The organism is Pseudomonas sp. WC2401 (assembly GCF_041200115.1).
GTDB lineage: Bacteria > Pseudomonadota > Gammaproteobacteria > Pseudomonadales > Pseudomonadaceae > Aquipseudomonas > Aquipseudomonas fragi.
Genome location: NZ_CP165623.1, coordinates 3,917,482 through 4,142,540, shown reverse-complemented (window position 1 = coordinate 4,142,540; position 225,059 = coordinate 3,917,482). Strand labels below are relative to the sequence as shown.

Sequence of the window (225,059 nt, the reverse complement as noted above, 5' to 3'; positions counted from 1 at the left end):
TTTCCGATTGCTCGCGCAAAAACAGGACTTGTCGGGCGAAGCCATTGCCGTACTGGTAGGCGTCCATAAACTGGCGGCTGATTGCCAGTGCCTGGGCTTCACCCTGCGCTTCAATGCGGGCCTGTGCCGCCTCATTGAGCATTTGCGAGCTGGATGCCTCCACCAGGTCGGCGGTGTGGTCCATGCGATAGAGCGAAAGCCCCACCAGCAAGGTGACTACACCCAGCAGGCTGAGTCCGGCGAGAAGGGTGATTTTCCATTGGATGGAAAGCTGTCTGAGCGACATGGAGACATCCTAAAAAGAGGCTTTGTCTGTTAGCGGCCGCAAATGAGTTTTCTTTACGCAAAAACCGTAGTTTTTAGCGTTTTACCCGGGCTTTGAAAAATCGATTTAGCCCCTTAAATACTAGGGTTAAGGCTGTTTCAAGCGGATTGCCCAGTGGCCTTTGGCATGCGCTTTGACAAGGCGCTGATGGTGCTGCAAAGTGTGCGCCCCCAAATATGTCCACCTTTCCAGATCCTGCGATTGGAACAGTCTTCTTTTGCCCGAAATTTTCCGCTTTACGGTGTTTTTATCGTGGTGCGCGCTATGAGGTTGTAATGATGAATGCAGTAATTGCCGCGGTCGGCATCATGCTGGTGCTCAGTCTGTCCCGTGTGCATGTGGTTATCGCACTGATTGTGGGTGCCCTTGTGGGTGGCCTTGTCGGCGGGCTGGGTATTGAGGCGACGCTCAGTGCGTTTAATGGCGGGCTGGGTGGTGGTGCTCAGGTCGCTTTGTCTTACGCGATGCTGGGCGCTTTCGCGGTAGCCATTGCCAAGTCGGGACTGGCCCATGCCATGGCCGACAAAGCGCTGCGCATGGTCAACAAGCAGCAGGCGGTGGGTGGCAATCGGGTCAAGTGGTTGTTGATCGCCTTGCTGCTGGTGGTGGCGATTTCTTCGCAGAATATTCTGCCGATCCACATCGCTTTTATCCCGCTGCTGGTACCGCCGCTGTTGTATGTGCTGACCAAGCTGAAAATCGACCGGCGCCTGATCGCCTGTGTCATGACCTTCGGTTTGATCACGCCGTACATGTTCTTGCCGGTGGGTTTTGGCAATATCTTCCTTAACCAGATCCTGCTCGCCAACGTCAGCAAAAGTGGCGTGGATATCAGCGCTGTCAATGTGACCCATGCGATGGCCATCCCGGCACTGGGCATGCTGTTTGGATTGTTGGTGGCGGTGTTTATCAGCTACCGCAAAAAGCGCGAGTATGACCTGGGCAAAATCGAGCAGGTTGAGCAGGTTGCCATCAGCTATAACCCGCGCACCCTGCTGGTGGCCGGTGTGGCGATTGCCGCGGCGTTTATCATTCAGCTGTGGCTGGGCTCGATGATTATCGGTGCGCTGGCGGGCTTTCTGATTTTTTCGGCGTCGGGGATCGTGCGCTGGCGCGAGACCGACGATCTGTTTACCGAAGGCATGAAAATGATGGCCATGATTGGTTTTATCATGATTGCCGCTTCGGGCTTTGCCGAGGTGCTTAAAGCTACGGGAGAGGTCAAGTCGCTGGTGGAGGCCTCGGCCGGCTTGATCAACCACAGCAAGGGCGTGGGCGCGCTGCTGATGCTGCTGGTGGGCTTGCTGGTGACCATGGGCATCGGTTCTTCGTTTTCCACCGTGCCGATCCTGGCGGCGATTTTTGTGCCGCTGTGCGTGCAGTTGGGCTTCAGCCCAATGGCGATTGTGTGCATCGTTGGTACGGCGGGTGCCCTGGGTGATGCCGGTTCGCCAGCGTCGGACTCGACCCTGGGCCCGACTTCCGGTCTGAACATTGACGGTCAGCATCACCATATCTGGGATACCGTGGTGCCCACCTTCCTGCATTACAACCTGCCACTGCTGGCCTTTGGCTGGGTAGCGGCGATGGTGTTGTAAGGCCCGGGCTTCAAGGCAGTTCAATCCGGCCTATTTCTCCGGGAACGGTCGGCCAGTCGCCAGCCGCCCAGCGCGCTCTGGCCTGTTCGATCAGGGCCGGGTTGCTGGCGACGAAGTTCCAGTTCATGCGCCGCGGGCCATCCAGCGGCGCACCGCCGATCAGGACCAGGTGGCAGTCGCTATCGGCGCTCAGGGTCATCTCTTCGCCTGCTTCCAGCAGCACAAGGCTGTGGGGCTCCAGTGGCTGGCCATCCAGTTGCACGTCACCTTCCAGTACATACAGCGCGCGCTCCGGGTGTTCGGCCGGGATCAGCAGCGTGGTGGCTGTTTGCATATGCACATCGGCATACAGGGTAGGCGTGAGCACCGGCACCGGTGAAGTCAGGCAAAAGCCGGTTCCGGCGATCAGGCGAATCCGCACCCCCAGGTTGTCACTGACGGGCAGGCTGCTGGCAGGGTGATGGCTGTAGTGGCTTGCGCCTTGCTCGTGGGTTTTGGGTGATGCCAGCCACACTTGCAGGCCGTGCAGGTTAGAGCCGTGCGCCAGCAGGGCAGAGGGCGTGCGTTCGATATGGGCAATGGCCGCCCCGGCGGTCATCCAGCTGACATCGCCGGGGCCTACCAATTGATCCGAGCCCAGGCTGTCCTTGTGCTGGATCTGGCCTTCAAACAAATAGGTCAGGGTCGACAGACCAATATGCGGATGCTGTCGGATATTCATCCCCTTACCGGGTGGGTAGTGCGTCAGCAGCATGTGGTCGAAAAACACAAATGGCCCGACACTGCGGCATTTGGCCGACGGCAGGGGACGCAGGATCGGTTGGCCTTCGACATCCTCGGCGCGCGGGCGAATCACGGTCAGGGTAGGCATGGGGCGTTTCCGGCAATGGAGAAGCGTTGAGCATAACCCAACGCTGCTCCTGCACGGTTGCGGCTTACTGGCTGAAAGCGCCTTCAGACAGGTGGGTTTCGATGGTGACCTCAGCGGTGGTCATCAGTTTATGCACCGGGCACTTGTCGGCCACATTGTGCAGTTCCTCGCGCTGGGCGTCGGTCAACACGCCCTTGAGGGTCAGTTTGACGTGCAGGGCATATTTGCCTTTCAGCTCTTCGCTGGCGTCGTGTTTGACTTCGACCGTGACCCCGGTCAGCGGGATCTCCTTTCTTTGCGCATAGAGCTTGAGCGTCAGAGCCTTGCAGGCACCCAGGGCGGCATCGAAATAGTCATGGGGGGAGGGGGCAGAGCTTTCGCCGCCCATTGATTTGGGCAAATCGGTGAACACTTCGTGATCGTCGATCTTGATGCTGTGACGAAAACCTTCGTGTGACACGGTATTAACGGTAACAGTCATGGCAAACCTCAGCGTGGAGTGATTAAACGTCCTGATCTTTATAGAGCATGCCGGGGCGTGTACGTTCCATCAGGCAAAAAAATGCCCCGAACCAGTCGGGGCATTTTTCATTTCGCGAGCGGGTGGCTTATTTGCCGGCCCAGCGCTTCAGGACCAGGGTGGCATTGGTGCCACCGAAGCCGAAGCTGTTGCTCATCACGTTGTTGAGCGTGACGTTCTCGCGGGTCTTGGTCAGGATCGGCATGTCAGCGACAGTCGGGTCCAGTTCCTCGATGTTGGCCGAACCGGCGATGAAGTTGCCTTCCATCATCAGCAGGCAGTAGATCGCTTCGTGAACGCCTGCGGCGCCCAGAGAGTGACCCGACAGGCTTTTGGTCGAGCTGATGGCCGGGGCCTTGTCGCCGAATACCGCGCGCACGCCTTCCATTTCCTTGACGTCGCCGACCGGAGTGGAGGTGCCGTGGGTGTTGAGGTAGTCGATCGGGCCGTCAACGGTGGACATTGCCATCTGCATGCAGCGGATGGCACCTTCGCCGCTTGGGGCAACCATGTCGTAGCCGTCGGACGTCGCGCCGTAGCCGACGATTTCGGCGTAGATCTTGGCGCCACGGGCCAGGGCGTGTTCCAGCTCTTCAACCACCACCATGCCGCCGCCGCCAGCGATGACGAAGCCATCACGGTTTTTGTCGTAGGCACGGGATGCTTTTTCAGGCGTGTCGTTGTATTGAGTGGACAGTGCGCCCATGGCGTCGAACAGGAACGACTGGCTCCAGTGTTCTTCTTCGCCGCCGCCGGCAAAGACGATGTCCTGCTTGCCCAGCTGGATCTGCTCGACGGCAGTACCGATGCAGTGAGCACTGGTAGCGCAGGCAGAGGAGATCGAGTAGTTCACACCCTTGATCTTGAAGGGAGTGGCCAGGCAGGCAGAAACGGTGCTACCCATGGTCCGCGTAACGCGGTACGGGCCAACGCGCTTGACGCCTTTTTCACGCAGGATGTCCAGCGCTTCCATCTGGTTCAGGGTCGACGCGCCGCCGGAGCCGGCAATCAGACCGGTACGCGGGTTGGAGACTTGCTCCTCGGTCAGGCCCGAATCAGTGATGGCGTCTTTCATGGCCAGGTAGGCGTAAGCCGCTGCGTGGCCGACGAAGCGATAGATCTTGCGATCGATCAGCTCTTCGAGAGGCAGGTCAATGGAGCCGGAAACCTGGCTACGCAGACCCATTTCGGCATATTCCGGGTTGAATCGGATGCCAGGGCGACTTGCACGCAGGTTAGCGGAGACGGTCTCTTTGTCATTGCCCAGGCACGAAACGATGCCCAGACCAGTGATAACGACGCGGCGCATGCGGATAACCCTTAAAAGTTGTCAGTGGAAGTAAATACGCCGACCCGAAGGCCTTCGGCAGTATAAATCTCGCGACCGTCGACAGTGACCGAACCATCGGCAATGGCCAGGTTCAGCTTGCCCTTGAGGACGCGCTTGATTTGAATGTTGTAAGTGACTTTCTTGGCGGTCGGCAAGACCTGGCCAAAGAATTTCACTTCGCCCGAACCCAGGGCGCGACCGCGGCCCGGCAGGCCTTGCCAGCCCAGGTAGAAGCCGACCAGCTGCCACATGGCGTCGAGGCCCAGGCAGCCCGGCATCACCGGGTCGCCTTCGAAATGGCAGGCGAAGAACCACAGGTCCGGGGTGATATCCAGCTCGGCGACCAATTCACCTTTGCCGTACTTGCCACCCTCTTCACTGATATGGGTGATGCGATCCACCATCAGCATGTTAGGGGCGGGCAGTTGCGCGTTACCCGGGCCGAACAGTTCGCCGCGGCTACAGCGCAGCAGATCTTCCCGAGTAAAGGCGTTTTGTTTGGTCATGCGAGCTCCTCAATAATCCCATGCGGCGGGTGGGGCAAATCTTCCCGACCAACTGAAACACAGGTGTTTCAGTTCGCCAGCCTACACATAGACTATTGCGTTGTAGTGAAAGTCACAGCGCAAAGGACAAGAATGTACACTTGTGCACTGAAAATTTAAATCGGGCCGGTTCAGTGGCCCATTCGGGTGCCTAAGACTGCCGCACTTTTGTCTTTAACGCCAGTCGCAGGTGGCCTTTTAGCCATAAGTTACTGGACCCAGCGCTGCAGAATTTGTTCCAGGTCAGCGCGTTTGAACGGCTTGGCCAGGTAATCGTTCATTCCGGCCTGCAGGCAGGTCTCCCGGTCGCCCTGCAGCGCATTGGCGGTCAGGGCAATGATGGGCAGGGCCCGGCAACCGGGGAGTTGGCGGATTTGTCGGGTGGCTTCGTAGCCGTTGATGATCGGCAGCCGGCAGTCCATCAGGATCGCAGCAAAGCGCTCGGTGTTGGCGAAATGAATGGCCTGGGCGCCATCACTGACCAGGCTCACCTCGTAGCCCAGGCTGGTCAGCATGGCTTCGATGACCGTCTGATTGACCTGATTGTCTTCCACCAGCAGCACTTTGCGCCCGGGGGCACAGCTGGTTTCTGCGGTTTGCTGCGGTTTCAGGCCGAGCATGACGGGCTGATGCAGTTCCAGGGGTATTTCCAGGGTGAATACCGAGCCCTGGGCTTCCTCGCTCAGGGCGTGCAGCGTGCCGCCCATGCGCTCGGCCAGTGTACGCGCGATGGGCAACCCCAGGCCGGTACCGCCATAGCGCCGAGAAATCGAGCTGTCGGCTTGCTGGAACGCGGTGAACATGGAATCGAGCTTTTCGCTGCTGATGCCGATACCGCTGTCGCGTACAGCACAGCTGAACCAGATCAATTGATGATCCAGGCGCTGCCACTGCGGCTCGATACTGACCTGGCCATGCTCGGTGAACTTCAAGGCATTGCCGATCAGGTTAACCAGGATTTGCCGGATTCGCGTCGGGTCGCCCAGTGCCGGCAAGTCCTGCAAACCATCCGGGATAGTCAGTTGCAAGTGCAGGCCGCGCTGCGCGGCATTGTGCTGGAACGCCTGGGCGCAGTTGCTGACCAGTTCGGCGAGGTTGAAAGGGATGTGCTCCAGTTCCAGGGCGGAACGTTCAATGCGCGAGAAGTCGAGGATATCGTTGATCACCTTGAGCAAGTGCTCGGTGGACTCCGACGCAAGCGCGGCATACTCGGCCTGTTCTTCGGTCATCCGGGTGGTTTCCAGCAGTTGCAGCATGCCTAATACGCCGTTCATGGGCGTGCGCAGTTCGTGGCTCATCATGGCCAGAAAATCGGTCTTGGCGCGGTTGGCCCGCTCCGCTTCCTCGCGGGCCTGGATCAATTGGGCAATTGCGGATTGCTGCTCGCGGCTGGCCTGCTCAAGGCCTGCGGCCAGATTGTTGATGTGCAGGGCCAGGCTGCCCAGTTCGCCATCGTCAACCACCGGCAAGGGTCTTGTGTAGTCGCCCTGCTGGATGGCCTTGACCGCCTTGCTCATGTCGCTGATGGGGCGGGACAGGTTGGCTGCCAGGCGCCTGGCCAGCAGGTAGGTGAAGCCCAGGGCAAACAGCGCGAGGATGACCGCCTTGAGCAGGATTTCTTGCTGGCGCGTGCTGAACGCTTCGCCGGACATGCCTACCAGGACCCGGCCCAGGTAGTCTTCAGCGGGCGCGGCTGCCTGGCTATTGCTGAGCAGGAAATAATCCCCCGAAGGGCTTTTCTGCAGCCTCACCGGGGCCTGGAACACTTCAACCTGTGTGCCTTGATCAGGGCCGGGAGCCGGGTGCTCGGCGTGTGCCAGTACCTCGTTGCCGCGGTTCTGTACCTGTACAAACTGGACGTGGGGAATATTCAGCGAGGCGTTGATCAGGGTTTCCAGCACAGGGGTGTTGCCCGTCATGACCCCGTATTCGGTGGCGGGTGCCAACTGGTTGGCGATCAACTGGCCGGTGTGCTTGAGTTCCTGACGCAAGTCCTGGATGCGGACAAAGGTAAAAAAGCTGATCAACAGCAAGGTCAACAACAAGGCCGGGCCCAGGCTCATCATCTGGGTGCGGGTGTGAATATCCCACCGACTGCGGGCCATCATGGGCATCCGGCTCCTGCAGTGGGTTGCCGGCCAGCGCAGGCGTGGCCCCTGTCAGTTGTCATCCTTGACCTGCTGTCGTTCATTTTGAAGTGCAGCAAAGCTGCCTCTTGAATGTGAGAACCAGAGCGGCATGTTAACCGAGGTCTTGCACTTTTTCAGGCAAAGCTCTCTATACGCCAGGGGGGATGTGCTCCGTATAATGCCGGTATTGCCACTGCTAGATGGAAAACGGGATTGCATATGACTGAACAGCACGCTATTGCGGTCTTGGGAGGCGGAAGCTTTGGCACCGCCGTGGCCAACTTGCTGGCAGAAAACGGTCATCGTGTGCATCAGTGGATGCGCGACCCCGAGCAAGCCGAGGCCATTCGCCTTAATCGTGAAAACCCTCGTTACCTTAAAGGCATCAAGATCCACCCGGGGGTGGAGCCGGTGACCGACCTGCAGGCTACGCTTGAGGCCTGTGAGCTGTGTTTCGTGGCCTTGCCGTCCAGTGCCCTGCGCAGCGTGCTGGCGCCGCACGCCGAGCGTTTGCGCGGCAAGATGCTGGTCAGCCTGACCAAGGGGATTGAGGCCCACAGTTTCAAGCTGATGAGTGAAATCCTTGAAGAAATCGCCCCGCAGGCACGTATCGGTGTGCTGTCCGGGCCCAACCTGGCGCGTGAAGTGGCCGAGCATGCCTTGACCGCCACCGTGGTCGCCAGCGCCGATGAAGAGCTTTGTACCCGTGTACAGGCCGCGCTGCATGGTCGCACCTTTCGGGTTTACGCCAGTGCCGACCGCTTTGGTGTTGAACTGGGCGGGGCGTTGAAAAACGTTTACGCCATCATTGCCGGCATGGCCGTGGCACTGGGCATGGGGGAGAACACCAAGAGCATGCTGATTACCCGTGCCCTGGCAGAAATGACCCGCTTTGCCGTCAGCCAGGGCGCCAACCCCATGACCTTCCTGGGCCTGGCAGGAGTAGGCGACTTGATCGTCACCTGCTCATCCCCTAAAAGCCGCAACTATCAGGTCGGCTTTGCGCTGGGCCAGGGGCTGAGCCTGGAAGACGCCGTGACCCGCCTGGGCGAAGTGGCTGAAGGCGTCAACACGCTCAAGGTGCTCAAGGCCAAGGCACAGGAACTGAATGTTTACATGCCGTTGGTGGCCGGCCTGCATGCGATTCTGTTCGAGGGCTACACCCTGGAGCAGGTGATCGGGCAGTTGATGCGTGGCGAGCCTAAAACGGATGTCGATTTTATCTCCACCAGCGGTTTTAACTGAGCACGACAGGAGCAGTAGATGAACGACACGAATAACGCCCCCAAGTACGAGTCGCTGGTTTTGCGCGTGCTGTGGATGCTGGTTTTCCTGCTGGTGTGGCAGGTCGCGCAACTGGTACTCGGCGGGCTGGTGCTGGTGCAGCTGGTTTACCGTGTGGTGTACGGCGCGCCCAACGGTGGCCTGATGAACTTTGGTGACAGCTTGAGCCTGTATCTGGCGCAGATCGGTCGTTTCGGCAGCTTTCACACTGAGCAAAAACCCTGGCCGTTTGCCGACTGGCCAGCCCCGCGTGCTCCTGAAGGTGAAGCGCCTTACGCGCAGGGCGCCAAGGGTGACGGGACCACGCCATGAAGATCTGGATCCTGCGACATGGCGAAGCCGAGCCCCATGCCCGCCGTGATGCCGAGCGCGAGCTGACGGCCTACGGTCGCGAGCAGGTGCTGCACAGTGCTGCCCGGTTGATCGGCCAGCCGCTGGACAGCATTTTGGTCAGCCCTTATGTGCGCGCCCGGCAAACCGCCGAACTGGTGCGCAAGGCTCTGGGCTTTACCCCAGACCTGGTTACCGTGCCCTGGCTGACCCCTGAAAGCGACCCCAGGGACGCCGTGGGGAAACTCCCGGACACAGGCAATGTGCTGCTGGTCAGCCATCAGCCGTTTGTGGGTGAACTGATCAGCCTGTTGCAGCATGGCCATACGCGCCAGCCGCAGCCCATGCAGACGGCCAGCCTGGCGGAGCTGGAAGGTGAGTGGCCACTGGCTGGCAGCATGACCCTGCTTGGTGTGTATCACGCCTGATCACGGCAACGGTTGCACAGTGCGGCCGTAGTGAAAGATAGTTGGGGGTGGATCAATTGCATTTTGACGCCAGCGCTGCTGCTCGAACTGCCCGCCACCCACCCTCACTGACCAAGGAATGAGCCCATGAGCCTGTGGACGACCCTGCCTGATCTGGCACGCCTGAATGAAATGCGCAAAAACACCATTTGCGATGTGCTGGATATCACGTTCGATGCGTTTGACGACAACTCGATTACCGCGAGCATGGTGGTCGACCATCGCACCCATCAGCCTTTCGGTTTGCTGCATGGCGGCGCATCGGTGGTACTGGCCGAAACCCTGGGGTCGATGGCCAGCTTTATGTGTATCGACACGGCAAAATTCTATTGCGTGGGCCTTGAGGTCAATGCCAATCACCTGCGTGGCGTGCGCAGCGGCAGGGTGAGTGCAGTGGCGCGCCCCGTCCATATTGGCCGCACCACCCATGTCTGGGACATCCGCCTGAGTGATGACAACGGCAAAATCAACTGCATTTCCCGGCTGACCATCGCCGTTGTGCCCCTGGGTGAAACACCGCCACTGCGGTGATCAAACGGCCAGCTAATGGCCGTATCGTCGTCACTCATGGCACATACGGTCATTGATATGGTGAATCTTCCTACAGACAATACGGCGTATCACCTCTTTCTGGACGCCTTGTATGACTCGGCAGATTTTTTTCGCCCATGCCAATGGCTTCCCCTCGGCCACCTATGCGAAGTTGTTCAGTGCGCTGGCCCCGGATTACCGCGTGGCTCACTTGGCACAGCATGGGCATGACCCCCGTTATCCGGTGGACAACAATTGGCACAACCTGGTCGATGAGCTGATTTTTCACCTGCAACAGCAAGATGAACCGGTGCTGGGTGTGGGGCACTCCCTGGGCGGGATGTTGCACCTGCATGCGGCCATTCGCTGCCCGCACCTTTACCGGGGCGTGGTCATGCTGGACTCACCGGTGCTGACCCGTACCGACCAGTGGGTGATTCGTGCGGCCAAGCGATTTGGCCTGATCGACCGCCTGACCCCGGCCGGTCGAACCTTGGGGCGGCGTGCTGAATTTGCCGACCTTGAAGCCGCCCGTGCCTACTTTTCAGGCAAAACGCTGTTTCGCGGCTTTGACCCAGATTGCTTCGAAGCCTATCTGCAGCACGGTTTACAGCCGGTCAATGAGCGCTTGCGCCTGAGCTTTGACCCGGCCACCGAGATCGATATCTACCGCAGCGTGCCGCACACCAGCCCGGGGCAGGCCTTCAAGCTGCAGGTGCCCTTGACCGTGGTGCGTGGGCGCGACAGTCGTGTGGTCATGAGCCATCATGCCAGGGCCGTTGCGCGCATGCCCAACGGCGAGGCGCTGAGTGTGCCGGGCGGGCACATGTTCCCGCTGGAGCAACCGCAGGACACCGCCAGCCTGCTCAAACAGATCTTTGCCCGCTGGGAGCTGCGTCATCCTGGCCATTAACGAGCACTTTGCATGAGCCCTGTGGTTGAAGAAATTCGTCTGAGCCTGCCCCATATCGAGCTGGCGGCCCATATTTTTGGCCCCGAAGACGGCCTGCCCGTGATTGCCCTGCATGGCTGGCTGGACAACGCCAACAGCTTTGCCAGGTTGGCACCCAGGCTCAAGGGCTTGCGCATCGTGGCGCTGGACCTGGCCGGGCATGGCCACTCCGATCACCGCCCGCGCGGTGCCGGCTATGCCTTGGCGGACTACGCCTTTGATGTGCTGCGGGTGGCCGAGCAACTGGGCTGGAAACAATTTGCGTTGTTGGGGCATTCGCTGGGGGCGATTGTCTCGGTGGTGATTGCCGGGTCGTTCCCGCAGCGCATAACCCGTATGGCGTTGATTGACGGTATCGTGGCGCGCAGCGGCCCCGAAGGCGATGCCGCCGAGCGCATGGGCCAGGCCCTGCAGGCGCAACTTGACCTGGAGCACAAGCGCAAGTCGGTGCATCCCACCCTTGACCGAGCGGTTGAAGCGCGAATGAAAGGCCTGGTGGCCGTCAGCCGCGAGGCCGCCGAGTTGCTGGCCCAGCGCGGGCTGATGCCGGTGCCCGGCGGCTACAGCTGGCGCAGTGACAGCCGGTTAACGTTGCCCACCGCCTTGCGCCTGAGTGACGAACAGGCCATGTCCTTCATTCGCCGGGTAAGCTGCCCGACAACCCTGGTGGTGGCAGAGCAGGGCATGCTGGCCAGTCACCCCGAACTGCTGGATCGACTACCCTTCACGCTGGAACGGCTGCCGGGTGGCCATCATTTGCACCTGAATGACGAAGCAGGGGCGATCCTTGTTGCAGACTGTTTCAATCGGTTCTTCGCTGTTCCTTGACTTGCGGCTGGCAACTGTCGAGGCTTGGCGGGTTGAAATGGGAGACAACCATGATAGATCTCTACACCGCTGCGACCCCGAAAGGCCACCCGGTCTCTATCGTGAGGATGCTGAGCCACGCGCCAACAATCGGTGAAAGACGCCGATGAAAATACCTAATCGTTACATGCTGGCGTTGGGGCTGAGTTGTTTGAGCCCCTTGCTGTGGGCGAGCGACGTGCCTGGCAGCCATGACTTGCCAGATGTGCCGCGCCTGGCTGACGCGCAAATTGTCGATTACAGCGTCAAGCCGGATGTCGAACGCATCTACCCGATGGGCTCGATCCGCAAGATCAGTGGCCGCCTGAGATTTGAGGGGCAGGTCACCAGCCGTGGCCAGACCACGGCCGTCACCTATGAATTGCCTGCCGAGCATTCCGCCACCGAAGCCTTTACAGCTGCGCGTGAAGCCCTGCAAAAACAGGGCGCCGAGCTGCTGTTCTGGTGCCAGGCCCGTGATTGTGGCGAAAGCAGCCTGTGGGCCAATGAGGTGTTTGGCAACTCCAGGCTGGTGGGTGCCGATGAGCAGCAGACCTACCTGTTGCTGCGCCGGGCTGCTCCCGATGACAACCAGCTGGTAGCCCTCTACGGCATCAATCGTGGCAACCGCAAAGCTTATCTGCACGTCGAGCAGATGCAGGCCAGTACCGACCTGGGCGCGCTGCTGCCCACCTCGGCCACCTTGCAGCGCCAGCTCAAGAGCACGGGTGAGCTGGACTTGCCCAAACTCACGGGCGAACCGGACGCACAGTGGCTGACGTTGATCTCCAGGGCCCTGAATCTTGACGCGACTTCCAGGGTCAGTTTGACCGGTGCCAAGGCTGCTGCCTGGCGCGATGCACTGATCGGCAGCGGTGTGCGCGCCGCGCGTATGGAACTTGGCGACAGCCAGGCCAAGGGCCTGCGCATCGAGTTGTTGCGCTAGACCTTTACAAACGACGGCTACACTCACCGTAGTCGTCGTCCTTCTTTGATGTCTGAACTTTCTGTGGAACACACATGCTCAATAACGATCGCCTGTTGGTGCAGATCCTGCTCCTGGTGTTGTTCGGTGCCAGTCTGTGGGTGATGGCCCCGTTCTGGTCGGCCTTGTTCTGGGGCGCGGTGCTGGCATTTGCCAGCTGGCCGCTGATGCGCCTGCTGACCCGTGTGCTGGGCGGGCGCGAGTCGCTGGCGGCGAGCATCCTGACCCTGGGCTGGATGCTGCTGGTGGCCGGGCCGCTGGTGTGGCTGGGGTTGAACCTGGCCGACCATGTGCGCGATGCCACTACCTTCGTCAAGGATGTGCAGCTTGAAGGGTTGCCTGAAGCGCCGGCCTGGCTGGCCGGCCTGCCGCTGGTGGGGGAGCGTCTGGTGGGTATCTGGAACACCATAGACGAACAGGGCGCGGCCATGCTGGTGGCCATCAAGCCTTACCTGGGGCAGGTCGGTAACTGGCTGCTGGCGCGCAGTGCGCAGATCGGCAGCGGAATTCTGGAGCTGACGCTGAGTATAGTCTTTGTGTTCTTTTTCTATCGCGACGGGCCGCGCCTGGCGAGTTTTGTCCACGGGCTGCTGGAACGCCTGATAGGCGAACGGGCGGATTATTATCAGGAGCTGGTGGCGGGCACTGTACAGCGCGTGGTCAACGGCGTGATCGGTACCGCAGCGGCGCAGGCGTTGCTGGCGCTGATCGGCTTCCTGATTGCCGGTGTGCCCGGGGCGCTGGTGCTGGGGCTGGCGACGTTCCTGCTCAGCCTGATCCCGATGGGCCCGCCGCTGATCTGGGTGCCGGCCACGGCCTGGCTGGCCTGGAAGGGCGATTACGGGATGGCGATCTTTCTCGGCATCTGGGGCACGCTGATCATCAGCGGTGTCGATAACGTGCTCAAGCCTTACCTGATCAGCCGGGGCGGCAATCTGCCGCTGGTGATCGTGTTGCTCGGCGTGTTTGGCGGGCTGATCGCCTTTGGTTTTATCGGCCTGTTTATCGGCCCCACCTTGCTCGCCATCGCCTACAGCCTGCTGGTGGACTGGAGCGCCAGCCAGCAGAACCGGGGCAAGGCCTGACTTAGCCGAACTTGGGCCCGGAGCGGGTGTTGTTGCCCTTGGCCAGGCGGTCGTAAAGCACTACGTTGACGGTTGCGGCGAGGTTCATGCAGCCGGTGGTGGGGATGTAGATCACATCCTCGCACCACTCAAGCACGTCCTTGCCCAGCGAGCCGTCTTCCGGGCCAAAGATGTAAATCGCCCGGTCCGGGTGGGTGTACTCGGGCAGGGGGCGTGCGCCCTCGACCATTTCTACGGCGACGGGAATGCAGCCCAGGGGAATGATTTTTTTCAGGTCGTCGATACCGATCAGCGGGATGTCCTGATGGACCTTCTTGGTATCGGTGATGAAGTCGCGGGCGCGTTCATAGCGCTTGCCGGTGTAGAACACCGATGCCACGTTGTAGCAACCAGCCGCACGCATCACCGAGCCGACGTTTTCCGGTGATTTGGGGTTATACAAACCAATGCAGCTGTACCGTTTGTTTGCCACGTGCCCGAGCCCTTGCGAAAAAAGACGCGAGTATACCTGTGTTACGACGAACTCCGTAGCAGCTGCCGCAGGCTGCGTGCGGCGATGCAGTCGTCGTAAAACCCGAACCATGCGCTCTACCCGTGAACTCGCGGGCTCAGATTTTACGATCGCTGCGCAATCGGACGCAGCCTGCGGCAGCTGCTACGAAAGCGAGGCGTTACTCGTCTTTTTTCATCAGCCCGGCCAGCGCGGCGAACGGGTTGTGGGTGGCCTTGGCGATTTTCGGGCTGCTGGTGGAACTGTCCGAAAAGTATTGCTGGTCGGTGTAGCGTGAGTGTTCGTTATCGTGGCAGTACAGGCACAGCAGCTCCCAGTTGGAGCCGTCCTGGGGGTTGTTGTCGTGGTTGTGGTCGCGGTGGTGAACGGTCAGCTCGCTCAGGCGCTTGCCGGCAAATTCACGCGCGCAGCGGCCGCACACATGGGGGTACATTTTCAGGGCCTTGTCGCGGTAGCCCATTTCGCGGTCACGCTGGGCATCGGCCAGGATGCGGTCCAGCTTGGCGGTGTGGGAGGGTGGGTTCGCCGAACTCATGGGTTCACCTTGTAGGACTGATGACGGTTATGTCGTTAAGTTTAGCTGTTGATCAGCCTTTGATTTTTTCTGCAATCCAGATGGTATGCCGTGTGCCCTTGTTGCCGTGGGCAAATACCTGGACTTCCTCAGCCTTGAAACCGGCTTTGCGCAGCTTGTCCGAAAACTGTTTGTCGGCACTGGCAGACCATACTGCCAGTACGCCTTTAGGGCGCAGGGCCTTGGCGCAGGCACTCAGGCCGCCCGCCGAGTAAAGCCAGCTGTTGGCCTTTTGGGTCAGGCCTTCGGGGCCGTTGTCGACGTCGGGCATGATGGCGTCAAAGCCGTTGGGTTCGGCTTGCAGCACCTTGGCCACGTCTTCCATGCGAATCACGGTACGCGGGTCTTGCAGCGGCTTGCCCGATTTTTCGCCCAGCGGGCCGCGGTTCCATTCCACGACGCCGGGCACCAGCTCGGCCACCACCACTTCGGCGGTTTTGCCCAGGTGCTTGAGGGCCGAGGCCAGGGTGAAACCCATGCCCAGGCCGCCGATCAGTACCCGCGATTGTGGGCGGCCGGCGACTTTGCGGCAGGGGATTTCAGCCAGTGCGTCTTCGGAACCGTGCATGCGCGTGTTCATCAGTTGGCCGCCGTCGCCGCCCTGAATCTTGATCACGAAGTCTTCGCCATACTCGAACAGGCACAAGGCACCGCCGTTTTCGGGGATCGGAGTGGTGTCGAGCAAAACAAAACGTTTCATGGAAATCTCATTGAAGGGGGCAAAAACCGCAGGTTACGAGTAGCCTGAGGGCAGACAAGCCGGTCTGGCAACGGAGTGATTGATGAAACGCACTATTCTAACGGCCATTGTGTGGAACGCGCTCTTGATAAGTGCGGCCCAGGCGACGGAATTGACCCCGGTACCGAGTACCCCCGTGACAGCGGCGCCGGGTTCGCCGGGCACTGCCACGCCGACCCCGTATCCGCAAATCACCCCGAGGGCCGTGCCCAAGCCGGTTGCAGGGAGCACCAGCCTGATCCCGCTGCCACCGATCGACCTGCCGCAGCCGCCCAAGGACCAGCCGCTGCCGGGGCTTGAAACCAAGGATCCGAAGGGCAAAAGCCCGCAGGATTGACCGGACTTGCCACGTTTCATGTAGCAGCTGCCGCAGGCTGCGTTCGGCGGCGAAGCCGTCGCAAATTCATTCTGCAAGGTTTGCCAGGCAAATCGCGGGTTCAGGTTCTGCGCCGGCTGCGCCGCCGGACGCAGCCTCGCTCCGCGAGTCAGCTGCTACGGGATTCGGTTTCAGACACAATCCCCAGCACCTTGAATACAAATGCGTACTCCAGCGCCACGTCGCGCAAACCCTGATAGCGCCCGCTCATGCCGCCATGACCGGCCTCCAGCTCGGTCTTGAGCAACAGCAGGTTGTCATCGGTCTTGGTGGCACGCAGCTTGGCCACCCATTTGGCCGCTTCCCAATATTGCACGCGACTGTCGTTGTAGCCGGCTATCACCAGCATCGCCGGGTAGGGCTGGGCTGTGACGTTCTCGTACGGCGCGTAGGCCTTGATGCGCTCATACACCTGCGGCTCTTGCGGGTTGCCCCACTCGTCGTATTCGGTAACGGTCAATGGCAAGTCCGGGTCAAGCATGGTGTTGAGCACGTCCACAAACGGCACTTCGGCAATGGCGGCCTTGAACAGCTCCGGCCGCTGGTTGACTACGGCACCGATCAGCAGGCCGCCCGCGCTGCCGCCACTGATGACCAGTTGCTCGCTGCGGGTCAGCCCTTGGTCGATCAGGTGTTCGGCACAGGCGATAAAGTCACTGAAGGTGTTGGGCTTGTATTCCTGCTTGCCAGCGCGATACCAGGCTTCACCCAGCTCGCCACCGCCACGCACATGGGCAATGGCAAACGCCACTCCGCGGTCGAGCAGGCTCAGGCGGGCATGGGAAAACCACGGGTCGAGGCATTCGCCGTAGGCGCCGTAGCCATACAGGTAAAGCGGGGTAGGCTGGCCTTGCACATCGCGTTTGACCACCAGACTTATCGGCACCTGAGTGCCGTCGGGTGCAGTGGCCCACAGCCGCTGGCTGACGTAGTCATCGGCATTGAACGGCCCCAGTACCGGGGTTTCCTTGAGCACGCTTTGTTCGCCGGTGGCGAGGGTTAATTGGCGGACCTGCGCCGGTCGATTCAGCGCTTCGTAACGCAGGCGAATGGACTTGCTGTCAAATTCCAGGCTGTCTTGCACATACAGGCTGTAGGCCGCGTCCGGCAGTTGCACGCGATATGGCGCAAGGCCCTCGGGACGGATTTCGATAATGGGCAAGCCACCCTCGCGCAGGCTCAGGCACAAGGCCTGGGCGTTGAGGGTCATGCCTTCCAGCATCACGCTGTCGCTATGGGCGATCAGCAGCTGCCAGTCAGTGCGCGACGGTACCTCGCCAAAGGCGTAATACAGGGCAAAGTTGATGCCGTCCTGATTGGTGCGGATAAACCACGCCCACTGGCCTTCAAACAGACCGTGGTCGACACTGTAGTCGTGGTTTTCGACCCGGGGTGCCAGACAGCTGAAGGGCTGGCGCGGCAGGTTGGCGTCCAGCACCCAGCTTTCGCTGGTGGTTTTACTGTTAAGCAACACTATCAGTTGCTGTTCAGAACTTGACCGGTAGCAGTGCAGGAAAAATCGCCCGTCCGCTTCATGGAAGACTTCATGGGCAGTTGTTTCGCCGAGGGTGTGGCGAAACAACTTGTGCGGACGATGGGTGTCGTCCAGCCCGGCGAAAAACAGGGTTTGACTGTCATTGGCCCAGGTCATGCTGCCATCGCAGTCTTCAAACGGCAGTTCGGTGACGGTGTCGCTGCTCAGCTCTTTGACAAACAGGCGGTAGGTTTCTTCGCCGCTGGTATCCAGGCTGTAGGCCAGGCGCTGGTGATCCGGGCTGATGCTGAACGCGCCCAGGGAAATAAAGCCACCATCGGCCAATGCATTGGGGTCCAGCAACAGATGTTCGGCGTTCTCGTCCACCTGCAGGCTGTCATCGACCGGGCGCGGGCAACGGTAATGGCGCGGGTACTCATCACCGGCGTTGGTGCGCGTGTAATACAGATACGGGCCCCAAGGGGAGGGCAGTGACAGGTCAGTCTCGCGAATCCGCCCCTTGATCTCCTGGAACAGCGTCTCACGCAAGGCGGCCTGATCGGCCAGTTGCGCCTCCTGATAGCGGTTTTCGGCTTTCAGGTAGTCCAAAACCTCATCACTGTCGCGGTTTTGCAGCCATGAGTAAGGGTCTGAACCCTCGATCTTATGTGCGATAGGTGCGCTGTTTGGGTAGGCTGATTCGGTCATTGAGTGTGCTCTGAAATCTGCATGAAAAAGAAGTGACGCTGACGGCATTGCAGCCGCACTGCCTAAAAGCCGTTATCATAGCCTCTCATTGCCTGCCGACCATGGATACCATGACCGAGAACGACTATCTGATCGCCTGGGGCCTTTACGCCTTTGCTGCTTTGGGCTGCCTGCTCGTGTGGTGCCGTATGACCCGCTTTATGTGGCGCTGGTTGCGCGAACCGTTGCGCGTATTAATGGCCGTGTTGCTGTTCAGCCCGACCATTATTGACCCGGTCAAAGAGAAATTTGCCCCGGCAGTGGCCATAGCCGCTCTGGATCTGGCCTTCAAGGTGGGCGACAACGCCTGGCGCGCGGTCTCTGACCTGTTGATGTACGCCATTATTGCGTTGTGCATCTACGCCGTGTTTGTGCTGATCCGCTGGCCGATCGAGCGTGCCGGCAAGGCCCGCAAGGCGCAAGCCGACGCGGCCGCCAAAGCGCGTAGTCTTGATCCTGAAGATGACCAGCCGTTTGGCTCCGCCGGCAATGATCGTTATGCGCCATCAGGTGCGCCGCGTGCCTCGGCCCCGAGCCGGGTTGAGCCGCGGTTATAATTTTTCGTCGAGCCTGAATGCGAGAGTGCGAGCATGTGTGAACTATTGGGCATGAGCGCCAACGTCCCGACCGATATTGTGTTCAGCTTTACCGGCCTGATGCAGCGTGGCGGGCGTACTGGCCCGCACCGCGATGGCTGGGGCATTGCCTTCTATGAAGGCCGTGGCCTGCGGCTGTTCCAGGACCCGGGCGCCAGTTGCGACTCCGAGGTCGCCTTGCTGGTGCAGCGGTACCCGATCAAAAGCGAAGTGGTGATTGGCCATATCCGTCAGGCCAACGTGGGCAAGGTGTGCCTGTCCAATACCCACCCGTTTGTTCGCGAGCTGTGGGGGCGCAACTGGTGTTTTGCGCACAACGGCCAATTGGCCGACTTCTCTGCGAGTACGAGTTTTTACCGCCCTGTTGGTGATACCGACAGCGAAGCAGCGTTCTGTGACCTGCTCAACCGGGTGCGCGAGGCCTTCCCGGAGCCGGTCGACGTCGAACGCATCCTGCCGGTGCTGGTTGAGGCCTGCGCCGAGTATCGCAGCAAGGGCGTGTTCAATTGCCTGCTCAGTGATGGCGACTGGTTATTTTGCTATTGCTCGACCAAGCTGGCGCAAATCACCCGTCGAGCTCCGTTTGGCCCGGCGCGCCTGAAAGATGTCGACGTTATCGTCGATTTTCAGGCAGAAACCACGCCCGACGATGTAGTGACCGTAATTGCCACCGAGCCACTGACTGAAAACGAAACCTGGACGCGCTACGAGCCGGGCCAATGGAGCCTGTGGCGACGCGGCGAATGCGTCAGCCAGGGCACAACCGAATAAGGAAGGGCGTGTATGTTCTTGAGCTACCTGCGGTTGGTGTTGTTTACCCTGGGCCTGTTGATCGGTGTGCAAGTACCGGGGTTTATCAATGATTACGCCAACCGCGTCGAAGCTCATCTGATCGAAGCCCAGACCGGGTTGGCGGGGTTCCAGAACACCGCCAACCAGTTTTTCAAGGGTGACCTGCAAGCCCTGGTAGCCCATTACCAGGCCAGCGATGACCCGGTGTTCCGCAGCGATGCCGGCAGCCTGGGCACCTTGCTCAACCGTCAGCGCCTGCTCGATGAGCAGTTCCAGGCCATGCAGGGCCCGTGGTACATGCGCGCCCTGCAAGTGGCCTACGCGGCCGACCCGGCCATTCGCGAAGAAACCTACAACGCCTATACCTACCAGGTATTGCTGTCGCCGAGTGCCATCGGCTGGGCCATGGCGGGTGCCTTGCTGTTCTCCTTTATCATTGAAGGGTTTGTGCGGCTGGTGGACTGGGTGGTGCTCGGAGGCAAGCGCCAGCGCGAACGCATTGCCCGCCGCGAACGCAGCTACTGACCCGGGGGTGTATCCCTCTCCCACACAGCCTGCCCATTGCCTCACGAAAATCCCTGTGGGAGCGGGCTTGCTCGCGATGCAGGCAATGCGCCCTTGCAGGCAGACCGCAGTGACGCCATCGCGGGCAAGCCACGCTCCCACACAACCAGCCCCATTACCTCACATGCTGTTAAGCAATCAAATTTTTCTTATGCCCGAGTCCGGGTTTTATTAGTTGGACGAATGGCCCGCGCCTGTCGAAAAATGCTTGCTACCTAATCTATAAAAAGACCACAGGAGCATCATCGTGAGCCGCCTGTTATTGAATTGCGACATTGGTGAGAGTTTCGGCAGCTGGACCATGGGCCTGGATGCCGAAGTCATGCCGTTTATCGATTGCGCCAACATTGCCTGCGGCTTCCATGCCGGCGACCCGAGCATCATGCGCAAAACCGTGGCACTGGCCGTGGCGCATAACGTAAAAATCGGCGCACACCCGGCGTATCAGGACCTGGCCGGCTTTGGCCGCCGCTCCATGAGCTATTCGGCGCAAGAGGTGCAAGACCTGTTGCACTATCAAATCGGCGCGCTGGACGGTATATGCCGCGCTCAGGGCACGCAGGTCAGTTACGTCAAACCCCACGGCGCGATGTACAACGACATGATGGCCAACCCGGCGCAGTTGCGGGCCGTTATCCAGGCTGTAGCGGCTTACGATGCAAGCTTGCCGCTGATGCTGATGGCCACGCGCGACAACCGTGCGGCCCAGGCGATCGGCGATGAGTTCGGGGTAACCCTGTGGTTTGAAGCCTTTGCCGACCGCGCCTATGACAGTGCCGGGCGGCTGGTCTCGCGACAATTGCCGGGTGCCGTGCACCATGAGGCAGAGGTCATCGTGCAGCAGGCCCTGACCATTGCGGCGGGCAAGGCCCTGGTAGCCAGTGATGGCAGCGCTTTGCAACTGCACGCCAATACCCTGTGCGTGCATGGCGACAACGCCAGTTCGGTTGCTGCCGTGCAGCGTATTCGCGAGGCCCTGGACCAGCAGGTCCGGGCATGAAGCCGCGTATCGAAGTGGTCGCTATCGACTGCCTGATGCTGCGGCTGTTCGATGACATTGCCGAAAGCAATATGCCGTGGATGCTGGCTGCCAGTGAGCGGCTACGGGCCAGCTTTGCCGGGCAGTTAATTGATCTGGTGCCGTCCTACACGACCCTGATGGTGCATTACGACGGGCTGGCGCTAAGCCCGGCCCAGGCCCGTGAGCTGATCGCCGAGGCCCTGACCGACCTGCGCCCGGAAACGCGAAACAGTGGCCAATGCCATGTGCTGCCGGTGTGGTACGACTTGAGCGTTGGCCCGGAGCTCAGCTTGCTGGCCACGCGTGCGGGCTGCTCGGTGAGCGACGTCATACGCCGTCACAGCGAGCATGAATATCAGGTGTTTGCCTTGGGTTTTGCCCCGGGTTTTGCCTTTATGGGCCTGGTCGAAGAGGCCCTGGCCGCACCACGGCTGAACACGCCGCGCAAGCGGGTTGCCAGCGGCAGCGTCGGTATCGCCGAGCGCCAGACTGCGGCCTACCCGGCGCAATCCCCCGGTGGCTGGAACCTGATCGGCCGCACTCCAAGCGCGCTGTTTGATCGCGAGCGTGAGGGTTACAGCCTGATGCAGCCCGGCGATACCGTGCAGTTTGCGCCCATTACCCACGCTGAATTTATCCGCCTGGGCGGTGATGACACGCCTCAGGAGGCCCTGGCATGAGCCATTTAGTGATTCAGGCCAGCACCCCGTTGTGCCTGCTGCAAGACGCCGGACGCTTTGGTGTGCGCCATCTGGGTGTGACCCAGGGCGGTGCCGCGGACTGGCTGTCGATGGCCTGGGCCAACTGGCTGCTGGGTAATGCGCCGGATGCGGCGGTAATCGAAGTCACTCTGGGTGGCTTGAGCGTAGTTGCCCAGGCTGATTGCACTCTGGCACTGGCGGGCGCTGACCTGGCGGCCACTATCGACGGGCAGCCGCTCAAGCCCTGGCGCAGTTTTGTCCTCAAGCAAGGCCAGACCCTGGCATTTACCCGGCCGCTGAGCGGTGCCCGGGCTTATCTGGCCGCGCCGGCAGGCTTTGTTGCGCCGCAAGTGCTGGGCAGTTGCGCGACTGTCGCCCGTGAGCAGCTCGGTGGGCCGGATGGTTTTGGTCGTGGGCTGGTGGCAGGTGATGAATTGACCTGCGCCGGGCATGCCGGGCAACTGCGTGAGTTGTCGTGCGAACTGCAACCGGTGTTCAGCGCCAATCCGGGGCTGGACGTGGTAATGGGCGCGCAAATGGGAGCGTTCAGCGGGCAAAGTACCTTCGATGCCTTCAACAGCGCCTGGACGCTGGACACCCGCGCCGATCGCATGGGCATCCGTTTGCTGGGGCCTGCGTTGGTGTATCAGGGGGCACCGATGATCTCGGAAGGGATACCGCTGGGCGCCATTCAAGTGCCGCCTGATGGCCAGCCGATCGTGTTGCTCAATGACCGCCAGACCATTGGCGGCTACCCGCGTCTTGGCGCTTTGACGCCATTGGCGCTGGCGCGGCTGGCCCAGTGTTTGCCGGGGGAGGGTGTGCATATGCGCCCGACCACCCAGGAGGCTGCGCAACGCCAGCATGTGGTGTTTATGCAGCGATTTGTGGCCTAGCGCCATTTATGTGGGAGCGGGCTTGCTCGCGATTCAGGTGGCGCGGTAAAGCAGGAACACCGCGTCGAAACCATCGCGGGCAAGCCCGCTCCCACACTTACCGCGCTGAATTATTTGGCCAAAAACCGCATCCCTTCTTCCAGCCCGTCCAGGGTCAGGGGGTACATGCGGTCTTCGATCAGGTCACGCACGATCCCGATCGAAGCCGTGTAATGCCATGTATCCTTGGGGTACGGATTAATCCAGACCAACTTTTTGTATTTCTCCATAAAGCGCTGCATCCATTTGTAGCCCGGCTCTTCATTCCAGTGCTCGACACTGCCCCCGGCATGGGTGATCTCATAGGGACCCATCGTCGCGTCACCGATAAAGATCACCTTGTAATCGGCACCGTACTTGTTCAGCAGGTCCTGGGTCGAGATGCGCTCCACCTGGCGCCGCTGGTTGTTCTTCCACACTGATTCATAAATAAAATTGTGAAAGTAGTAGTACTCCAAATGCTTGAACTCGGTTCTGCACGCGGAAAACAGCTCTTCACAAATCTTGATATGGGCGTCCATCGAGCCGCCGATATCGAACAGCAACAGCAGCTTGATATTGTTGCGCCGCTCCGGGCGCATCTGGATATTCAGCAGGCCGCCATCGCGGGCGGTGTGGTCGATGGTGCCGTCGATATCCAGCTCATCCGCCGCGCCCTGGCGAGCGAATTTACGCAGGCGACGCAGCGCGACCTTGATATTGCGCGTACCCAGTTCAACCTGATCATCCAGGTTTTTGTATTCCCGTTGCTCCCACACCTTGGCCGCCTTGCCCTGGCGCGCCCCGGCATCGCCCACGCGGATGCCTTCAGGGTGATAGCCGCCCGAGCCGAACGGGCTGGTGCCGCCGGTGCCGATCCATTTGTTGCCCCCGGCATGGCGTTCTTTTTGCTCTTCAAGGCGCTGTTTGAACGCCTCGATCAGCTTGTCCAGCCCGCCCAGGGACTGCAACTGGGCGCGGTCTTCGGCGCTCAAAGAGCGTTCGAATTCCTTGCGCAACCAGTCTTCGGGGATCAGGGCCTCAAGGTGCTCGTTGAGGTTTTGCAGACCATTGAAATAGGCGCCAAACGCCCGGTCGAACTTGTCGAAGTGACGCTCGTCCTTTACCAGAATCGTTCGGGCCAGGTAATAGAACTCGTCCATGTCGGCGAAGGTCACGCGGTTTTTCAGGGCGTTGATCAGGTCCAGCAGTTCACGCACCGAGACCGGCACCTTGGCCGCGCGCATTTCATTGAACAGATTAAGCAGCATGCTTATCGCCTTCCGGAATAATCAGCGATTGGGACGACGGCTCATAAACGCCAGGCGTTCAAGCAACTGCACATCCTGCTCGTTTTTCACCAGGGCGCCCGCCAGCGGCGGTATGGCCTTGGTCGGGTCGCGTTCACGCAAAACCGCTTCGCCGATATTGTCGGCCATCAGCAGCTTGAGCCAGTCCACCAGCTCGGACGTCGAGGGTTTTTTCTTCAGCCCGGGAACCTTGCGCACGTCGAAAAACACGTCCAGGGCTTCGCTGACCAACTCTTTCTTGATGTCGGGGAAGTGTACGTCGACGATTTTCTGCAGCGTGGTGCGATCCGGGAAGCTGATGTAGTGGAAGAAGCAACGGCGCAGGAAGGCGTCCGGCAGCTCTTTTTCGTTATTGGAGGTAATGATGATGATCGGGCGGACCTTGGCCTTGATCGTCTCATCGGTCTCGTAAACGTAGAACTCCATCTTGTCGAGTTCTTGCAGCAGGTCGTTGGGGAACTCGATGTCGGCCTTGTCGATTTCGTCGATCAGCAAAATCACCCGCTCTTCAGCCTCGAAGGCTTCCCACAACTTGCCCTTTTTAAGGTAGTTGCGCACATCGTGAACCTTGTCGACACCCAGTTGCGAGTCACGCAGGCGGCTCACCGCGTCGTACTCGTAGAGGCCCTGGTGGGCCTTGGTGGTGGACTTGATGTGCCAGGTGATCAGCTTGCAGCCAAAGGATTCAGCCAGTTGCTCGGCAAGCATGGTTTTGCCGGTGCCGGGCTCGCCCTTGACCAGCAGCGGACGCTCCAGGGTAATGGCCGCGTTGACCGCCAGTTTCAGGTCATCGGTGGCCACATAGGCGCGTGTGCCTTCAAACTTCATCTGCAATTCCTCGAACCATGACCCGGGCCCTGCAAGGGGCAGGGCGGGAGTACTGAAAAGTATGTCCGACTATAACGCGCTGCCCGCATAACGTGAACGCAGACGCGCCATTCAGTCTCTGAATAAGGCGTCACGCCATGACTGGACGCCTGTGAGCCTGAGGCCTACCCTTGGGATCTTCCCAAAAGGTGTACAAGGACCTCGCCATGAGCCGCATTTTTGCAGACAACGCCCAATCCATCGGTAACACGCCTTTAGTACAGATCAACAGCATCGCGCCGCGTGGCGTGACCATCCTGGCCAAGATCGAAGGCCGTAACCCTGGCTACTCTGTGAAATGCCGGATTGGCGCCAACATGATCTGGGACGCCGAGAGCCGCGGCGCGCTCAAGCCGGGCATGACCATTATCGAGCCGACTTCGGGCAATACCGGCATTGGCCTGGCTTTTGTTGCGGCGGCACGCGGTTACAAGCTGATCCTGACCATGCCGTCATCGATGAGCCTTGAACGGCGCAAGGTTCTCAAGGCGCTGGGGGCCGAGCTGGTGCTGACCGAGCCGGCCAAGGGCATGAAAGGCGCGATCGACAAGGCGGCCGAGATCCTGGCCAGCGACCCGGTCAATTACTTTATGCCGCAACAGTTTGAAAACCCGGCCAACCCGGCGATCCACGAGAAAACCACCGGGCCGGAAATCTGGAACGACACCGATGGTGGGGTTGACGTGCTGGTGTGCGGTGTCGGTACTGGCGGGACTATTACCGGGGTGTCGCGCTATATCAAGCAGGCCCAGGGCAAGCAGATCCTGTCGGTTGCGGTTGAGCCGATCACTTCGCCTGTGATCACCCAGGCGCTGGCCGGGGAAGAAATCAAGCCTTCACCGCACAAGATCCAGGGTATTGGCGCGGGTTTCGTGCCGAAAAACCTCGACCTGTCGATTGTCGACAAGGTGGAACTGGTCAGCGATGACGAATCCAAGGCAATGGCCCTGCGCCTGATGCATGAAGAAGGCATCCTGTGCGGGATCTCCAGTGGTGCCGCGATGGCCGCAGCGGTACGCCTGGCTGAGACCCCGGAAATGCAAGGCAAGACCATCGTCGTGATCTTCCCTGATTCGGGCGAGCGTTACCTGTCGAGTTTCCTGTTCAGCGACCTGTTCAGCGAGGTGGAACTGCACCAATAACCCGCTGCGGGAGCTGGGCTGCCGGCTCCCGTCGGGCTTGTGCAACTGACTCAAATCAAGCGGCTACTGCCCTTATTTCTGCATAATCAGCCCGTTGTTACATAAGGCTTAATACTGATTGTTGGAATACGCGGGTTTTGTCCTGCGCCGGTAGTGTTTATCATGGCCGGCTGCCACGTCGGGCTATTGGTGCCGCACGGTATTTTCGAGGAGTTGTTGCATGACCTTATCCTTCGCCATCAAGGCAGGGCTCATACTGCTGTTTGTCGGCAGCATCCTTTACGTGCACTTGCGTGGCAAGGCGCGGCTGCCGGTGTTGCGGCAGTTCGTCAACCACTCCGCGTTCTTTGCGCCCTACAACGCCTTGATGTACCTGTTTTCCGGTGTGCCGTCCAAGCCGTATCTGGACCGCAGCAAATTCCCTGAGCTGGATGTGCTCAAGGACAACTGGCAAGCGATTCGCGAAGAAGCCATGCATCTGTTCGACGAGGGCTATATTCGCGCCGCAGAAAAGAACAACGACGCAGGTTTCGGCTCGTTCTTCAAAAAGGGCTGGAAGCGTTTTTACCTCAAGTGGTACGACAAGGCGCTGCCCTCGGCCGAATTGCTGTGCCCCAAGACCGTTGAACTGGTCAACAGCATCCCCAACGTCAAGGGTGCGATGTTTGCCCTGTTGCCGGGCGGTAGCCACCTCAACCCGCACCGCGACCCGTTTGCCGGTTCGCTGCGTTACCACCTGGGCCTGTCGACCCCCAACTCCGATGCTTGCCGCATCTTTGTCGATGGCGAGGAATATGCCTGGCGTGATGGTGAAGACGTGATGTTCGACGAGACTTACGTGCACTGGGTCAAGAACGAAACCGACATCACCCGCGTGATCCTGTTTTGCGATATTGAGCGACCACTGACCAGCCCGCTGATGACCCGCATCAACCGTTGGGTCAGCGCGCAACTGGGCAAGGCCACTGCGCCGCAGAACCTGGACGACGAACGCGTAGGCGGGATCAACAAGGCCTATGCCTGGAGCAAGTCCTTCAGCGACCGTTTCAGTGGTGTGGTCAAGCAATGGAAGCGGCGCAATCCCAAGCTGTACCGCATCGCCCGGCCGATATTGGCGGTGCTGGTGCTGATACTGTTGTGGCGCTGGTTGTTTGGCTGATTGCAACAGATACAAAAAACCGCTCTGTCGAGAGCGGTTTTTTTTTGAGTTTTTTTAATCAGTTACCCGCTAAAACCCCAGCGGGTTCAACGGCTTTGCTGCCACTGAGTGCAACGTTCAAAAAGCGTTGCTGAGAAGCCGATACAGGCGAGCACAGAGGCTTGCTTTCACTGTTGGGCTTGGCGTTGGAGGGGGCAGGTGTGGTGATCATATTCGGCATTTTGCCACCATTTTGGTTGTTTATTGTACAGTTAAACCGATGCTAGCTTTTCTTCAAAGCGATAACAAGGCGGCCAAACGCATCAAATTGAAACCCGAGCTCCTGGTAGATCTTCATGGCTCCCGGAGCCGGCTCCTGAATTTCCAGCCACTGGCTCCTGCTCTGGCACGAGATTTCAGCAGTTGGTGTTTGAGCCCGATTCTGGGTTTTGGCATAGCGTTGACTAAGTGGATATGAAGCCACTGTTGTACTCGACTGCAGCATGTTTTTGATCCGTTGAGTCATTGCATTTAATGTCGGGCGCTGGTTATAGTCGGTGCTCGACATATCCTCTTAAAAAGATCCGCCCATGCCGCTTTCCCTCCCTCATAGCGTCGTCGTTTCAGCAGTCACTGCTGGCGTGGTGCCGTGCGGGGACAAACAGCCTGCGCAGATCAGTCACTATCCTCCTCCTGTCAGCCGCACCGTGGTGTACGTCGTCGTATCACCACCGGGTGTTGTGGCGGGCTGAGCCGATCGTTCGGCTGCCCGTACCCGTCTAAAAAACCATTGAACTTCAGCTTCGGCTGAGTCGGCTTTTTTGCCTGATGACAGGTGCTCTTCATGTTTTCGATCTCTAAAGAATCCGCGCTGGCGGCTGCTTCCACCTGCCTGTTCGTGCTGCTGTGGAGCAGCGGCGCGATTTTCTCCAAGTGGGGGCTGGCGCACGCGTCGCCGTTTGCCTTTTTGTTGATGCGCTTTGCCATCGCTTTTATGGCATTGCTGTTGATCATGCCATTGATGAAATTTCAGATGCCGCGTGGCGCCAGTGCCGTCGGTTATGCGCTGGCCACCGGGATAGTGCTGCTGGGGGCGTATCAGATTTTTTATCTGCTGGCGCTGGACCTGAAAGTGACACCCGGGGTCATTGCCACAGTGATGGGTGTGCAACCGATTCTCACGGCTGTGATCATGGAGCGGAGACACTCTTTCAGCCGTTCCCTGGGGTTGTTGCTGGGGCTCGCCGGGCTGGTTCTGGTGGTGTACCAGGGCATCGGTCTGGCGGGCCTGTCATGGGCCGGCATGTTGTATGCCTTACTGGCTCTGGCCAGCATGACGGCAGGCACCCTGATGCAAAAACGTATTACCCATAACCCGCTGGGCACGCTGCCCTTGCAGTACCTCGCCGGTTTGCTGGTGTGTGCGGTGTTTGTGCCGTTTCAGCCGTTTCATTTTGAACACAGTGCAGGTTTTGTCGTGCCGGTGTTGTGGATGGGTTTGGTGGTGTCGGTGCTGGCAACCCTGTTGCTGTACCGGATGATCGCCAGGGGTAATCTGGTCAATGTCACCAGCCTGTTTTACCTGGTGCCTGCGGTGACTGCGGTCATGGATTACCTGATTTTCGGCAACAAACTGGCAGCCTTGAGTGTGCTCGGGATGGCGATGATCATCATCGGTCTGATGTTTGTATTCCGTAAGACCCGTTGAGCCAAAACCCCAACCCTGTGGGAGCGGGCTTGCTCGCGATGCTGACAGCACGGTTTATCTGTTCAACCGTATCGATGCCATCGCGAGCAAGCCCGCTCCCACAACGCCATGTGCTTATTTGGACGCTGCCATCGCCCCGGGCTTGAGCACCAGCCACAGTGCCACGGCGATCAGCAGCCCGCCGTACACATGCGCCATCGACAGCGGCTCGCCCAGAAACAGCGCACCCCATAGCACACCAAATGGCGGGATCATAAAGGTCACGGTCATGGATTTGACCGGGCCAATGCTGGTCAGCAAACGGAAATACAGGATGTAGGCAAATGCCGTACACACCAGGCCCAGGCCCAGCAAAGACAGCCACACACTCATGCCGCCCCAACTGGCTGGCGGTTGATTGATCACGCTCAGCCCGAACAGCGGCAACAGAAACAGGGTTGCCCCGAGCATGCTGCCCAATGCCGAAAGCCGTGGGTCAAGGCCGCCTTGCTGATCCAGCCAGCGGCGCGCCAAAAAGCCGGCAAAGCCATAAAAGGTGGTGGCCAGCAAGCAGGCGAGGGCACCCATCAGCAGATCCAGATTGAAGGCGACCGGCCCGGCACGGGTCAAAATACCGACACCAAGCAGCCCCAGAAACACCCCGGCCATTTTCGTCAGGGTCAGTTTTTCGCTGAAAAACAGCCCGCCAATCAACACTCCCATCAATGGCGTGGTCGCGTTGAAAATTGACGAATACCCGGCAGGCAACACCTGTGCTGCCACCGAATACAGGGTGGCCGGCACCCCGGAGTTGATAACCCCCAGGATCAAAATCACCTTGAGCTTGCCGCCGAAATCCCAGCGCACGCGCATCAAGGCCAAAATCACCACCAGGCCGGTCGCGGCAATGGAGACTCGAAAAAATGCCGTAGGAATGGTCCCGAGTACCGGTGCAATGATCCGCATAAACAGAAAGCTGGCGCCCCATATACCTGCCAACGACAGCATGCGCACCAAATCGACAAGTCTCACGGGATTTTCCTTACAAGGTTTGAACCGCGCAGTGTAGGGGATGCTGCGGACAAGACAACGCGCTAATTCCTACAGATTCGTGCATGAGCGCTCAAATCTGCGACAATCCGCCCCCTGCATTTACGAAGAATTCTGCGCACCTGATGACTGACGAATCGCCTGCTATCGACCAGCTGTTGAAAAACCTCGATCAAGCCATGATCGCCGACCGCCACAAGCTGCGTCGGCAGTTGCATGAGCTGCGCAAAAAGCCCGACGACGCCAAGCTGGCCGCCTGGGCCGAGCGGGTGCAGGCGTCCTGCGCGCAGGTGACTGCGCGGGCGGCCAGCGTGCCGCTGATTCGTTATGACGAAAATCTGCCGATTGCCGCCAAGCGTGACGAGATCAAGGCGGCGCTGCTCAAGCATCAGGTGCTGATCCTGGCGGGTGAAACCGGCTCGGGTAAAACCACCCAGTTGCCGAAGATCTGTCTGGAAATCGGCCGTGGGCAGCACGGCCTGATCGGTCATACCCAACCGCGCCGTATCGCGGCGCGCAGTGTGGCCAGCCGGGTGGCCGAAGAGCTAGGTACACCGTTGGGCGCGCTGGTCGGCTATCAGGTGCGGTTCGAGGATCAGAGCGATTCCAATACCCTGATCAAACTGATGACTGACGGTATCTTGCTGGCTGAAACCCAGCACGATCGCTATCTCGAACGCTATGACACGATCATCGTCGACGAGGCCCACGAACGCAGCCTGAACATCGACTTTCTGCTCGGTTACCTGAAGATCCTGTTGCCGCGTCGCCCCGACCTGAAAGTCATCATCACTTCGGCGACCATCGATCTGGAGCGGTTTTCCAAACACTTCAATGACGCGCCCATTGTCGAAGTGTCGGGCCGTACCTTCCCGGTCGAGACCTGGTATCGCCCGTTGACCTCCGAGCAGGATGAAGAGGGCAACAACGTTGAAGACGACCTGAGCGTCGACCAGGCCATCATCGCCACTCTGGACGAGATTGCAGCGTTCGAGCGCAGTGAGCGTAAAAGCCCCGGCGACGTGCTGGTGTTTTTACCTGGCGAGCGCGAAATCCGCGATGCCGCCGACATGCTGCGCAAGGCGCAGCTCAAGCACACTGAAATCCTGCCGTTGTATGCGCGGTTGTCGCCTGCCGAGCAGCAGCGGATTTTCCAGTCGCACCCGGGCCGCCGTGTGGTGCTGGCCACCAACGTGGCGGAAACCTCGTTGACCGTGCCGGGCATCCGTTATGTGATCGACAGCGGCACTGCGCGCATCAGTCGATATAGCTATAAGGCCAAGGTTCAGCGTTTGCCCATCGAGGCCATTTCCCAGGCCAGCGCCAACCAGCGCAAGGGCCGCTGCGGGCGGGTCGAGCCGGGTATCTGCGTGCGCCTGTATGCCGAGGAAGACTTCAACGGTCGTCCGGAGTTTACCGATCCCGAGATTTTGCGTACCAACCTTGCGGCTGTAATCCTGCAGATGCTGCACCTGCGTCTGGGCGAAATCACCGCATTCCCGTTTATTGAGCCACCTGACGGCAAGGCGATTACCGACGGGTTCAACCTGCTGCAAGAATTGTCTGCGGTTAACCGCGAGAATCAGCTTACGCCGCTGGGTCGCCAGCTGGCGCGTTTGCCGGTGGACCCGCGCATGGGCCGCATGCTGCTCGAAGCTGCCAAGCTCGGCAGCTTGCAGGAAGTATTGATCGTCGCCAGTGCGATGTCGGTGCAAGACCCGCGAGAACGTCCACCGGAACGTCAACAAGCCGCGGATCAGGCCCACGCACAATGGAAAGATGTCGACTCAGACTTCGCCGGTTTGATTAACGTCTGGCGCGGTTTTGAAGAGCAGCGCCAGGCGCTGACGGCCAGCCCCCTGCGCAACTGGTGCCGCAAGAACTTCCTCAACTACCTGCGGTTGCGCGAGTGGCGTGATTCCCACCGCCAATTGAGCCTGATCTGTCGCGATATGCAGCTCACGGTCAATCAGGAACCGGCCGACTACCCGAAACTGCACAAGGCGGTGTTGTCCGGCTTGTTGAGCCAGATCGGCCAGAAAACCGAGGACGGTGACTATCTGGGAGCCCGTCAACGGCGGTTCTGGATTCACCCGTCCTCAGGCTTGGGCAAAAAGCGCCCGCAATGGCTGATGACCGCCGAACTGGTAGAAACCACCAAGCTGTATGCGCGCATGGTGGCCAAGATCGAGCCCGACTGGATCGAGCCGCTGGCCGGGCACCTGGTGAAAAAGAACTACTTCGAGCCCCATTGGGAGAAGAAGCGCGGGCAGGTGGTGGCCTACGAGCAAATCACCCTGTTCGGCCTGATTGTGGTCGGGCGCCGTGCCGTGCATTACGGGCCGATTGACCCGGTGCTGTCGCGTGAGCTGTTTATCCGTGAAGGGCTGGTGCGTGGCGAAATTCAGTCGCGGGCCAAGTGCCTGACGGCCAATGCGCAGTTGCTGGAACAACTCGACGAACTGGAGGCCAAGGCCCGGCGCCGTGACATCCTGGCGGATGAAGAAACCCTTTACGCGTTTTATGACGCCCGCCTGCCAGCCGAGATTCACCAAACCGCGACCTTTGACAGCTGGTATCGGGTCAACAGCCAGAAAGATCCGCAATTGCTGATCATGCGCGAAGAAGATGTGCTGGCTCGCGAAGCCACTGAAATCACCACCCAGCATTATCCTGACACGCTGCACCTGGGGGATTTGACCCTGGAGCTGAGCTATCACTTTGAACCCAACCACCCGCGTGATGGCGTGACGGTCAAAGTGCCTGCGCCGCTACTGCCAGTCTTGCCACCCGAGCGCCTGGAATGGCTGGTGCCCGGCATGATCGAAGCCAAGTGCATTGCCCTGGTGCGCAGCCTGCCCAAAGCGTTGCGCAAAAACTTCGTACCGGTGCCGGACTTCGTCAAGGCCGCGTTGCAGCGCATGGAGTTTGCTCAAGGTTCGTTGCCACAAACACTGGGCCGCGAATTGTTGCGCATGACCGGCGCTCGGGTCAGTGATGAGGCCTGGGCAGAAGCGGCGCAGCAAGTTGAAAACCACCTGAAAATGAATATCGAAGTGGTCGACGCTGACGGCAAGTTCCTCGGCGAAGGCCGCGATCTGGCCGAGCTGATGGCGCGCTTTGCCCAGGCCAGCCAGGCCGCGTTGGCCGTGCCGCAAACCGCGAAAAGCCAGCAGCCGGTCGAAGCCAAGGTGTTTGCCCCTGTTGCCGAAAAAACCCAGCAGAAGATTGCCGGTCTGTCGATGACGGTGTACCCGGCGCTGGTGGAAGAGGGCAATACGGTCAAGGAGGGGCGTTTTTCGACTCCGGCCGAGGCTGAGTTCCAGCATCGCCGTGCGTTGCAGCGCTTGCTGATGCAGCAATTGGCGGAACCGGCCAAATTCCTGCGTGGCAAGTTGCCGGGGCTTACCGAACTGGGCCTGTTGTACCGCGAGCTGGGTCGGGTCGAAAGCCTGGTGGAAGACATTCTGCTGGCCAGCCTGGACAGTTGCATTCTGGAAGGCGAAGCGGTGTTGCCCCGTGATGGCGCCGGACTGGCATCGCTGGCCGAGCGCAAACGCGGGGCCTGGACCGAGCACGCAGAAAAGCTGGCCAGATTGACCCTGGAAATCCTCAAGCTCTGGCATGGCCTGCAAAAACGCTTCAAGGGCAAGATCGATCTGGCCCAGGCGGTGGCCCTGAACGACATCAAGCAGCAATTGAGCCATCTGGTGTACCCGGGGTTTATTCGCGAAACTCCGGCGCAATGGCTTAAAGAGCTGCCGCGTTACCTCAAGGCCATCGAAATGCGCCTTGAAAAACTGCCGGGCCAGGTGCAGAAAGACCGGGTCTGGAGTGGTGAACTGAGCGGCCTTTGGGCGCAGTACCAGGCCCGTGCCAGCAAGCATGCCCAGGAAGGCAAGCGCGACCCGCAGCTGGAGCTGTACCGCTGGTGGCTGGAAGAGTACCGGGTGTCGCTCTTTGGCCAGCAACTGGGGACCAAGGTGCCGATTTCGGACAAGCGCCTAAGCAAACAGTGGAGTCTGGTGGACGCTTGAGCCTGTAGTTCTGTGGGAGCGGGCTTGCTCGCGATGGAAGCTGCGCGGTTTACCTGATACACCGCATCGATCCAATCGCGAGCAAGCCCGCTCCCTCGGGGATCATTGCAAAATCCGTAAATAACGCCAAATGCTGGCATTTATGGCAAACTTCGCGGCTATCAGTACCTGAAACGATTTCAATATCTTCTGCTGAACAGAATAGAGGAACGACCGTGCATAACGTCGTCATCAGCGGCACCGGCCTGTACACCCCGGCCAACAGCATCTCCAACGAAGAGCTGGTGCAGTCTTTCAATACCTATGTGCAACAATTCAATGCCGACAACGCGGCGGCTATCGAGGCCGGTGACATCCAGCCCCTGGCCGAGTCGAGCGCGGCCTTTATCGAAAAGGCATCGGGCATTAAAAGCCGCTTTGTGATGGACAAGGACGGCATCCTTGACCCGCAACGCATGCGTCCGCATTTGCCTGAACGTAGCAACGACGAAATGTCGGTGCTTTGCGAAATGGCCGTCGGTGCTGCCAAACAGGCGCTGGAACGTGCAGGCAAGACCGCCGCCGATATCGACGGCGTGATCGTGGCTTGCTCCAACCTGCAACGCCCGTACCCGGCCATTGCCATCGAAGTGCAACACGCGCTGGGTATCCAGGGTTTTGGTTTTGACATGAACGTGGCCTGTTCCTCGGCGACGTTCGGTATTCAGACCGCTAGCAACAGCGTCCAGTTGGGCCAGGCCCGTGCGGTGCTGCTGATCAGCCCTGAAGTGTGCACCGGCCACCTGAATTTCCGTGACCGTGACAGCCACTTTATCTTCGGTGATGCCGCGACAGCGGTAGTGGTCGAGCGTGCTGATCTGGCAACGTCCGAGCACCAGTTCGATATCGTCAGCACCAAGCTGCTGACAACCTACTCGAACAATATCCGCAACAACTTCGGCTTCCTCAACCGTGCTTCGGATGAGCCTGCTGACAGCCCGGACAAACTGTTCGTACAAGAAGGCCGCAAGGTGTTCCGTGACGTGTGCCCGATGGTGGCCGAGCTGATCGGTCAGCATCTGCAGGAAAACCAGGTGGACGTGGCGGATGTGAAACGTTTCTGGCTGCACCAGGCCAACCTGAGCATGAACCACCTGATCGTGCGCAAGCTGTTGGGTCGCGAAGCCTCGGTGGAAGAAGCGCCGGTGATTCTCGACACCTACGCCAACACCAGCTCGGCCGGTTCGGTGATTGCCTTCCACAAGTACCAGGACGACTTGCCGAGCGGTGCGCTGGCCGTGCTCAGCTCGTTCGGTGCGGGTTATTCGATTGGCAGCGTGATCCTGCGTAAACGCTAAGGTCACAGCTGGCTGGTGGTGGGAGCGGCTTACTCGCGATACAGGCCGCGCGGTCTGACAGGTAAACTGCGGTGATGCCATCGCGAGCAAGCCCGCTCCCACACAGCAACATCACTTTCCGGTTGCGGAGACCTGCATGGCAACTGCTGACGACGGTGATCTGCTCAAGCGTCTGCTGAGCGGCGAGCAACAGGCCTTTCGCGAACTGGTCATTGCCTATCAAAGTGCCATGCGAGCCGTGGCTTATGCGATCGTCGGCAGTCGCCATGCCGACGAAGTGGTGCAGGACGCATGGCTGTCTGTGGTGCGCAATCTGGCCGGGTTTGAGGGCCGTTCGAGCCTGAAAACCTGGCTGCTGACCATCACGGCCAATGCGGCCAAGAATCGCTACAAGCAAAATCGCCGGGAAGTGCTGCTCGATGATTTGCCTTCGCCCCACGGCACCATTGGCGATGATCGTTTCTCCAGCGATGGCCACTGGTTGCTGGCGCCCCTTGCCTGGCATCAGGACAGCCCCGAAGCCTTGCTCACCGAAGACGAATTGCGCGAATGCCTCGAACGAACGCTCATCAGCCTGCCGCAATTGCAGAGCAGCGTGCTGGTGTTGCGCGAGCGTCAGGGACTGGAGCTTGAAGAGATTTGTAATCTTCTTGAACTGTCGCTCTCTAATGTCCGGGTGTTGATACATCGCGCCCGACTTAAAGTCTTCGCGACAGTGGAGCATTTCGAGGAGACCGGAGAATGTTGAGCTGCAAGCAGCAAGTGGCGCGTTCAAGCGATTTTCTGGATGGTCAGCTGAGTTTTCGTCAGCGCTTGTTGGTGCGCCATCATTTGCTGTTTTGTCCGAACTGCCGGCGTTTTATCAGGCAAATGCGTTTGCTGAGCGCCACGTTGAAAAAGCTGCCGCAAGCGCTGCCGGAAGATCTGGAGCAAACGGTTGAGCGGATGATGCGCGAGCATTCGCGCTAAAGGCGGGGGGCAGGAGCGAAGGTGCCGTCGGTGGATGTAAGGGGGGCCGACGCCACCTTCGCTCTGCTTTTTAGGCACAACACGCTGAATGGCTCCAGCGCGTTGTCTGTTGCGTGAAACCCTGTTTTAGAACTTGGCTTCCAGGTCCAGCTGCAAGGTGTTGGCCTTGGCATCTTTCTGGGTGGACGTTACGTAGTCCGCCTTGGTCAGGAAGTACGTCACGCCGACACCGAAGTTCTTGTCGATTTCGTAACCCACTTTGAACTTGTGACCGCGAGAACCGGTAGTGCCGTTGGCGAAGTCAGAGTCGGTGAAAGCGCCAACCACTGCGTTACGCTGAATATCGCGGTAGTTGTAGTCCAGGCTGAAGGCGTCGAGCTTGGATTTGAAACCCACCAGCCAGGCATCGTCCTGATCGCTGTCCGTGGCGGCGTTGTGCACGTATTGGCCGTACAGCGACAGGGGTAGTGGCAGGTTGGCGATATCGACCTGACCGAAGCCTTCGTACAGACGGAACTCGTCGGTGCTGTTGCCGTTGACTGCCAGAGCACAAGGGGTGGTCTTCGTGCCGGTGGTAGGGCAGGAGCTGTCCTTGTCGTTATCGTAGCTGTAGACACTACCGCCCAAAGTGACTTTCAGGCTGTCGGTAGGTGCGAATTTTGCCCCCAACTGACCGGCATACAGGCGCAGATCGTGGCGAAATTGCACACCTTCGCCGTCTACGTTGTCCTTGAGTGTGTAGTAACCGGCGCTACCGAACATCTCGACGCCGCTGTTACCCAGATTGTGCTTGTAGGTGGTAGCCAGACCTTCGGGGTTGATATCGCTATCCCAGATAACATCACCCATGCTGACCCATGGCTGCGGCATCTTGCCAGCGATCAGGTGCAGGTCCTTTACCGCTGTCGGGTGGTAGTCAATAAAGGCCTGATCCAGCCACAGCTGCTTCTTGTCGAAGTAGTTGTCCAGATCCTGGTTGGTGGAGCGCGCATCATCGCCGCCGCCCGTAGCGATACGGATACCGGTGTTCACCTGCGGGTTGATTTCGGTGTAGGCGCCCAGACGGGCACGAATACGTTGGCGGTCCTTGTTCTTGCCATCGGACTCGCCATCGATCTTGATGTTTTCGTGACGAACCCGGACATCGCCCTTGAGTTCGGTTTTGGCGGCCCAGGCGACTTTCTGTTCGAAGGCACTGAGATCGGATTTTTTCACCTGATCGGCGGCAGCTTCTTGCTTGGCTTGATTCTCACTGGCGAGTTCGGTTTGCAGCTCGGAGTATTGCGCCGGCGATATGGAACCGTTGGCTTTAAGCATTTCGAGCAGTTTGGCATCGACCGCAGCGCTGGCCGGAACGCTCATGGCCAATACCAGGCCACCACACAGTCCCGCAGCAACCCGTGTAGATACAAGACGCATTATGAATCTCCCAGTGCTGAGATGGCCCTAGCCACCCCAAGAAAAATCGGCCCTTTACGGGCTCACGTTAACGAGGTTTGGTGTGTCGTGAGCGTGTTGGCAAACAGGTCGCTCATAACCCCGTGTTCTAAGAAGCGGCGTCAGTATCGCGGGTGGATATGACAGAAAAGTGGCAGAGTGATAGCAAGTCTGTGACAGCGTGCGGCGTCGCTTCATGTGGGAGCTGGCCATGCCTGACCTGTGGGAGCTGGCTTGCCTGCGATGCGGACGGCGCGGTCTGGCAGGTACACCGCAGCGATGCCCTCGCGAGCAAGTCCGCTCCCACAAAGGGCCCTGGCCAGCCGCGAATTCTGCTGGCCATGCCTGACCTGTGGGAGCTGGCTTGCCTGCGATGCAGGCGACGCGGTCTGGCAGGTACACCGCAGCGATGCCCTCGCGAGCAAGCCCGCTCCCACAAAGGGCCCTGGCCAGCCGCGAATTCTGCTGGCCATGCCTGACCTGGGGGAGCTGGCTTGCCTGCGATGCAGGCGACGCGGTCTGGCAGGTACACCGCAGCGATGCCCTCGCGAGCAAGCCCGCTCCCACATAGGGTCCTGGCAAGCCGTGGATTCAGTTGGCCATGCCTGACCTGTGGGAGCTGGCTTGCCTGCGATGCAGGCGACGCGGTCTGGCAGGTGCACCACGGCGATGCCATCGCGAGCAAGCCCGCTCCCACAAAGGGTCCTGGCAAGCCGTGGATTCAGTTGGCCATGCCTGACCTGTGGGAGCTGGCTTGCCTGCGACGCGGACGGCGCGGTCTGGCAGGTGCACCACGGCGATGCTATCGCGAGCAAGCCCGCTCCCACACCAGATATTCGGGAGTGCTACCATCGGCGCTCTACGCCGTGCCTTGAGGACTATTAATGCCGCTTCAACGACTCGACAGCCTGTCCGCCATCCCTGCCCATGAATGGGATGCGCTGGTGCCGGTGGCCCAGCCTTTTTTGCGGCATGCCTTTCTCAGTGCCCTGGAAGACAGTGCCAGCCTTGGCCCGCATTCCGGCTGGCAGCCCGAGCATTTGCTGCATTACGAAAATGGGCAGCTGCAGGCAGCACTGCCCAGTTATCGCAAATGGCATTCCTATGGCGAATACGTGTTCGATCACGAGTGGGCGCAGGCCTGCGAGCGGGCAGGCATCGAGTACTATCCCAAGTTGCTCACGGCAGTACCGTTCAGCCCGGTCAGCGGCCCACGGCTGTTGGCTGCCCGTGCCGAGGACGGACTTGAGCTGCTCGCGGCCTTGCCCGGTTATTTGCAGATCGAAGGGCTGTCCAGCGCGCATATCAATTTCACCGACCCGCTGGCCGATACGGCGCTGGCGCAACAACCCGGCTGGATGCAACGGCTTGGCTGCCAGTTTCACTGGCAGAACCGCGAGTACCGGGATTTTCAGGACTTCCTCGACGCCTTGAGTTCACGCAAGCGCAAACAGATGCGCAAGGAGCGCGAGCAAGTGGCGGGGCAGGGGTTTGAGTTTGAATGGCTGGAAGGCCAGCAAGTCAGCGAGGCGCAATGGGATTTTGTCTACGCCTGCTATGCCAATACTTACGCTGTGCGTCGGCAAACGCCGTATCTGACGCGGGAATTTTTCAGCCTGCTGGCCGAGCGCATGCCGGAATCAATTCGCGTCGTGCTGGCCAAACAAGGGGCGACCCCGGTTGCGATGGCCTTCAGCCTGATCGGCGGTGACAGTGTCTATGGGCGCTACTGGGGATGCCTTGGTGAGTTTGACCGCCTGCATTTTGAGACGTGTTTCTACCAGGGCATGGATTACGCCATCGCCCATGGTATCCGGCGTTTTGATGCCGGGGCCCAAGGCGAGCACAAGTTGATCCGCGGTTTTGAGCCGGTGATCACCCATTCATGGCATTACCTGCGCCATCAGGGCCTGAAGGCGGCGGTAAGCGACTTTTTGCAGCGCGAGCGAGCAGGGGTGCTGGCCTATGCCGAAGAGGCGAGGTCGGCGCTGCCTTATCGGCAGGCCTGACCCCGGCTCTGGCTGTTTAGTTGCCTTCCTTGCCCAGCCAGCGATAGACCACTGCACCAATGGCCGCGCCCACCATCGGCGCCAACCAGAACATCCACAACTGCTGAAGTGCCCAGCCGCCCACGATCAGCGCCGGGCCGGTGCTGCGCGCCGGATTGACCGAGGTGTTGGTCACCGGGATCGAGATCAGGTGGATCAGCGTCAGCGCCAGGCCGATCGCCAGAGGGGCATGCCCCGCAGACACCCGTTTGTCAGTGGCGCCCATGATGATCAGGATAAACATGGCCGTCATGGTGATTTCACATATCAGCCCCGAGACCATCGAGTACCCGCCAGGTGAGTGTTCGCCATAGCCGTTGGCGGCCAGCCCGCTGGCGGCCAGGTCAAAGCCGGGTTTGCCGCTGGCAATCAGGTACAGCAGCCCGGCGGCAATCACGCCGCCCAGGACCTGGGCAATGATATACGCAGGCAGTTCTTTGGCAGGAAAACGCCCGCCCACCCACAAGCCGAAGGACACGGCCGGGTTGAGATGGCAGCCGCTGATATGGCCGATGGCGAATGCCATTGTCACTACGGTAAGGCCAAATGCCAGCGCTACCCCCAGCAGGCCGATACCGACATCAGGAAACGCTGCTGCGAGCACAGCACTGCCACAACCGCCAAGCACCAGCCAGAAGGTGCCTAGCAACTCAGTAACGGAGCGTTTGAACAAGTTCATCACAGGGTCCCGGATAGATAAATCTATCGAGCAATTGAAGCTGCGTCGCCTCCTGCGGTTGACTGCAGGATTCTCCCGAACCCTGCATTCAGTACAGCACCCGCCGGTTTTTTTGCCAGTGCCATAAAAAACGCCAGAGCCCATTACAAACGGGAGCTGGCGTTGTGTTTACGTGCTTTGCAGCATGCGCGTTGCAAGTCTCAGTTGATACCGACAAAACCACCCGTCTGGTGCTGCCACAAACGTGCATATAAACCGCCCCGGGCGAGCAGTTCGCTGTGGGTGCCGGTTTCTGCAATATGGCCGTTTTCGAGCACAACCAGGCGGTCCATGCGGGCAATGGTCGAGAGGCGGTGGGCGATGGCGATCACGGTCTTGCCTTGCATCAGGGTTTCGAGGCTTTCCTGGATGGCGGCCTCCACTTCGGAGTCCAGTGCCGAAGTGGCTTCGTCCATGATCAGGATCGGAGCGTTCTTGAGCAGCACCCGGGCAATGGCGATGCGCTGGCGCTGGCCGCCGGACAGCTTGACCCCGCGCTCGCCCACATGAGCATCGAAACCGGTACGGCCCTGGGCATCGGACAGCAGCGGGATAAACTCATCGGCCCGGGCCTTGCGCACGGCTTCCCAAAGCTCTTCGTCGGTGGCGTCGGGCTTGCCGTAAAGCAAGTTGTCGCGGATGGAGCGATGCAACAGCGAAGTGTCCTGGGTGATCATGCCGATCTGTTCGCGCAGGCTTTCCTGCGTCACTTCGGCGATGTTCTGGTCGTCGATCAGAATCCTCCCACCTTGCAGGTCGTACAAACGCAGCAATAGATTGACCAGGGTCGACTTGCCGGCACCTGAAGGGCCGATCAGGCCGATTTTTTCGCCGGGCTTGATCAGCAGGTTGAGGTCGCTGATGATCCCGCTGCGTTTGCCGTAGTGGAAGTCGACGTGTTCAAAACGTACCTCGCCACGGTTTACGCTCAGGCGTGGTGCATGTTCGCGGTCAATCACGGCGACAGGCTGGGCGATGGTTTCCAGGCCGTCCTGGACCATGCCGATATTTTCAAAAATGCCGTTGACCACCCACATGATCCAGCCGGACATGTTGACGATGCGGATCACCAGGCCGGTGGCCAGGGCAATGGCACCGACGCTGATCAGTGACTGGCTCCACAGCCACAGCGCCAGGGCGCTGGTGCTGACAATCAGCAGGCCGTTCATGGTGGTGATGACCACGTCCATGCTGGTGACCACGCGGCCGGCCAGCTGGGTTTTTTCGGTCTGCTCGATAATCGCTTCACGAGCGTACTGCTGCTCGAACTGGGTGTGGGCAAACAGCTTGAGGGTGGTGATGTTGGTGTAGCCGTCGACGATACGGCCCATCAGCTTGGAGCGGGCGTCGGAAGATACCACCGAGCGCTCTTTGACCCGGGGGACAAAATAGTACAGCGCCCCGATATAGCAGACGATCCATGTCAGCAACGGGATCATCAGGCGCCAGTCGGCCTCGGCAAACAGCACCAGCGAACTGATGGCATAGATCAGGACATGCCACAGGGCATCGACCGCCTGCACCGCTGAGTCACGCAGTGAGTTGCCGGTTTGCATGATGCGCTGGGCGATGCGCCCGGCGAAGTCGTTCTGGAAAAAGTTGAGGCTCTGCTTGAGCACATAACTGTGGTTCTGCCAGCGGATCAGGCTGGTCATGCTCGGGCTCAGGGTCTGGTGTACCAAAAGGTCGTGCAGGCCAAAGAATACCGGGCGGATGATCAGCGCGACCACGGCCATCCAGATCAGCTCGCTGCTGTGAACCCTGAAGAAGTCGGTATTGGGCGTGCCCTGGGTCAGATCGATCAGCGTGCTCAGGTAGCTGAACAGTGAGACTTCGATCAGGGCCGCGATCAGCCCGACCACCAGCAAGGCGGCGAACATCGGCCAGACCTGGCGCAGGTAGTAGAGGTAAAACGCCCAGACAGTGCTGGGCGGGGCCGCGGTGGGAGCCTCGCGGAAAATATCGATCAACTGTTCGAAACGGCGATAAAGCATTGGCACTGAAGCCCGCACTGCGGGCTCTCCTTTAGTGGTGTGGCCGGTGCTGCTGGCTTTACTCATCCCGATGGGGCACCGGCCAAGGCTCCCTGCTGTGTGCTGCTTGTCAGTCGATGCGTTTGGCCGACTTGATCAATACCGGGTCGATTGGCACATTCTGCATGCCCTGTTTGGTGGTGGTCTGCGAGTTGACGATCTGGTCGACCACGTCCATGCCATTGACTACCTTGGCGAATACGGCATAGCCCGCGTCACGGCCCGGGTCCAGGAAGGCATTGTCGGCGACGTTGATAAAGAACTGGCTGGTGGCCGAATTGGGGTTGGAAGTGCGGGCCATCGACAGGGTGCCGCGCACGTTGTGCAGGCCGTTGCTGGCTTCGTTCTTGATCGGGTCGCGGGTCTGCTTTTGCACCATCTGCGAGGTAAAACCGCCGCCTTGCACCATAAACCCCGGGATGACACGGTGGAAAATGGTGTTGTTGTAAAAGCCGCTGTCGACATATTTAAGGAAATTGTCGCTGCTGATCGGCGCCTTGACCGGGTCCAGTTCGATTTCGATCTTGCCGAAGCTGGTGTCCAGCATGACATGTGGCGCTTTACTGGCGTCAGCCGCCATCAGGTGGGTGGCAAGCAGCAGGGCGCCAGCGGCAAGAGCAATTTTTTTAAGCATGGTTCAGTGATCCTGAAAAGTGGGGTGACTGTTCAATGCCACACGGGAAGCGGTGCATTGAACCAGTGCCCGTGCCACATCCATCAACGGTGGATGTTCACGGGCTGCGGGTGTTGGACAGGATATTCCCGAATCAGGTTCCTGCCCACTGCTGTTCACGCCTGTTGCGGAGCCGCGAAAGGCGCGTCCAGTGGCGCTGTGTCGAAAGTTTGCAACAGTTCGACAAGAATTTGTGTGGCCGGGCCCAGGGGTTTGTCCTTGTTGGCGTAGAGGAAAAACACCGGGTGACGGTTGCCGCCCTGATTGAGCGGCAACGGCTTGAGCACGCCTTCCTTGAGTTCGCGCTCGATCATGTGCCGCGGCAGCCAGGCAAAGCCCAGCCCGCTGCTCACAAACGCTGCCGCCGTGGCCAGGCTGCCGACGGTCCAGCGCTGTTCCGAGCCGAGCCAGCCCACGTCCCTTGGCTGCTGGCGGCCGGAGTCACGAATCACCACTTGTAGCTGGCTTTCCAGGTCCTGGAAGTGCAACTCGCGTTGCAGGCGGTGCAGCGGGTGGTCGGGGTGGGCCACCGCGACAAATTCCACGGTGCTCAATTCGGTACCCAGATAGCCGGGAATATTGAAACTGCTGATGGCCAGGTCAGCCACGCCTTCAAGCAGCACTTCCTCGACGCCGGACAACACCTCTTCACGCAGACGCACGCGACAGCCGCGGCTTTGCGGCATAAAGGCGGTCAGGGCACGCACCAGCCGGGCGTTGGGGTAGGCAGCGTCGACCACCAGGCGCACCTCGGCTTCCCAGCCTTGTTCCATGTGATGGGCGAGGTCTTCGAGCTGGCTGGCCTGCTTGACCAGTTGCCGCGAGCGGCGCAGCAGCACGCCGCCGGCCTCGGTCAACACCGCCTTGCGGCCGTCAATGCGCAGCAGCGGCACGCCGAGCTGTTCCTGCATGCGGGCCACGGTGTAGCTGACTGATGATTGCGAACGGTGCAGGACTTCAGCGGCTTGCGCGAAGCCGCCGTGGTCGACCACTGCCTGCAAGGTGCGCCATTGATCCAGGGTCACGCGGGGCGCTTTCACGATGAAGTCCTCAAATGTGGGGGGAGTGACAGGATACCGCTAAACAAACAGGTTTATAGATAGGTTGTAGCAGGTTATTGCGCTTTTTTATCGAGCTGATGCTCTATAACCTCTGCTTCATCGTCTTACAGTATTTACAGATGGAGCTTACCCGGCATGTCCAATGTTCTGATTATTGAAAGCAGTGCCCGCCAGCAGGGCTCGTTTTCCCGGCAGTTGACGCAACAGTTCGTCAGCCAGTGGCAGGCTGCCCACCCGGCAGATCAGGTGACCTTGCGCGACCTTGCCCTGAACCCGGTACCGCACCTCGATGCCAACCTGCTGGGTGGCTGGATGAAGCCCGAAGCACAGCGCAATGCTGACGAACAGTCTTCCCTGCAACGCTCCAATGAGCTGACCGACGAGTTGCTGGCCGCCGATGTATTGATGCTGGCGGCACCGATGTACAACTTTGCCATACCGAGCACCCTCAAAGCCTGGCTGGACCATGTGTTGCGGGCCGGAGTGACCTTCAAGTACACCGAAACCGGACCGCAGGGGCTTTTGACCGGCAAGAAAGCTTATGTTCTGACGGCGCGCGGCGGGCTATATGCGGGTAGCACCTCGGACCATCAGGAACCCTATCTGCGTCAGGTCCTGGCGTTTGTCGGCATTCACGATGTGACCTTTATCCATGCCGAAGGCATGAACCTGGGTGGCGATTTCCAGGAGAAGGGCCTGAATCAGGCCAAGGCCAGCCTGTCTGCCATCGCATAGCCTGTTAATCGACAGATAATCGCCGGCTGGCTTAATGCTTTCATTGCTCCTTCAAGCATGCGGTTCGCGCATCGAACCTCCCTTTGCACTTTCTTGAGTGCTCGTACCCGATCAGCCCAGGGCTGGATCGGGTTTTTTTTGCCTGGAGCAATGGCTGGGTGCAAGCATGCAGATGCCTTTGAGGTGCGCTACATATCTATCTTTTTACAGGCTCGCGCTCTGTTAATTTGCCCATCGGTTGTTTGGCCAGGCTCCTTGGGCGCATGGCAAAACGTCATTGATTGAGGCGGATGCACCATGTCCATTATTTCGTCCCTGCCAGAGCAGCAACTGCAAGATGAGGAGGCCGCCATTGCCGCTCATCTCGGCCGCCAGCCCACCTTCCTTGCCACCGCCAGGGATTTGTTCCGTGCCGCGTTGCAGCGGCGGTTCGCGTCTGTCACCCAGGCGTTTGACCTGGACGCACTGCATGTCACCGATTATCGCCTGGAGTGGAATCAAGACCGCACGGCGCACATCGCCACCCCTGTGACCTCCCGCAGTCTGGCTGACGAGTTGACACGGTATCTGGCCAGCCGCGAACTGCCGGTCTATGAGGGGCATGTCGGGATCTTCGACCAGGCGGCCAGCATCGGCCACCTGGGTACCCGTCTGGCAGGCAGCGACAGCATGGCCAGCGAACTGGCGGCCCTGTTGCAGGACGTGGGGGTCAGGGCCTACCCGAATTATCCGCTGCAGCTAGCGGCCTTTTACGAGGCGCCGGCGCAGGTGCTCGGGCTGACGCAGGGCGCCGACAACCGCGATGGCCGTGACTTGCCGCTCAAGGTGTGGCTGGCAGAACGAATGGCCCGGCAAAGACGCGCAGAGGCAAACCTGCGCACAAGCGATGGCACCTTGACGGTCGAGGGCGCGGCCATGATCCGGTGGGTAGCAGGGGGATTGCTCGATGCCGGCGTAACCGAGGAGCCCGGGGTTTTCGAGCTGACACTGCGGGTACCGACCGTCGAGGCTCGGGTCTCAGGATGCCTGGTTCTCACCCGTAGCCCCCGTGACTTGCCGGCCCAAAGCCCGGCAGGGGTGATCTTGCTGATGGCAGGGCAGGGCCTGATCGAATTCTCCTCGGGGGGTGAGTTCAACCAATACCTGGCTCGCTGGTTGAGCGACCTGCAAAGCCATCCCTGGTTATGGGCCACAATCGCTTTAAACCACCGCCAGGCTGTGCTGGCTCACTCCCCCCGTGCGCTTGTGGACTACCCGGGTGTTGCCAGCAGCGAGGCTTTTACCCGTTGCCTGGCATCGCTGCTCAGTTGGCAGCAGGACAGTTGCCAGCACCTGACTCGGTCTGGCCGCGTAGAACCGTTGTATCTGGAGCAGGCTATCAATCTGCGCGCAAGGTTGCGTGTCGGCCAGCTGCTGCAGGTGCGGCAGCTGGCCTTGCAGGCACAGCGCAGCGCCGGGCCGCGCAGGACCGCAGCCATTAATGAAGGGCTGGTGCAGGCGTTCCCTGACCTCCAGTCACTGGTTTCGCCCTTCGACATGGACAGGCTTGAACTCAGGGGGTACCGGGATGACAGCGCGGTCACCGACCTGTCCTCAAGCACCCGTCATTCCGGGCAATGGCAACGGGTCAGTTCCAGGCCGCTCGGGGCTGTGTTGCGAGAACTGCTGGTTGATCCCCGGGTGTTCAATCTTGCTGCCGACATTGAGCGCCTGTGCATCGGTGCAGCCGACAGCGATAATTGCATTGAAATCACGCTACAGGCCTTTCGTGACAATGCACTGGCTGTTTTAAGGCCGTTGCGGTATGTCGCTGTGGAGTGCCAACTGCCGGTAACCCCGACGGCCCTGCCTGAACCACCGGTAAACCCCTTCAAGCAGCAGGCGCAGGCCACCCTGGCTGATTTTCGGGCAATGGCTGCAATGTTGCAGGCGGCCCCTGTGGCTTCTTCGTTCAGGTTGCGGCCAAGCCCGCACTCTGCGCTGCAGGGCGCCATCAGCGAAGTGGTGCGCCAGTTCGGGTTGCTGGCGCACGAGTTGCGCGGGCAGGCAGCGAGTGTGCTGTATCAGCGTCTGCCGCTTGCCGCGACATTGCCCGCGAGGCTGCGCAGGCAGTTGGAAACTTGTTTGCATAGCGACCGGCAAGCCGTTCTGTTTGATTACGGTGAGTCGGTGACTCTGGCGGAGATGCTGGACTTTTACTGCATCATTGCGGCTGAACCGCTAACGGCGCCTGCCAGGCGGCAAGCACTCAATGACCTTGAAGAACAGTACGCCGTGCGTGCCTTGGGCATGGAAAACGCAACGCCGTTACTTGACAGCCTGCTGGGTGCCGACCAGGAGCGGGCGTTGCTCGGTGCCGTAAACGCTTGTATTGCAACCCTGCAACCCTTGCCGGGGGTAAACCCTTTGCCGCCTCTGGAAGTGCTGGGGCATTACCTGCCCGGGTTTGACCCTGGCGGATTGGCGCACACCAGGCCGACCGTGGCGCTGCAACAACTGCTCACTTCAGGGCAGGGGCAGTGGCTTGGCCAGCAGTTGCTCAAGGCGTCAGGTTGGCATGGCGCCGCCGATGGCGAGGCTGCCCCGGCGACCCTGAACGCCCAGTTGGCCTGGAAGGCCCTTGTGCTGCGTTATTCCCAGGCAGGTACAACAGCTGGCTACGACCTGAACGCCAATCGTTTGTGGGGTAAAAGCTATGCCTGGATCCGCAGCGACTTCGAGCACTACCTGCTGACCTCGCGACAAGCCACTTCGCCGGCGTTTGCCGCGCTGCTGGCGCGTTTGCTGCGCCCGAGCATGCCCGCGGATTTCAGCGTGCGCGACATTCCGGTCGAGCTGATCTACGGTTCGGCCAGTTGGGTCAACTTTCGGCATGGGGCCGAGCTTGCACATGTGATTGAGCCAGGCTCGCCCCAGCGCATGACTTTTCAACAGGTCATCACGTTGCCAGGCCAGCAGGCGGCTGGCCTGGCAGGGCAGCAGAGCGTGGCGCGGGAAAAGTCGGCGGCCATGCTTTCCCTGCGACTACCACCGCTCATGACCTGGGCAGCCCTTCATGGCGTTGTGCCTGAAATGCCCTTGAGTGCTTACACCAGCGAGCAAATCCAGCAAGCCGCCAAGGCGCTGGATGTCTTTGAGCAGACAGTGCTCAAAGCGGCCAACGATCTGTTCGAGGTTCCCCCCGCCAGACTGCAGATGGCCAGGGCTGAGCTGTTGAAACACGGCATCAGCCCCGAACAACGCGTGTACACGGCGCAGAGGGGGAGTGTGCCCCTGTTTGAGCTGTATGCCGTGGGCAAGCATCTGGAGGTGGATTTTGAACCGCATACGGCAACCACCCTGCCAAGCACCGAAACGCTAAGGGCCCGGGCTGCACTGCTGGCCCGGCTTGGACGCTTGCAGGTGAATATCGAGCGCGAGTTCAGCCGTCGCTACGATGCCCATGAGGCAGCGCTCGTATCTGCACAACAAGCAGTGGTGAGGTTCTTGCTGGACAGCCTGCCCCCGCAACAGCGTCAGGATATCGAGTACAGCGCTGTCAGAGTGCTGCGCGTGAGGACAGAAAGTCGTGGCAGCGTCGCTGAAGAGACCACGAGCCTCATGGATTCTCTGATGCTGCGCCAGGGTTTTATCCTGCAAGTGTGCAAGCCCGGTGATTGCGATATCTATGAGGTATTTCCGCGAGCCTTGCACATTCAGCAAAGCCCCGGGCTCAAGCCATTGTTGATTGGCGGAGTGATTGGTCCCAAACAAACGGGCCTGCATAGCTGGATCCATCGCTATCGGCATGGGGCGATTTTGCAACTTGACGAAAACGCCTACCGAACAGGGCAAAAACCGCGGCCCCATGCACTCTCAAGCTCCAGGCTGATTGTCGAAGAGCTGGGCAGCTTGCCTGCAGCGGGCCAACCCGGCAGTACGCTGCCCAATACGTTTTGTTCCGCGCGCAGCAAGCAGATTGCCATGTTGGCCCCTCTCTATATCGACAGGGATCAGGCCCGCGCGGCAGCCCGGGGCGTGACGGCGTTTGACCATGCTCACCCGGCCGTGCTGCTGCTAAAGTCGATTACCCCGTTCTGGGGGACTTTTGACGACCTGCTGTCTGGCGACCAGAAACGCATGGCAGAGGGAAGGCAGGGGCTGGTTTTCGACCTGCTGTTTTTCCTGCCCGTGGCCCGGTTTGTCGGTGGCGCGGTACGCATCCTGAAAACAGCCGGAAAACTGGGTTTCAAGCCAGCGCTGCCACGGCTGGGAAGGCTCACCAGAACTTTGCTGGTGGCTCTGGCGCAAGAACTCAACCCGGCCGACGGCTTGTCCCAGTTGCTCAAATGGGGCCGCATCAAGGTTTTGATGGGCGGCCGCTGCCTGGCCAGCCGGGGACTGGAGCACTTCAAGCAGGCCGCCAGGCGCTCAAGTGTGGTCCGCTACGACACTCGCCGCGGGCTGGTGACGGTCGATGACCCCGCGCTGTGGAAGTCACCGCCGCCAGGTGATCAGCTACGCAGGGTCAACGGCATCGACAATGTGCCGGTGCGCAACACGGGCAGCGCGGATGCCCCACGTTACCACCTGCTCGATCCTGTTTCCGGCCTGCCCTATGGGCCGCAGCTGGCATCGAGGGTGCGGGTTGTGCGCTTCAACCAGCAAAGGTATGTCGTGCCCGCCAGCCCTGACTTGCCTGATGGCTATTACAGGCTGCGAATCAGCAACCCTGACAACCCGTCGCAACTGCTCAGCAGCGGGCTGATTGCCAAACCCGATGCCGGAGCGGGGGGCTCTGGAGAAGAAGAGGGATCAGGGGCGGGGGTAAGGAGTCATTTGAAACTGGCACTTTACACACCTGGGCCCTGCCGGGTCACGGTGGCCAGGCCACGTTGGCCGACATGAACGCCTACACACGCAGTGATATCTCGTTGCCGGGGCTGGTGCCAGGTCCGGCACCCGGTGTTTACACGCACAATAGCCGGTCCTGGATAACGGCTGGCGAGCCGCCGCAGGTGTATGAAGTGGTGCAGATCAGAAACAGGTTTTGGCAGTTGCATGCCGATGGTGAACAACCTGGCCCTTTTGTGACTTTTCGCCCCGTCCAGGACCTGGCCTCAGGTGTGTGGGAAATAGATCCCGGGATCCGCCTGCAGCCCAGGCCAAGGTCAAAATGGCAAGGCGGGGCCGAGGCCATGTTTGTTCCGGATCCCGAGGGGCCGCAGTTTTACCGCAACCTCAACAACCTGCCGGCGGCTACACCCTGGCAGGTTGAAAGGGCTATCGACTTCAAACGCATCGAGCAGCAGATCCATACCCAATGGCACGTCAAACTGGAAGGGATCAGGGTGATTTCGACAACGGGCAATGATCTGGCAGGGAAAATGGATATTCCCTACGATTCATCCTCTGCCAAAGCCAATCCGGTAGCCTGGACCTCGCCCCAAGGGCACATTTATATCGCCACGGATCATCCGGATTTCGTGGTCAATGGGCTGGTCGATACCGACAAGGTGCGCTCCACGGTGGTACATGAGTATGTGCATGCGGCCTCCCACCGTCATATTGGGTTGCAAGCTGTGTCTGGTGCCGAGGTCAATTATGACGAATGCCTGGTGGACTACTTTGCACAGAAGCTTTACACGCAGATCTATCCGGATCGCCCCTACAAAAGTAGTTACTTCAGCCAGGACGGCACCCTCTGGCATGGCCAGTTGGCGCCCTTTATGACACAAAATGCCAGCATGAGCCTCGAGGATATCCAGCAGGCACTCTTTCATAACCCGGGGCTGTTTCGTCCGTTGAGTGCCGATGCGTTGCAGGCGTGGAAGCGCCTGACGGATTTCTAACCCGGGTTGGTCGCTTGGCCAATCGCCTTTAAACAGGCGACATTGCCAAGCCAGCATTTTACTTCCCCGGCAAACCGGCTAAGGTCGCGCATTCCTTCGGGCTCGCTGCGGCGTGATCGAACAGGCGACCAAGGTTTTTTGAGCGAGAGATACATGGGCTATCTGTTATTTGTCACCCTGATCCAGGCGTTTTCCTTCAGTTTGATTGGCGAGTATCTGGCGGGGCACGTCGACAGTTACTTTGCAGTACTGGTGCGAGTGGTGCTGGCGGGGCTGGTGTTTATCCCGCTGACGCGCTGGCGTCAGGTCGAACCCGGTTTCATGCGCGGCATGTTATTGATCGGGGCGCTGCAGTTCGGCATTACCTACGTCTGCCTGTACTTGAGTTTTCGGGTGCTTACGGTGCCGGAGGTGTTGTTGTTCACCATTCTGACACCGCTGCATGTGACCCTGATCGAGGATGCCCTTAACCGTCGGTTCAACCCCTGGGCCCTGGTCGCCGCGCTGGTGGCCGTGGCGGGTGCTGCAGTGATTCGGTTTGACAGTATCAGCCCGGATTTCTTCAAAGGTTTTCTGCTGCTGCAACTGGCCAACTTCACCTATGCCGCCGGGCAGGTCTTGTACCGCCGTCTGGTGGCGCGCTACCCGAGCGACTTGCCCCATTACCGGCGGTTCGGTTTCTTTTACCTTGGCGCGCTGGCGGTGGTGCTGCCGGCATTCTTGTTGTTCGGCAAGGCCAACTTTCTGCCCGAGGCCCCTCTGCAGTGGGGGGGGCTGGTGTTTCTGGGCCTGGTGTCCACCGCGTTGGGGCTTTATTGGTGGAACAAGGGCGCCTGCCTGGTCAGCGGCGGCACCCTGGCGGTGATGAACAATTTGCATGTGCCGGTGGGCTTGCTGCTCAACCTTCTGATCTGGAACCAGCATGAACCGTTGGGGCGACTGTTCATCGGTGGGCTGGTGATTGTGTTTGCTGTCTGGATCAGTCGCCTAGACCGCAGGCCCGTGACGGTCTAAGGTCAACCTCAGTCCATCTATCGCCGTAAGGGAGAGTCGGAATGACAGTCAGGGTGTTGATCTTGCCGGGCCTGTTCAATTCAGGAGCAGAACACTGGCAATCTCACTGGGAGCAGCGCTACAGCGGTTTGCACCGGGTCAAGCAGGAAGATTGGCAAAACCCGGTCTGTACTGACTGGGTGCAGAACCTGCAAAAAAAAATCACCAAGAGCGAGCGCCCTGTGGTGCTGGTTGGCCATAGTCTGGCGTGTTCGTTGATTGCTCGATGGGCGCAGCAACACCCCAAAGAGGCCCGGCGTGTGCGTGGGGCGCTGTTGGTGGCGCCCAGTGATACCGAGGCCGACAGTTACCCGGCCGGTACCACAGGCTTTAGCCCCATGCCGCTTGAGCCCCTGCCATTTGATGCCATCACCGTGGCCAGTACCAACGACCCCTATGTTACCCCTGAGCGGGCCGAGGCCTTCAGCCAGGCCTGGGGCAGTGAGCTGGTATGGCTGGAAAATGCCGGGCATATCAATGACGAAGGCGGGTTTGGCGCCTGGCCGCAGGGGATCGAGTTGTTGTTCAAACTCACCGGTGATCCGCAGTTCAAGCAAACTTGAACCTGTAGCCGCCCGTAGCAGCTGCCGTAGGAACGAGGCTGCGTCCGGCGTGATGCGGCACCCCGACGAAGCCGTCGTCAAACCAGAGCACTCAGTATCGCGGATACACCGAGTTGCCTGATTTGCGACGGCTTCGTCGGGGGGGGGCGCATCACGCCGGACGCAGCCTTCGGCAGCTGCTACGCATCCCGTACCCTTCAGCCGCCGACGAGGCACATCACTCTTCGATCGGTATTCTGTTGAACAGCCCTTTGCGCAGGTCATTGCCGCTGGGTTGCTGGTATACGCTGAGCCCGAACTCAGGCAGCACGGACAGCAGGTAGTCAAAGATATCGCCCTGAATGCGCTCGTATTCGTCCCACACCGTGGTCCGGGTAAAGCAGTACACCTCCAGTGGCACGCCTTGAGGCGTGGTTTGCAGCTGGCGCACCATGCAGGTCATGTTCGGCTGGATATCGGCATGGCTTTTCAGGTAGGCAAGGGCATAAGCACGGAAGGTGCCGATATTGGTCATGCGCCGACGGTTGGCGGACATGGCTGCCACGTTGCCCTGGGCTTCATTCCAGCTTTTGAGTTCGGCTTGCTTGCGATGCAGGTAGTCGCTCAGCAAGCGTACCCCTTCCAGACGCTGCTCCTGCTCATCGGTCAGGAACGCGACATCGCTGGCATCAATAAACAGGCTGCGCTTGATCCGGCGTCCGCCGGACTGCTGCATGCCGCGCCAGTTCTTGAACGACTCGGACATCAGGCGCCAAGTCGGAATCGAGACAATGGTCTTGTCGAAATTCTGCACCTTGACGGTGTGCAGGGTGATATCGATTACATCACCGTCGGCACCCACCTGCGGCATCTCGATCCAGTCGCCGACTCGCAGCAAGTCGTTGCTGGTCAATTGCACGCTGGCCACAAACGACAGCAGGGTGTCCTTGTAGACCAACAAAATGACTGCCGACATGGCCCCCAGACCCGACAGTAGCAGCATCGGCGAGCGGTCGATCAGTGTGGCGACAATGATGATGGCCGAGAACACATACAGCAGCATTTTCGTCAGCTGAATGTAACCCTTGATCGGCCGGGTCTTGGCGTAATTGGTGCGCGAATAGATATCGAGCAAGGCGTCCAGCAGCGAGCTGATGACGCGGGTAAGGACAAAAATGGTAATGGCCAGCGCCAGGTTGCCGAGGAAGTGGCGACCGTTGTCGCTCATGTCCGGCACCAGATTGCGCCCGAACTGCACCATCAACGAGGGGGTCAGTTGGGCCAGGCGATGGAACACCTTGTGTTCGCGTAAGTCATTGATCCAGTGCAGGGCCGGTTGGCGGCCGAGCATTTTGGTCACGCGCAGGACAATGATGCGAGCGATATGACCGGCCAGCAGGGCGACGCCCACCAGAACGATCAGGCCGAGCATGGCCGAGACCCACGGATGTTGGTCCAGGTTGGCCCACAAGTCCTGGATTTGGCTCCAGAGAGGTTGAGTATCCATAAGCTAAAACGATATCCGGTAATAAATGGCTATGGGATTAGAGCACTTCAGGGTGATTTGTGGGCCTTGATTGGACTAAAGACCCTAAAAAACCATTTGTTTCATGCCGTTCGTGCAAAGTAACTCGGCCTTGGCGCTCGAAACCGTTACTCTATGCCGCTGATTTTTTGTATTTCTTCGAGGTAGCACCCGTGTTTTCCGATTTCGCCCTGCACGAACGCCTGCTTAAAGCTGTGGCCGAGCTTAAATTTGTCGAGCCTACGCCTGTGCAAGCAGCGGCCATTCCGCTCGCGCTCGAAGGGCGTGACCTGCGGGTTACAGCTCAAACCGGGAGTGGCAAGACGGCCGCTTTCGTTCTGCCGATTCTCAATCGCCTGATTGGTCCGGCCAAAATCCGCGTCAGCATCAAGGCATTGATCCTGCTGCCGACCCGCGAGCTGGCCCAGCAAACGCTGAAGGAAGTTGAGCGTTTTTCGCAGTTCACGTTCATCAAGTCCGGCCTGATCACCGGCGGTGAAGACTTCAAGGTCCAGGCCGCCATGCTGCGCAAGGTGCCGGATATCCTGATCGGCACCCCGGGCCGTTTGCTGGAGCAACTCAACGCTGGCAACCTCGACCTCAAAGAAGTTGAAGTGCTGGTGCTCGACGAAGCCGACCGCATGCTCGACATGGGTTTCTCCGAAGACGTACAGCGTCTGGTCGATGAATGCCCGAATCGTCAGCAAACCATGTTGTTCTCGGCCACCACCGGTGGTTCGGGCCTGCGTGAAATGATCGGCAAGGTCCTGAACAACCCGGAGCACTTGCAGCTCAACCAGGTCAGCCAGCTGAACGCCACCACGCGTCAGCAGATCATTACCGCGGACCACAACCAGCACAAAGAGCAGATCGTTAACTGGCTGCTGGCCAACGAGACTTATCAAAAAGCCATTGTTTTCACCAATACTCGCGCCATGGCCGACCGTATCTACGGTCGTCTGGTGGCTCAGGAGTACAAGGCGTTCGTCTTGCACGGTGAAAAAGACCAGAAGGACCGCAAGCTGGCGATCGATCGCCTGAAGCAGGGCGGCGTCAAGATTCTGGTTGCCACCGACGTTGCGGCCCGTGGCCTGGACGTTGAAGGCCTGGATCTGGTGATCAACTTCGATATGCCACGCAGCGGCGACGAATACGTTCACCGTATCGGCCGTACTGGCCGTGCAGGCAATGATGGCCTGGCGATCTCGCTGATCTGCCACGGTGACTGGAACCTGATGTCCAGCATTGAGCGCTACCTGAAGCAAAGCTTCGAGCGTCGCACGATCAAGGAAGTCAAAGGTACTTACGGCGGCCCGAAAAACGTCAAGGCTTCGGGTAAAGCGGTTGGTGTGAAGAAGAAAAAGACCGACGCCAAGGGCGTCAAGAAGAAGTCGGGCGCCAAGGCACCGACCAAGCGCAAGATTGCCAACCGCCCGAAGACCGACGCCCTGTCGCTGGTCAGCAAGGACGGCATGGCACCGCTCAAGCGCCGCAAGCCAGAAGCACCAGCCGCTGAGTAAAGCGCTGGCGTGACTCACAAAAAACCCGGCCTGTGCCGGGTTTTTTGTTGCCTGAAACGCCGCAGATTTTGTGAGTGCCGCATTGTCTGTGGGAGCTGGCTTGCCTGCGATGTATGCACCGTGGTGTGACTGGGAAGCCGCGCCGTCTGAATCGCGAGCAAGCCCGCTCCCACAGGGATTGTCGTCGGCTGCAGATTTTGTGAGTGCCGCATTGTCTGTGGGAGCTGGCTTGCCTGCGATGGCGTCACCGTGGTGTGACTGGGAAGCCGCGTCGTCTACATCGCGAGCAAGCCCGCTCCCACAGGGATTGTCGTCGGCCGCAGATTTTGTGAGTGCCGCATTATCTGTGGGAGCTAGCTTGCCTGCGATGTATGCACCGTGGTGTAACTGGGAAGCCGCGCCGCCTGCATCGCGAGCAAGCCCGCTCCCACAAAACCGCAGGCGGTTCAGTAGAACGTCCGCTCGGCCTTAAATGTCAGCAAGCCATCACACTGGGTGTTTTGCCCGGAGTAGGCGGAGCAGTCGGTGCCGTCCAGGCTGGAGTCGCTATAGATGACATTCAGGTCGATGCCCATCCAGGCTCGCGAGAACTTGATCGACCAGTCATTGAAGGCGCGCACGCTGCCGCCCTCGGCAATGGACACGGGTGTGCCCAGCTGATGAGTGGTGTATTTCATGCTCACGCCGATGCCAAATGGCTGGTTGACGCCAAGGTCGGCAAACAGGGTGCTGTCGCGGCGGTCCGGGTCGTTGCTGAAGGCGGCGCCAAAGCGCGTGCCCAGCACCGTGAGGCCGGCAAAGATCTGCTGGCTGTCCAGTGAGTCGACTTTGGGGTAGCTGTAGTGAATCAGCCCCAGCTCATAGCTCAAGGTCTGGTCGAAGGGGTGTTTGTAGCCCAGGTAGGAATCTACTTCCAGGTTGCTGCCGGGTTTGATCCCCATCGTGGGCGCCCATTGCCCGACATACCAGCCACTGTCGTGGGTCAGGTCCAGGCCCCCATGAAAGGTCGAGCCTGCGCTTGTGGGCTTGACCAGGCCCTGCGCCATGCTGCGGCTGGGCTGGGTAGCCAGCTTGAGGTCGAAATCGCCCAGTTCGCGGGAGAACACCTGAGCATCCGCAATGGCGCTGGTCAGCAGCGTGCCGGCCAGCAATACCGCCCGTGTGAGCATGATCGGCTCCCTATATGGGCTCAAAGGCTTGATTCAGAGCCTTCGGAGCATACGCAGGAATAGCGGCAACAAAATGCCGTTCGTCGATTTATCGATGCGAATCAGTGGCAACGCAGGGGAACATGGGGGATAAATCGAGAGTCCTAGCGCCTTGAAGGGCAAAGCGCATTAGGACCAGATGACGCGAGGGGGTGTTACTTTTTGCCGAGCGTGATCTGCTTGGACGGGCCAAAAGTTTGGCCGCTGACGCCTTTGCTGATTTGCTGAATCTCGCCACCGGATTTCAGGAATGCTTCGATTTGAGCATTGATGGAATCACTGGTTTCAACAGCGGGAGCTGGCTTTGCTTTGCTGGCGGATGCTTTTACACGCATGGCGGCTATTGACCTGTAGAAAATAACTTGGCCAGCGATAGTACCTGAAATACTTGACAATTGCTTGTTAAATATCTTCGTAAAATAATAGGGGCGCGTTGCCGTACTGCCCAATCAGTTGCATAAAGATCCGCTAACTCGCTGTTTTAATTCATAACAGGGGAGGGTTTTGCAGTGCATTCAGAGGTTCGCAGGTGCGCGGCATGTTCCCTCCAGGCTGACGAATGGCACCCAAGGGGTGGGGGAAAATCCTGATAAATCAAACCTTTCGCAGATTTTTTGGATGCGGGGCTGCGGCGCTCCAATTTGCCCCCTTAAACTCGGGTAGAATGCCGCTTACGTAATGAGGGTATTGGACATGGCTTTAATCGGTCGCTACAACAGTTTGCAAGTGGTTAAACATACAAACTTCGGTTTGTATCTGGACGGAGGGGCTGACGGTGAAATCCTGTTGCCCAACCGTTATATTCCAAAAGATATTCCCAGCGAAGATGAAGACTGGCTCAACGTCTTTGTTTATTTGGACAGTGCTGACAAGTTAATTGCCACCACTGAAAAACCAAAAGTTCAAGTCGGTGAATTTGCCAGTTTGAAAGTGGTTGAAGTTAACAGCATCGGTGTGTTCCTGGATTGGGGCCTGCCAAAAGATCTGCTGTTGCCGTATTCCGAAGAAAAACGCCAAATGACCGCCGGCGAATACGTCGTGGTGCATGTCTACCTCGACAAGCACACCCGCCGCATTACCGCGACTGCCCGTCTGGACCGTTACCTGGACAAGACTCCGGCCAATTACCAGGTCGGCCAGGAAGTTGATCTGTTGGTGGCCGAGGCCACGGACATGGGCTTTAAAGCCGTGATCAACAACAAGCACTGGGGCTTGATCCACAAGAATGAAATCTTCAAGTTCATGCGTGCGGGCAAGCAGGAAAAGGGCTACATCAAGGAAATCCGTGCTGACGGCAAGATCAGCCTGAGCTTGCAGCCAGTTGGCCAGGAAGCCGCCAGCAGCCTGAACTCCAAGATCCTCAGCAAGTTGCGCGACAACAACGGTGTGCTGGCGGTCAGCGACAAAAGTGCCCCGGAAGTGATCAGCACCCATTTTGGCGTGAGCAAGGGCAACTTCAAGAAAGCCATTGGCGCGCTGTACAAGGAAGGCAAGATTGCGATCCACCCGGACCGCATCGAACTGATCTGACCCAAGGCGAGGGCTGGCGACATGAGCAAGGCAGTGTGGGCGTATATCGGTGCGTTACTGGCTTTTCTGGTGCTCGACGGCATGTGGCTGGGCGTGCTCATGGGCTCTACCTACAAAGAGCTGTTGGGCCCGCTGATGCTGGTTCAACCCAAGTGGGGCCCGGCCATCGTGTTTTACCTGCTGTATGTGCTGGGTGTGGTGTTCTTTGTGGTATTGCCGGCCCTTGCCCGGGCCAGTGCGCGCAGGGCGGCGCTGGCGGGTGCGCTGTTCGGGCTGGTGGCCTATGGCACCTATGACATGACCAACTGGGCCACGCTGCAAGGCTGGTCGGCCCAGTTGGCGTTGATGGACATGGCCTGGGGCGGGTTATTGACCTGTCTTGCAGCCCTGTCGGGTTATTGGGCGGCACGCAAGCTGGCGTCCTGATTGTCTTTCTGCAACTGACAAGCACTGCGTTGTTTCGACTTTTATAGGCGTGGCTTTTTTTCGGGTGAATTATGAGTGTTTCGCGGCGAGCAACGGATGCTTTCGCACTGCAAGTGATGCTGGGGTTGTGTCTGATCTGGGGGGTGCAACAGGTCATCATCAAGCTTGCCGCACCTGATATCGCGCCAGTGATGCAGGCCGCCCTGCGTTCCGGTATTTCGGCGCTGCTGGTGGGACTGCTGATCTGCTGGAAGGGTGGCTGGGGCCAGGTACCCGCCACCTGGCGCGGCGGTTTGCTGGCAGGCAGCCTGTTCGGGCTGGAGTTCTTCTTTATTTCCGAAGGCCTGCAACTTACCAGTGCGGCGCATATGTCGGTCTTTCTCTATACCGCGCCGATTTTCACCGCCCTCGGGATTAACTGGCTGTTGCCCAGCGAGCGCCTGCGGCCCTTGCAATGGCTGGGGATCTTGCTTGCGTTTGTCGGGATCGCTTTCTCGTTCGCGGGCGGCATGTCGTTTGCCGATATGGATCGCAATGTGCTGCTGGGTGATGCCTACGCCATTCTGGCGGGCATGGCCTGGGGCGCTACCACGGTGGTGGTGCGCGCCTCGCGGTTGTCGGATGCGCCGGTGACCCTGACCCTGTTCTATCAATTGATTGTCGGCTTTCTTGGCCTGCTGGTGATTGCCGCTTTCAGCGGCCAGATTGGCGACGTCAGCCTGACCACCGTGGCGGTGGCCAGTGTGCTGTTTCAGGGGCTGGTGGTGTCGTTCTTCAGTTATCTGGTGTGGTTCTGGCTGCTCAAGCGTTATATGGCCTCCAACCTGGCGGTGTTTTCATTTATGACGCCGTTGTTCGGAGTGACCTTTGGTGTACTGGTGTTGCATGAACCCCTGAGCGTCAACTTTGTGGTGGGCGCCGTGCTGGTGCTGTGCGGCATTACCTTTGTCAGCGCCGAGCAGTTGGTGCGTCGCAAAGTTCGCGCTCTGCTGGGGAACTGACCGACTGCCACGCCAGCAACCCGGCCAGCAGCAGCCCGCTGGCCGCGATGATCAAGGCCGGTTGCAAGCCGCCGCTGAAATGGCTGCTCAATGCCGCCAGCAATGGGCCGCATAGCTGGCCCACGGCGAAACAGGCGGTGAGCAAGGCCGCATTGCGCGCTGTGGCGTGGGGCGCCAGGTCCCGTGAGCGCTGCATCACCAGCGGCATGCAGGCTAGAAACGGCGTGCCGCACAGGATCACCCCCAGAGCCAGGCCGGCACCGCTGGGCAGCAGGCACGCCAGCACGCCAAGGGCTTGAATCCACAGCCCGCCCATCAGCCAGAAGCGCGTAGTGGCTGGCCGGGGGCGGCGAAAACTGATCAACACCACACCCGTCGCCGCGCACAGCCCGAATGCAGGCCAGAACAGGTCCGCTTGCCACTGGCCGTGGAAGCGTGCGCTTGCCATCTGTGACAAAAACGTCGCCGGGATGATGTAGCCCAGGCCATACAATCCATAAATCGCTCCCAGGCGGGCAATACCGGGTTGGCGGCCGTCCGCCTGGTTTTCTGCGGGGCGGGTGGCCGGTGGGGCAGGTTGCGGCAGGGCAGGCAGAATCACCAGCAGCATCAGCAGTGCCACCACGGCATAGATCATCCACAGTGTGGCGGAACCCTGCCCGGTGGCATTGGCTGCCAGCGCCAGCAACCCGGTCAGCATCACCCCCGCGCCCGGACCGGCAAATACCAGGGCGCCCAGCCGTGGACGATTGGCGGTGATGGCTATGTGCTGACTGAGTGCGGTAATCATCACCATCACCCACGCACTGGCGATACCGGCACCAAAACGCAGGAGCAGATGAGGCCAGAATCCGTAGGCCCAGTATGAAATCAGGGTCAGTACAACGCACAGCCACAGACCTGTGTGCAGGCGGCTGCGCACCTGGTCAGGGCGTCTGGCGCGCATGGCGTCCAGTGCGCCGAGCAGATAGCCCAGGTAGTTGGCGGCGGCGATCAGCCCGGCGCCCGTCAGGTCGCTCTGGCCTTCGCTGATCAAGTGCGGCAGTTGTGGGGTCAGGGAGAAACGACCTATGCCCATTGCCATCATGAGGGCGACAAAGCTGGCGAGTATGCGGATCAGGGGCGACATGTTGCGGATTCCTGAGGGAGAACAATGACCGTCAGGCTAGAGTGAATTGACTTTCCTTAAAAATGAATAATAGTGAGCTACTTGTTCTGTATTGGAGAATGGTGTGGAGTTCAGTCAGTTGCGTATTTTTCAGGCCGTGGCCGAAGAGGGTTCGATTACCCGAGCGGCTGAACGCATGCACCGCGTGCCCTCCAACTTGTCGACCCGCCTCAAACAGCTGGAAGAGCAGATGGGAGTTGAGCTGTTTATGCGCGAGCGTCAGCGCCTGCAGCTATCTCCGGCGGGGCAGGTGCTGCTGGACTACACCGCGCGTCTATTCGCCCTGCATGATGAAGCGCTGGGTGCGGTGCAGGGCGGCGTGCCTGCGGGCAAGTTCACCCTGGGCACCATGTACAGTACCGCGGCGATTCATTTGCCGAGCTTGTTGGCCCGCTATCACCGTACTTATCCGGCAGTGAATCTGCATGTGCAATCGGCACCCAGCGGTGAGTTGCTTGAGGGGTTGCTGACCGGGCGGCTGGACGCAGCTCTGGTGGATGGTCCGCTGGAGCTGGCCGGGCTGGATGGAGTGGAGTTCTGCGAAGAGCGTCTGGTGCTGATCAGTGATCTGGATCATCCGCCAATTAGCCGCGCCCAGGAGGTGCAGGGGCGTGAAGTGTTTACCTTCCGCCAGGGCTGTTCTTACCGAGCCCGGCTTGAAGCCTGGTACGCCAGTGATCGGGCTGCAATGGGGCGGGTGATGGAGATCGAATCCTATCAAGGTATGTTGGCGTGCGTGGCAGCAGGGTCGGGGGTGGCATTGATGCCGGCCTCGATGCTGGCCAGCTTGCCGGGGCGTGAAAATGTACGCATACACCCCTTGAAACAACCTTTTGCCAGTGCCACAACATGGTTGATGTGGCGAAAAGGCATGAGAGGGGCCAACCTGAATGCCTGGATAGAGCTGCAACAGGCCCATTCGCCGCAAACTTCTGAATTATCGCTGCAACTTCTATTGCCGGCCTGAATCATACAGGTGCAGGGCTTAGCCTAAAGTTCATTGACCTTAAGCAAGCATCTTGTAGGAGTTAGGACTATTATCTGTACGAAGCGACCACTGAATTCCCGTCGCCAGAGTGACCCCAAGGGGGATATATGAAAGACAAACTGCAAACTTGGCTCCATGACCTTGGCGTAGCGCTAGGTTTGATCGAGCCGCCAATGCAACCTGTGCCAATCCCTGTCGAGGATCCGCGCCGCCGCCCGCAACGTCGCCGCTAAGGGCACTTGTTTGCGGCAGGTAGCCTGACCTCCAGCGTCCCTTGCCTGGTGCAAGGGCCTGCGCCCTGCAACGCAAAAAAGGGCAGTGGCCACTGCCCCCTCTCCTTATTGGGCTTGTCAGCCCATGCTGAAGCGCACGCTGTAATTTAGCGGTGCTTCGTCTGTTTTTTCCGTGACCTGGGCTTCGCACTTCACATCCTCGACACCGGTAGAGGTAGCACTGGCTGCCCGGGTTGAGTGGAGTGTCGGTGTGAATGTGCCAAATGACTGGGTAACCTTCAACGCCGTGGAAAAGGTGCATTCCCGATTGCCATTGCTATAAGCAATGACTTCGCGCAGGGTTGCCGGGGTTTTGCGCGGGTAAGCAAAGTTGGTTTTGTAGTTTGCCTCATAGGAATGCTCGCCATAGGGGGCGACATCAAAGAAGCCGGGAGCGGCCAAGGACAGGTCCCAGCCGGAACGCTTGAGCGTGAGCGGCCCCGAGGTGTTGTTGACGATTTCGAAGGTCAGTGTGGTGACATCGGCTTGAGCGGTGGCACCGGCGCCGGCCAGGGTAATGGCCACTGCGGCAGTGGCCAGATACGTGTTGAAGTGGGTCATGGTGGCAAGTCCATTTAATCAGTCAGGGTTGCATGAAGTAATGCGGCAACATCCTCTGTGGCCGCTTTTCAAGCTTAGTTGGGCTGATTAATGGCATGGGAGCGACACGTCGCTGAGTGGGCGGGGTATTGGCGTTGCGGGTTGTATGAAAGGGTTGAGGGGGGCGGGTACAACCTGCAACGTTGTACCCGCTGAAGAAAACCCTGATCAGGCCGCGCTGGCTACAACCGCAGGGCGTCGATCCAGCAGGCTGACCAGCACAAAACTGACCAGCGCCACAGCCAGGCTGTAGTAGATCGGCGTGTTGGCATCCAGGCCATCCTTGATCATGAACGCCAGTGCAGTGACAAACCCCAGGCTCATGCTGGTAATGGCGCCCGCCGTGGTGGCGCGCTTCCAGAAAATCGCCCCGATCAATGGCACCAGCATGCCGCCCACCAGCAGGTTGTAAGCGAGGGTCAGGGCGCTGATCACATCCGAAACCACCAGGGCGATGCCCAGCACGGCAATGCCCGTGAGCAGGGTGAACAGGCGGTTGATCCGCAGGCTCGACTGCTTGCCGCCGCGCAGCCTTGGCAACAGGTCTTCGGTCAGTACCGTGGAAGCCGCGAGCAAGCCGGCACTGGCGGTGGACATCATGGCCGCCAGCGCTGCGGCAATCACCAGCCCGCGAATACCGTCAGGCAGCGACACCTTGACGATGGCGGCGAAGGCATTGTTGACGTTGTCCAGGTCCGGGATCAGCACATGGGCGGCCATGCCGATCAGGGCGCAGGTCAGGCCGTAGAGAATGCAGTAAAACCCGGCGAACGTGCCGGCATATTTGGCCACTTTCGCGGTTTTTGCGGTGAACACCCGTTGCCAGATGTCTTGGCCGATGAGGATGCCAAAGAAGTAGATCATGAAGTAAGTGATGATCGTGTCCCAGCCGATGCTGGTGAAGCTGAAGTTCGACGCGGGCAACTTGCTCACCAGTTCGTCCCAGCCACCAACGCGGTACAGGCAGATGGGCAGCAAGACGAACATCAGGCCCACGGTCTTGATTACGAACTGCACGATGTCGGTCAGCGTCAGCGACCACATGCCGCCCACGGTGGAATACACCACCACCACGCCACCGCCGAGCAATACCGAGATCCAGAAGGGCAGGCCGAACAGCACTTCCAGTACGGTGCCGATGGCCAGGATCGAGGTCACGCCGATCATCAGCGCGTAGGCCAGCATGATCACCGCGCTGGCCTGGCGGGCCATGGGGTTGTAGCGTTTTTCCAGTACCTGGGTGACGGTGAAGATTTTAAGCTTGAGCAGCGGCTTGGCCAGGAACAGGTTAAGCGCAATGATCCCGCAACCCAGGGCGGCGCACAGCCAGAAGCCGGAAATCCCGTGTACATAGCCCAGGCGCACGGTGCCGACGGTGGACGCGCCGCCCAGTACCGTTGCGGCCATTGTGCCCATGTACAGCGTGGGGCCCAGGTTGCGCCCGGCAACCAGATAGTCTTCGTGGGTTTTGGCTTTGCGCATGCCGTAGTAGCCGAGCACCAGCATTGCCGCTGCGTAGATAAGGACGACCAGTAGATCTAAAGCCATGATGGCGAATCTCCGATTATTTTTTTTATGGATACAGCTGGCACGGTGGTTTGGTACCGCCAAACGCAATGTTCAACGGTGCCTGAGAGACGTCCTTATCGATGTACAACGCCGGGCAGCACGCAAAGCATTTCGTACAGCAAATTGGCGCCCAGCAACGAGGTGTTGCCGGTGGTGTCGTAGGGCGGCGAGACTTCTACCAGATCGCAGCCGACCAGGTCGAGGCCCTGGCAACCGCGGATCACTTCCATCGCCTGGATGGTGGTCAGGCCGCCGATTTCCGGGGTGCCGGTGCCGGGTGCCCAGGCCGGGTCGATACCGTCGATATCAAAGCTCAGGTACACCGGACCGTTGCCGACTTTTTCGCGCACTTCGGCCATCAGTGGGGCCAGGGATTTGTGCCAGCATTCTTCAGCCTGCACCACGCGGAACCCCTGTTTGCGGCTCCAGTTGAAGTCTTCGGCGGTATAACCCTGGGCGCGCAGGCCGATTTGCACCACGCGGTCGCAGTCCAGCAGGCCTTCTTCGACGGCACGGCGGAAGGTGGTGCCGTGGGCGATTTTTTCGCCAAACATGTGGTCGTTTACATCAGCGTGGGCATCGATATGCACCAGGCCGACCTTGCCGTGCTTTTTATGAATGGCGCGCAGGATCGGCAGGGTGATGGTGTGGTCGCCGCCCAGGGTCATGGGGATGACGTTGTGTTCGAGGATTTCGTCGTAGGCCTCCTCGATGATGCGTACCGCGTCGAGCAGGTTGAAGGTGTTGATCGCCACATCGCCGATATCGGCCACTGACAATGAATCAAAGGGCGCGGCGCCGGTGGCCATGTTGTAGGGGCGGATCATCACCGATTCGGCGCGGATCTCGCGGGGGCCGAAGCGGGTGCCGGCGCGCAGCGAAGTGCCGATGTCCAGGGGCACGCCGACAAATGCGGCGTCCAGGCCAGCGGCTGATTGCAGGTGCGGCAGGCGCATCATGGTGGCGATGCCGGCGAAGCGCGGCATTTCATTACCGCCCAGTGGTTGATGAAGAATTTTGTCCACGGGTAAGGCCTCGTCGTTTTGTAGGAGTTATGGCGCTCGATTCTGCGAAAGGTGCGAGGCGGGAAGAATCGCTGCGGGCAAATACTTAGTTCAGGTTTTTCTAAACTAATGGCGGTAGACTTTGATCCTTCATCATTGCCTGTGGGAGCGGGCTTGCTCGCGAATGCATCACCGCGCAGCAGGCCGAAACCCGGGCGCCTGTATCGTGAGCAAGCCCGCTCCCACGGTGGAAAGTGAGTTATTGATGGCCAACGCTTTACCCGATCTGAAACTATTGCGAATCTTTGCCAGTGTGGTCAGGCACCAGGGGTTCGCCAATGCCCAGCAGGCGCTCAACCTCTCGACCTCGGCCATCAGCACCTACATGAGCCAGCTCGAAGCCAATCTGGGGCTGGTGCTGTGCCATCGCGGTCGCGGCGGTTTCAGCCTGACCAGCAAGGGTGAGCTGTTCCATCAGGAAACCCTGCGCCTGCTGGGCGAGCTGGAAGGTTTCGAGCAATACGCGGCAGCGCTCAAGGGCGAACTGCGCGGCACCCTGAACCTTGGCGTGATCGACTCCACGGTCAATGACAAGGCCTTGCCCTTTGCCGAGGCCATTGGCGCCTACAGCCAGGAACACCCGGCGGTGCACCTGCATTTATCGGTGATGAGCCCCTACGAATTGCAGCTCGGGGTGCAGGACAACCGCCTGGACCTGGCCATCGGGGCGTTTTCCACGCGCATGAGCGGGCTGGTCTATCAGCCGCTGTACCGTGAGCAGCACTGGCTGTACTGCAGCACGCGCCACCCTCTGTTCAGCGAACGGCGGATCCCCGGGCCGGTGATTACCCAGCAGCGGATGGTCGGGCGCGGCTACTGGAGCCAGGCCGAACTGGCGCGCCACGGCTTCAAGCACAGCGCGGCGACGGTGGACAGCATGGAGGCGCAGCTGATCCTGGTGCTGTCCGGCGCCTATATCGGCTACTTGCCCGAGCATTACGCCGAGCCCTGGGTGGAGAAGGGCGACCTGCGCGTGCTGCTGCCCGCAACATTTGGCTACCAGGCGCCGTTCTCGATGATCGTGCGCCGTGGCCGCAGCCGCGAACCCTTGATCCAGACTTTTCGCGATCTGCTCAAAACACAGCTTCATAAACCTTGAACGAGCCTGTTTACCCTATGTCCAGAGCCCAATGCCCACGTTGCATGCGCCCGCAATCTCACTGCTTGTGCGAGCTGATCCCGCAAGTTGATAGCCGCACCCGGGTATTGCTGCTTCAGCACCCCAGCGAGGTCAACCATGCGCTCAATACTGCACGGCTGGCAGCCCTGGGGCTGACCAATGCGCAATTGCTGGTGGGCGAGGTGTTCGAAGATTTGGCGACCTTGCTCAACCCGCCGGGGTATCGGGCGCGGTTGCTGTTCCCCGGTGAGGGTGCGCAATTGATCGAGGCTGACACTGTTGGCGATCAACAGCTGCCGATGCTGTTGGTGGTGCCGGACGGTACCTGGCGCAAGGCGCGCAAGTTGCTGCACCTTAATCCGTTGCTGGCGCAATTGCCGCGGGTGACGTTGCCGGAGGGGGCGGTGTCACGTTACCGGTTGCGCAAGGCGCCGGGGCCGGGGGCCCTGTCTACTTTGGAAGCTATTGTGCAGGCGCTGGAAATTCTGGAGCCGGCCACTTCGTTTGCGCCGCTGCTGCGCCCGTTTGAAGCGTTGATCGAAGGGCAGATCGAGGCGATGGGCGCCGATACCTATCAGCGTAATCACGGTAAAAACGAGGGTTTATAAATGCGCGGATGCTGGCCAGGTGATACAAGTCCGCGTAGCAGTTGCCGAAGGAACGAGGCTGCGTTCGGCGGCGAAGCCGTCGCAAAATCAGACACTGAGGTGTGACAACTAAAAACTGCTCTCAGGGTTTACGACGACTACGTCGCCGAACGCAGCCTCGTTCCTTCGGCAGCTGCTACGGACTGTTGCGTTTCAGGGTTTTTCGAGGGTTTTTTGCCGCAGGATGTAAATGCTCACCAGCACCGCGCTGGTCAACATAAAGCCCCTGGCCCACGGCAGGGGTACCAGGTAGCAGGACACGCCAATGCTCAGCCACATCAGGCCAATGGCGTAGACCTTGCCCTTGAGCGGGATGCCATTACCGTCGAGATAATCACGAATCCACGGCCCGAGCCGCGGGTGCTCGACCAGCCAGTGATAAAAACGCGGCGAACTGCGCGCAAAACAGGCGGCAGCCAATAGCAGAAAGGGGGTTGTAGGCAGGACAGGCAGGAAAATCCCGATCACCCCCAACGCTACGCTCAGCCAGCCGATGGCAAACAGAACGTAGCGCAGCAACCGCGGGCGGTTGCCGAGAGAGGGGGGAACCACTAAAGGATCAGTGGTGACGCGGCTTGAGGATCGCCGGCTTCTCGTCCGGTGCCTGGCACAGCAGGTACAGGGCGGTCAGCGCTTCCGGGATCTGAACGATCATGTCGTCCATCAGGTTGTGATCCTTGGCGATATCTTCGAATTCAGGCTGGTCGTCGAACAGGCCCGAACCCACCATGATTGGCAGGAGCATTTCGCTGACTTCTTCTTCGGCGGTTTCGAACCAGGCGGCTTCGCGCATGAACACGCCTTCCATAAAGCCGACACACCAGCCGCGCAGGTCGGAATCGTCCGGCTCGTCGCCCAGATCCAGATCACATGGCAGTTCGAACTCTTCGTCCGATGCCAACTGGCGGGCGATATGAGCCTTGAGCTGGATCAGCGTGCCTTCGATTTCGGCGCGCTGGGCGTCGTCCTTGTAATGCGGGGCTTCGGAGAAGATCGCGTCGATCCATTCGCGCTCAGGGACTTCCTCTGAGCAGATGGACAGGGCAGTCAGATAGCCGTGGGTGGCCACGTAGTCCAGCGCCTCGTCATGCAGCTCGTCGGCGTCGAGGAAGGCTTGCAGGCGGGTTAGTTGCTCAGCGAAGGACATTAAGTGTTACCTAGTAAATAAACGATAGTGAATTCTAGGCTTTCTTGAGCTTCCAAGCCAGTCGCAGGGCACATTTGCCAGCAGTTCCCGGTGATCGGTGTTGCAATTACACAGCCCGCAGCAGTGGAACCCTCGGGTATACTGCCGCGTTTTGTGATGCCCTGCGGTAAATGTAGCGCACCGTTGGCCTGTGCCCGAGCTTTTCAAAGGGCTTGTGGCCGCGGCGGATCGTGCTGGCGCAGGGGTGTTTCGGCGATTTCTGGAGTTTCTATGCTCGAACAGGCTCAACGCGTACTCAAGGACATCTTCGGCTACGACAGTTTCCGTGGCCGACAGGGTGACATTATTGAGCGCGTGGCCAGTGGTGGCGACGCCCTGGTGCTGATGCCCACCGGCGGCGGCAAGTCCCTGTGCTTCCAGGTGCCGGCATTGCTGCGCGATGGCCTGGCCGTGGTGGTGTCACCGCTGATTGCCTTGATGGACGATCAGGTCGCGACCCTTGAAGAACTTGGGGTTGCCGCGGCAGCGTTGAATTCGACCCTCAGTGCCGAGCAGCAGCGCGATCTGGCCAATCGCATCAAGCGCGGTGAAGTCAAGATGCTCTATCTGGCGCCGGAGCGTCTGGTACAACCGCGCATGATGGCTTTTTTGCAGAGCCTGGACATCGCCCTGTTTGCCATCGACGAAGCTCACTGCGTATCGCAATGGGGCCATGACTTCCGCCCGGAATACCTGCAGTTAGGCCAACTGGCCGAAGTGTTTCCCAATGTGCCGCGGATTGCCCTGACGGCCACGGCGGACAAGCGCACCCGCGAAGAAATCGTCACTCGCCTGCATTTGCAGAATGCCGAGCGTTTTTTGTCGAGTTTCGACCGGCCCAACATTTTTTACCGCATCGTGCCCAAGGAGCAGCCGCGCAAGCAGTTGCTGGCGTTCCTCAGCGAGCGACGCAGCGACGCAGGCATCGTGTATTGCCTGTCGCGTAAAAAGGTCGATGAAGTGGCACAGTTCCTGTGCGACCAGGGCTTCCCGGCCTTGCCGTATCACGCCGGCCTGCCCAGCGACACCCGGGCCGCCAACCAGAAGCGCTTCCTCAACGAGGAAGGCCTGATCATGGTGGCCACCATCGCGTTCGGCATGGGCATCGACAAGTCCAACGTGCGCTTCGTTGCGCATCTGGACTTGCCCAAGTCCCTTGAGGCGTACTACCAGGAAACCGGCCGCGCAGGCCGTGATGGCCTGCCCGCTGATGCCTGGATGGCCTACGGCCTGCAAGACGTGGTGATGCTCAAGCAAATGCTGCAGAACTCTGAAGGCGACGAACGCCACAAACGTCTGGAGCACCACAAGCTCGACGCGATGTTGTCGTTATGTGAAGAGACCCGCTGCCGCCGTCAGACCTTGCTCGCCTACTTCGATGAAGAGATGCCGCAACCTTGTGGGCATTGCGACAACTGCGTGGACGGCGTGCAAACCTGGGACGCCACGGAGCCTGCACGCCAGGCGCTGTCGGCGATTTATCGTACCGGCCAGCGTTACGGCACCGGGCACCTGATCGACGTGTTGTTGGGCCGCGAAAACGAAAAGGTGCGCAGCTTTGGCCATCAGCATCTGTCCGTTTTTGGTGTGGGTAAAGCCCGCGCCGAAGGCGAGTGGCGCACCCTGTTCCGCCAATTGGTGGCCCGTGGTCTGGCTGATATCGATATCGAAGGCTACGGCGGCCTGCGCCTGAGCGACAGCTGCCGGCCGTTGCTGCGCGGCGAAGTGACCCTGGAACTGCGCCGCGAGCTCAAGCCGCAAACCTCGGTCAAGAGCAGTTCCGCCAGCCCGGCCAGCCAATTGGTGCGCGGCGAAGAGCGCGAACAGTGGGAAGCCCTGCGGGCCCTGCGGCGCAAACTGGCCGAAGAGCATGGCGTGCCGCCTTATGTCATCTTCCCCGACTCCACGCTGCTCGAAATGCTGCGCAGCCAACCGACCTCGATGGCCGAGATGGCCCGGGTCAGCGGTGTCGGTGCTCGCAAGCTGGAGCGTTACGGCGAGGCGTTCCTCGAAGTGCTGGGCGGGCAGGCCGAAACCCCGAAAGTGGTGGCCGATATCCGTCACGAGCTGATCAGTCTGGCCCGTGCCGGCATGACCCCGCTGCAGATCAGCGGGCAATTGCAGTGCTCGGAAAAGAACGTCTACACCATGCTGGCCGAAGCCATCGGTCGTCAGGAGCTGTCCCTGGAACAAGCGCTGGACTTGCCTGAAGAGCTGATGGAGGAAGTACAGGATGCCTTCCTGGATGGTGAAGGCGAGCTGCCGAGCGTGGCCAGCATCGCTGAGCAGTTCAAGGGCCGCGTACCTGAAGGTGTGCTGTATTGCGTGCGTGCGGCGCTGCAATCGGAGTTTGAAATCTAATTAGGTAACGAATGATTGACTTATAGGCCTTGCCTATGAGCAAGCGGCATGCTTAGCTGACTAATAATTGGTTGCCCTCTATTTTCAGTCTAAACATTGAGTTTTTTATGCCGTTAACCGATCAACACCGTTTTGGTATGCAACTGGCCCAAATGTCTCGTGGCTGGCGTGCCGAGCTGGATCGTCGTCTTGCGGGTCTGGGGTTGTCCCAGGCGCGCTGGCTGGTGCTGTTGCATCTGGCCCGTTTTGACGAAGCGCCCACACAGCGCGAACTGGCGCAAAGCGTTGGCGTTGAAGGTCCGACCCTGGCCCGCCTGCTCGACAGCCTTGAGGCTCAGGGCCTGGTGCAGCGTCATTCGGTGGTCGAAGACCGACGCGCCAAAAAGATCGTGCTGAGTGATTCTGCCCGCCCCCTGATTGAACAGATCGAAGCCATTGCCACCGCGTTGCGCCAGGAGCTGTTCGTGGGCATCGACGAAGAAGAAGCGCGCATCTGCCTGCGGGTGCACAAGCGCATTCTGGATAACCTCGAAAAGAACTGAGCCTGTGACAACCTGTCGATACTCTGTTGGTGGTCAAACTTCCCTGCTCGCTCCCACAATTGAGGTTTCATTCAGACCTTGTAGCCGCTGACGAGCGGAGCGAGGCTGCGTCCGGTTGCGAAGCGACCGTAAAACCTGAGCCCGGGACTCACCTGATCGAGCGCAGTGTTCGGTTCTACGACGGCTGCGTCGCCGTGGCGCACCAAACCGATCGCAGCCTTCGTTCCTCGGCAGCGGCTACAGGAAAATAGTTAACGCGAGTACATATCCGGCATCTGCATCTAACTGCAATATTGGTTTCGCCCTTACGGCGAGTTCCTTTTGTCAAACAGCCACAAAAGGAACCAAAAAGGCCTTGCCCCTGGCGTACGGCCTTCGCTGCGCTCAGGTTCCCTCCTTCCGGTCCCGCTCCGTGGGCCCGCCGCCACGGGCCATCCCTGGCCCATCGCGGCTCTCCCGGCATCCATGCCGGTCGACCCACTCCACAGAACCTCCTCTCGGCCTCCCGATGGGACGGGTACATCAAGATCAAAAGCTTGCGAGGCGGCCGACCGGCCTGTTGGTGTCAGTGTGTGCTGCGCAATTTTAGTAGCCGCCAGGTTTTCATTTTCAGAACGTCTGCCCCAGGTTCAGGTACAGCGCCTTCTGGTCATCATCGTTAAAGCCATAGCTGAAGTTCAGCGGGCCCAGCGGGGTGTCGAAGCCGATAAAAATGCTCGCCGCATTGATATAGCCGCTGTCGAACTCGTTGTCGTTGTTCCACGCCCGCCCGCGTTCCAGCGAGGCGCCGGCATACAGCGGGAAGTCAAACGGCAGGTACGAGCGCGGGGTCAGGCGCCGGTAATAAACGGCGCGCATCAGGCTGATGTTCTGCCCCGAAATCGCATCTTCCCGGAACCCCGACAACTGCCGTGCGCCGCCCAGCAGGAAGCTCGATGTCACCACATTGGCCGTGTCCAGCGTGCGCCCGTAGCGCCCGCCCAGAATCCAGGTGTCGGGGCCCGAACTCAGGGCCTTGTCCAGTTTGAATTCCCATTGACGATAGCGCTCGTCCGAGCCCAGCCCCGGTTCGAACTGACGCACGCTCAGGGCAATGTCCTCGCCCGAGTGGGGGAAGTACACATTATCCAGCGAGTCGAACGAGTATTTGATGTCGTAGAAGCCTTCGTTGAAGCTGGTGCTTGGCAGGTCCTGATCGCCAATTCTTACATTGGCCTCACCCCAGGCCTCACCAACGCCTACGCGAATCTCACCACTGTTACCGATTTGACGACCAAAATTGAGCCCAAAACCGTAACGTTCCAGGCGGTATTCCGCAATCGGATCGTTATCGAGTATGGCTTCCACGTTTTGTGAACGGGCATTGATATAAGGCGCGACGAAGTAGCGCGAGCCGGCATCCAGTGGTTGGTAAAACTCGCTGTAAAGCTCTTGCTTGTCGCCCAGCTGCACCCGCGTCAGCCACTCGGCACCCAGCTGGTTGATGCCGTTGATGCGATAACTGGCGCCGATGTTGAATGCGCTGTCGCCGCGCATGTCGTCCGACAGGTTGAGCCCCAGGCGCAGGTAGTCGGTGCCGCTGCGTTTGCCCCGGGCGCTGATCACCAGCGTGCGCTCCTGGCCTTTGTGTACCACGCGGTATTGCACCTGGTCGAAGTAGTCCAGCCCGTACAGGGTGCCCATGTCCCGTTGCAGGCGGCCCAGGTCCAGGGGCTCGCCGACGGGTTGGCGAATATAGTAGCGGATCACTGAATCGCCGATTTTCGAGTCGTTTTCGATCTTGATCGCGGTAATCACCGGGGTGCGCTCTTCGGCGGTGCGGGCTTCGGCCAGCTGCACATCCGTAGACTGGCGCAAACCGGCCAGGCGTTTTTCCATGACCTGGGTGGCCCGGTAGCCGGCATTGATGATGTCGAGCGCGCGGCCAAAATCGGTGGTGCCATAACTGGCTAGCGCAGGCTGGATCAAAATATCGTCAGGCTTCAACGACGCCAGTTGCACTTCGGAGTTGCTGCGGGTCATCAGGGTGATGGACTGGTTGAGGATATCGAACACGGTGTTGAGCTGTTTGCGTCCGCGCAGCGGCGTGCCGATATCCACGACAATGACCATGTCGACGCCCATTTCCCGCGCCACATCCACCGGGATATTGTCGACCATGCCGCCATCCACCAACAGCTGGCCGTTGATTTCCACCGGGGCGAATACCGCCGGGATCGACATGCTGGCACGGATCACCTGGGGCAGATGGCCCTTGCGAAACACCACTTTTTCGCCGTTGACGATATCGGTGGCTACGGCGCGGAACGGGATCGGCAGTTTGTCGAAATCGCGGATGTCGCTGCTGTGGGCCAGCAGGCTTTCGAGCAGCAAGGCCAGATTCTGGCCTTGAATTACGCCCAATGGCAGGCCCAGGCTGCCATCGTCGCGGAAGCTGAGCTTTTGCTTGACCAAAAAGTCGCGGTCATCCTGCTTGCGCCGAAAGGGTACGTCTTCGCGCTCCGGGGCATCGGACAGGGCTTCTTTCCAGTCGATTCCCAGGGCGAGCTTTTCCAGCTCGTCGATCTTGTAGCCGGAGGCATACAGGCCGCCGATCACCGCACCCATGCTGGTGCCGGCGATGGCATCGATATGAATGCCTTGCTCCTCCAGGGCCTTGAGCACGCCGACGTGGGCCAGGCCACGCGCCGCGCCGCCGGACAGCACCAGGCCGACCTTGGGCCGGGGCGCTTCGGCGGCAAACAGCATCAAAGGGCAAAGACACAGGAGCAAACAACTGAGCAGGCGGCGCATCATGAATCTCTGGGCAAGCGAGAAAGGCGGCTATTATAGCGACGCCTTCCTTTCATGAGCCTTTGAAATCATGTCGCCCGATAAACCCGAAATTGTCATCACCTACTGCACCCAGTGCCAGTGGCTGCTGCGCGCTGCCTGGCTGGCGCAAGAACTGCTCAGTACCTTTGCCGACGACCTGGGCCGGGTCGCGCTGGAGCCGGGCACCGGCGGGGTGTTTCGCATCACCTGCAACGGCGTACAGATCTGGGAGCGCAAGGCTGACGGCGGCTTTCCCGAAGCCAAGGTGCTCAAGCAGCGGGTGCGCGACCAGATCGACCCGCAGCGCGACCTGGGGCACAACGACCGGGTTCAGTGAGCGGCGGCGTCCAGCGCGGTTTTGCCGGGTGCCGGGCCGCTGGCCATGCGGCTCGACACCACAATGGCGACGATAATCAGAACCCCGCCCAGCAGCATGCGCAGCGAAGGGGTTTCGTGGAACAGCAGCCACGCCAGGGTGATGCCGTAGACCGGCTCCAGGGCAAACACCACCGCCGCGGTGCGCGCCTTGATCACGGCCAGGCTGGCGACGAACAGGCTGTGGGCCACCCCAGTGCAGAACACCCCGAGCAGGCCGATCCAGAGCCAGTCCAGCGGGCGAACTTCGCTCAGCCCCGGGCCAGCAAACGGCAACAGGCACACTGCAACCACGGCGTTTTGCCACATGGCCGCCTGCACGGCGGGCATCCGCCCCGAGTTGGCCCGGTTGTTCAGCGACAGCAACGAAAACAGCAGCCCCGAGCCCACTGCCCACAGCAAACCTTCGGTGGCCTGGCTGGCCAGATCAAAATTCGGGGTGACCAGGATCAGCCCGACGCTGACCAGCACCACCAGGACGATTTCGTTGAGGCGAATGCGCTCGCGAAAAATCAGCCCTTCCAGAATCACCGTGAACGCCGGGAAACTGGCAAAGCCCAGGGTGGCGATCGCGACGCCGGCGATTTTTACCGAGACAAAAAAACTCACCCAGTGCCCGGCCAGCAGCAAGCCGCTTAACAGCAGGCTGCGGGCATCGCGCAGAGTCAGCCGGTGCCAACCGCCGCGGTTGGCCAGCCCGGCGAAGCACAGCAGGGCCAGCACCGCAAAAGCGGCGCGGCCAAATACGATGATTGAGGCCGACGCAGCGGCAAGTTTGCCGAACACGCCAGTGAGGCCAAACATCAAGGCGCCAATATGCAGGGCGCCCAGGGCAGTACGCGGAGTCATCGCAATCCTTGGGTCAATACAGACAAGGCATGCAGTCTATGGGGTGCAAGGCACGGCTGTCTGTCGCGGGGCTGGCGTCAATTGTCGCCAGGCTCGCGGCGCAGCCGCGAAGGCGAGGCACCGAACTCGCGCAGCATGGCAGCGGCAAACGCGCTTTGCGAACTGTAGCCAACGCGGCTGGCGATTTCACCGATGGGCAGGGCGCTGTGGCGCAACAGCGTCAGGGCACTGCGAAGGCGCCGTTGGCGGATGTAGTCCATCGGCGTTTGCCCACATTCGCTGACAAACCGGCTGTGCAGGCGGGCGCAGGACAAGCCGGCAATCTGCGCCAGATCCGCGACCTGCAGCGGGTAGGCGGCGTTCTGCTCGATATAGGCATCGAGGGTGGCGTAGGGCAGGCGGCGGGGTTGGACCTGCTCAGGGTTGAGGCTATTGAGACTGGCCAGCAGCAGGATCGCCCCTTGGCGGGCAATCAGCGGATCGCTCACCGGGCTGGTCGCCAGCCAGTTGACCAGTTGGTGCTGCTGCGGGTCGAGGGGCAGGTGCCCGGCGGTGTCGAGCAAGCGGCGGCTGGCATCGGCGTGCGCGCCCAATGACTGCCCCAGCCAGTTGTCGCCGGGTACATCCAGCACCAGGCAATGGCTGCCCTGGGGGCTGCCGCAGGTGTGGTGGGCGCCTGCGGGCACCACCATCAGCTGTTGCTGGCGCAGCAGGCTGGGCCGGCCCTCGACTTCGAAATCCAGCTGGCCCGACAGGCTGATCACCACCTGCGCATGTTCATGGCTATGGGCAATCAGGTCGTGGCGGTAATGGCGCAGAGACAGGATTTGGTCCATGACCCTCTCTTTTTGTGTGGCTGGATCAGTGCCGCCAGAATGCCGGAATGCACAGTACAAACACGGTAATGATCTCCAGGCGCCCAAGCAACATGCCCAGTGACAAAATCCACTTGGCCGCATCCGGCAGGCTGGCGAAGTTGCCGGACGGCCCGATGGTCTCGCCCAGGCCCGGCCCAACGCCGGACACCGTACTGGCAGCGCCGGTGAGGGCGGTCATCCAGTCCAGCCCCAGCAGCGACAGAGCCAGGGCAATCACGCAAATGGTGATGGCGAAGAAGAATGAAAAGGTCAAAATTGAACGTACGATTTCTTCGTCGAGGCGGTGGCCGTTGTACTTTTGCTTGATCACTGCCCGGGGGTGAATCAGTTGGTTGAGGTTGGCCTTGAGCAGGATATAGGCAACCTGGAAGCGGAAGATCTTGATCCCGCCTGCGGTCGAGCCCGAACAACCGCCGATAAAGCCCAGATAGAAAAACAGCATCAGCGAGAAATTGCCCCACAGGCTGTAGTCACCCAGGGCAAAGCCCGTGGTCGTCACCACCGAGGTCACGTTCAGCGCCACATGGCGAAAGGCGTCCCACCACGGCATGTTGGTGGTCCACCACAGCCAGATGCTGAGTACAAACCAGGTCACCACCAGCAAACCGAGCAAGCCCTGCACCTGCTGATCCTTGATCAGGGCTTTGCGATGGCCGCGCAGGGTGGCCACATACAGGGTAAACGGCAGGCTGCCCATGATCATCACGGCGATTGCCACCCAGTGCACCGCCGGTTGCGACCACTTGGCCAGCGATTGATCGGAGGTCGAGAAGCCGCCGGTGGAAATGGCCGACATGGCATGGTTGATCGCATCAAACACGCTCATGCCCGCCCACCAGAATGCCAGGCTGCCCAGAATGGTGATGCCGACGTAAGTGGCGACAATCAGGCGGGCCACCATGTGTGAGCGCGGCATGACTTTTTCGGAACGGTCGGAAGACTCGGTTTGGAACAGGCGCATGCCACCGATGCGCAGCAACGGCAAGATCGCCACCGCCATACCGATAAAGCCGATGCCGCCCAGCCAGTGCAGCATCGAACGCCACATCAAGATGCCGGGGGACATGGTGTCCAGGCCGCTGAGCACGGTGGAGCCGGTGGCGGTAATGCCGGACATGCTTTCGAAAAAAGAGTCGGTGTAGCTGATGTGCTGGGTCAGCAGAAACGGCAGCGCGGCGAAGATGCACACCACCACCCAGCTGGACACGGTGAGCAGGTACATGTCCCGGGGGCGCAGGTGTACCTGCTCGGGGCGACCCGGGATGACCAGCGCTAGGCCGGCGACAAAGGTGATCAGGCTGGCCCACAAAAAGGACGGCAGGTCGCCCAGATGGTCGTAAATCACCAGGGTCAACATGGGCACGGCCATGCTGATCGCGAGCGTAATCAGGAAGATGCCGATGATAAAACCGATGATGCGTAAGGTCGGCAACGCCATGAAGTCAGCTCGGGGATGAAAGAGGGGCGCCATTCTACCTGTGGTCCGGGTTATGTAAACCGCCAGGTCTTCGGGAGATACCGTTAGAATAGCTGCACATTTTCTTCAGGAGGTGGCCAATGGAGGCTCTCGACGCTTTGCTCAACCGTGTTTCTGCCCCGCGCCTGCTTGATCCGGCGCCTACGGCTGAGCAACGTGAAGTACTTTTCGCCGCCGCCTTGCGTGCGCCGGACCACGGCCAGTTGCGTCCTTACCGGTTTTTGACGGTTGAAGGCGACGCGCGCAACCAGCTGGGCGAAATTCTCGCCGAGGCCGTGCAGGCCCAGGGCGGCGAAGTGACCCAGGCAGCCCTGGACAAGGCCCGTGCCATGCCCTTGCGTGCCCCGTTGGTGGTGGTAGTGATTGCCCGCTTGCAGGACCACTTCAAGGTGCCCAAGTCCGAGCAACTGATTACGGCTGGCTGCGCGGCCCATGCCATTGAACTGGCGGCTTATGCCCAGGGCATTGGTGCGGTATGGCGCACGGGCGAGCTGTCATATGCACCGCATGTGGCCAAGGGTTTGGGGCTGGGTGAGGGCGAAGAAGTGGTGGCGTTTTTGTATCTGGGCACTGCGCAGAACGAATTGCGGTCAGCACCCAAGGCTGATAGCGCCGAGTTTGTGCAGGCGTGGCCGGTCAAGTAATCCCGGATCTCGAAACCTGTGGGAGCGGGCTTGCTCGCGAGGGCATCACCGCGGTCATCCAGACAAACCGCGTCGCCTGCATCGCGAGCAAGCCCGCTCCCACAACAGCAGCGCAAACGCCGCATCAGATTTACAGGTTGCCATTGGGCTCCAGCGGCAATTCCAGGGTGGCAACAAACCCGCCATCCGGGTGATTGCCCAACAGCAGCCGGCCGCCGTGGCGCTCTGCCGCGCGGCGGGCAATGGCCAGTCCCAGCCCGTGCCCGGCCGCGGTCTGGCCCGGTGCGCGGAAAAACGGCTCGCCCAGTTGCGCCAGGTACTCCTCGGCGACCCCGGGGCCGTGGTCGCGAACCTTGATGGTGATATGTTCGCCTTCGCGCACCGCGCTCAGCTCAATCGGCTGACCGGGCGGGTTGAAGCGCTGCGCGTTGCGCAACAGGTTGTCCACGGCGCGCTCGATCATCGTTGGCCAGCCATTGAGGCTCAACCCCGGTTCGGCTTGCAGGAGCACGGACTGCTCGGGAGCCGCTAGCGAGGCGTCTTTTTGCACAGTGTTGAGCAACGCATTGAGATCGACCTGCTCGGCGCTGGCCTGATCGGCATCGACACGGGCCAGGGCCAGGATCTCGCTGATCAGCGATTCCAGCCGGTCGCACTCGCGAGTCAGGCGCGGCCACAGTTTTTCACGTTCTTCAGGGCCGGCGCGCTCAGCCAGGGCCAGGGCAATCTTGAGGCGGGCCAGGGGCGAGCGCAGTTCGTGGGACACATCACGCAGTAACTGGCGCTGGCTGCCGATCAGGCTTTGCAGGCGTGCGCCCATACGGTTGAAGTCGGTGGCCAGCACGCCAAATTCATCCCTTCTCGACGCCAATCGCGCCAGGCTGTTCTGCTGATAGGTGGTTTGCCCCAGGTCATGCACCGCTACCCGCAACCGTTTGAGCGGGCGGGTGATGGACAGCGTGACCAGCAGGCTGAACAGGGTCAGTACCACCAGCGCAATGCCCAGTGCACTCAGGGGCCAGATCAGGCTCTGGCGGTGCCAGGCCTCCAGCTCGGGGTTCGGGATGCGGTAAATCAGCAGGTAGGTTTCGGCGGTTTTCGCGCTGGTGTATTCGACCGTCAGGCGGCGCCACGGCAGGTCCTGCTGACCGGGTTGCTGGCGGGCTTCCCAGGCGGCGGCGCGGCGCGGGAAGGTGCCGCGTACCAGCGGGTCGCCACTTTCATTGAGTACTTGTACATCGATGTGATAGCGGCGCTTGCGCCGCTCAAGGAAGTCTTGCGCCGCATCGGCGCCCTGGGTTTCGTAGCGTTCGGTCCACTGTTGCGCCAGATTGGCGATGCCGGGGTGACGGCTGAGGATCCAGGCGTCCTGATTGAGCATGTGCCCCAGCAGGATCGACAACCCTGCGACCAGGGCAATCGCCAGCCAGAAACTGGCCAGAATGCGCCAAAACAGTGATCGCACGGGAATTCCTCATCATCAATTGATTAAAACGCGCAAAGCCCAACGGCGTTAACCGTTGGGCCTGGTGGGTGCGCAGATTATTGCGCTTTTGGCGCTTGCTGTGCTTTCCACTCCTTGAACTCTTTCATCTCGGCTTGACGCTCGGCGCGTTTCTTTTGCATCTCGTCGAAGCGTTTTTGCTGATCAGGCTTGAGCAAGGCGCGGATATCGCTCTGGGTTTTGTCGTGCTTGGCCTTCATCTCGTCTTTCAGCGCTTTTTGGTCGGCGGCTGGCAGTTTTTCCAGGTATTTTTCGACCAGTTGCTTGCGATCATGCATTTGCTCGCCCATCAGCTTGCCGATCTGCTGGCGCTGCTCGCGGGTGAGGTCCAGCTGGCTGTAAGGGGCGTCGCCGCGACCGTGGTGTTCACCGCCGTGACGTGGGCCCATCTGGCCGTCACCACCAGGCATGGCCATTGCGACGGTTGGCAGTGCTGCAGCAAACATCAAAGCAATAAGAGTCTTACGCATGGTGTGTCTCCTTTGAATTTGGATTCCGGTAATTCCGGATGCGCCCAGTTTAGGGAGATCAAGGTCAACCGCTGTCAACCGTGGGTAAAGCTTTGGTAAAGACGGTTTGGCCTGGGATTTACATAAGGTGACTGCCCTGGCCCTCACCCCAACCCTCTCCCGGAGGGAGAGGGGGCTGATTGGTGGTGTTACGCAGATCTGCTTCTGCCTTTAGTCCCCTCTCCCTCTGGGAGAGGGCTAGGGTGAGGGTGCTTTTTTCAGGCGCTGTAGAAATACCCGCGGCTGCGCAAGGCCACGATGCGCGGGCTGCCATCCGGGTGCGGCCCGATCTTTTTGCGCAGGTTGCTGATATGCATGTCCAGGCTGCGGTCGTACAGGGTCAGCTTGCGGCCCAGGGCGATCTGCGCCAGCTCCTGTTTGTCCAGCGGCTCGCCGGGCTGGCGCAGCAGGGCTTCGAGGATGCGGCTTTCAGACACGGTCAGGGTGATGTCGCGCTGGTCGATGGTGACCACGCCGCGCATCGGGCTGAAACACAGGTCGCCCAGCTCCATCTGGCTGGACACGGCCGCCGGGTGGCTGCGGCGCAGCACGGCGCGCAGGCGGGCGGTCAGCTCGCGGGGGTCGCAGGGCTTGGCCAGATAGTCATCGGCGCCCAGCTCCAGGCCCAGGATGCGGTCCAGCGGTTCGCCTCGGGCTGAAAGCATCAGCACCGGCAGATCAGGGTGGTCGTTACGCAGTTGCTTGAGCAGCTCAAGGCCGCTGCCATCGGGAAGCATGACATCCAGCACCACGGCATCCGGGCTGGACTCGCTCAGCGCCTTGCGGGCGCTGGAACCATCGTGGCAAGCGCGAACCTGAAAGCCTTCCTGGCTCAGCCAACTGACCAGCAGCTCACACAGCTCCTGGTCATCATCTATCAGTAACAGGTCGCTCATGGCTTACTCGATTTGACCGGTGCCGACGCTGTGTGCGCCGGCCACCGGTAAAGATACAGGTTACGGCAGGACTTGCTTGAACGGCTTGACGTTGACGTTGGCATAGACACCGGCGGCAACGTAGGGGTCGGCCTCGGCCCAGGCCTGGGCAGCGTTCAGCGACTCGAACTCGGCCACGACCAAGCTGCCGCTGAAACCGGCAGCGCCCGGATCATTGCTGTCGATGGCCGGGTGCGGCCCGGCCAGCACGATACGGCCTTCGGCTTTCAGTTGTTGCAAGCGCTCAAGGTGCGCAGGGCGGGCAGCCAGGCGGGCTTCGAGCGAATTGGCGACGTCTGTTGCAATGATGGCGTAGAGCATGTCAGTCCTTGGTCTTGGGGGAGGTATCGGTGGGGTCGGTGTCATGCAGATGGCGCGACAGGTAGATACCCTGGGCGATCAGGAACAGCACGGTCATGCCCAGGCTGCCGAACACCTTGAAGTCGACCCAGATGCTTTGGTAAGTGAACGCAACAAACAGGTTGGCCGCGCCGCAGAACAGGAAAAACCCGATCCAGGCCACGTTCAGGCGGGTCCAGATGGCATCGGGCAGGCTCAGGGCGTGGCCCATCATGCGCTTGATCAGGACCTTGTCGCCGATAAAGTGGCTACCGGCAAAGGCCAGGGCAAACAGCCAGTTCACCACCGGGGCTTTCCATTTAAGGAAGGTTTCACTGTGGAAGGCCAGGGTCAGGCTGCCGAATACCAGGCAGGCAACCAGGGTCAGCCATTGGCTTTTTTCGAGTTTGCGTTGCTTGATGAACAGGGCGCCATACACCACCAGTGAACTGATGATCAGCATCGCCGTAGCGCTGTAGATACCGCCGACCGACAGGCTGTGCCCGCCGATTTCGACGATGCGCGGCTCGATTTTGTAAACGATGAAAAACAGTAACAGCGGGATGAAGTCGATGAATTGTTTCACAGTGGCAGCCAGAAGCAGGATGTGGCGGCATAATAACAAACATCAATGACAGCGAAAGCGTCAGCTAGAGGTTATTAAATCCCCGTGGAAATCGACTTGCATTGCCATAGCACGGCATCCGATGGCGCCCTGGCGCCCGCAGTACTGGTTGCGCGTGCGTTCGAGAAAGGTGTGCGAGTCCTGGCCCTGACCGATCACGATACACTTGAAGGCCTCGACGAAGCCCGCACAGCGGCGCAGGCGTTGGGCATGACGCTGGTCAACGGCGTGGAATTGTCCTGCACCTGGGGCGGGGCGACGATACATGTGCTTGGCTACGGGTTTGATGTGGACGCGCCAGCGCTGGTCGAGGCCATTGCCAAATTGCACGATGGCCGCTGGCTGCGCGCCGAAGAGATCAGCCGCAAACTCGCGCTCAAGGGCATGCCCGGTGCGCTTGAAGGTGCGCGAGCCATCCAGCAGACCCTGGGCGACAGTGGCAATGCCCCGGCGCGTCCGCACTTTGCCGACTTTCTGGTCGAGGCCGGTTACGTCAAGGACCGCGCCGAAGCGTTCCGCAAGTGGCTGGGCGCCGGCAAGCTGGGCGATGTCAAGCTGCACTGGCCGACCCTTGAAGACACCGTCGCCACCCTGCGCGCAGCAGGGGCCTGGGTCAGCCTGGCGCACCCCTCGCACTACGATTTCACCCGCAGCAAGCGCCGAAGGCTGATTGGCGACTATATTCAAGCTGGGGGTCACGCGATTGAAGTGGTCAACGGGTACCAGCCGGCCGATCAGGTTGGCAGCCTGGCGATCCTTGCGCGTGAGTTCGGTCTGCTGGTCAGTGCCGGCAGTGATTTTCATGGTCCAGGGGGGTGGTCCGAGATCGGCGAATACCGGCCGTTACCGGAAGACTTGCCGCCATTGTGGTGTCGATTCAAATATGACAAGCCCACTGCCAACGTCTGAACAGGTAAATACTGTGAGTCAATTTTTCCAGATTCATCCGGAAAACCCACAACCGCGCCTGATCAAACAGGCCGTTGAAATCATCAAGAAGGGCGGGGTCGTGATTTACCCCACCGACTCATCCTACGCCGTGGGTTGCCAGATGGGCGACAAGGGCGCGATCGAGCGGATCAAGCGCCTGCGTAACCTGGACGACAAGCACAACTTCACCCTGATGTGCTGCGATCTGTCGCAGCTGGGGCTGTTTGCCAAGGTTGATACCGGGGTCTTCCGCTTGCTCAAGGCACACACGCCGGGGCCGTACACCTTTATCCTCAACGCCACCCGCGAAGTGCCGCGCCTGCTGCTGCACCCCAAGCGCCGCACCATCGGCCTGCGCGTGCCGAGCCATCCGATTGCCCTGGCCTTGCTTGAAGAACTGGGCGAGCCGCTGATGAGCGTAACCCTGATCCTGCCGGGCGAAAGCGAGCCGATGGAAGACCCGTACCAAATCCGTGATGCCCTGGAAAAACAGGTCGACCTGATCATCGATGGCGGTTTTGGCGGCAACAAGGCCTCCACCGTGATCAGCCTGGTGGACAGCGGTGACCCCGAGATCGTGCGTGTGGGTTGCGGTGATCCTGAACCCTTTATGGTCGAGGCCTGATGTCCGACGTAAACACCCCCGAGGCGCCAGAAGCCCGGGCCGGTGCCCAGCAAGAACTGTCCCTGGCCATGGTCTATGGCCAGGCGGTCATCGAGATGCCGCAAGACCTGTACATCCCTCCGGATGCACTGGAGGTGTTCCTCGATGCGTTTGAAGGCCCGCTCGACCTGCTGCTGTACCTGATCCGCAAGCAAAATATCGACATTCTCGACATCCCCGTGGCGGAAATCACCCGCCAGTACATGGGCTACGTCGAGTTGATGAAAACCGTGCGCCTGGAGCTGGCGGCCGAGTACCTGGTCATGGCGGCAATGCTGGCCGAGATCAAGTCGCGCATGCTGTTGCCGCGTTCGGCCGAAATCGAGGAAGACGAGGGCGACCCCCGCGCCGAACTGATCCGCCGCCTGCAGCAATACGAGCGCTTCAAGGCTGCTGCTGAAGGCATCGAGGGGCTGAGCCGGGTAGGGCGCGAGATCTATGTGCCCAAACTCGATGCCCCTGAGGCGCGGGCACGCAAGCTGGTGCCGGATGTGGCGCTCGAAGAGCTGCTGATGTCGATGGCCGAAGTGCTGCGCCGTACCGACATGTTTGAAAGTCACCAGGTGAGCCGTGAGGCCCTGTCGACCCGCGAACGTATGAGCGACGTGCTTGAGCGCCTCAAGGGGGGTGGCTTTGTGCCCTTTATCGAGCTGTTCACCGCCGAGGAAGGCAAGTTGGGGGTGGTCGTGACCTTTATGGCCATACTTGAACTGGTCAAGGAGTCGCTGATCGAGCTGGTGCAAAATGAACCCTTCGCGCCGATCCATGTGCGGGCAAGAGCCGAATAAAGAGCTGAAACCATGAATTTGACTGAACCCCGCGAACTGGCCCCGTTGCTGGAGGCCTTTCTGTTGGCCTCGGGAAAGCCGCAGAGCCTTGAGCGCCTGTTCGAGCTGTTTGAAGAGGGCGAGCGCCCGGAGCCGCCGGTCTTCAAGAAGGCCCTGGAACTGCTGCGCAAATCCTGCGACGGTCGCGCCTTTGAACTGAAAGAAGTTGCCTCCGGCTATCGCCTGCAGATCCGCGAAAAGTACTCGCCTTGGGTCGGACGTTTGTGGGAAGAACGCCCGCAACGTTATTCGCGGGCCATGCTGGAAACCATGGCACTGATTGCCTATCGCCAGCCCATTACCCGTGGCGAGATCGAAGACGTGCGTGGCGTGGCGGTCAACAGCCATATCGTCAAGACCCTGCTTGAGCGCGAGTGGATTCGCGTGGTGGGCTACCGTGACGTGCCGGGCAGGCCTGCGATGTTTGCCACCACCAAGGGTTTTCTCGATCACTTCAACCTCAAGAGCCTCGACGAATTGCCGCCGCTGGCTGAATTGCGCGAGCTTGAGCCGGATCCGATCCTCGACTTCGACGATGCGCCGGTGCCTGCGCATTTGCAGGCCCTGGCCGACGAGAGTGCCGAGCCCGAAGAGCCAAAAGATGAAACCAGCTTCCGTACCTTGCTCACGGAACTGGACTCGATGGAAGAGGGTCTTAAAACCGACTTTGATGACTTGCTGCGTGATGCAGTGACAAGTGATGAGCCGCAGGCGGCGAGTGAAGAGCCAAAGCCTGAGCCAGAGCCTGAGGTGCAAGCAGAGCCAGAGGCGCAACCACAACCGCAGCAACCGTCTGCGGCCGAGCTGGCCCGCGAGCGGTTGCGCGCTGCGGTTGCTGCACTTGAGCAACGATCCGCCATGAGCGACGAAGAACTTGAGGCCCAGGCGCTGGCCGAAGCCATCGAACAGGAACGCCGCGAGTTGGAAGACTGACCGGACTTTTGTAGCAGCTGCCGTAGGAACGAGGCTGCGTTCGGCTGCGAAGCAGTCGTGATATCAGTGGGTGCAGTCTGTCAGGTATACCGTGAGTTCAGGTTTTACGATCGCTTCGTCGCAGTGGCACGCCATCTTGTACGCAGCCTCGTTCCTACGGCAGCTGCTACGGAATTTTGCGCCGCTTCTGTTCGGGAGGTTTATTCATGAGTTCAACCAAAGACCCCTGCATCGGTGTCTGCAAATTCACCGACGACATTTGCCTGGGCTGCGGGCGGACCAAGCGTGAAATCAAGGCCTGGAAGAAACTCGACAAGGACGCTAAACGCACGGTGCTGGCCGAATCCGCCTTGCGTTTGCTGGCGCTGGAGGCCACCGGCCGGCGGAAAAGCAAGTGAGCCGAGCATTTGGTGACCAGCCTTTGATGCGCAATGGTCAATATCCGCGTATGATTCGCGACCCTCTGGGGCTCAGCAGAGCCCCAAGGCCCATTTTTAACACTTCAGGCGCTCGCCTGAATTGACACACCGGGAGGTGCCCAGATGAAAGATCTCGACCCTAAAGACGGCCAGGAAATTGGCCCGGCAGGCGAAAAACTGCAAAAAGTCCTCGCCCGTATTGGCGTAGGCTCGCGTCGCGACGTAGAGAGCTGGATCAGCCAGGGCCGCATCAAGGTCAATGGCAAGGATGCAACCCTGGGTCTGCGCGTAGACCTGCACGACGCCATCACCATCGATGGCAAGGTGATCAAGCGTGAAGAGGCAGCCGAATCGGTTCGCCGCGTGATCATGTACAACAAACCCGACGGCGAAATCTGCACCCGTGACGACCCTGAAGGCCGTCCGACCGTGTTCGACAAACTGCCGCGTCCAAAAGAAGGCCGCTGGATCAATATCGGTCGTCTGGACATCAACACCACCGGTTTGCTGATGTTCACCACCGACGGTGAGCTGGCCAACCGCCTGATGCACCCTTCCTACGAAATGGACCGTGAATACGCGGTACGTGTACGTGGCGAAGTGGATGACGACATGATCGCGCGCCTCAAGGCTGGCGTTGTGCTGGAAGACGGCCCGGCGCGTTTCACCGACATCAAGCAGGCGCCGGGCGGCGAAGGCTTCAACCATTGGTACCACTGTGTAGTGATGGAAGGCCGTAACCGTGAAGTACGTCGCCTGTGGGAATCCCAGGGCCTGGTGGTCAGCCGCCTGAAGCGCGTGCGTTTTGGTCCGGTGTTCCTCAACTCCGACCTGCCGATGGGTCGCTGGCGCGAAATGAGCCAGTTCGAGGTGGATATCCTCAGCGCGGAAGTCGGCCTTACGCCGGTTGCCATGCCGGAGATGAACGCCAAGAGCAAAGACAAGCTTGAGCGTATGCAGCGCAAATCCTCGCGCCCTGTGGCCCGTGGTGACCGTGTTGCCCGCGTGCTGCGCCCGGCTGAAGGTGCACCTGTTGCACCGCGTCCGGCCCGCCAGCCGCATATCGAAGGCGAGCGTCCAGGCCGTCCGGCTCGCGATGAGTCGGCTCGTCCGGCCCGCAAGCCGGCAGGTCGTACTGACCGTGTGCCAGCAGGCCGTGGTGCGCCAGTTGCCGAGCGTCCGAGCGAAGTCAACAAGCGTCCGACCAAGCCAACCCGTAACGGGCCAAAGCTGGTTGACGATGCGCCGTCGGGCAAGCGTCGTGGCGCTCCTGCCGGTTCGGGTCAGCGCCCGGGCTTCGGTCGTCGCAAGCCGCAGTAAGCGTTAAGCGCAGTACAAAAAACGCCAACCCCACAGGGGTTGGCGTTTTTTTATGTCTGCGAAATGCTGTTAGTTTCGTAGCAGCTGCCGAAGGAACGAGGCTGCGTCCGGCGACGTAGTCGTCGCAAAATCAGATTGCTCGGTGTGCCAGTCAAATCCGGATGTCAGGATTGACGACGGCTGCGTCGGGGTGCCGCATCACGCCGGACGCAGCCTCGTTCCTTCGGCAGCTGCTACGGTTAATAATCTGGGTGGCAAATAATCGTTACAGCTTGTCAACAAATTCATACGAATTCAGCCAGTTACCGACCTTAAACCGCTGAAATCACCCATCTGTAATGAAAATCTTCCGAGATTTACAGAATCAGGACAGTTCCTGCATAAATTGCGGCTTGTTTCGTATTGCAATCGGCTGTGTGATGGGATCTTGCCTTCGTGCGGGTGTACAATGCGCCGCGTTTTAACTGTGACTCAATTGCGTACCCGCGCATTTTGCGCCGCTCGGCGTTACACCGAATGGCCAAAACCTCAAGGCTACCCGCCTTGATAACTCCGCAATGCCACAAGCGTTGCGGGTTCGATTCCGTCACAGATAAAAACAAACAGGTGACGCATGACTCGTGAAACAACCTTGGATTCCTGGCGCCTGCGCTGGGGTTTGATTTGTGTTGTAGACCCTTCGATCACTGCCTCTGGTGCTCAAGTTACAACGCACTGAATCACATCAAACCTTGTGTGGGACCTTTGCAATGAGTGGAAATACCTCGCATTCGGGCGAGCTTAAACGCGGCCTGAAAAATCGTCATATCCAGCTGATAGCCCTCGGTGGCGCGATCGGCACTGGCCTGTTCCTCGGTTCGGCCGGGGTACTCAAGTCGGCCGGCCCGTCGATGATCCTGGGCTATGCGATCTGCGGCTTTATCGCGTTCATGATCATGCGCCAGCTCGGTGAAATGATCGTCGAAGAACCGGTCGCCGGCTCCTTCAGCCACTTTGCCCATAAATACTGGGGCGGTTTCGCCGGCTTCATGTCGGGCTGGAACTGCTGGGTGCTGTACATCCTGGTGGGCATGTCGGAGCTGACTGCGGTCGGTAAATACGTGCACTACTGGTGGCCGGAGATCCCGACCTGGGCGTCGGCAGCGGCCTTCTTCGTATTGATCAACTTGATCAACCTGACCAACGTCAAAGTGTTCGGCGAGGCTGAATTCTGGTTCGCGATCATCAAGGTCGTGGCGATTGTCGGCATGATCGCCCTGGGCAGCTACCTGCTGGTCAGCGGCAGCGGTGGCCCGCAGGCATCGGTGAGCAACCTGTGGGAACACGGTGGTTTCTTCCCGAACGGGACGACCGGTCTGATCATGGCCATGGCCTTTATCATGTTCTCCTTCGGCGGTCTGGAAATGCTCGGTTTCACCGCCGCAGAAGCCGACAAACCACGCACCGTGATCCCGAAAGCGATCAACCAGGTGATCTACCGCATCCTGATTTTCTACATCGGTGCGCTGGTGGTCCTGCTGTCGTTGACCCCGTGGGACTCGCTGCTGGAAACCCTCAATGCTGGTGGCGACAGCTACAGCAGCAGCCCGTTTGTGCAAGTGTTCTCGATGCTGGGCAGCAACACAGCCGCGCACATCCTCAACTTTGTGGTCCTGACTGCAGCGTTGTCGGTGTACAACAGCGGCACCTACTGCAACAGCCGTATGTTGCTGGGCATGGCACAGCAGGGCGATGCGCCGAAAGTGCTGGCCAAAATCGACAAGCGCGGCGTGCCGGTCAACTCGATCCTGGCCTCGGCGGCGGTAACGGTCATTGCAGTACTGCTTAACTACCTGATGCCCCATGATGCGCTGGAACTGCTGATGTCATTGGTAGTGGCGACCCTGGTGATCAACTGGGCGATGATCAGCTACTCGCACTTCAAGTTCCGCCAGCATATGGACAAGACCGCGCAGGTTCCGTTGTTCAAGGCCCTGTGGTACCCGTACGGCAACTACATCTGCCTGGCATTTGTGGCGTTCATCCTGGTGATCATGCTGTTGATCCCGGGGATTCGCGTGTCGGTGTACGCGATTCCGGTGTGGGTGGCCTTTATGTGGCTCTGCTTTGTGATCAAGAACAAGCGTGCCGTACAGGCGCAGACAGCGGCTTACAGTTCTGCCAAGTAAACCCTGAGGTAACCCTGCAAACCCGGCCATTGCGCCGGGTTTGTTGTTTGTGGGGTATCCTTGAGGCCCTGAACACGGACCCTTTTTTGATGCTGGTGATTTCCAACAACGTGCATATCCCTGATGCCGAGATCGAACTGACGGCCATTCGCGCCCAGGGTGCGGGCGGGCAGAACGTCAATAAAGTCTCAAGCGCCATGCACCTGCGCTTTGATATCCCCAATTCGTCGTTGCCGGATTTTTACAAGGAGCGGCTGCTGGCGCTGCGTGACAGCCGCATCACCAGTGATGGCGTGCTGATTATCAAGGCCCAGCAATATCGCACCCAGGAGCAAAATCGGGCGGATGCGCTGGAGCGTCTGGCTGAGTTGATCGTCAGTGCGACCAAGGTGGAGAAAAAGCGCCGCCCGACCAAGCCGACCCTGGGCTCTAAAAAGCGTCGGCTGGAATCCAAGACCAAGCGCGGCAACATCAAGGCCGGGCGGGGCAAGGTGGATTTCTAGAGGGCAGCAGCAGTCCTGTGGGAGCGGGCTTGCCCGCGATGGCATCGCCATGCATTACCTGACACACCACTCCGTCTGCATCGCGGGCAAGCCCGCTCCCACAGGTATATCACCCTGATTGCGGGCTAGTACGCTCTTGCGTTCTGCGCCTGGCGATACAGATAAACACTCAGCAACAGTCCGGTAAGCGCCGCCAGCGCCGCAAACAGAAAGATTGACGCAAAGCCGAAACCTGCCGCCACGGCGCCAACCAGCGGCCCGGTGATACCCAGCGACAGGTCGATAAACAGCGAATACGCACCCACCGCAGCACCACGGCTGGAGGCTGGCACCAGGTTGACAGCCTCAACCCCCAGCGCCGGGAATACCAGCGAAAAGCCAAAGCCGCTCAAGGCCGCGCCCGCCAGGGCCAACTCCGGGTTGGGCGCCAGCCACAGCAACAGCAAACCCAGGGTCTCGACACTCAGGCAGGCAATCGCCACGCGAAAACCGCCGATGCGGTTGATCAGATTGCCGAACAGCAAGCGCGCACTGATAAAGCTGGCGCCAAACAGGCTCAGACACAGTGCCGCGTTTTCCCAGTGGTTGGTTGCGTAGTACAGGGTGATAAAGGTCGCGATGGTGCCAAAGCCGATCGAGCCCAGGGCCAGTCCGGTGCCGTGGGGCAACACTCGGCCCAGTACATGCAGGAACGGCAAGCGCACGCCGCTGACAATGGGGGCTGCCAGTTTTGGCCAGGCCAGCAGTACGCCCAGCGCTCCCAGGGCCATAATGCTTGCGCCCAGGCTCCACATGCCCAAGTGGCCGACCATGACCACGCCCAGCGGCGCGCCAATGGCAATGGCGCCGTAACTGGCGATGCCATTCCAGGAAATTACCTTGGCCGTGTTCTGTGCGCCGACCCGGCCTATGCCCCAGCCGATGGAGCCAGAGCCCACCAGGCTTTCCGCGCTGCCCAGCACCAGCCTGCCGATCAGCAGGCTGGCCAGGCTCCAGGCCGGCATGCTCGTCAGCCAGCTGGACACCAGCATAAACACGCCGCTCAGGCCGCAGCCGGCCAGCCCAATCATCACGGCGCGCTTGCTGCCCCGGGTATCGATAAAGCGGCTGGCGTACGGGCGGCTCAATAGCGTGGCCAAATACTGCACGCTGATCACCAGCCCGGCGATCACCGTGCCGTAACCGAGATGGTTGTGTACGTAACCCGGCAGAACGGCCAGTGGAATACCGATGTTCAGGTAGCCGATAAAGGTAAACAGGACGATGGAAACCACTTGCAGCGTGATTGCCATGGGGCGCTGTGTTTCAGGCATGGGGTAGGGGTCCTGCGGGGAGCGGTTGGTGCAGATTATAGTGGCGTAACCAGTTGTGTCGCGATTAAGGCGGCCAGGGCATTTTCCTGGGTGCCGAAGCGCTTGAGCAAGAGCGCTTGCTTCTCGGGGCTGAGGCGCTCCCAGAGGTCGATCATTTTCTCGGCGGTGCCGATCAGGACGCTGGCCTGGGTGTCGCTGAAGGTGTCAGTCACGCTTGAATCCGGAATAGGGGGGTGGAGCAATTGTGTCAGACGGTGTGAAAAACAGGGTGCTTTTCGCACCGTCTGATGGTGAGCCGTCAGTCTTCGCTGTCGGCCTGGAGGCTTTCAGAGGCCTCGTCCAGTGCGGGGTTTTCGCCACTGGTGTGTTGCGGGGTTGGCTGCTCGGTTTCGTGCAGGCTTGGGAAGGGGAGGTTTGGGATCTCGTGCATCGTCGCGCTCCTCGTAAGGTGTGTTTTAAGTAGCTTGCTAAGGATACAGGAGGGAGTGTGACAATTTGTCTTTTTATTGCGTCTGGGGGGATTTGTATCGAACTTTTCATTTTGCAGCTGTCGCTGGACCCGTAGCAGCTGCCGAGGAACGAAGGCTGCGTTCGGCGGGATGCGGCACCCCGACGAAGTCGTCGCAAAATCAGATACTGCGGTGTGTCAGTAAAGCCCGGCTCTCTGGTTTTACGACGACTGCGTCGTCGGACGCAGCCTCGTTCCTTCGGCAGCTGCTACGGGAGCGGCGTTTAGTGCGTACACACCTGCGCTATCGCCTTGGCCAGCAGGCTCAGGCGCATGCCGTCGACCCCGGCCATATTGGCGCGCCCCGAGCCGACCATGTATACGCTGTGTTTTTCGCGCAACAACTGGACTTGCTCTTGGGTCAGGCCGGTGTACGAAAACATCCCGCGTTGCTCATTGATATGGGCAAAGTGTTCCGCCAGACCGAACGGCGTCAACGCTTCAACCAGGCCGCTGCGCAATTGCGCGATACGGCTGCGCATGGCTTCCACTTCGTCGGCCCACAGGGTTTTCAGCTGGGCATCGCCGAGGATGGTCGCCACCACCGCTGCGCCGTGATCCGGCGGGTTGGACCACAAGTTGCGCGCAATATAGGCCAGCTGGCTGCGGATATCGGTCAGCTTTTCGGCGTCATGGGCGCACACAATCAATGCACCAACCCGTTCGCGGTACAGGCCGAAGTTCTTCGAGCACGAACTGGTGATCAGCACTTCCGGCAGTTCACGGGTGAACAGGCGGGTCGACCAGGCATCTTCCTGCAGTCCGTCGCCAAAGCCTTGGTAGGCAAAGTCGATCAGCGGCAGCAATTCGCGGCGGCGTACCACATCCAGCACCTGCAACCAGTCCGCTTGGGACAGGTCGAAGCCGGTCGGGTTGTGACAGCAGGCGTGCAGCAGTACGACATCTCCTTTTGGCGCGTGCTCCAGCGCTTCGAGCATGGCCGCGACATTGAGCTTATTGTCGCTGCCCACATAGGGGTAGTGACTGATTTTCAGCCCGGCCGCAGCAAAGATGGTTTCGTGGATCGGCCAGGTCGGGTCGCTCAGCCAGATACCGCGGCCCGGCAGGCATTGCGCGATAAAATCGGCGCTCAGGCGCAGCGCGCCAGTGCCGCCCGGGGTCTGGGTGGCGCCGGCGCGTTTGGCCGCCAGCAGGGGCGAGTCTTCGCCCAGCACCAGTTCGCTGATCAGTTGCCCGAATCGGCTGTCACCATGACCGCCGATATAGGTTTTGGTCTGTTGCTGGTCGACCAGGCGCTGCTCAGCCAGCTTTACCGATTGCAAGATCGGCGTCAGGCCATTGGCGTCTTTATAAACGCCCACGCCCAGGTCGAACTTGTCCGGATTGGTGTCCTGTTGATAGGCGTCCATCAAACCGAGGATCGGGTCGCCCGGCACCCGACCAATATCGGCGAAGTGCATTACTTGCGACCTTCGGCAGTTTTGGCCACTTCATCGGTGCGTGCGGCCATGATGAAGTCGTTGCGGTGCAGGCCCTTGATCGAGTGGCTCCACCAGGTCACGGTGACCGAACCCCATTCGGTCAGCAGACCCGGGTGATGGCCTTCGGCTTCGGCGATTTCACCCACGGCATTGGTAAAGGCCAGGGCGAATTTGAAGTTCTTGAACAGAAAGACCTTTTCCAGCTGCATGATGCCGTCGCGAACTTCGATGTTCCAGTCCGGGATCTGTTTGATCAGGATCGGCAACTCTTCGTCGCTGACCTGTGGAGCATCGGCGCGGCAGGCTTCGCAGTGGGCTTGGTTCAGTGCGTTCATGGTGTATTCCTGAATTCGTTTTTTATTGATGTGTGTAGGTAAAAAAGGCTTAGGCCGCTTTCGGTTTTGGCGCGAACTTGGGCGCATGCAGGCCCAGGGTCATGCCTTTTTCGACCATGCCCATGATGTCTTCGTGGGCCAGGTCGAACAGCCGCTTCAAGTCCGGCAGGACAAAATACAGCGGCTGCAAAATATCGATGCGATATGGCGTGCGCATGGCTTCCAGCGGGTCGAAAACCTGATGTTCCGGTTCTGACGACAGGCTGTAAACCGTTTCTTTGGGCGACGACAGAATCCCGCCACCGTAAATGCGCTTGCCTTCAGGGGTGTCGACCAGGCCGAACTCGATGGTCATCCAGTACAGGCGCGCCAGATATACCCGTTGCTCTTTGCTCGCCTGCAGGCCGAGCTTGCCGTAGGTGTGGGTGAATTCGGCAAACCACGGGTTGGTCAGCAGCGGGCAGTGGCCGAAAATCTCGTGAAAAATATCTGGCTCTTGCAGGTAGTCCAGCTCTTCGGGCGTGCGAATAAAGGTGGCCACCGGAAACTGCTTGTTGGCCAGTAATTCGAAAAAGGTCTGGAAGGGGATCAGTGCGGGTACCCGGGCAACTTGCCAGCCTGTGGTAGCACCCAGTACCTGATTGATCTCGTCGAGTTGCGGGATGCGGTCGTGGGGCAGGCCAAGCTTTTCGATGCCCTCCATGTACTCGGGGCAGGCGCGGCCTTCCAGCAGTTTCAACTGACGGGTAATCAGTGTGTTCCACACCCCGTGCTCGGCCGGTGTGTAGTCGATAAAGCCATTGGCATCAGGCTCACGGGCGACGTATTTCGTTTGCTTCATGGGGCTCTCCGCAAGGAAATCGTTTTTATTATTCGGTGTTGTTGCGATGCCTTAGTGATACCCCAAGTGATTGCCGTGTGCAGCTAGCCTAAAGCCAGTAATGCTGGGATGATGGCGCTTATTCGTAAAGTATTCGTTACGACGCGGAGGGCGAGCTGTCATTCTTGAGTGCGCGACAGTGCATCTGTCACAAAATCGTGACGAAGAAATGCCTTTGCGGACAAAAACAATTCCTTTGTGGGAGCGGGCTTGCCCGCGATGGTATCGCTGCGGTGTAGCAGGCAAATCGCACCGCCTGCATCGCGAGCAAGCCCGCTCCCACATTTGATCTTCACTTTCTGCCATTTCCGAGCAATTGCCATGCGTATCAAAGTCCACTGCCAAAACCGGATTGGCATTCTTCGCGACATTCTCAACCTGCTGGTGGCCTACGGCATCAACGTCAAGCGCGGGGAGGTCGGCGGCGATCAGGGCAATGCGATTTACCTGTACTGCCCCAATCTGATCAACCTGCAGTTTCAGGCCCTGCGTCCGAAGTTTGAAACCATATCCGGGGTGTTTGGCGTAAAGCGTGTAGGTTTGATGCCCAGCGAGCGCAGGCATATGGAGCTCAACGCCTTGCTCGGGGCCCTGGAGTTTCCGGTGCTGTCCATTGACATGGGCGGATGCATCGTTGCGGCCAACCGGGCTGCGGCGCAATTGCTCGGGGTGCGGGTCGATGAGGTGCCGGGCATTTCCCTGTCCCGTTATGCCGAAGACTTTGACCTGCCCGAGCTGGTGCGGGCCAACAAGTCGCGCATCAATGGCCTGCGGGTCAAGATCAAGGGTTTGGTGTACCTGGCGGATATCGCGCCGCTGCAACTCGAACATGATGAAAGCGAGGCAATGGCCGGGGCCGTGCTGACCCTGCACCGCGCCGACCGGGTGGGCGAGCAAATCTACAATGTGCGCAAGCAGGAACTGCGCGGCTTTGACAGTATTTTCCAAAGCTCGAAAGTCATGGCTGCCGTGGTGCGCGAAGCCCGGCGCATGGCACCGCTGGATGCGCCGCTATTAATAGAAGGCGAAACCGGCACCGGCAAGGAGCTGCTGGCCCGTGCCTGCCATCTGGCCAGCCCTCGTGGCCAGTCGCCATTGATGGCGCTTAACTGCGCTGGCCTGCCCGAATCGATGGCTGAAACCGAGTTGTTCGGCTACGGCCCTGGTGCATTTGAAGGGGCGCGGGCGGAAGGCAAGCTGGGCCTGCTGGAGCTGACGGCCGGGGGTACGCTGTTTCTTGATGGCGTGGGTGAAATGAGCCCGCGCTTGCAGGTCAAGTTGCTGCGCTTCTTGCAGGACGGCTGCTTTCGCCGGGTCGGCAGTGATGAAGAGGTCTATCTCGATGTGCGGGTGATGTGTGCCACCCAGGTCGACTTGTCCGAGCTGTGTGCCCGTGGCGAGTTTCGCCAGGACCTCTATCACCGGCTCAACGTGCTGTCGCTGCATATTCCGCCGCTGCGCGATTGCCTGGACGGGCTGGAGCCGCTGGTGGAGCATTTCCTCGATCAGGCCAGCCGCCAGATTGGTTGTTCGCTGCCGCGCCTGGCGCCGGCGGCGATGGACCGGTTGCGCCACTACCACTGGCCGGGCAACGTGCGCCAGTTGGAGAACGTGCTGTTTCAGGCGGTTTCGCTGTGTGATGGCGGGGTGGTCAAGGCTGAGCATATTCGTTTGCCGGATTACGGCGTGCGTCAGCCCCTGGGCGAGTTCTCGCTGGAAGGCGGGCTGGAGCAGATTGTCGGGCGGTTCGAAAAGGCAGTATTGGAACAGCTGTATTCGGAGCATCCAAGTAGCCGATTGCTGGGCAAGCGATTGGGGGTGTCCCATACCACCATCGCCAACAAACTGCGCGAGCACGACATTATCAAGCCGGGCAAGGACGCTTAAGCCTGTCAGTACTGATCTGTGGGAGCGGGCTTGCTCGCGATGATATCGCTGCGGTGTGCCTGACATATCGCGCCGCCAGAATCGCGAGCAAGCCCGCTCCCACAAGATTGACGTGACTCGGCAGGCCACCCCTTGCCGCAACCGGCAGAACCCCGCCGTTCCCCCGCAACGAATCTCCCCCCATTCCTGCGCAAACCCGCGCTGCAGCGCGTCAAAATAAAGTTGGTGCGCAAATTGCAATGACCTCTGCAGTACAGCGGTGGACGGCAAGCGTCCGTCAGACAGAGGAAAGACTGTGGACAAGTACCTTTATGTGGCAATGACCGGCGCCAGTCAGAACGCACTGGCGCAGAAGGCGCATGCCAACAATCTGGCGAACATCTCGACCAACGGTTTTCAGCGTGACCTGGAACAGGCCCGCTCGATGCCGGTGTTTGGTGACAGCTTTCCGGCGCGTGCCTTTGCCCTGACCGAGCGCCCTGCCACCGATTTCAGCCAAGGTGCCCTGGTCGAGACCGGCCGCGATCTGGATGTGGCCGTGTCCGGCGACGGCTGGCTGGCGGTGCAGGCCCCCGACGGCAGTGAGGCCTATGTGCGAACCGCCAGCATGAACGTGGATGCCCTGGGCATCCTGCGTGCCGGCAACGGCATGCCGATCATGGGCAACGGCGGGCCGATCGCGGTGCCGCCCCAGCAGCAGATCGAAGTCGGCGAAGACGGCACCATCAGCATCCGCGCCCAGGGCGAAGGCCCGCGGGTGATGGCCCAAGTGGACCGCATCAAGCTGGTCCAGCCGGACCTGAAAACCATGAGCAAGGGCCTCGACGGCCTGATCCACACCAATGACGGTCAGCCGGCCCCGGCCGATGCCAATGTGCGGGTGACCTCGGGTTTTCTGCAGGCGAGCAACGTCAATGCCGTGGATGAAATGACCTCGGTGCTGGCTTTGTCCAAGCAGTTCGAGCTGCATATCAAAATGATGAACACCGCCAAAGAAGACGATCAGGCCATGACTCGCGTCCTGTCCATCAGCTAATTACTTGAACGCGGCGCCGAAAAACCGGCGCGCGAGGAGAGCACCATGCTTCCGGCACTGTGGGTTGCAAAAACGGGTTTGGCTGCACAAGACACCAACCTGACCACCATTTCCAACAACTTGGCCAACGTCTCGACCACCGGCTTCAAACGTGATCGCGCCGAGTTCCAGGACTTGCTCTACCAGATCAAGCGCCAGCCAGGTGCCCAGTCCACCCAGGACAGCGAACTGCCATCGGGCCTGCAAGTGGGCACCGGGGTACGTATTGTCGGCACGCAAAAGAACTTCACTGCCGGTAGCCTGCAAACTACCGAGCAGCCGCTGGACATGGCGATCAATGGCCGCGGATTTTTCCAGATCATGCAGCCCGATGGCACAACAGCCTACACCCGTGACGGTACTTTTCACCTGGACTCCAACGGTCAGATCGTCACCGCCAGCGGCTTTGCCCTGGAACCGGCGATTGTGGTGCCGGCCGATGCCCAGACCTTCACCGTCGGCCAGGATGGCACCGTGTCGGTGACCATTTCCGGCAACCCGGCGGCACAAGTGATCGGCAACGTGCAGACCGCCGACTTTATCAACCCGGCGGGCTTGCAGTCCCAGGGCGGCAACCTGTTTCTGGAAACCGCTTCCAGCGGCGCGCCGCAAATCGGCACCCCGGGCCTGAACGGTTTCGGCCTGACCATGCAAAGCATGCTCGAGACCTCGAACGTCAGCACCGTGGAAGAAATGGTCAACATGATTACCACCCAGCGTGCCTACGAGATGAACTCCAAAGTTATCTCCACCGCTGACCAGATGTTGTCGTTCGTTACGCAAAACCTGTAACTACGTGAAATAGCGGGAGAGCTCATGAAGCGCTTGTTTTCTGTTCTGGCACTGGGCGCCATTACCCTTGTGGCCGGCTGTGTCAGCCCGCCACCGCGGGCCAATGATCCGTACTACGCACCTGTGCTGCCGCGCACGCCGCTGCCGGCTGCGGCCAACAACGGCTCGATCTACCAGGCCGGTTTCGAGCAGAACCTGTACAGCGACCGCAAGGCGTACCGCATCGGCGACATCATCACCATCACCTTGAACGAGAAGACCCAGGCGAGCAAAAACGCCAACTCGGCCATCGGTAAAAACAGCAACACCAGCATCGGCCTGACCTCGTTGTTTGGCAGCGGCCTGACCACCAACAACCCGCTGGGCGGGGGTGACCTGAGCCTCAATGCCGGTTACAGCGGCAGCCGTGCCACCAAGGGCGACAGCAAGGCCGGGCAGGGCAACAGCCTGACCGGTTCGATCACCGTGACCGTGGCCGACGTGTTGCCCAACGGCATCATCGCTGTACGCGGCGAAAAGTGGATGACCCTCAACACCGGCGATGAACTGGTGCGCATTGCCGGCCTGGTGCGTGCCGATGACATTGCCACCGATAACACCGTGTCTTCGACCCGCGTGGCCGATGCGCGCATCACTTACTCGGGCACTGGCTCGTTTGCCGATGCGAGCCAGCCGGGCTGGTTTGACCGTTTCTTCCTTAGCCCGCTGTTTCCCTTTTAGTGATGAACTTCACCATGCCTAACCTCAAGCATCTGCTGGCCGCCGTGTTGCTGTTGTCGACCGCCCTGGGCGCCCACGCCGAACGGTTGAAAGACATCGCCAGCATTTCCGGCGTGCGCTCCAACCAATTGATTGGTTATGGCCTGGTGGTGGGCTTGAACGGTACGGGCGATCAGACCACGCAAACCCCGTTTACCCTGCAAACCTTCAATAACATGCTGTCCCAGTTCGGCATCAAGGTGCCGCCGGGGTCGGGCAATGTGCAGCTGAAAAACGTTGCGGCGGTGTCCATCAGCGCCGATTTGCCGGCATTCGCCAAGCCGGGGCAGGTGATTGATATCACGGTTTCCTCCATCGGCAACTCCAAAAGCCTGCGCGGCGGTACGCTGCTGCTCACACCGCTTAAAGGCATCGATGGCAATGTGTATGCGGTAGCCCAGGGCAACCTGGTGGTCGGCGGTTTCGATGCCGAAGGCCGCGACGGCTCGAAAATCACCGTCAACGTACCGTCGGCCGGGCGCATTCCGGGCGGGGCATCGGTGGAGCGGGCAGTGCCCAGCGGTTTCAACCAGGGCAACAGCCTGACCCTGAACCTCAATCGTTCGGACTTCACCACCGCCAAGCGTATCGTCGACAAGATCAATGACCTGCTCGGCCCTGGCGTGGCCCAGGCCATCGATGGCGGCTCGGTGCGGGTTACGGCGCCGCTGGACCCGAGCCAGCGCGTCGACTATCTGTCGATCCTGGAAAACCTCGAAGTCGATCCGGGGCAGGCAGTGGCCAAGGTCATCATCAACTCGCGTACCGGCACCATCGTGATTGGCCAGAACGTCAAGGTTTCGCCCGCCGCAGTGACCCACGGCAGCCTGACCGTGACCATCACCGAAGACCCGATTGTCAGCCAGCCCGGCCCGCTGTCCAACGGCGAGACCGCCGTGGTGCCGCGTTCGCGGCTCAATGCCCAGCAGGAAGCCAAGCCGATGTTCAAGTTCGGCCCGGGCACCACCCTCGACGAAATCGTGCGGGCGGTAAACCAGGTCGGCGCAGCGCCAGGGGACTTGATGGCGATTCTCGAAGCACTGAAACAGGCCGGCGCGCTGCAAGCCGACCTGATCGTGATCTGAGGCTGACAGCATGGACATGTCCAAGAGCGGAGTAGTGGCGAGCAGCGATTCGGGGGCGTTTACCGACCTGAATCGGCTGAATAAGCTGAAAGTCGGCGACCGCGAAAGCGACGGCAACATGCGCAAGGTGGCGCAGGAATTCGAGTCGCTGTTCCTCAACGAAATGCTCAAGTCGATGCGCTCGGCCAACGAAGTGCTGGGCAAGGACAACCCGCTCAATACTCCTGCGGCCAAGCAGTATCAGGAAATGTACGACCAGCAGCTGTCAGTGACCCTGTCCCGCCAGGGCGGTGGTATCGGCCTGGCCGATGTGCTGATGCGCCAGATGTCGAAAAACAAGGCTGCGGTGCCGGGGGAGGCAGCGGCTACCACGGCGCTGACCGCCGAAGTCAAAGCCCCGGCGACAACTACCGTCGACAGCCCTTTTGTGCGCTCCAGCGGTCAGCGTCCATTGTGGGCTTCGCGGGTCGCCACAACGCCGGCGGCCGCAGCCGACGGTCATAAAAATGACATGGCCATGCTCAATCAGCGCCGCCTGGCGTTGCCGAGCAAACTTACTGACCGTTTGCTGGCTGGCATCGTGCCGTCGGCCGACCCGGCGCGCACCGCGCTCAATACCGCCACTGTACCTGGGCGCACATCGCCGGGGCTGGATGCGGTGCTCAAGGGCAGCCGCCAGCCGATGCTCAGCGCCAGCGGCGCGCAAGGGCGCATGCAGATTTACGGTCGTGCCGTGGCGCAGCCACCCTTGGCCCCGGCCAAGCAGGCGTTCGAATCACCGGATGCATTTGTCGCCACCATGTTGCCGATGGCGCAACAGGCCGCCGACCGCATCGGCGTCGACCCGCTGTACCTGGTGGCGCAAGCCGCACTGGAAACCGGCTGGGGCAAGTCGGTGATGCGCCAGCAAGATGGCAGCAGCAGCCACAACCTGTTCGGCATCAAGGCCACCGGCAGTTGGCAGGGGGCCCAGGCGCGGGCCATCACCAGCGAGTTCAAGGGCGGGCAGATGGTCAAGGAGACGGCAGACTTCCGTTCCTACGATTCCTATCAGGACAGCTTCCACGATCTGGTGACGCTGTTGCAGAGCAACAATCGTTATAAAGATGTGCTCAATGCGGCCGATAAACCGGAGCAGTTTGTACGCGAGTTGCAGAAGGCCGGTTACGCAACCGACCCTGAGTACGCGAGCAAGATTTCGCAGATAGCCAAGCAAATGAAAACCTACCAGAGCTACGCCTCGACGGGTTCTCTCACGAATTTATAAGGTTTGAACCATGGCGAGTTTGATCAACATCGGGATGTCGGGGCTCAACGCTAGTCAGGGCGCATTGGCGACAGTCGGCAACAACATTGCCAACGCCAATACCTCGGGCTATTCGCGTCAGCAGATCGTCCAGGGCAGCGGCGCGTCGCAACAGGTGGGCGGGGTGTTTATCGGCACCGGTACCACCCTGGCCGACGTGCGCCGCGTGTACAACTCCTACCTCGACGCCCAGTTGCAAACCACCACTTCGCTCAATGGCGATGCCCAGGCCTATCTCGACCAGATTGGCACGGTCGACAAACTGCTGTCGGATAAAAACACCGGCGTGTCGGCGGCCCTGAGCAGCTTTTTCAGCTCCCTGCAAACCGCCGCCGCAGCCCCCGGTGATGTGTCGGCACGCCAGTTGCTGCTGACCAGCGCACAGACCTTGAGCAATCGTTTCAACTCGATTTCGTCCCAGCTCAACCAGCAGAACGAAGGGATCAACAGCCAGCTTGATACCCTGACCTCGATGGTCAACCAGCACACAGCCACCATTGCCTCGCTGAACAAGCAGATCGCCCAGGCCACCACGGCGGGCAATACGCCGAACAACCTGCTGGATGCGCGCAACGAAGCCGTGCGTACCCTCAACGAGCTGGTCGGGGTGACGGTCCAGGAGCACGACAACGTCTACGACATCACCCTGGGCACCGGTCAGGCGCTGGTGCAGGGTTCGACCTCCAATACCCTCTCGGCGGTACCGGGCAAGGTCGACAAAAGCCAGTACAGCATCCAGATCAATTACCAGCAATCGAGCTCCGACGTGACCTCGGTGCTCAGTGGCGGCAAGATCGGCGGCCTGTTGCGCTATCGCGATGATGTGCTGGCCCCGGCCATGAATGATTTGGGGCGTACAGCCATTGTGGTCGCCGATGCGATCAATCAGCAGTTGGGGCAGGGCCTGGATGCCAATGGCGAGTTCGGCTCGTCGATGTTCAACAGCATCAACAGTGACAAGGCCATCAGCCAGCGCAGCCAGGCGGCGACCGGCAATATTGGCGCGGGCAACTTCAATGTCAGCATCGCCGACAGCGGCGCGCTGACCGCCTACGATTATCAGGTCACGTTTACCAGCGCCACCGAGTACTCGGTCAAACGCTCCGACGGCACCGATATGGGCGCGTTCGCCACCACGGACAATCCGGCCAAGGTCATCGACGGCTTCACTCTGGACCTCAAGGGCGGCCCGATGACCGCTGGTGATGCGTTCAAGGTCAGCCCCACCCGCAGTGGCGCAAGCAATATCGGCGTGCAAATGAGCGATGCCAACAAGTTGGCGTTTGCCGGGCCGCTGGTTGCAGGCCCGGGCAGCTCCAACACCGGTACGGGTGCAGTGGGCAGCCTCAATCTGTCGTCAGCGCTGGATATTTATGGCGGCGCCAGTCTGGGCAAGTCGCAAAGCGATATTGAAGGTGCCATGCCGGTGCGTATCGCCTTTGACGAGGCCGCTGCCGACGGGACCCAAAGCTACCGGGTGCTGAACGAGGCGGGCAAGGAAATCGGCAAGGGCAGCATCGTGCCTGGCCAGGACAACAAGGTCACGATCAATGTGCCCGTCACCAACGCCGATGGCACGACCACCAATGTGGGGTTTGACACGGTTATCAGCGGCTCTCCGGGCAAGGGCGACAGCTTCGATATCAAGTTCAACAAGGACGGCAAGGCTGACAACCGCAATGCCAACGAACTGCTGGGCCTGCAAACCAAGGCCACAGTGGGCGTAGGCAAGGACGGCACTGGCGGCGTCAGCATGGCTACTTCCTACAGCCAGTTGGTGTCCAAGGTGGGCGGCAAAGCCAGCCAGGCTGCGGTCGACGGCACCGCCAATGGCGCGGCGCTGGCCTACGCCAAAGAGGTGCGCAACTCGGTATCCCAGGTCAACCTGGACGAAGAAGCCTCCAACCTGGTCAAGTTCCAGCAGTACTACACCGCCTCGTCGCAGATCATCAAAGCGGCGCAAGCAACCTTCAGCACGCTGATCAACAGTCTTTAAGGGAGCCCGCGACGATGCGTATTTCAACCTCGCAGTTTTTTGAATCGACCAGCGCCACCTACCAGAACAACTTCTCGTCGGTGATCAAGACCCAGGGCCAGATCGACTCCGGCGTGCGCATCCAGACCGCCGCCGATGACCCGGTGGGCGCGGCGCGCCTGCTGCAATTACAACAGCAAAAAGACATGCTGGGCCAGTACAGCACCAATATGAACAGCATCAAGTCATCGCTGGGTGCCCAGGAAGCGGTGCTCGACAGCATCAACAACTCATTGCAAAAGGCCAGTGAGCTGGCCCTGGGCGCAGGCAGCGGTAAAAGCGATGCCGATCGCCTGGCCATTGCCAACGAACTGGGCAGTATTGAAGAGCAGGTGTTCAGCCTGCTCAACAGCAAGGACGCCGCGGGCAACTACATGTTCTCCGGCTCCAAGACCGATACGCCGCCCTATACCCGCAACAACGATGGCACCTACAGCTATCAGGGCGACGATACCCAGCTTAACCTGAAGGTTTCTGACACCCTGACTCTGGCCAGCAGCGACACGGCCAGGAGCATCATGGAAGGTGCGACCAATACCGGGCGTACCCAGGCGACTTTTGTGCCCGGCGTGGATGCCAATGGCGAGCCGACCGTCAATGACGGCAAGCTCTCGGTGTCTGCCGGCCTGGTCACGTCAAGCGCGGTGTTCAACAAGAGTTTCGCCGAAGGCCAGCCCTATACGCTGAAATTCAGCAGCAGCACCCAGTACACCCTGACTGACCGCGACGGCAACGACCTGACCTCGCAGGTGGCGGGTAATGGCGTGTTCGACCCGACCAAGGACGGTTCGCAGAGCATCAGCCTGCGCGGCGTGTCGTTCGACATTACCCCCAATCTCAAGGACATCCCGGCGGCGGATCGCGATGCGGCAGTGGCGGGGCGTACCTTCACCCTGGAGGCCAAGGCCGACACCATCAATACCTCGCGCACGCCGAGCAACGGTTCGACGGCACAGATTACCAATTCCACGGTGACCGACGCCCAGGCCTATGGCGACAGCTTTCCGAGCAATGGCGCGGTGATCAAATTTACCAGCGCCACCGAATACGAGGTGTATGCCCAGCCGCTGAGCGCCGACAGCAAGTCGATTGCCCAGGGCACTGTTGACGGCGGTGCGCTCGGGATCAAGTTCGACTTCGCTGGAGCACCGCAGGCGGGCGACCAGTTTGTCGTCAACCGCAACAACCACCAGAGCCAGAACGCGCTGGACACCATCAGCCAGCTGCGCAAGGCGCTGGAGATCCCTAGCGACAAAGACCCGCTGGCCCAGCAAACGCAAAAGGACGCGATCAACTCCGCGATCGGCAACCTGAAAAACGCCAGTGCCGGCGTCGACAGCGCCCGCGGCTCGATTGGTGCGCGGCTCAAGGCGGTGGATATCCAGGCCGACGAAAATATCAGCCTGGGCCTGGCCAACGACTCTACCACCGCAGCGATCGGCAACACCGACATGGCGGGGGCGTCCATTGAACTGGCGTTCCAGAAGGCCATGCTTGAAGCCTCGCAACTGGCGTTCGTAAAAATCTCCCAGCTGAGCCTGTTCAACCAGCTCTAAACAGCGGTGCAGGGGGGGGCTAATGTGGGAGCGGGCTTGCCCGCGATGCAGGCGACACGGTATGCCGGTAATACCGTGTTGCTGCCATCGCGAGCAAGCCCGCTCCCACAAAATCGCCTTTCTGGCTGTAATGTTTTGTATAAAACCGCACAAAATAGCGTGACCTATGAGTCATAACGCGCATCTTCACTGTATCGTGTGAAACGTACGGGCGGGTGCCGGGCCTTTATCAGGCTGTTTTGTTTATTGTTATGCACCCATATTCGCCGCATTCCTGCGCGATAAAGCCCTTTTATTGTCAGCGCCCCTCGGTTGTGCGAGCGGGTGATCTCCAGCTATTTAGTATTGGGAAGCCACAATGATTGGCATTAAAAGCATCGCCAGTTACGTGCCAGCAAGCGGTGTAGACAACTACGCGCAAGGCGCGAAGTTCTCCAAAGACGAAGAATTCATCCTGGGCAAGATCGGCTCTGCCTTTCTGCCGCGCAAAGATGCTGACCAGGAAACCTCGGACCTGTGTGTTGAAGCCGTCAACGCACTGTTTAGCAATAATCCGCAGCTTAAACGCGAATCCATCGATGCGTTGATCGTCGTCACCCAGAACGGCGACGCCGAAGGCTTGCCGCACACGGCGGCCATCGTCCAGGACAAGCTCGGCCTGCCTACCCACGTTGCCGCCTTTGATATCTCCCTGGGCTGCTCGGGTTATGTCTACGGCATCTACGCGATGAAAGGCTTTATGGAAGCCGCGGGCCTGAAAAACGGCTTGCTGGTGACGGCCGACCCGTACTCGAAAATCGTCGACCCGGAAGACCGCAACACCACCATGCTGTTTGGTGACGCGGCCACCGCTACCTGGATGGGTGAAGACGCTCCCTGGCAGCTGGGCAAGGCCAAGTTCGGCACCGACGGTTCCGGTGCCCCGCATCTGAAAGTCAGTGATGGCGTGTTCTTTATGAACGGCCGCCAGGTGTTCAACTTCGCCTTGCTGAAAGTGCCTGCGCACTTGAACGAGCTGCTGGAAGAGTCCGAGCTGACCTCCAAGGACATCGACGCGTTCTGCATCCACCAGGGCAGCGCGGCCATCGTTGATGCCGTAGCCCGCCGTTTTGAAGGCGAGCCGGAGAAATTTATCAAGGATATGGTCGAGACCGGTAACACCGTGTCGTCGAGCATTCCATTGCTGCTGGAAAAGCATGTGATGGACGCCACCTGGAAGCGCGTGGCGCTGAGCGGTTTTGGTGTGGGCCTGTCGTGGGGCTCGGCGATTATCTATCGTCCATAAGCTTCAAGCCGAAACATCAAACGCCCGTGGCCGCAAAGCCATGGGCGTTTTGCTTTCTGGCAGGGCTGATTGAATCTGTGGGAGCGGGCTTGCTCGCGATGGCATCACCCTGGTTTGCCTGAAGCACCGCGCCGCCCGAATCGCGAGCAAGCCCGCTCCCACACTGGGGGGGCGGCAGCTCATCGGCTTGCTAACCCCCTGAATTACAAGGCATGGCCCGCTTGCCTGCAAAAAAAATCAAAATAACCCTCAAGCAACCGACATTCACGACGATAACTATTACGAAGGTTCTCTAGGCCACACCCGGCGGTTGCCAGGGCCGGAAGCCGCAGTATTCATCCAATGAGGATTTCGTCATGGCTTTATCAGTAAACACTAACGTCACGTCCCAGACCGTTCAGAAGAACCTGAACAAAGCCGGCGACTCGTTGAGCACCTCGATGACCCGTCTGTCTTCCGGCCTGAAAATCAACAGCGCCAAAGACGACGCTGCCGGCATGCAGATCGCCAACCGTCTGACTTCCCAGGTCAAAGGCATGACCGTTGCCATCGCCAACGCCAACAACGGCTCGTCGATTGCACAGACGGCTGAAGGCGCGATGCAAGAGTCGACCAACATTCTGCAACGTTTGCGTGAACTGGCTCTGCAGTCTGCGAACGGTGATAAAAGCGCTGATGACCGTGCTTCCCTGCAACAAGAATTCACAGCGAAAGTCGGTGAACTGACCCGTATTTCGTCTACCACTACTTTCGGTGGTCGTAACCTGCTGGACGGCTCGTTCCAGAACCAGGCTTTCCAGGTCGGCGCTGACGCCAACCAGACCATTTCGTTCGGTATGAGCGATATCAGTGCTACTGGTTTGAAAGGTTCTTATGGTGAGGCAAGCACTTCTGGCGATATTACCCAGCTATCTGCCAAGGTGACGGGTGGTGTAGCCGGGTTGTCCGATACGCCAGTAACTACATTTAAAGCTACTTCACCAGCCGCTGCGTATGTTGTGCCTACTGCAGACGAGACGCTTACATTTGGTGGCGGTGCAACAGGCTCGGTTGTCCTGACATCTGCCGAAAGCACGGCTGCTCTTGCTGCAGCGAAAATTAACCTGTCGTCGGCTACAACTGGTGTTTCGGCTAAGGACAATGCTGGCAAGTTGGAGCTGAGTTCTGCAGTCACGTTTAGTGTTGCAAGTGATATTGCTGCAGATGCTGGTAACTTTGCTACTACAGCGGCGACTGCGACCTCTTCAACTGCCCCTGCTGGCATGGGTAGTGCTGCTGACATCAATATCAACGGCACAACTGTAAATCTGACTGCGGGCATGACCCTCGGCGGTACTGGTGGTGACGGTAAAACTGACGGCGTTATCTTTGCCATTAACGAACAAACCGCTACTACCGGTGTAAGCGCGAGCCAGAAAGACGGTCGTCTAGTGCTGACTTCTACTGATGGTAAGGCAGTTAACCTGAGCAACCCTGAAACCGCTACTGGTAAAGGTGCTTTGGCTAAAGTAGGTCTTACTGCTGGCACAACCCAAGCGCAGTTGGATAAAGATACTTCGATTTCCTTGAATGGCACTGAAGTCAAGTTCAAGAAAGGCGATTCGATGGACGCCATTGTGTCCTCGATCAACAGCGCTAGTACTGGCGTAACCGCCAGCAAAAACGCAGATAACTCGCTGAAGCTGTTCTCCACCAAGGACATCACTATTGGTGACGGCAGTGCAGGTACCGGTCTGGCTTCCTTGGGCCTGACCGATGGTAAAACTACTGCCAACACAGTCGAAACCACCGTCTCCGACCTGAGCGTGTTGACTGCCGAAGGCGCTCAACAAACCATCCAGGCCCTGACTGGCGCAATCCAGCAGATCGATACTCAGCGTTCCGAGTTGGGTGCCGTACAGAACCGTTTCGACAGCACCGTTTCCAACCTGCAAAGTATCTCCGAGAACTCGACCGCTGCACGTGGTCGCGTACAGGACACTGACTTCGCATCGGAAGCTGCCGAGCTGACCAAACAACAAACCCTGCAACAGGCCGCTACCGCGATCCTGTCCCAGGCTAACCAGCTGCCATCCGCTGTGATGAAATTGCTGCAGTAATTTCAGCGCTTGGTTAATAACGGAAGGGCGCGTTTACGTGCCCTTCCGTTTTTTCAGTGTTGAGGTGACGAAATGGACATAAGCATCAAGCTGAATTCCGTTTACCCGAGCGCCGCCGGATTAGCCAGTCCCGCGCCAGCGCCGGTTGCAACAACGCAAGCAGTCGCGGCCCCTGCCCCGTCGACAGGCATGCCGCCTGAACGTGCGGAACTGGAAAAGGCCGTCAGTGACATTCAAGAATTCGCACAGTCCAACCAACGCAAGCTGGACTTTTCAATTGATGACACCACCGGAGTGATGGTGGTCAAGGTGATCGCCGCCGACAGCGGTGAGGTCATTCGCCAGCTACCTTCAGAAGTGGCCTTGAAGCTGGCGCAAAATCTGGCTGACCCCCACAGCCTGCTTTTTCAGGGTAAAGCCTGAACGTGGCATGAATTGTGATGCTGTCTGCTTCCTCGGCCTTGCTCGTCAAAAAAGCGTAAGCCCATAAAGCGGCAGCCCGGATAAGGAGAATACAGATGGCCAGTTCAACGATTACCGGTGTAGGTTCGGGTTTTGACACCATCGGGATTGTGAAAGCCTTGGTTGATGCTGAAAAAGCACCCAAGCAAAGCCAGATTACCGCGCAACAAAAAGACACCACCATTCAGTTGTCCGCCGTGGGCACGGTAAAAGCGTCGCTCGAAACCTATCGTGCAGCCATTGCCAAGCTCAACAGCGTCTCCAGTTTCAACGGTCTGGCCGCTACGTCATCAGACGAAAAAATTTCCAAAGTCACCATTGATGACAAAGCCTCCAGCGGTGTTTATGCGTTGGACGTCAGCAAATTGGCTACCTCGTCAAAAATCACCAGCAAGGTATTTGAGGGTGGCACTTCCTCGGTTGTTAACTCCGGTTCAGAGCCTACGACCCTGACCATTTCGCAATCGGGTGAAAATTACAACGTCTCGGTTCCGGCAGGTGCAACCCTGCAGCAGACCCGTGAAGCGATCAACACGCAACTGCAGTCCAAGGGCATCAGCGCCAACGTGTTGACCGACGCCAACGGCTCGCGCCTAGTCATCGGCTCGCAAACCACTGGTAAAGGCACCGACATCACCATCAGTGGTGATTCTGAGCTATCGACCGGGTATGACGCTGGTAAAGCACCGGTGAATGCTGAATACACGATTGACGGCATCGCAATGGAGTCATCCAGTAATAAGGTTACCTCTGCCATCAGTGGTGTGACTCTGGAGTTGATTGATACCAAGGCGTCCACCATCACCGTTGCATCTAACACCGCGACGCTGAAAACCTCAGTGCAGTCTTTTGTTAGTGCTTACAACGCGCTGCTGACTAGTATCAACACGCAAACCAAGGTCACGGCCACGGGGGATGCGGCAACCACCACCTCGGGCGCACTGACCGGCGATGCGTCGATGCGTCAACTGGTCAACGGCATTCGTAATGAGCTGCTGCAAAACTCCGGCTCGTCGAGCATGGGCAACTTGTCCCAGATGGGTATCAGTACCGATCAGAAAACCGGGCTGTTGACGCTTGACGACAAGAAGTGGGACGCCGCAGTTGCCACACCAAATGGAGCAATTGAAATTGCCAAGGTGTTTACCGGTGATACCGGTCTGGTGGCGCGCATGACCAAGGCGACCGATAGCTATGTGGGTACAACAGGGCTGCTGGCGAGTCGGGTTACCGATTTGAATACCAAGCTGACGGACTTGACGACTCAGCAGGCGGATCTGGATCGACGGATGGAAAGTATGAAAACTTCGCTGACCTCCAAGTACACCGCCATGGACACCCTGATCGCCAAGATCAACGCCAGCAGTTCCAGCATCATGACCACGCTCAATTCCTTGAATAACCCTAAATCCGACTGATTTGCCGCGCCCTGGCCGCTAAAGCTTTGGGCGCTGCAGTCGATAAAAAGATCAAGAACCAAGCATTTTTGCCTGACACCGTTATGAGGTAGAAACATGAACCCGATGCGCGCCCTTCGTCAGTATCAGAAGGTTAATTCCCACGCTCAAATTTCCGAAGCCAGCCCCCATCGTCTGATTCAGATGCTGATGGAAGGCGGTCTGGACCGCATGGCCCAGGCCAAGGGCGCGATGAGCCGTGGCGATATCCCGCAGAAGGCCATGTTGATCACCAAGGCCATCGATATCATCACCGGCCTGCGTCAGGGCCTGGATGAAGAAAAGACCGACGACAAGGCGGCGCTGGAGCAACTGGACAGCCTGTACGAGTACATGGCCGTGCGTCTGACCCTGGCCAATGCCAAGAACGACCCGGAAATCATCGATGAAGTGGCACGCCTGCTGATCACTGTAAAAAGTGGTTGGGATGCCATCGCCCCGCAATAAGCCAGAGGAGTGCGTCATGAGCCAACTGCAACGTATTCAGGAAACCCGCGAAGCGCTGATTGATGCCCTGGCCGAGCGCAACTGGGATGCCATCGGCGAGCTGGACTCGGCCTGCCGCGTGTGTGTCGAGAATGTGCTGGACGAAGCACCGCTGGATGAGGCGGTGTTGCGCGAAAATCTGGAGGGGTTGCTGGTGGTGTATCGCATGCTGCTGGAGGCGGCGACCAACGAGCGCCAGTCGGTCGTTGAGCAGATGGGGCAGATCAACCAAGCAAAAAATGCGTCAAAGGTTTACCATCTATTCGGTTAAGGCCTAAAGAATATGTGGTTAATTGCGTTTTAAACCGCCATAAATTTGACTCGGCACAGTTTTTTGACTTAACTAGCACGTTATTCTGTATTCAGTCGTCTTAGATATCCAACAGGGTTAGGACGTCTACATATGTCCTGCCATCCGGGGCATTGAGTTGACTAGGGAAGTTGCTATTGCATGTGGCGTGAAACCAAAATTCTGCTGATCGATGACGATAGCGTCCGCCGCCGTGATCTGGCGGTGATCCTGAATTTTCTTGGCGAAGAAAATTTGACCAGCCCTAGTCATGAGTGGGAGCAGGCTGTCAGCGCCTTGCCGTCCAGTCGTGAAGTGCTCTGTGTGCTTGTGGGCACCGTGAGCACTGCGGGTGGCCTTTCAGGACTGCTTAAGACACTGGCCGCGTGGGATGAGTTCCTGCCGATCATGCTTTTAGGTGAAGTTTCTGCCCTCGACCTGCCTGAAGACCAGCGCCGCCGGGTGTTGTCCAGCCTCGAAATGCCCCCCAGCTACAGCAAACTGCTTGATTCCCTGCACCGTGCCCAGGTCTATCGCGAGATGTACGACCAGGCCCGCGAGCGCGGCCGTCATCGTGAGCCCAACCTGTTTCGCAGCCTGGTCGGTACCAGCCGGGCGATCCAGCATGTGCGCCAGATGATGCAGCAAGTGGCCGATACCGATGCCAGTGTGCTGATCCTCGGCGAGTCCGGCACCGGCAAGGAGGTGGTGGCGCGCAATCTGCACTACCACTCCAAGCGTCGCGATGCGCCGTTTGTGCCGGTCAACTGCGGGGCGATTCCTGCCGAGCTGCTCGAAAGCGAGCTGTTTGGTCATGAGAAGGGCGCCTTTACCGGGGCCATCACCAGCCGCGCCGGGCGTTTTGAGCTGGCCAATGGCGGTACGCTGTTCCTCGACGAAATCGGCGATATGCCGCTGCCGATGCAGGTCAAGCTGTTGCGTGTATTGCAGGAGCGGACCTTTGAGCGTGTGGGCAGCAACAAGACCCAGTGCGCCGATGTGCGGATCATTGCCGCGACCCACAAAAACCTCGAAAGCATGATTGAAGTCGGCGCCTTCCGCGAAGACTTGTACTACCGCCTCAACGTGTTCCCGATTGAAATGGCGCCGCTGCGTGAGCGGGTCGAAGATATTCCGTTGCTGATGAACGAGCTGATTTCGCGCATGGAGCACGAAAAACGCGGTTCGATTCGCTTCAACTCGGCTGCCATCATGTCGTTGTGCCGTCATGCTTGGCCGGGCAACGTCCGCGAGCTGGCCAACCTGGTGGAGCGCATGGCGATCATGCATCCATACGGGGTGATTGGCGTGGTTGAGCTGCCGAAAAAATTCCGCTACGTCGACGACGAAGACGAGCAACTGGTCGACAGCCTGCGCAGTGATATGGAAGAGCGCGTGGCCATCAATAGCGCCACTACCGACTTCGTGGCCAGCGCCAACGCGATGCTGCCGCCTGAAGGCCTGGACCTCAAGGACTACCTGGGCGGGCTGGAGCAGGGTTTGATCCAGCAGGCACTGGACGACGCCAATGGCATCGTTGCGCGTGCGGCAGAGCGCCTGCGGATTCGCCGTACCACCCTGGTCGAAAAAATGCGCAAGTACGGCATGAGCCGTCGCGAAGGTGAAGATCAGGCGGATGATTGACGCGTGACTCTGTGGGAGCGGGCTTGCTCGCGATAGCATCGCCGCGATCTGCCTGACAGGCCGCGTCGCTTCTATCGCAGGCAAGCCAGCTCCCACAACCGTACGGCGCTCACGCTGTCCAGGTTTTACCCGCGCATCCTTGCGGGGCAGGCAGTGTTGTGTATTCAGGCACGGGTATTGCTTCGCTTGGTTTAACGGACTGTTTTATGACGGTCAGCCAAGCGAGTACGCCCCATGCCTCAAGCCGCCGTCCAGTTGTCCTCGGCCCCCGATCCCTACAGCCTGCTGCAAGCCCGTGTCTCGGAGTTGACTGGCGAGCTGGCGGTGGTCAGTGCGCAGCGCATGGCCGAGCTTGCCGAGAAAGAACGGCTGGCCAATCGCCTGCAACACCTGCTGGATCTGCTGCCTGGCGGGATTATCGTGATTGATGATCGTGGTCGCGTCCGTGAGGCCAATCCTGCAGCCTGCGAGTTGTTGGGCCTGCCCCTGGAGGGTGAGTTGTGGCGTCATGTGATCGCCCGCTGCTTTGCCCCGCGCGAAGATGATGGCCATGAAGTGTCTCTCAAGGACGGCCGGCGCCTGTCGATTGCCACCCGCTCGCTGGACGCCGAACCCGGGCAACTGGTGTCGCTCAATGACCTGACAGAAACCCGGCGCCTGCAAGATCAACTGGCCCGCCATGAACGTCTGTCGTCCCTGGGGCGTATGGTCGCTTCCCTGGCTCACCAGATTCGTACACCGTTGTCAGCCGCGCTGATCTACGCCAGCCATTTGACCGAGCAAGCCCTGCCGGTGGAAACCCAGCAGCGCTTTGCCGGGCGCCTCAAGGAGCGTCTGCACGAGCTGGAGCATCAGGTGCGCGACATGCTGGTATTTGCTCGTGGCGAACTGCCACTGGGCGACCGGGTCACCCCCAAAGTACTGATGCAAGCCCTGCAAGCCGCTGCGCAAACCCATGTGCAAGGTGTGTCGATCCGCTGGCAGTGTGATGCCTACGCAGGGCAGTTGCTGTGCAATCGCGACACCCTGGTCGGCGCGCTGCTCAATCTGATCGAAAACGCCCTGCAGGCCGGCACGCCGCAGGTACGGCTCAAGGTGCACCTGTATCGCCGCGATAACCGTCTCAGGTTGTGTATCAGCGACAACGGCAGTGGCATTGAGCCGCAAGTGCTGGCGCGTCTGGGCGAGCCGTTTTTCACCACCAAGGCCACCGGTACCGGTCTGGGCCTGGCGGTGGTCAATGCCGTGGTGCGTGCGCACCAGGGGCAATTGCAATTACGTTCGCGGCTGGGGCGTGGCACCTGTGCCTTGCTCAGCTTGCCGCTGATTCCCGTTGTCGCGGAGGCAAACTGATGGTGATGCGAATTAACGTGCTGTTGGTCGAGGACGACCATGCGTTGCGCGAGGCCCTGGCAGACACGCTGCTGCTGGCCGGTCACGGTTTTCGCGCCGTCAGCTCGGGGGAGGAAGCCCTGGTCGCGGTCAGCGCCGAGCCGTTCAGCCTGGTGATCAGTGATGTCAATATGCCGGGTATCGATGGCCATCAACTGCTCGCCCGCTTGCGTGCCAGCCAGCCGCAATTGCCGGTGCTGCTGATGACGGCCCACGGCGCCGTGGAGCGGGCGGTGGATGCCATGCGTGAAGGGGCGGTGGATTATCTGGTCAAGCCGTTCGAGCCCAAGGCCCTGCTTGATCTGGTGGCCCGCCATGCTCTGGGCAGTCTCGGCGTGGCCGACAGTGAAGGTCCGGTGGCGGTCGAGCCGGCCAGTGCGCAGTTGCTGGAGCTGGCCGCGCGGGTGGCGCGCAGTGATGCCACGGTGCTGATCTCGGGCGAGTCGGGCACCGGCAAAGAGGTGCTGGCCCGCTATATTCACCAGCACTCCCATCGTGTTGACCAGCCGTTTGTTGCGATTAACTGCGCGGCGATCCCTGACAACATGCTCGAAGCCACCCTGTTCGGTCATGAAAAGGGCGCCTTTACCGGTGCCATTGCCGCCCAGGCCGGCAAGTTCGAACAGGCCGATGGCGGCACCTTGCTGCTGGATGAAATTTCCGAAATGCCCTTGGGTTTGCAGGCCAAGCTGCTGCGCGTATTGCAAGAGCGCGAAGTGGAGCGGGTGGGCGGGCGCAAGCCGGTAGCCTTGGATATCCGCGTGGTCGCCACCACCAACCGTGATCTGGCCGGGGAAGTGGCGGCGGGGCGTTTTCGCGAAGACCTGTACTACCGCCTTTCGGTATTCCCCCTGGCCTGGCGCCCGCTGCGCGAGCGCACCGCCGATATCCTGCCGCTGGCAGAGCGCTTGCTGGCCAAATACATCAGCAAAATGAAGCACACTGCGGTAGGGTTCTCGCCCGATGCCAAGGCGTGCCTGAGTGCTTACCCTTGGCCGGGCAATGTGCGTGAACTGGACAATGCGATTCAGCGGGCGTTGATTTTACAGCAGCGCGGGCTGATCGAAGCGGCAGATTTTTGCCTGGCCGGGCCTGTGGCTTGCGCGCCTTTGCCGCCGTTGACGCGCTCAGAACCGTTGGTGGTGGAGGCTATGGAGTCGGCCGGGGCTTTGGGCGATGATCTGCGCCGGCGTGAATTCCAGATGATTATCGACACCTTGCGTGCCGAGCGCGGGCGGCGAAAAGAGGCTTCCGAGCGTCTGGGCATCAGCCCGCGTACCTTGCGCTACAAGCTGGCGCAAATGCGCGATGCGGGGATGGATGTAGAGGCTTATTTGTTTGCTGCAACCTGATTTGCCCTCACCCCAACCCTCTCCCGGAGGGAGAGGGGGCTGATTTGCGGTGATCTTGAAATCGCCTGCGGTCAGTTCCCTCTCCCTTCGGGAGAGGGTTAGGGTGAGGGGCTTTTGATTTTGCTCCTGCGACGTTTTGTAACGGTAATTGTTATAAAACGGCCAGGAGCTGGCACCCTTGTTGCTACACCTCAATATGCGCTGTGAAAGTGTCAAAAAAATGCGGGTCGTCGGAGGCACTGGTCCATGAGCCAAGGTATTGAATTTAATCGATTGATGTTGGACATGCGGGCCATGCAGATGGACGCCATGGCACAACCGAAATCGGCTGTGCAGGCCGCTCCCGAAGCAGGTGCCAGCAGTTTCTCCGACATGCTCGGCAATGCGATCAACAAGGTCAGCGAAACCCAGCAGGCCTCGAGCCAGCTGTCCAACGCGTTCGAGATCGGCAAAAGCGGGGTCGACCTGACTGACGTGATGATCGCTTCGCAGAAGGCCAGCGTTTCTTTCCAGGCCTTGACCCAGGTACGTAACAAGCTGGTTCAGGCTTACCAAGACATCATGCAGATGCCGGTTTAAGGGCGATATCAAGTCATGGCAGATGCACTCCCGGATAATGTTCCGGCCAAGGCAGGCGGCGGCAAACCGCTGTTTGGCCTGACCTTCCTCGACAACCTGGGCGATATGACCATGCTGCGTCAGGTCGGCCTGATGGTCGGCCTGGCGGCGAGCGTAGCGATCGGCTTTGCCGTGGTGCTGTGGTCCCAGCAACCCGATTATCGGCCGCTGTACGGCAGCTTGGCCGGTATGGATGCCAAGCAGGTCATGGAAACCCTGGCCGCGGCCGACATTGCCTACACCGTTGAGCCCAACTCCGGTGCCTTGCTGGTCAAGGCCGATGATGTCTCCCGTGCCCGCCTCAAGCTGGCCGCTGCTGGCGTAACCCCTACCGACGGCAATATCGGTTTCGAGATTCTCGACAAGGACCAGGGCCTGGGTACCAGCCAGTTCATGGAAGCCACACGCTATCGTCGTGGCCTTGAAGGCGAACTGGCGCGGACCATTTCCAGCCTCAACAACGTCAAGGGTGCCCGGGTTCACCTGGCCATCCCGAAAAGCTCGGTATTCGTACGCGATGAACGCAAGCCCAGCGCTTCGGTACTGGTCGAGCTGTACGCGGGGCGTTCGCTGGAGCCGGGGCAGGTGCTGGCCATCGTCAATCTGGTGGCCACCAGCGTGCCTGAGCTGAGCAAATCCCAGATCACCGTGGTCGACCAAAAAGGCAATCTGCTGTCGGACCAGGGTGAAAACTCCGAGCTGACCATGGCCGGTAAACAGTTCGACTACAGCCGCCGCATGGAAGGCATGCTCACCCAGCGCGTGCACAATATCCTGCAGCCGGTGCTGGGCAATGACCGTTACAAGGCCGAAGTGTCGGCCGATGTGGATTTCAGCGCGGTCGAGTCCACCTCCGAGCAGTTCAACCCCGATCAACCGGCGCTGCGCAGCGAGCAATCGACCAGCGAGCAGCGTACCGCCAGCAACGGCCCGCAAGGTGTACCCGGGGCCCTGAGCAATCAGCCACCGAGCCCGGCCAGTGCGCCGCAGCAAACCGGTCAGGGTGCTGCGGGCGGCGCGGGCATGATCCAGCCGGGTCAGCCGTTGCTCGATGCCAATGGCCAGCAAATCATGGATCCGGGCACCGGCCAGCCGATGCTGGCACCGTACCCGGCCGACAAGCGTTCGCAATCGACCCGCAACTTTGAGCTGGACCGCTCCATCAGCCACACCAAGCAGCAGCAGGGCAGGGTCAATCGCCTGTCGGTGGCGGTGGTGATCGACGACAAGATCAACGTCAACCCGGCCAACGGTGAAATAACCCAGGTGCCGTGGACCACCGATCAACTGGCGCGCTTTACCCGTCTGGTGCAGGACGCCGTGGGCTTCGATGCCAGCCGTGGCGACAGCGTCAGCGTGATCAACGTGCCGTTCTCCACCGAGCGCGGTGAAGTGATCGCCGATATCCCGTTCTATTCCCAGCCCTGGTTCTGGGATGTGGTCAAGCAAGTGCTTGGCGTGCTGTTTATTCTGGTGCTGGTGTTTGGCGTGCTGCGCCCGGTGCTCAACAACATCACCGGCCACGGGCGCAACAAGCAGGTGGCCGGTATTGGTAGCGATGGCGAACTGGGTGGCCTGGGCGGTCTGGATGGCGAACTGGCCAACGACCGTGTCAGCCTCAGCGGCCCGCAAAGCATCATGTTGCCAAGCCCGAGCGAAGGTTATGACGCGCAGTTGAATGCAATCAAGAGTCTGGTCGCAGAAGATCCGGGCCGTGTAGCCCAGGTAGTAAAAGAGTGGATCAATGCCGATGAGTGATAACCGCGCCGCCGCCAATGCCAAGTTGACCCGGGTCGACAAGGCCGCCATTTTGCTCCTGTCGCTGGGCGAGTCCGATGCCGCCCAGGTACTGCGCCATATGGGGCCCAAGGAGGTCCAGCGGGTAGGTGTGGCAATGGCGCAAATGCGCAACGTGCACCGCGAGCAGGTTGAGCAGGTGATGAGCGAGTTCGTCGAGATTGTCGGCGACCAGACCAGCCTCGGTGTGGGTTCCGATAGCTATATCCGCAAGATGCTCACCTCGGCCCTGGGCGAAGACAAGGCCAATGGCCTGATCGACCGTATCCTGCTGGGCGGCAACACCAGCGGCCTGGACAGCCTCAAGTGGATGGAGCCGCGTGCCGTGGCCGACGTGATCCGCTTCGAGCACCCGCAAATCCAGGCCATTGTGGTGGCTTACCTTGACCCCGATCAGGCGGGTGAAGTACTTGGCCACTTTGACCAGAAAGCCCGTCTGGACATCATCCTGCGGGTCTCCTCGCTCAATACCGTGCAACCGGCGGCGCTCAAGGAACTCAACCAGATCCTTGAGAAACAGTTCTCCGGCAACTCCAATGCGGCGCGTACCTCCCTGGGCGGCGTGAAGCGGGCGGCCGATATCATGAACTTCCTCGACAGCTCGATGGAAGCGCAGTTGATGGACTCGATCCGCGATATCGACGAAGACCTCTCGGGGCAGATCGAAGACCTCATGTTCGTGTTCAACAACCTGGCCGACGTCGACGACCGCGGCATCCAGGCGTTGCTCCGTGAAGTGTCCTCCGACGTCCTGGTGCTGGCGCTCAAGGGTTCCGACGAGAACGTGCAGGAAAAGATCTTCAAGAACATGTCCAAGCGTGCCGCCGAACTGCTGCGCGACGACCTGGAAGCCAAAGGCCCGGTGCGCGTCAGCGATGTCGAGACCGCGCAGAAAGAAATCCTCACCATCGCCCGCCGTATGGCCGAAGCCGGAGAAATTGCTCTCGGCGGGAAGGGCGGCGAAGAGATGATCTAAGTGAGCAGCGGCGAATCCCCCGGTGATGTGATCCGCGCCAAGGATGTCGGTGCTTTCGATGTATGGGGCCTGCCCAGCTTCGATCCGTGGCGCGAACCCGAGGCAGAGCCCGAACCCGAGCCAGTTGAAGAACTGCCCGAGATGGAAGAAGTGCCGCTGGATGAAGTCCAGCCGCTGACCCTCGAAGAGCTCGAAAGCATCCGTCAGGAGGCTTACAACGAAGGCTTCGCTACCGGTGAAAAAGAAGGTTTTCACAGCACTCAGCTCAAGGTTCGCCAGGAAGCCGAAGTGGCTCTCAATACCAAGGTCGCCAGCCTTGAGCGGTTGATGAGCAGTCTGCTGGCGCCGCTGGCCGAGCAGGACCAGCAGCTTGAAAAAGCCATGGTCGGCCTGGTCGAGCACATGACCCGGCAAGTGATCCAGCGCGAGCTGAAAACCGACTCCACGCAGATCGAGCAGGTGCTGCGCGAAGGGTTGAAACTGTTGCCGATGGGCGCCGAGAATATCCGCCTGTTTATCAACCCGCAGGACTTTGACCAGATCAAGGCCTTGCGCGAGCGGCATGACGAAAACTGGCGAATTGTCGAAGACGACAGCCTGCAACCGGGTGGTTGCCGGATTGAGACCGAACACAGCCGCATCGATGCCAGCATCGAAACCCGCATCAAGCAGGCCATGAGCCAGTTGCTCGATCAGCTCCACGAACAGGCCTTGCACCCGGCGGCGCCTGATATAGACATCGATCTCGATGCACCTTAAGCGCACCAGCTTTGCCAAGCGCTTGAGCACCTATGCCCCGGCCGTGTCATTGCCTGTGCAACCGGTGGTCGAGGGCCGTTTGCTGCGCATGGTTGGTCTGACCCTGGAAGCCGAAGGCCTGCGCGCTGCCATGGGCAGCCGCTGCATGGTGATCAACGACGACAGTTTTCACCCCGTCGAAGTCGAAGCCGAGGTGATGGGCTTTAGTGGCAGTAAAATTTTCCTGATGCCTGTAGGCAGTGTCGCCGGCATTGCGCCGGGCGCCCGAGTGGTGCCGCTGGCCGATAATGGTCGCCTGCCAATGGGCATGAGCATGCTCGGCCGGGTGCTCGACGGCGCCGGCCGTGCGCTGGACGGCAAGGGCCCGATGAAGGCTGAAGACTGGGTGCCGATGGACGGCCCCACCATCAACCCGCTCAAGCGCGACCCCATCAGCGTGCCGCTGGATGTAGGCATTCGCAGCATCAACGGTTTGTTGACGGTGGGTCGCGGTCAGCGTCTGGGCCTGTTTGCCGGTACCGGCGTGGGCAAGAGTGTGCTGCTGGGCATGATGACCCGCTTTACCGAAGCCGACATTATCGTGGTGGGCCTGATCGGCGAGCGGGGCCGTGAGGTCAAGGAATTTATCGAGCATATCCTCGGCGCCGAAGGCATCAAGCGTTCGGTGGTGGTGGCATCGCCTGCCGATGATGCGCCGCTGATGCGTTTGCGCGCGGCCATGTACTGCACACGGATTGCCGAATATTTTCGCGACAAGGGCAAGAACGTCCTGTTGCTGATGGACTCCCTGACCCGATTTGCCCAGGCCCAGCGGGAAATCGCCCTGGCCATTGGTGAGCCGCCTGCGACCAAGGGCTATCCGCCGTCGGTGTTCGCCAAGCTGCCCAAACTGGTGGAGCGCGCCGGTAATGCCGAAGCCGGTGGTGGTTCTATCACCGCGTTTTACACTGTGCTGTCTGAAGGCGATGACCAGCAGGATCCGATTGCCGACTCGGCGCGGGGCGTGCTCGACGGGCATATCGTGTTGTCCCGCCGATTGGCCGAAGAGGGCCATTACCCGGCCATTGATATTGAAGCGTCCATCAGCCGAGTCATGCCCTCGGTGGTCAGCGTCGAGCACATGCGCCGCGCCCAGCAGTTCAAACAGCTGTGGTCGCGCTTTCAGCAGGCCCGCGACCTGATCAGTGTGGGGGCTTATGTGCCGGGCGGCGACCGCGAAACCGACACCGCCATTGCCCTGCAACCGGCGATGGTGGCGTATCTGCGCCAGGGGCTGAACGACAATATCAGCCTGGCCGAAAGCGGCGGCCATCTGGGCACTCTTTTCGCGCCGGCAGCGGGAGGCTAATCGAGCATGGCCAGTGACAACAGGGCTTCACGCCTGGCACCGGTGGTGGACATGGCTGAAAAGACCGAGAAGGCGGCCGCCCAGCGCCTGGGGCACTTCCAGGGGCAGGTCAACCTGGCCAACAGCAAGCTCGGCGATCTGGAAAACTTTCGCGGTGAGTACCAGGCGCAATGGGTCGATCGCGGCAGCCAGGGCGTGACTGGCCAATGGCTGCGCAACTATCAGTATTTCCTTGGCCAACTGGAAACGGCAGTGGGCCAGCAGCGCCAAAGTCTGGTGTGGCATCAGAACAACCTGGACAAGGCTCGTGAGACCTGGCAACAGGCGTATGCCCGGGTTGAGGGGCTACGCAAACTGGTGCAGCGCTACGCCGACGAAGCCCGCCAGCTGGAAGACAAGCGCGAACAAAAGCTGATGGATGAATTGTCCCAGCGCTTGCCGCGCAAAGAAGTGTATTAGCCCGCCAATCCAGCCCGCTCCCACACAAGCGTCTATAGTTGCTCTGTCAATCTCGGGAGCAACTCACATGGCAGTGACATCTGAAGTCTCGGCAGATGGCAGTAAGCTGACTATTGCAATCAAGGGCCGGTTCGACTTTGCCAAGCATCAGGAATTTCGCAACGCCTACGAAGAACTGAGCCCTCCACCCGCCTGTGTGGTCGTGGATTTGAAAGACGCCACCTACCTCGACAGCTCGGCCCTGGGCATGTTGTTGTTGCTGCGCGAGCATGCCGGTGGGGATGAGTCCGATATCCGCGTGGTCAACAGCAGCCCGGACGTGCGCAAGATCCTCGGCATTTCCAACTTCGACAAGCTGTTCGATATCAATTGAGCAGCCCGATGGAACGCCTGTGGCGCCTGCAGCAAACCGTTTTGCAGCAGCGCGACCTGATTGCCGAACACAGCGATTACCTGCTCAACGAGCAGCGGGTGGCCAAGGCCGTATTTGACCGGGTGGCGCACTCGGGCTGCCTGGACGCCCCCAATATCCGTTATCTGCAATCGCCCTATGCCTTGTTCAACGGCGATTTGCTGTTGGCCGCCTACACGCCGTCGGGCGATACCCATCTGCTGCTCGCCGACTTTACCGGCCACGGCCTGCCCGCAGCCATTGGCGCCATGCCCCTGGCGGAAGTGTTCTACAGCATGACGGCCAAGGGCTACGGGCTGGCGGAAATACTTCGGGAAATGAACGCCAAGCTCAAACGCATCCTGCCCGTGGACATGTTCTGCTGCGCTGCACTGCTGTGTGTTAGCGCCCAGCGGCGCTGTGTCGAGGTGTGGAACGGCGGCATGCCCGATGGCTATTTGCAATCCGGCGGCCAGCGTACGGCATTGATCTCGCAGCATTTGCCCTTGGGGGTGTTGCGTGCCGATGTGTTTGACCATGCCACCCAGGTGTTGCCGATGGTGCCCGGGGATCAGGTGTTTCTGCTGAGCGACGGGGTAATCGACACCTGTGGGCCGGATCAGCAACTGTTCGGCGTCGAGCGTTTGGAGCAGGTGCTGGATGCCAATCGCCATCCGCTGCAGCTGATTGCTGAAATCGAGCAGGCCCTGCGCGATTTTCAGGGGCGTGCCCGGGATGATGTGAGCATGGTCCAGATTACCTCGCAGATGCCTCAGCTGCTGGGCGTGCCGGCCACCCTTTATACCGACAGCGGCCTGTGCAGCCCGCTGGACTGGTCAGCCAGCTTCGAGTTTCGCGCCGCCAGCCTGCAGCAATTCAACCCGCTGCCTTACTTGCTGCAGTTGCTGATGGAGGTTCATGGGCTGCGCAGCCAGGGGCCGGTGATCCATGCGGTGCTGGGTGAGCTGTACAGCAACGCCCTGGAACATGGCGTGCTGGGCCTGGATTCGCGGCTCAAGCGCGGCAATGAGGGGTATGCGCGTTATTACCAGCAGCGCAAGGAGCGCCTGGCGGCCCTGCACGACGGGTATGTGCGGGTGTCATTGCAGGTCGAGCGGGCCGGGCAGGGCGGACGCCTGATCGTGCGGGTCGAAGACAGTGGCGAAGGTTTCGATGTGGCCAGGGTAATGGCCAGGCCGCTGGATTTAGACCGTTTGTCGGGGCGTGGGGTGAGCCTGGTGCGGCAACTGTGCCCTGCAGCGAGTTGGGGGCCAGATGGTCGCAGTGCGACCGTAGAGTTTTCATGGGGGGCTCTGGCATAATCGGCCCATTCTTGATCAAGGAGTGAACAAGTGACTGACATTCATATGGATCCGAAAGTGGTCGATGCGTTACGCGACGTGATGGAAGGCGGGTTTGCCGACTTGCTCGATACGTTTCTCTCGGACTCTGAAGAGCGGATTGGCCAATTGCACAACACCCGCGAAGCAGGCGACCTGACCCAGGTCGCACACAGCTTCAAGGGCAGCAGCAGCAATATGGGTGCCATTCGATTGGCGCATTTGTGCGGCCAACTCGAAGAGCGGGCGCAAAAGAAGCAACTGGCGGAAATCCAGGAACTGGTGATCAAGATCGACGATGAATACCAGATGGTCCGCCGGCTTTATCGCGCCGAACGCCATCGGGCCGGGCCGTCCCAGTTTGCCTCTGGCTGATGTGGCCAAAGCTGGCCCGAACCTTGCTCTGACTCTCTGACCTGTACCCAAGCCAGCCGTACAGCGGAGACCCGTTAATGCCCGTTGCCGCCCAACCATTGCTCCAGACACCTGCCGCTGCGCCCCCCAAAGCCGCGGCGAGCAACCCTGCGCAGCCTGCCAGGGCTGATGTGCAGCCTTTTGCAAAGGTCTATGCCAAGGCCAGCGACCCGGCGCCAGCGATTGCCGATAGCGGCAACCCCTTGCCTGGCGGCAAGGCCAAGGAGGCTGCCAGCACGGATCAGGATGACAGTGCTGGTAAAGTGGGCGATGACGCGGCAGTTGCCGACCCGCTGCTTATGCAGCCCGTGACCCCACCGGCGGTGCCGGTAGTGGATGCTGCGCCTGAGGCCGTGCCGCACGCCCCTGAAGTGCAAGTGGCGCAACTGGCTGTTCAAGTGCCGCCGCAACCTGTGGCCGACGATGGCTTCGATCCTGAAGCAGACCCTCTCGATGACATGCCTGCAGTGCGCCTGGCGATGGAGCAGGGCGGGCATGTATCCGCCAGCAGCCAGACTCCGGTCAAAACCGCCCCCGCCGACACCCAGCCTGCGCCGGTACAGGGGCAGGCCAACGGCATTGCCATGCTGGTTGATGGCGAGGCCGACAAGGCATCCACCGGCGAAGGCGGCGAGAAAGCCTTTAAAGGGCTGGTCGATGACGGCCTCAAAGACCTGAAAAGCGCATCCAGCGATACCCGGGTCGATGACTTCGCCAATCGGCTGGCGGCACTGACCCAGGCATCCGTGCCCAAAACCGTCAACGCCCTGCCGGTCAACCAGCCGCTGGCCATGCACCAGAGCGGCTGGTCTGAAGAAGTGGTCAATCGGGTGATGTACCTGTCCAGTGCCAACCTCAAGTCTGCCGATATCCAGCTGGAACCGGCTGAACTGGGGCGTCTGGATATCCGGGTCAATATGGCGGCTGACCAGTCGGCCCAGGTCAACTTTGTCAGTGGCCATGCTGGCGTTCGTGAAGCGCTGGACAGCCAGATGCACCGCCTGCGCGAAATGCTGGCCCAGCAGGGCATGGGTCAGGTCGACGTCAACGTGTCGGACCAGCCGCGCAACTGGCAGGGTCAGCAGGGTCAGGAGCAGCAGGCCCGCAGTGGCACGGGTGGCCAGCGACTGGACAGCGTTGTCGATGACGAACCGGTTGAAGTGACAGCGGCTGCGCCAAGCGTGGTGCTGGGTTCCAGTGCGGTGGATTACTACGCCTGATAAAAACCTGTGGGAGCGGGCTTGCTCGCGATGCAGGCAATGAGGTTTGCCTGAAGCACCGCGATGATGCTGTCGCAGGCAAGCCAGCTCGCACAAAATCACCAGCGCTCATGATCCATCAGCGCCACTTCTGGCATAACACTTGCTCTGCCTAGTCCAGCACCTGTAAAAACCCCAAAGTGACGGATTATTGGCATGGCGACGAGCGACGCGGTAAATGAACCGGCCGGCAAGGGCAAACTCAAGCTGATTATCCTGATCGTCGTGGCGGTACTGCTGGCGATCGGCCTTTCTGTGGGCGCGACCTGGTACTTCATGCAAACCTCCAGGAGCGAGCCTGTGGCTGCGGCCGATGCCAACGTCAAGTTGCCCGCCATCTACGAGCCTATGGCCCCAGCCTTTGTGGTCAATTTCAACGCCAATGGCCGCCAGCGCTACATGCAGGTGAGTGTGACCCTGCAGGCGCGCGACCCCGCCGATCTCAAGGCGCTGATGGTGCATATACCGGTGATTCGCAACAACCTGGTGATGCTGTTCTCCGGGCAGACCTTTGACGACCTCGCCACACCTGTTGGCCAGGAAATACTGCGCCAGAAAACCACTGCCAGCGTGCAGGAAGTAGCGCAAAAAGAGCTCGGCAAAGTGGTTATCGACCAGGCGCTGTTTACTAACTTCGTATTGCAGTAGGACCACGACATGGCCGTGCAAGACCTGCTGTCCCAGGATGAGATTGACGCGCTGCTGCATGGCGTCGATGACGGTCTGGTACAGGCCGAAACCGCTGCCGAGCCCGGCAGTGTCAAAAGCTACGACCTGACCAGTCAGGACCGTATTGTCCGGGGGCGCATGCCGACCCTGGAAATGATCAACGAACGTTTCGCCCGCTACACCCGCATCAGCATGTTCAACCTGCTGCGCCGCTCGGCGGACGTGGCGGTGGGCGGGGTGCAGGTGATGAAGTTCGGCGAGTATGTGCATTCGCTGTATGTGCCCACCAGCCTCAACTTGGTCAAGATCAAGCCGTTGCGCGGCACCGCGCTGTTTATCCTCGACGCCAAGCTGGTGTTCAAGCTGGTGGACAACTTTTTCGGTGGCGACGGCCGCCACGCCAAGATCGAAGGCCGTGAATTCACCCCCACCGAACTGCGCGTGGTGCGCATGGTGCTGGAACAGGCTTTTATCGACTTGAAGGAAGCCTGGCAGGCGATCATGGAAGTCAACTTCGAGTACATCAACTCCGAAGTTAACCCCGCGATGGCCAATATCGTCGGCCCCAGCGAAGCCATTGTGGTGTCAACCTTCCATATCGAACTCGACGGCGGTGGCGGCGACCTGCATGTGACCATGCCTTACTCGATGATCGAGCCCGTGCGCGAAATGCTCGACGCCGGTTTCCAGTCCGACCTCGACGACCAGGACGAACGCTGGAGCAAGGCCCTGCGCGAAGACGTGCTGGATGTCAGTGTGCCCTTGAGTGCCACCGTGGCCCGTCGTCAGTTGCGCCTGCGCGATATCTTGCATATGCAGCCTGGCGATGTGATCCCCGTCGAGCTGGAAGACGAACTGGTGATGCGCGCCAATGGCGTACCGTCGTTCAAGGTCAAACTGGGCTCGCACAAAGGCAATCTGGCCTTGCAAGTGGTTGAGCCCATCGGGCGGCGCTAGGCGTCGTACCCCAAGAATTTGCTGTGCCAACGAATGCTCGCCGAGGACTCCCTATGGCTAACGAACACGATACAACTGCTGCAGACCAGGCGCTGGCCGATGAGTGGGCTGCCGCGCTGGAAGAAACCGGTGATGTCGGCCAGGCCGATATCGACGCACTGCTGGCAGCCGATGCCGCGACCAAGCCGGCCTCCAGCCGCCTTCCGATGGAGGAGTTCGGCAGCGTGCCGCGCAATAACCAGCCGGTGACCCTGGACGGCCCCAACCTGGACGTGATCCTCGATATCCCGGTGTCCATCTCCATGGAAGTGGGCAGCACCGACATCAATATCCGCAACCTGCTACAACTAAATCAGGGCTCTGTGATTGAGCTTGACCGTCTGGCCGGTGAACCGCTGGACGTGCTGGTTAACGGGACGTTGATTGCGCATGGCGAAGTGGTGGTGGTCAACGAAAAATTCGGCATTCGTCTGACTGACGTGATCAGCCCGAGCGAACGTATCAAGAAGTTGCGCTAATGAAACGGTTATTGGCTGCTGTTCTGGCCTGGCCCCTCAGCGCTCTGGCCGCGGAACCCGTGACCAGCGCCGCTGCGGTACCGGCGGCAGGTGGCGGGGTCGGCGCACAGCTGACCCAGTTGGTATTGGGGTTGCTGCTGGTGCTGGGGCTGATCTTTGCCCTGGCGTGGCTGCTGCGCCGCGTTCAGCGGGCCGGGCCGCAGCAGGGGCAGTTGATCGAGCTGATCAGCTCGCGGGCCCTGAGCCCGCGTGACCGGCTGGTGCTGGTACAAGTGGGCAACGAGCAGATCTTGCTCGGCCTCACGCCGGGCCGCATCACCCCGCTGCATGTGCTCAAGGAGCCGCTGGTGTTGCCTGAGAGCACGCAGCCGGCCACCCCGGAATTCGCCCGCCGCCTGATGGAAGCCCTGGGCCAGCAAAAGGACAAGCCTTGATGCGTTTTGTTGTCGCACTGTTGTTGGCACTGGCCGCGCCTTTGGCGTTTGGGGCTGATCCGCTGTCGATCCCGGCGATTACCCTGGGCACCGGGGCCAATGGCCAGCAGGAATATTCGGTTAGCCTGCAAATTCTCCTGATCATGACCGCGCTGAGTTTTATCCCGGCGTTCGTCATGCTGATGACCAGTTTTACCCGGATCATCATCGTCTTTTCAATCCTGCGTCAGGCCCTGGGCTTGCAGCAAACCCCGTCCAACCAGATCCTCACCGGTATGGCGCTGTTTTTGACCATGTTTATCATGGCGCCGGTGTTCGACCGGGTGAACAACGACGCTTTGCAGCCCTATCTGGCCGAAAAACTCACCGCCCAGGATGCAATCCTCAAGGCCGAAGTGCCGATCAAGGACTTTATGCTGGCGCAAACCCGCAGCAGCGACCTTGAGCTGTTTATGCGCCTGTCCAAGCGTACCGATATCGCCACCCCGGATGCCGCGCCCCTGACCATTCTGGTACCGGCCTTCGTGACCTCGGAGCTTAAAACCGCGTTCCAGATCGGCTTTATGATCTTTATCCCGTTCCTGATTATCGACCTGGTGGTCGCCAGTGTGCTGATGGCGATGGGCATGATGATGCTCTCGCCGCTGATCATCTCGCTGCCGTTCAAAATCATGTTGTTTGTGCTGGTGGACGGCTGGGCGCTGATTATTGGCACCCTGGCCAGCAGTTTCGGCGGAGTTTAGCCCATGACCCCGGAAGTGGCGGTAGACCTGTTTCGCAACGCCCTGTGGCTGACCACCATGATGGTCGCGGTATTGGTGATCCCCAGCCTGCTGGTGGGCTTGCTGGTGGCCATGTTCCAGGCCGCGACCCAGATCAACGAACAAACCCTGAGCTTCTTGCCACGCTTGCTGGTGATGCTGGTTACCCTGATCGTGGCTGGGCCGTGGCTGGTACAGACCTTTATGGAATACATCCTGCAGTTGTACGGCAGCATTCCGCAGTTGATCGGCTAAATGTCGCTGCTAGCCCTGACAGACGCGCAGATCAGTACCTGGGTCGCCAGCTTTATGCTGCCGCTGTTCCGGGTGGGCGCGCTGCTGACCACCATGCCGATCATCGGCACCACCCTGGTGCCCAAGCGCATCAAGCTGTTTCTGTCATTGGCCATCACCCTGGCGATCATGCCCAGCCTGCCGCCGTTGCCCACCGTCAACCCGCTGGATTTGAGCGGCCTGCTGCTGATTGCCGAGCAAATCATCATCGGCGCGCTGCTGGGGTTGTCGCTACAGTTGTTTTTCCAGGCCTTCGTGGTGGCCGGGCAAATCGTCGCAATCCAGATGGGCATGGGCTTTGCGTCAATGGTCGACCCCGCCAACGGCGTCAACGTGGCCGTGATCGGGCAGTTTTTCACCATGCTGGTCACCTTGCTGTTTCTGTCCATGAACGGTCATTTGGTGGTGTTTGAAGTCTTGACCGAGAGCTTCACCACCTTGCCGGTGGGGGGCGGATTGCTGACCAACCACTACTGGGAAATTGCCAACAAACTGGGTTGGGTGCTGGGCGCCGCGTTGCTGCTGGTGCTGCCGGCCATTACTGCGCTGCTGGTGGTCAATATTGCCTTTGGCGTAATGACCCGGGCCGCGCCGCAACTGAACATCTTTGCCATCGGTTTTCCACTGACCCTGGTGCTGGGCATGGTGATCCTGTGGATCAGCATGGCGGACATTCTCAACCAGTATCAACCGCTGGCCTCCGAGGCCCTGCAGTTTTTACGCGAACTGGCACAGGCGAAGTAGAACGCTATGGCAGAGAGCGAGAGTGGCGCCGATAAAACAGAAGACCCCACGGAGAAACGCAAAAAGGACTCCAGGGAAAAGGGTGAAATCGCACGCTCAAAAGAGCTGAACACCCTGGCCATCATGCTTGCAGGTTCCGCAGGTTTGCTGATTTTTGGCGGCGCCCTGGCCCAGGACATGATGGAGCTGATGCGCTACAACTTCAGCCTCAGCCGCGACGTGTTGCTGAACCCTGACTCGATGGGCGCATTTCTGTTGCACTCGGGCAAGATCGCCCTGATTGCCCTGCAACCGGTGTTGCTTACCTTGCTGATCGCCGCGCTGGTCGGCCCGATTTCCCTGGGCGGCTGGCTCTTTGCCGCGGGCAGCCTGGCGCCAAAATTCAGCCGCATGAACCCGGCGGCGGGGATCAAGCGCATGTTCTCGGCCAAGGCGCTGGTGGAGCTGCTCAAGGCTCTGGCCAAATTCTTTATCATCCTGATCGTGGCTTTGCTGGTGTTGAAGTCCGACATCGATGACCTGCTGCGCATCGCCCATGAGCCGCTGGAGCTGGCGGTGATTCACAGCCTGCAAGTGGTGGCCTGGAGCGCCTTGTGGATGGCCTGCGGGTTGATCCTGATTGCCGCTGTGGATGTGCCGGTGCAACTGTGGGAAAGCCACCAGAAACTGCTGATGACCAAGCAGGAAGTGCGCGACGAACACAAGGATCAGGAAGGCCGCCCCGAGGTCAAGCAGCGCATTCGCCAGGTACAGCGTGAAATGTCCCAGCGTCGCATGATGGCGGCGATTCCGGATGCCGACGTCATCATCACCAACCCTACGCACTACGCAGTGGCCCTCAAGTACGACCCCGAAAAGGGCGGGGCGCCGATGTTGCTGGCCAAGGGCAGCGACTTTCTGGCGCTGAAAATCCGCGAGATTGGTGCCAAGCACAACATCCTGCTGCTGGAGTCGCCGGCGTTGGCGCGGTCGATCTACCACTCCACCGAGCTGGAGCAGGAAATCCCTGCCGGACTGTACCTGGCCGTGGCCCAGGTGCTGGCGTATGTCTACCAGATCCGCCAGCACCAGGCCGGCAAGGGCAAGCGCCCGGACCCGCTCAAGGACGTGCCGATCCCGCCGGACTTGCGGCGTGACGAGTAAATTGCAGTACCTGTTGTTATTGCAATAGATCATTCTTGAAAGGCTTTCTTGAAAAAGATTTGAATTGAAAATATAAAAGTGTGAATATGCGTTAGATATGTTTTATGCTTTAAATGTTGTTGCGCTTTTATTGTGTTTATCAAGTAATTCTTCTATTAGTCGGGCAAATTCCTACGGCGCTATTTGAATAGCCCTTCTTTTTTATAAAAATTATCCAGATTATCGCTAGTTACTGTCTGACAGTTCGTTGGTTGTGTTCCTGCATCTTTTTTAAACTGTGGCTGTTAATTTCTCCCCGCTCTTTCAATAGGGTGATCGTTATCCCGGTGTGCAGTGCTGCTTTGCACCGGGGCAACTTAACAGCGCAGACCCATACCTATGGGTTTAAAAATGTTTGCATGGGAGATTGTTAATGAACGGTGGACTAAAAACAGCGATGGCATCCATTGCCTTGCTGGCGGTTTCTGTATCGAGTGCTCAGGCGGCGGGAACCGGGACGATCACATTTGACGGGGAAATACTGGAGGCGGCCTGCTCCATCGAGCCTGGCAGTGTCGACCAGACCATCCCCTTGGGCCAGGTTGCCAGCGCGCAACTGGCAACGGGTGGTATCACCAACCCGGTATTCTTCAATATCCAGCTCACCGGCTGTACCTTCGCCACGACCGGATCTGCGCCGGCCAAGACGGTAACGGCCACGTTTACCGGAGCGGCCTCCACTGATGTAACCGGTGCACTGGCCATAACCGGTACAGCCAATGGTGCGGGCATCATGCTGCGCACCGGCAGCGGCGCGCCGATAACACTGGGCACCGCAACCGCTGCACAATCGCTTCTGGATGGCGACAACACCCTGCTGTTTTCCGCCCATATGAAAGGCAAAGCCACCGGCACCATCACGCCGGGTCAGTTCAATGCCGTCACCAACTTCGCCCTGGCCTATCAATAAGCTATTTGCCCTGTTGCCGACCATTTGGCAGCAGGGCAGATGTAAGGGGGATTGACGTGAACATGATCTCAACGTTGGCGACTGTCTTTGGTGGGTGCGCGTTTATTGTCTGGCTTGGTCCGATAGCTGTTGCCCGGGACAACCAAGGTAGCGGGAGTATCACACTTAACGGGCAAATTCTTGAGTCTGCCTGTGCGCTGGATGCAAACAGTGCTTATCAGGTGATTGAACTGGACCCTCTGCCGATGGGGCAACTTATTCGGTTGGGCGAAAGAGCTCCGCGCACATTCACTTTGCGTCTGGTCAAGTGCTTGTTGACCCGTCCCGATCCTTCTCGCCCGGACAGTTACTTGCCCGACTGGCAGCACGTCAGGGTGACGTTTGATGGCCTGCCGGATATGGGCGGGCGGTTTTTTGCCGCCGGGGGGACTGCCCAGGGGCTGGCCCTGCGCATTACCGATATGCAGGGCCAGGACAGCAAACCCGGAGTGCCTATGGCGCTGACGCCGTTGACCGGGGAGGACCAGGAGCTGCGCTATGTCCTGCAACTCGTCGGCAATGGTCGCCCAATGGCTGTTGGCTCGCACCGCGCTGCGGTGCGGTTCCGGCTGGAGTATTTCTAAATGCATTGGTTGTTTACATCGCGCCCGCTGTCTGGCGCCAACCTGATCTTGCGCAGTGGTTTTTTGGGTGGATTGATGTCGATAAGCAGCGCCGTTGTGGTTGCCGATGACATCCAGTTCAACACTGACATTCTCGACCTGAGCGATCGCGGCAATATCGACTTGTCACAGTTTTCCCGCAGCGGCTTCATCTTGCCGGGTACCTACTCGATGCAGGTGCAGATCAACACCCAGTTGCTGGCCGAGCAACGCATCGTTTTTTATCCGCCCGACGATGACGTCAAAGGCAGCCAGGCTTGCCTGGCGCCCGCTCTGGTCAGCCAGCTTGGCCTGAAGGAGGGCCGGGAAGCAGAACTCGCCTGGTGGAAGGCCGGCGAGTGCCTGGATATTCGCAGCCTGCCGGGCATGGAGGTCAGTGGCGATTTAAGTACCTCCACCCTCTATATCTCTCTGCCCCAGGCCTACCTTGAATACAACGCCTTGAACTGGGACCCTCCAGCCCGCTGGGATGAAGGCGTGCCGGGCATGCTGATGGATTACAACCTGACCGCACAGTCCATCAGCCAGAAAGACAGCTCGCGGCGCACCAACCTGACCGGCAACGGCACGTTCGGTGCCAATGCCGGGCCGTGGCGGTTGCGCGCCGACTGGCAGGGCCGTATCGATGACGAGCAGATCAACCGCGAGCAGCGCCTGGAGTGGAGCCGTTTCTATCTCTACCGGGCATTGCCGTCAATTCGCGCACGCATGACCCTGGGTGAGAACTACCTGTATTCGGACCTGTTCGACAGCTTCCGCTTTACCGGTGTTGCACTCAACTCCGATGACAACCAGTTGCCTCCCAACCTGCGTGGCTATGCGCCGGAAGTGGTTGGTGTTGCCAGGACCAATGCCAAGGTGGTGATCAGCCAGCAAGGCCGCGTGCTCTATGAAGCACTGGTGGCGGCGGGGCCGTTTCGCATTCGCGACCTCAATGACGCCGTTACCGGCACCCTGGATGTTCGGGTTGAAGAGCAGGATGGCAGCGTGACGACCTTTACCGTCGAGTCGGCGAGCATTCCCTACCTCACACGGCCCGGCACCGTGCGCTTCAAACTGGCCGGCGGGCGACCGTCCGCGCTGCATGATGGCGGGCAGGGCAGAGCCTTTGGCACGGGTGAGTTTTCCTGGGGGGTCAGCAACGGCTGGTCGCTTTATGGTGGCGCGCTCAGTGACAACAACTATAACGCGCTGTCACTGGGGGTCGGGCGCGACCTGCTGGCCTTTGGCGCGTTGTCACTGGACGTTACCCGTGCCAGCGCCACGCTGCAGGACAAGGGCTTTGCAGGCAATTCCTATCGCCTGAGCTACTCCAAAAACTTCGACCAATATGACAGTCAGATCACGTTTGCGGGCTACCGCTTTTCCGATAAAAACTACCTGAGCATAAGCGAGTACCTGAATGCGCGTCATTACGGTGGGGTCGTCGGGGGCAGCAAGTCACTCTACACCGCAACGTTTAACAAGCAGTTTCGGGATGCCGGGCTCAGCGCTTATATGAGCTACAGCAATCAGTCTTACTGGGACCGGCCCACCTCTGAACGGTGGAACCTCTCATTGGCCCGCTACTTCAATATGGGCGCGGTCAAGAACATTAGCCTCTCGCTGAACCTGTTTCACAATCAGGAGCGCAACCAGTACAGCGGTACGAACAACAACAATAACGGCCTGTACCTGACCCTCAGCCTGCCACTGGGGCGCTCGGGGACATTGACCAACAGTGCCAGCAGCTCCTATGGCAAGCACAGCTATTCCACGCGATTCAGCGATCGTCTGGGTGAGCGCAACAACTATCAGCTGTCGGCAGGCAAGAACACGGTCAGCGGCTATTTGAGCCATGCCGGCGATCACGCCGACCTTTCCGTCAGTGCCGCAATACAGCCAGACAACTCCACCAGCCTGAGCCTGTCCGCCCGTGGTGGCGGCACGCTGACGGCCTACGGCGGTGCCGGGCATCGAACTGCCGGCACCGGCGGTACCCGGCTGCTGGTCGACACCCTGGGTGTGGCCAACGTGCCGGTACGCGGTTATGGCTCGCCAACGCGCACCAATGCGTTCGGCAAGGCCGTGATCCCGGATGTCTCGAGCTTTGTGCGCACTGCAGCCAGTGTCGATCTGGACAACCTGCCGGCGAATATCGAGGCAACCGAGTCCGTGACCCAGTTGACCCTGACCGAAGGTGCCATCGGCTACCGCACGCTGCAGGTCATTAGCGGCCACAAGGCGATGGCTCTGTTGCGTCTGCCCGATGGCAGCGCGCCGCCGTTCGGGGCCACGGTAAAGAACGACAAACAGCAGGAAACGGGCATCGTCAATGACGGTGGCAGTGTCTACCTGGGCGGCATCCAGGCTGGCGGGCGGATGGTTGTCAGTTGGGGCGGTGCCGAGCGCTGCACCCTGCTGATGCCTGCCAGCTTGCCGGCTGACGGGCTGGCCAGTGCCCTGGACCTGCCTTGCCAGCCAGGCATGCCTCCCCTTACCGACACGGAGAACCAGACCCCATGACCCTTGATGTTCGCGTTACGCCCTTGATGCTGGTCGCTTTATGCTGGGCCTGCAGGATTACGCCCATGCAGCCATCGGCCTTGATCGCACCCGTGTGGTGTTTGATGGCAGCAAGGAAGCGGTGAGCCTCAATATCACCAACAACAATACTCAATTGCCGTATCTGGCCCAGGGCTGGATTGAAGACGAGCAGGGCAACAAGATCACCACCCCGTTGGTCGTGCTGCCACCGGTTCAACGGCTGGAGCCGGGTAAACGCAGCCAGATCAAGGTGCAGGCCCTGCCGGCCGTCAAGGCGCTGCCCCAGGACAGGGAGACGGTTTATTACTTCAACCTGCGGGAAATCCCGCCCCGCAGTGAAAAAGCCAACAGCCTGCAAATTGCACTGCAGACCCGCATCAAGCTGTTTTATCGACCGGCTTCCATCGTCCCGGGCCAGCAGGAACAGGCTGATCCCTGGCAGCAACAACTGACCCTGACCCGTGAAGGCGAGCACTACCTGGTCAACAACCCAACCCCGTACTACGTCACGCTGATCGATGCCCGGCGCACGAAGGCCGATCAGACAGCGGCGGATTTCGAGCCGCTGATGGTCGCCCCCAACACTTCCTCGACGCTGGGGCCAACCGTCGCGGCTTTGGGTACGACCCCGGTATTGACCTATGTGAATGATTACGGCGGGCGTCCGACCCTGCTTTTCAAGTGCAGTGGCAATACCTGCCAGGTGGACGTCAAGGCGTCCCAGGCCAATGAGTGACAGTGCCGTGCGCCGCCGGGAGCGCCTTGTGATGCCTTGTCGGGGCAGGGTCCTGGGTTGTCTGCTGCTGGCCCTGCAGGCCGTGCCGGGGTATGCGGAGATTGAAGGCATGAGTGGCGTGCTGCTTGTATCGGGCGCGTTGACCAATTCCCCCTGTGTACTGGACATGACCTCGGCGGATCAGGCCATCGATCTGGGCAGTGTGCCGCGCAATCAATTGTTGCAGCCGGGGGATGAAGCTTCGCCGGTGGCCTTTCAATTGCGCTTTGTCGATTGTCGGCGCGCCTCGGGAAGCCTCCTTAACGAGCGCACCGGCAACCTGGTATGGAGTGCCTACCAGCCTGTGGTTTCCGTGGCTTTTCTGGGCCAGGCCGACCCGGATGACCCGCGCCTGCTCAAGGTGCGGGGCGTTACCGGGATGGGCTTGCGCCTGACCGATGCCCTTGGCCGCGACGTACGTCTGGGTGGGCGCGGCGAGCCTTTGTTCCTGGATCGCGGCAGCGACACCCTTACCTGGCAGGTACGCCCCACGCGTACCCGTGCTGCGCTGGCCAGTGGTGCGTTTCGCGCCACTTTGGATTTCAGGCTTGTGTATGAATGAGGTGAAACGATGATCAAGCCATTCATGGCGCGCCTGGCCATCGCCTGTGGCGCTGCACTGCTGCCCTTGTGCGAAGGGGCCATGGCACAGGTGAGTGTGTACATTCGCGGGGTGATACTTGCGCCGCCGCCGTGCGTCATCAACGCCGGCAGCACGCTCAATGTCCCGTTCGGTGACGACCTGATGACAACCCGCATCGATGGCGTGAACTACCGCCGGGGCGTGCCTTATACGCTCACGTGCGGGCCGCAGCCCTCGAACAACATGAAAATCACCTTGCAGGGCACCGGGGCCGGGTTCGGCAGCGCGTACCTGGGTACCAGCAAAAGCGACCTGGGGATCAAGCTGCTATTGAACGGTGCGGCCTGGCCTCTCAACAATACCGTGAACTTCACCTATCCCACCTTGCCGGTGATAGAGGCCGTTCCGGTGAAAAAACCTGGCAGCACACTGACGGGCGGGGCATTTTCTGCCTCCGCGACGTTAGTGGTTGCCCTGCAGTAAGAAGGATCCGTACATGAAACCCTGGCAACAGTCTGTTTTGTTTGCAGTGTGCGCTTTTGCCCTGGGCAGCAGCGCACTGGCAAACCTCAGGTTTGATGGCACGCTGATAGAGCCACCGCCCTGCACAATCAACAGTGGCGGCACTATCGTCGTCGACTTTGGTGATGTCGGCGTCAATAAAGTCGACGGTGTGAATTACCGAAAAACCGTGGCTTACACCCTCAACTGCACGGCGGGTACGTTGCCCTGGGAGATGTTGTTAAAGGTGCAGGGCGTAGCCACAACCTTTGATTCATCGGCCGTGGCCTCCAGTGTGTCTGGCCTGGGTATCAAGATTCTGCGTAACGGTGTGCCTTTCACCCTGAATACGCCCCTGCTGATAAACCCGGCATCGCCACCCGTGCTGGAAGCCGTACCGATCAAAAGTGCCGCGAGCACCCTGTCGCCGGGCAGTTTTTCGGCTTCGGCGACGCTGCTGGCCTACTACCAGTGAGGAGGGGGTGTATGCATATTGAAATCAAAACGGGTTATGGGTACGCCCTGGCATTGCTGGTGGGCATGCCATTACTGCTGCCGGGCACCCTGGAGGCGGCGGACAACCTCAACTTCAGGGGCGTGCTGGTGGCGGATGCCTGCACCCTTCGCCCGGGCGATGAGGCGGTGGAGTTGAACCTGCGCGATGTTTCCAGCAAGTACCTGTACTTGAACACACGCACCCTCGGCTTGCCTTTTCAGCTGCACCTTGAGGGCTGTGACACCACAGTCGGCAGCTCTGTGACGGTGACGTTCGGCGGCAACGAAAGCCTTGTGTTGCCTGGGCTGCTGGCACTGGACAGCGGCAGTAGCGCTACCGGCGTTGCAATCGGCATCGAAACCCCTGCTGACAGGCCATTGCCCCTGAATACGGCCAGTGACGAGCAAGTACTGGCTAACGGCAACAATACAATTGCCCTCAAGGCTTATATCAGGGGTGAACCGCAGGCCATTGCCAATCAGTCAATTGCTGCCGGAACGTTCAGGGCAACGTCGACGTTTACATTGCATTACCCGTAGCCTGTTGTTCTATAAATTGGTTGAGTAGTTAGGGTTTATATGAAATATCTTTCTGTTTTTTTATTGATGTTGTTTGTGCAGGTTTCGAATGCCGCGCAGTGCAGGGTTGATGGTCAGCAATGGGTGGATGTATATAACGGAGCTATCACTGTGGATGTCAACGTTTATCCTGTACAAGGCTCAGGATATATGATTTTTGCGGGATACACTTTGGAATGCAGGTATACTCCTGGTGGTACGACGCCGAGTAACAACAAGGATTACTGGCGCTTTACAAATGGGGGGCTGACCCCGGGTGCTAAGTTTGGACAGCATATGATGGGCTTGCGTATTGCGGGCGTTAACTACCCTAGGCCTGTGAATACGTCTCTAATCATAGCGACGATGGTGGATAATTATGCAGGTGTTGATTTAAATACCTATATGTATATGTACGCCAAGGGGGCTCCAGGTAAGCCTATCGATGTTCGGGTTGGAGATATTCTGGGGACCCTACATTTCTGGCAAACCAACAACACGTCGAATCCTGACAGTAATGTTAATGTGTATATTCGGGCAGCCAATGATTTTTTCTTTGAGCCATCAACCTGCACCATTAATAATAATGTGCCCATTGTTGTTGATTTTGGGATGGTGGAACCTCTAGCGATCGGCGAAAGCCCGGGTAGCTCATTGTTTCAAAAGACCACGCGGCTGGATTACGCTTGCCCTGACTCTGATATTGACTCGGCCATTACTATAACCTTGAAGGGTAATGGTGCAGGGTTCAACTCGAATGTCCTGGCGACGAGTAACCCTGACCTTGGGGTGGGATTAATGCGTGGTGGAGTATTGGTGCGTCCAAATGGTTTTTTCATGACCTCGATTGCCAGTAGTGCAGGTTCGGACGATGTAACGTTCTCCTTGGTACGCAAACCGGGCAGCCTTCCTGCTGCAGGGCCTTTTACAAGCAGTGCAACACTTGTTATGGGAGTGCCCTGAATTCTGAAAACAGTAAATTGATGCCGATCATGGTTTGGGGCGGAGACCACTATGAAATGTCTCACGGGTTTTATTTTACTGCTCTTGATGCAAGATGTTTTTGCGGCTCATTGCCGGGTGGATGGCGGCCCCTGGGTCGATATGAAAACCAGCCCGCTGGATGTGCTAGTTGACCTGCGGTTGGATAAAGACGCAGGGAAGGTAACCATGAGCGGTTACTCGGTACGCTGCATGCATGGCTTTCCAGGTTGGTATCCTGATTCTCTCAAGCAGTACTTTTCAACGACGTCCGGTGGTTTGATTCTAGGGCCGGCCGTCATGGATTACGGCGCCGGGATGGATATTCTTGGGAGTTATTATCCCTGGCCGGTAAGTGCCGGTCGTTATTTGGCCTTGCATGATCGTCTGACACCGATCGTCGATCTGCCGGTCAAGGTTTATTATGTTATTCCTTCGGCGCCGGACAAATATATCAAGATCAAACCGGGGACGTTCCTCGCCGTTGTTCTGTTGGATGTGACGTACAACTTCAATTCGCCGGATTATCCTGCGTACCGGATGCGCATTAACCTGATAGCCCGCAATGGCGTCGACTCCAGCCCCTCAACCTGCGTCATCAACAACAACTTGCCCATCAATATTGATTTTGGCAGCGTAAACCCGGCGGCGATGGGTACGAGTATCTTCGATACGCCGTTCAAGAAAAATTTTCGTCTGAGGTACGATTGTGTCGGGCCCAGTGTCAACTCGCTCATTGCCGTCAAATGGCAGGCGATACCTTCTGCGTTTCACCCGTACGCCATAACCACGAGCAAGCAAAACGTCGGGGTTCAGCTGTTCCGCACCGACAGCAGCGCTTTGGTGGGGCCGGGCGGGGAGATCAGGGACACCATCACAAACAGCACAGGCTCGACCGACATCGCCTTCGCCCTGGTCAAAAAAACGGGCACCTTTCCTGACGCCGGGCCCTTTACTGCCAGTGGCACCCTGACCCTGATGCTGCCCTGACCCGGCCGCACAAACCTTGCAAGCTTGCAATATGGCCATTTGCCGAAGTTGGAAGGTTTCTTGCGGAGGCAGGCTCTACGGCGCATATGGCGTTAAAAGTTTGCTAAAGGTTTGTCGCAATGTCATTGGATCGCTCTCAGTTAGTCAACACCGCGCGCAGCGGTCTGGCCGGCCTGAGCCAGGGGTAGTTGGGTGTGCCGCTGCTGCGGGTGTGCGCCTATGACCTGCGGCCGTTGAATATGACAAGTAATAAGCAAGTGTTAAGCCGCGGCAATAATATTATTGCAATTAAAGCGCTTGTCAGGGAGGAACCACAAACCATCACGGATAAGACAATAGTGGGCGGAGCTTTTACTGCTGCTTCGACGTTCGCATTGGACTACCCATAAGAAAGCACCGCTCTGGGGCGCTGATTATTATAGAGGTGACTGATATGAGATGGTTGACTGGGCTTTTTTTCTTGATGCTGGTTCAAGCGGTCAGTGCGACGGAGTGTCGTGTGAATGGGGGTGCCTGGTACAATGCGGATACCACTCTTTTTGGCGCCTATGTCAGTGTTGCTGCGGACCTTGCTACAGATAAAGTCTCGCTGGCTGATTACACTTTAGAGTGTCATTCTGGCAATGTGTTATATAATGAAACCATATCGACGGCTCAAGATGCCGTTATGCTGTACCCGGGATATGGCCATCTAGCGGGTGGTCTCAGGGTGAACCAAGATTATCCCATACCCGTGCCTGGCGGTATTGTTCTGTCTGTGCAAAATAATTATGAACCTCCGGTTACAGTGCGCGGAGAGCCCTATTTGAAAATTACGAGAGCCCCGGGCAAGTATGTTCAGATCAGGTCAGGGGATCAGATTGCTGCGGTTAAATATCAGGTGGTTACTCGATTTAACGCTCTCGAAGTTAATCGGTTTGACTTTTGGCTCCGTCTGTATGCGAAAAATTCACTCAACTTAAGTCCATCGACGTGTACGCTCAATGATGACAAACCCATTGACATTGATTTTGAAGCGGTGGAGTCGCTTAGCGTGACCGAAAATAATCCGTTCTCTACGCCCAACAAGAGATCCTTCGCAATGAGCATGTCATGCCCAGATCTGGGTATCACTACGCCCGTAGATATTTCGTTAATAGGGATGGCCTCTTCCTTCAACTCAAATGGACTTCTCTTGAGCAATCCTGATCTCGCTGTTGTTGCGTATAGAACTACGACCCATCAGATGATACCTCCGGGAGGTTCGTTCAGCGGGACTATTACCAATAGCTTTGGAGTGGACTATGTCACCTTTGCGCTTGTGCGCAAGCCCGGCAGTTTTCCCGCCGAAGGCCCTTTTACAGGTAGCGCTACGTTGGTCATGAGCGTGCCCTGATGCTGGCGACTCCCAGGCAGAAACCTGTTTAGTGGCCAATGGCCAAAGTTGGAAGGTTTCTTGCAGAGGCAGGCTCTACGGCGCAGATGGCGTCAAAAGTTTGCTAAAGGTTTGTCGCAATGTCATTGGATCGCTCTCAGTTAATCAACACCGCGCGCAGCGGTCTGGCCGGCCTGGGCCAGGGGCAGTTGGGTGTGCCGCTGCTGCTGCTGGTGATGCTGGCAATGATGATGTTGCCCATCCCTGCGTTTCTGCTGGATGTGTTCTTTACCTTCAACATTGCCCTGTCGATCGTGGTGCTGCTGGTGTGCGTATACGCCCTGCGGCCCCTGGATTTTGCGGTGTTCCCCACCATTCTGCTAGTCGCCACCCTGATGCGCCTGGCGCTCAACGTTGCTTCCACGCGGGTGGTGATGCTCCACGGCCAGGAGGGCCACGCCGCCGCGGGCAAGGTGATCCAGGCCTTTGGTGAGGTGGTGATCGGCGGTAACTATGTGGTGGGTATCGTGGTGTTTGCGATCCTGATGATCATCAACTTTGTGGTGGTGACCAAGGGCGCCGGGCGTATCTCCGAGGTCAGCGCGCGTTTTACCCTCGACGCCATGCCCGGCAAGCAAATGGCCATTGATGCCGACCTCAACGCCGGGCTGATCGACCAGAACCAGGCCAAGCTGCGCCGTCAGGAAGTGGCCCAGGAGGCCGAGTTCTACGGCTCCATGGACGGTGCCAGCAAGTTTGTGCGCGGTGATGCCATCGCCGGTCTGCTAATCCTGTTTATCAACCTGATCGGCGGCATGGCGGTGGGGATTTTCCAGCACGGCATGAGCTTCAGCGAGGCGGGCAAGGTCTACGCGCTGTTGACCATCGGTGACGGTTTGGTGGCGCAGCTGCCTTCGCTGCTGCTGTCCACGGCGGCGGCGATCATGGTGACCCGGGCTTCAGGCTCCGAAGACATGGGCAAGCAGATCAACCGTCAGATGTTTACCTCGCCCAAGGCGCTGGCTGTCTCGGCAGGCATCATGGCCATCATGGGCATTGTGCCTGGCATGCCGCATTTCTCCTTCCTCAGCCTGGCGGCTGTCGCCGGTGGCGCCGCGTACCTGATGTGGAAAAAACAGAACGTGGTCAAGGTCCAGGCTCTGCAGGAGGTCAAGCGCCAGCAGGAACTGCTGCCATCGCCAGCCCGCGCCCAGGAAACCAAGGAGCTGGGCTGGGATGACGTTACGCCCATCGACATGATCGGCCTGGAAGTGGGCTACCGCCTGATCCCGCTGGTGGATCGCAACCAGGGCGGCCAGTTACTGGCGCGGATCAAGGGCGTGCGTAAGAAGCTGTCCCAGGATTTGGGCTTTTTGATGCCCACCGTGCATATCCGCGACAACCTCGACCTGGCCCCCAGCGCCTATCGCCTGACCCTGATGGGGGTGATCCTGGCCGAAGCCGAGATCTACCCCGATCGCGAAATGGCGATCAACCCGGGGCAGGTGTTCGGCACGCTCAACGGGATTACCACCAAAGACCCGGCCTTTGGTCTGGAAGCGGTGTGGATTGAGGTCAGCCAGCGTAGCCAGGCGCAATCGCTGGGCTATACCGTAGTGGACGCCAGTACCGTGGTGGCAACGCACCTCAATCAGATTCTGTACAAGCACTCCCACGAACTGATCGGTCATGAAGAAGTGCAGCAGTTGATGCAGTTGCTGGCCAAGTCCTCGCCAAAACTGGCCGAGGAGCTGGTGCCGGGTGTGTTGAGCCTGTCGCAATTGCTCAAGGTGTTGCAGGCCTTGCTCGCCGAACAGGTGCCGGTACGGGATATCCGCAGCATTGCCGAAGCCGTCGCCAACAATGCCCACAAGAGTCAAGATACTGCCGCTTTGGTTGCCGCGGTGCGTGTGGGGCTGTCCCGTGCCATCGTGCAAAGCATTGTAGGCGTTGACTCCGAGCTGCCTGTGATCACCCTGGAACCCAGGTTGGAACAAATATTGCTCAATAGTTTGCAGAAGGCCGGAGTTGGCCAGGAAGAGGGCGTTTTGCTGGAGCCAAGCATGGCAGAAAAGCTCCAGCGCTCGTTGATCGACGCTGCTCAGCGCCAGGAGATGCAAGGCAATCCGGTTATCTTGTTGGTGGCAGGCCCGGTACGCGCGATGTTGTCGCGCTTTGGCCGTCTGGCGGTGCCCAACCTGCATGTGCTGGCTTACCAGGAAATTCCTGACAATAAGCAGGTCACGATCGTTGCGACAGTAGGCCCTAACGGCTGAGGGTTTGGTTTATGCAAGTGAAGCGATTTTTCGCCGCCGATATGCGTCAGGCCATGAAGCTGATTCGTGATGAGCTGGGGGCTGACGCCGCCATTATTGGCAACCGCCGCATCGCCGGGGGCGTCGAGTTGACCGCGGCCCTGGACTACAAGCTGTCCGCGCTGGCACCCCGGGTGCCGAACATTGAGCTGGAAGAAGAGCTGCGCAAGACCCAGTCGCGGATCGTCTCGGCCCAGGCCGAGTTGAGCCTGCGCGGGGAGGGCGAGGCCGCAGCGGGAGATAACCGCCAGTTGTTTGCCGGTTTGCCGCTGACCGCTGCCGAGCCGTTGATCGAGCCGATCCTTGAAGAACCGCCGCGCCCGGCACCTGCGCCGCCCGCGCCGACGGTCGATCAGCGCGCTTTTGACAATATGCGTCATGAGCTCAACGGTTTGCGCGAATTGCTGGAAGTACAGCTGGGCTCGCTGGCCTGGAGCCAGTTGCAGGACGCCAAGCCGGCCCAGGCCAATCTGTGGCGGCGCCTGCAGCGCATCGGCCTGTCGGGGCCGTTGTCCCGTGATCTGCTGGCGCAAGTGGCGGGTATCGAGGAGCCGCGCCAGGCCTGGCGGATGCTGCTGGCGCATCTGGCGCGGATGATCTCCACCCCCGAGCTGGAGCCGCTGGAAGAAGGCGGAGTGATTGCGATGGTAGGCCCGGCGGGGATGGGCAAGACCACCACCCTGGCCAAGCTGGCAGCCCGTTATGTGCTCAAGTACGGCGCGCAGAATATCGCCCTGGTGAGCATGGACAGTTTTCGCATTGGCGCCCAGGAGCAACTCAAGACCCTGGGGCGCATTTTGAATGTGCCGGTGACCCATGTGGCCCCCGGCCAGTCGCTGGGCCAGACCCTCGAACCGCTGGTGCGCAAGCGCGTGGTGCTGGTCGATACCGCGGGCCTGCAAGCCAGCGATCCGGCGTTGCGCCTGCAGCTCGAAAGCCTGGCCGGGCGCGGGATCAAGGCCAGGAATTACCTGGTCTTGGCCACCACCAGCCAGAAGCAGGTGCTGACGGCTGCGTACCTCAGTTACAAGCGTTGCGGGCTGGCCGGTTGCATCCTCACCAAACTGGATGAAACCGCAAGCCTGGGCGAAGTGTTGAGCCTGGCGATCAGCAACGACCTGCCGGTGGCGTACCTCACCGACGGCCCGCGGATCCCGGACGATCTTCATCTGCCGCGGCGTCACCAGTTGGTGAGCCGGGCAGTGAGTGTGCAAATGCAGGAAGAACCCAGCGAAGAGGCCATGGCCGACATGTTCGCTGATATCTACCACAGCCCGCCCAAACGGGTTGGCTGAGGTCGTCAAAATTACGTTGCAATGTACCTACATCGGCTGGTCTGAAGGTGTTGTTCCACTGGGGAACGCGCAGCCAACGCATGTAGCCGCGTCTAAGTAAGACAAGGTAAAGAAAGATCATGGGCAGCATGCATCCCGTACAGGTGATCGCAGTGACCGGCGGCAAGGGTGGCGTCGGTAAAACTAACGTGTCAGTCAACTTGTCCATCGCATTGGCCGAGCTGGGCAGGCGCGTTCTGTTGATGGACGCGGACCTTGGGCTGGCGAACGTCGATGTTTTGCTGGGCTTGACCCCCAAATTCACCCTGGCTGATGTGGTCGAGGGTCGTTGCGAGCTGCGCGACGTATTGCTCCAGGGCCCCGGCGGGATCCGCATCGTGCCGGCGGCTTCGGGTACCCAGAGCATGGTGCACCTGAGCCCGGCGCAGCATGCCGGTCTGATCCAGGCCTTCAGTGACCTGGGCGACAACCTGGATGTGCTGGTAATCGACACCGCCGCCGGGATCGGCGAGTCGGTGGTCAGTTTTGTGCGCGCCGCCCAGGAAGTGCTGCTGGTGGTGTGTGACGAGCCGACCTCGATCACCGACGCCTATGCGCTGATCAAGCTGCTCAACCGCGACTACGGCATGAACCGCTTCCGCGTGCTGGCCAATATGGCCCAGAGCCCGCAGGAAGGGCGCAACCTGTTCGCCAAGCTGACCAAGGTCACCGACCGCTTTCTCGATGTAGCCCTGCAGTATGTGGGCGCCGTGCCCTACGACGAATGTGTGCGCAAGGCGGTGCAAAAGCAGCGCGCTGTGTACGAAGCGTTCCCGCGTTCCAAGTGCTCTCTGGCGTTCAAGGCCATTGCGCAAAAAGTCGATACCTGGCCGTTGCCCGCCAACCCCCGGGGTCACCTTGAGTTCTTTGTCGAACGTCTGGTGCAGCAGGCAGGGGGGCGCTTTTAATGACGGCCAGCGGTTACCGCATGTACAGCAAGTCGTCGCGCGACAGCCAGTACGAACTTATCGAGCGCTATGCGCCCCTGGTCAAGCGCATCGCCTACCACCTGCTGGCGCGCTTACCAGCCAGTGTGCAGGTGGACGACCTGATCCAGGCCGGCATGATCGGCCTGCTCGAAGTCTCGGGTAAATACGACGCCAGCAAGGGCGCGAGTTTCGAGACCTACGCCGGTATCCGCATCCGTGGCGCGATGCTCGATGAGGTGCGCAAGGGTGACTGGGCGCCGCGCTCGGTACACCGCAATACGCGCATGGTCAGTGACGCAATCCGGGTAATTGAAGCAAAAACCGGTTGTGACGCTAAAGATCATGAAGTTGCGGCCGAACTCCAGTTAAGCCTTGATGATTATTACGCCATCTTGAATGACACCCTGGGCAGCCGCCTGTTCAGTTTTGATGACCTGTTGCAGGACGGCGAACATGAAGGGCTGCATGAAGATGGCGCAAGTGCCCATACGGAGCCGTCGCGCGACCTTGAAGACGAACGCTTCCAGGCTGCGCTGGCCGATGCGATTGCACACTTGCCCGAGCGTGAACGGCTGGTGCTGGCGCTGTACTACGACGAAGAACTGAACCTCAAGGAAATCGGCGAAGTGCTGGGGGTCAGCGAATCCCGTGTCAGCCAGTTGCACAGCCAGTGCGCGGCCCGCTTGCGGGCACGTTTGGGACAGTGGCGCGCGCACTAGGGTCCTTGATACCTGTGGGAGCGGGCTTGCCCGCGATGGGGTCGACGCGGTGAATCAGTAACGCCGCGTCGTCCGCATCGCGGGCAAGCCCGCTCCCACAGTCGATTCTGGCTGTGTTTGAAAACGAATTGATTGAATGACGCGTTCAGCAGATGAGCGCGTTAAAGACTGCTTGGAGGTCGAATTGGACAAGAACATGAAAATCCTCATCGTTGATGACTTTTCAACGATGCGGCGGATCATTAAAAACCTGTTGCGTGACCTGGGGTTCACCAACACGGTCGAGGCGGACGACGGCACCACCGCATTGCCGATCCTCAACCTGGGGCATATCGACTTTCTGGTGACGGACTGGAACATGCCGGGCATGACCGGCATCGAGTTGCTGCGCCATGTGCGTGCCGACGAAAAACTCAAGCACTTGCCGGTGCTGATGGTGACCGCCGAAGCCAAGCGCGAGCAGATTATCGAAGCGGCCCAGGCCGGTGTTAATGGCTATGTGGTCAAGCCGTTCACGGCTATCGCACTCAAAGACAAAATCGAAAAGATCTTTGAACGCATCGGTTGATCGGTTGCCTTGGGGGCACTATGGAGCATAAAGATTGCACACAGGCCGATTTTGAATCGACCCTGAAAAAACATGCTCACGAATTGGTCGAAAGCCTTGAACGAGGCCAGTTTGGCGATGCCGTGCAGTTGATTCACGAGCTTAACCAGACCCGCGACCGCGGCCTGTATCGCGAAGTCGGCAAGCTGACCCGCGAACTGCACAGCGCGATTGTCAATTTCCATATTGATCCGAGCATGCCGCAAGCCGAAGAAGTGTCGCAGATCACGGATGCCACTGAACGTTTGGCTTATGTTGTGAAACTCACGGAAGCGGCAGCCAACCGGACCATGGACCTGGTGGAAAACAGCACGCCACTGGTCAATGGCCTGGGCCAGGAAGCCAGGGAATTGAGTGCGGATTGGGGGCGTTTTATGCGCCGCGAAATCGGTGCCGAAGAGTTTCGCGAGCTGGCGCGTAGGGTTGACAGTTTTTTGACGCGCAGTGAAACGCAAAACAATATCGTCTCCGCCAATCTGACGGACATCCTGCTGGCCCAGGATTTCCAGGATTTGACCGGTCAGGTGATCAAGCGCGTGACGCAACTGGTGACGGACGTGGAGAGCAATCTGCTCAAGCTGGTGTTGATGGCCAGCCAGGTCGATCGCTTTGCCGGCATCGAACACGACCGTGAAGCATTGCGTGCAGAAAATAATTCGCAAAAAAACCAGGCCAAGGGTGAAGGTCCGCAGATTCATGCCGATACACGTAATGACGTCGTATCCGGTCAGGATGATGTAGACGATTTGTTGTCCAGTTTGGGTTTTTAGGTCTTGAAGAGGCGTGCGGGCGCTGTTGCCCGGCGTCGAAGAGCCTTTTTCAAGGAGCACGTACATGAGCTTCGGCGCCGATGAAGAAATCCTTCAGGATTTCCTGGTTGAAGCCGGCGAAATTCTGGAGTTGTTGTCCGAGCAACTGGTCGAGCTGGAAAGCCGACCGGATGATGCGGATCTGCTCAATGCCATTTTTCGCGGTTTTCACACTGTAAAAGGGGGCGCCGGCTTCCTCCAGCTCCACGAACTGGTGGAATGCTGCCATATCGCCGAGAACGTCTTCGACATCCTGCGCAAGGGTGAGCGCAGCGTCGACGCGGAGCTGATGGACGTGGTGCTTGAGGCCCTGGATGCGGTCAACGGCATGTTCAGTGAAGTGCGCGAGCGCAGCCCGATCACCGCCGCAACCCCCGAGTTGCTGGCGGCACTGGCGCGCCTGGCCGAGCCTGCTGCTGCGCCAGCAGTGGTGGCGCCAGCAGTGGTGGCGCCAGTCGCAGCGCCAGTGCTGCAAGCGCCGGTGACCGATATCACCGACAGCGAATTTGAGCAGTTGCTTGACTCCCTCGATGCGGTCAAGGCGGCTGCGGCAGAGCCTGAGCCCGTTGCCCCGGCGCAGAGCACGGCCAGCGACGAAATCAGCGACGCCGAATTTGAACTATTGCTCGACCAGTTGCACGGCAAGGGCCAGTTCTCCACGCAGGCGGCAGTTGCCGTGGTGCCCGATGAGGCCCCTGCGGCGCCTGCTGACGTCAGCAATGAAATCACCGACGACGAATTTGAAGCCTTGCTCGATCAGTTGCATGGCAAGGGTTCGTTCAATACCGATGCGCTGCCCGCTGCTGCCAGCGAGACACCTGCCGCACCGTCGGCCAGCGCCGCCGAGGCGAGTGCTGACCCCGACCTGATCAGCGATCACGAATTCGAAGCCCTGCTTGACCAGATGCACGGTAAAGGCAAGTTCAGTGCGGACTCGGCAACGGTGGTGGCGGCAGTAGCCCCGGCCAAGCCGGCTGCGGCGGCTGCGCGCCCGGCACCGGCCCGTGCGGCGGCGGCACCTGCGGAAAAACCGGTCGCCAGCGAAGCCGAAACCACCGTGCGCGTTGATACCGCGCGGCTGGATGACATCATGAATATGGTCGGCGAGCTGGTGCTGGTGCGTAACCGCCTGGTGCGCCTGGGCTTGAACAGCCATGACGAGGAGATGGCCAAGGCGCTGTCCAACCTCGACGTGGTCACCGCTGACCTGCAAACCGCCGTGATGAAAACGCGGATGCAGCCGATCAAGAAAGTCTTCGGCCGCTTCCCGCGCCTGGTGCGCGACCTGGCACGGCAGTTGAAAAAAGAAATCAGCCTGGAGCTGGTGGGCGAAGAAACCGACCTGGACAAAAACCTTGTCGAGGCCCTGGCCGATCCGCTGGTCCACCTGGTGCGCAACGCGGTCGACCACGGTTGCGAAACCCCGGAAGAACGTGCCGCCGCCGGCAAGCCGAGCTGTGGCCGGGTGATCCTGTCTGCCGAGCAGGAGGGCGACCATATCCTGCTGTCGATTTCCGATGATGGCAAAGGCATGGACGCCAATTTCCTGCGCTCCCTGGCAGTCAAAAAAGGCCTGATGGACAAGGACGCGGCCGATCGCCTGAGCGAAAACGACTGCTACAACCTGATCTTTGCCCCGGGCTTCTCGACCAAGACCGAAATCAGCGATGTGTCCGGGCGTGGCGTGGGCATGGACGTGGTGAAAACCAAGATTGCCCAGCTCAACGGCTCGCTGAGCATCGAGTCGGCCCTGGGCCGTGGCTCGAAAATCGTCATCAAGGTGCCGCTGACCCTGGCCATTATGCCGACCCTGATGGTGATGCTGGGCAACCAGGCGTTCGCATTCCCGCTGGTCAACGTCAACGAGATCTTCCACCTCGACCTGTCGCGCACCAATGTGGTCGACGGCCAGGAAGTGGTGATCGTGCGCGACAAGGCCCTGCCGCTGTTCTACCTCAAGCGCTGGCTGGTGGCGTCCGCCGCCCATGAAGAGCAGCGCGAAGGGCATGTGGTGATTCTGTCGATCGGCACCCAGCGCATCGGCTTTGTGGTCGATCAGTTGGTCGGCCAGGAAGAAGTGGTGATCAAACCGCTGGGCAAAATGCTCCAGGGCACGCCAGGCATGTCGGGTGCCACCATCACCGGTGATGGTCGCATTGCCTTGATCCTGGATGTTCCGAGCATGCTCAAGCACTACGCATCACGGCGTATTTGATTCTGGTGAGTGGGGGCAGTGACGCCCCGCACCGCCTAACGGAGTGTTTATGGTAGTCAAGGTCCTGGTGGTGGATGATTCCGGTTTTTTCCGCCGCCGCGTCTCGGAAATTCTGTCGGCTGACCCGACCATTCAAGTGATCGGCACCGCCACCAATGGCAAGGAAGCGATTGATCAGGCCCTGGCCCTCAAGCCGGACGTGATCACCATGGATTACGAGATGCCGCTGATGGATGGCATCACGGCCGTGCGCCATATCATGCAGCGATGCCCGACCCCGGTACTGATGTTCTCCTCGCTGACCCATGAGGGCGCCCGCGTCACCCTCGATGCGCTGGACGCCGGGGCGGTGGATTTCCTGCCGAAAAATTTCGAAGACATCTCGCGCAACCCCGAGAAGGTCAAACAGATGCTGTGCGAAAAAGTACACAGCATTTCGCGCAGCAACCGGCGCATGTCCAGCTACAGCGCACCGGCCCCTGTAGCGCCGGCTGCTGTGCCACGGCCTGCGCCGGGCGGTTTTGCCGCGCCCGCCGCGCAACCGGCACCCGCGCGTACCACACCGATTGCCAGCCGCAGTGCTGCCGGGCCTGTTGCGGCTTCTGGCGCGCCCAAGCGCAAGGCCTACAAACTGGTGGCCATTGGTACCTCGACCGGCGGGCCGGTGGCCTTGCAGCGTGTATTGACGCAGCTGCCGGGTAATTTCCCGGCGCCGATCGTGCTGGTGCAGCACATGCCGGCAGCGTTTACCAAGGCCTTTGCCGAGCGTCTGGACAAACTCTGCCGCATCAGCGTCAAGGAAGCCGAGGACGGCGATATCCTGCGCCCGGGCCTGGCCCTGCTGGCACCCGGCGGCAAGCAGATGATGATCGACGGTCGCGGTGCGGTACGCATCCTGCCGGGCGATGAGCGCCTGAACTACAAGCCGTGCGTGGATATCACCTTCGGCTCGGCGGCCAAGTCCTTTGGTGACAAAGTATTGGCGGTGGTTTTGACCGGCATGGGCGCCGATGGTCGCGAAGGCGCGCGCATGCTCAAGCAGGGCGGCAGCCAGGTGTGGGCGCAGGACGAAGCCAGTTGCGTGATCTACGGCATGCCGATGGCCATCGTCAAGGCCAGCCTGGCCGATGCGGTGTACAGCCTGGATGACATTGGCCGCCATCTGGTGGAGGCCTGCCACTGATGGACGTGCTCAGCCTGATTGGCATCATCATGGCGTTTGTCGCGATTATCGGCGGCAATTACCTGGAGGGCGGCCATCTCGGTGCCCTGGCCAATGGCCCGGCGGCGTTGATCGTGCTGGGCGGGACGGTGGGGGCGGCGTTGTTGCAGTCGCCCATGAGCGCATTCAAACGGGCGATGCACACCGTGGTGTGGATCTTGTTCCCGCCGCGTATCGACATGACGGGCGGCATCGACCGCGTGGTTAACTGGAGCCTGACAGCGCGCAAGGAAGGCTTGCTGGGCCTTGAAGGCGTGGCCGATACCGAGCCCGACAGCTATTCGCGCAAGGGCCTGCAATTGCTGGTCGACGGCGTCGAGCCGGAAACCATCCGCAGCGTGCTGGAGGTCGATTACCTGACCCAGGAAAGCCGCGATATCGAGGCCGCCAAAGTGTTTGAAAGCATGGGCGGCTATGCGCCGACCATTGGCATTATCGGTGCGGTGATGGGCCTGATCCATGTGATGGGCAACCTGGCCGACCCGGGGCAACTGGGCAGCGGCATTGCCGTGGCGTTTGTCGCGACCATTTACGGCGTGGCCAGCGCTAACCTGGTGTTGCTGCCCATTGCCAGCAAGCTCAAGGCGATTGCCATGCGCCAGTCGCTGTACCGCGAGATGTTGCTCGAAGGCATCCTGTCGATTGCCGAGGGCGAGAACCCGCGTTCCATTGAACTCAAACTGCAAGGCTTTACGGGTTAACTATGAGCCGGCGCCGCCGCCACGCGGATGAACACGTCAATCACGAACGTTGGCTGGTGTCCTACGCGGACTTCATCACCTTGCTGTTTGCCTTTTTCGTGGTCATGTACTCGATTTCCTCGATCAATGAAGGCAAGTACCGGGTGATTTCCCAGGCCCTGGTCGGAGTTTTCAATGATGCCGAGCGCAGCATCAAGCCGGTGCCCATTGGTGAAGAGCGCCCGCTGACCACCCAGCCCGCCGAGCCGCTGATCAAAGACAGCGAAAATACCGACGCCGGTTTGGGCCAGAGGCCCGATGACCCGCTCAAGACCATTGCCAATGACATCACCAACGCCTTTGGTGATCTGATCGCGTCCAAACAATTGACGGTGCGCGGCAATGAGTTGTGGGTCGAGATCGAGCTCAACTCCAGCCTGCTGTTCGGCAGCGGCGATGCAATGCCCAGCAATGCGGCCTTCGAGATCATCGACAAAGTGGCCGCAGTCCTTAAACCGTTTGAAAACCCGATCCATGTCGAAGGTTTTACTGACGACCTGCCGATCCGTACTGCGCAGTACCCGACCAACTGGGAGCTGTCATCCGCGCGTTCGGCGAGCATCGTGCGCATGCTCGCGATGCAGGGCGTCAACCCCGGGCGCATGGCGTCGGTGGGCTACGGCGAATTCCAGCCGGTGGCCAATAACGCCACGCCAGAGGGGCGCGCGCTCAATCGCCGGGTCGTGCTGGTGGTGTCGCGCAACCTTGAAGTTCGCCGCAGCCTGACCGGCACGGGCACCGCCCATGCAACACCGGATGCCGCCCTGAAGCGGGCTGGCACACAAACTGCACCGCCACAGACACAGCCACTGGTTCGCGGGAATGCCGTCAATTCCCCGTCACCACCCCTATAAATCTCGGCCGGCACGCATGCAGCCGGGAGGAACAACTGAATGAGAGTCTGGGCAGTAGCCAATCAAAAAGGTGGGGTCGGCAAGACCACCACATCCATCGCCCTGGCCGGTTTGCTGGCAGAGGCGGGCAAACGTGTGGTGATTGTCGATCTCGATCCGCACGGTTCCATGACCAGCTACTTCGGTTATGACCCTGATGGTCTGGAGCACAGCGTCTACGACCTGTTTCTGCATCAGGGCCAGGTGCCCGAAGGCCTGGCGGCGCAACTGCTGCTGCCCACCAGCCACGAAAAAATCGCCTTGCTGCCGGCCACCACGGCACTGGCAACCCTGGAGCGTCAGGCTCCGGGGCAAAGCGGCCTGGGCCTGGTGATTGCCCGCAGTCTGGCGCAACTGTGGCAGGACTATGACTACGCGATCATCGACAGCCCGCCGATTCTGGGGGTGCTGATGGTCAATGCGCTGGCGGCCAGCCAGCAGTTGATTATCCCGGTGCAGACCGAGCATCTGGCGCTCAAGGGCCTGGAGCGCATGGTGCATACTCTGCGCATGATCAACCGCTCGCGCCCCCAGGAGCTGCCGTTCTGCATCGTGCCGACGTTGTTCGACCGGCGTACCCAGGCGTCGATGAGCACCTTGCGGGTGTTGCGTGATGTGTATCCCGACACCCTGTGGCAGGGCTTTATCCCGGTCGACACCCGTTTGCGCGATGCCAGCCGGGCAGGGCAGACGCCTTCGCAGTTCGATGAAAAAACCCGTGGGGTGATCGCCTACCGTGCATTGCTCAAGCACGTCCTGACCCGCCAGCTTGCACCGCAGGTGGCGTGAGGTGGGCGGCTATTCAAGTATCGGCCGGGTCTGGCCGATAACGACTACAGGTCTCTGTCACGAGGCTGTTGAGTGGGGCACTTTATGACGCAGCCAGTAGCACTTTCCAACCGTTCGCAAGTGGCCTTGCAGTCGTATCTCGACGATTTGCTGTTCGATGCTACCCAGGCTGAGGCGGCCGGACCCGTGCCGGTGGAGCCGCAGGCCGAGCCAGCGCTTGAAGTCATCGACGAGGCACCGCTGGCAATGCCGGTCGAGCTGGAGCAAGTGGGGGTGCCGGCCGAGGCGTTGGCCCATCCGCTGGTCGAGGTGCATCGGCCCAGCGCACCGGGTGCGCATTTGCCAATCCCCGATGACGGCCGCCCGGCGTGGGCTGGCGAACCCTTCGAATGCCTGTTGTTCGACGTCGCCGGCTTGACACTGGCGGTGCCGCTGGTGTGCCTGGGTTCGATTTATTCCCTGGCCGGGCGTGAACTGACCCCGCTGTTCGGTCAACCGGACTGGTTTTTGGGGATCCTGCCTAGCCAGAGCGGCAAGCTCAATGTCCTGGACACCGCACGCTGGGTGATGCCAGAGCGCTATCGCGAGGACTTTCGCGAAGGCCTGCAATACGTTATTTCGGTGCAGGGCTACGAATGGGGGTTGGCGGTGCATCAGGTCAGCCGTTCGTTGCGCCTGCACCCCAACGAGATCAAGTGGCGCTCCCAGCGCGGGCAACGCCCGTGGCTGGCGGGCACCGTGATAGAACACATGTGCGCGTTGCTGGACGTGGAGCAACTGGCGGCATTGATTGCCAAGGGCAAGTCATAACAATAATTGTGGTTGGCTCACCTGTGAGGGCGAGGCGCCAGTTATCAGAATCGAGCGGTATTTCAGTCAGGGGTTTGGGGTATGAAACAGTCAGCGGCACAGGGTTCTGAAGATCCGATCCTGCAATGGGTTACCTTCAAGCTGGACAACGAGACCTACGGCATCAACGTGATGCAGGTGCAGGAAGTGCTGCGTTACACCGAAATCGCACCGGTACCGGGTGCGCCTTCCTACGTGTTGGGCATCATCAACCTGCGCGGCAACGTGGTCACGGTTATCGATACCCGTCAGCGTTTTGGTCTGTACAACGCCGAAATCACCGATAACTCACGCATCGTCATCATCGAAGCTGACAAGCAAGTGGTCGGGATTCTGGTTGATAGCGTGGCAGAGGTGGTGTATCTGCGTCAGTCCGAGATCGAGACGGCGCCTAACGTAGGCAATGACGAATCGGCCAAGTTTATCCAGGGCGTGTGCAACAAGAACGGCGAGCTGCTGATTCTGGTCGAGCTGGACAAAATGATGACCGAGGAAGAATGGTCGGATCTGGAGAACATCTGATTGATCCTTGAGGCGGCGGTAATCGTCCTGGGCCTGTTGTGGGCCGTGACCCTGTGGCTGTTTATCAGCCATGTGCGGCGCCAGCGCGTGCTGGCGGCGCAACAGGCGGCGGGCGATGAACAGCGTGACCGGCGCCTGCGGGAACTGACACGGCGCCTGGACACCTACCAGAACGGTAATGTGCAAATGGGCGAAGCCCTGCACGAACTGCGTGCCGTTGTCGCACCGCTGCCTGAGAAACTGACCCAGTTGGAACAGCGCGACCCCACCAGCCTGTCGTTCAACCAGGCGGCGCGGCTGGTGAGCATGGGTGCCAGTGTCGACGAACTGACCCAGGCTTGCGGCCTGACCCAGGCTGAAGCCGAGCTGATGAGCAAGATGTACAAGGGCTGAACGGCACAATCTTGTACTCATGGTGCTGCTGACGCGTAGCCGTCGCAAAGCAAGACACCTGCGGTGTATCAGTTGCATTCGGCATTCAGGTTTACGGCCGCTTCGCGCCCGATCGCAGCCTCGCTGCGCTCGTCAGCGGCTACAACTCCAGTAGCGCCTGCTGCAACGCCCCGACCATTCGCCGCCGTGGCCCCTGGGCATGGCTGAGCGGCACAATTGCTGACGCGTAGCCGTCGCAAAGCAAGACATCTGCGGTGTATCAGTTGCATTCGGCATTCAGGTTTACGGCCGCTTCGCGCCCGATCGCAGCCTCGCTGCGCTCGTCAGCGGCTACAACTGCAGCAGTGCCTGTTGCAACGCCCCGACCATTCGCCGCCGTGGCCCCTGGGCATGGCTGAGCAGCACAATCCTGCGGTCATAACGCTCATCACCCACCGGCTCCACGACACAACTGCCGGTCCAGCGCTCGATCCCCGACCAGCAAGGCACCAGGCTCACCCCCAGCCCCTCGGCCGTCAGCAACGCAATGGTTTCCAGGGCATCCAGGTCCAGCAGGGCAGCGGGTGACAGGTGGTGATCCTGCAGGTACTGCAGGGCATGGCGACCACCCCAGGCGTCGGGGTCGTATTGAATATACGGGCTGTTTTGCAGGCGGCTGTCGATGCTTTGGGCTGCCTGCTCACGGGCGATAAACACCAAGGCTTCCTCGCGCAGCAACACCGCATCGAAGGCCTTGCTCAGGGCAAACGGCGGGGCAACCACGATGGCGGCATCCAGCTCACCGGCTTCGAGCGTCTGATACAGCGCGCGCGACGTGCCGGGCACTATCACCGGTTTCAATTGCGGGGTTGATCGGGTCAAGGCGCGCAAGGCCTGGGGCAGAAGCCCTGTGAGCACGGTTGAAATAGCGCCGATGCGCAAGGGCCCGGTCAGGCCATGGCTGTCGGCATCACCCGCCAGCAGTGCCACTTCATTGACAATGGCGCGTGCCCTGGGCAGCAAGTCCATACAGGCCAGGCTGGGTTTGGCTTCATGCCCGACGCGCACCAGAAGCGCCATGCCCAGTTGCCGTTCGAGCGCCACAATACGCTGGCTGATTGCGGCAGCCGTAAGGTTCTCCAGGCGTGCCGCCTTGGCGATCGAGCCGCAATCCACCACGGCAATCAGACTTTTGAGGTAGCGGGTATCCATAAGAATTTCTTTCGTTCACGGATAAAATAACAGGTTAGCTACATTGAAGCCGGCGATGCATCATTTGCACAAGGGCCATCTGGCCTGTTCCGGTTTCAGGAGGTCACTGTGCAATCACTTTTTCATTTCGCCTATCACGTTCATGACCTGGGCTCGGCGCGACGCTTTTACTGCGACGTGCTGGGCTGCACGGAGGGGCGCAGCACGGAAAGCTGGGTGGATATCGACTTTTTCGGTCATCAATTGTCGTTGCACCTGGGCGAGCCCTTTGCTGTCAGCCATAGCGGCAAAGTCGGCGAGCACTGGGTGCCCATGCCGCATTTCGGCGTGGTACTGGCCCTGCCTGACTGGCACGCCCTCAAGGAACGCCTGCTCAGCCATGACGTGCAGTTTGTATTGGCGCCGACCCTGCGTTTTGCCGGGACGGCGGGGGAGCAGGCGACGATGTTTTTCCTCGACCCCTCGGGCAACCCCATCGAAATCAAGGGCTTTGCCGATTGGGCATCCGTGTATGCCGTGTAATGCAAACGTGACTGGAGGAAAACCACAGCCATGATTTTTCTTGACCAAGCAGATGCCCACTCGATTGCCGAACAGGTACGCACGGCGCGGCTGAGCCCCGGGGTGGTGGCTGAGCACTTCCTGACGCAAATCGATGCCCGGGAAGCCGCCATCCAGGCCTTCGCTGCCCACGACCCCCAGTGCGTGCGCAAGCAGGCGCAGGGCCTGAGCAGCCCGCGGCTCAACGGCGTGCTGGCCGGTGTACCGGTGGGCATCAAGGACATCATCGATACCTGTGACCACCCCACGGGCTTTTATTCGCCGATCTACGCCAATAACTGGCCCTCGCGGGATGCCCATGTGGTTGCCCTGCTGCGTCAGGCCGGGGCGGTGATCATGGGTAAAACCCATACCACCGAATTTGCCTACATGAAGACCGGGCCGACGCGTAATCCCCATGATCTGCGCAGGACGCCGGGCAGCTCCAGTGCCGGTTCTGCGGCGGGTATGGCGGCAGGCTTGTTTGCGCTGGCACTGGGTACGCAAACGGCGGGTTCGTTGCTCAAGCCAGCTTCATATTGCGGGTTGTATGCGTTCAAGCCGTCCCATGGGCTGGTTTCCCTGGAGGGGGTCAAGCCGCTGGCGCCGAGCTTCGACACGTTGGGCTGGTATGGCCGGTCGGTTCGCGACCTGGCGCTGCTCGCCCGTGTACTGGTGCCCGGCCTGGTGCAAACGAACAGGGATAGTGGTGCCAGATCATTCGGGTTTTGCCGCACGTCGCGTTGGGATCAGATCGATCCGCCGGTGGCTCAGGCCTTGCTGGCAGCGATCGAACAATTGAAGGCCGCAGGCCACAGCGTGACCGAGGTGGTACTGGAGGACGAGTTTGCCAGTGTGTTTGATGATCATCAGTTAATTAATGACTGCGAGGGTGCCCGTTCACTGAGCAAGGAGTGGCAATCGAACCCCGAGCAAATGAGCCCGCAAGTGCTGGCCATGATTGAGCGGGGGCGGGCCACCAGTTGGGAGCAGGAAACGGCAGCCAAGGCCCGGCTGGCGGCGCTGGCGCCGGTCTTGAAAGCGCATTTTGAACCCTTCGACGCGATGCTGGGTGCCACCTGCGGCATGGTTGCGCCGCTGGGGCTGGAGAGCACAGGGCCATCAGACTTCTGCAAGTTCTGGATGGCATTCGGCCTGCCCCAAATCAACCTGCCGCTGCCCCGACAGCCGGGCGAACTGCCGGTGGGCTTGCAATTGATCGGCGGGTATCGCCAGGACAGTGTGCTGCTTGAGGCTGCGCAGCAGGTGGACATGGTCATTTCCGGCCTGTAGCCGCTGACGAGCGCAGCGAGGCTGCGTCCGGCGGCGTAGCCGTCGTGAAACCTGAGTACTCAATTTATCTGACACACCGAAGTGTCTGACTTTGCGACGGCTGCGTCGGGGTGCCGCATCACGCCGAACGCAGCCTCGCTGCGCTCGTCAGCGGCTACGAGGGCAACAGAGTGTTTAACGGGGGGTGATGTCCCGTTCCTCCGGCTCGGCCTGCGGGTCAAAACCCTGCGGGAACTTGCCCTTGAGCTGCCAGGCAAAGGCAATAATCTCTGCCAGTGTGCGGTACAGCTCTTGCGGGATGCTGTCGCCCAATTCCATGCGCGCCAGTAATTTGACCAGCTCGGCATTTTCGTAAATTGGCACTTCGTATTCGCGGGCCAGGGCCAGGATGGCTTCGGCCAGTTCGTCATCACCCTTGGCGGTGAGGGTAGGGGCCTGCTTGCCGTCGTATTTAAGGGCGATTGCCTGGCGTGGTTCGGCAGGTGTATTCATGCGGTTTCATCCACCCAGCGTTGCTCCAGACGGGTATGGCCGCTTTGTGGCGGGGTACCTTGATGGCAATCCAGATCGGTCACGCTCAATCCGGCATCACTCAGGCGCTGGCGCAAGGCGCCTAACTGGCTTTCGATCAGGCTTGCAGTGTACGCCTGCTCGGCCCACAACTGGCCCGACAGGTTGCCGCGCAGCAGCTGCGCCTGCACATGCAGCGGTCCTAGCGGGGCAAGGTCGAAGGCCAGCTCCACGCGCCACAGTTGATCCTTGATTTCCCGGGACTCTGGTTTGTCTTGCGCTTGTTTTTCCGGCGGGTCTTCACGCTGGAACTTGACCTGCAACGGCACGATGTCGTGGGCATTGCGCATGGGGATTTCCAGTTGCCAGGTGGTCAGTACGCCGCCATCGGCGGTGCGCCCGCTCTGTTCCAGGCTGGACAGCTGATGGCTTTGCAGGCGTGACACGGCCGCTGCCGCCAGTTTCAGCAGGTTTTCCAGGCTGTCTTCACCTTCGCCGCTCTGCAACAACCGCTGGGGCAGCGGGAAGCCGCCGGGCTGCGGTTTGGCGCTGACCTGGCCAAGCATGCCCAGGGCGTTGCGCACAAAAGTCGGCAGCGCCTGGGCCTGGGTGCTGGCAGCCATGCCGGGGTTGAAGCTGGTGCTGGCCGGCAGGCCGGGCAGGATCTGCGCAATCAGGCGCAGCAAGGTGGCTTTCATGTCCGGGGCCAGTGTCTGGGTTTGCCCGTTCAGCAACCGCGCTTCCAGAAAGGCGCCGCTGTTGAGCAGGGCATCGCCCAGGCCCTTGGCGTTGCTCAATTGCGTGGGTGCAGGCAAACCGGCCAGTAGTTTGTCGATGGAGGTGCGCAGCTCGGCAGGCATGTCGGTACTGACCGGTAGTCTTTGCAGGGCGTTGAGCAGGCCTTCCAGCGAGCCTTGCCGGCGCTGTTGTGTTGCCAGTTGTTGCGCTACTGCCAGTTGCTCCTGACGCCCGCTCAGTGGCACAAAGTTGAGGCTCTGCGGGCCGTCCACCCGTGCACTGAGCAAACTGCCGATCCGCAAGGGCTGCGGGCTGTCCAGGGTCAGGGTGCTGCCGCTCAGCGGGCTGTTGAGCAGGGTCACCAGCGAACGGTAAACCGCCGCTTGCCCGGCAGGTTGCGCCAGTGCCTGGGTGGTCAGGACCTTGCCTTGCAGCAGGGTGCCCACTGGCAGTTGCTGGGTGTCGAGGCGGGTCAGGGTGGCGACGCTGCTGCTCAGTGCCTGTTGCAGGCTGATCGCCAGGTTGCCCGCCGAAGGTTGGGTCACGGCCAGTTGTGTGCCCAGCGGCAGGGGGAAATTGCTGCTGGCCTGCACGTTGGCTTCGCGGCCCCCGGCCAGGGTCAGCTTGAGCAAAAGCTGGAAGGTCAGGTCGTTCTGCTTGAGCGCCAGCACCTCGGCCTGGGCGCTCTGGCCGGGTCTTATCAGGCCCTCGGCAGGTTGCAGCAACTTGAGCACTTCACCGCCCACAAGCCCCTGACGCACACTGCTGGGGGCGGGTTGTGGGATGGGTGGAATATTCATGTCGCCTTTCATCGTAACAACCTGTCGAAATTGCCCTCTTTAGCGTAGGACATGGCATGTATAATGCGGCCCCGTCGTTCAGAGCGCATAAAAACATAACAATTGTTTGATCCAGCTCTCTGAATCAGGCCGCAAATGCATTTATCCTGCATCACTTTAACGGCCATGCCTGCGCCGACTTGAACCGTGAAGGCCTCAATTACGTGACCAGCCCTCTTTTAGAAGCCGTAGCGCTCGCTTGTGAGCGTGACTGGCGCATGCTGTTCGAACACCTCGAACTGCGTCTGGCCAGCGGCGACATGCTGCAAATCAGCGGCCCCAACGGCAGCGGCAAAACCAGCCTGCTGCGCTTGTTGGCGGGCCTGATGCAGCCAACGGCTGGCGAAGTGCGGCTTAACGGTATGGCCCTGAGCGCCCAGCGCCATGAACTGACCAGCAACTTGCTGTGGATCGGCCATGCGGCGGGGATCAAGGATTTGCTTAGCGCCGAAGAAAACCTCAGCTGGCTGTGTGCCCTGCATCGCCCGGCAACCCGCGAGGCCATCTGGGCGGCGCTGGCGCAGGTGGGCCTCAAGGGCTTCGAGGATGTACCGTGCCACACCCTGTCAGCAGGGCAGCAACGCCGTGTGGCGCTGGCCCGCCTGTATCTGGACAGCCCGCCGTTGTGGATTCTCGACGAGCCGTTTACCGCGCTCGACAAGCAAGGTGTGGCGCAACTCGAAGAGCACCTGGCCCGGCATTGCGAAAACGGCGGCATGGTGGTGCTCACCACGCACCATACCTTGATCCGTATGCCGGCCGGTTACCGCAATATCGACCTGGGGCAGTGGGCTGTATGAGTGTGTTTGCTGTGTTGGTAGCGCGCGAAGCGCGTTTGCTGTTTCGCCGCCCGGCCGAATTGGCCAACCCGTTGGTGTTCTTCGCGATAGTGATCGCGATGTTTCCGCTGGCCGTCGGCCCGGAGACTAAATTGTTGCAAACCTTGTCTCCTGGCCTGCTGTGGGTCGCGGCCCTTTTAGCGGTTTTGCTCTCGCTGGACGGGCTTTTTCGCAGTGATTTCGAGGACGGATCGCTGGAGCAGTGGGTCCTTTCGTCGCACCCCCTGCCTCTACTGGTGCTGGCCAAAGTACTGGCACACTGGGCGTTTTCCGGCCTGGCGCTGGTTATCCTGTCACCCCTGCTGGCCTTGATGCTCGGGCTGCCGGTGGCGTGCCTGCCGGTGTTGCTGATGTCTTTGCTGCTGGGCACGCCGGTGTTGAGCCTGCTCGGTGCCGTGGGCGCTGCCCTGACCGTGGGCCTCAAGCGCGGCGGCTTGCTGCTGGCGCTGCTGATTCTGCCTTTATATATCCCGGTATTGATCCTTGGCAGCGGCGCCCTGCAGGCGGCTTTGCAAGGCATGCCTGCAACCGGTTATTTGCTGTGGCTTGGTAGCCTGACCGCCCTGGCTGTAACCCTGACACCTTTTGCAATAGCTGCCGGCCTGAAAATCAGCGTCGGCGAATAATGAGGTCTGGCCTGCGTGGGCCAGTAAAGACCCTGGCTGGCATGACAGCACACCTGTCGTGACCGGCACCGTGATGGAAGCAGCGTGATGAACTGGACTTGGTTTCACAAACTCGGCTCGCCCAAATGGTTCTATGCCATCAGTGGGCGGCTGTTGCCGTGGTTAAGCATTGCCGCCGTGTTGCTGATCACCTGCGGGGTGGTCTGGGGCCTGGCCTTTGCACCGCCGGACTACCAGCAGGGCAACAGCTTCCGCATTATCTATATCCATGTTCCTGCGGCCATGCTGGCGCAATCCTGCTACGTGATGCTGGCGGTGTGCGGTGTGGTGGGGCTGGTGTGGAAGATGAAAATCGCCGACGTGGCCCTGCAATCCGCGGCCCCCATTGGCGCCTGGATGACTGCCGTGGCGCTGGTCACCGGTGCGGTGTGGGGCAAGCCGACCTGGGGCTCCTGGTGGGTCTGGGATGCGCGCCTGACCTCGATGCTGATCCTGCTGTTTCTGTACTTCGGCCTGATTGCCCTGGGCAACGCCATCACCAATCGCGACAGCGCGGCCAAGGCCTGCGCGGTGCTGGCGATTGTGGGCGTGATCAATATTCCGATCATCAAGTACTCGGTGGAGTGGTGGAACACCCTGCACCAGGGCGCGACCTTTACCCTCACCGAAAAACCGGCCATGCCCGTGGAAATGTGGATGCCGCTGTTGCTCACGGTGCTGGGCTTTTATTGCTTCTTTGGCGCGGTGCTGCTGCTGCGCATGCGCCTCGAAGTGCTCAAGCGCGAGGCCCGCAGCAGCTGGGTCAAGGCTGAGGTGTTGAAAGCCCTGGAGGGTGCGCGATGAGTTTTGCTTCTTTCGGCGACTTTCTCGCCATGGGCCATCACGGGGTGTATGTCTGGTCGGCCTATGGCATTTGCCTGGCGGTGCTGGGGTTGAACGTGGCACTGCCAATCATGGCGCGCCGGCGTTATCTGCAACAAGAGGCGCGCCGTTTGCGCCGGGAGAATTCGAAGTGAATCCGCTGCGCAAAAAACGCTTGATCATCATCCTGGCGATTCTGGTAGGGGTGGGCGCTGCCGTCGCCCTGGCCCTGAGCGCCTTGCAGCAGAACATCAACCTGTTTTACACCCCGACCCAGATCGCCAATGGCGAAGCGCCATTGGATACCCGCATTCGTGCCGGTGGCATGGTCGAGGACGGTTCGCTCAAGCGTTCGGGTGACTCGCTGGACGTGCAATTTGTGGTCACCGACTTCAACAAGTCCGTGACTATCCAGTATCGCGGCATCCTCCCCGACCTGTTCCGTGAAGGGCAGGGCATCGTCGCGCTGGGCAAGCTCAATGCCCAGGGCGTGGTGGTGGCTGACGAGGTGCTGGCCAAGCACGACGAAAAATACATGCCGCCCGAAGTGACCAAGGCGCTGAACGAAAGTGGCCAATCCGCGCCTGTGCCTGCAAGTGAGGGTAAGTACTGATGTCTGGACTCTATATTCCCGAATTGGGCCATCTGGCCATGATTCTGGCCCTGTGCTTTGCCATCGTGCAGGCCATCGTGCCGCTGCTGGGCGCCTGGCGCGGTGACAAGTTGTGGATGAGCCTGGCGCAACCCGCCGCCTGGGGGCAATTTGCCTTCTTGTTGTTCTCCTTTGCCTGCCTGACCTATGCCTTTATGGCCGATGACTTTTCGGTGGCGTACGTAGCCAGCAACTCCAACAGCGCACTGCCGTGGTACTTCAAGTTCAGCGCGGTGTGGGGTGCCCACGAAGGTTCACTGCTGTTGTGGGCGATGATCCTTGGTGGCTGGACCTTCGCCGTGTCGATCTTCTCGCGGCAGTTGCCGCAAGTGATGCTGGCGCGGGTGCTGGCGATCATGGGCATGATCAGTGTCGGCTTCCTGCTGTTCCTGATCCTGACTTCTGATCCTTTCGTGCGTGTGCTGCCGCAGATTCCTTCGGATGGCAACGACCTTAACCCGCTGTTGCAGGATATCGGCCTGATTGTTCACCCGCCGATGCTGTACATGGGTTATGTCGGTTTCTCCGTGGCCTTTGCCTTCGCCATCGCCGCCTTGCTCGGCGGGCGGCTGGACGCTGCCTGGGCACGCTGGTCGCGGCCGTGGACCATCGTGGCATGGGCCTTCCTCGGTATCGGCATCACCCTCGGTTCGTGGTGGGCCTATTACGAGCTTGGCTGGGGCGGCTGGTGGTTCTGGGACCCGGTGGAGAACGCCTCGTTCATGCCGTGGCTGGTAGGCACGGCGCTGATTCACTCGCTGGCCGTGACCGAAAAACGCGGTGTGTTCAAAAGCTGGACCGTTCTGCTGGCGATTGCTGCGTTTTCCCTGAGCCTGCTGGGTACATTCCTGGTGCGTTCCGGCGTATTGACCTCGGTGCATGCGTTCGCGTCCGACCCTGAGCGCGGCGTATTCATCCTGATCTTCCTGCTGTTTGTAGTAGGCGGTTCGCTGACCCTGTTTGCCCTGCGTGCGCCCGTGGTCAAAAGCCATGTCAGCTTCAAGTTGTGGTCACGCGAGACCCTGCTGCTGGGCAACAACCTGATCCTGGTGGTGGCCGCGTCGATGATTCTGCTCGGCACCCTGTACCCACTGATTCTGGATGCCATCAGTGGCGCCAAGATGTCGGTGGGCCCGCCGTACTTCAACGCGCTGTTTATCCCGCTGATGGCTTTGCTGATGGTGGTAATGGCCATCGGCGTGCTGGTGCGCTGGAAAGACACGCCGGTCAAATGGCTGCTGGGCATGCTCACCCCCGTACTGCTGGGCAGCGCCGCGCTGTCGGCCATTGCCGGGGTGGCCTATGGCGACTTCAACTGGGCGGTGCTGACCACCTTTATGCTGGCGGCCTGGGTGCTGTTGGCCGGGGTGCGCGACATCGGTGACAAAACCCGCCACAAGGGCCTGATCAAAGGCGTGCGCAGCCTGACCCGCAGCTACTGGGGCATGCAGATTGCCCACCTGGGTATCGCCGTGTGTGCCCTGGGGGTGGTGTTGTCGAGCCAGCACAGTGCCGAACGCGACTTGCGCCTGGCACCGGGCGAGTCGATGGAACTGGGCGGTTATCACTTTATTTTTGAAGGCGCCAAGCACTTCCAGGGTCCGAACTTTACGTCGGACAAAGGCACGGTGCGGGTGATCCGCAACGGCAAGGAAGTCAGCGTACTGCACCCGGAAAAACGCCTGTACACGGTGCAGAACTCGATGATGACCGAAGCCGGCATCGACGCCGGTTTCACCCGTGACCTCTATGTTGCGCTGGGCGAGCCCCTGGACAACGGCGCCTGGGCCGTGCGGGTGCATGTGAAGCCGTTTGTGCGCTGGATCTGGTTCGGCGGCCTGCTCACTGGTTTTGGTGGACTGCTGGCAGCGATGGACCGTCGCTACCGGGTCAAGGTTAAAAGCCGCGTGCGCGAAGCGCTGGGCATGACAGGAGCCACGGCATGAGACGTTGGTTGATGCTGGTCCCGCTGGCCGTTTTTCTCGGTATGGCGTGGTTTCTCTACCGCGGTTTGTATCTGGACCCGACCGAGCTGCCGTCGGCGATGATCGACAAACCGTTCCCGGCTTTCAGCTTGCCTTCGGTGGAGGGGGACAAAACCCTCACCGAGGCTGACCTCAAGGGCAAGCCTGCGCTGGTCAACGTGTGGGCCACCTGGTGCATTTCATGCCGGGTCGAGCATCCGGTGCTGACCAAACTGGCCGATCAGGGCGTGTTGATCTACGGCGTCAACTACAAGGACGTCAACGAAGATGCGAAGAAGTGGCTCAAGGATTTCCACAACCCTTACAAGCTGGACATCAACGACGCAGACGGCTCGCTGGGCCTGAACCTGGGCGTGTACGGCGCTCCTGAGACATTCCTGATCGACAGCAAGGGCATCATCCGCCACAAGTTTGTCGGCGTGATCGACGAGACCGTGTGGCGCGAGCAGCTTGCGGGTAAATATCAGGCACTGGTTGACGAGGCCAAACCATGAAGCGCTGGCTAGCCGCCGTGGTGTTCGGTTTGACCCTGACCGGGGTTGCCCATGCCGCCATCGACACCTATGAGTTTGCCAACGACGCCGAGCGCGACCGTTTTCGCGAGCTGACCAAGGAATTGCGTTGCCCCAAGTGTCAGAACCAGGACATCGCCGACTCCAACGCTCCGATTGCCACTGACCTGCGCCGCGAGATCTATCGCATGCTCGGCGAGGGCAAGGACAACCAGCAGATCCTCGATTTCATGGTCGCCCGCTACGGCGATTTCGTGCTCTATAAACCGGCCCTGACCAGCAAGACCGCCGTGCTCTGGTTTGGCCCGCTGGCCCTGCTGGTGGGCGGTCTGGTGGTGATTGGCGTCATCGTCGGGCGCCGTCGTCGTACAGGGCAGGTTGCAGGCTCGGACACACTTTCTGCCGAGGAGCGCAAGCGCCTCGACACTTTGCTGGATAAAACCCAAGATGATTGATTTCTGGCTCGCAGCAGGCTTGCTGCTACTGATAGCCCTCAGCTTTCTATTGATCCCGGTTTTGCGCGGGCGCCGTGCCCAGCGTGAAGAAGACCGTACCGCCTTGAACGTTGCCTTGTATCAAGAGCGGGTGGCCGAGTTGCAAGCCCAGCGTGAAGAGGGCGTGTTGACCGCCGAACAGTTCGAAACCGGCCGCGCCGAAGCTGCTCGCGAATTGCTCGCGGACACCGAAGGCGTGGCACCGGGGCGGGTATCCAGCCTGGGCAAGGCCATTCCGTTGTTGGCCGCTGTGTTGGTGCCGGTACTGGGCTTGAGCCTGTACCTGCATTTTGGCTCCAGCGACAAGGTCGAACTGACCCGCGAATTCTCCCAGCCGCCGCAATCCCTTGAAGAAATGGTCGCGCGCCTTGAGCGTGCCGCTGCAGCGCAACCGGATTCTGCCGAAGGCCTGTACTTCCTGGGCCGTGCCTATATGGCGCAAAACCGCCCGGCGGAGGCGGCCAGGGTGTTCGAGCGCGCGGCCAACCTGGCCGGTCGTCAGCCCGAGTTACTGGGCCAATGGGCACAGGCGCAGTACTTTGCCGACGATAAAAAGTGGAGCGACAAGATCCAGGCGCTGACCGATGAAGCCCTGAAGGCCGACCCGAAGGAAGTCACCAGCCTGGGCCTGCTGGGCATCGCCGCCTTTGAGGACCAGCGCTTCGAACAAGCCATTGGCTATTGGCAACGGCTGATGACGGAACTGCCTGAAGGCGACGCTTCCCGCGCGGCGCTGGAAGGTGGTATTGCCAAGGCCCGTGAGCAACTGCAAGCCAGCGGCGGCAAGGTTGAAACTGCACCGGTGGCCAAGGCGATGGCCTCGATCAAGGTCAGCGTGGATCTGGCCGATGCGGTCAAGGCCAGTGCCTTGCCGGGTGACAGCGTGTTTATCTTTGCCCGTGCCGTATCCGGCCCGCCGGCACCTTTGGCGGTGAAGCGCGTGACCGTGGCGGATTTGCCGATCACCGTTGAACTGGGTGATGTCGACGCAATGATGCCGCAATTGAAACTGTCCAACTTTCCTGAAGTCCAATTAATGGCACGCATCTCCCGTGCTGGCCAGCCGACAGCAGGCGAGTGGGTAGGGCGCAGCCAGCCGCTGTCCAGCAGCACCCAGGAGCTGCAACAGCTGACCATCGACAGTCCGGATAAATAAACGCCCTGAATGTGCGAGCGGGCTTGCTCGCGATACAGGCGACGCGGTCTTGCTCAAAGCCCGCGTTGATTGAATCGCGAGCAAGCCCGCTCCCACAGGGGTCTTAGCTGACTCACAAGAGAAGCCGCCATGGCCGTATTTGCCCGTATCACCTTGCTTGCATTGGCTTTGGGCCTGAGTGCCTGTGCGGTTCATCAGCCTTACGAGCCGCCTGCGCCTTCAACGCCGATGCCGCAGCCATCGCCGCAACCTTCGGGCAAGCCGCTGCCCGACATGCCGATACCCAAGGCGCCGAAACCGCTGCCGCGCACCTCGGCCACCTTCGCGCCACCTCCCGGCGGGCCTAGCCACTGGGATGCGCGCCTGGGCGTGTATGTGCTGGATAACCAGACCAACGTCTTCTACCGCCAGCGCGCCTACTACCGCTGGGACAACGGCTGGAGCCGCGCCGTGAGCCCCAACGGGCCGTGGGAAGAAACGGACATCAGCGGCGTACCGCCGGGGTTGAGCCGGCAGTTCAAGTAAAGCCAAGCGGCGACCTTCGGGTCGCCGTTTTTGTTTGCCGCTCAAATCTGTATACTTCTGATCCGTTCGTGTCAGGGCTTTGTGCCACTGATACCGGACTTATCTCCCGGCACCTGCCGGCCATTGCTGCAAGCACCGGCTTAACGTGCTAGCGCACGCTTTGCCTTTTGACCTGGAACGCCCCTTGCGTTCCGTCACTTGCCAGCCATCACTCTGACAACCCACGGACTGCTGTCCGCTGTCGCCTGCCTGTCAGGAAACCCGGGTTGTTGCGCTTGCCGATTTCGGCCTTTCGTTGCGTCTGAAACGACTGTGCGCGTATAAAAAGGAGAAAGGAATGTTTCAACTTTCCACCTTCACCGTGTTGCTGCTTCTGTTGTGTTTTTATGGCCTGACTTTTCTGGTGTCGTTGCGCGTTGGGCGCAAGGACGAAAACGTCGACGGCTATATGGTCTCCAATAACTCCATCGGCTTTGGCATGTCGGCCGCCAGCATGACGGCGACCTGGATCTGGGCCGCTTCGTTTTACGCCGCCGCCAGTGCGGGCTACAAGTTCGGTCTCTCGGGGGCGTTGCATTACGGCTTCTGGGGCGCGCTGATGATTCTGTTTATCTACCCCTTTGGCCGGCGTTTCCGGCAACTGGCGCCCAAGGCCCACACCCTGGCGGAGATCATGCACGCACGGCACGGGCGCTCCAGCCAGATGATTCTGGCAGGGTCGAATATCGTCGGCAGTCTGATCAGCCTGATGGTCAATTTCACCGCCGCCGGGGCACTGGTCGCGGTGCTTTCGCCGCTGAGCTTTACCCATGGCGTGCTTATCGCCGGTGTCGGGATTCTGACGTACACCATCTGGTCAGGGTTTCGCTCATCAGTGCTTACTGATTTCGGCCAGCTATTCGCCATGATCTTCGCTGCGGTGGTGATTATTCCGATTATTTTCTTCCAGTTGGGCGGCCCTGAAATCTTCGCCCAGGGCATGCCGAGGATCACCCCCGAGCAAGCCAGCTTCTATTCGAAAACCGCGATTCTGGAGCAGGGCGCACCTTACTTCGTAGCCGTACTGGCCTACGCCATTGGTAACCAGACCATCGCCCAGCGGCTGTTTGCCGTGCGTGAAGACTTGATGAAGTCGACATTCGTCACCGCCACCATCGGTTATGCCTCGATTGTGATCGGGCTGGGCATGCTGGGGTTTCTGGCCTTGCTGGCAGGTATCGAACCCCAGGATGGCGATCTCAATAACCTGATCCCGCAAATGGCCTCGACCTACTTGCCGCCGTTTGCGGTGGGGCTGTTTTTCATCATGGTGATCGGTTCGCTGTCGTCCACGGCGGATTCCGACCTGTCCGCCTTGTCGGCGCTGGTGATGACCGATGTCTATGGCAAAAACATTGCCAAGGGCAAACCGAATCCCAAAACCATGTTGTTTGTCGGGCGCCTGACCATGGTGCTGGCAACCATGCTGGCGATGATTTTTGCCAGCATGAAACTCGACATCCTGACCATGCTGATTTTTGTCGGCGCGCTATGGGGCGCGATTGTCTTTCCCGTGATTGCCAGCCTGTATTGGCAGCGGATTACCAATGCTGCCTTTACCAGTGCGGCGATTGCCGGGTTTGTGATGTTTCTGGTTGCCCGCTTCGAACTGCTGCAGATGCAAGGCGCGGTAGCGCTGTTCTTTGAGCTCTGTGCCTCGATCGGTGGCGGGGTGGTGATTGGCCTGATGGCGTTCGGCTTTTTTGGCAAGCGCGTGGGCTTTGTCATGGGTGGATTGGCGTTCTTGCTACTGGCGCCTTTCGCGTTTGGCTTTCTGCGTGATTACCCGGTGTTGCTCAGTTCACTGACCGCTTACGGTGTCAGTACCGTGGTGTGCGTTCTGGTGAGCTTGCTGGCCAACGAAACCTTTGATTTTGCCTGCATCAACGAGCGAGTGGTGGCCTTCCACCACAACGTCGATGCCACTGAAAAAGGAGCCACCCCATGTCCAGTTTCGCTTTAACCCTGTATGTCCTGATCTGGCCGGCCATTGCCGGGGCCGTGATGCTGACCCTGTGCGTCAGCCTGTGGCGCGATATGCGCAAGGCCAAACGTGAGGGTACGGACCTGGTCTGAATGTGTGATGTGGTAGCCGCTGCCTCGCCAGCGGCTACGCATATTGTGTAGGGTGCTTGCTGATCATTATCAGGAGCCGGTCATGCGCCCATTCGAATTCAAGCAAATTGATGTTTTCAGCAGCATTGCCCTCAAGGGCAACCCGGTGGCCGTGGTGTTGAATGCGGACAGCCTGAGCGATGCGCAAATGGCCGACTTCGCACGCTGGACCAACCTGAGTGAAACCACCTTTGTACTGAAACCACAAAGCCCTGAAGCCGATTACCGCCTGCGAATTTTTACCACCCTCAACGAGCTGCCTTTTGCCGGTCACCCCACGCTGGGCAGTTGCCATGCCTGGCTTGAAGCGGGCGGCAAGCCCCGTGGCGAAGAGATTGTGCAGGAGTGTGCGGCAGGCCTGATCCGCATTCGCAGACAGGGTGGGCAACTTGCCTTTATGGCACCGCCGTTGCTGCGCTCGGGTGGCGTCGAGCATGAGTTGTTGCAACGCATCTGCCATGGCCTGGGCATCGAGCCGCAAACTGTCGTGCAGGCCCGCTGGGTCGACAATGGTCCCGGTTGGGTTGCGTTGTTGTTAGGTGATCGCGAGCAGGTACTGGCCTTGAAACCTGACTACGCGCAGTTGTCGGGTTTGGCCATTGGTGTTGTGGCTCCCTGGAGCCCGGAGCGGGACGGTGATGAGGCGCAGTTTGAAGTGCGCGCTTTTATTGCCGGTGAGGGCATGCCCGAAGACCCGGTGACCGGCAGCCTGAATGCCGGGCTGGCACAGTGGCTGATCGGCGAGGGCCTGGCCCCGTCGTGCTATGTGGCCAGCCAGGGCACCGCCATGGGCCGGGCAGGGCGGGTATCTATCGAACAGATTGGCGCGGATATCTGGGTAGGTGGTTTGGCCGTGACCTGTATCTCGGGGCAATTGCAGCTGTGACGCTCAAGCGCCTTTGGCCTTGACGGCGCGCTTGGGCCTGGCCTTGCCCGGTGTAGCTTTGCGTTTCTTTTTCCAGGCAGGCGCAACACCCGCCGGGCTGGCCGGGCCGCTGATGGTCATGGTCATGGCGCTGCAACGTTCGATATGTTTGCTCATCCAGGCCGCCTGTTTGGCGACGAATATGTCGAGGGTCATTTCGCCACTTTGCACCATGTCCAGGGCCTGTTCCCAGATGGCGGTGGTGCCGGGGTCGGCGATGGCGCGCGGTACCGCGTCGATCAGGCTGAAGGCCGGCGCGGTGGCGGCCAGGGCCTTGCCGTTTTTGCTCAGGTAGCCACGGTCAAGCAAGCCCTGGATGATTCCGGCGCGGGTGGCTTCGGTACCGATGCCGGTGGTGTCCTTGAGCTTTTGCTTGAGCAGCGGATCCTGCACCAGTTTGGCAACGTTTTTCATTGCCTTGATCAGGTCGCCTTCGGTGAAGGGCTTGGGTGGCTGGGTCCACAGGTCCTTGAGGTGGACTGCAGCAATCGCGCAGTCCAGACCTTCGTGCAATAACGGCAGGGGTTGCGGTGCCGGGGTTTCGCGGCCTTTGGCTGGCGCCAGGGCCTCTGGCAGGGCGCGCTTCCAGCCGGGTTCGACGATCTGCTTGCCGACCGCCCGCAGGTTTTGCCCTGCACAATCAAAATCGGCCTGGGTACGGTCGTATTCGTGGTTGGGCAGAAACTGCGCCAGGTAACGTGCGCGAATCAGGGTATATACCGCGCGATGCTTACCGCTCAGGCGTTCAATATTCTTAGCCGCAGCTGTAGGAATGATGCCGTGGTGGGCGCTGACTTTAGCGTCGTTCCAGGCCCGTGAACGGCGTTGCGGGTCCAGATGGCTGGCCAATGGCGCCAGTGACGGGTCCGCCTGCTGCAAGGCTGCCAGAATCGCCGGTGCTTCACTGTGCTGGCTCTGGGGCAGGTAGCCGCAATCACTGCGCGGGTAGGTGACGACCTTGTAGGTTTCGTACAAGGCCTGGGCGACGTCGAGGGTTTCCTGGGCACCGAGACCGAGTTTTTTTGAACACACCTCCTGCAGCGTGCCCAGATCGAATGGCAATGGCGCGACTTCACGCATGCGCTCGGTGCGCAGCTTGATCACCCGCGCGCTGCTGGCGTTTTGCATTGCCCTTGCGGCCTGTTGGGCGTGGGCCTGGTTGAGGCAGCGGTCCTGGTCGTCGCAAGTGTCGGGGGCGGCTCGCCATTGCGCGGTGAACAACTGCCCGTCGTGCTTGAGCTGCACATCAATGGCCCAGTAGGCCACCGGCACAAAGTCGCTGATGCTGCGATCACGGTCCACCACCAGGCGCAGGGTCGGGGTTTGCACCCGGCCTACCGGTAAAACGCCCTGGTAACCCGACTGACGGCCGAGCAGGGTAAACAGCCGGCTCATGTTCATGCCGATCAGCCAGTCGGCCCGCGAGCGGCCCAGGGCCGAGTGGTAGAGGTTGAAGGTCTCGCTGCCCGGCTTGAGCGCGGCCAGGGCTTTGCGGATCGACGCGTCGTCCAGGGCCGACAGCCACAGACGCTGGATGGGCCCGCGGTAGCGGCAGTGTTCGACCAGTTCGCGGGCAATCATCTCGCCTTCGCGGTCGGCGTCGGTGGCGATCACCAGTTCGCTGGCTTCGCCGAGCAGGCGCTTGACGGCCTTGAACTGGCTGGCGGTCTTGGGCTTGACGCGCATCTTCCATTTTTCCGGAATGATCGGCAGGTCAGCCAGGACCCAACGCTTGTAGCGTTCGTCGTAGGCGTCGGGCGGGGCGGTTTCGAGCAGGTGGCCGATGCACCAGGTGACGGTGGCATTGGCGCCCACCCAGCAGCCATCACCACGGCGGCTGGCACCGAGCACGGCGGCAATATCTTTGGCCTGGGAGGGTTTTTCACACAGAAACAGCCGCATCGCTCAACTCATTCACGCATCGCAGAAGATGCACAGCATGGGCAGAGTCGGGCGCGAGGGCAAGTTTTTTTACTGTTGATATGTACAGGCTTTTGCAGGTGCTGCAAAAGCTGTGGGAGCTGGCTTGCCTGCGATGCAGGCGACGGGGGCTGTCAGGCGTACCGTGGGCATCCCTTCGCGAGCAAGCCCGCTCCCACAATGGGAGGCGGGCTTGCAACAGGACAGGGAATTATTGCGCGTTATAGATCTGGTCGAACACGCCGCCGTCGTTGAAGTACTTTTTCTGCACGTCGCGCCAGTCGCCGAAGGTTTTCTCAACCGACAGGAAATCGACTTTCGGAAAGCGGTCGTTGTACTTGGCCAATATGGCCTGGTCACGCGGGCGCAGGTAGTTTTTCGCGGCGATTTCCTGGCCTTCAGGCGACCACAGGTACTTGAGGTAGGCTTCGGCCGTGGCACGGGTGCCTTTTTTGTCGACCACTTTGTCAACCACACTCACCGGCGGCTCGGCTTCTGCCGATACACTCGGGTAGATCACTTCGAACTGGTCGCGGCCAAATTCGCGGGCGATCATTTCCGCTTCGTTTTCGAAGGTCACCAGTACGTCGCCGATCTGGTTGGTCATAAAGGTGGTGGTGGCTGCACGACCGCCAGTGTCGAGAACCGGGGCCTGTTTGAACAACTTGGCCACAAAGTCTTTGGCCTTGGTTTCGTCACCGCCGTTTTTCAGCACATAGCCCCAGGCCGAAAGGAAGGTGTAGCGGCCGTTGCCCGAGGTTTTCGGGTTCGGCACGATCACCTGTACGCCGTCCTTGAGCAGGTCGGGCCAGTCTTTAAGAGCCTTGGGGTTGCCCTTGCGCACGATAAATACTGTGGCCGAGGTAAACGGCGCGCTGTTGTCCGGCAGGCGGGTTACCCAGTTTTCCGGGACCAGCTTGCCATTGTCGGCCAGGGCGTTGATATCGGTGGCCATGTTCATGGTAATGACGTCAGCCGGCAGGCCGTCAATCACCGAGCGGGCCTGTTTGCTGGAACCGCCGAAGGACATTTGTACGTTGAGTTTTTCGCCGTTGTGCTCTTGTGCCCAGTGCTTCTGGAAGGCTGCGTTGTAGTCTTTGTAGAAGTCACGCATCACGTCGTAGGACACGTTCAGCAGCGGCGGTGGGGTCGCTGCACTCGCGACGCTGCCAAGGGCCAGGCCAGCGGCCAGAATTGAGGCACTAAAGAGTTTTTTCACTGCGCGTTCCTTGTTATAGGGAGCAATAAGGGCAAATTGCCAGTAACTATAGCGACTGTCGCATAGTCCTTAAAAGATTAAAAAGTGCTGTGGTTATGCTTTTTTTGCAAATAGCGCATTGCCGCATCGCGAACAAAAAGACGCTGATTGTTCATGGTTGCTCTTCTTGCACGTGGGGCAGTCATGTTTGAGCTGTTCGCCGCGCATGGCGTTGGCCAGTTCGGCAGTGAAGATGCCGGTGGGCACGGCAATGATCGAGTAACCGGTGATCATCACCATGGCCGAGATCACTTGCCCCATTACGGTTTTGGGCACTATGTCACCAAAGCCTACCGTGGTCAGGGTGACAATGGCCCAGTAGATACTCACCGGGATGCTGGTAAAACCGTTTTCCGGCCCTTCGACCACATACATCAGGCTGCCGAACACCGTGACCAGGGTCGAGACACTGACCAGGAACACGATGATTTTCTGCTTGCTGCCGCGCAGGGCCGAGAGCAGGTAATTGGCCTGGCTCAGGTAGGGGCGCAGTTTGAGGATACGAAAAATCCGCAACATTCGAATGATGCGGATGATCAGCAGGTACTGCGCGTCGCTGTAATAGATCGCCAGAATCCCCGGCACAATGGCCAGCAAATCCACCAGGCCGTAGAAGCTGAAGGCATAACGCAGCGGCTTGGGTGAACAATACAGGCGCAGGCCGTATTCCACGGCGAATACAAAGGTGAAGCCCCACTCGATATAGGCCAGCAGCTTGGCGTAGTCGCGGTGGATGCTGTTGATGCTGTCGAGCACCACGACCACCAGGCTGCACAGGATGATCAGCAGCAAAGCCGTGTCGAAGCGCCGCCCCGCAGCTGTGTCGGCCTGAAAGACCATCACATACAGGCGTTGGCGCCAGTCATTGTTATTCATGCAGGTTGCTCGATGCCCAAATGTCAGAAGATTCGAGTATTAACGCTCAATGCGCAACCTGCATTGTTCTTGTGCGGGGCGCAGGATGCGCACACTGGCGTGCACCAGTCAGCAACCGAGGATAAACGGGGCGGTCAGGGGCGCCAGGCCCAGGGCAATAAAGCCCGGCGTGATCAGCAAGGTGACGATGATGCCCGCCACGGGCAGCCAGGGCCGGCGTGGTTGCTGGCTCAGGGCCAGAGCGGCGAGCGCCGGGTTATAGCCAGCCAGGCCGCTGAGGGCGGCGGCAGTGTCCTGTTGATACAGGCTAAACAGCATGCCGGCCAATGCCCCCGTGATGGCCCAAAGCGCCGCCCGCCAACTGCTGAGCCACAGGCCGATAACGATCAACAGCCCGGCCAGCGGGTGGGGCAGCAGCATGACCTGGGCAACGCCCCTTAACAGCCCCTGTGCCAGTGTGAGGCTATTGACTGCCTGGGTGTGGTCCACGGCTTGGGCCGGCGGGTTGGTCAGGTGCAGCAGGATCCAGCCAATGCCCACAAACGGCGCGGTATAGGCCAGCAGACTTTGCCCGTGGCTGGCGCGCTTGAGCCACTGGTGTACGAGCATCGTACTCAGCCCGGCACTGGCAATGATCAGCAAGGGCAGCAGGGCCGACCATTCAAGCTGGTGGCTGAGCAGCAAGCCGAGCAGGATGCCGTTGTAGCTGTAGAGGCCCGCCTGGCGCTCGGCCTTGGGGTAGTCGCGCCGTTGCGCGGTGAGGAGCCCGGCAATACCGCCAAGCAAGGCGCCACCGAGCAGGGTGGGGGCACAGATCAGGATGGCCAGCAGGCACAGCACGCCGCACAGGGGATGACGCTGAAGGAAGATCTGGCTGAACCCGGCGCACAGGGCCGTCGCCCAGTCGGGGCAGGCAGGTGAATTCATGGTGATGGCTACGCAGTGTGAAGACTTGAACCTTGTAGCCGCTGCCGAGGTACGAAGGCTGCGAAGCAGGCCGCAGGACTGCCATCAGGGGCCGCTTCGCAGCCCATCGCAGCCTTCGTGCCTCGGCAGCGGCTACAGGTCTCTCGGTGGGCTTACTTGTCGCGAATCGAGAAGTTGGCCATGTGCTCCAGGCCCTTGATCAGCGCCGAGTGATCCCAGTTGCTGCCACCGATGGCCGCACAGGTGCTGAACACTTGCTGGGCATTGGCGGTGTTAGGCAGGTTGATCCCCAGTTCGCGGGCACCGGCCAGGGCCAGGTTGAGGTCTTTCTGGTGCAGGCTGATACGGAAGCCCGGGTCGAAAGTGCCCTTGATCATGCGCTCGCCGTGTACTTCGAGGATTTTCGAGGAGGCAAAGCCACCCATCAGCGCTTCGCGAACCTTGGCCGGGTCAGCGCCGTTTTTCGCAGCAAACACCAGGGCTTCAGCCACGGCCTGAATATTCAGCGCGACGATGATCTGGTTGGCCACCTTGGCGGTTTGGCCGTCGCCATTGCCGCCTACCAGAGTGATGTTCTTGCCCATGCTTTGCAGCAGGGGCAGGGCGCGGGCGAAAGTTTTTTCGTCACCGCCGACCATGATGCTCAGGGTGCCGGCCTTGGCGCCGACTTCACCGCCGGATACCGGCGCGTCGAGGTACTGCGCACCCTTGGCGTTGATTTTTTCAGCGAAAGCCTTGGTCGCGGTAGGGGAGATCGAGCTCATGTCGATCACCACCTTGTTCGGGCTCAGGCCCGCGGCGATGCCGTCTTCACGGAACAGCACGTCCTCGACCTGCGGGGTGTCCGGCACCATGACGATGATGAATTCGGCTTCCTGGGCCACTTCTCGCGGGCTGGCCAGGGCGATGGCGCCGGCAGCCACCAGGTCGGCCGGGGCGGCGCCGTGGTGGGTCGACAGAAACAGGCTGTGCCCGGCTTTCTGCAGGTTGCTGGCCATAGGAGAACCCATGATGCCGGTGCCGATAAATCCGATTTTAGCCATGACAAATCCTCTTGTTTTTATTAGTGCTGTTTTGTTTACCTGTAGCAGCTGCCGCAGGCTGCGTTCGGCGGCGAAGCCGTCGTGAAATCAACTGGCACGGTGTATCAGTAGAAGCGCGAACACCGGGTTTGCGACGGCTCCGCCGCCGAACGCAGCCTGCGGCAGCTGCTACGGTGGCTGTTACACCGCGTTATGGGTCTTGAGCCATACAAGACCGGCTTCGGTGCTGGTCAGCGGCTTGTACTCACAGCCCACCCAGCCCTGATAGCCGATGCGGTCGAGGTGGTCGAACAGGAAGCGGTAGTTGATTTCGCCCGTGCCCGGCTCATGGCGGCCCGGGTTGTCGGCCAGCTGGATATGGTTGATCTGCGGCAGATGGGTTTGCATGGTGCGGGCCAGGTCGCCCTCCATGATTTGCATATGGTAAATGTCGTATTGCAGGAACAGGTTGGGGCTGCCGACCTTGTCCTGGATCGCCAGGGCCTGCTTCGTGTTATTGAGATAGAAGCCTGGAATGTCGAGGGTATTGATCGATTCCATCACCAGCTTGATGCCCACCGCCTGCAGCTTGTCGGCGGCGTATTTGAGGTTGGCGACGAAGGTGTTTTCGACCGTGGCGTCGTCCACGCCCTGGGGGCGGATGCCGGCCAGGCAGTTGATCTGATCGTTGCCCAGCACTTGCGCGTAGGCAATGGCCAGGTCGACCCCGGCACGGAACTCTTCAACCCGGTCCGGCAGGCAGGCGATCCCGCGCTCACCCTTGGCCCAGTCACCGGCCGGCAGGTTGAACAGCACCTGGGTCAGCTTGTTGGCTTCCAGCTGGGCCTTGATGTCGGCCGAGTTGTAGTCGTAGGGGAACAGGTATTCAACGCCATGAAAACCAGCGTTGGCAGCCGCTTGAAAACGGACAAGGAAATCCTGTTCGGTGAACAGCATGGACAGGTTGGCGGCAAAACGCGGCATGGTGGACTCCTGTGGTTCCCTCTCCCGTGGGAGAGGGCGAAGTAAGGGCTATTGATTAATCCAGCATCGAAATGGCGGTCGGTGCATCGTTACCCACCAGCGCCAGGTCTTCAAATTCATTTACGGCGTTGATTTCGGTGCCCATCGAGATATTGGTCACGCGTTCCAGAATAATCTCCACGATTACCGGTACGCGGAATTCCTTGATCAGCTCCTGGGCCTTGCGCAGGGCAGGCTGGATATCACCCGGCTCGAACACACGCAATGCCTTGCAACCCAGGCCTTCGGCGACCGCAACATGGTCGACGCCGTAGCCATTGAGTTCAGGTGCATTGAGGTTGTCGAAAGACAGCTGCACGCAGTAGTCCATTTCAAACCCGCGCTGCGCCTGACGGATAAGTCCCAGGTAGGAGTTGTTCACCACGACATGGATATACGGCAGGTTGAACTGTGCGCCCACCGCCAGTTCTTCAATCATGAACTGGAAGTCATAGTCGCCGGACAGCGCCACCACATTGCGGCTCGGGTCGGCCTTGACCACCCCAAGTGCCGCCGGAATGGTCCAGCCCAACGGGCCGGCCTGGCCGCAGTTGATCCAGTGACGCGGCTTGTAAACGTGCAGGAATTGCGCACCGGCAATCTGCGACAAACCGATGGTGCTGACGTAGCAGGTGTCCTTGCCGAATACTTGGTTCATCTCTTCGTACACGCGTTGCGGCTTGACCGGCACGTTGTCGAAGTGGGTCTTGCGCTGCATCGTGGCCTTGCGCTGCTGGCAGTCCTGCAGCCAGGCGCTGCGGTTTTTCAGCTTGCCGGCGGCTTTCCATTCGCGGGCCACTTCAAGGAACACCTTGAGCGCGGCACCGGCGTCGGAAACGATGCCCAGATCCGGGTTGAACACCCGGCCGATCTGGGTCGGCTCGATATCCACATGAATGAATTTGCGGCCTTCGGTGTAGACATCTACCGAGCCGGTATGGCGGTTGGCCCAACGGTTGCCGATGCCCAGGACCACATCGGATTTGAGCAGGGTGGCGTTGCCATAACGGTGCGAGGTTTGCAGGCCGACCATGCCCACCATCAGCGGGTGGTCATCGGCGATGGTGCCCCAGCCCATCAGGGTCGGGATCACCGGAATGCCGGTCAGTTCGGCGAATTCCACCAGCAGGTCGCTGGCGTCGGCATTGATCACGCCGCCACCGCTGACCAGCAGCGGGCGCTCGGCCTGATCGAGCATGGCCAGGGCTTTTTCGGCCTGCAGCCGGTTGGCCGTGGGTTTGGCCAGTGGCAGCGGTTCGTAGGCTTCGATATCGAATTCGATTTCAGCCATCTGCACGTCGAACGGCAAATCGATCAGCACCGGGCCAGGACGTCCGGAACGCATTTCGTAAAAGGCTTTCTGGAAGGCGTAAGGCACTTGCCCCGGCTCCATCACCGTGGTTGACCACTTGGTGACGGGCTTGACGATGGTGGTGATATCGACGGCCTGGAAGTCTTCTTTATGCATGCGTGCCCGTGGAGCCTGGCCTGTGATGCACAGAATCGGGATCGAGTCGGCCGAAGCGCTGTACAGGCCCGTCACCATATCGGTGCCTGCCGGGCCCGAAGTGCCGATGCACACGCCGATATTGCCGGCCTTGGTGCGGGTGTAGCCCTCGGCCATGTGCGAGGCGCCTTCGACGTGGCGAGCAAGGACGTGATCGATGCCACCGACCTTTTGCAGGGCCGAGTACAGCGGGTTGATGGCGGCACCCGGGATACCGAACGCGGTATCGACACCTTCGCGACGCATCACCAGAACGGCGGCTTCGATTGCTCTCATTTTGCTCATTGTTTTGTGCCTCTTACGTTTTGTAATTGTATACAAGTGGCTGTTGAGCGAGTGTATTCATCCTCCACCATGCAGGTCAATGGCTTTTATCGAATCAGTGACTGCCGAGTCGCGAGCCTTGTATTTAGGCGGTCGCGTCGATATTTAATTTTTGGCCGCCTAAAAATTGTATACAAAGTGCATTTGTATTGTGTTCTATTATTGTTATCCAGTATGCCTTGAGAGGTGTGCAGAAGGCTTTCCATAACAAGATAAGGATGGCAACCATGAGTGCTTTAACCTTGAAAGTCGCTTTAGAACTGACGGCCCGGGCCTTGAGCGTCGGGCGTCAGATCAATGCCGCGCCGTTGACGGTGGCGGTACTCGACAGTGGCGGGCATTTGCTGGCGTTGCAGCGCGAAGACGGGGCCAGCCTGCTGCGTCCCAGCATCGCGATAGGCAAGGCCTGGGGCGCGATTGCGCTGGGCAAGGGCTCGCGTTTGCTGGCGCTGGACGCGCAACAGCGTCCGGCATTTTTTGCGGCACTTAACGGCATGGGCCAGAGCGACGTGGTACCGGCGCCGGGCGGGGTGTTGATCCGTAATGAGGCGGGGCAGGTGATTGGCGCAGTGGGTATCAGCGGTGATACCTCGGATATCGACGAACAATGTGCGATCAGCGCGATCGAGGTGCTGGGCTTGCGGGCGGATGCGGGGGTGGTGGTCTGACCACAGACCTTTGCTGTCTGTGGGAGCTGGCTTGCCTGCGATTCAGGCGCTACGGTGTGCCTGTTGAGCCGCGTCGATACCATCGCGAGCAAGCCCGCTCCCACAGATTTTGTGCAAGCCTTCAGTCAGGCGTACAACCCTTGAGCACCAACCGGATAATGGTCTGCGTAGCCGCTTCGTAGTCGCTGTCGTCCAGTTTGGCCTTGCCGGTAATGGCCGAGATCTGCCAGTCAAAGTCGGCGTAGGTCTGGGTCGCGGCCCAGATGCTGAACATCAGGTGATGGGGGTCAATGGCGGCGATCTGGCCACGGTCGATCCAGGTCTGGATGCAGGCGATATTGTGCTGGGCCTGGCCGTTGAGCTGCTCAACCTGTTTTTCGCTCAGGTGCGGGGCGCCGTGCATGATTTCACTGGCGAACACCTTGGAGGCAAACGGCAGGTCGCGGGAAATCAGGATTTTTGAGCGGATGTAGTTGCTCAGCACTTCGTTGGGTTCGCCATCGGCATTGAACGGCGTCGATGCCCGCAGAATCGGCTCGATAATGCTCTCAAGCACCTCGCGATAGAGGTTTTCCTTGGATTTGAAGTAGTAGTAGACGTTGGGCTTGGGCACGCCGGCCTTGGCCGCGATGTCGCTGGTTTTGCTGGCGGCGAAACCCTTGTCAGCGAATTCCTCACTGGCGGCACGCAAAATCAGTTCTTTGTTACGCTCGCGGATACTGCTCATAAACCCGATATGTCCTTGCCGGCTGGGGCGGTCGGGCATGGTAGCACCGGGCTTGCAAGCGGCTCAAGATTGCAGCTTTGCGGCCGGCACGCGCTATGCTTGTGGCCATTCAATCTTAAAGGACGTTTTCTTATGGCTGGCAGTAGCCTGCTGATGTTGCTTGACGATATCGCCGCTGTGCTCGATGACGTCGCACTGATGACCAAAGTGGCCGCCAAAAAAACCGCCGGTGTGCTGGGTGACGACCTCGCACTCAACGCCCAGCAGGTCTCTGGCGTGCGCGCCGATCGGGAGTTGCCGGTGGTGTGGGCCGTGGCCAAGGGGTCGTTTCGCAACAAGGCGATTTTGGTCCCTGCGGCGCTGGCCATCAGTGCCTTTGCACCGTGGGCGGTCACGCCGCTGCTGATGGTGGGCGGCGCTTATCTGTGTTTCGAGGGGTTCGAGAAGGTCGCCCACAGCCTGACCCACAACAAGGCCGACGCCCAAAGCCAGCGCCAGGCCTTGCAGGAGTCGTTGGCCGGTGCGGACGTGGATGTGGCGGCGTATGAAAAGGACAAGGTCAAGGGCGCCATTCGTACGGACTTTATTCTGTCCGCCGAAATTATTGCCATTACCCTGGGGATCGTTTCTGACTCACCGCTGATGCAGCAGGTGGTGGTGTTGTCGGGTATTGCCATCGTGATGACGGTCGGGGTGTATGGCGTGGTGGGGGGCATCGTCAAACTCGACGATGGCGGCCTGTACCTGAGCAAAAAAACCGGCGACGGGACCTGGCCACGGTTCCAGCGCAGTTTTGGCCGTGGCGTGTTGAATGCCGCCCCGTACATGATGAAAAGCCTGACCGTGATCGGTACAGCGGCCATGTTTATGGTCGGCGGCGGCATCCTCACCCACGGTGTGCCGCCGTTGCATCACTGGGTTGAAGGCGTGGCACAAGGTAGCGCGCAATGGCTGGGCGTGGTCTCGGCCATCGTGCCGACCCTGCTCAACGCCGTCGCCGGCATCATTGCCGGCGCGGTGGTGTTGGCAGTGGTGTCCGTTGCAAGCAAGGTCTGGCACGCCATCAAGGCTTAGGCGCAGGCGGCGCGGGGCAGGGTGCTGTCTTGCAGCAGGCGGTAACCGAGCACGGCGAACAGCAACATGATGCCGCCAGCTGCCAAAGACACGGTAAAGCCGGTTTGGGCGCCGTACGCGTCGACCACCCAGCCGCCGAGCACTGCGCCCAGGGCGACACCCATGCCCAGGCCGGTGATCATCCAGGTCAGGCCCTCGGTCAGTTTGGCCGGCGGGACGATGTTTTCCACCAGGCCCATGGCGGTAATCAGGGTCGGCGCGAAAAACAGCCCGGCAACCAGCATGCCCACCGCCAGGGTGGCGATGCTGTCGGCCCACAGTAGCGGCACCATGGTGATTGACGTGGCCAGTGCGCCGAGCACAAACAGCCTGGGCAGTGGCATGTTCAACTTGAGCATGCCGAACACCAGCCCGGCAGCGCACGACCCCAGGGCGTACATCGACAGTACGATGCTGGCCGCAGCCGGTTGGCCTTGATGCTGGGCAAAGGCCACGCTGACCACATCCACCGTACCGACAATCGTGCCCAACCCCAGCAGGGCCAACAGCAAGACCACCACCGCGCCCTGGCGCAAAACCGTGCCCTGGTGCTCGCTGCTGCGTGGGTGTACCGGTGGTTCGGTGTTGCGTTGCAGCACAAAGGCGCTGACGCCAATGGCCAGCAAGATGGCTGCCGCCAGTGGTCCGGCCTGGGGGAACAGCGCGACACTGAGGCCCACGGAAATCGGCGGGCCGATAATAAAGCTCACCTCATCGAGTACCGACTCGAACGAAAACGCCGTATGCAGCTTGGGCGAGCCGCGGTACAGCTCGGTCCAGCGTGCCCGCACCATCGCCGACATGCTGGGCATGCAGCCTGACAATGCGGCAAACACAAACAGGGTCCAGTCCGGCGCGCCAAAATGGCTGCACAGCAGCAGGGCCAGCAAACCGCTGACGCCAATGGCGGTGACGCCGGGCAGGATGCGGCGCTGGCCGTAGCGGTCGACCCAGCGTGAAATCTGCGGAGCCAGCAGGGCAGTGGCCAGGGCGAAGGTGGCTGCCACGCCGCCGGCGAGCCAATAGGAGCCTTGCAGTTGTGCCAGCATGGTGATGATACCGATGCCGACCATTGAGATCGGCATCCGTGCGATCAGGCCCGCACCGCTGAAAGCCTTGGTGCCGGGGGCGCTGAAAATCTCGCGATAGGGGTTGGCCATACAAGCTCCGGAACAGTGTTGGGGGTTGCTCTTGTAGCAGCTGCCGCAGGCTGCGTTCGGCGACGCAGTCGTCGTAAAACCAATGAATGCGGGTTTTCAGGAAAACCGCATCCACTGGCTTTACGGTTGCTTCGCAACCGGACGCAGCCTTCGGCAGCTGCTACGGGAATGTGTGAGTGCCGGCAATCACATACGCGGCGTATGTAGAAATATACGCATACACGGCGTATGTCAATTAACATACGTCGCGTATCCAAAAATAAAGGTGACAGGCATGGCGCCCAAAGCGCGGTCGCAAATGATCGAAGAAACCCGTGGCAAGCTGCTTGAAGCGGCCCGTCTGGCTTTCAGTTCAGTGGGTTATGCGCAGACGTCGATGGACGAATTGACCGCCTCGGTGGGGCTGACCCGTGGCGCGCTGTATCACCATTTTGGTGACAAGAAAGGCCTGTTCAAGGCCGTGGCCCAACAGATCGATGCCGAGCTGGATGCGCAGCTGGCGCAGGTGCTTGAGCAGGCAGAGAGCCTGTGGCAAGGCTTTCAGGATCAGTGCCGGCTGTATCTGGAAATGGCCCTGCAAGTCGAGGTGCAGCGCATTCTGTTGCGTGATGCGCCTTCGGTGCTGGGTTCGCAATATGTGCAGAACACCCAGTCGGTGTGCTGCCTGTCGATGGCATCGATGCTGCAAAGCCTGATGGACACCAAGGTGATTCAACGCACCGATCCCGAGGCGCTGGCGCGGCTGATTCAGGGCGGGTTGATGGATGCGTCGTTCTGGATTGCCGAAGCGGACAACCCGCCGCAACGTCTGGCCGCTGCGCTGGACAGCCTGGACCTGATGCTGCGGGGGTTGCTGCAGGTGCCCCAGGCGCGTTGACGCGCCTGGGAGCGGCGGATCAGAAGTGGTACTTGATCAGCAGGCTGGTGGTGTTCTGATTGGTTTTGAATGCGCCGCTGTCTTCGATGCCGTACTTGTTTTTCCAGTAGTCGTATTCCACACCGACGTACAGTTGCTTGGCACTCCAGCTCAGGGCCTTGCCCAGGTCGTATTTGACCTGCGGATTGAAGTGCAGGTTGGCATGGTAGGTGCCACGGGAGTTCTCGTCGTTGTCGACCACCCAGTCCATGTAGCCGTCGATCAGCACATCGGAGTTGCCCAGGGGCAGGGTGTAGGACCACACCGGGGTGATCTGCCACACGCCTCGGCCGGCACGGCTGCCTTCCGGGAAGCGCTGGTAGAAGTTCAACTGGAAGTAGTCAAAGCCCGGCACGTTCAGGTCGAAACCCGGGCCGATCAGGTAGGCATCGGTATCGCCTTCGCCAAACTCGTAAGTCATGGCCAGCAGTACGTCCTTGATCGGGCCGAATTCAAACTTCTGGTCGAAGATCTTGCCGAACGACAAACGCGGGGTGAATTCACCGTAATAGGTGTTCGGGCCGACGTTGCCGTCTTTCTTGCCGTTGTAAAAGATACGGTCAAGGAAGAAGAAGTTGTCACCGTACTTCCAGCTGTCAGCATGCTCGAAGGTCATGGTTTGCTGAATTTTCGGATTGACCTGGAAGTCCTTGCCGTACAAGTAAGTCAGGCTGTTGGTTTGCCATTGCAGCAGGTCGCCGGCAACTGCCGGAGCCCCGCCCAGCATGCTCCCCGCAAGCATCAGGCTGGTCAGTGTGCGCTTCATTCGGTTAGCTCCAAAAAAATAAAAATTGTGCAGTAGTGCGAACGTGGCGCTCTGTTGTGGCGCCTTGGTTCATGGTTTTAAAAAGTTGCCTTTATGGTCAGCTTTAGTGCTTTTGCAAGTTCGGGGCCATACCTGTTTTATAGCCATTAATAAACCCTCGACTGCGCGTTGGCAGTTGAGTGCAGATGGCGACAGGCAGGTCGTAAACCTTTGATATAAAGGTAAAAGTTGGCTTTAAAGTCAGCTTTGAAAAACGTCGCGTTTAAGCGGGCGCGCAGGATACGGGCTCTGGCGTTTGCACTCAAGTGCTCTGTTAAAGCCCAGGGCGAGCAATAACAGAGCATGCACAGTAACGAGCTTAGAAGTGGACTTTGATCAGGGCGCTGGCGGTGTTCTGGTTGGTGTCCAGGCGGCTGCTGCTTTCGATGCCGTACTTGTCCTTCCAGTAGCTGTATTCAATCCCGACATACAGCTGTTTTTCACCCAGATTCAGGGCCTTGCCCAGGTCATATTTGATCTGCGGGTTGAAGTGCAGGTTGGAATGGTAGGTGCCGCGTGAGTTCTGATCGTTGTCGACTACCCAGTCCATATAGCCGTCGATCAGCACATTGGAGCGGCCCACGGGGATGGTGTAGGAAAACGATGGGGTGATCTGCCAGACCCCGGTGCCAGGGCGTGGCCCCTCGGTATGGCGGCGATAGAAATTCAGGGTGAAATAGTTGAAGCCCGGCACCGCCAGGTCGAAACCCGGGCCGATCAGGTAGGCCTCGCTGTCACCTTCGCCGTACTCGTAGGTCATGGCCAGCAGCACGTCCTTGATCGGGCCGTATTCGAATTTGCGGTCGAAGATCTTGCCGAACGACAGGCGCGGGCTGAACTCGCCGTAATAGGTGTGCGGGCCTTTGTTGGGGTCATCCTTGCCGTTGTAGAAGATGCGGTCGACAAACAGGAAGTTGTCACCGTACTTCCATTTGTCGGCATGTTCGAACGTGACGGTTTGCTGGATCGAAGGGTTGATCGCGAAGTTCTTGCCGTACAGGTAGGTCAGGCTGTTGGTTTGCCATAAAAACAGGTCCCCGGCCATTGTCTGGCTGGCAGCCAAAAGTCCACCTGCGAGCGTGACGCCCCAGTGTTTGCAGTTCATGGGTAACTCCCTTTTTTATTGTTTTTGTAAAGCGAGAGCCCCTCTCCCTAGCCCTCTCCCGGAGGGAGAGGGGATTGGTCGTGCGAGCGCTCAGGAACACCACCGATCAGCCCCCTCTCCCTTTGGGAGAGGGTTGGGGTGAGGGTCAGGGGTCAGTGCTGATGCACATGCCCGCTCATGGCTGCGCGTTCGGAGCCGCCCAGCACATTGAACATCAGGTTCAGGCACACCGCGCTGACGGCGGCCATGGCGATACCGCTGTGGGTGATGGGGTCCATCCACAGGGGCAGGTGGGCGAAGAACTCGGGGCGCACCACCGGGATCAGGCCCATGCCGATGCTCACGGCCACCAGCAACTGATTGCGGCGGTCGGCGATGTCGGCTTCCTGGAGGATCTTGATCCCGGTGGCCGCCACCATGCCGAACATGGCAATGGCGGCGCCACCCAATACCGCAGGCGGAATCGAGGCCACCAGGTACGCCGCTTTCGGCAGCAGGCTGAGGGTGATCAGGAAGATCCCGGCCATGATCGTCACTGAGCGGCAACGCACGCCGGTCATCTGTACCAGGCCAATGTTCTGGGCGAAGGAGGAGTGGGTGAAAGTGTTGAAAAAACCGGCGATAAACGAAGCGCCCGCGTCACACAACAAGCCGCGACGCAGCATGCGTGGGGTGACTTCTTGATCTGTGATCTTGCCCAGCGCCAGGAACATCCCGGTGGACTCGACAAAAATGATCACCACCACCAGGCACATCGAAAGGATCGGTGCCAAATGAAACTCTGGCATGCCGAAGTGCAACGGGGTGACAACCTGGAACCACGGCGTATTGTCCAGGCCGGAAAGGTCGACCATGCCAATGGCGCCGGAAAGCACATAGCCCAGGGCCATGCCGATCAACACCGACACATTGACCCAGAAGCCGCGCATAAAACGGTTGATCAACAGGATGGTGCCCAGCACCAAAGCCGCGATGGCCAGGTACACCGGCGAGCCGAATTGCGCAGCCGCACTGCCGCCACCGGCCCAGTTGACCGCAACGGGGAACAGCGACAGGCCGATCGACGTGATGACCGTGCCGGTGACCAGAGGCGGGAAGAAGCGCACCACCTTGGACATAAATGGCGCAATGATCATTCCGAAAAAGCCCGCGGCGATGGTCGCGCCGAAGATCCCGGTCAGGCCGATGCCCGGCATCCCGGCCATTGCCACCATGCTGCCAACGGCGGCAAAGCTGGCGCCCATCATGACCGGCATGCGGATGCCCATGGGGCCGATGCCCAGCGATTGCACGATGGTAGCCACACCTGCGACCAGCAGGTCGGCGTTGATCAAGAAGGCGATTTCTTCACGACTCAGGCCGGCGGCCTGTCCGATGATCAGCGGCACGGCCACGGCGCCGCCATACATAAGCAGCACATGCTGCAAACCGACCAGGATCAGTTGCAGCATGGGTAGCCGCGCCAGCGGCGGCGGGGCGGTCACGGCGGGTATGCGCGGTTCGGTTAAATCGGACATGCAACACCTCGGTCATTCTTATTGTTGTGAGCTGGTGGTGTGTACTTGCGGGCGCAACACGGCTGCGCCCGCAACGTCTTTGCGTCAGTTGGTCCGGGCTCCTGCATTGATCCAGGCACCGACCAGGTCACGTTCCTGCTGGGTCATCTGGGTGATGTTGCCCAGCGGCATGATCGGCGTGACAACGGCCTGGGCCTGAATGCGCGGGGCCATCAGCTGGATCTGTTGCGCGGTGTCGAACATCACGCCTGCCGGAGCCGCACTGAACAACGGGCTGCTTGGGGTGGCGGAATGGCAGACCGTGCAGCGCTCCTGGATCACCTTGTGGACCTGCTCGAAATCGACCGTGGCCACTGGCGCTGCAGCAGGTGCCGGTGCAACTGGCGGAGCATCTGCAGCCTTGACCCCGCCCAGGGCGGTTTCCGGCAGCGGTTGGTACTTGATCACCTTGGCGGTTTCAGGCGCTGTCGACACAGGCTTAGGACCGGTAACGTAGGCCAGGCAAATCATGCCCAGTGCCGCGACCGGCAAGGTCCAGGCATATTTGTGGCTGTCGTGGCGGGTGTTGAAGTAGTGACGTACCAACACGGCCAGCACCGCAATCCCGGCCAGGATCAACCAGTTGTACTGGCTGCCGTAGGTGCTCGGGAAGTGGTTGCTGATCATGATGAACAGCACCGGCAAGGTGAAGTAGTTGTTGTGGCGCGAACGCAGCAGGCCTTTGGCCGGCAGTGCCGGGTCAGGGCTGCGGCCTTCCTTGATCGCTGCTACCAGAGCACGTTGTGCCGGCATGATGGTGCGGAATACGTTACCGACCATGATGGTGCCGATGATGGCGCCCACATGCAGGTAGGCACCGCGCCCGCTGAACACTTTGCTCAGGCCGAACGCCGCTGCAACCAGCAGCACAAACAGGACAAAACCGAGCAACGCCGGGCGTTTGCCCAGGGCGGAGTCGCACAGAAAGTCGTAAATGAACCAGCCGGCAATCAGCGAACCGATACCGATGGCCACCGCTTCGGGGCCGCTCATGGTACTGCCCGGAGCAATCAGGTACAGCGCGGGGTTGAAGTAGAACACCAGGCAGAGCAGGGCGATGCCTGACATCCAGGTGAAATAGGCTTCCCATTTAAACCAGTGCAGGTTTTCCGGCATGGTCGGGGGGGCCAGCTTGTACTTTTCGAGGTGGTAGATACCGCCGCCGTGAATCGCCCACAGTTCGCCCGCCAGGCCATCTTTGGGGTTGGCCCGGTTGAGGTTGTTTTCCAGCCAGACGAAATAAAACGACGCGCCAATCCAGGCCACACCGGTGATCATATGAATCCAGCGCACGCTCAGATTCAGCCATTCCATTAGATGTGCTTCCACAGTCTTTACCTCTTGCCCGTCACTCTTTTGTGAGTGTTGGACCTTCTCTTATTGGTGGGGGGCGAGGAACAACAACTGATCCTCTTTAAAGAAATGCTCATCGCAGTTATTGCCGCTGCCACTGCGATCAACCACCAGGAAGTCATCCCGCTTTTCGATCGTCAGCACCGGGTGGTGCCAGACGCCGCGATGGTAATTGATGCCCTGCCTGCCATTACTGACAAAGGCGCGGACCAGGTCCGATACAGGTTCATCGCCAACGGGCGCGACCACGATCAGAAAGGGGTTGCCGAGCAGCGGTATAAAAGCCTGGCTGCCCAGCGGATGGCGCTCCAGCATGCGTACGGTAAAGGGCATGTCCTGCGCTTCTGCGCGGAAAATGCTGATGATCGCCTTGTCCTCTGGCGTAGCCGTTTCGACCTCGGCCAGACGGTGAAAGCGCATGGTCGAACCGTTGTTGATCATGAAGTGGTCGCTGCCATCGGTTTCGATCACGTCACCGAACGGGGCGAAGGCTTCTTTGGTCAGCGGTTCAATCATCAATGTGCGCATGGTGGTCTTCTTATTCGGGTTTCTGTGGTGTCAGTTTTGTCGCTATCGCGGGCAAGCCCGCTCCCACAGGGTGATGCACTTCAAATGTGGGAGCGGGCTTGCCCGCGATGGGTTCAGCGCTTATTTGGCGACTTTGCCCAATACGCGGATGCGGCTTACACCACCGTCCGGGAACAGGTTGAGGCGAATGTGGGTGATCGGGCCGAGGTTTTTCAGTTGCTCGCTGTAGGTGTGCTCAGCGTGCATTTCCATTTTTTGGCTCGGCAGCAGTTCGCGCCAGAACAGCGACTGGGTTTCGATCTGGCTGTCGGTACCGCCCTTGACGTACGCGCCCTGGATCGAGCAGCTGTCCGGGTAGTTGCCCTTGAAGTGCAGGGTGTCGACGATGATTTTTTCGATCTCGCCCGGGTGGCCCAGCGCGACGATGACCCAGTCATTGCCCGGGGTACGACGGCGTGCGGTTTCCCAGCCGTCACCCATGTTGATGCCACGGCCCGGGTTGAGGATGTTGCTCATGCGCCCGAAGTGTTCGTCGGAGCAGGCGAGGGCGCGGCCACCATTGAGGGCTGCGGCCAGGTCGACCTGTTCGTTGTCGCCCACGGCCGACCAGTCACGGAACGGCACGCCGTACACACGCAGACGTGCTACGCCACCATCGGGGTAGATGTTGAAGCGCAGGTGGCTGAAGGCCTGGTCGTTGCTGATTTCGTGGTAGTGATGGCTGTTGCCCTGCAGCTCGACGGCCGACAGCACTTCTACCCACTGGGTGTTTTCATTGGGTTCGCCCGAGGCCAGGAAGCAGGCTTCCAGCGAGGCAGACGGCGGGAAGTTGCCGGTGAAGAATGAAGTGTCGATGTCCACACCCTTGATCGAGCCGGGCACGCCGAGGCGGATGACAGCACTGTCATAGCCTTCGAAGCGCTTGCGGCGGGACTCCCAGCCGTCCATCCACTTGCCGTTGTCATCGAAAACGCCCTCCTTCCATACGGCCGGAGTCGGCTGGAACATGCGGTTGGCGTCGGCAAACCAGTCATCGGTTACCGAAACGATTTTGGTGCCCAGGCGGGCATCGGCCAGGTTGACGAACTTCTCGAAAGGTACGGCGTAAGCTTTCATTCTTCTTGTCTGCCTTTAAATGAGTGGCTGGAGATGCGTCATCGGCACATGCCGGTTCGGCTTAGAGCTGGAGTAATCGGAACAGGGCGATTTTGTTGATTTCTGCCAACGCGCATTTGAACTCGACGTCTGCCGGGTTATGGATGCGGGTTTCGAACGCGGCGAGGATCTGGTGCCGGTCGCTGCCTTTTACCGCCATGATGAAGGGAAACTTGAACTTGGCTTTGTAGGCCTCGTTCAGCTCGGTGAAGCGTTGAAACTCTTCGGCCGTGCATTGGTGAATACCGGCGCCAGCTTGTTCGTTGGTGCTGGCTTCGGTCAGTTGGCCCTGGACGGCTGCTTTGCCGGCCAGGTCCGGGTGAGCGTTGATCAGTGCCAGCTGGCTGGCGTGATCGGCGCTCAACAAAATGTCACTCATGCGCTGGTGCAGGGTTTCGATCTGATCGACGCTGCTGTCCAGGCCCAGGTCGTAGGCCTTTTCGGCAACCCAGGGCGAGTGTTCATAGATATCGGCAAAAGCCGCCACGAAGGCTTCACGGCTCAGTTGTGAAGGCTTGAGGGTCTTGAAGGCGCTCATTTGGCGGTCTCTGCAACAAAAGGGTGGGTGGCGTGCCAGTGGCGGGCGATGTCCACACGGCGGGTGAACCAGACCTGCTCGTGACTCTTGGCGTACTCGATAAAACGCTTGAGGGCGGCGAGACGCGCAGGGCGGCCAATGAGGCGGCAATGCAGGCCGATGGAAAGCATTTTCGGCGACTCTGCGCCTTCGGCGTACAGCACATCGAAAGCATCCTTGAGGTACTGGAAGAATTGCTCGCCGGTGTTGAAGCCCTGCACCTGGGTAAAGCGCATGTCATTGGTGTCCAGGGTGTAGGGGATCACCAGATGCGGTTTGCCGGTGGGGTTGTTGGGTTCCCAGTAGGGTAGGTCGTCGTCGTAGGTATCGCAGTCGTACAAAAAGCCGCCTTCTTCCATCACCAGGCGCCGGGTATTGGGGCCGGTGCGGCCGGTGTACCAGCCCAGCGGGCGTTCGCCGCTGATTTCGGTGAGGATGCGGATGGCTTCGAGCATGTGTTCACGCTCTTGCGCTTCGTCCATGTACTGGTAGTCGATCCAGCGATAGCCGTGGCTGCAGATCTCATGCCCGGCCTCGACCATGGCGCGGATCACATCCGGGTGGCGCTGGGCGGCCATTGCCACGGCAAACACCGTAAGTGGAATATCGAACTCGCGAAACAGCTTGAGGATGCGCCACACGCCGGCACGGCTGCCGTACTCGTACAGCGACTCCATGCTCATGTTGCGCTCGCCCTGCAGCGGTTGGGCCGACACCATCTCCGACAGGAAAGCTTCCGACTCCTTGTCGCCGTGCAGGATGTTGCGTTCGCCGCCTTCTTCGTAGTTGAGTACAAAAGACAGGGCGATACGGGCGTTGCCCGGCCAATGCGGATGTGGAGGGTTTGGACCGTAACCAATCAGGTCGCGTGGGTAGTCAGCGCTCACTACAGTCTTCCTTATTGTTCGTGGTAACAGTCGATTGGCCAGACCTGGCGTCACTGCGATGAGCTGATTGTATACAACTTTACATTTTATTTGTAACCCTGATTTTTCCTATTTCTACCACGATTTGTCCTGAAAGAGTACTTGCAAGAAACCTGCCTGATTGGTCAGTTTATGGGCGAAAGGTCTCTAAGGGCTGCGGCTTTGACGACTAATGCCGTGCAGGCCCCGTCGTTTCCGGGGATGCGCAGATTGTCATTTTTAATTGTGTACAATTTTTTTGATAAATGTCTTAATCGTGTCTTCGCCAAGCCTTTTGGTGCTCCAAAAGGGTGCGGCAGCGGTTTTATTCACCGACTCGGGAGGTCGCAGAATCAATGGGACGTTTGACTACGCACGTTTTGGATGCCGCACACGGCTGCCCGGGCAGCTCGATCAAGGTCGAGCTGTATCGGGTTGAAGGTTCGGGGCTGGAGTTGGTCGCTACAGCGCTGACCAATAGCGATGGCCGTTGTGACGCGCCGTTGCTGGAGGGGGATGCCTACCGTAGCGGGGTTTACCAGGTGCAGTTCAGTGCCGGTGATTACTACCGTGCACGCGGTGTGAAATTGCCGGAGCCGGCGTTTCTGGACGTGGTGGTACTGCGTTTCGGGATCAGTGCCGAGCAGGATCACTACCATGTACCGCTACTGATTTCGCCGTACAGCTACTCGACCTATCGCGGTAGCTAACTGTTTTCGATCTGCGCATGTGGTTATTTGCCCGCTCACACTGCGGGCTTTTTTTTGCCTGCCGAATTGTCGTAAAACTGTAGCAGCTGCCGAAGGAACGAGGCTGCGTTCGATTGCGAAGCGATCGTAAACCTGAGGCCGCGATTTAACTGATAGAACGCGGATTCAGATTCTACGACGGCTACGCCGCCGGACGCAGCCTCGTTCCTTCGGCAGCTGCTACGGGGTTGGATGCAACTAGCGGCTAAGCAACGACGCCGTGCCCGCCACGCTGAACAAGCCGGCGCTGACGCGGTTGAACCAGCTCTGGCCCTTGCCGCTGCGCAGATAACCCGCAGCACCGTGGGCCCCCAGGCCGTAGGCCAGCTTGCACAGCAGGTCGAGCACGGTCCAGGTGGCGATCATCACCAGCAATTGGTTGAGAAACGGCAGGTCGGGGTTGAGAAACTGCGGCAAAAAGGCAGCAAAGAACAGAATGTCCTTCGGGTTGCTGGCCCCCAGCACAAACGCGCGCCCAAACAGGGCACCAAAGCGCGGTATGGGTGCAGCGTCCGGCACGTTGGTGACGGTGGCCGGCTGACGCGATTGTTTCCAGCTTTGCCATGCCAGGTAAAACAGATAGAGCGCCCCGACGATCTTCAGCGCACTGAAGAGTTTTTCCGAAGCCAGCAGCAGGGCGCCCAGGCCCAGGGCCGAAGCGCTGAGCAGGCAGATCGAGGCAAATACACCGCCCAAAAAGGCCGGATAAGAGCGGCGCAAGCCGTAGTTCAGACTGTTGCTGATCATCAATAACGACAGTGGCCCCGGAATCAGGATTACCACCAATGCCGCGCTGCTGAACAGCAGCCAGGTTTCCAGACTCATCACTTCCTCCCAAACAACAAAGGCCCCGCGTCATTGCGGGGCCGATTGATACCGCCCGGTTTACAGGTAAATAAACTTGGCGATGAAAATAGCGCAGAGCACCCACAGGCTGACGGAAATTTCCCGGTATTTGCCGGTGCCTGCCTTGAGTGCCACATAACTGATAAAGCCCAGGGCTATGCCGTCGGCGACCGAGAAGGTCAGCGGCATCATGATCACGGTCACAATGGCCGGGATGCAGTCGGTCGGCTCTTCCCAGTTTATGTGCTGCATACCGCCCATCATCAGCATGGCCACATAAATCAGCGCGCCTGCCGTGGCGTAAGCGGGGATCATGCCTGCCAGCGGGGCAAAGAACATCGCGGCCACAAACAGCACGCCCACGGTGACGGCGGTGAGCCCGGTACGCCCGCCTGCTGCAACGCCGGCGGCGCTTTCAACATAGCTGGTCACCGGCGGTACGCCGACCACGGCGCCGAACACGCTGGAGGCGCTGTCGGCCTTGAGTGCCCGGGACAGGTTTTCGATTTTGCCGTCGGCTTTCACCAGCCCGGCCCGCTGGGCCACGCCCATCAGGGTACCGGCGGTGTCAAACATATGGACAAACAAAAAGGCCAGCACCACGCTGATCATGCTGATATTGAACACACCCTTGAGGTCCATGGCCATCCATGTCGGTGCCAGGCTCGGCGGTGCCGACAGGATGCCGTTGTAGTGCACCAGGTCCAGGCCCCAGCCGGCCAGGGTGACGGCGATAATGCTGATCAGGATGGCGCCGAACACGCGGTGATAGCTCAGTATCGCAATCATCAAAAAGCACACCGCTGCCAGCAGCGGCGCGGGGTCGCGCAACGAACCGAGCTTGATCAGGGTAGCCGGGCTGTCGACGATAATGCCCGAGGTTTTCAGGCCGATGATCCCCAGAAACAACCCCACCCCTGCGCCCATCGCATAACGCAGGCTGACGGGGATGCTGTTGAGCAGCCATTCACGCACCCGCGACAGGGTCAGAATCAAAAACAGCACACCGGAGACAAATACCGCACCCAGTGCCGTTTCCCAGCTGTAGCCCATGGTTCCGACAACGGTGTAGGTAAAAAACGCATTCAGTCCCATACCCGGCGCCAGGCCTACGGGCCAGTTGGCATAAAGCCCCATCAGCAGGCTACCCAGCGCGGCGGCGATGCAAGTGGCGACGAAGGCCGCACCATGATCGATACCGGCATCGGCCATGATGTTGGGGTTGACGAAGATGATGTAGGCCATGGTGATAAAGGTGGTCAGCCCGGCGATCAGTTCGGTTTTCACCGTGGTGCCATGCAGCGACAGTTTGAACAGGCGCTCCAGCCAGCCACGGGAGGAGGGCGGTGCAAGTTCAACGACGGGTATTTCTGACTTTTGGCTGTCCACGGTAATTCCTCAGGCTTTTATTGTTTTTAAGGGCACTGGTTGAGGCGAGAGACGGTTTTTCTGACTTTTAGGTCAGGAATGCAAGTGAAGTGAATTATGCTTTTGTATACAAAAAAAGCAAATAATGTTTTTTAGATTGTGTTCGGGAAGTGATGGGCGGGCGTCAGTTTTCTGTGGGAGCGGGCAAGCGCGCTCCCACAACCAGCCAACGGCCTTAGCAATCCTGCTCTAAAGCTGGCGGCTCTGGCCCAGGGCGTGGTTGATCGCCAGCCAGCCATTTACCGCGTCTTCACCTGCCTGGGCGAACACCCTTTGCAGCAGTTTGACTTGCTCGCGGCGCAGGTTTTTCTCGAAGGTGACGCCGTCGGCGGTCAGCTCCAGCAAGCGTTTGCGCTTGTCAGTCTCGGGCGCAACGCTGCGCACCAGGTCCATTTCAATCAACTGGCGCAAGGGCGTGTTGAGGGCCTGCTTGCTCACGCCGAGCAAGGTCAGCAGTTCCTTGACGCTGACACCGGGGTAGTGAGCGATAAAAAAAACAATACGCTGATGCACCCGACTCAGCCCACGACGTGCCAGCATTTCATCCGCCTTGGCGGTAAATGCTTGATAGCCAAAGAAGAAGGCTTCCATGGCAGCGCGCTGAGTGGTCGGATTTTTAAGGTCAAGCATATTGACGTATCTAGGGTTCGCGGCGTAGTTTCGGTCAACCAGTTTGACTTATTTCCAATTACTTCCGCTACCGGTGATCTGTATGGCCTTCTCCGAACGTGTTTCCCGCCTGAAAAGCTCTTTGATTCGTGAAATTCTGGCTGCGGCCCAACGTCCGGAAGTCATGTCTTTCGCTGGCGGGCTACCGGCCGAAGCCATGTTGCCCAAGGTCGACTGGACCGATATGCCTGCCTCGATGGGCCAGTACGGCATGAGCGAAGGCGAACCGGCACTGCGTGAAGTGCTGGCTGCAGAAGCCCGTGCGCTGGGGGTTGATTGCGATGCGAGCCAGGTGATGGTACTCAGCGGTTCGCAGCAGGCGCTGGACCTGGCGGCCAAGCTGTATATCGACAAGGGCACCGAAATCATGCTCGAAGCGCCGACCTACCTGGCGGCGTTGCAAATCTTTCAATTGTTCGGCGCTGAGTGCCTGTCGTTCCCGCTGCAAGCCGATGGCCCGGACCTGGCTGCGTTGCGTGTACAGCTGGAAAAACACAGCCCGGCCTTCATCTACTTGATCCCGACATTCCAGAACCCGTCTGCCGTGCGTTACAGCGAAACCAAGCGCGACGCCGTAGCGGCCCTGCTCGACGAGTTCGGCGTGACCCTGATCGAAGACGAACCGTACCGCGAGCTGAACTTCGACGGTGGCAGCGCCACGCCGATTGTCAGCCGCCTGAAAAAAGCCAGCTGGATCTACACCGGCACCGTATCCAAAACCCTGTTGCCGGGCCTGCGCGTTGGCTTCCTGATTGCCAGCCCCGACCTGTTCCCGCACCTGTTGCGCCTCAAGCAATCGGCCGACCTGCACACCAACCGTGTTGGCCAGTGGCAAGCCTTGCAGTGGATCGGCACTGAAAAAATGAGCAATCACCTGGCTGAGCTGCGTGATTTCTACCGCGTGCGCCGCGATGGTTTCCAGCTGGCGCTGGAAGAACACTTTTCGGATCTGGCTGACTGGCATGTGCCGCAGGGCGGGCTGTTCTTCTGGCTGACCCTCAAACAACCGTTCGATACCCGTACTCTGCTCAAGCCTGCGCTGGAACAGAACGTGGCCTTTATGCCGGGCGAACCGTTCTTCGCCAACCCGGACCAGAACGTAGGCAGCCTGCGCCTGAACTTCAGCCACATCGACCCGGCGCGCCTGCATGAAGGCCTCAAGCGTCTGGCCCATGTGATTCGTCAGGCCCAGGCTGCCCAGGCGGCCTAAGGGAGGCGCGATGCTCAAGGTTTATGGCGATTACAATTCGGGCAACTGCTACAAGATCAAGCTGATGCTGCATTTGCTGGGGCTTGAGTACCAGTGGTTCGCGGTGGACATCCTCAAGGGTGAGACCGAAACCCCGGAGTTTCTGGCGAAAAACCCCAACGGCAAAGTGCCGGTGCTGGAGTTGGAAGACGGTACCTGCCTGTGGGAGTCCAACGCGATTCTCAACTACCTGGCCGACGGCAGCGAGTTTTTACCGGCCGAACCGCGCTTGCGCACCCAGGTGCTGCAATGGCAGTTTTTCGAGCAGTACAGCCATGAGCCTTACATTGCGGTGGCGCGCTTTATCCAGTTCTACCTGGGGCTGCCCCAGGAGCGTCTTGAGGAGTACCGCAAGCTGCAAAAACGCGGGTACAAGGCGCTGGACGTGATGGAGCAGCAGCTCAATCGCACACCGTATCTGGTGGGTGAGCAGTACTCGATTGCCGATGTGACGCTGTACGCCTATACCCATGTGGCCCATCAGGGCGGCTTTGATCTGGGTGGCTATCCAGGCATTCAGGCGTGGCTGGCGCGGGTGGCCAGTCATCCGCGGCATGTGGGGATGCTGGATTGAGCGACAGGTCGTAAAAGCCCCTCACCCCAACCCTCTCCCAAAGGGAGAGGGCCAGGGTGAGGGGCTTTTGGCTTAAATGCCCGCAAACCGCTGGTTCAGATAATCAATGATCACCTTGGACTCATACATCCAGGTGGTCTTGCCATCTTCTTCAATCCGCAGGCACGGCACCTTGATCTTGCCGCCTTGCTCCAGCAGGGTCTGGCGGTCCTGCTCGTTGTTCTTCGCGTCACGCAGGGCCACCGGCACATTCAGGCGGCGCAGGGTGCGGCGGGTTTTTACACAGAACGGGCAGGCATGGAACTGATACAGGGTCAGGCCCTTGGCAGCCTGGTCGACCTGAGCCTGAGCGGCGGCAGGGCGCTGCTTTTTGCTTGGACGGGTCACGAAATCGCCAGCGATGATGAGCTGACCCAGGCCTACGCGAAGCGCTTTGATAAACACAGTAAAAGCCTCATGGGCAAATAAGAAGGGTGGCAGCTTACCTGAAATTGCGCAGGCGAAAAAAAACCGGCGATAAACGCCGGTCTTTTTGGTGCAGCAGTTACTTGATCAGGCTGAGAAACTCGCTGCGCGTGGCGGCGTTTTCGCGGAACTCACCCAGCATCACCGAGGTGATCATCGACGAGTTCTGTTTCTCGACACCGCGCATCATCATGCACATGTGCTTGGCCTCGATCACCACGGCAACGCCCAGGGCGCCGGTGACTTGCATCACTGCGTCGGCGATCTGGCGGCTCAGGTTTTCCTGGATCTGCAGGCGACGGGCGTACATATCGACAATGCGCGCCACTTTCGACAGGCCCAGCACCTTGCCGCTCGGAATATAGGCAACATGGGCCTTGCCGATAAACGGCAGCAGGTGATGTTCGCACAACGAATACAACTCGATGTCCTTGACCAGCACCATTTCGCTGTTGTCAGAGCTGAACAAGGCACCGTTGGTGACTTCTTCCAGGGTTTGCTCATAGCCGCGGCAGAGGTACTGCATGGCTTTGGCGGCACGCTTTGGCGTATCCAGCAGGCCTTCACGGGAAACGTCTTCGCCGAGTTGACCGAGGATCGCGGTGTAGTTTTGTTCCAGGGACATTAATCTACCTGTGGGATTTTTCGCAAAGAGTAAGGGTACGGGGGCTGGCACGACGCTGCAAGCGTGATGACACGCTGTTACTCGTCACGCCCCTCCATCATGGTGCGTTTGAGCATCACATACACCGCGCCTGCGCCGCCATGTTTGGCCTGGCAGGAGCAGAAGCCCAGTACTTGGGAGTGCTGGCGCAGCCAGGTGTTGACGTGGCTCTTGATCATCGGGCGCTTGCCGTCCAGGCGCACGGCCTTGCCGTGGGTGACGCGCACGCAGCGCACTTCAAGGCGCACAGCTTCGCCAAGGAACTCCCAAAGGGTCTCGCGGGCCTTTTCGACGGTCATGCCGTGCAGGTCCAGGCTGCCTTCAAAGGCGATCTGGCCCAGCTTGAGCTTGCGCATCTGGCTTTCCTGCACGCCGTCACGGGCCCAGCTGAGTTGATCTTCAGGGCCTACATCAATCACAAACTGGTCTGACAGGCCGTCGATGATGGTCGTATTGCTGCGCACAATGGCGTTCTGGCGCAATTTGGCCAGCTGCGCACGGTCAGCTTTGGGTTTGCCGGTGTCGGCGCGATCATGCTTGATCGGTTTGACACCGCGAATCTCGTTTTTGAACAGGGAAAAGTCGTCGTCTTGCATGTCAGCCTCCGCGAAGGGCGGCCAGTTTACCCAAGTCGACGACAATCGGGCGGGGGGATATGGGTCAGTCGTGCTTTTTCATCAGGTGGGGAGCCATGTTCAGGCCAAACGGCTTGCGCATCAGACGCCGCCGGCGGCGCCACATCCACACCCCCAGCCAGCTCACCAGCAGGCCGAACACCAGCACCAGCGCAGCCCCTGCGGGGCTGGCATTAAGCTCGCCCAGGGCTCCCGGGCGGCCAATCAGGCTGGCGGCGCCGGCCAGCAGCAACAGCACGCCACACAGGATCAACAGTGCGGCAAATATCAGGACCAGGCGTGAGCCCCAGTCGCGGTGGGCCTTGGGGCGCAAGCGCCGAGCATCAAAACCATCGGAGATCTTCATTCCGATCTTTCCTTAAAGGGTATCGGCCCTTCGACCGGCACTTGGGCAGGTTGTTCCTGCTTGCCGTGAAATTGGCAATTGCTTGCGGGTAGCAGGGGCAAGGAGGGGCGGTTGCACAGGTCGCCCGCCCTGGCCCGGGGCCGATCAAATCAGGTTTTGGGTCAGCGTCAGGGTGGCAAAGTTGTCGTTCATGATGGCCATTTCGGTTTTTTGCACTTGCTCGGCGCTGATGATGCCATCTGCAGTCGGCAGGTCGCGAGTGGCGCAGGCGTCTGACACCAGGGTGCAGCGCAAGCCGTAGTCCTTGGCCGCACGCACGGTGGTGCTGACGCTGGAGTGGCTCATGAAGCCGCAGACGATGACATCCAGCGAACCCAGGTTTTCCAGGGCCTTTTGCAGGCCGGTGTCGTTGAAGGCGTTGGGCATGCGCTTTTCGATGATCAGCTCATCACCCTGTGGCTCAAGGCCCTTGATGAATGCGCCACGCTCGCCCTGGGGGTCGAACATGCCGCCCACGGTGCCCAGGTGACGGATATGGATAACCGGGCGCCTGGCCTTGCGCGCAGCTTCAAGCAGACGGGCGATGTTGGCGGTGGCCGCGTCCATGCCAGACAGGGCCAGTGGCCCGCTCAGGTACTCATTTTGTGCATCGATGATCAGCAGGCTGGCATTGCTCAGATTGGCTGCGGCATAACCACGACCTGTGAGTTGAAACATCGTCTTTAAAGCGGGCATTCGGGGGCTCCTTTGAATGGGGCTTTTGAGACATTCTCCACTGGCGGAACGCTTATGTGAATCGCCTCGCGTGCAAGCGTTGTGGTTGTTGGCCTGCAGCGATGTCAAGAACTTGTTCTGTCACCATAAAATGTACAGATTGGTACGATTCTGACATTTTTTTGCGCACAGTCTTACTTTTAAAAACACGCTGCTGTGTAACCACGGCCACAACTTTGGCGCGTCGGGGTTTGGCTGTTAGAATCGCCGATCGATTTTGAGGAGTAAGACCATTGATCACTTCCCGCCTGCGCACTCTGCGCGACCATATTCGCTGGGCCGTCAGCCACTTTCATGGGGAAGAGCTGTTCTTTGGTCATGGTACCGACAATGCCTGGGACGAAGCGCGTCAATTGGTGTTGGGTGCGCTGAACTTGCCGTGGGAAATCGCTGACAGTTATCTCGATTGTCGTCTTGAAGACGATGAACTGGTCAACCTGCAACATTTGCTCAAGCGCCGTATCGAAGAGCGCGTGCCGACGGCCTACCTGCTAGGTGAAGCCTGGTTCTGCGGCATGTCGTTTATCGTCGATGAGCGCGTGCTGATCCCGCGCTCGCCCATTGGCGAGTTGATCGAAAAGCGTTTCGAACCGTGGCTGGCTGCCGAGCCTGCGCGCATTCTTGACCTGTGTACCGGTTCGGGCTGTATCGGCATCGCCTGTGCCTATGAGTTCCAGAACGCTGAAGTGGTACTGGCTGACCTGTCCTTCGAGGCCCTTGAAGTGGCCAACCAGAACATCGAGCGCCACGGTGTTGATGAGCGCGTGTACACCGTGCAGGGCGACGGCTTTGATGGCTTGCCGGGGCAGCGCTTCGACCTGATCGTGTCCAACCCGCCGTATGTCGATGCTGAAGACTTTGCCGATATGCCTGCCGAGTACCAGCATGAGCCGGAACTGGGCCTGGCCTGTGGTGACGACGGTCTGAACCTGGTACGCCGGATGCTGGCCGAAGCGGCGGATCATCTGACTGAAAAGGGCTTGCTGATTGTGGAAGTGGGCAACAGCCAGGTGCATGTCGAGTCGCTCTACCCGGAAGTCGATTTTGCCTGGCTGGAGTTCGAACGCGGTGGTCACGGCGTGTTCATGCTGACCGCCGAGCAGTGCCGCGAGCATCAGGCGCTGTTTGCGTCGCGGGTCTGATTTACAAGGGCTTGATGCGGGAACATCTTTTGTGGGAGCGGGCTTGCCCGCGATTGGAGTGCTGCGGTTTCACTGACAAACCGTAGTGATGGCATCGCGGGCAAGCCCGGCTCCCACAGTCGTGCGCAGCACGGCTAGCGGTGGGTCGCAATCCAGATCAACAACCCTGCCTGGAATACCGCAAAGGCCACCAGGCAGGTGATGGTAAAGCGCAAGCCCATTTCTTCGCGCTGATACCTGCCGAGTTTTTCTTCTTTTTCCCGCAGTTTTACCTCTTGTTCCTGCAGGTTCTGTTCGGCCTGCTGGAGCATTTGCGCAGTCTCAAGCACGTCGAGGAACTGAAGTTTTTCGCCATTCCAGCTGTCCAGCAATTCGCCCACTTGCATGGCTTCGATCCGTGCCTTGAGAAACAGGGCGTCGGCATACACCACATCAAACCCCTGCACCCGCAAAAAATGATCGCGACGCAGACGGCTGTCTTCATTCAGGGCATCCCGGCTGGGCAGGTCGATGCCTTCCACGCGGTAGTGCGACCATTTTTTTTGCGCCCACAATGCCGCCTGCGCCAGCAGAAAACGGCCGATCCCGCGGTTCACCGGCTCAGTCTGCAAGCCACGCTCAGGGCTGAAACGCACATGGTGGGTGGTGTGGTCGACCCATACATCGAGCTGGTTTTGCTCGCTGCGCACGCGTTGGCCGGGCAGGGTGATGGCCATGCGCAGCAAGCTGAGGTCCTTGCTGTGGCGTTCGGCAAATGCGAACTGCACAAAGCGCAAGGGCCGCGCCCCGGTGCTGCGGTCAGTGGGCAGCGGGGCGAGGCGCAGCATCCGGCAATGCTCGGGTTGCACGTCTGCCCAAGGCAGCGGAGGGGCCTCGGGCACTGCCGGTGCCTCGGGCCCGGCGGGTTGTGATGGGGTGTCGCTCATAACGGCTCGATCCTGTGCTGATGTCAGCAATGCAAGGCGGCCGACACCGGTTTATCGGCCGTTATGCGCCGTACTGTAGGGCTGGCCTGCGTTCACTTTCGTGATAAAGCGCACAGTTCTATCGCCCAGTTCGCCGGCCAGGCGCTGATTGGGATCGTTATAAGACTGAACCTGGCGTTTCATGTCCATCGGCACGATGCGCATCACATGGTTCATGCCATTGATCAGCGTGAGCACGGCATCCGGTTTGGCCGCCTTGAGCAGGCGGGCGTCCTTGACATCGACCTGAATGTCGTGGGTGCCCTGGATGATCATGGCCGGCATTTTCAGTGCGGCGAAAGCGGCTGCCGGGTCATGGCGCAACAGGCTGATCATGTACGGCTGCACGCTGGGGCGGAACACCAGTTGCAGATCCTTGGGCACGTTGTCGTCGGTTTTGCCGGCTTCCAGGCTGCTGATCAGCTCAAAACTGCGCTTGAGCTGGGCAGGTGGCAAATGGTTGCGTTGCAACTGCTCACGCAGCAGCACACCCACCGGGCGGCCCGTACCGGCAATGGAAACCACCCCGGCAGCGCCGATTTGTGGCGCGGCCAGGCTGGCGATCATGGCGCCTTCACTGTGGCCGAGGACAAACACCTTGCCAAAGCGCGGGTCGCTTTTAAGTTTTTCGCCCCAGGCCACGGCGTCAGCCACATACTGATCGAAATTGAGCCTTTCTTCGTCAGGCCCGGCGGGCTGGCTTTGCGCTATGCCGCGCTTGTCGAAGCGCACGCTGGCGATATTGCTCTGGGCCAGGCGCCAGGCCAGTTTTTTCAGGGCATCGTTGCGTCCACCCATGGGGTTGTTGCCGTCGCGGTCGGTCGGGCCGGAACCGGCAATGATCAGCACCACGGGCACGGGCTTGTCACTCTTGGGCAAAACCAGCGAGCCATACAGCGTGCCGGAGCCGGTATCCAGCTCAATGGGCCGCAGCAGCACATTGGAGGACGGGGCCGCGAGGGCCTGGGTGCCAAAGCCAAACAGGGTCAGTGCTAGTAAGAGTATTCGCAGCATCATAGCGCCATCATTGTCTAATGTGCCGGTTGGACAAACCCGGATGAGTAAGGTTCGAGGATGAACTACAGAGGTAGCCTGCGTATACTGGCGCATTTGGTTATCTGGGATCTGTTCAACCTCTGTTGTGCTGCAACCAGACTTGAATTGATCCTGGGCTGAACTTTATCGGCTGATTTCGCGGAGCGCCCTGCATGTCCGGCAATACCTACGGCAAGCTGTTCACTGTCACCACCGCTGGCGAAAGCCATGGTCCGGCGTTGGTCGCCATTGTTGATGGCTGCCCGCCAGGGCTGGAGCTGTCCCTTGAAGATCTGCAGCGTGACCTGGATCGACGCAAGCCCGGCACCAGCCGCCACACCACCCAGCGTCAGGAAGCCGACGAAGTCGAAATCCTCAGCGGGGTGTTTGAAGGTCGCACTACCGGTTGCGCCATTGGCCTGCTGATCCGCAACACCGACCAGAAGTCCAAGGACTACTCGGCGATCAAGGATCTGTTTCGCCCGGCCCACGCCGATTACACCTACCACCATAAATACGGCGAGCGCGACTACCGTGGCGGCGGTCGCAGCTCGGCGCGTGAAACGGCCATGCGTGTGGCTGCAGGTGCCATCGCGAAAAAATACCTGGCCACCCAGGGCATCGTGATTCGCGGCTACATGAGCCAGTTGGGCCCGATTGAAATCCCGTTCAAGACCTGGGACTCGGTCGAGCAAAATGCCTTTTTCAGCCCGGACCCGGACAAAGTACCGGAGCTTGAGGCCTACATGGATCAATTGCGCCGTGACCAGGATTCGGTCGGCGCCAAAATCACCGTGGTCGCCGAGGGCGTGATCCCGGGGCTGGGCGAGCCGATTTTCGACCGTCTCGACGCCGAGCTGGCCCATGCACTGATGAGCATCAACGCGGTCAAGGGCATCGAGATCGGTGCCGGTTTTGCCAGTGTTGCCCAGCGCGGCACCGAGCACCGCGACGAGATGACCCCTGAAGGTTTCCTGAGCAACAACGCCGGTGGCATCCTGGGCGGTATTTCCTCGGGCCAGCCGATCGTTGCCCACCTGGCCCTCAAGCCAACCTCGAGCATCACCACCCCGGGCCGTTCGATCGACGTGCACGGCAATCCGGTAGACGTGATCACCAAGGGTCGTCATGACCCGTGCGTGGGCATTCGTGCCACGCCTATTGCCGAAGCCATGATGGCCATCGTGCTGATGGACCACTTGCTGCGTCACCGTGGCCAGAACGCCGACGTTAGCGTCAGCACGCCCGTGCTGGGCCAGTTGTAATGCAGGGATTGTTGAGCGTCACGGTCTGACGGCCGTGGCGACACTTCCTTACTGGCGCCTGTCAGGTTTCTATCTTTTCTATTTCGCCTTGCTCGGTGCCACAGCGCCGTTTCTGGCGCTGTACTTCCATCACCTGGGGTTTTCCAGTGCGCGAATCGGCGAACTGGTAGCCATCCCCATGCTGATGCGCTGCGTGGCGCCCAACCTGTGGGGTTGGCTTGGGGATTACACCGGCCGGCGCCTGCTGATCGTGCGTCTGGGCGCGCTGTGTACCTTGTGCAGTTTTGCCCTGATCTTTGTCAGCCAGAGCTATGCCTGGCTGGCGTTGGTGATGGCGCTGCATGCGTTCTTCTGGCATGCGGTATTGCCGCAGTTTGAAGTCATCACTTTCGCCCATTTGCGTGAGCAACCCGAGCGTTACAGCCAGATACGTCTATGGGGCTCGATCGGTTTTATCCTTACCGTGGTGATCCTGGGCCGCCTGTTCGAATGGCTGAGCCTGGATGTCTACCCGGTGGCGCTGCTCGTGATCATGGCCGGGATTGTGCTGTGCAGCCTGTGGGTGCCGAATGCGCAGCCCTCCAGCCTGGGCCGCAAGCTGGTGGAAGGCGGGTTCCTGAAGCAACTGCTCAGCCCCGGCGTGCTGGCGTTCTATGCCTGTGTGGCGCTGATGCAAATGAGCCACGGGCCGTATTACACCTTTCTGACCCTGCACCTTGAAGGCCTGGGCTACAGCCGTGGCGTGATCGGCTTGCTCTGGGCCCTGGGGGTGGTGGCCGAAGTGCTGATGTTCCTGGCCATGCGCCGCATCCTGCTGAAGTTTTCCGTGCGCCGGGTGTTGATGTTCAGTTTTATCCTCGCCGCCTTGCGCTGGCTGCTGCTGGGGTCGTTTGCCGAACACCTGTGGGTGTTGCTGTTGGCGCAACTGCTGCACGCCGCCACCTTCGGCAGTTTCCATGCCTCGGCCATGACGTTTGTGCAGCGCAGCTTCGGTCCCGGCCAGCAAGGCCAGGGCCAGGCCCTGTACGCCACGCTGGCCGGTATCGGCGGCGCAGTGGGGGCACTGTATTCCGGTTACAGCTGGAACACCCTGGGCCCCACTATCACCTTTAGTATGGCGAGCGTCGCAGCGCTGGCCGCAGCCGTTATCATTGCCACTCGACTGCAAGAGGACAGGCCATGAGCCTTACCCGTGAACACCTGAGCCTGGAAATCATTGAAGCCGGGCGCTTTTTATATGCGCGCGGCTGGTCACCGGCCACCAGCAGCAACTATTCCACCCGGCTTACGGCCAGCCAGGCGCTGCTGACCGTATCGGGCAAGCACAAGGGTCAGTTGGGTCCTGACGATGTGCTGGCCACCGACCTGGCGGGCAACAGCCTGGAGCCGGGCAAGAAACCGTCCGCCGAAACCCTGCTGCACACCCAGTTGTACAGCTGGCGCCCTGACATTGGCGCCGTGTTGCACACCCACTCGGTGAATGCCACGGTGCTGTCGCGCCTCACGCCGGGCGACAGCATCGAGTTCGAAGACTACGAGCTGCAAAAAGCCTTCAGTGGCGTATCGACCCACGAGTCCAGGGTGCTGGTGCCGATCTTTGACAATGACCAGGACATCGCGCGCCTGGCGGCCAAGGTCCAGCCCTGGCTGGAGGCGCACCCTGATTGCGTGGGTTACTTGATCCGCGGGCATGGTCTGTACACCTGGGGGGCGCGCATGAGCGACGCCTTGCGCCAGATCGAAGCGTTCGAATTCTTGTTTGAATGCGAACTCAAGACCCGCGCAATACTCAATCGTTAACGCTGACTTCACCGTGAAGAAGCTCACCACCTGATTTGAACGGTCTGCCTGAACGGCCTGTAAAAGCCGAAAGCGCGCCGAAGCCGAGGAACCAAGCCCCATGAGCAGCCTGTCCGTTTATCACGTATCGAGCCCGGAATTACCCAACAAGGTGTTGACTCACTTTGATGACATCGCCTCTACGCTGGCCGAGCAGGGCGTGCGCTTTGACCGCTGGCAGGCCGCCGCGCCGATCCAGCCCGGTGCCAGCCAGGATGAAGTGATCCATGCCTATCGCGACCAGATTGACCGGCTGATGAACGAACGTGGTTATGTCACGGTTGACGTGATCAGCCTCAACAGTGATCACCCGCAAAAAGCCGAATTGCGTGCCAAGTTCCTCGACGAACACCGCCATGGCGAAGATGAAGTACGTTTTTTCGTCGCCGGTCGTGGCTTGTTTACGCTGCATATTGGCGACTATGTGTATGCCGTGCTGTGCGAAAAGAACGATCTGATCTCGGTGCCAGCAGGCACGCCGCACTGGTTCGATATGGGTGAGCATCCGCATTTTGTCGCCATCCGCCTGTTCAACAACCCTGAAGGCTGGGTTGCCAACTTCACCGGCGAAGATATCGCCGACCGCTTCCCGCGCCTCGAAGATTAAGGACGTCCCATGCCGATCAAAGCCATCCTGACCGATATCGAAGGCACTACCAGCGCTGTCAGCTTCGTATTTGACGTGTTGTTTCCGTATGCGGCCAAACATCTGCCCGGGTTTGTCCGCGAGCATGCCGAAGACCCTGAAGTGGCCATGCAGCTGGGGGCGGTGCGCCTGGACAGCGGTGAGCCCGAGGCCGATGTCGAGCGGGTCATCGAGATCCTCCAGCAATGGCTGGCCGAAGACCGCAAAGCCACGCCACTCAAGGCGTTGCAAGGGATGATCTGGAAGCAGGGCTACGAGGCTGGCGAGCTGAAGGGGCATGTCTACCCGGATGCGGTCGAGGCGCTGCGCCAGTGGCATGCCAAGGGTTATGACCTGTATGTTTACTCGTCAGGTTCGATTCAGGCGCAAAAGCTGATTTTTGGTTGTTCCGAGGCAGGGGACCTGACGTCGCTGTTTAGCGGCTACTTTGACACCACCTCCGGGCCCAAGCGTGAGGCGCAATCCTATCGGCACATTACCGAAGCGATCGGTTGCCCGGCCGGGAAGATCCTGTTTTTGTCCGATATCGTAGAAGAGCTTGATGCTGCACAGGCGGCGGGCATGCAGACCTGCGGCCTGGCCCGCGACGGAGGTGAGCTGGTGGGGCATAAAACCGTCAGCAGTTTTGCCGAGATCGATCCTGCCGGACTGTAAAAGCTTGGGTATACCGGACAGCAAAAAGCCAGCAATCGCTGGCTTTTTTGTGGCTGGTTTTCAGCTTTTAGCGAGTGTGATAAGTCGGCAGGGCAAAGCGATGCTGGCTTTGCAGCAGTGAAATCGTCGGCAGTTCACTGGCAGTGCCGGCCAGGTCGCGGCGAATCGCGCTGATGGCCCAGGTCAACTGTTCAGCAGTGTGCAATTGCGCGTAGGAAAGTGTGCGTTGAGTTTGCTTGCCATCGCTGTCACACAGCGTCAGCAACACGCCGCCATCCGGGCGGGGTTTTACGTTGACGGTGTAGTTGGTGAACAACGACGCAAATTTTTCCTGGATCAGGCTCATGTGTTCAGCTCCATTAGCGCTCAAGTGCTTGTATGGAGTAGAGGTTGCAGTGATTGTGCCACTATTGTTTTTTTGAAAAGTCCTTATAAATCAACAGCTTGTATTTTATAAAAAATCCTTGAGTCGTGCATTCTGCATGAATGGCCATCGTGCATCCTGCATTTTGCCCAGTGCGCATTAGTGTATTGCCCGCGATTGATTGTCTCTATTGCCATCTTGAGCAAAAAAGGGATGACACCTTCGTTCCGTCTCAGGAAACTAGGTTTCTTTGTAGCGAAGGTGGAGCCTTACATGTCAGACAACAAGCCAGCAGACCAAAGCCGCCAGATGACCCCGGAAGAAGCCGCCGACTTTGCCGAACAGGTGTTCAACAAGGCCCGCGAAGGCGATGCTGCAATGCTGGCCGCCTTGCTGAGCAAGGGGCTGCCGGCCAATTTGCGCAACCACAAGGGCGACACCCTGTTGATGCTGGCCAGCTATCACGGCCACGTTGAGGCGGTCAAAGTGCTGCTTGAGCACAATGCCGACCCCGAAATTCGCAATGACAACGGCCAGAGCCCGATTGCAGGTGCTGCCTTCAAAGGCGACCTGGAGATGGTCAAGACCCTGGTTGAAGGTGGCGCACAAGTTGAAGGCGCGTCATTTGATGGTCGTACAGCGCTGATGATGGCCGCCATGTTCAATCGTGGCGAAATCATCGATTACCTGATCAGCAAGGGCGCGGATCCAAAGGCCAAGGACGCCAATGGCATCACCGCCCTGGATGCCGCCAGGACCATGGGCGCCACCGAGGCAGTGGCGCAGTTGGAGAAGCTGTTGGGCTGATCGCCCTTGAAGGGCGCAATTGATATATCCTGCGCGCCCTTAATTTTCCTTGTGACAGGCCGCGCCCATGAAAACCACTCTCGTTGAACTCATCAGCAAAATCAGCTCCGGGTGCATGGGCGACGCCGAAATCGCAAAAGTCGCAGATGAGGCGGCGCAGGCCTACGCCGATCAAGATGCGTTTCTGGCTGCCAACCCGGATATCAACTACGACGACAGCTTCCCGATCCCGCTGGGTGAATGGGTGGTGGTGGGCAGCTTGCCGGAAACGGTGTTGTTCCAGGCCGATACCTGGATGGACCTGTTTGCCCAGATCGTCGCTTCGTTCGGCCCCGATGTCGCGTTCAATATCAAGCCCAAGCAGTTGGCCAAGACCGAGGCGTTGACCGCGCTCAATCGCATCCAGATCCAGATGGGCAGCATGAGCCCGGAGCAGGGCGGTTATGTGCTGGTCAACCTGAGCCAGCCGCTGGACGACGAAATCCAGGTGGTGCTGGTTTACGGCAATGACGTCCCGCGCGTGCTTGAGCTGTGTGCCCAAGTCGGCATTGCTGCGGCGCCATCGCTGGAAGCCCTGAAGGTTGCTATCCACGTTTGAAGCTCTGGCTGGCGCAATAAAAAACGGAACCCTGGCCGTGGGTGACTATCCTATGAGCACAAGTACTCACTCGGGAGCGTCATCATGGGTTCAACGTTTAATGGTCTGATCGGTCTGATTATTCTGGCCCTGGATATCTGGGCCATCATCAACGTAATCAAAAGCGGCGCCGGGACGGGTGCAAAAGTGCTCTGGGTGCTGCTGATTCTGTTCCTGCCGGTACTGGGGCTGGTCATCTGGGCCATTGCCGGGCCGCGGGGCAATGTGCGTATTTAAAGCGCTAGCCGGCGGGCAGTCCTGAGAAATCATGGCTGCCCGTTGAGTTTGTCAGCGTCAAGGTTCGACCTGTCATGTTCCTCGACGTAGAATGCGCGCCTTTCTTGGGCAGTTGGACCCGTGTCGCGATAGCGGTATGAGGTTTGGCTGTCGATCATGGGCGGGTGACCGTCCGTTGCCACCAGCATTCAAGGGGACTTCCCATGACCGAATCGCTTGACAACCACTATCTCGAAACCCTTTACGAAGGTTACGGCCAACGCTTTCGCATGGACAAGCTGCTCCATGAAGTGCGCACCGATCACCAGCACCTGGTGATTTTCGAAAACCCGGTCATGGGCCGGGTCATGGCGCTGGACGGCGTGATCCAGACCACCGAAGCGGACGAATTCATCTACCACGAAATGCTCACCCATGTGCCGATCCTGGCGCACGGCGCGGTCAAGCGCGTACTGATCATTGGCGGTGGCGATGGTGGCATGCTGCGCGAAGTGACCAAGCACATTGGCATTGAGCACATCACCATGGTCGAGATCGACGGCACCGTAGTGGACATGTGCAAAGAGTTCCTGCCCAACCACTCCAAGGGGGCATACGACGACCCGCGCCTAAACCTGGTGATCGACGACGGCATGCGTTTTGTCGCCACTACCGAAGAAAAATTCGACGTGATCATCTCGGATTCCACTGACCCGATCGGGCCGGGTGAAGTGCTGTTCTCCGAGAATTTCTACCAGGCTTGCCACCGTTGCCTGAACGAGGGCGGCGTACTGGTCACCCAGAACGGCACGCCATTTATGCAATTGCAGGAAGTGCAGACCACCGCCGGGCGCATGCGCAGCCTGTTCGCGGACTGGCATTTTTATCAGGCAGCGGTGCCGACCTATATCGGCGGCTCGATGACGTTTGCCTGGGGTTCGACGGATGCGAGCTATCGCAAGTTGCCACTTGAAACCCTGCGTCAGCGGTTTGCCGGTAGCGGCATCGTGACCCGCTACTACAATCCCGAAGTGCATATCGGTGCTTTCGCCTTGCCGCAGTATGTGTTGCAGGCGATCAACAAACCCAGCAACGACTGAGGCTGTGCAGTAGCAAGGCAGGGCAGAGCGGTCAGCCGAGGATAACTGTGGGAGCGGGCTTGCTCGCGATTGGAGCAACGCGGTGCAATTTTAAACCGCGTCGCCTGCATCGCGGGCAAGCCCGCTCCCACGGGGATTGAGCGGCCTTTCTTGTGTTTCAAAATGTGCTTTGCACGAAATTTTCACGGTATCTTTAAGACAATTCGCACGCAAAATTTCGCCTTTCCGACTCTCAAGCGCCTCTATATCGGTGTTTTTGCGGGGTCTCGGGCCTAATCCTGTGTAATTAAAGAGCGATGCACCCGTGGCATGCCACCGGTGATAAAGCCACTTCAACTTGAACCAATGGGTCCTAAAACGACATGGCAAACCCGGACGCCCCAAGCCAACAGCACGCTGCCTCGCGTGTGTTGCAACCCACCGTCAAATCGCACCTGGCGTTTACGCTGCTGTGTGCCTTGATCATGATGGTGATGTTCACCCTGCTGCGGGTGGCATTGCTGGTTTACAACAAGGAAATGATCCTCGATACCCCGGCATCGACCTTCCTTGAAGCCTTTGGCAACGGTCTGCGCTTTGACGCGCGGATTGTCGTGTACTTCAGCATTCCGCTGTTGCTGGCGCTGCTCAGTGTCAAGGCCATGGCCATGCGTGGCGTATTGCGCTTCTGGCTCACCGCTGCCTCCAGCCTGGCGCTGTTTCTGGGCCTGATGGAGATGGACTTCTACCGCGAGTTCCACCAACGCCTCAACGGCCTGGTTTTCCAGTATGTGAAGGAAGACCCGAAAACCGTGATGAGCATGCTCTGGTATGGCTTCCCGGTGGTGCGTTACCTGTTGGCCTGGGCCGTGGGCACTGTCATCTTGTACTTTGCCTTCCGTGGTGCTGATCGCGTAACCCGCTCCAGCGTCACCCGGGCTGCTGCCGGCGCTTCTCGCAGCGTAGCCCCGTGGTACGGCCGTGCAGCGGTGTTTGTCGTGTTGCTGCTGGTGTGTGTGGTCTTGGCGCGTGGCACCTTGCGTCAGGGTCCTCCACTGCGTTGGGGTGATGCCTACACAACAGACTCCAACTTCGCCAACCAGTTGGGTCTCAACGGCTCTCTGTCGCTGATTGCCGCTGCGAAAAGCCGCTTCGGTGATGACCGCACCAATATCTGGAAGGCCACCCTTGAGCAGCCTGTGGCGACGCAGACCGTGCGCGACATGCTGCTGACCGAGCACGACAAGCTGGTCGACCCGGATACCGCTCCTGTGCGCCGTGACACTACGCCGCCAGAAGAAAAAACCCTGCCGATCAAGAACGTTGTCGTGATCCTGATGGAAAGCTTCGCCGGTCACTCGGTGGGTGCGCTGGGGCGTCCGGGCAATATCACCCCGTACTTCGACAACCTGGCCAAGGAAGGCTTGCTGTTCGAGCGTTTCTTCTCCAACGGTACCCATACCCATCAGGGCATGTTCGCCACCATGGCGTGCTTCCCGAACCTGCCGGGTTTCGAATACCTGATGCAGACCCCGGAAGGCAGCCACAAGCTGTCCGGCTTGCCGGAACTGCTCAGCGCCCGCAAGTTTGATGACGTATACGTCTATAACGGTGATTTCGCCTGGGACAACCAGTCGGGTTTCTTCAGCAACCAGGGCATGACCACCTTTGTCGGTCGTAACGATTTCGTTGACCCGGTGTTCTCTGATCCTACCTGGGGCGTGTCCGACCAGGACATGTTCAACCGTGGCCTGGAAGAACTGAAAAAGCGTGAAGGCAAAGAGCCTTTCTATGCGCTGCTGCAAACCTTGTCCAACCACACGCCATACGCCTTGCCGACGCCATTGCCGGTTGAGCCGGTAACCGATCGCGGTTCGCTCAACGAGCATTTGACGGCGATGCGTTATTCCGACTGGGCACTGGGCCAGTTCTTCGAAAAAGCGCGTAAAGAACCGTACTTCAAGGAAACCCTGTTTGTGATCGTGGGTGACCACGGTTTCGGTAACGAGCAGCAGATTTCCGAGATGGACCTTGGCCGTTTCAACGTGCCATTGCTGCTGATCGGTCCTGGCATCCAGGAGAAGTTCGGCACCCGTACTGACACGGTGGGCACTCAGGTCGACATCGTGCCGACCATCATGGGCCGCCTGGGCGGTGAGTTCCGTCAGCAATGCTGGGGCCGGGACCTGCTGACCCTGCCGGAAGGTGACAAGGGCAGCGGCGTGATCAAGCCGTCAGGCAGTGACCAGACCGTGGCCATCATCAGTGACGACCACTTGCTGGTGCAGCCAAAAGACATGCCGGCCAAGGTATGGCAGTACAAGTTGGGCGCCAACCCGGAGGCGACCGTGGTCACCGACACGCCGGAAGCGACCGAGCTGAAGAAAAAGCTCGAATCATTCCTGCAGACCGCGACCAAAAGCCTGCTGGACAACACCGCAGGTGTAGCGGATCCGAAGTAATCCTCGGGTGATTAAAAAACAGGCCTGAGGGCCTGATGCTGGCCAGGCGGGCATATCTGCTCGACTGGCCGGCGGCAAACAATCCAATCCGATGCCGGTTCCGGCATCGGATTTTTTTATGCGGGGTGCGTGCGCCCTGGCATGCAGCATAAATAGCGTGGGCAGAGGAAATTCGAGTGATAGGTTTTGCGTATCAAAACCTTCCACGATCAGGATTTTACAGGCTGCTCGAATCCCTTGAGATTGCGTACCGAGCTGCGGCAACTCTCGTGCGGCAGTCATTTTATCGTTCAAGGGGCTATTAACGTGTCTGCATCCGAAACATTCACTCATACCCAACTTCCGCTAACGATTGACGGTGTGCAACTGAACATCGCCGCCATTCACAGGCGTGGCGAGTTGGCGCCGATCGTTTTTCTGCATGGTTTTGGTTCGACCAAAGAGGACTATGCCGGGATCGCGCTGCAGGCGGAATTCGACGGTCACCCCTTTGTTGCCTTCGACGCACCCGGCTGCGGTGAAACCCTCTGCAGTGACCTGTCCAGGGTGTCCATCCCGCTGTTGGTGCAGGTGACACTGCAAGTGCTGGAGCATTTCGATATCGAACGCTTCCATCTGGTCGGTCACTCTATGGGGGGGTTGGCGGCTTTGCTGCTGGCTCATCAGTTTCCGGGGCGGGTACTGAGCTTCACCGACATAGAGGGCAATATTGCCCCGGAAGACTGCTTTCTCAGTCGTCAGATCGACGATTATCCGAGCGATGATCCCGAGGTGTTTTTCGCGGCTTTCATCAAGCGTGTCAGGCATGCCCCGGCGTATGCCAGTGCATTGTATTCGGCGAGCCTGAGACACAAGGTGCGTGCCGAGGCGGTGCGAGGCATTTTTTCGACGATAGTTGATCTATCCGATAACGCCGACCTGATGGGTAAGTTTCTTGGCTTGAAGTGCCCGCGAATGTTTATGTACGGCGAGCAGAACTCATCACTTTCCTACCTTGCGCATATCCAGGCTCAGGGCGTACGCCTGGCGCCAATCCCTGTGTGCGGGCATTTCCCCATGTATTCCAACCCGATCGCGATGTGGCAACAGATCGCTGATTTTCACCGCGCCAGCCAGGCCGGTTAAGCCTTGTGATCGTGCTGCGGTTTGATCATGTTCCCGGCATGCTGATGACCATTTTCAAAAGCGCTTTCGGTCTGGACCAGGCCTTTTCTGGCATTGTCGGCACCGCCATTGTCATGGGCGTGAAGCGCGGTGTGTTTGCCAACGAAGCGGGATTGGGCAGCGCGCCGAATGTGGCCGCAGTGGCGAATGTCGACCACCCGGCGTCGCAAGGGGTGGTTCAAGCGTTTAGCGTATTTATCGACACCTTCGTGATCTGTACCTGCACGGCGTTGTTGATTCTTCTGTCTGGCTTTTACACGCCAGGCTTCGAAGGCGACGGCTTGATTCTGACGCAGAACGCGCTCGCAGAAGTGGTTGGCGACTGGGGGCGCACTTTTATCAGTGTGGCGCTGGCGTTGTTTGTCTTCACGTCGATTTTGTACAACTACTATCTGGGCGAAAACAACCTGCGCTTTTTGTTGGGTGAAAAGCGTCGCACGGTCATTATTTATCGTGGGTTGGTGCTGGTCCTGATCTTTTGGGGGGCGGTGCAGAACCTGGACACGGTTTTCGCCTTCGCCGATATCACCATGACCATGCTGGCTTTCGTAAATCTGATTGCCATTACGATGTTGTTCAAGGTTGGCATGCGTGTGCTGCGTGATTATGACGAGCAACGCAAGGCAGGCATCAAGACGCCCGTTTTTGACTCCAGTAAGTTCAAGGATCTTGATCTGGACTTCAAGGCCTGGCCGCCACGGTCTACACCGGACCAGGTGGTAACAGAGCCTGCATCCCATGCAGTGTTATCCGCACTGCAAAGATGACCATCACACGTAAATGAAGCTGGCACGCTCTGCAGCCGTGTTGCCTGTAGACGACGGTATTTCCTGAGCAGCGGCCTTTGATGGTTGATGCCCGTCAGTGTGGTGGACGGGCATCAACCTCGGGGCTGCTTTTTTATTGGGTCAAATCTTGCCGAGCAGCAGCAATATCAGCAACACAATCAGCACGGTGCCGATAATGCCCGAAGGGCCATAGCCCCAGCTTTTAGAGTGCGGGAACACCGGCAGGCCGCCGACCAGCAGCAAAATCAGGACGATCAGTAGAATCGTAGTCATGAGCATTTCCTTGTTGATAGGTTCCGCCAGGGATGGGCAGTGCTTATAAAATCCGACTGCGGTGCTGGGTGAATAATTCAACTTATTTCATATCATGCGCAAAAACAGTTCTGCCTTGATCGGTGGCAAGCGCGCAGGTAGGGTGGCGCGCTGCCTATCTGGAAACACTGCACATGCTCAATTACGCTTGGTTTTTTTTCGCAGCCCTGTTTGAAATCGCCGGCTGCTACGGCTTCTGGATGTGGCTGCGTCAGGGCAAGAGTGCCTGGTGGGCTGTGCCCGCGATTGTCAGCCTGGTGCTGTTTGCCCTGCTGCTGACCAAGGTCGAGGCTGCCTATGCCGGGCGGGCCTATGCCGCCTATGGCGGGATTTACATTGTCACCTCCATTGCCTGGCTGGCAGTGGTGGAGCGTATTCGGCCGCTGGGCTCTGACTGGATCGGAGTGGGCCTCTGTGTGGTGGGCGCGACCATCATCTTGCTCGGGCCGCGCTTTTCAAGCCCGTAATAGGCGTTTTCCACGGCTTGTATGTAGGAAAGTGGTGGCGCAAAAGTAGTCTTTTGCTGAATTCATGTGTGGGGATTGAAGCCAGGTTTTACGCCGTGCAGTCTTTGTGGCCACCCAGCCCTTAGGATGAGAGCCATGCAGATACTCAGTCGTGCCGCAGGCGAGCGTATTTCAATCGGACAGGACATTACCCTGTACATCGTTGCCATCAACGGCAATAACGTGCGCTTGGGGATCGAAGCCCCCAGGCACATCAGTGTTCATCGCGCAGAGATCTATGAGCGGATAAAAAAACAGCTCGCCGGGCGCCTGGCCATTGGTCCGCTAAGGCCGCGTTAGTCAAAGAACTCCTTGGGTACCGCGTGCTTGGGCATCAGTTGGCACTGCTGGCTCTCGAGATCAAAGAAAATCACCGCCTGGCCTTTGCTTAATGCATGACGGACCCGCAGCACGCGGGTCTCTTGCGGCGTGTCATCGCCGTTGTCAGTCCCATCGCGGCTGACGAAGTCTTCGATCAGGCGGGTGAGGGTGTCGGGTTCAAGCTGGTCGTAGGGGATAAGCATGGGCGTTCTCGTCAGTAGGCTTAAATCGATGTGTCGCGGTTATCCCAAAAGCGTTGTGCCTGCTCAAAAGCCTGCTCCCGGGGCGTACCGAGGCCGCGCAAGGCCAGGGCCATGGTTGAAAGCAGAGCCAGTTGCGGGTAGCTGTCTTCAACCTCGCCGCGCCATAGCGCCAGGAGGTGCTCAGGTTGCAGCGAGGCCGGTTTGACATGGCGCTGGGCTGACAATGCCGGCCATTCCTCGTCCCAGCCAACCCCGGCCGTAGTGCCGTAAAGATGGCTCAGGGTGTCGGGGTTGATTTCAACTTCGCCGCCATCGCCCTTGATCACGATGCTGTTGTCCCCCAGCAAACTGCTGGCTTCACGGTGTACGCTTTGATAGCCCGGATGAAAGATGCTCTGCAGGCCACAGCGCGCACCCAAGGGGTTGAGAATGCGTGCGAGCGAGTGAATGGGCGAACGCAGGCCCAGGGTATTGCGCAGATCAATCATGCGCTGCAAGTGTGGCGCCCAGTCCTGCAACGGCATAAAGGCCAGATTGCCAGTATCGAGGGCCTCGTTGACGCTCTGCCAGTTGCGGCATAGTGGAATGGCCAGCGCGTCGAGCAGCTGTTCGCTGTACAGCCGGCCGGCGGTATGGGCGCCACCACCGTGCATGAAAATGCGCACGCCGTTTTGCGCCAGGCACTTGGCGGCCAGCAAATACCAGGGCAAATGGCGCTTTTTACCGGCGTAAGTCGGCCAGTCGATATCGACCCGGATGGCAGGTGCTGTCAGACGCTCCCTCACGGCCTCGGTAAAGCCGGCCATTTCCTCGGCGCTTTCTTCTTTATGCCGCAGCAACATCAGGAAGGCGCCCAATTGTGTATCTTCTACCTTGTCCTCAAGCAGCATGCCCATTGCTTCGCGGGCTTCTTCACGGGTCAGGTTGCGGGCACCGCGCTTGCCTTTGCCCAGGATGCGCACAAAGGGCGCAAAAGGGTGTTCGGCAGGCGCTTCAAGGGTCAGTGCAGCAGGAGTGTTCATAGGCAATTGGTCGGCTTGGGCAGGCCCGCCAGCTTGGCGGCAAGTTTGGCTGGGGTGCCGTTGAACAGGCGGTTGAGGTGCAGGCTGTTGCCTTTTTCAGGCCCCAGCTTGAGGGCTGTGTACTTGATCAGCGGGCGTGTGGCAGGGGAGAGCTCAAATTCCTGATAAAAGCTGCGCAACAACTCGAGGATTTCCCAGTGTTCGGCACTCAGCTCAATGCCTGCCTGCGCCGCCAGAGCCTGGGCGACTTCAGCAGACCAGTCATTGAGGTCGAGCAGGTAACCGTCCTTGTCCAGGCCGATGGTTTTACCGTTGAGGGTGAGCACATTCATAGCCAGCTGTTGACCTTGTCATAACGAATCGACAGTTCGACGAACGCCGGGTAGTCCACACAGGTTGCCCACGACGGGCATTCAAGGTGGCGCGCCAGCAAATCTTCCTCAAGGATGAAAACGGTCTGTTCCTCCAGGGATTTGAGAACGCTGCCCTGCTGCAGGGCGTACACCGCATCGCCACTCAGCAACAAGGCGTCATCCTTGCCCAGCAGGCGCAGGCAGCTGCCCAGGCGAGTGTCGGAAAATGGTGAGTGGCTCAAAACATGTAGGGTCGACATCAGAGAGTAATCACTTGGTCATAACGGTCAATAAGTGCACGGACATCTTCAACTGGCAGCGACTGCACATCATCGACGGCAAGCCCTGCGGGTGAAATGCCACGCTCGCTCAGGCTGTGGCTGCAGGCGTACAGATCATCAACACCGAACATCGACAACGCCTGGAGGTTGGCTGTGAGGTTCTTCTGCTGGATGGCTGCAGCATTTTGATTGGCCAGCAGTTGAAAAATGCCGTCATCCATAAACAACAGCGCTACCGGCAAATCGAATGCGCCACCGGCCAGTACGATATCCAGCGCTTCTTTCGCGCCGGGGCCGGCCCACGGTGCTTGTCGGCTGATAATCAAAAGAGACTTGGGCATTTCAAGGCCCTCCGAAACAGATCAGTCGATCGGCTGATTGAATGGCATCGTGCAACTGGCCAAGCCCGGACAGCTCCCAGGGTGCTTGCAAATTGATGCCGGGGCGTTGATAGCGTGCGGCTTCGTCTTCATTCAGGACGCCACGGCGCAAGGCGGCGGCAATACAGACCACGCCATCGAGTTGATGCTGGCTGACGAACGCTGCCCATTGTTGCGCGATGTCCTGCTCATCTTGCGGCGTCACAATATTGCTTGAAGCACTGTGCACACCGTCTTGATAGAAGAACAGCCGGACAATCTCATGGCCACCGGCCAGCGCCGCCTGGGCAAAACGCAGGGCGCGGCGGGAAGAGGGCGCATGGGCCGCTGAATAAAGGGCAATGGCAAATTTCATGGTGGGCTCTGTCAGCAAAACTGGGGCAATGATAAAGCCAGATGCCCAAAGATGCTTGTGGCAGGCAATAAAAAGCCCCGCACAAAGGCGGGGCTTGGGCTTCGGGGGAGACAGGCGGACCTTTCTCAACCCCCGGAAACGACAAAGCCCGTCAGTGACGGGCTCTATCGGTGCAGCAATATGGCGGAGGCGATGGGATTCGAACTCATGGACCTGTTACAGTCGACGGTTTTCAAGACCGTTGCCTTAAACCACTCGGCCACACCTCCTATACGTTGTTTCGGGCGCCATAATACCTGAATGAAACACGTTGTCAAACTCTCTTGATCCCTTGTTTCAGAGCCTCTGCTATGATCTTTGCTACTTAACATTTCAAACCACAGGAGTATCGCCATGCGCGAACAGGATTACGCTACTAACAGCAGCGTGCAGGCCGAGCAGCTAGAGGTTAGCCGCGTACTGCGCAACACGTACGGCTTGCTGGCTCTTACTCTGGCTTTCAGCGGTGTGATGGCTTACGTCTCGCAGCAGTTGCGGGTCGGCTACCCTAATATCTTTGTTGTACTGATCGGTTTCTACGGGTTGTTCTTCCTGACGAACAAACTGCGTGATTCGGCATGGGGCCTGGTGTCTGCATTTGCCCTGACCGGTTTCATGGGCTTTCTGCTGGGCCCGATCCTTAACCGTTACCTGGGCATGCAGGGCGGCGCCGAGGTGGTCAGTTCTGCATTTGCCATGACGGCCCTGGTATTTGGCGGTCTGTCTGCCTATGTGCTGATCACCCGCAAGGACATGAGCTTCCTGGGCGGCTTTATCACGGCCGGCTTCTTTGTACTGCTGGGCGCTACGCTGGCGAGCTTCTTCTTCCAGATCAGCGGCCTGCAACTGGCGATCAGCGCCGGTTTCGTGCTGTTCTCGTCGGTGTGCATCCTGTTCCAGACCAGCGCCATCATTCATGGCGGTGAGCGTAACTACATCATGGCGACCATCAGCCTGTATGTATCGATCTATAACCTGTTTATCAGCCTGCTACAGCTTTTCGGCATCATGAGCCGCGACGACTGATCGGCAACCGCTGCACAAAAACCCGCTTCGGCGGGTTTTTTTATGGTTGCGAGGTATGCCCGGCAGCCTGCTAGCCAGGTGGGAGGGACGGTGCTTCGCCCTGATTGTCCAATGCGTCTTTAACATCACTGCCATTCCCTATAGAGAGAGGACGCTGCTCACTTTCTATAGGGAAATATCCGAGCCTGAGAGCCGTTATATTGGTTGGCAGATGCAGTTGATTGCAGCGATCTCAGGGTGTCCTTGTTAGGCCCTTCAACCCAGGTGTTCACTGGGTAACGGGCGATATCCGCCATGAGCGCCTGAGCGGGGAGGTGAGATTGTGGAGCTCTCAACGTTTCGTATAACCCAACCCTGAACAGGAGGTTCTGTGGGCAGTGATATTCAGCAATTTGATCCAGATAGCGTGGCGCAATTTTTTAAAACGCGCATGGCGTTCGCGCACATGGCCACAATGCAGGGGCGGGAGTGGCGTCATGATCAAATCATTTGAGCGGGGTTTCTCGAGTGAAAGGCACTCTGCTCGCCATGACAGTTACAGAGAGAAAGCAGGCAACAATAATCAAGAGCGTGGGGCGCCACCAGGCCCTCCAGGAGATGATCAATTGAAAAGCCGAGTTGAAGCACTGGAAAAAGTACTCCCCGAGATCCGCGAACGGCTGGTACGGGTAGAGACCAGGCTGGACGGTATTGAGCAAGCCATGGCCACAAAGATGGACTTGGGCGACCTCAAGGTCTCGATGGCGGAACTGAAAGCCGCCATGATTGAAGGATTCAACAACCAGACCAAATGGTTTGTGGCCACTGCCGCGGTAATGGCAGGCACCGCGTTTGCAGCAGCTCGGTTGATTCACTAAGCGCATTACGGTGTTTGGGGGGGCATTTGCAATCAACCCCTCCACAGGTTTCAGCACCCTGAAGTGCCAATGGTGGGTTATGCGCCGCGGGTGTTAGCCGCGCAGGTTGGCCAGGCGGGTTGCAGGCCACAACCCCGAGGCGAAGTAAAAAGGCGCCCTTCGGGCGCCTTTCAGATGTTATTGAGGAGTAGTCGCAGCGATTCTTCAGCGTTTGGCACGATGGCCTTGGGTTCAGAATCCGATCAGCAGGCTGGTCGTCACTACTTCAGAGAAACCCGTTTTCTCTGCTGCCTGAATGCGGGGAGGGATAGTACGGGTACCCTGCCTCGATCAATGCGCACTTGCAGTCCTCAGTTACAAGATATTCCCGTGTAATAGCTCCGTCAAGGTGCCGCAACCAGGCCTCTGGCGGCCTGACTCAGGCCCATCCTGGGCGCGCCGACCGGTGGTCGCGATATCGAGCGCTGTGGCGTTTTGGGGCAGATGATCGTAACCCGCATACCTCTGCCGAGGTTATGGCCAGTGCGCAGACTTTATGCAGGCCAGGGAAGCCGATGCTGCTAAGTATTTGATTTATAAAAACATACCTGTTTCAAAATGTTTCCGGTGTTTTTGCGGTCAATATCGTCAGCTTCGCGATGTCTGTTATGCCAAATCATTTTTAGCGCCAGTTTTCCGCTGAATATCACCCGGTATATGGTGAAAATGCCTGCGCAACAATTCCTATACTGCCCCGGCGCCTGCACATCAGCACCGTTCAACAAGCCGCAGCGTTATGTTGGGCTGCTTTGGCTGCAGCCGTTTGCGCAAATGAGAAGGCGGTTAATGGCCTTTTTGTTTGCCGTGCACCTAATAAGTCTAAAAATGAGAAATAGTGTAATGAATAAACAGTCGATCCAGATCGCGCTTGCGTATATGTCCGTAGTCATTGGTGGCGGCTTTGCCTCCGGGCAGGAGGTACTGCAGTTTTTCACCGGCTATGGGCTTGTCGGCATCGTGGGCACGCTGGTGAGTGGCTTGATGTTCGCTTTCCTGGGGATGCAGATTGCCCGGATGAGTTCGAAGATGCAGGCAACTTCCCATAAGGAGGTGCTTTACATCCTGTTCGGTGCGCGTATCGGCCTGGTTGTCGATGTGGTGCTGTCCTTCTTCCTCTATGGTGTCGGCGTGGTGATGCTGGCAGGTAGCGGTTCGATTTTTGCCCAGCAATATGATCTGCCTCCACTGTTTGGCGGGGTGCTGATGACTGTGCTGGTGATCGCCACCCTGTGCATGAACGTCAAGCGCATTATCGACCTGATCAGCGCAGTGATGCCTTTCCTGCTGGCAATGGTGCTGATCATCACCACCTACTCGATTTTCAGCTACAACGCGCCGATCGAGACCCTGGACGCGGTCGCTCGCGAGAACAACGAAACGGTCACTGGCAACTGGTTTGTCGGCGCATTGCTGTATGCATCGTTCAATATCGCAGTGGGTTTCCCCATGCTGGCGGTGATCGGCGGGATGACCAAACAACCCAAGGCCGCGGCTGTCGGCGGCGTGCTCGGCGGCCTGGGGCTGGGCCTGTTGATCCTGCTGTTGAACATCGGCCTGTTTGCCAATATCAACCAGTTGCAGGGTATTGAAATGCCATCGCTGGCACTGGCGGGGCGTATTTCGCCGATTCTTTCGGTGGTGATGTCGCTGGCACTGGTGTGCATGGTCTACAGCACGGCGGTGGGTATGTTCTTTGCTTTCAGCGCACGTTTTGCCAAGCCTGAAACCCGTCGCTTCAAGTTGATCAGTGCTGCCACTGTGTGTGTCGGCCTGGGCTTGAGCCTGGGTGGTTTCAGCAAGCTGGTCGGCACCGTGTACCCGCTGCTGGGGTACGTCGGCTTTGCTTTGATCCTGGCGATCTGCTTTAACTGGGCGCGCAGCCGCTCTGTCGCCAGAGCGCAAAAAGCGGCACTGGACGCAGCGTCCTGACCCGGTTGCCGCCGAATGAACATTCGGCGGCATTTGTCTCATGCTTGCTGTTCAAGTATCTGATTGACGTCCCGAACCGTTGCGTAATCCAGCGCCATATTGGCCAGCGACAATGCATGCACATCTTCGGCAGGCCAGAGGCGCCCATTCAGGTCCTTCTGGTCAAAGGTGTAGCAGGCGTCTGCCCCAACGATCACATCAAACCCCAGGCAGCCTGCTGAGCGCACCGTAGACTCCACGGAGTTGTTGGTGATCACGCCGACGATCAGCAACTGGTTAATCGCGCGTGTGCGTAGCCAGCGCTCCAGACCGCTATTGGCAAACGCATCGGGCACGTTCTTTTCGCTGACGTACTCATCCTCAAGGGGCGCCAGCGCCACCTGGAACTCGCAGCCCGACTGGCCTGGCCAGAACACCGAGGTGGGCGTGCGCGAAATATGCCGGATATGGATCACCGGGCGTTGCGCCTGCCGCCAGGCTTGTAGCAAGCGCTGTACGTTGCGCTCGGCATCCGGGTTGTTTCTGCGGCCAAGCCCGGGGTTGCACATCCCTTTTTGCATATCGATGATGATCAGTGCCGCATCCGGGGTCATTGAAGGCATGGTCTGTCCTTGGGCTGTGGATGGGGCCATGCTAAACGCAATATCGCGGCGTGTGCCACTGCCTACAGGTCGTCATTCTGGGTCAGGGTGTGTGGCTGGCCGTGGGTAATCATCCATTTGAGCAGTGCGCTGACCCGCACCCGGTGCGTGCTCTCAACCCATTGCACGCCGTCATGGCTGTAATGCTCGATATAACGGCTCAGTACCAGTTCATCGCCCTGGTCCGTCAGGCGCAGGCTGGTTTCGCGGCAGTGCAGGGCAGCGTTGGCGCGCTTGACCAGGCGTTGCTCCAGGATCATGGACGGGTTGTCAGAAGGCATGGTGATAAAAATTCTTGGCAGGGAAGAAGGGTGATCCTCCCATTGACGTCTTGCCCGGATATGTCTGCTTTCTTGCCGTATTGTCACTTTGTTGCCGAATTGAAATATATGACGCGGCGCGCCGAATAGTTTTAGATAGAAGGCCTTACAGACCTTAAGTGAAGCGCGCCGGTGAGCAGCCTTTTGATCGTGGACGATGACCTTGAGGTCCTTGCGCTCCTGAAGAAATTTTTTGTCCGTCACGGTTATTCGGTGCAGGTGGCGACCGATGGCACTTCGCTGTGGGCGGCGATGGCCGTCCAGCCACCGGACCTGATTATTCTTGACCTGATGTTGCCTGGGGAAAACGGCCTGATGCTGTGTCAGCGTCTGCGTCAGCAATTTCCCACGCCAGTCATTATGCTGACGGCAATGGGCGAGTTAAGCGATCGGGTGGTGGGCCTGGAAATGGGCGCCGATGACTATCTGAGCAAGCCTTTCGATGCCCGCGAATTGCTGGCCAGGGTGCGTGCGGTACTGCGTCGTGCAGGGCAGGGCCAGCCTTCGACCGGGCTGGTGCCGCGACCGCTGATGAAGTTTGCCGGCTGGCAGTTGGACCTTACCCGCCGGGAACTGCGCTCACCGGATCAGGTGATGATCCCGCTGTCGGCCGGCGAGTTCGACTTGTTGCTGGTATTTGTCGAGCATCCGCAACGCATTCTTGCCCGCGAGTTGCTGCTGGATCTGGCGCGGGGGGCGGGGCATGACGCGTTCGATCGCAGCATTGATGTGCAGGTCAGCCGCTTGCGGCGCAAGCTGGAGTTCGACAGTCAGGGGGTGGAGATGATCCGCACCGTGCGTAA

229 protein-coding genes, 1 tRNA gene and 2 pseudogenes (1 of these 232 running past the window's edge) are annotated in these 225,059 nt (G+C 59.6%); 150 read left to right on the top strand and 82 right to left on the bottom strand.

Annotation, left to right across the window (positions count from 1 at the left end):
* Positions 1–603: 603 nt before the first annotated feature.
* Positions 604–1,923: a Na+/H+ antiporter family protein gene (locus AB3G35_RS19030; protein WP_086799657.1), complete on the top strand. Its 1,320-nt coding sequence runs from the start codon at positions 604–606 to the stop codon at positions 1,921–1,923.
* Positions 1,924–1,933: 10 nt separating this feature from the next.
* Here the strand turns inward: AB3G35_RS19030 and AB3G35_RS19025 are convergent, their stop codons facing one another.
* The 5 genes from AB3G35_RS19025 to AB3G35_RS19005 all read right to left on the bottom strand — a co-directional run bounded on the left by AB3G35_RS19025 (position 1,934) and on the right by AB3G35_RS19005 (position 7,297).
* The gene (locus tag AB3G35_RS19025) at positions 1,934–2,794 is read right to left on the bottom strand and encodes a pirin family protein (RefSeq protein WP_095041153.1); all 861 of its coding nucleotides are present in this window, start codon (positions 2,792–2,794) and stop codon (positions 1,934–1,936) included.
* A gap of 64 nt (positions 2,795–2,858) precedes the next feature.
* On the bottom strand, positions 2,859–3,275 hold the full coding sequence (locus AB3G35_RS19020) for an OsmC family protein (protein WP_095005603.1): 417 nt from the start codon (positions 3,273–3,275) through the stop codon (positions 2,859–2,861).
* Between the two features lie 127 nt (positions 3,276–3,402).
* Positions 3,403–4,623 carry a beta-ketoacyl-ACP synthase I gene (fabB, locus tag AB3G35_RS19015; RefSeq protein WP_016781684.1) on the bottom strand — a complete coding sequence of 407 codons (1,221 nt, stop codon included), beginning with the start codon at positions 4,621–4,623 and terminating at the stop codon, positions 3,403–3,405.
* 11 nt (positions 4,624–4,634) lie between these two features.
* On the bottom strand, positions 4,635–5,150 hold the full coding sequence (gene fabA / locus AB3G35_RS19010) for a 3-hydroxyacyl-[acyl-carrier-protein] dehydratase FabA (RefSeq protein ID WP_003210552.1): 516 nt from the start codon (positions 5,148–5,150) through the stop codon (positions 4,635–4,637).
* A 248-nt stretch (positions 5,151–5,398) separates the two neighbouring features.
* Positions 5,399–7,297 (bottom strand): response regulator, encoded by a 1,899-nt coding sequence (locus AB3G35_RS19005; protein WP_016781683.1) that lies wholly within the window; start codon positions 7,295–7,297, stop codon positions 5,399–5,401.
* A gap of 240 nt (positions 7,298–7,537) precedes the next feature.
* On the opposite strand from AB3G35_RS19005, the gene AB3G35_RS19000 reads away from it, so the two are divergent.
* From AB3G35_RS19000 to AB3G35_RS18965, 8 genes are all read left to right on the top strand, one after another.
* Positions 7,538–8,563 (top strand): NAD(P)H-dependent glycerol-3-phosphate dehydrogenase, encoded by a 1,026-nt coding sequence (locus tag AB3G35_RS19000; protein WP_016781682.1) that lies wholly within the window; start codon positions 7,538–7,540, stop codon positions 8,561–8,563.
* Positions 8,564–8,581: 18 nt separating this feature from the next.
* Complete coding sequence (locus AB3G35_RS18995) at positions 8,582–8,914, top strand: DUF4389 domain-containing protein (RefSeq protein WP_369781933.1); 333 nt, start codon at positions 8,582–8,584, stop codon at positions 8,912–8,914.
* On the top strand, positions 8,911–9,360 hold the full coding sequence (gene sixA, locus AB3G35_RS18990; RefSeq protein WP_016781680.1) for a phosphohistidine phosphatase SixA: 450 nt from the start codon (positions 8,911–8,913) through the stop codon (positions 9,358–9,360). Before AB3G35_RS18995 ends, sixA begins: the two co-directional genes overlap by 4 nt.
* Positions 9,361–9,486: 126 nt before the next feature.
* Entirely contained in the window at positions 9,487–9,930 is a 444-nt protein-coding gene (locus tag AB3G35_RS18985; RefSeq protein ID WP_086798027.1) for a hotdog fold thioesterase, read from the top strand.
* A 112-nt stretch (positions 9,931–10,042) separates the two neighbouring features.
* Positions 10,043–10,843 carry an alpha/beta fold hydrolase gene (locus AB3G35_RS18980; RefSeq protein WP_134049066.1) on the top strand — a complete coding sequence of 267 codons (801 nt, stop codon included), beginning with the start codon at positions 10,043–10,045 and terminating at the stop codon, positions 10,841–10,843.
* A gap of 12 nt (positions 10,844–10,855) precedes the next feature.
* A complete protein-coding gene (locus tag AB3G35_RS18975) occupies positions 10,856–11,710 on the top strand; it encodes an alpha/beta hydrolase (RefSeq protein WP_086798023.1) in 855 nt (284 codons plus the stop codon).
* Between the two features lie 145 nt (positions 11,711–11,855).
* The gene (locus tag AB3G35_RS18970) at positions 11,856–12,674 is read left to right on the top strand and encodes a DUF4892 domain-containing protein (protein WP_106116535.1); all 819 of its coding nucleotides are present in this window, start codon (positions 11,856–11,858) and stop codon (positions 12,672–12,674) included.
* A 74-nt stretch (positions 12,675–12,748) separates the two neighbouring features.
* The gene (locus AB3G35_RS18965; protein ID WP_016781675.1) at positions 12,749–13,798 is read left to right on the top strand and encodes an AI-2E family transporter; all 1,050 of its coding nucleotides are present in this window, start codon (positions 12,749–12,751) and stop codon (positions 13,796–13,798) included.
* 1 nt (position 13,799) lies between these two features.
* On the opposite strand, the gene AB3G35_RS18960 is transcribed toward AB3G35_RS18965, so the two are convergent.
* From AB3G35_RS18960 to AB3G35_RS18950, 3 genes are all read right to left on the bottom strand, one after another.
* A complete protein-coding gene (locus tag AB3G35_RS18960; protein WP_016781674.1) occupies positions 13,800–14,270 on the bottom strand; it encodes an RNA methyltransferase in 471 nt (156 codons plus the stop codon).
* Positions 14,271–14,469: 199 nt separating this feature from the next.
* Positions 14,470–14,844 carry a YajD family HNH nuclease gene (locus tag AB3G35_RS18955; protein ID WP_016781673.1) on the bottom strand — a complete coding sequence of 125 codons (375 nt, stop codon included), beginning with the start codon at positions 14,842–14,844 and terminating at the stop codon, positions 14,470–14,472.
* Positions 14,845–14,896: 52 nt separating this feature from the next.
* Complete coding sequence (locus AB3G35_RS18950) at positions 14,897–15,583, bottom strand: spermidine synthase (RefSeq protein WP_369781932.1); 687 nt, start codon at positions 15,581–15,583, stop codon at positions 14,897–14,899.
* A gap of 82 nt (positions 15,584–15,665) precedes the next feature.
* Between AB3G35_RS18950 and AB3G35_RS18945 the strand changes: the two genes are divergently transcribed.
* Positions 15,666–15,959: a hypothetical protein gene (locus tag AB3G35_RS18945; RefSeq protein WP_106116536.1), complete on the top strand. Its 294-nt coding sequence runs from the start codon at positions 15,666–15,668 to the stop codon at positions 15,957–15,959.
* A gap of 148 nt (positions 15,960–16,107) precedes the next feature.
* Here AB3G35_RS18945 and AB3G35_RS18940 read toward each other — a convergent pair whose 3' ends face one another.
* Positions 16,108–18,180 (bottom strand): S9 family peptidase, encoded by a 2,073-nt coding sequence (locus AB3G35_RS18940; RefSeq protein ID WP_369781931.1) that lies wholly within the window; start codon positions 18,178–18,180, stop codon positions 16,108–16,110.
* Positions 18,181–18,281: 101 nt separating this feature from the next.
* On the opposite strand from AB3G35_RS18940, the gene AB3G35_RS18935 reads away from it, so the two are divergent.
* The 6 genes from AB3G35_RS18935 to AB3G35_RS18910 all read left to right on the top strand — a co-directional run bounded on the left by AB3G35_RS18935 (position 18,282) and on the right by AB3G35_RS18910 (position 22,789).
* A complete protein-coding gene (locus tag AB3G35_RS18935) occupies positions 18,282–18,776 on the top strand; it encodes a hypothetical protein (RefSeq protein ID WP_029611512.1) in 495 nt (164 codons plus the stop codon).
* A gap of 33 nt (positions 18,777–18,809) precedes the next feature.
* Entirely contained in the window at positions 18,810–19,586 is a 777-nt protein-coding gene (locus AB3G35_RS18930; protein WP_106116538.1) for a class II glutamine amidotransferase, read from the top strand.
* A gap of 12 nt (positions 19,587–19,598) precedes the next feature.
* A complete protein-coding gene (locus AB3G35_RS18925) occupies positions 19,599–20,132 on the top strand; it encodes a DUF2937 family protein (protein WP_095041157.1) in 534 nt (177 codons plus the stop codon).
* 286 nt (positions 20,133–20,418) lie between these two features.
* Positions 20,419–21,171 (top strand): 5-oxoprolinase subunit PxpA, encoded by a 753-nt coding sequence (locus AB3G35_RS18920; RefSeq protein WP_016781667.1) that lies wholly within the window; start codon positions 20,419–20,421, stop codon positions 21,169–21,171.
* Positions 21,168–21,872 (top strand): allophanate hydrolase subunit 1, encoded by a 705-nt coding sequence (locus tag AB3G35_RS18915; RefSeq protein ID WP_016781666.1) that lies wholly within the window; start codon positions 21,168–21,170, stop codon positions 21,870–21,872. Before AB3G35_RS18920 ends, AB3G35_RS18915 begins: the two co-directional genes overlap by 4 nt.
* Positions 21,869–22,789, top strand: a complete 921-nt coding sequence (locus tag AB3G35_RS18910) for a biotin-dependent carboxyltransferase family protein (RefSeq protein WP_369781930.1) — start codon at positions 21,869–21,871, stop codon at positions 22,787–22,789. Before AB3G35_RS18915 ends, AB3G35_RS18910 begins: the two co-directional genes overlap by 4 nt.
* 110 nt (positions 22,790–22,899) lie before the next feature.
* Here AB3G35_RS18910 and AB3G35_RS18905 read toward each other — a convergent pair whose 3' ends face one another.
* Together AB3G35_RS18905 and AB3G35_RS18900 are read right to left on the bottom strand one after the other, a co-directional pair.
* Positions 22,900–24,078 (bottom strand): VWA domain-containing protein, encoded by a 1,179-nt coding sequence (locus AB3G35_RS18905; RefSeq protein WP_086798011.1) that lies wholly within the window; start codon positions 24,076–24,078, stop codon positions 22,900–22,902.
* Positions 24,079–24,099: 21 nt separating this feature from the next.
* Positions 24,100–24,945, bottom strand: a complete 846-nt coding sequence (locus AB3G35_RS18900; RefSeq protein WP_016781663.1) for a MoxR family ATPase — start codon at positions 24,943–24,945, stop codon at positions 24,100–24,102.
* Between the two features lie 206 nt (positions 24,946–25,151).
* Here AB3G35_RS18900 and cysK point away from each other — a divergent pair, with 206 nt between their 5' ends.
* The 3 genes from cysK (at position 25,152) to AB3G35_RS18885 (ending at position 28,972) form a co-directional block, all read left to right on the top strand.
* Positions 25,152–26,126, top strand: a complete 975-nt coding sequence (gene cysK / locus AB3G35_RS18895; RefSeq protein WP_369781928.1) for a cysteine synthase A — start codon at positions 25,152–25,154, stop codon at positions 26,124–26,126.
* A gap of 220 nt (positions 26,127–26,346) precedes the next feature.
* Positions 26,347–27,285 (top strand): aspartyl/asparaginyl beta-hydroxylase domain-containing protein, encoded by a 939-nt coding sequence (locus tag AB3G35_RS18890; protein WP_083369574.1) that lies wholly within the window; start codon positions 26,347–26,349, stop codon positions 27,283–27,285.
* Between the two features lie 823 nt (positions 27,286–28,108).
* A complete protein-coding gene (locus tag AB3G35_RS18885) occupies positions 28,109–28,972 on the top strand; it encodes a DMT family transporter (RefSeq protein WP_106116543.1) in 864 nt (287 codons plus the stop codon).
* A 114-nt stretch (positions 28,973–29,086) separates the two neighbouring features.
* Here the strand turns inward: AB3G35_RS18885 and AB3G35_RS18880 are convergent, their stop codons facing one another.
* Positions 29,087–29,983 (bottom strand): DMT family transporter, encoded by an 897-nt coding sequence (locus AB3G35_RS18880; RefSeq protein ID WP_086798003.1) that lies wholly within the window; start codon positions 29,981–29,983, stop codon positions 29,087–29,089.
* A gap of 143 nt (positions 29,984–30,126) precedes the next feature.
* Here AB3G35_RS18880 and hrpA point away from each other — a divergent pair, with 143 nt between their 5' ends.
* The 4 genes from hrpA (at position 30,127) to AB3G35_RS18860 (ending at position 36,344) form a co-directional block, all read left to right on the top strand.
* Complete coding sequence (hrpA, locus tag AB3G35_RS18875) at positions 30,127–34,038, top strand: ATP-dependent RNA helicase HrpA (RefSeq protein ID WP_369781927.1); 3,912 nt, start codon at positions 30,127–30,129, stop codon at positions 34,036–34,038.
* 215 nt (positions 34,039–34,253) lie between these two features.
* Positions 34,254–35,375, top strand: coding sequence for a beta-ketoacyl-ACP synthase III (locus tag AB3G35_RS18870; protein WP_086798001.1), 1,122 nt, complete (start codon positions 34,254–34,256; stop codon positions 35,373–35,375).
* Positions 35,376–35,511: 136 nt separating this feature from the next.
* Positions 35,512–36,123: an RNA polymerase sigma factor gene (locus AB3G35_RS18865; RefSeq protein ID WP_095005589.1), complete on the top strand. Its 612-nt coding sequence runs from the start codon at positions 35,512–35,514 to the stop codon at positions 36,121–36,123.
* Complete coding sequence (locus tag AB3G35_RS18860) at positions 36,117–36,344, top strand: anti-sigma factor (protein ID WP_016781645.1); 228 nt, start codon at positions 36,117–36,119, stop codon at positions 36,342–36,344. Before AB3G35_RS18865 ends, AB3G35_RS18860 begins: the two co-directional genes overlap by 7 nt.
* 126 nt (positions 36,345–36,470) lie before the next feature.
* Here AB3G35_RS18860 and AB3G35_RS18855 read toward each other — a convergent pair whose 3' ends face one another.
* Positions 36,471–37,763 (bottom strand): putative porin, encoded by a 1,293-nt coding sequence (locus AB3G35_RS18855; protein ID WP_166672924.1) that lies wholly within the window; start codon positions 37,761–37,763, stop codon positions 36,471–36,473.
* 902 nt (positions 37,764–38,665) lie between these two features.
* Between AB3G35_RS18855 and AB3G35_RS18850 the strand changes: the two genes are divergently transcribed.
* Complete coding sequence (locus tag AB3G35_RS18850; RefSeq protein WP_106116546.1) at positions 38,666–39,790, top strand: GNAT family N-acetyltransferase; 1,125 nt, start codon at positions 38,666–38,668, stop codon at positions 39,788–39,790.
* Between the two features lie 16 nt (positions 39,791–39,806).
* On the opposite strand, the gene aqpZ is transcribed toward AB3G35_RS18850, so the two are convergent.
* From aqpZ to AB3G35_RS18830, 4 genes are all read right to left on the bottom strand, one after another.
* Positions 39,807–40,508 (bottom strand): aquaporin Z, encoded by a 702-nt coding sequence (gene aqpZ, locus AB3G35_RS18845; protein WP_169886594.1) that lies wholly within the window; start codon positions 40,506–40,508, stop codon positions 39,807–39,809.
* A gap of 200 nt (positions 40,509–40,708) precedes the next feature.
* Complete coding sequence (locus AB3G35_RS18840; RefSeq protein ID WP_169911320.1) at positions 40,709–42,541, bottom strand: ABC transporter ATP-binding protein; 1,833 nt, start codon at positions 42,539–42,541, stop codon at positions 40,709–40,711.
* Positions 42,542–42,650: 109 nt separating this feature from the next.
* The gene (locus tag AB3G35_RS18835) at positions 42,651–43,214 is read right to left on the bottom strand and encodes a peptidylprolyl isomerase A (protein WP_016781640.1); all 564 of its coding nucleotides are present in this window, start codon (positions 43,212–43,214) and stop codon (positions 42,651–42,653) included.
* A gap of 155 nt (positions 43,215–43,369) precedes the next feature.
* Complete coding sequence (locus AB3G35_RS18830; RefSeq protein WP_169911324.1) at positions 43,370–44,293, bottom strand: LysR family transcriptional regulator; 924 nt, start codon at positions 44,291–44,293, stop codon at positions 43,370–43,372.
* 156 nt (positions 44,294–44,449) lie between these two features.
* Here AB3G35_RS18830 and AB3G35_RS18825 point away from each other — a divergent pair, with 156 nt between their 5' ends.
* The 5 genes from AB3G35_RS18825 (at position 44,450) to AB3G35_RS18805 (ending at position 52,496) form a co-directional block, all read left to right on the top strand.
* Positions 44,450–45,049, top strand: coding sequence for an FMN-dependent NADH-azoreductase (locus AB3G35_RS18825; protein WP_016781638.1), 600 nt, complete (start codon positions 44,450–44,452; stop codon positions 45,047–45,049).
* Positions 45,050–45,346: 297 nt separating this feature from the next.
* Complete coding sequence (locus AB3G35_RS18820; RefSeq protein ID WP_369781926.1) at positions 45,347–49,936, top strand: hypothetical protein; 4,590 nt, start codon at positions 45,347–45,349, stop codon at positions 49,934–49,936.
* The gene (locus tag AB3G35_RS18815; protein ID WP_369781925.1) at positions 49,933–50,880 is read left to right on the top strand and encodes a hypothetical protein; all 948 of its coding nucleotides are present in this window, start codon (positions 49,933–49,935) and stop codon (positions 50,878–50,880) included. The genes AB3G35_RS18820 and AB3G35_RS18815 overlap by 4 nt, the downstream gene beginning before the upstream one ends.
* A gap of 153 nt (positions 50,881–51,033) precedes the next feature.
* Positions 51,034–51,894 (top strand): carboxylate/amino acid/amine transporter, encoded by an 861-nt coding sequence (locus tag AB3G35_RS18810; RefSeq protein WP_369781923.1) that lies wholly within the window; start codon positions 51,034–51,036, stop codon positions 51,892–51,894.
* Positions 51,895–51,935: 41 nt separating this feature from the next.
* Entirely contained in the window at positions 51,936–52,496 is a 561-nt protein-coding gene (locus AB3G35_RS18805; RefSeq protein ID WP_369781922.1) for an RBBP9/YdeN family alpha/beta hydrolase, read from the top strand.
* A 217-nt stretch (positions 52,497–52,713) separates the two neighbouring features.
* Here AB3G35_RS18805 and AB3G35_RS18800 read toward each other — a convergent pair whose 3' ends face one another.
* Positions 52,714–53,982, bottom strand: a complete 1,269-nt coding sequence (locus tag AB3G35_RS18800; protein WP_086797958.1) for a mechanosensitive ion channel family protein — start codon at positions 53,980–53,982, stop codon at positions 52,714–52,716.
* A gap of 191 nt (positions 53,983–54,173) precedes the next feature.
* Here AB3G35_RS18800 and AB3G35_RS18795 point away from each other — a divergent pair, with 191 nt between their 5' ends.
* The gene (locus AB3G35_RS18795) at positions 54,174–55,520 is read left to right on the top strand and encodes a DEAD/DEAH box helicase (RefSeq protein ID WP_088377765.1); all 1,347 of its coding nucleotides are present in this window, start codon (positions 54,174–54,176) and stop codon (positions 55,518–55,520) included.
* Positions 55,521–55,966: 446 nt separating this feature from the next.
* Here the strand turns inward: AB3G35_RS18795 and AB3G35_RS18790 are convergent, their stop codons facing one another.
* A complete protein-coding gene (locus AB3G35_RS18790; protein ID WP_016781633.1) occupies positions 55,967–56,689 on the bottom strand; it encodes a TorF family putative porin in 723 nt (240 codons plus the stop codon).
* A gap of 194 nt (positions 56,690–56,883) precedes the next feature.
* Positions 56,884–57,063, bottom strand: a complete 180-nt coding sequence (locus AB3G35_RS18785) for a hypothetical protein (RefSeq protein ID WP_016781632.1) — start codon at positions 57,061–57,063, stop codon at positions 56,884–56,886.
* A gap of 358 nt (positions 57,064–57,421) precedes the next feature.
* Between AB3G35_RS18785 and AB3G35_RS18780 the strand changes: the two genes are divergently transcribed.
* From AB3G35_RS18780 to AB3G35_RS18770, 3 genes are all read left to right on the top strand, one after another.
* Complete coding sequence (locus tag AB3G35_RS18780) at positions 57,422–58,258, top strand: S1 RNA-binding domain-containing protein (protein WP_016781631.1); 837 nt, start codon at positions 57,422–57,424, stop codon at positions 58,256–58,258.
* A 21-nt stretch (positions 58,259–58,279) separates the two neighbouring features.
* A complete protein-coding gene (locus AB3G35_RS18775) occupies positions 58,280–58,684 on the top strand; it encodes a DUF2177 family protein (protein ID WP_369781921.1) in 405 nt (134 codons plus the stop codon).
* A gap of 71 nt (positions 58,685–58,755) precedes the next feature.
* Complete coding sequence (locus AB3G35_RS18770) at positions 58,756–59,685, top strand: DMT family transporter (protein WP_369781920.1); 930 nt, start codon at positions 58,756–58,758, stop codon at positions 59,683–59,685.
* Here AB3G35_RS18770 and AB3G35_RS18765 read toward each other — a convergent pair.
* Complete coding sequence (locus tag AB3G35_RS18765; protein ID WP_369781919.1) at positions 59,633–60,814, bottom strand: MFS transporter; 1,182 nt, start codon at positions 60,812–60,814, stop codon at positions 59,633–59,635. The two genes, AB3G35_RS18770 and AB3G35_RS18765, sit on opposite strands and share 53 nt — an antisense overlap.
* Positions 60,815–60,917: 103 nt before the next feature.
* Here AB3G35_RS18765 and AB3G35_RS18760 point away from each other — a divergent pair, with 103 nt between their 5' ends.
* Complete coding sequence (locus tag AB3G35_RS18760) at positions 60,918–61,820, top strand: LysR substrate-binding domain-containing protein (protein ID WP_369781918.1); 903 nt, start codon at positions 60,918–60,920, stop codon at positions 61,818–61,820.
* A gap of 128 nt (positions 61,821–61,948) precedes the next feature.
* A complete protein-coding gene (locus AB3G35_RS18755) occupies positions 61,949–62,074 on the top strand; it encodes a PA1414 family protein (RefSeq protein WP_254924894.1) in 126 nt (41 codons plus the stop codon).
* Positions 62,075–62,191: 117 nt separating this feature from the next.
* Here AB3G35_RS18755 and AB3G35_RS18750 read toward each other — a convergent pair whose 3' ends face one another.
* The 3 genes from AB3G35_RS18750 to speB form a co-directional block, all read right to left on the bottom strand.
* Positions 62,192–62,674, bottom strand: coding sequence for a hypothetical protein (locus AB3G35_RS18750; protein WP_106116555.1), 483 nt, complete (start codon positions 62,672–62,674; stop codon positions 62,192–62,194).
* A 207-nt stretch (positions 62,675–62,881) separates the two neighbouring features.
* Positions 62,882–64,261, bottom strand: coding sequence for a sodium:solute symporter (locus tag AB3G35_RS18745; protein ID WP_106116556.1), 1,380 nt, complete (start codon positions 64,259–64,261; stop codon positions 62,882–62,884).
* Between the two features lie 95 nt (positions 64,262–64,356).
* Positions 64,357–65,307, bottom strand: a complete 951-nt coding sequence (speB, locus tag AB3G35_RS18740; RefSeq protein ID WP_029611503.1) for an agmatinase — start codon at positions 65,305–65,307, stop codon at positions 64,357–64,359.
* A gap of 244 nt (positions 65,308–65,551) precedes the next feature.
* On the opposite strand from speB, the gene AB3G35_RS18735 reads away from it, so the two are divergent.
* Together AB3G35_RS18735 and AB3G35_RS18730 are read left to right on the top strand one after the other, a co-directional pair.
* Complete coding sequence (locus AB3G35_RS18735) at positions 65,552–66,445, top strand: LysR family transcriptional regulator (protein ID WP_016781623.1); 894 nt, start codon at positions 65,552–65,554, stop codon at positions 66,443–66,445.
* Between the two features lie 17 nt (positions 66,446–66,462).
* Entirely contained in the window at positions 66,463–67,074 is a 612-nt protein-coding gene (locus tag AB3G35_RS18730) for a tRNA-uridine aminocarboxypropyltransferase (protein WP_203304715.1), read from the top strand.
* Between the two features lie 192 nt (positions 67,075–67,266).
* Here AB3G35_RS18730 and AB3G35_RS18725 read toward each other — a convergent pair whose 3' ends face one another.
* Both AB3G35_RS18725 and AB3G35_RS18720 read right to left on the bottom strand, forming a co-directional pair.
* Entirely contained in the window at positions 67,267–67,665 is a 399-nt protein-coding gene (locus AB3G35_RS18725) for a YbaN family protein (RefSeq protein ID WP_169873351.1), read from the bottom strand.
* 7 nt (positions 67,666–67,672) lie between these two features.
* Complete coding sequence (locus AB3G35_RS18720) at positions 67,673–68,260, bottom strand: YecA family protein (protein WP_016781620.1); 588 nt, start codon at positions 68,258–68,260, stop codon at positions 67,673–67,675.
* Positions 68,261–68,530: 270 nt separating this feature from the next.
* Between AB3G35_RS18720 and recQ the strand changes: the two genes are divergently transcribed.
* Positions 68,531–70,660 carry a DNA helicase RecQ gene (recQ, locus tag AB3G35_RS18715; protein WP_016781619.1) on the top strand — a complete coding sequence of 710 codons (2,130 nt, stop codon included), beginning with the start codon at positions 68,531–68,533 and terminating at the stop codon, positions 70,658–70,660.
* Positions 70,661–70,767: 107 nt separating this feature from the next.
* Positions 70,768–71,202, top strand: coding sequence for a MarR family transcriptional regulator (locus AB3G35_RS18710; protein ID WP_016781618.1), 435 nt, complete (start codon positions 70,768–70,770; stop codon positions 71,200–71,202).
* A gap of 609 nt (positions 71,203–71,811) precedes the next feature.
* On the opposite strand, the gene AB3G35_RS18705 is transcribed toward AB3G35_RS18710, so the two are convergent.
* Positions 71,812–73,995, bottom strand: coding sequence for a patatin-like phospholipase family protein (locus tag AB3G35_RS18705; protein ID WP_086797939.1), 2,184 nt, complete (start codon positions 73,993–73,995; stop codon positions 71,812–71,814).
* 70 nt (positions 73,996–74,065) lie between these two features.
* Here AB3G35_RS18705 and AB3G35_RS18700 point away from each other — a divergent pair, with 70 nt between their 5' ends.
* Positions 74,066–74,353, top strand: a complete 288-nt coding sequence (locus tag AB3G35_RS18700) for a SelT/SelW/SelH family protein (protein ID WP_016781616.1) — start codon at positions 74,066–74,068, stop codon at positions 74,351–74,353.
* On the opposite strand, the gene AB3G35_RS18695 is transcribed toward AB3G35_RS18700, so the two are convergent.
* The 3 genes from AB3G35_RS18695 to AB3G35_RS18685 all read right to left on the bottom strand — a co-directional run bounded on the left by AB3G35_RS18695 (position 74,347) and on the right by AB3G35_RS18685 (position 77,556).
* The gene (locus tag AB3G35_RS18695; RefSeq protein WP_369781916.1) at positions 74,347–75,240 is read right to left on the bottom strand and encodes a DMT family transporter; all 894 of its coding nucleotides are present in this window, start codon (positions 75,238–75,240) and stop codon (positions 74,347–74,349) included. The two genes, AB3G35_RS18700 and AB3G35_RS18695, sit on opposite strands and share 7 nt — an antisense overlap.
* Before the next feature lie 77 nt (positions 75,241–75,317).
* Positions 75,318–76,076 (bottom strand): AraC family transcriptional regulator, encoded by a 759-nt coding sequence (locus AB3G35_RS18690; RefSeq protein ID WP_095040884.1) that lies wholly within the window; start codon positions 76,074–76,076, stop codon positions 75,318–75,320.
* Between the two features lie 25 nt (positions 76,077–76,101).
* On the bottom strand, positions 76,102–77,556 hold the full coding sequence (locus AB3G35_RS18685) for a TrkH family potassium uptake protein (RefSeq protein ID WP_016781613.1): 1,455 nt from the start codon (positions 77,554–77,556) through the stop codon (positions 76,102–76,104).
* 119 nt (positions 77,557–77,675) lie between these two features.
* Between AB3G35_RS18685 and AB3G35_RS18680 the strand changes: the two genes are divergently transcribed.
* A complete protein-coding gene (locus AB3G35_RS18680; RefSeq protein ID WP_369781913.1) occupies positions 77,676–78,239 on the top strand; it encodes a nitroreductase family protein in 564 nt (187 codons plus the stop codon).
* Positions 78,240–78,369: 130 nt separating this feature from the next.
* On the opposite strand, the gene AB3G35_RS18675 is transcribed toward AB3G35_RS18680, so the two are convergent.
* The 5 genes from AB3G35_RS18675 to AB3G35_RS18655 form a co-directional block, all read right to left on the bottom strand.
* Entirely contained in the window at positions 78,370–79,704 is a 1,335-nt protein-coding gene (locus tag AB3G35_RS18675; RefSeq protein WP_169844122.1) for a HAMP domain-containing sensor histidine kinase, read from the bottom strand.
* Positions 79,705–79,781: 77 nt separating this feature from the next.
* Positions 79,782–80,213, bottom strand: a complete 432-nt coding sequence (locus AB3G35_RS18670; protein ID WP_016781610.1) for a Spy/CpxP family protein refolding chaperone — start codon at positions 80,211–80,213, stop codon at positions 79,782–79,784.
* 257 nt (positions 80,214–80,470) lie between these two features.
* Positions 80,471–81,148 (bottom strand): response regulator transcription factor, encoded by a 678-nt coding sequence (locus AB3G35_RS18665; protein ID WP_016781609.1) that lies wholly within the window; start codon positions 81,146–81,148, stop codon positions 80,471–80,473.
* A gap of 60 nt (positions 81,149–81,208) precedes the next feature.
* Positions 81,209–81,508 carry a YciI family protein gene (locus AB3G35_RS18660; protein ID WP_016781608.1) on the bottom strand — a complete coding sequence of 100 codons (300 nt, stop codon included), beginning with the start codon at positions 81,506–81,508 and terminating at the stop codon, positions 81,209–81,211.
* 1 nt (position 81,509) lies between these two features.
* On the bottom strand, positions 81,510–82,112 hold the full coding sequence (locus AB3G35_RS18655; RefSeq protein ID WP_016781607.1) for a septation protein A: 603 nt from the start codon (positions 82,110–82,112) through the stop codon (positions 81,510–81,512).
* Between the two features lie 84 nt (positions 82,113–82,196).
* On the opposite strand from AB3G35_RS18655, the gene AB3G35_RS18650 reads away from it, so the two are divergent.
* The 8 genes from AB3G35_RS18650 (at position 82,197) to arfB (ending at position 89,915) form a co-directional block, all read left to right on the top strand.
* On the top strand, positions 82,197–83,060 hold the full coding sequence (locus AB3G35_RS18650; protein WP_086797931.1) for a PHP domain-containing protein: 864 nt from the start codon (positions 82,197–82,199) through the stop codon (positions 83,058–83,060).
* A 13-nt stretch (positions 83,061–83,073) separates the two neighbouring features.
* Positions 83,074–83,706: an L-threonylcarbamoyladenylate synthase gene (locus AB3G35_RS18645; RefSeq protein ID WP_016781605.1), complete on the top strand. Its 633-nt coding sequence runs from the start codon at positions 83,074–83,076 to the stop codon at positions 83,704–83,706.
* 128 nt (positions 83,707–83,834) lie between these two features.
* Positions 83,835–84,533, top strand: coding sequence for a ScpA family protein (locus tag AB3G35_RS18640; RefSeq protein WP_162939390.1), 699 nt, complete (start codon positions 83,835–83,837; stop codon positions 84,531–84,533).
* Positions 84,534–84,545: 12 nt separating this feature from the next.
* A complete protein-coding gene (gene scpB, locus AB3G35_RS18635) occupies positions 84,546–85,505 on the top strand; it encodes an SMC-Scp complex subunit ScpB (protein ID WP_086797927.1) in 960 nt (319 codons plus the stop codon).
* Positions 85,506–85,711: 206 nt separating this feature from the next.
* The gene (locus tag AB3G35_RS18630) at positions 85,712–85,903 is read left to right on the top strand and encodes a DUF1289 domain-containing protein (protein WP_095040887.1); all 192 of its coding nucleotides are present in this window, start codon (positions 85,712–85,714) and stop codon (positions 85,901–85,903) included.
* A 144-nt stretch (positions 85,904–86,047) separates the two neighbouring features.
* A complete protein-coding gene (rluB, locus tag AB3G35_RS18625) occupies positions 86,048–87,244 on the top strand; it encodes a 23S rRNA pseudouridine(2605) synthase RluB (protein ID WP_016781602.1) in 1,197 nt (398 codons plus the stop codon).
* A gap of 749 nt (positions 87,245–87,993) precedes the next feature.
* Positions 87,994–89,412 carry an amino acid permease gene (locus tag AB3G35_RS18620; protein ID WP_016781601.1) on the top strand — a complete coding sequence of 473 codons (1,419 nt, stop codon included), beginning with the start codon at positions 87,994–87,996 and terminating at the stop codon, positions 89,410–89,412.
* An 89-nt stretch (positions 89,413–89,501) separates the two neighbouring features.
* Entirely contained in the window at positions 89,502–89,915 is a 414-nt protein-coding gene (gene arfB, locus AB3G35_RS18615) for an alternative ribosome rescue aminoacyl-tRNA hydrolase ArfB (RefSeq protein WP_088377742.1), read from the top strand.
* A 125-nt stretch (positions 89,916–90,040) separates the two neighbouring features.
* Here the strand turns inward: arfB and AB3G35_RS18610 are convergent, their stop codons facing one another.
* The 6 genes from AB3G35_RS18610 to phhA all read right to left on the bottom strand — a co-directional run bounded on the left by AB3G35_RS18610 (position 90,041) and on the right by phhA (position 94,354).
* On the bottom strand, positions 90,041–91,228 hold the full coding sequence (locus AB3G35_RS18610) for an MFS transporter (RefSeq protein WP_134049025.1): 1,188 nt from the start codon (positions 91,226–91,228) through the stop codon (positions 90,041–90,043).
* Positions 91,229–91,263: 35 nt separating this feature from the next.
* Entirely contained in the window at positions 91,264–91,440 is a 177-nt protein-coding gene (locus AB3G35_RS18605) for a hypothetical protein (protein ID WP_095002633.1), read from the bottom strand.
* 86 nt (positions 91,441–91,526) lie between these two features.
* Positions 91,527–91,658 carry a hypothetical protein gene (locus tag AB3G35_RS18600; protein ID WP_016781597.1) on the bottom strand — a complete coding sequence of 44 codons (132 nt, stop codon included), beginning with the start codon at positions 91,656–91,658 and terminating at the stop codon, positions 91,527–91,529.
* A gap of 302 nt (positions 91,659–91,960) precedes the next feature.
* Entirely contained in the window at positions 91,961–93,157 is a 1,197-nt protein-coding gene (locus AB3G35_RS18595; protein ID WP_106116564.1) for an amino acid aminotransferase, read from the bottom strand.
* Complete coding sequence (locus AB3G35_RS18590; RefSeq protein WP_016781595.1) at positions 93,157–93,513, bottom strand: 4a-hydroxytetrahydrobiopterin dehydratase; 357 nt, start codon at positions 93,511–93,513, stop codon at positions 93,157–93,159. Before AB3G35_RS18590 ends, AB3G35_RS18595 begins: the two co-directional genes overlap by 1 nt.
* A gap of 49 nt (positions 93,514–93,562) precedes the next feature.
* Positions 93,563–94,354 (bottom strand): phenylalanine 4-monooxygenase, encoded by a 792-nt coding sequence (phhA, locus tag AB3G35_RS18585; protein WP_088377740.1) that lies wholly within the window; start codon positions 94,352–94,354, stop codon positions 93,563–93,565.
* 360 nt (positions 94,355–94,714) lie between these two features.
* On the opposite strand from phhA, the gene AB3G35_RS18580 reads away from it, so the two are divergent.
* The 60 genes from AB3G35_RS18580 (at position 94,715) to AB3G35_RS18285 (ending at position 154,945) form a co-directional block, all read left to right on the top strand.
* Positions 94,715–96,280 carry a sigma-54-dependent transcriptional regulator gene (locus AB3G35_RS18580; protein ID WP_169911351.1) on the top strand — a complete coding sequence of 522 codons (1,566 nt, stop codon included), beginning with the start codon at positions 94,715–94,717 and terminating at the stop codon, positions 96,278–96,280.
* Between the two features lie 295 nt (positions 96,281–96,575).
* Positions 96,576–97,316, top strand: a complete 741-nt coding sequence (locus AB3G35_RS18575) for a flagellar basal body rod protein FlgF (protein WP_095002629.1) — start codon at positions 96,576–96,578, stop codon at positions 97,314–97,316.
* Positions 97,317–97,361: 45 nt separating this feature from the next.
* Complete coding sequence (gene flgG / locus AB3G35_RS18570; RefSeq protein ID WP_095028755.1) at positions 97,362–98,147, top strand: flagellar basal-body rod protein FlgG; 786 nt, start codon at positions 97,362–97,364, stop codon at positions 98,145–98,147.
* Positions 98,148–98,171: 24 nt separating this feature from the next.
* Positions 98,172–98,867 carry a flagellar basal body L-ring protein FlgH gene (gene flgH / locus AB3G35_RS18565; protein ID WP_016781590.1) on the top strand — a complete coding sequence of 232 codons (696 nt, stop codon included), beginning with the start codon at positions 98,172–98,174 and terminating at the stop codon, positions 98,865–98,867.
* A gap of 14 nt (positions 98,868–98,881) precedes the next feature.
* Positions 98,882–99,991, top strand: a complete 1,110-nt coding sequence (locus tag AB3G35_RS18560; protein WP_016781589.1) for a flagellar basal body P-ring protein FlgI — start codon at positions 98,882–98,884, stop codon at positions 99,989–99,991.
* Between the two features lie 10 nt (positions 99,992–100,001).
* Complete coding sequence (gene flgJ / locus AB3G35_RS18555; protein ID WP_106116567.1) at positions 100,002–101,258, top strand: flagellar assembly peptidoglycan hydrolase FlgJ; 1,257 nt, start codon at positions 100,002–100,004, stop codon at positions 101,256–101,258.
* Between the two features lie 10 nt (positions 101,259–101,268).
* Entirely contained in the window at positions 101,269–103,293 is a 2,025-nt protein-coding gene (flgK, locus tag AB3G35_RS18550) for a flagellar hook-associated protein FlgK (protein WP_369781910.1), read from the top strand.
* A 14-nt stretch (positions 103,294–103,307) separates the two neighbouring features.
* Positions 103,308–104,888 carry a flagellar hook-associated protein 3 gene (locus AB3G35_RS18545; RefSeq protein ID WP_134049021.1) on the top strand — a complete coding sequence of 527 codons (1,581 nt, stop codon included), beginning with the start codon at positions 103,308–103,310 and terminating at the stop codon, positions 104,886–104,888.
* A 358-nt stretch (positions 104,889–105,246) separates the two neighbouring features.
* Positions 105,247–106,173 (top strand): ketoacyl-ACP synthase III, encoded by a 927-nt coding sequence (locus AB3G35_RS18540; protein WP_086797913.1) that lies wholly within the window; start codon positions 105,247–105,249, stop codon positions 106,171–106,173.
* A gap of 356 nt (positions 106,174–106,529) precedes the next feature.
* Positions 106,530–108,272 carry a flagellin gene (locus AB3G35_RS18535; protein ID WP_169911359.1) on the top strand — a complete coding sequence of 581 codons (1,743 nt, stop codon included), beginning with the start codon at positions 106,530–106,532 and terminating at the stop codon, positions 108,270–108,272.
* Positions 108,273–108,344: 72 nt separating this feature from the next.
* The gene (locus AB3G35_RS18530) at positions 108,345–108,695 is read left to right on the top strand and encodes a flagellar protein FlaG (protein WP_369781909.1); all 351 of its coding nucleotides are present in this window, start codon (positions 108,345–108,347) and stop codon (positions 108,693–108,695) included.
* A gap of 95 nt (positions 108,696–108,790) precedes the next feature.
* Positions 108,791–110,152, top strand: coding sequence for a flagellar filament capping protein FliD (fliD, locus tag AB3G35_RS18525; RefSeq protein ID WP_169911363.1), 1,362 nt, complete (start codon positions 108,791–108,793; stop codon positions 110,150–110,152).
* A gap of 96 nt (positions 110,153–110,248) precedes the next feature.
* Positions 110,249–110,638 carry a flagellar export chaperone FliS gene (gene fliS, locus AB3G35_RS18520; protein WP_016781581.1) on the top strand — a complete coding sequence of 130 codons (390 nt, stop codon included), beginning with the start codon at positions 110,249–110,251 and terminating at the stop codon, positions 110,636–110,638.
* 16 nt (positions 110,639–110,654) lie between these two features.
* Positions 110,655–110,948 (top strand): hypothetical protein, encoded by a 294-nt coding sequence (locus AB3G35_RS18515; protein ID WP_016781580.1) that lies wholly within the window; start codon positions 110,655–110,657, stop codon positions 110,946–110,948.
* A gap of 180 nt (positions 110,949–111,128) precedes the next feature.
* Positions 111,129–112,610, top strand: coding sequence for a sigma-54 dependent transcriptional regulator (locus tag AB3G35_RS18510; RefSeq protein ID WP_016781579.1), 1,482 nt, complete (start codon positions 111,129–111,131; stop codon positions 112,608–112,610).
* A 234-nt stretch (positions 112,611–112,844) separates the two neighbouring features.
* Positions 112,845–113,963, top strand: coding sequence for a PAS domain-containing sensor histidine kinase (locus tag AB3G35_RS18505; RefSeq protein WP_086797905.1), 1,119 nt, complete (start codon positions 112,845–112,847; stop codon positions 113,961–113,963).
* Positions 113,964–113,968: 5 nt separating this feature from the next.
* Positions 113,969–115,354, top strand: a complete 1,386-nt coding sequence (locus AB3G35_RS18500) for a sigma-54 dependent transcriptional regulator (RefSeq protein WP_083369861.1) — start codon at positions 113,969–113,971, stop codon at positions 115,352–115,354.
* 246 nt (positions 115,355–115,600) lie between these two features.
* Positions 115,601–115,933, top strand: coding sequence for a flagellar hook-basal body complex protein FliE (gene fliE, locus AB3G35_RS18495; RefSeq protein ID WP_016781577.1), 333 nt, complete (start codon positions 115,601–115,603; stop codon positions 115,931–115,933).
* A 15-nt stretch (positions 115,934–115,948) separates the two neighbouring features.
* Entirely contained in the window at positions 115,949–117,730 is a 1,782-nt protein-coding gene (gene fliF / locus AB3G35_RS18490) for a flagellar basal-body MS-ring/collar protein FliF (protein WP_083369565.1), read from the top strand.
* Positions 117,723–118,745, top strand: coding sequence for a flagellar motor switch protein FliG (fliG, locus tag AB3G35_RS18485; protein WP_083369860.1), 1,023 nt, complete (start codon positions 117,723–117,725; stop codon positions 118,743–118,745). Before fliF ends, fliG begins: the two co-directional genes overlap by 8 nt.
* Positions 118,746–119,504: a flagellar assembly protein FliH gene (gene fliH, locus AB3G35_RS18480; RefSeq protein ID WP_169844130.1), complete on the top strand. Its 759-nt coding sequence runs from the start codon at positions 118,746–118,748 to the stop codon at positions 119,502–119,504. It abuts the gene before it with no gap.
* The gene (fliI, locus tag AB3G35_RS18475) at positions 119,494–120,852 is read left to right on the top strand and encodes a flagellar protein export ATPase FliI (protein WP_016781574.1); all 1,359 of its coding nucleotides are present in this window, start codon (positions 119,494–119,496) and stop codon (positions 120,850–120,852) included. Before fliH ends, fliI begins: the two co-directional genes overlap by 11 nt.
* A 6-nt stretch (positions 120,853–120,858) precedes the next feature.
* Positions 120,859–121,311 carry a flagellar export protein FliJ gene (gene fliJ, locus AB3G35_RS18470; protein WP_016781573.1) on the top strand — a complete coding sequence of 151 codons (453 nt, stop codon included), beginning with the start codon at positions 120,859–120,861 and terminating at the stop codon, positions 121,309–121,311.
* A 67-nt stretch (positions 121,312–121,378) separates the two neighbouring features.
* Entirely contained in the window at positions 121,379–121,684 is a 306-nt protein-coding gene (locus tag AB3G35_RS18465; RefSeq protein WP_016781571.1) for an STAS domain-containing protein, read from the top strand.
* 8 nt (positions 121,685–121,692) lie between these two features.
* On the top strand, positions 121,693–123,024 hold the full coding sequence (locus AB3G35_RS18460) for a SpoIIE family protein phosphatase (RefSeq protein ID WP_369781908.1): 1,332 nt from the start codon (positions 121,693–121,695) through the stop codon (positions 123,022–123,024).
* A gap of 30 nt (positions 123,025–123,054) precedes the next feature.
* On the top strand, positions 123,055–123,417 hold the full coding sequence (locus AB3G35_RS18455) for an Hpt domain-containing protein (RefSeq protein ID WP_016781569.1): 363 nt from the start codon (positions 123,055–123,057) through the stop codon (positions 123,415–123,417).
* Between the two features lie 77 nt (positions 123,418–123,494).
* Positions 123,495–124,676 (top strand): flagellar hook-length control protein FliK, encoded by a 1,182-nt coding sequence (locus AB3G35_RS18450; RefSeq protein ID WP_106116574.1) that lies wholly within the window; start codon positions 123,495–123,497, stop codon positions 124,674–124,676.
* 195 nt (positions 124,677–124,871) lie between these two features.
* The gene (fliL, locus tag AB3G35_RS18445; protein ID WP_369781906.1) at positions 124,872–125,363 is read left to right on the top strand and encodes a flagellar basal body-associated protein FliL; all 492 of its coding nucleotides are present in this window, start codon (positions 124,872–124,874) and stop codon (positions 125,361–125,363) included.
* 9 nt (positions 125,364–125,372) lie between these two features.
* Complete coding sequence (gene fliM, locus AB3G35_RS18440; protein WP_016781566.1) at positions 125,373–126,341, top strand: flagellar motor switch protein FliM; 969 nt, start codon at positions 125,373–125,375, stop codon at positions 126,339–126,341.
* 53 nt (positions 126,342–126,394) lie between these two features.
* On the top strand, positions 126,395–126,859 hold the full coding sequence (gene fliN / locus AB3G35_RS18435; RefSeq protein WP_016781565.1) for a flagellar motor switch protein FliN: 465 nt from the start codon (positions 126,395–126,397) through the stop codon (positions 126,857–126,859).
* Positions 126,859–127,293 carry a flagellar biosynthetic protein FliO gene (gene fliO, locus AB3G35_RS18430; protein ID WP_340079516.1) on the top strand — a complete coding sequence of 145 codons (435 nt, stop codon included), beginning with the start codon at positions 126,859–126,861 and terminating at the stop codon, positions 127,291–127,293. The genes fliN and fliO overlap by 1 nt, the downstream gene beginning before the upstream one ends.
* Positions 127,293–128,036 (top strand): flagellar type III secretion system pore protein FliP, encoded by a 744-nt coding sequence (gene fliP, locus AB3G35_RS18425; RefSeq protein ID WP_016781563.1) that lies wholly within the window; start codon positions 127,293–127,295, stop codon positions 128,034–128,036. Before fliO ends, fliP begins: the two co-directional genes overlap by 1 nt.
* 3 nt (positions 128,037–128,039) lie before the next feature.
* Positions 128,040–128,309 (top strand): flagellar biosynthesis protein FliQ, encoded by a 270-nt coding sequence (gene fliQ, locus AB3G35_RS18420; protein WP_016781562.1) that lies wholly within the window; start codon positions 128,040–128,042, stop codon positions 128,307–128,309.
* Positions 128,310–129,092, top strand: a complete 783-nt coding sequence (gene fliR / locus AB3G35_RS18415) for a flagellar biosynthetic protein FliR (RefSeq protein ID WP_016781561.1) — start codon at positions 128,310–128,312, stop codon at positions 129,090–129,092.
* Between the two features lie 6 nt (positions 129,093–129,098).
* Positions 129,099–130,235 (top strand): flagellar biosynthesis protein FlhB, encoded by a 1,137-nt coding sequence (gene flhB / locus AB3G35_RS18410; RefSeq protein WP_016781560.1) that lies wholly within the window; start codon positions 129,099–129,101, stop codon positions 130,233–130,235.
* A 412-nt stretch (positions 130,236–130,647) separates the two neighbouring features.
* A complete protein-coding gene (locus tag AB3G35_RS18405) occupies positions 130,648–131,184 on the top strand; it encodes a fimbrial protein (protein WP_050901277.1) in 537 nt (178 codons plus the stop codon).
* Positions 131,185–131,246: 62 nt separating this feature from the next.
* Complete coding sequence (locus AB3G35_RS18400; RefSeq protein WP_369782756.1) at positions 131,247–131,807, top strand: fimbrial protein; 561 nt, start codon at positions 131,247–131,249, stop codon at positions 131,805–131,807.
* Entirely contained in the window at positions 131,808–134,351 is a 2,544-nt protein-coding gene (locus tag AB3G35_RS18395; protein ID WP_369781905.1) for an outer membrane usher protein, read from the top strand.
* Between the two features lie 40 nt (positions 134,352–134,391).
* The gene (locus AB3G35_RS18390) at positions 134,392–135,108 is read left to right on the top strand and encodes a fimbria/pilus periplasmic chaperone (protein WP_369781904.1); all 717 of its coding nucleotides are present in this window, start codon (positions 134,392–134,394) and stop codon (positions 135,106–135,108) included.
* The gene (locus tag AB3G35_RS18385; protein ID WP_106116577.1) at positions 135,101–135,709 is read left to right on the top strand and encodes a fimbrial protein; all 609 of its coding nucleotides are present in this window, start codon (positions 135,101–135,103) and stop codon (positions 135,707–135,709) included. The genes AB3G35_RS18390 and AB3G35_RS18385 overlap by 8 nt, the downstream gene beginning before the upstream one ends.
* Positions 135,710–135,718: 9 nt before the next feature.
* A complete protein-coding gene (locus AB3G35_RS18380; RefSeq protein ID WP_016781554.1) occupies positions 135,719–136,213 on the top strand; it encodes a fimbrial protein in 495 nt (164 codons plus the stop codon).
* A 13-nt stretch (positions 136,214–136,226) separates the two neighbouring features.
* Positions 136,227–136,706 carry a fimbrial protein gene (locus AB3G35_RS18375; RefSeq protein ID WP_106116578.1) on the top strand — a complete coding sequence of 160 codons (480 nt, stop codon included), beginning with the start codon at positions 136,227–136,229 and terminating at the stop codon, positions 136,704–136,706.
* Between the two features lie 11 nt (positions 136,707–136,717).
* Positions 136,718–137,266, top strand: a complete 549-nt coding sequence (locus tag AB3G35_RS18370) for a fimbrial protein (protein ID WP_134049002.1) — start codon at positions 136,718–136,720, stop codon at positions 137,264–137,266.
* A 39-nt stretch (positions 137,267–137,305) separates the two neighbouring features.
* Positions 137,306–138,247 (top strand): fimbrial protein, encoded by a 942-nt coding sequence (locus AB3G35_RS18365; protein WP_134049000.1) that lies wholly within the window; start codon positions 137,306–137,308, stop codon positions 138,245–138,247.
* 51 nt (positions 138,248–138,298) lie between these two features.
* Positions 138,299–139,255, top strand: a complete 957-nt coding sequence (locus AB3G35_RS18360; protein ID WP_369781903.1) for a fimbrial protein — start codon at positions 138,299–138,301, stop codon at positions 139,253–139,255.
* Positions 139,256–139,688: 433 nt separating this feature from the next.
* Entirely contained in the window at positions 139,689–140,630 is a 942-nt protein-coding gene (locus tag AB3G35_RS18355; RefSeq protein ID WP_134048998.1) for a fimbrial protein, read from the top strand.
* A gap of 125 nt (positions 140,631–140,755) precedes the next feature.
* Positions 140,756–142,885 carry a flagellar biosynthesis protein FlhA gene (gene flhA / locus AB3G35_RS18350; RefSeq protein WP_029611494.1) on the top strand — a complete coding sequence of 710 codons (2,130 nt, stop codon included), beginning with the start codon at positions 140,756–140,758 and terminating at the stop codon, positions 142,883–142,885.
* An 11-nt stretch (positions 142,886–142,896) separates the two neighbouring features.
* Positions 142,897–144,219: a flagellar biosynthesis protein FlhF gene (gene flhF, locus AB3G35_RS18345; protein WP_369781902.1), complete on the top strand. Its 1,323-nt coding sequence runs from the start codon at positions 142,897–142,899 to the stop codon at positions 144,217–144,219.
* A 119-nt stretch (positions 144,220–144,338) separates the two neighbouring features.
* Complete coding sequence (fleN, locus tag AB3G35_RS18340) at positions 144,339–145,166, top strand: flagellar synthesis regulator FleN (RefSeq protein WP_016781547.1); 828 nt, start codon at positions 144,339–144,341, stop codon at positions 145,164–145,166.
* Positions 145,166–145,906 carry an RNA polymerase sigma factor FliA gene (gene fliA / locus AB3G35_RS18335; RefSeq protein WP_016781546.1) on the top strand — a complete coding sequence of 247 codons (741 nt, stop codon included), beginning with the start codon at positions 145,166–145,168 and terminating at the stop codon, positions 145,904–145,906. The genes fleN and fliA overlap by 1 nt, the downstream gene beginning before the upstream one ends.
* A 196-nt stretch (positions 145,907–146,102) precedes the next feature.
* The gene (locus AB3G35_RS18330; RefSeq protein ID WP_162939305.1) at positions 146,103–146,474 is read left to right on the top strand and encodes a chemotaxis response regulator CheY; all 372 of its coding nucleotides are present in this window, start codon (positions 146,103–146,105) and stop codon (positions 146,472–146,474) included.
* 20 nt (positions 146,475–146,494) lie between these two features.
* Positions 146,495–147,283, top strand: a complete 789-nt coding sequence (locus AB3G35_RS18325; protein WP_016781544.1) for a protein phosphatase CheZ — start codon at positions 146,495–146,497, stop codon at positions 147,281–147,283.
* 64 nt (positions 147,284–147,347) lie between these two features.
* Positions 147,348–149,537, top strand: coding sequence for a chemotaxis protein CheA (locus AB3G35_RS18320; RefSeq protein WP_369781901.1), 2,190 nt, complete (start codon positions 147,348–147,350; stop codon positions 149,535–149,537).
* Positions 149,538–149,586: 49 nt separating this feature from the next.
* Entirely contained in the window at positions 149,587–150,720 is a 1,134-nt protein-coding gene (locus tag AB3G35_RS18315) for a chemotaxis response regulator protein-glutamate methylesterase (protein ID WP_016781542.1), read from the top strand.
* Positions 150,720–151,460, top strand: coding sequence for a flagellar motor protein (locus AB3G35_RS18310; protein ID WP_016781541.1), 741 nt, complete (start codon positions 150,720–150,722; stop codon positions 151,458–151,460). Before AB3G35_RS18315 ends, AB3G35_RS18310 begins: the two co-directional genes overlap by 1 nt.
* A gap of 2 nt (positions 151,461–151,462) precedes the next feature.
* Positions 151,463–152,353 (top strand): flagellar motor protein MotD, encoded by an 891-nt coding sequence (gene motD, locus AB3G35_RS18305; protein WP_086797872.1) that lies wholly within the window; start codon positions 151,463–151,465, stop codon positions 152,351–152,353.
* Between the two features lie 39 nt (positions 152,354–152,392).
* Positions 152,393–153,181 (top strand): ParA family protein, encoded by a 789-nt coding sequence (locus AB3G35_RS18300; RefSeq protein WP_134048992.1) that lies wholly within the window; start codon positions 152,393–152,395, stop codon positions 153,179–153,181.
* Positions 153,182–153,265: 84 nt separating this feature from the next.
* Positions 153,266–153,991 carry a chemotaxis protein CheW gene (locus AB3G35_RS18295; RefSeq protein ID WP_134048990.1) on the top strand — a complete coding sequence of 242 codons (726 nt, stop codon included), beginning with the start codon at positions 153,266–153,268 and terminating at the stop codon, positions 153,989–153,991.
* Positions 153,992–154,072: 81 nt separating this feature from the next.
* The gene (locus tag AB3G35_RS18290; protein WP_016781537.1) at positions 154,073–154,552 is read left to right on the top strand and encodes a chemotaxis protein CheW; all 480 of its coding nucleotides are present in this window, start codon (positions 154,073–154,075) and stop codon (positions 154,550–154,552) included.
* On the top strand, positions 154,553–154,945 hold the full coding sequence (locus AB3G35_RS18285) for a DUF2802 domain-containing protein (protein ID WP_016781536.1): 393 nt from the start codon (positions 154,553–154,555) through the stop codon (positions 154,943–154,945). It abuts the gene before it with no gap.
* A 330-nt stretch (positions 154,946–155,275) separates the two neighbouring features.
* Here the strand turns inward: AB3G35_RS18285 and AB3G35_RS18280 are convergent, their stop codons facing one another.
* Positions 155,276–156,136 (bottom strand): LysR substrate-binding domain-containing protein, encoded by an 861-nt coding sequence (locus AB3G35_RS18280; RefSeq protein WP_369781900.1) that lies wholly within the window; start codon positions 156,134–156,136, stop codon positions 155,276–155,278.
* A gap of 108 nt (positions 156,137–156,244) precedes the next feature.
* Here AB3G35_RS18280 and AB3G35_RS18275 point away from each other — a divergent pair, with 108 nt between their 5' ends.
* Both AB3G35_RS18275 and AB3G35_RS18270 read left to right on the top strand, forming a co-directional pair.
* Complete coding sequence (locus AB3G35_RS18275) at positions 156,245–156,658, top strand: VOC family protein (protein ID WP_016781534.1); 414 nt, start codon at positions 156,245–156,247, stop codon at positions 156,656–156,658.
* Positions 156,659–156,688: 30 nt separating this feature from the next.
* On the top strand, positions 156,689–157,969 hold the full coding sequence (locus AB3G35_RS18270) for an amidase (RefSeq protein WP_369781899.1): 1,281 nt from the start codon (positions 156,689–156,691) through the stop codon (positions 157,967–157,969).
* A gap of 174 nt (positions 157,970–158,143) precedes the next feature.
* Here AB3G35_RS18270 and AB3G35_RS18265 read toward each other — a convergent pair whose 3' ends face one another.
* On the bottom strand, positions 158,144–158,461 hold the full coding sequence (locus AB3G35_RS18265; protein WP_016781532.1) for an EscU/YscU/HrcU family type III secretion system export apparatus switch protein: 318 nt from the start codon (positions 158,459–158,461) through the stop codon (positions 158,144–158,146).
* Entirely contained in the window at positions 158,458–160,029 is a 1,572-nt protein-coding gene (locus AB3G35_RS18260) for a flagellar hook-length control protein FliK (RefSeq protein WP_369781898.1), read from the bottom strand. Before AB3G35_RS18260 ends, AB3G35_RS18265 begins: the two co-directional genes overlap by 4 nt.
* A gap of 191 nt (positions 160,030–160,220) precedes the next feature.
* On the opposite strand from AB3G35_RS18260, the gene ccmA reads away from it, so the two are divergent.
* The 13 genes from ccmA to AB3G35_RS18195 all read left to right on the top strand — a co-directional run bounded on the left by ccmA (position 160,221) and on the right by AB3G35_RS18195 (position 170,746).
* A complete protein-coding gene (ccmA, locus tag AB3G35_RS18255; protein WP_134048982.1) occupies positions 160,221–160,856 on the top strand; it encodes a cytochrome c biogenesis heme-transporting ATPase CcmA in 636 nt (211 codons plus the stop codon).
* Positions 160,853–161,521, top strand: a complete 669-nt coding sequence (ccmB, locus tag AB3G35_RS18250) for a heme exporter protein CcmB (protein ID WP_016781529.1) — start codon at positions 160,853–160,855, stop codon at positions 161,519–161,521. Before ccmA ends, ccmB begins: the two co-directional genes overlap by 4 nt.
* An 84-nt stretch (positions 161,522–161,605) precedes the next feature.
* Positions 161,606–162,364: a heme ABC transporter permease gene (locus AB3G35_RS18245; RefSeq protein WP_169844141.1), complete on the top strand. Its 759-nt coding sequence runs from the start codon at positions 161,606–161,608 to the stop codon at positions 162,362–162,364.
* Positions 162,361–162,537: a heme exporter protein CcmD gene (ccmD, locus tag AB3G35_RS18240; protein WP_016781528.1), complete on the top strand. Its 177-nt coding sequence runs from the start codon at positions 162,361–162,363 to the stop codon at positions 162,535–162,537. The genes AB3G35_RS18245 and ccmD overlap by 4 nt, the downstream gene beginning before the upstream one ends.
* Positions 162,534–162,995, top strand: coding sequence for a cytochrome c maturation protein CcmE (gene ccmE / locus AB3G35_RS18235; protein WP_016781527.1), 462 nt, complete (start codon positions 162,534–162,536; stop codon positions 162,993–162,995). Before ccmD ends, ccmE begins: the two co-directional genes overlap by 4 nt.
* Entirely contained in the window at positions 162,995–164,980 is a 1,986-nt protein-coding gene (locus AB3G35_RS18230) for a heme lyase CcmF/NrfE family subunit (RefSeq protein ID WP_340079526.1), read from the top strand. Before ccmE ends, AB3G35_RS18230 begins: the two co-directional genes overlap by 1 nt.
* The gene (locus AB3G35_RS18225; RefSeq protein WP_086797861.1) at positions 164,977–165,513 is read left to right on the top strand and encodes a DsbE family thiol:disulfide interchange protein; all 537 of its coding nucleotides are present in this window, start codon (positions 164,977–164,979) and stop codon (positions 165,511–165,513) included. The genes AB3G35_RS18230 and AB3G35_RS18225 overlap by 4 nt, the downstream gene beginning before the upstream one ends.
* Positions 165,510–165,986 carry a cytochrome c-type biogenesis protein gene (locus tag AB3G35_RS18220; protein WP_016781524.1) on the top strand — a complete coding sequence of 159 codons (477 nt, stop codon included), beginning with the start codon at positions 165,510–165,512 and terminating at the stop codon, positions 165,984–165,986. Before AB3G35_RS18225 ends, AB3G35_RS18220 begins: the two co-directional genes overlap by 4 nt.
* A complete protein-coding gene (ccmI, locus tag AB3G35_RS18215) occupies positions 165,979–167,181 on the top strand; it encodes a c-type cytochrome biogenesis protein CcmI (protein ID WP_016781523.1) in 1,203 nt (400 codons plus the stop codon). Before AB3G35_RS18220 ends, ccmI begins: the two co-directional genes overlap by 8 nt.
* Before the next feature lie 129 nt (positions 167,182–167,310).
* Positions 167,311–167,706: a hypothetical protein gene (locus AB3G35_RS18210; RefSeq protein WP_016781522.1), complete on the top strand. Its 396-nt coding sequence runs from the start codon at positions 167,311–167,313 to the stop codon at positions 167,704–167,706.
* Positions 167,707–168,043: 337 nt separating this feature from the next.
* Positions 168,044–169,708: a sodium:solute symporter family protein gene (locus AB3G35_RS18205; RefSeq protein ID WP_169846495.1), complete on the top strand. Its 1,665-nt coding sequence runs from the start codon at positions 168,044–168,046 to the stop codon at positions 169,706–169,708.
* Complete coding sequence (locus tag AB3G35_RS18200; RefSeq protein ID WP_016781520.1) at positions 169,690–169,821, top strand: putative transporter small subunit; 132 nt, start codon at positions 169,690–169,692, stop codon at positions 169,819–169,821. Before AB3G35_RS18205 ends, AB3G35_RS18200 begins: the two co-directional genes overlap by 19 nt.
* An 82-nt stretch (positions 169,822–169,903) precedes the next feature.
* On the top strand, positions 169,904–170,746 hold the full coding sequence (locus AB3G35_RS18195; RefSeq protein WP_340079528.1) for a PhzF family phenazine biosynthesis protein: 843 nt from the start codon (positions 169,904–169,906) through the stop codon (positions 170,744–170,746).
* Between the two features lie 3 nt (positions 170,747–170,749).
* Here AB3G35_RS18195 and AB3G35_RS18190 read toward each other — a convergent pair whose 3' ends face one another.
* From AB3G35_RS18190 to gcl, 7 genes and pseudogenes are all read right to left on the bottom strand, one after another.
* On the bottom strand, positions 170,750–172,687 hold the full coding sequence (locus AB3G35_RS18190) for a DNA topoisomerase III (protein ID WP_340079529.1): 1,938 nt from the start codon (positions 172,685–172,687) through the stop codon (positions 170,750–170,752).
* Between the two features lie 229 nt (positions 172,688–172,916).
* The gene (locus tag AB3G35_RS18185; RefSeq protein ID WP_016781517.1) at positions 172,917–173,924 is read right to left on the bottom strand and encodes a sulfate ABC transporter substrate-binding protein; all 1,008 of its coding nucleotides are present in this window, start codon (positions 173,922–173,924) and stop codon (positions 172,917–172,919) included.
* A 93-nt stretch (positions 173,925–174,017) separates the two neighbouring features.
* Positions 174,018–174,839: an ion transporter gene (locus tag AB3G35_RS18180; protein WP_016781516.1), complete on the bottom strand. Its 822-nt coding sequence runs from the start codon at positions 174,837–174,839 to the stop codon at positions 174,018–174,020.
* Positions 174,840–174,950: 111 nt separating this feature from the next.
* Positions 174,951–175,766, bottom strand: a pseudogene (locus AB3G35_RS18175) (urea transporter); the annotation flags it as partial.
* 152 nt (positions 175,767–175,918) lie between these two features.
* A complete protein-coding gene (locus AB3G35_RS18170; RefSeq protein WP_083369559.1) occupies positions 175,919–176,809 on the bottom strand; it encodes a 2-hydroxy-3-oxopropionate reductase in 891 nt (296 codons plus the stop codon).
* A gap of 180 nt (positions 176,810–176,989) precedes the next feature.
* Entirely contained in the window at positions 176,990–177,772 is a 783-nt protein-coding gene (hyi, locus tag AB3G35_RS18165) for a hydroxypyruvate isomerase (protein ID WP_134048968.1), read from the bottom strand.
* A gap of 55 nt (positions 177,773–177,827) precedes the next feature.
* The gene (gene gcl / locus AB3G35_RS18160) at positions 177,828–179,603 is read right to left on the bottom strand and encodes a glyoxylate carboligase (RefSeq protein ID WP_086797843.1); all 1,776 of its coding nucleotides are present in this window, start codon (positions 179,601–179,603) and stop codon (positions 177,828–177,830) included.
* A gap of 266 nt (positions 179,604–179,869) precedes the next feature.
* Here gcl and AB3G35_RS18155 point away from each other — a divergent pair, with 266 nt between their 5' ends.
* Positions 179,870–180,310, top strand: coding sequence for a heme-binding protein (locus AB3G35_RS18155; protein ID WP_169844146.1), 441 nt, complete (start codon positions 179,870–179,872; stop codon positions 180,308–180,310).
* Positions 180,311–180,431: 121 nt separating this feature from the next.
* Here the strand turns inward: AB3G35_RS18155 and AB3G35_RS18150 are convergent, their stop codons facing one another.
* Positions 180,432–181,037, bottom strand: coding sequence for a TetR/AcrR family transcriptional regulator (locus tag AB3G35_RS18150; RefSeq protein ID WP_016781509.1), 606 nt, complete (start codon positions 181,035–181,037; stop codon positions 180,432–180,434).
* 132 nt (positions 181,038–181,169) lie between these two features.
* On the opposite strand from AB3G35_RS18150, the gene AB3G35_RS18145 reads away from it, so the two are divergent.
* Entirely contained in the window at positions 181,170–182,111 is a 942-nt protein-coding gene (locus AB3G35_RS18145; RefSeq protein WP_086797841.1) for a DUF808 domain-containing protein, read from the top strand.
* On the opposite strand, the gene AB3G35_RS18140 is transcribed toward AB3G35_RS18145, so the two are convergent.
* Positions 182,108–183,310: an MFS transporter gene (locus tag AB3G35_RS18140; protein WP_134048966.1), complete on the bottom strand. Its 1,203-nt coding sequence runs from the start codon at positions 183,308–183,310 to the stop codon at positions 182,108–182,110. The two genes, AB3G35_RS18145 and AB3G35_RS18140, sit on opposite strands and share 4 nt — an antisense overlap.
* A gap of 274 nt (positions 183,311–183,584) precedes the next feature.
* Between AB3G35_RS18140 and AB3G35_RS18135 the strand changes: the two genes are divergently transcribed.
* Complete coding sequence (locus AB3G35_RS18135) at positions 183,585–184,187, top strand: TetR/AcrR family transcriptional regulator (RefSeq protein ID WP_095041049.1); 603 nt, start codon at positions 183,585–183,587, stop codon at positions 184,185–184,187.
* A 19-nt stretch (positions 184,188–184,206) separates the two neighbouring features.
* On the opposite strand, the gene AB3G35_RS18130 is transcribed toward AB3G35_RS18135, so the two are convergent.
* The 8 genes from AB3G35_RS18130 to puuE form a co-directional block, all read right to left on the bottom strand.
* Positions 184,207–184,992: an outer membrane protein OmpK gene (locus AB3G35_RS18130; protein ID WP_086797835.1), complete on the bottom strand. Its 786-nt coding sequence runs from the start codon at positions 184,990–184,992 to the stop codon at positions 184,207–184,209.
* Positions 184,993–185,350: 358 nt separating this feature from the next.
* Positions 185,351–186,136, bottom strand: coding sequence for an outer membrane protein OmpK (locus AB3G35_RS18125; RefSeq protein WP_095028688.1), 786 nt, complete (start codon positions 186,134–186,136; stop codon positions 185,351–185,353).
* Positions 186,137–186,288: 152 nt separating this feature from the next.
* Entirely contained in the window at positions 186,289–187,653 is a 1,365-nt protein-coding gene (locus tag AB3G35_RS18120; protein ID WP_029611490.1) for a nucleobase:cation symporter-2 family protein, read from the bottom strand.
* Between the two features lie 84 nt (positions 187,654–187,737).
* A complete protein-coding gene (locus tag AB3G35_RS18115; protein ID WP_369781897.1) occupies positions 187,738–189,021 on the bottom strand; it encodes a urate hydroxylase PuuD in 1,284 nt (427 codons plus the stop codon).
* Positions 189,022–189,069: 48 nt separating this feature from the next.
* A complete protein-coding gene (locus tag AB3G35_RS18110) occupies positions 189,070–189,573 on the bottom strand; it encodes an ureidoglycolate lyase (RefSeq protein WP_016781501.1) in 504 nt (167 codons plus the stop codon).
* A 120-nt stretch (positions 189,574–189,693) separates the two neighbouring features.
* Entirely contained in the window at positions 189,694–190,689 is a 996-nt protein-coding gene (gene alc, locus AB3G35_RS18105) for an allantoicase (RefSeq protein WP_016781500.1), read from the bottom strand.
* Positions 190,690–190,750: 61 nt separating this feature from the next.
* Positions 190,751–191,266 carry a 2-oxo-4-hydroxy-4-carboxy-5-ureidoimidazoline decarboxylase gene (gene uraD / locus AB3G35_RS18100; protein WP_016781499.1) on the bottom strand — a complete coding sequence of 172 codons (516 nt, stop codon included), beginning with the start codon at positions 191,264–191,266 and terminating at the stop codon, positions 190,751–190,753.
* Positions 191,263–192,192 carry an allantoinase PuuE gene (gene puuE / locus AB3G35_RS18095; RefSeq protein WP_086797827.1) on the bottom strand — a complete coding sequence of 310 codons (930 nt, stop codon included), beginning with the start codon at positions 192,190–192,192 and terminating at the stop codon, positions 191,263–191,265. Before puuE ends, uraD begins: the two co-directional genes overlap by 4 nt.
* 374 nt (positions 192,193–192,566) lie before the next feature.
* Here puuE and uraH point away from each other — a divergent pair, with 374 nt between their 5' ends.
* A complete protein-coding gene (gene uraH, locus AB3G35_RS18090; protein WP_016781497.1) occupies positions 192,567–192,920 on the top strand; it encodes a hydroxyisourate hydrolase in 354 nt (117 codons plus the stop codon).
* 237 nt (positions 192,921–193,157) lie between these two features.
* Here the strand turns inward: uraH and AB3G35_RS18085 are convergent, their stop codons facing one another.
* From AB3G35_RS18085 to AB3G35_RS18075, 3 genes are all read right to left on the bottom strand, one after another.
* Positions 193,158–193,784, bottom strand: a complete 627-nt coding sequence (locus tag AB3G35_RS18085; RefSeq protein ID WP_016781496.1) for a LysE family translocator — start codon at positions 193,782–193,784, stop codon at positions 193,158–193,160.
* A gap of 60 nt (positions 193,785–193,844) precedes the next feature.
* Positions 193,845–195,194, bottom strand: coding sequence for an NCS2 family permease (locus AB3G35_RS18080; RefSeq protein ID WP_169906397.1), 1,350 nt, complete (start codon positions 195,192–195,194; stop codon positions 193,845–193,847).
* 228 nt (positions 195,195–195,422) lie between these two features.
* Entirely contained in the window at positions 195,423–195,863 is a 441-nt protein-coding gene (locus AB3G35_RS18075; RefSeq protein WP_106116823.1) for a MarR family winged helix-turn-helix transcriptional regulator, read from the bottom strand.
* 82 nt (positions 195,864–195,945) lie between these two features.
* Here AB3G35_RS18075 and AB3G35_RS18070 point away from each other — a divergent pair, with 82 nt between their 5' ends.
* Both AB3G35_RS18070 and AB3G35_RS18065 read left to right on the top strand, forming a co-directional pair.
* On the top strand, positions 195,946–197,112 hold the full coding sequence (locus tag AB3G35_RS18070; protein WP_369781896.1) for a PLP-dependent aminotransferase family protein: 1,167 nt from the start codon (positions 195,946–195,948) through the stop codon (positions 197,110–197,112).
* 10 nt (positions 197,113–197,122) lie between these two features.
* Complete coding sequence (locus AB3G35_RS18065) at positions 197,123–197,725, top strand: glutathione S-transferase family protein (protein ID WP_095003470.1); 603 nt, start codon at positions 197,123–197,125, stop codon at positions 197,723–197,725.
* Between the two features lie 72 nt (positions 197,726–197,797).
* Here AB3G35_RS18065 and AB3G35_RS18060 read toward each other — a convergent pair whose 3' ends face one another.
* The 5 genes from AB3G35_RS18060 to AB3G35_RS18040 form a co-directional block, all read right to left on the bottom strand.
* Positions 197,798–198,169: a glutathione S-transferase N-terminal domain-containing protein gene (locus tag AB3G35_RS18060; RefSeq protein WP_016781491.1), complete on the bottom strand. Its 372-nt coding sequence runs from the start codon at positions 198,167–198,169 to the stop codon at positions 197,798–197,800.
* A 100-nt stretch (positions 198,170–198,269) separates the two neighbouring features.
* Positions 198,270–198,815: a GTP cyclohydrolase I FolE gene (gene folE / locus AB3G35_RS18055; RefSeq protein WP_003442011.1), complete on the bottom strand. Its 546-nt coding sequence runs from the start codon at positions 198,813–198,815 to the stop codon at positions 198,270–198,272.
* A gap of 77 nt (positions 198,816–198,892) precedes the next feature.
* The gene (locus tag AB3G35_RS18050) at positions 198,893–199,450 is read right to left on the bottom strand and encodes a Smr/MutS family protein (protein WP_016781490.1); all 558 of its coding nucleotides are present in this window, start codon (positions 199,448–199,450) and stop codon (positions 198,893–198,895) included.
* A gap of 64 nt (positions 199,451–199,514) precedes the next feature.
* Positions 199,515–199,835, bottom strand: coding sequence for a hypothetical protein (locus AB3G35_RS18045; RefSeq protein ID WP_016781489.1), 321 nt, complete (start codon positions 199,833–199,835; stop codon positions 199,515–199,517).
* 144 nt (positions 199,836–199,979) lie between these two features.
* Positions 199,980–200,570 (bottom strand): cysteine hydrolase family protein, encoded by a 591-nt coding sequence (locus AB3G35_RS18040; protein ID WP_106116820.1) that lies wholly within the window; start codon positions 200,568–200,570, stop codon positions 199,980–199,982.
* A 272-nt stretch (positions 200,571–200,842) separates the two neighbouring features.
* Here AB3G35_RS18040 and prmB point away from each other — a divergent pair, with 272 nt between their 5' ends.
* A complete protein-coding gene (gene prmB / locus AB3G35_RS18035) occupies positions 200,843–201,751 on the top strand; it encodes a 50S ribosomal protein L3 N(5)-glutamine methyltransferase (RefSeq protein ID WP_016781487.1) in 909 nt (302 codons plus the stop codon).
* A 134-nt stretch (positions 201,752–201,885) separates the two neighbouring features.
* Here the strand turns inward: prmB and AB3G35_RS18030 are convergent, their stop codons facing one another.
* Positions 201,886–202,677, bottom strand: a complete 792-nt coding sequence (locus AB3G35_RS18030) for a hypothetical protein (RefSeq protein ID WP_095041043.1) — start codon at positions 202,675–202,677, stop codon at positions 201,886–201,888.
* Positions 202,678–202,728: 51 nt separating this feature from the next.
* Entirely contained in the window at positions 202,729–203,733 is a 1,005-nt protein-coding gene (locus AB3G35_RS18025; RefSeq protein ID WP_369781895.1) for an alpha/beta hydrolase, read from the bottom strand.
* A gap of 191 nt (positions 203,734–203,924) precedes the next feature.
* Here AB3G35_RS18025 and aroC point away from each other — a divergent pair, with 191 nt between their 5' ends.
* From aroC to mtnC, 5 genes are all read left to right on the top strand, one after another.
* Entirely contained in the window at positions 203,925–205,016 is a 1,092-nt protein-coding gene (gene aroC / locus AB3G35_RS18020; protein WP_016781484.1) for a chorismate synthase, read from the top strand.
* Positions 205,017–205,050: 34 nt separating this feature from the next.
* Positions 205,051–206,199 carry an MFS transporter gene (locus AB3G35_RS18015; protein ID WP_369781894.1) on the top strand — a complete coding sequence of 383 codons (1,149 nt, stop codon included), beginning with the start codon at positions 205,051–205,053 and terminating at the stop codon, positions 206,197–206,199.
* Positions 206,196–206,816, top strand: coding sequence for a methylthioribulose 1-phosphate dehydratase (locus tag AB3G35_RS18010; RefSeq protein ID WP_106116818.1), 621 nt, complete (start codon positions 206,196–206,198; stop codon positions 206,814–206,816). The genes AB3G35_RS18015 and AB3G35_RS18010 overlap by 4 nt, the downstream gene beginning before the upstream one ends.
* A 100-nt stretch (positions 206,817–206,916) precedes the next feature.
* Positions 206,917–207,462: an acireductone dioxygenase gene (locus AB3G35_RS18005; RefSeq protein ID WP_134048954.1), complete on the top strand. Its 546-nt coding sequence runs from the start codon at positions 206,917–206,919 to the stop codon at positions 207,460–207,462.
* 9 nt (positions 207,463–207,471) lie between these two features.
* The gene (gene mtnC / locus AB3G35_RS18000; RefSeq protein ID WP_086797807.1) at positions 207,472–208,155 is read left to right on the top strand and encodes an acireductone synthase; all 684 of its coding nucleotides are present in this window, start codon (positions 207,472–207,474) and stop codon (positions 208,153–208,155) included.
* 67 nt (positions 208,156–208,222) lie between these two features.
* On the opposite strand, the gene AB3G35_RS17995 is transcribed toward mtnC, so the two are convergent.
* On the bottom strand, positions 208,223–208,501 hold the full coding sequence (locus AB3G35_RS17995) for a DUF3509 domain-containing protein (RefSeq protein ID WP_016781479.1): 279 nt from the start codon (positions 208,499–208,501) through the stop codon (positions 208,223–208,225).
* 291 nt (positions 208,502–208,792) lie between these two features.
* Between AB3G35_RS17995 and AB3G35_RS17990 the strand changes: the two genes are divergently transcribed.
* The 7 genes and pseudogenes from AB3G35_RS17990 to AB3G35_RS17960 all read left to right on the top strand — a co-directional run.
* On the top strand, positions 208,793–209,326 hold the full coding sequence (locus AB3G35_RS17990) for an ankyrin repeat domain-containing protein (protein ID WP_016781478.1): 534 nt from the start codon (positions 208,793–208,795) through the stop codon (positions 209,324–209,326).
* Positions 209,327–209,393: 67 nt separating this feature from the next.
* Positions 209,394–209,924 carry a hypothetical protein gene (locus AB3G35_RS17985; RefSeq protein WP_134048952.1) on the top strand — a complete coding sequence of 177 codons (531 nt, stop codon included), beginning with the start codon at positions 209,394–209,396 and terminating at the stop codon, positions 209,922–209,924.
* 84 nt (positions 209,925–210,008) lie between these two features.
* Positions 210,009–210,200 carry a PLDc N-terminal domain-containing protein gene (locus tag AB3G35_RS17980; protein WP_016781476.1) on the top strand — a complete coding sequence of 64 codons (192 nt, stop codon included), beginning with the start codon at positions 210,009–210,011 and terminating at the stop codon, positions 210,198–210,200.
* 203 nt (positions 210,201–210,403) lie between these two features.
* Positions 210,404–211,279: a polyamine aminopropyltransferase gene (gene speE / locus AB3G35_RS17975; protein WP_083369557.1), complete on the top strand. Its 876-nt coding sequence runs from the start codon at positions 210,404–210,406 to the stop codon at positions 211,277–211,279.
* Positions 211,280–211,641: 362 nt separating this feature from the next.
* Positions 211,642–213,720, top strand: coding sequence for an LTA synthase family protein (locus tag AB3G35_RS17970; protein ID WP_016781474.1), 2,079 nt, complete (start codon positions 211,642–211,644; stop codon positions 213,718–213,720).
* A gap of 306 nt (positions 213,721–214,026) precedes the next feature.
* Positions 214,027–214,845, top strand: coding sequence for an alpha/beta fold hydrolase (locus AB3G35_RS17965; RefSeq protein WP_169911121.1), 819 nt, complete (start codon positions 214,027–214,029; stop codon positions 214,843–214,845).
* A 5-nt stretch (positions 214,846–214,850) separates the two neighbouring features.
* Positions 214,851–215,651: pseudogene (locus AB3G35_RS17960) on the top strand (alanine:cation symporter family protein); the annotation flags it as partial.
* 141 nt (positions 215,652–215,792) lie between these two features.
* Here AB3G35_RS17960 and AB3G35_RS17955 read toward each other — a convergent pair.
* Positions 215,793–215,951 (bottom strand): DUF3309 family protein, encoded by a 159-nt coding sequence (locus AB3G35_RS17955; RefSeq protein ID WP_085984374.1) that lies wholly within the window; start codon positions 215,949–215,951, stop codon positions 215,793–215,795.
* A gap of 167 nt (positions 215,952–216,118) precedes the next feature.
* On the opposite strand from AB3G35_RS17955, the gene AB3G35_RS17950 reads away from it, so the two are divergent.
* Both AB3G35_RS17950 and csrA read left to right on the top strand, forming a co-directional pair.
* A complete protein-coding gene (locus tag AB3G35_RS17950; protein ID WP_016781470.1) occupies positions 216,119–216,451 on the top strand; it encodes a YnfA family protein in 333 nt (110 codons plus the stop codon).
* A 135-nt stretch (positions 216,452–216,586) separates the two neighbouring features.
* A complete protein-coding gene (csrA, locus tag AB3G35_RS17945) occupies positions 216,587–216,790 on the top strand; it encodes a carbon storage regulator CsrA (protein WP_016781469.1) in 204 nt (67 codons plus the stop codon).
* Here csrA and AB3G35_RS17940 read toward each other — a convergent pair.
* The 7 genes from AB3G35_RS17940 to AB3G35_RS17910 form a co-directional block, all read right to left on the bottom strand.
* Positions 216,787–217,014: a YheU family protein gene (locus AB3G35_RS17940; protein ID WP_016781468.1), complete on the bottom strand. Its 228-nt coding sequence runs from the start codon at positions 217,012–217,014 to the stop codon at positions 216,787–216,789. The two genes, csrA and AB3G35_RS17940, sit on opposite strands and share 4 nt — an antisense overlap.
* Positions 217,015–217,034: 20 nt before the next feature.
* Complete coding sequence (locus AB3G35_RS17935) at positions 217,035–218,036, bottom strand: glycosyl transferase family protein (RefSeq protein ID WP_016781467.1); 1,002 nt, start codon at positions 218,034–218,036, stop codon at positions 217,035–217,037.
* On the bottom strand, positions 218,033–218,368 hold the full coding sequence (locus AB3G35_RS17930) for a TusE/DsrC/DsvC family sulfur relay protein (protein ID WP_134048950.1): 336 nt from the start codon (positions 218,366–218,368) through the stop codon (positions 218,033–218,035). Before AB3G35_RS17930 ends, AB3G35_RS17935 begins: the two co-directional genes overlap by 4 nt.
* A complete protein-coding gene (gene tusB / locus AB3G35_RS17925) occupies positions 218,365–218,649 on the bottom strand; it encodes a sulfurtransferase complex subunit TusB (protein ID WP_088377675.1) in 285 nt (94 codons plus the stop codon). The genes AB3G35_RS17930 and tusB overlap by 4 nt, the downstream gene beginning before the upstream one ends.
* Positions 218,649–219,011: a sulfurtransferase complex subunit TusC gene (gene tusC / locus AB3G35_RS17920; RefSeq protein WP_134048948.1), complete on the bottom strand. Its 363-nt coding sequence runs from the start codon at positions 219,009–219,011 to the stop codon at positions 218,649–218,651. Before tusC ends, tusB begins: the two co-directional genes overlap by 1 nt.
* Position 219,012: 1 nt before the next feature.
* Complete coding sequence (gene tusD / locus AB3G35_RS17915; RefSeq protein WP_016781463.1) at positions 219,013–219,405, bottom strand: sulfurtransferase complex subunit TusD; 393 nt, start codon at positions 219,403–219,405, stop codon at positions 219,013–219,015.
* Between the two features lie 181 nt (positions 219,406–219,586).
* A tRNA-Ser gene (locus AB3G35_RS17910) sits at positions 219,587–219,674 on the bottom strand.
* A gap of 124 nt (positions 219,675–219,798) precedes the next feature.
* Here AB3G35_RS17910 and AB3G35_RS17905 point away from each other — a divergent pair.
* From AB3G35_RS17905 to AB3G35_RS17890, 4 genes are all read left to right on the top strand, one after another.
* A complete protein-coding gene (locus AB3G35_RS17905; protein ID WP_086797798.1) occupies positions 219,799–220,470 on the top strand; it encodes a Bax inhibitor-1/YccA family protein in 672 nt (223 codons plus the stop codon).
* 370 nt (positions 220,471–220,840) lie between these two features.
* Positions 220,841–220,963, top strand: a complete 123-nt coding sequence (locus tag AB3G35_RS17900) for a hypothetical protein (protein ID WP_016781461.1) — start codon at positions 220,841–220,843, stop codon at positions 220,961–220,963.
* Positions 220,947–221,327, top strand: coding sequence for a hypothetical protein (locus AB3G35_RS17895; protein WP_146133228.1), 381 nt, complete (start codon positions 220,947–220,949; stop codon positions 221,325–221,327). Before AB3G35_RS17900 ends, AB3G35_RS17895 begins: the two co-directional genes overlap by 17 nt.
* An 879-nt stretch (positions 221,328–222,206) precedes the next feature.
* Complete coding sequence (locus AB3G35_RS17890; RefSeq protein ID WP_016781458.1) at positions 222,207–223,295, top strand: membrane protein; 1,089 nt, start codon at positions 222,207–222,209, stop codon at positions 223,293–223,295.
* A gap of 38 nt (positions 223,296–223,333) precedes the next feature.
* Here the strand turns inward: AB3G35_RS17890 and AB3G35_RS17885 are convergent, their stop codons facing one another.
* Both AB3G35_RS17885 and AB3G35_RS17880 read right to left on the bottom strand, forming a co-directional pair.
* The gene (locus tag AB3G35_RS17885; RefSeq protein ID WP_134049120.1) at positions 223,334–223,888 is read right to left on the bottom strand and encodes a cysteine hydrolase family protein; all 555 of its coding nucleotides are present in this window, start codon (positions 223,886–223,888) and stop codon (positions 223,334–223,336) included.
* A gap of 71 nt (positions 223,889–223,959) precedes the next feature.
* Complete coding sequence (locus AB3G35_RS17880; protein WP_016781456.1) at positions 223,960–224,217, bottom strand: hypothetical protein; 258 nt, start codon at positions 224,215–224,217, stop codon at positions 223,960–223,962.
* 171 nt (positions 224,218–224,388) lie between these two features.
* Here AB3G35_RS17880 and AB3G35_RS17875 point away from each other — a divergent pair, with 171 nt between their 5' ends.
* Positions 224,389–225,059, top strand: the 5' portion of a protein-coding gene (locus tag AB3G35_RS17875) for a response regulator (protein ID WP_016781455.1). Its footprint extends 40 nt past the window's final position; only the first 671 of its 711 coding nucleotides appear in the window; the start codon lies at positions 224,389–224,391; the stop codon falls past the right edge of the window.

Coding starts and splice junctions, on each gene's coding strand:
- AB3G35_RS18975 (WP_086798023.1), top strand. CDS start 10,856: ATGAGCCCTGTGGTTGAAGAAATTCGTCTGAGCCTGCCCCATATCGAG.
- AB3G35_RS18230 (WP_340079526.1), top strand. CDS start 162,995: ATGTCTGGACTCTATATTCCCGAATTGGGCCATCTGGCCATGATTCTG.
- AB3G35_RS18855 (WP_166672924.1), bottom strand. CDS start 37,763: ATGCGTCTTGTATCTACACGGGTTGCTGCGGGACTGTGTGGTGGCCTG.
- AB3G35_RS18380 (WP_016781554.1), top strand. CDS start 135,719: ATGATCAAGCCATTCATGGCGCGCCTGGCCATCGCCTGTGGCGCTGCA.
- fliF (WP_083369565.1), top strand. CDS start 115,949: ATGGCAGATGCACTCCCGGATAATGTTCCGGCCAAGGCAGGCGGCGGC.
- AB3G35_RS18510 (WP_016781579.1), top strand. CDS start 111,129: ATGTGGCGTGAAACCAAAATTCTGCTGATCGATGACGATAGCGTCCGC.
- AB3G35_RS18910 (WP_369781930.1), top strand. CDS start 21,869: ATGAGCCATTTAGTGATTCAGGCCAGCACCCCGTTGTGCCTGCTGCAA.
- fliA (WP_016781546.1), top strand. CDS start 145,166: ATGACGGCCAGCGGTTACCGCATGTACAGCAAGTCGTCGCGCGACAGC.
- AB3G35_RS17940 (WP_016781468.1), bottom strand. CDS start 217,014: ATGCTTATCCCCTACGACCAGCTTGAACCCGACACCCTCACCCGCCTG.
- AB3G35_RS18120 (WP_029611490.1), bottom strand. CDS start 187,653: ATGTCCGATTTAACCGAACCGCGCATACCCGCCGTGACCGCCCCGCCG.
- AB3G35_RS18025 (WP_369781895.1), bottom strand. CDS start 203,733: ATGATGCTGCGAATACTCTTACTAGCACTGACCCTGTTTGGCTTTGGC.
- AB3G35_RS18840 (WP_169911320.1), bottom strand. CDS start 42,541: ATGCTTTATCGCCGTTTCGAACAGTTGATCGATATTTTCCGCGAGGCT.
- AB3G35_RS18170 (WP_083369559.1), bottom strand. CDS start 176,809: ATGGCTAAAATCGGATTTATCGGCACCGGCATCATGGGTTCTCCTATG.
- AB3G35_RS18780 (WP_016781631.1), top strand. CDS start 57,422: ATGGCTTTAATCGGTCGCTACAACAGTTTGCAAGTGGTTAAACATACA.
- AB3G35_RS18755 (WP_254924894.1), top strand. CDS start 61,949: ATGAAAGACAAACTGCAAACTTGGCTCCATGACCTTGGCGTAGCGCTA.
- AB3G35_RS18145 (WP_086797841.1), top strand. CDS start 181,170: ATGGCTGGCAGTAGCCTGCTGATGTTGCTTGACGATATCGCCGCTGTG.
- AB3G35_RS18010 (WP_106116818.1), top strand. CDS start 206,196: ATGAGCCTTACCCGTGAACACCTGAGCCTGGAAATCATTGAAGCCGGG.
- scpB (WP_086797927.1), top strand. CDS start 84,546: ATGAATTTGACTGAACCCCGCGAACTGGCCCCGTTGCTGGAGGCCTTT.
- uraH (WP_016781497.1), top strand. CDS start 192,567: ATGGGACGTTTGACTACGCACGTTTTGGATGCCGCACACGGCTGCCCG.
- phhA (WP_088377740.1), bottom strand. CDS start 94,354: ATGAAGCAAACGAAATACGTCGCCCGTGAGCCTGATGCCAATGGCTTT.
- AB3G35_RS18560 (WP_016781589.1), top strand. CDS start 98,882: ATGCCTAACCTCAAGCATCTGCTGGCCGCCGTGTTGCTGTTGTCGACC.
- AB3G35_RS18580 (WP_169911351.1), top strand. CDS start 94,715: ATGCGTATCAAAGTCCACTGCCAAAACCGGATTGGCATTCTTCGCGAC.
- AB3G35_RS18680 (WP_369781913.1), top strand. CDS start 77,676: ATGGAGGCTCTCGACGCTTTGCTCAACCGTGTTTCTGCCCCGCGCCTG.
- AB3G35_RS18890 (WP_083369574.1), top strand. CDS start 26,347: ATGACCTTATCCTTCGCCATCAAGGCAGGGCTCATACTGCTGTTTGTC.
- hrpA (WP_369781927.1), top strand. CDS start 30,127: ATGACTGACGAATCGCCTGCTATCGACCAGCTGTTGAAAAACCTCGAT.
- AB3G35_RS19030 (WP_086799657.1), top strand. CDS start 604: ATGAATGCAGTAATTGCCGCGGTCGGCATCATGCTGGTGCTCAGTCTG.
- AB3G35_RS18070 (WP_369781896.1), top strand. CDS start 195,946: ATGGCCTTCTCCGAACGTGTTTCCCGCCTGAAAAGCTCTTTGATTCGT.
- AB3G35_RS18695 (WP_369781916.1), bottom strand. CDS start 75,240: ATGACTCCGCGTACTGCCCTGGGCGCCCTGCATATTGGCGCCTTGATG.
- aroC (WP_016781484.1), top strand. CDS start 203,925: ATGTCCGGCAATACCTACGGCAAGCTGTTCACTGTCACCACCGCTGGC.
- AB3G35_RS17985 (WP_134048952.1), top strand. CDS start 209,394: ATGAAAACCACTCTCGTTGAACTCATCAGCAAAATCAGCTCCGGGTGC.
- AB3G35_RS18860 (WP_016781645.1), top strand. CDS start 36,117: ATGTTGAGCTGCAAGCAGCAAGTGGCGCGTTCAAGCGATTTTCTGGAT.
- tusB (WP_088377675.1), bottom strand. CDS start 218,649: ATGTCGACCCTACATGTTTTGAGCCACTCACCATTTTCCGACACTCGC.
- AB3G35_RS18915 (WP_016781666.1), top strand. CDS start 21,168: ATGAAGCCGCGTATCGAAGTGGTCGCTATCGACTGCCTGATGCTGCGG.
- AB3G35_RS18265 (WP_016781532.1), bottom strand. CDS start 158,461: ATGAATACACCTGCCGAACCACGCCAGGCAATCGCCCTTAAATACGAC.
- tusC (WP_134048948.1), bottom strand. CDS start 219,011: ATGCCCAAGTCTCTTTTGATTATCAGCCGACAAGCACCGTGGGCCGGC.
- AB3G35_RS18665 (WP_016781609.1), bottom strand. CDS start 81,148: ATGAGCGACCTGTTACTGATAGATGATGACCAGGAGCTGTGTGAGCTG.
- AB3G35_RS18330 (WP_162939305.1), top strand. CDS start 146,103: ATGAAAATCCTCATCGTTGATGACTTTTCAACGATGCGGCGGATCATT.
- AB3G35_RS18075 (WP_106116823.1), bottom strand. CDS start 195,863: ATGCTTGACCTTAAAAATCCGACCACTCAGCGCGCTGCCATGGAAGCC.
- AB3G35_RS18465 (WP_016781571.1), top strand. CDS start 121,379: ATGGCAGTGACATCTGAAGTCTCGGCAGATGGCAGTAAGCTGACTATT.
- AB3G35_RS18670 (WP_016781610.1), bottom strand. CDS start 80,213: ATGCGTAAGACTCTTATTGCTTTGATGTTTGCTGCAGCACTGCCAACC.
- fabB (WP_016781684.1), bottom strand. CDS start 4,623: ATGCGCCGCGTCGTTATCACTGGTCTGGGCATCGTTTCGTGCCTGGGC.
- AB3G35_RS18195 (WP_340079528.1), top strand. CDS start 169,904: ATGCGCCCATTCGAATTCAAGCAAATTGATGTTTTCAGCAGCATTGCC.
- flgG (WP_095028755.1), top strand. CDS start 97,362: ATGCTTCCGGCACTGTGGGTTGCAAAAACGGGTTTGGCTGCACAAGAC.
- fliS (WP_016781581.1), top strand. CDS start 110,249: ATGAACCCGATGCGCGCCCTTCGTCAGTATCAGAAGGTTAATTCCCAC.
- ccmI (WP_016781523.1), top strand. CDS start 165,979: ATGATTGATTTCTGGCTCGCAGCAGGCTTGCTGCTACTGATAGCCCTC.
- AB3G35_RS18325 (WP_016781544.1), top strand. CDS start 146,495: ATGGAGCATAAAGATTGCACACAGGCCGATTTTGAATCGACCCTGAAA.
- AB3G35_RS18940 (WP_369781931.1), bottom strand. CDS start 18,180: ATGACCGAATCAGCCTACCCAAACAGCGCACCTATCGCACATAAGATC.
- flhF (WP_369781902.1), top strand. CDS start 142,897: ATGCAAGTGAAGCGATTTTTCGCCGCCGATATGCGTCAGGCCATGAAG.
- AB3G35_RS18505 (WP_086797905.1), top strand. CDS start 112,845: ATGCCTCAAGCCGCCGTCCAGTTGTCCTCGGCCCCCGATCCCTACAGC.
- AB3G35_RS17885 (WP_134049120.1), bottom strand. CDS start 223,888: ATGACCCCGGATGCGGCACTGATCATCATCGATATGCAAAAAGGGATG.
- fliO (WP_340079516.1), top strand. CDS start 126,859: ATGAAACGGTTATTGGCTGCTGTTCTGGCCTGGCCCCTCAGCGCTCTG.
- AB3G35_RS17890 (WP_016781458.1), top strand. CDS start 222,207: ATGAATAAACAGTCGATCCAGATCGCGCTTGCGTATATGTCCGTAGTC.
- AB3G35_RS18360 (WP_369781903.1), top strand. CDS start 138,299: ATGAAATGTCTCACGGGTTTTATTTTACTGCTCTTGATGCAAGATGTT.
- AB3G35_RS18820 (WP_369781926.1), top strand. CDS start 45,347: ATGTCCATTATTTCGTCCCTGCCAGAGCAGCAACTGCAAGATGAGGAG.
- AB3G35_RS18985 (WP_086798027.1), top strand. CDS start 9,487: ATGAGCCTGTGGACGACCCTGCCTGATCTGGCACGCCTGAATGAAATG.
- AB3G35_RS18135 (WP_095041049.1), top strand. CDS start 183,585: ATGGCGCCCAAAGCGCGGTCGCAAATGATCGAAGAAACCCGTGGCAAG.
- AB3G35_RS18590 (WP_016781595.1), bottom strand. CDS start 93,513: ATGAACGCACTGAACCAAGCCCACTGCGAAGCCTGCCGCGCCGATGCT.
- AB3G35_RS18610 (WP_134049025.1), bottom strand. CDS start 91,228: ATGCCTGAAACACAGCGCCCCATGGCAATCACGCTGCAAGTGGTTTCC.
- fleN (WP_016781547.1), top strand. CDS start 144,339: ATGGGCAGCATGCATCCCGTACAGGTGATCGCAGTGACCGGCGGCAAG.
- AB3G35_RS17905 (WP_086797798.1), top strand. CDS start 219,799: ATGCGCGAACAGGATTACGCTACTAACAGCAGCGTGCAGGCCGAGCAG.
- AB3G35_RS18790 (WP_016781633.1), bottom strand. CDS start 56,689: ATGCTCACACGGGCGGTATTGCTGGCCGGCACGCTGCTGACCAGCGCC.
- AB3G35_RS18690 (WP_095040884.1), bottom strand. CDS start 76,076: ATGGACCAAATCCTGTCTCTGCGCCATTACCGCCACGACCTGATTGCC.
- cysK (WP_369781928.1), top strand. CDS start 25,152: ATGAGCCGCATTTTTGCAGACAACGCCCAATCCATCGGTAACACGCCT.
- AB3G35_RS18535 (WP_169911359.1), top strand. CDS start 106,530: ATGGCTTTATCAGTAAACACTAACGTCACGTCCCAGACCGTTCAGAAG.
- AB3G35_RS17880 (WP_016781456.1), bottom strand. CDS start 224,217: ATGCCTTCTGACAACCCGTCCATGATCCTGGAGCAACGCCTGGTCAAG.
- AB3G35_RS18110 (WP_016781501.1), bottom strand. CDS start 189,573: ATGCGCACATTGATGATTGAACCGCTGACCAAAGAAGCCTTCGCCCCG.
- AB3G35_RS18705 (WP_086797939.1), bottom strand. CDS start 73,995: ATGCGCCGCCTGCTCAGTTGTTTGCTCCTGTGTCTTTGCCCTTTGATG.
- AB3G35_RS18225 (WP_086797861.1), top strand. CDS start 164,977: ATGAGACGTTGGTTGATGCTGGTCCCGCTGGCCGTTTTTCTCGGTATG.
- AB3G35_RS17895 (WP_146133228.1), top strand. CDS start 220,947: ATGATCAAATCATTTGAGCGGGGTTTCTCGAGTGAAAGGCACTCTGCT.
- AB3G35_RS18765 (WP_369781919.1), bottom strand. CDS start 60,814: ATGTCGCCCCTGATCCGCATACTCGCCAGCTTTGTCGCCCTCATGATG.
- AB3G35_RS18735 (WP_016781623.1), top strand. CDS start 65,552: ATGGCCAACGCTTTACCCGATCTGAAACTATTGCGAATCTTTGCCAGT.
- folE (WP_003442011.1), bottom strand. CDS start 198,815: ATGTCCCTGGAACAAAACTACACCGCGATCCTCGGTCAACTCGGCGAA.
- AB3G35_RS18835 (WP_016781640.1), bottom strand. CDS start 43,214: ATGCTTAAAAAAATTGCTCTTGCCGCTGGCGCCCTGCTGCTTGCCACC.
- fliQ (WP_016781562.1), top strand. CDS start 128,040: ATGACCCCGGAAGTGGCGGTAGACCTGTTTCGCAACGCCCTGTGGCTG.
- AB3G35_RS18355 (WP_134048998.1), top strand. CDS start 139,689: ATGAGATGGTTGACTGGGCTTTTTTTCTTGATGCTGGTTCAAGCGGTC.
- AB3G35_RS18905 (WP_086798011.1), bottom strand. CDS start 24,078: ATGCTGCTTAATCTGTTCAATGAAATGCGCGCGGCCAAGGTGCCGGTC.
- AB3G35_RS18775 (WP_369781921.1), top strand. CDS start 58,280: ATGAGCAAGGCAGTGTGGGCGTATATCGGTGCGTTACTGGCTTTTCTG.
- fliD (WP_169911363.1), top strand. CDS start 108,791: ATGGCCAGTTCAACGATTACCGGTGTAGGTTCGGGTTTTGACACCATC.
- AB3G35_RS18295 (WP_134048990.1), top strand. CDS start 153,266: ATGACGCAGCCAGTAGCACTTTCCAACCGTTCGCAAGTGGCCTTGCAG.
- AB3G35_RS17990 (WP_016781478.1), top strand. CDS start 208,793: ATGTCAGACAACAAGCCAGCAGACCAAAGCCGCCAGATGACCCCGGAA.
- uraD (WP_016781499.1), bottom strand. CDS start 191,266: ATGAGCGCCTTCAAGACCCTCAAGCCTTCACAACTGAGCCGTGAAGCC.
- AB3G35_RS18930 (WP_106116538.1), top strand. CDS start 18,810: ATGTGTGAACTATTGGGCATGAGCGCCAACGTCCCGACCGATATTGTG.
- AB3G35_RS18980 (WP_134049066.1), top strand. CDS start 10,043: ATGACTCGGCAGATTTTTTTCGCCCATGCCAATGGCTTCCCCTCGGCC.
- AB3G35_RS18310 (WP_016781541.1), top strand. CDS start 150,720: ATGGACGTGCTCAGCCTGATTGGCATCATCATGGCGTTTGTCGCGATT.
- ccmB (WP_016781529.1), top strand. CDS start 160,853: ATGAGTGTGTTTGCTGTGTTGGTAGCGCGCGAAGCGCGTTTGCTGTTT.
- arfB (WP_088377742.1), top strand. CDS start 89,502: ATGCTGGTGATTTCCAACAACGTGCATATCCCTGATGCCGAGATCGAA.
- fliP (WP_016781563.1), top strand. CDS start 127,293: ATGCGTTTTGTTGTCGCACTGTTGTTGGCACTGGCCGCGCCTTTGGCG.
- fabA (WP_003210552.1), bottom strand. CDS start 5,150: ATGACCAAACAAAACGCCTTTACTCGGGAAGATCTGCTGCGCTGTAGC.
- AB3G35_RS18450 (WP_106116574.1), top strand. CDS start 123,495: ATGCCCGTTGCCGCCCAACCATTGCTCCAGACACCTGCCGCTGCGCCC.
- AB3G35_RS18500 (WP_083369861.1), top strand. CDS start 113,969: ATGCGAATTAACGTGCTGTTGGTCGAGGACGACCATGCGTTGCGCGAG.
- AB3G35_RS17980 (WP_016781476.1), top strand. CDS start 210,009: ATGGGTTCAACGTTTAATGGTCTGATCGGTCTGATTATTCTGGCCCTG.
- AB3G35_RS18040 (WP_106116820.1), bottom strand. CDS start 200,570: ATGCCCGCTTTAAAGACGATGTTTCAACTCACAGGTCGTGGTTATGCC.
- AB3G35_RS18710 (WP_016781618.1), top strand. CDS start 70,768: ATGCCGTTAACCGATCAACACCGTTTTGGTATGCAACTGGCCCAAATG.
- flgK (WP_369781910.1), top strand. CDS start 101,269: ATGGCGAGTTTGATCAACATCGGGATGTCGGGGCTCAACGCTAGTCAG.
- AB3G35_RS18540 (WP_086797913.1), top strand. CDS start 105,247: ATGATTGGCATTAAAAGCATCGCCAGTTACGTGCCAGCAAGCGGTGTA.
- AB3G35_RS18865 (WP_095005589.1), top strand. CDS start 35,512: ATGGCAACTGCTGACGACGGTGATCTGCTCAAGCGTCTGCTGAGCGGC.
- AB3G35_RS18400 (WP_369782756.1), top strand. CDS start 131,247: ATGATCTCAACGTTGGCGACTGTCTTTGGTGGGTGCGCGTTTATTGTC.
- fliM (WP_016781566.1), top strand. CDS start 125,373: ATGGCCGTGCAAGACCTGCTGTCCCAGGATGAGATTGACGCGCTGCTG.
- AB3G35_RS18785 (WP_016781632.1), bottom strand. CDS start 57,063: ATGCGTGTAAAAGCATCCGCCAGCAAAGCAAAGCCAGCTCCCGCTGTT.
- AB3G35_RS19000 (WP_016781682.1), top strand. CDS start 7,538: ATGACTGAACAGCACGCTATTGCGGTCTTGGGAGGCGGAAGCTTTGGC.
- AB3G35_RS18300 (WP_134048992.1), top strand. CDS start 152,393: ATGAGAGTCTGGGCAGTAGCCAATCAAAAAGGTGGGGTCGGCAAGACC.
- fliR (WP_016781561.1), top strand. CDS start 128,310: ATGTCGCTGCTAGCCCTGACAGACGCGCAGATCAGTACCTGGGTCGCC.
- AB3G35_RS18260 (WP_369781898.1), bottom strand. CDS start 160,029: ATGAAAGGCGACATGAATATTCCACCCATCCCACAACCCGCCCCCAGC.
- AB3G35_RS18150 (WP_016781509.1), bottom strand. CDS start 181,037: ATGAGCAGTATCCGCGAGCGTAACAAAGAACTGATTTTGCGTGCCGCC.
- mtnC (WP_086797807.1), top strand. CDS start 207,472: ATGCCGATCAAAGCCATCCTGACCGATATCGAAGGCACTACCAGCGCT.
- hyi (WP_134048968.1), bottom strand. CDS start 177,772: ATGCCGCGTTTTGCCGCCAACCTGTCCATGCTGTTCACCGAACAGGAT.
- AB3G35_RS18810 (WP_369781923.1), top strand. CDS start 51,034: ATGGGCTATCTGTTATTTGTCACCCTGATCCAGGCGTTTTCCTTCAGT.
- AB3G35_RS18800 (WP_086797958.1), bottom strand. CDS start 53,982: ATGGATACTCAACCTCTCTGGAGCCAAATCCAGGACTTGTGGGCCAAC.
- AB3G35_RS18965 (WP_016781675.1), top strand. CDS start 12,749: ATGCTCAATAACGATCGCCTGTTGGTGCAGATCCTGCTCCTGGTGTTG.
- AB3G35_RS18270 (WP_369781899.1), top strand. CDS start 156,689: ATGATTTTTCTTGACCAAGCAGATGCCCACTCGATTGCCGAACAGGTA.
- AB3G35_RS18745 (WP_106116556.1), bottom strand. CDS start 64,261: ATGGCTTTAGATCTACTGGTCGTCCTTATCTACGCAGCGGCAATGCTG.
- AB3G35_RS18180 (WP_016781516.1), bottom strand. CDS start 174,839: ATGAATAACAATGACTGGCGCCAACGCCTGTATGTGATGGTCTTTCAG.
- AB3G35_RS18630 (WP_095040887.1), top strand. CDS start 85,712: ATGAGTTCAACCAAAGACCCCTGCATCGGTGTCTGCAAATTCACCGAC.
- AB3G35_RS18770 (WP_369781920.1), top strand. CDS start 58,756: ATGAGTGTTTCGCGGCGAGCAACGGATGCTTTCGCACTGCAAGTGATG.
- AB3G35_RS18925 (WP_095041157.1), top strand. CDS start 19,599: ATGTTCTTGAGCTACCTGCGGTTGGTGTTGTTTACCCTGGGCCTGTTG.
- AB3G35_RS18900 (WP_016781663.1), bottom strand. CDS start 24,945: ATGAAGTTTGAAGGCACACGCGCCTATGTGGCCACCGATGACCTGAAA.
- AB3G35_RS18125 (WP_095028688.1), bottom strand. CDS start 186,136: ATGAACTGCAAACACTGGGGCGTCACGCTCGCAGGTGGACTTTTGGCT.
- AB3G35_RS18530 (WP_369781909.1), top strand. CDS start 108,345: ATGGACATAAGCATCAAGCTGAATTCCGTTTACCCGAGCGCCGCCGGA.
- flgJ (WP_106116567.1), top strand. CDS start 100,002: ATGGACATGTCCAAGAGCGGAGTAGTGGCGAGCAGCGATTCGGGGGCG.
- AB3G35_RS18365 (WP_134049000.1), top strand. CDS start 137,306: ATGAAATATCTTTCTGTTTTTTTATTGATGTTGTTTGTGCAGGTTTCG.
- flgH (WP_016781590.1), top strand. CDS start 98,172: ATGAAGCGCTTGTTTTCTGTTCTGGCACTGGGCGCCATTACCCTTGTG.
- AB3G35_RS18205 (WP_169846495.1), top strand. CDS start 168,044: ATGTTTCAACTTTCCACCTTCACCGTGTTGCTGCTTCTGTTGTGTTTT.
- AB3G35_RS18460 (WP_369781908.1), top strand. CDS start 121,693: ATGGAACGCCTGTGGCGCCTGCAGCAAACCGTTTTGCAGCAGCGCGAC.
- fliI (WP_016781574.1), top strand. CDS start 119,494: ATGCACCTTAAGCGCACCAGCTTTGCCAAGCGCTTGAGCACCTATGCC.
- AB3G35_RS18045 (WP_016781489.1), bottom strand. CDS start 199,835: ATGAAGATCTCCGATGGTTTTGATGCTCGGCGCTTGCGCCCCAAGGCC.
- tusD (WP_016781463.1), bottom strand. CDS start 219,405: ATGAAATTTGCCATTGCCCTTTATTCAGCGGCCCATGCGCCCTCTTCC.
- AB3G35_RS18935 (WP_029611512.1), top strand. CDS start 18,282: ATGGATACCATGACCGAGAACGACTATCTGATCGCCTGGGGCCTTTAC.
- AB3G35_RS18375 (WP_106116578.1), top strand. CDS start 136,227: ATGAAACCCTGGCAACAGTCTGTTTTGTTTGCAGTGTGCGCTTTTGCC.
- speE (WP_083369557.1), top strand. CDS start 210,404: ATGACCGAATCGCTTGACAACCACTATCTCGAAACCCTTTACGAAGGT.
- AB3G35_RS17955 (WP_085984374.1), bottom strand. CDS start 215,951: ATGCTCATGACTACGATTCTACTGATCGTCCTGATTTTGCTGCTGGTC.
- alc (WP_016781500.1), bottom strand. CDS start 190,689: ATGAAAGCTTACGCCGTACCTTTCGAGAAGTTCGTCAACCTGGCCGAT.
- rluB (WP_016781602.1), top strand. CDS start 86,048: ATGAAAGATCTCGACCCTAAAGACGGCCAGGAAATTGGCCCGGCAGGC.
- AB3G35_RS18955 (WP_016781673.1), bottom strand. CDS start 14,844: ATGAGTTCGGCGAACCCACCCTCCCACACCGCCAAGCTGGACCGCATC.
- AB3G35_RS18595 (WP_106116564.1), bottom strand. CDS start 93,157: ATGCACTTCGCCGATATTGGTCGGGTGCCGGGCGACCCGATCCTCGGT.
- AB3G35_RS18370 (WP_134049002.1), top strand. CDS start 136,718: ATGCATATTGAAATCAAAACGGGTTATGGGTACGCCCTGGCATTGCTG.
- AB3G35_RS18730 (WP_203304715.1), top strand. CDS start 66,463: ATGTCCAGAGCCCAATGCCCACGTTGCATGCGCCCGCAATCTCACTGC.
- fliL (WP_369781906.1), top strand. CDS start 124,872: ATGGCGACGAGCGACGCGGTAAATGAACCGGCCGGCAAGGGCAAACTC.
- AB3G35_RS17970 (WP_016781474.1), top strand. CDS start 211,642: ATGGCAAACCCGGACGCCCCAAGCCAACAGCACGCTGCCTCGCGTGTG.
- AB3G35_RS18085 (WP_016781496.1), bottom strand. CDS start 193,784: ATGAGTCTGGAAACCTGGCTGCTGTTCAGCAGCGCGGCATTGGTGGTA.
- AB3G35_RS18140 (WP_134048966.1), bottom strand. CDS start 183,310: ATGGCCAACCCCTATCGCGAGATTTTCAGCGCCCCCGGCACCAAGGCT.
- AB3G35_RS18220 (WP_016781524.1), top strand. CDS start 165,510: ATGAAGCGCTGGCTAGCCGCCGTGGTGTTCGGTTTGACCCTGACCGGG.
- csrA (WP_016781469.1), top strand. CDS start 216,587: ATGCAGATACTCAGTCGTGCCGCAGGCGAGCGTATTTCAATCGGACAG.
- AB3G35_RS18950 (WP_369781932.1), bottom strand. CDS start 15,583: ATGAAACGTTTTGTTTTGCTCGACACCACTCCGATCCCCGAAAACGGC.
- AB3G35_RS18155 (WP_169844146.1), top strand. CDS start 179,870: ATGAGTGCTTTAACCTTGAAAGTCGCTTTAGAACTGACGGCCCGGGCC.
- AB3G35_RS18545 (WP_134049021.1), top strand. CDS start 103,308: ATGCGTATTTCAACCTCGCAGTTTTTTGAATCGACCAGCGCCACCTAC.
- AB3G35_RS18805 (WP_369781922.1), top strand. CDS start 51,936: ATGACAGTCAGGGTGTTGATCTTGCCGGGCCTGTTCAATTCAGGAGCA.
- motD (WP_086797872.1), top strand. CDS start 151,463: ATGAGCCGGCGCCGCCGCCACGCGGATGAACACGTCAATCACGAACGT.
- AB3G35_RS18200 (WP_016781520.1), top strand. CDS start 169,690: ATGTCCAGTTTCGCTTTAACCCTGTATGTCCTGATCTGGCCGGCCATT.
- AB3G35_RS18660 (WP_016781608.1), bottom strand. CDS start 81,508: ATGCTCTACGCCATCATTGCAACAGACGTCGCCAATTCGCTCGAAGCC.
- AB3G35_RS18600 (WP_016781597.1), bottom strand. CDS start 91,658: ATGCACGAGATCCCAAACCTCCCCTTCCCAAGCCTGCACGAAACCGAG.
- AB3G35_RS18995 (WP_369781933.1), top strand. CDS start 8,582: ATGAACGACACGAATAACGCCCCCAAGTACGAGTCGCTGGTTTTGCGC.
- AB3G35_RS19020 (WP_095005603.1), bottom strand. CDS start 3,275: ATGACTGTTACCGTTAATACCGTGTCACACGAAGGTTTTCGTCACAGC.
- AB3G35_RS18750 (WP_106116555.1), bottom strand. CDS start 62,674: ATGACCCACTTCAACACGTATCTGGCCACTGCCGCAGTGGCCATTACC.
- AB3G35_RS18885 (WP_106116543.1), top strand. CDS start 28,109: ATGTTTTCGATCTCTAAAGAATCCGCGCTGGCGGCTGCTTCCACCTGC.
- AB3G35_RS18945 (WP_106116536.1), top strand. CDS start 15,666: ATGAAACGCACTATTCTAACGGCCATTGTGTGGAACGCGCTCTTGATA.
- fliJ (WP_016781573.1), top strand. CDS start 120,859: ATGGCCAGTGACAACAGGGCTTCACGCCTGGCACCGGTGGTGGACATG.
- AB3G35_RS18405 (WP_050901277.1), top strand. CDS start 130,648: ATGAACGGTGGACTAAAAACAGCGATGGCATCCATTGCCTTGCTGGCG.
- gcl (WP_086797843.1), bottom strand. CDS start 179,603: ATGAGCAAAATGAGAGCAATCGAAGCCGCCGTTCTGGTGATGCGTCGC.
- AB3G35_RS18050 (WP_016781490.1), bottom strand. CDS start 199,450: ATGCAAGACGACGACTTTTCCCTGTTCAAAAACGAGATTCGCGGTGTC.
- AB3G35_RS19005 (WP_016781683.1), bottom strand. CDS start 7,297: ATGATGGCCCGCAGTCGGTGGGATATTCACACCCGCACCCAGATGATG.
- AB3G35_RS17950 (WP_016781470.1), top strand. CDS start 216,119: ATGCTCAATTACGCTTGGTTTTTTTTCGCAGCCCTGTTTGAAATCGCC.
- AB3G35_RS18030 (WP_095041043.1), bottom strand. CDS start 202,677: ATGAGCGACACCCCATCACAACCCGCCGGGCCCGAGGCACCGGCAGTG.
- recQ (WP_016781619.1), top strand. CDS start 68,531: ATGCTCGAACAGGCTCAACGCGTACTCAAGGACATCTTCGGCTACGAC.
- AB3G35_RS18315 (WP_016781542.1), top strand. CDS start 149,587: ATGGTAGTCAAGGTCCTGGTGGTGGATGATTCCGGTTTTTTCCGCCGC.
- AB3G35_RS18190 (WP_340079529.1), bottom strand. CDS start 172,687: ATGCGGCTGTTTCTGTGTGAAAAACCCTCCCAGGCCAAAGATATTGCC.
- flhB (WP_016781560.1), top strand. CDS start 129,099: ATGGCAGAGAGCGAGAGTGGCGCCGATAAAACAGAAGACCCCACGGAG.
- AB3G35_RS18065 (WP_095003470.1), top strand. CDS start 197,123: ATGCTCAAGGTTTATGGCGATTACAATTCGGGCAACTGCTACAAGATC.
- AB3G35_RS18005 (WP_134048954.1), top strand. CDS start 206,917: ATGAGCAGCCTGTCCGTTTATCACGTATCGAGCCCGGAATTACCCAAC.
- AB3G35_RS18825 (WP_016781638.1), top strand. CDS start 44,450: ATGTCCAATGTTCTGATTATTGAAAGCAGTGCCCGCCAGCAGGGCTCG.
- fliN (WP_016781565.1), top strand. CDS start 126,395: ATGGCTAACGAACACGATACAACTGCTGCAGACCAGGCGCTGGCCGAT.
- aqpZ (WP_169886594.1), bottom strand. CDS start 40,508: ATGAACTTGTTCAAACGCTCCGTTACTGAGTTGCTAGGCACCTTCTGG.
- AB3G35_RS18210 (WP_016781522.1), top strand. CDS start 167,311: ATGGCCGTATTTGCCCGTATCACCTTGCTTGCATTGGCTTTGGGCCTG.
- AB3G35_RS18620 (WP_016781601.1), top strand. CDS start 87,994: ATGAGTGGAAATACCTCGCATTCGGGCGAGCTTAAACGCGGCCTGAAA.
- sixA (WP_016781680.1), top strand. CDS start 8,911: ATGAAGATCTGGATCCTGCGACATGGCGAAGCCGAGCCCCATGCCCGC.
- AB3G35_RS18970 (WP_106116535.1), top strand. CDS start 11,856: ATGAAAATACCTAATCGTTACATGCTGGCGTTGGGGCTGAGTTGTTTG.
- AB3G35_RS18720 (WP_016781620.1), bottom strand. CDS start 68,260: ATGTCCTTCGCTGAGCAACTAACCCGCCTGCAAGCCTTCCTCGACGCC.
- fliE (WP_016781577.1), top strand. CDS start 115,601: ATGAGCCAAGGTATTGAATTTAATCGATTGATGTTGGACATGCGGGCC.
- AB3G35_RS18290 (WP_016781537.1), top strand. CDS start 154,073: ATGAAACAGTCAGCGGCACAGGGTTCTGAAGATCCGATCCTGCAATGG.
- AB3G35_RS17995 (WP_016781479.1), bottom strand. CDS start 208,501: ATGAGCCTGATCCAGGAAAAATTTGCGTCGTTGTTCACCAACTACACC.
- AB3G35_RS18815 (WP_369781925.1), top strand. CDS start 49,933: ATGAACGCCTACACACGCAGTGATATCTCGTTGCCGGGGCTGGTGCCA.
- AB3G35_RS18850 (WP_106116546.1), top strand. CDS start 38,666: ATGCCGCTTCAACGACTCGACAGCCTGTCCGCCATCCCTGCCCATGAA.
- AB3G35_RS19025 (WP_095041153.1), bottom strand. CDS start 2,794: ATGCCTACCCTGACCGTGATTCGCCCGCGCGCCGAGGATGTCGAAGGC.
- AB3G35_RS18390 (WP_369781904.1), top strand. CDS start 134,392: ATGCTGGGCCTGCAGGATTACGCCCATGCAGCCATCGGCCTTGATCGC.
- AB3G35_RS18130 (WP_086797835.1), bottom strand. CDS start 184,992: ATGAAGCGCACACTGACCAGCCTGATGCTTGCGGGGAGCATGCTGGGC.
- AB3G35_RS17930 (WP_134048950.1), bottom strand. CDS start 218,368: ATGAATGTGCTCACCCTCAACGGTAAAACCATCGGCCTGGACAAGGAC.
- AB3G35_RS18320 (WP_369781901.1), top strand. CDS start 147,348: ATGAGCTTCGGCGCCGATGAAGAAATCCTTCAGGATTTCCTGGTTGAA.
- fliG (WP_083369860.1), top strand. CDS start 117,723: ATGAGTGATAACCGCGCCGCCGCCAATGCCAAGTTGACCCGGGTCGAC.
- AB3G35_RS17935 (WP_016781467.1), bottom strand. CDS start 218,036: ATGAACACTCCTGCTGCACTGACCCTTGAAGCGCCTGCCGAACACCCT.
- AB3G35_RS18700 (WP_016781616.1), top strand. CDS start 74,066: ATGTCGCCCGATAAACCCGAAATTGTCATCACCTACTGCACCCAGTGC.
- AB3G35_RS18280 (WP_369781900.1), bottom strand. CDS start 156,136: ATGGATACCCGCTACCTCAAAAGTCTGATTGCCGTGGTGGATTGCGGC.
- AB3G35_RS18395 (WP_369781905.1), top strand. CDS start 131,808: ATGCATTGGTTGTTTACATCGCGCCCGCTGTCTGGCGCCAACCTGATC.
- AB3G35_RS18385 (WP_106116577.1), top strand. CDS start 135,101: ATGAGTGACAGTGCCGTGCGCCGCCGGGAGCGCCTTGTGATGCCTTGT.
- ccmD (WP_016781528.1), top strand. CDS start 162,361: ATGAGTTTTGCTTCTTTCGGCGACTTTCTCGCCATGGGCCATCACGGG.
- AB3G35_RS18515 (WP_016781580.1), top strand. CDS start 110,655: ATGAGCCAACTGCAACGTATTCAGGAAACCCGCGAAGCGCTGATTGAT.
- AB3G35_RS18685 (WP_016781613.1), bottom strand. CDS start 77,556: ATGGCGTTGCCGACCTTACGCATCATCGGTTTTATCATCGGCATCTTC.